216 protein-coding genes, 8 tRNA genes, 1 other RNA gene and 2 pseudogenes are annotated in these 222450 nt (G+C 36.9%); 88 read left to right on the top strand and 139 right to left on the bottom strand.

The features are described 5' to 3' along the window. Positions 1 to 194: 194 nt before the first annotated feature. From ATCC51562_RS01125 to tig, 13 genes are all read right to left on the bottom strand, one after another. Positions 195 to 279, bottom strand: a tRNA-Leu gene (locus ATCC51562_RS01125). A gap of 15 nt (positions 280 to 294) precedes the next feature. Next, positions 295 to 371 (bottom strand) — tRNA-Arg (locus tag ATCC51562_RS01120). A gap of 15 nt (positions 372 to 386) precedes the next feature. Next, positions 387 to 463: transfer RNA gene (locus tag ATCC51562_RS01115), tRNA-Arg, on the bottom strand. Positions 464 to 469: 6 nt separating this feature from the next. Next, a tRNA-His gene (locus tag ATCC51562_RS01110) sits at positions 470 to 546 on the bottom strand. Between the two features lie 9 nt (positions 547 to 555). Continuing rightward, a tRNA-Pro gene (locus ATCC51562_RS01105) sits at positions 556 to 633 on the bottom strand. Positions 634 to 1062: 429 nt separating this feature from the next. Then, positions 1063 to 1785 (bottom strand): TerC family protein, encoded by a 723-nt coding sequence (locus ATCC51562_RS01100; protein ID WP_021090387.1) that lies wholly within the window; start codon positions 1783 to 1785, stop codon positions 1063 to 1065. Then, complete coding sequence (gene purN / locus ATCC51562_RS01095; RefSeq protein ID WP_021090256.1) at positions 1778 to 2365, bottom strand: phosphoribosylglycinamide formyltransferase; 588 nt, start codon at positions 2363 to 2365, stop codon at positions 1778 to 1780. The genes ATCC51562_RS01100 and purN overlap by 8 nt, the downstream gene beginning before the upstream one ends. Further along, positions 2347 to 3750, bottom strand: a complete 1404-nt coding sequence (locus ATCC51562_RS01090) for a bifunctional ADP-dependent NAD(P)H-hydrate dehydratase/NAD(P)H-hydrate epimerase (RefSeq protein WP_021090279.1) — start codon at positions 3748 to 3750, stop codon at positions 2347 to 2349. The genes purN and ATCC51562_RS01090 overlap by 19 nt, the downstream gene beginning before the upstream one ends. A 2-nt stretch (positions 3751 to 3752) precedes the next feature. After that, complete coding sequence (locus ATCC51562_RS01085) at positions 3753 to 5258, bottom strand: YifB family Mg chelatase-like AAA ATPase (RefSeq protein WP_021090204.1); 1506 nt, start codon at positions 5256 to 5258, stop codon at positions 3753 to 3755. Beyond that, positions 5255 to 5773 (bottom strand): peptide deformylase, encoded by a 519-nt coding sequence (def, locus tag ATCC51562_RS01080; protein WP_021090360.1) that lies wholly within the window; start codon positions 5771 to 5773, stop codon positions 5255 to 5257. The genes ATCC51562_RS01085 and def overlap by 4 nt, the downstream gene beginning before the upstream one ends. A gap of 14 nt (positions 5774 to 5787) precedes the next feature. Then, a complete protein-coding gene (locus ATCC51562_RS01075) occupies positions 5788 to 6810 on the bottom strand; it encodes a GGDEF domain-containing protein (RefSeq protein ID WP_021090321.1) in 1023 nt (340 codons plus the stop codon). 8 nt (positions 6811 to 6818) lie between these two features. Beyond that, the gene (gene clpP, locus ATCC51562_RS01070) at positions 6819 to 7409 is read right to left on the bottom strand and encodes an ATP-dependent Clp endopeptidase proteolytic subunit ClpP (RefSeq protein WP_021090273.1); all 591 of its coding nucleotides are present in this window, start codon (positions 7407 to 7409) and stop codon (positions 6819 to 6821) included. Further along, positions 7409 to 8740, bottom strand: a complete 1332-nt coding sequence (gene tig / locus ATCC51562_RS01065; protein WP_021090208.1) for a trigger factor — start codon at positions 8738 to 8740, stop codon at positions 7409 to 7411. Before tig ends, clpP begins: the two co-directional genes overlap by 1 nt. 137 nt (positions 8741 to 8877) lie before the next feature. On the opposite strand from tig, the gene folE reads away from it, so the two are divergent. Together folE and fliI are read left to right on the top strand one after the other, a co-directional pair. Then, the gene (gene folE, locus ATCC51562_RS01060; RefSeq protein ID WP_021090409.1) at positions 8878 to 9450 is read left to right on the top strand and encodes a GTP cyclohydrolase I FolE; all 573 of its coding nucleotides are present in this window, start codon (positions 8878 to 8880) and stop codon (positions 9448 to 9450) included. An 11-nt stretch (positions 9451 to 9461) separates the two neighbouring features. After that, positions 9462 to 10754 carry a flagellar protein export ATPase FliI gene (gene fliI, locus ATCC51562_RS01055; protein WP_414531033.1) on the top strand — a complete coding sequence of 431 codons (1293 nt, stop codon included), beginning with the start codon at positions 9462 to 9464 and terminating at the stop codon, positions 10752 to 10754. Positions 10755 to 11543: 789 nt separating this feature from the next. On the opposite strand, the gene ATCC51562_RS01050 is transcribed toward fliI, so the two are convergent. Genes ATCC51562_RS01050 through ATCC51562_RS01030 form a run of 5 tightly spaced genes read right to left on the bottom strand, consistent with a single transcriptional unit; the run spans position 11544 to position 17510 of the window. After that, the gene (locus ATCC51562_RS01050; protein WP_021090285.1) at positions 11544 to 13277 is read right to left on the bottom strand and encodes an ATP-binding protein; all 1734 of its coding nucleotides are present in this window, start codon (positions 13275 to 13277) and stop codon (positions 11544 to 11546) included. After that, entirely contained in the window at positions 13277 to 14953 is a 1677-nt protein-coding gene (locus tag ATCC51562_RS01045; RefSeq protein ID WP_021090367.1) for a fatty acid--CoA ligase, read from the bottom strand. Before ATCC51562_RS01045 ends, ATCC51562_RS01050 begins: the two co-directional genes overlap by 1 nt. Before the next feature lie 12 nt (positions 14954 to 14965). Continuing rightward, positions 14966 to 16195 carry an OmpP1/FadL family transporter gene (locus ATCC51562_RS01040; protein ID WP_021090393.1) on the bottom strand — a complete coding sequence of 410 codons (1230 nt, stop codon included), beginning with the start codon at positions 16193 to 16195 and terminating at the stop codon, positions 14966 to 14968. Further along, complete coding sequence (gene nfo / locus ATCC51562_RS01035; RefSeq protein WP_021090216.1) at positions 16192 to 17043, bottom strand: deoxyribonuclease IV; 852 nt, start codon at positions 17041 to 17043, stop codon at positions 16192 to 16194. Before nfo ends, ATCC51562_RS01040 begins: the two co-directional genes overlap by 4 nt. Beyond that, positions 17040 to 17510: a hypothetical protein gene (locus ATCC51562_RS01030; protein WP_021090303.1), complete on the bottom strand. Its 471-nt coding sequence runs from the start codon at positions 17508 to 17510 to the stop codon at positions 17040 to 17042. Before ATCC51562_RS01030 ends, nfo begins: the two co-directional genes overlap by 4 nt. 68 nt (positions 17511 to 17578) lie before the next feature. Between ATCC51562_RS01030 and ATCC51562_RS01025 the strand changes: the two genes are divergently transcribed. Continuing rightward, a tRNA-Glu gene (locus ATCC51562_RS01025) sits at positions 17579 to 17653 on the top strand. An 82-nt stretch (positions 17654 to 17735) separates the two neighbouring features. Here ATCC51562_RS01025 and ATCC51562_RS01020 read toward each other — a convergent pair. Then, the gene (locus ATCC51562_RS01020; RefSeq protein WP_021090407.1) at positions 17736 to 18296 is read right to left on the bottom strand and encodes a manganese efflux pump MntP family protein; all 561 of its coding nucleotides are present in this window, start codon (positions 18294 to 18296) and stop codon (positions 17736 to 17738) included. A 109-nt stretch (positions 18297 to 18405) separates the two neighbouring features. Here ATCC51562_RS01020 and ATCC51562_RS01015 point away from each other — a divergent pair, with 109 nt between their 5' ends. Both ATCC51562_RS01015 and ATCC51562_RS01010 read left to right on the top strand, forming a co-directional pair. Beyond that, positions 18406 to 19155: a DUF4197 domain-containing protein gene (locus ATCC51562_RS01015; protein WP_021090355.1), complete on the top strand. Its 750-nt coding sequence runs from the start codon at positions 18406 to 18408 to the stop codon at positions 19153 to 19155. Then, positions 19152 to 20033, top strand: coding sequence for a DMT family transporter (locus ATCC51562_RS01010; RefSeq protein WP_021090235.1), 882 nt, complete (start codon positions 19152 to 19154; stop codon positions 20031 to 20033). The genes ATCC51562_RS01015 and ATCC51562_RS01010 overlap by 4 nt, the downstream gene beginning before the upstream one ends. Here ATCC51562_RS01010 and ATCC51562_RS01005 read toward each other — a convergent pair. Further along, positions 20030 to 20755 (bottom strand): class I SAM-dependent methyltransferase, encoded by a 726-nt coding sequence (locus ATCC51562_RS01005; protein WP_021090343.1) that lies wholly within the window; start codon positions 20753 to 20755, stop codon positions 20030 to 20032. The two genes, ATCC51562_RS01010 and ATCC51562_RS01005, sit on opposite strands and share 4 nt — an antisense overlap. A 46-nt stretch (positions 20756 to 20801) precedes the next feature. Here ATCC51562_RS01005 and ATCC51562_RS01000 point away from each other — a divergent pair, with 46 nt between their 5' ends. Beyond that, positions 20802 to 21194, top strand: a complete 393-nt coding sequence (locus tag ATCC51562_RS01000; protein ID WP_021090236.1) for an acyl-CoA thioesterase — start codon at positions 20802 to 20804, stop codon at positions 21192 to 21194. Here ATCC51562_RS01000 and ATCC51562_RS00995 read toward each other — a convergent pair. Then, the gene (locus tag ATCC51562_RS00995) at positions 21185 to 21544 is read right to left on the bottom strand and encodes a Fur family transcriptional regulator (RefSeq protein WP_035167123.1); all 360 of its coding nucleotides are present in this window, start codon (positions 21542 to 21544) and stop codon (positions 21185 to 21187) included. The genes ATCC51562_RS01000 and ATCC51562_RS00995 overlap by 10 nt on opposite strands. Before the next feature lie 147 nt (positions 21545 to 21691). On the opposite strand from ATCC51562_RS00995, the gene ATCC51562_RS00990 reads away from it, so the two are divergent. Genes ATCC51562_RS00990 through ATCC51562_RS00975 form a run of 4 tightly spaced genes read left to right on the top strand, consistent with a single transcriptional unit; the run spans position 21692 to position 25726 of the window. Continuing rightward, positions 21692 to 22627, top strand: coding sequence for a metal ABC transporter solute-binding protein, Zn/Mn family (locus ATCC51562_RS00990; protein WP_021090401.1), 936 nt, complete (start codon positions 21692 to 21694; stop codon positions 22625 to 22627). 3 nt (positions 22628 to 22630) lie between these two features. Further along, entirely contained in the window at positions 22631 to 24136 is a 1506-nt protein-coding gene (locus tag ATCC51562_RS00985; RefSeq protein ID WP_021090357.1) for a nickel/cobalt transporter, read from the top strand. Further along, positions 24133 to 24918: a metal ABC transporter ATP-binding protein gene (locus tag ATCC51562_RS00980; RefSeq protein WP_021090339.1), complete on the top strand. Its 786-nt coding sequence runs from the start codon at positions 24133 to 24135 to the stop codon at positions 24916 to 24918. The genes ATCC51562_RS00985 and ATCC51562_RS00980 overlap by 4 nt, the downstream gene beginning before the upstream one ends. A 1-nt stretch (position 24919) precedes the next feature. Continuing rightward, positions 24920 to 25726, top strand: coding sequence for a metal ABC transporter permease (locus tag ATCC51562_RS00975; protein WP_021090242.1), 807 nt, complete (start codon positions 24920 to 24922; stop codon positions 25724 to 25726). Here the strand turns inward: ATCC51562_RS00975 and ATCC51562_RS00970 are convergent. Both ATCC51562_RS00970 and ATCC51562_RS00965 read right to left on the bottom strand, forming a co-directional pair. Continuing rightward, positions 25707 to 27038, bottom strand: coding sequence for an MATE family efflux transporter (locus tag ATCC51562_RS00970; RefSeq protein ID WP_021090368.1), 1332 nt, complete (start codon positions 27036 to 27038; stop codon positions 25707 to 25709). The genes ATCC51562_RS00975 and ATCC51562_RS00970 overlap by 20 nt on opposite strands. 253 nt (positions 27039 to 27291) lie before the next feature. Then, entirely contained in the window at positions 27292 to 27717 is a 426-nt protein-coding gene (locus tag ATCC51562_RS00965; protein WP_021090269.1) for a type II secretion system protein, read from the bottom strand. Between the two features lie 139 nt (positions 27718 to 27856). Here ATCC51562_RS00965 and ATCC51562_RS00960 point away from each other — a divergent pair, with 139 nt between their 5' ends. Then, complete coding sequence (locus ATCC51562_RS00960) at positions 27857 to 28729, top strand: cytochrome-c peroxidase (protein ID WP_021090390.1); 873 nt, start codon at positions 27857 to 27859, stop codon at positions 28727 to 28729. Beyond that, positions 28719 to 31139 (top strand): GGDEF domain-containing phosphodiesterase, encoded by a 2421-nt coding sequence (locus ATCC51562_RS00955; protein WP_021090301.1) that lies wholly within the window; start codon positions 28719 to 28721, stop codon positions 31137 to 31139. Before ATCC51562_RS00960 ends, ATCC51562_RS00955 begins: the two co-directional genes overlap by 11 nt. Positions 31140 to 31142: 3 nt before the next feature. Here the strand turns inward: ATCC51562_RS00955 and ATCC51562_RS00950 are convergent, their stop codons facing one another. Beyond that, the gene (locus ATCC51562_RS00950; RefSeq protein WP_021090298.1) at positions 31143 to 31901 is read right to left on the bottom strand and encodes an exodeoxyribonuclease III; all 759 of its coding nucleotides are present in this window, start codon (positions 31899 to 31901) and stop codon (positions 31143 to 31145) included. 53 nt (positions 31902 to 31954) lie between these two features. On the opposite strand from ATCC51562_RS00950, the gene ATCC51562_RS00945 reads away from it, so the two are divergent. Beyond that, on the top strand, positions 31955 to 32320 hold the full coding sequence (locus ATCC51562_RS00945) for a diacylglycerol kinase (RefSeq protein ID WP_021090215.1): 366 nt from the start codon (positions 31955 to 31957) through the stop codon (positions 32318 to 32320). Between the two features lies 1 nt (position 32321). Further along, a complete protein-coding gene (locus ATCC51562_RS00940) occupies positions 32322 to 32549 on the top strand; it encodes a replication/maintenance protein RepL (RefSeq protein ID WP_021090258.1) in 228 nt (75 codons plus the stop codon). 6 nt (positions 32550 to 32555) lie between these two features. Here the strand turns inward: ATCC51562_RS00940 and ATCC51562_RS09785 are convergent. The 4 genes and pseudogenes from ATCC51562_RS09785 to rpsT all read right to left on the bottom strand — a co-directional run. After that, a pseudogene (locus ATCC51562_RS09785) lies at positions 32556 to 32790 on the bottom strand (FAD-binding protein); the annotation flags it as partial. Between the two features lie 167 nt (positions 32791 to 32957). Further along, complete coding sequence (locus ATCC51562_RS00935) at positions 32958 to 33377, bottom strand: TOBE domain-containing protein (RefSeq protein WP_021090264.1); 420 nt, start codon at positions 33375 to 33377, stop codon at positions 32958 to 32960. A gap of 344 nt (positions 33378 to 33721) precedes the next feature. Next, on the bottom strand, positions 33722 to 34789 hold the full coding sequence (prfA, locus tag ATCC51562_RS00930) for a peptide chain release factor 1 (RefSeq protein WP_021090402.1): 1068 nt from the start codon (positions 34787 to 34789) through the stop codon (positions 33722 to 33724). A gap of 13 nt (positions 34790 to 34802) precedes the next feature. Further along, on the bottom strand, positions 34803 to 35072 hold the full coding sequence (rpsT, locus tag ATCC51562_RS00925) for a 30S ribosomal protein S20 (RefSeq protein ID WP_004317319.1): 270 nt from the start codon (positions 35070 to 35072) through the stop codon (positions 34803 to 34805). 156 nt (positions 35073 to 35228) lie between these two features. Between rpsT and glmM the strand changes: the two genes are divergently transcribed. From glmM to ATCC51562_RS00895, 6 genes are all read left to right on the top strand, one after another. After that, positions 35229 to 36569 carry a phosphoglucosamine mutase gene (gene glmM, locus ATCC51562_RS00920; RefSeq protein WP_021090278.1) on the top strand — a complete coding sequence of 447 codons (1341 nt, stop codon included), beginning with the start codon at positions 35229 to 35231 and terminating at the stop codon, positions 36567 to 36569. Next, on the top strand, positions 36562 to 37014 hold the full coding sequence (gene lspA, locus ATCC51562_RS00915; RefSeq protein WP_021090389.1) for a signal peptidase II: 453 nt from the start codon (positions 36562 to 36564) through the stop codon (positions 37012 to 37014). The genes glmM and lspA overlap by 8 nt, the downstream gene beginning before the upstream one ends. Then, a complete protein-coding gene (locus ATCC51562_RS00910) occupies positions 37004 to 37366 on the top strand; it encodes an NINE protein (protein WP_012000991.1) in 363 nt (120 codons plus the stop codon). Before lspA ends, ATCC51562_RS00910 begins: the two co-directional genes overlap by 11 nt. Before the next feature lie 9 nt (positions 37367 to 37375). Continuing rightward, positions 37376 to 37810, top strand: a complete 435-nt coding sequence (locus ATCC51562_RS00905) for a CopD family protein (RefSeq protein ID WP_004317437.1) — start codon at positions 37376 to 37378, stop codon at positions 37808 to 37810. Positions 37811 to 37819: 9 nt separating this feature from the next. Continuing rightward, entirely contained in the window at positions 37820 to 38365 is a 546-nt protein-coding gene (locus tag ATCC51562_RS00900; protein ID WP_021090252.1) for a hypothetical protein, read from the top strand. 116 nt (positions 38366 to 38481) lie between these two features. After that, positions 38482 to 39921 (top strand): acetyl-CoA carboxylase subunit A, encoded by a 1440-nt coding sequence (locus tag ATCC51562_RS00895; protein ID WP_021090374.1) that lies wholly within the window; start codon positions 38482 to 38484, stop codon positions 39919 to 39921. Positions 39922 to 40071: 150 nt separating this feature from the next. Here the strand turns inward: ATCC51562_RS00895 and ATCC51562_RS09780 are convergent, their stop codons facing one another. Continuing rightward, positions 40072 to 40269, bottom strand: coding sequence for a PQQ-binding-like beta-propeller repeat protein (locus ATCC51562_RS09780; RefSeq protein ID WP_021090333.1), 198 nt, complete (start codon positions 40267 to 40269; stop codon positions 40072 to 40074). A gap of 174 nt (positions 40270 to 40443) precedes the next feature. Here ATCC51562_RS09780 and ATCC51562_RS00885 point away from each other — a divergent pair, with 174 nt between their 5' ends. Together ATCC51562_RS00885 and gdhA are read left to right on the top strand one after the other, a co-directional pair. Continuing rightward, a complete protein-coding gene (locus tag ATCC51562_RS00885; protein ID WP_035167072.1) occupies positions 40444 to 41031 on the top strand; it encodes an SMI1/KNR4 family protein in 588 nt (195 codons plus the stop codon). A gap of 196 nt (positions 41032 to 41227) precedes the next feature. Continuing rightward, positions 41228 to 42586, top strand: a complete 1359-nt coding sequence (gene gdhA, locus ATCC51562_RS00880; RefSeq protein ID WP_021090281.1) for an NADP-specific glutamate dehydrogenase — start codon at positions 41228 to 41230, stop codon at positions 42584 to 42586. 1727 nt (positions 42587 to 44313) lie between these two features. Here gdhA and infC read toward each other — a convergent pair. The 3 genes from infC to ATCC51562_RS00865 all read right to left on the bottom strand — a co-directional run bounded on the left by infC (position 44314) and on the right by ATCC51562_RS00865 (position 47566). Continuing rightward, positions 44314 to 44832 carry a translation initiation factor IF-3 gene (infC, locus tag ATCC51562_RS00875; RefSeq protein WP_009295104.1) on the bottom strand — a complete coding sequence of 173 codons (519 nt, stop codon included), beginning with the start codon at positions 44830 to 44832 and terminating at the stop codon, positions 44314 to 44316. Next, entirely contained in the window at positions 44829 to 46649 is a 1821-nt protein-coding gene (gene thrS, locus ATCC51562_RS00870; RefSeq protein ID WP_021090296.1) for a threonine--tRNA ligase, read from the bottom strand. The genes infC and thrS overlap by 4 nt, the downstream gene beginning before the upstream one ends. Positions 46650 to 46999: 350 nt before the next feature. Further along, complete coding sequence (locus ATCC51562_RS00865; RefSeq protein WP_021090274.1) at positions 47000 to 47566, bottom strand: YbaK/EbsC family protein; 567 nt, start codon at positions 47564 to 47566, stop codon at positions 47000 to 47002. A 64-nt stretch (positions 47567 to 47630) separates the two neighbouring features. Here ATCC51562_RS00865 and ung point away from each other — a divergent pair, with 64 nt between their 5' ends. Next, positions 47631 to 48323 (top strand): uracil-DNA glycosylase, encoded by a 693-nt coding sequence (gene ung / locus ATCC51562_RS00860; RefSeq protein WP_021090289.1) that lies wholly within the window; start codon positions 47631 to 47633, stop codon positions 48321 to 48323. 1 nt (position 48324) lies between these two features. On the opposite strand, the gene ATCC51562_RS00855 is transcribed toward ung, so the two are convergent. Beyond that, on the bottom strand, positions 48325 to 48618 hold the full coding sequence (locus ATCC51562_RS00855) for a hypothetical protein (protein ID WP_021090199.1): 294 nt from the start codon (positions 48616 to 48618) through the stop codon (positions 48325 to 48327). An 80-nt stretch (positions 48619 to 48698) separates the two neighbouring features. Between ATCC51562_RS00855 and ATCC51562_RS00850 the strand changes: the two genes are divergently transcribed. The 3 genes from ATCC51562_RS00850 (at position 48699) to ATCC51562_RS00840 (ending at position 52423) form a co-directional block, all read left to right on the top strand. Next, positions 48699 to 49226 (top strand): pyridoxamine 5'-phosphate oxidase family protein, encoded by a 528-nt coding sequence (locus tag ATCC51562_RS00850; protein ID WP_021090286.1) that lies wholly within the window; start codon positions 48699 to 48701, stop codon positions 49224 to 49226. 28 nt (positions 49227 to 49254) lie between these two features. Further along, the gene (locus ATCC51562_RS00845) at positions 49255 to 50427 is read left to right on the top strand and encodes a replication-associated recombination protein A (protein WP_235044173.1); all 1173 of its coding nucleotides are present in this window, start codon (positions 49255 to 49257) and stop codon (positions 50425 to 50427) included. Positions 50428 to 51004: 577 nt separating this feature from the next. Then, positions 51005 to 52423, top strand: coding sequence for an alanine/glycine:cation symporter family protein (locus ATCC51562_RS00840; RefSeq protein WP_021090237.1), 1419 nt, complete (start codon positions 51005 to 51007; stop codon positions 52421 to 52423). 74 nt (positions 52424 to 52497) lie between these two features. On the opposite strand, the gene ATCC51562_RS00835 is transcribed toward ATCC51562_RS00840, so the two are convergent. From ATCC51562_RS00835 to ATCC51562_RS00695, 29 genes are all read right to left on the bottom strand, one after another. Further along, positions 52498 to 52573, bottom strand: a tRNA-Val gene (locus tag ATCC51562_RS00835). 558 nt (positions 52574 to 53131) lie between these two features. After that, positions 53132 to 54262, bottom strand: coding sequence for a glycosyltransferase family 4 protein (locus ATCC51562_RS00830; protein WP_021090391.1), 1131 nt, complete (start codon positions 54260 to 54262; stop codon positions 53132 to 53134). 21 nt (positions 54263 to 54283) lie between these two features. Beyond that, on the bottom strand, positions 54284 to 55264 hold the full coding sequence (locus tag ATCC51562_RS00825) for a glycosyltransferase family 2 protein (RefSeq protein ID WP_021090250.1): 981 nt from the start codon (positions 55262 to 55264) through the stop codon (positions 54284 to 54286). A 10-nt stretch (positions 55265 to 55274) separates the two neighbouring features. Continuing rightward, positions 55275 to 56027, bottom strand: coding sequence for a glycosyltransferase (locus ATCC51562_RS09395; protein ID WP_021090349.1), 753 nt, complete (start codon positions 56025 to 56027; stop codon positions 55275 to 55277). Further along, on the bottom strand, positions 56020 to 57231 hold the full coding sequence (locus ATCC51562_RS00815; RefSeq protein ID WP_021090201.1) for a hypothetical protein: 1212 nt from the start codon (positions 57229 to 57231) through the stop codon (positions 56020 to 56022). Before ATCC51562_RS00815 ends, ATCC51562_RS09395 begins: the two co-directional genes overlap by 8 nt. Next, positions 57207 to 57971 carry a class I SAM-dependent DNA methyltransferase gene (locus ATCC51562_RS00810; protein WP_021090392.1) on the bottom strand — a complete coding sequence of 255 codons (765 nt, stop codon included), beginning with the start codon at positions 57969 to 57971 and terminating at the stop codon, positions 57207 to 57209. Before ATCC51562_RS00810 ends, ATCC51562_RS00815 begins: the two co-directional genes overlap by 25 nt. Beyond that, positions 57968 to 59092: a DegT/DnrJ/EryC1/StrS family aminotransferase gene (locus ATCC51562_RS00805; protein ID WP_021090405.1), complete on the bottom strand. Its 1125-nt coding sequence runs from the start codon at positions 59090 to 59092 to the stop codon at positions 57968 to 57970. The genes ATCC51562_RS00810 and ATCC51562_RS00805 overlap by 4 nt, the downstream gene beginning before the upstream one ends. Continuing rightward, positions 59089 to 59517, bottom strand: a complete 429-nt coding sequence (locus ATCC51562_RS00800; RefSeq protein ID WP_035167068.1) for a hypothetical protein — start codon at positions 59515 to 59517, stop codon at positions 59089 to 59091. Before ATCC51562_RS00800 ends, ATCC51562_RS00805 begins: the two co-directional genes overlap by 4 nt. After that, positions 59495 to 60421, bottom strand: coding sequence for a hypothetical protein (locus tag ATCC51562_RS00795; RefSeq protein ID WP_021090344.1), 927 nt, complete (start codon positions 60419 to 60421; stop codon positions 59495 to 59497). Before ATCC51562_RS00795 ends, ATCC51562_RS00800 begins: the two co-directional genes overlap by 23 nt. Positions 60422 to 60423: 2 nt before the next feature. Further along, the gene (locus tag ATCC51562_RS00790; protein ID WP_021090334.1) at positions 60424 to 62049 is read right to left on the bottom strand and encodes a hypothetical protein; all 1626 of its coding nucleotides are present in this window, start codon (positions 62047 to 62049) and stop codon (positions 60424 to 60426) included. After that, a complete protein-coding gene (locus tag ATCC51562_RS00785; protein ID WP_035167064.1) occupies positions 62046 to 62822 on the bottom strand; it encodes an oxidoreductase in 777 nt (258 codons plus the stop codon). Before ATCC51562_RS00785 ends, ATCC51562_RS00790 begins: the two co-directional genes overlap by 4 nt. A 191-nt stretch (positions 62823 to 63013) precedes the next feature. Next, a complete protein-coding gene (locus ATCC51562_RS00780; RefSeq protein ID WP_021090232.1) occupies positions 63014 to 64141 on the bottom strand; it encodes an N-acetyl sugar amidotransferase in 1128 nt (375 codons plus the stop codon). Continuing rightward, positions 64138 to 64689: a GNAT family N-acetyltransferase gene (locus ATCC51562_RS00775; RefSeq protein WP_162141879.1), complete on the bottom strand. Its 552-nt coding sequence runs from the start codon at positions 64687 to 64689 to the stop codon at positions 64138 to 64140. Before ATCC51562_RS00775 ends, ATCC51562_RS00780 begins: the two co-directional genes overlap by 4 nt. 17 nt (positions 64690 to 64706) lie before the next feature. Then, positions 64707 to 66011 (bottom strand): glutamate-1-semialdehyde 2,1-aminomutase, encoded by a 1305-nt coding sequence (locus tag ATCC51562_RS00770; RefSeq protein ID WP_235044172.1) that lies wholly within the window; start codon positions 66009 to 66011, stop codon positions 64707 to 64709. Continuing rightward, positions 65983 to 67008 carry a Gfo/Idh/MocA family protein gene (locus ATCC51562_RS00765; RefSeq protein ID WP_021090370.1) on the bottom strand — a complete coding sequence of 342 codons (1026 nt, stop codon included), beginning with the start codon at positions 67006 to 67008 and terminating at the stop codon, positions 65983 to 65985. Before ATCC51562_RS00765 ends, ATCC51562_RS00770 begins: the two co-directional genes overlap by 29 nt. Continuing rightward, positions 67005 to 67724, bottom strand: a complete 720-nt coding sequence (locus ATCC51562_RS00760; RefSeq protein WP_021090408.1) for a cytidylyltransferase domain-containing protein — start codon at positions 67722 to 67724, stop codon at positions 67005 to 67007. The genes ATCC51562_RS00765 and ATCC51562_RS00760 overlap by 4 nt, the downstream gene beginning before the upstream one ends. Then, positions 67724 to 68770: a nucleotidyltransferase family protein gene (locus ATCC51562_RS00755; protein WP_021090378.1), complete on the bottom strand. Its 1047-nt coding sequence runs from the start codon at positions 68768 to 68770 to the stop codon at positions 67724 to 67726. Before ATCC51562_RS00755 ends, ATCC51562_RS00760 begins: the two co-directional genes overlap by 1 nt. 3 nt (positions 68771 to 68773) lie before the next feature. Then, a complete protein-coding gene (gene neuC / locus ATCC51562_RS00750) occupies positions 68774 to 69931 on the bottom strand; it encodes a UDP-N-acetylglucosamine 2-epimerase (protein ID WP_021090396.1) in 1158 nt (385 codons plus the stop codon). After that, complete coding sequence (gene neuB / locus ATCC51562_RS00745) at positions 69928 to 70929, bottom strand: N-acetylneuraminate synthase (protein ID WP_021090275.1); 1002 nt, start codon at positions 70927 to 70929, stop codon at positions 69928 to 69930. The genes neuC and neuB overlap by 4 nt, the downstream gene beginning before the upstream one ends. Beyond that, the gene (locus ATCC51562_RS00740) at positions 70919 to 71806 is read right to left on the bottom strand and encodes a methionyl-tRNA formyltransferase (RefSeq protein WP_021090335.1); all 888 of its coding nucleotides are present in this window, start codon (positions 71804 to 71806) and stop codon (positions 70919 to 70921) included. The genes neuB and ATCC51562_RS00740 overlap by 11 nt, the downstream gene beginning before the upstream one ends. 35 nt (positions 71807 to 71841) lie before the next feature. Continuing rightward, positions 71842 to 72993 (bottom strand): LegC family aminotransferase, encoded by a 1152-nt coding sequence (locus ATCC51562_RS00735; RefSeq protein ID WP_021090386.1) that lies wholly within the window; start codon positions 72991 to 72993, stop codon positions 71842 to 71844. Then, complete coding sequence (locus ATCC51562_RS00730; protein ID WP_021090260.1) at positions 72980 to 74170, bottom strand: UDP-N-acetylglucosamine 4,6-dehydratase; 1191 nt, start codon at positions 74168 to 74170, stop codon at positions 72980 to 72982. Before ATCC51562_RS00730 ends, ATCC51562_RS00735 begins: the two co-directional genes overlap by 14 nt. Continuing rightward, on the bottom strand, positions 74167 to 75855 hold the full coding sequence (locus tag ATCC51562_RS00725; RefSeq protein WP_021090377.1) for an ABC transporter ATP-binding protein: 1689 nt from the start codon (positions 75853 to 75855) through the stop codon (positions 74167 to 74169). Before ATCC51562_RS00725 ends, ATCC51562_RS00730 begins: the two co-directional genes overlap by 4 nt. After that, complete coding sequence (locus ATCC51562_RS00720; protein WP_035167062.1) at positions 75848 to 76894, bottom strand: GDP-L-fucose synthase family protein; 1047 nt, start codon at positions 76892 to 76894, stop codon at positions 75848 to 75850. Before ATCC51562_RS00720 ends, ATCC51562_RS00725 begins: the two co-directional genes overlap by 8 nt. A 3-nt stretch (positions 76895 to 76897) precedes the next feature. Further along, on the bottom strand, positions 76898 to 78040 hold the full coding sequence (gene gmd, locus ATCC51562_RS00715; RefSeq protein ID WP_021090247.1) for a GDP-mannose 4,6-dehydratase: 1143 nt from the start codon (positions 78038 to 78040) through the stop codon (positions 76898 to 76900). Between the two features lie 3 nt (positions 78041 to 78043). After that, a complete protein-coding gene (locus ATCC51562_RS00710; protein WP_035167061.1) occupies positions 78044 to 79414 on the bottom strand; it encodes a mannose-1-phosphate guanylyltransferase/mannose-6-phosphate isomerase in 1371 nt (456 codons plus the stop codon). Positions 79415 to 79492: 78 nt separating this feature from the next. Next, positions 79493 to 80380, bottom strand: coding sequence for a 5,10-methylenetetrahydrofolate reductase (locus tag ATCC51562_RS00705; RefSeq protein ID WP_021090312.1), 888 nt, complete (start codon positions 80378 to 80380; stop codon positions 79493 to 79495). A 66-nt stretch (positions 80381 to 80446) separates the two neighbouring features. Beyond that, positions 80447 to 82720, bottom strand: a complete 2274-nt coding sequence (gene metE, locus ATCC51562_RS00700) for a 5-methyltetrahydropteroyltriglutamate--homocysteine S-methyltransferase (RefSeq protein ID WP_021090226.1) — start codon at positions 82718 to 82720, stop codon at positions 80447 to 80449. Positions 82721 to 83266: 546 nt separating this feature from the next. After that, on the bottom strand, positions 83267 to 84763 hold the full coding sequence (locus tag ATCC51562_RS00695) for a C69 family dipeptidase (protein ID WP_021090282.1): 1497 nt from the start codon (positions 84761 to 84763) through the stop codon (positions 83267 to 83269). A 201-nt stretch (positions 84764 to 84964) separates the two neighbouring features. Between ATCC51562_RS00695 and rpmI the strand changes: the two genes are divergently transcribed. Both rpmI and rplT read left to right on the top strand, forming a co-directional pair. Beyond that, entirely contained in the window at positions 84965 to 85156 is a 192-nt protein-coding gene (gene rpmI / locus ATCC51562_RS00690; RefSeq protein WP_021090212.1) for a 50S ribosomal protein L35, read from the top strand. 100 nt (positions 85157 to 85256) lie between these two features. Then, a complete protein-coding gene (gene rplT, locus ATCC51562_RS00685; protein WP_004317321.1) occupies positions 85257 to 85613 on the top strand; it encodes a 50S ribosomal protein L20 in 357 nt (118 codons plus the stop codon). A gap of 146 nt (positions 85614 to 85759) precedes the next feature. On the opposite strand, the gene dapF is transcribed toward rplT, so the two are convergent. Together dapF and coaE are read right to left on the bottom strand one after the other, a co-directional pair. Continuing rightward, positions 85760 to 86503: a diaminopimelate epimerase gene (dapF, locus tag ATCC51562_RS00680; RefSeq protein WP_021090314.1), complete on the bottom strand. Its 744-nt coding sequence runs from the start codon at positions 86501 to 86503 to the stop codon at positions 85760 to 85762. Between the two features lie 47 nt (positions 86504 to 86550). Continuing rightward, positions 86551 to 87147, bottom strand: coding sequence for a dephospho-CoA kinase (coaE, locus tag ATCC51562_RS00675; RefSeq protein WP_021090366.1), 597 nt, complete (start codon positions 87145 to 87147; stop codon positions 86551 to 86553). Between the two features lie 80 nt (positions 87148 to 87227). Between coaE and purM the strand changes: the two genes are divergently transcribed. The 3 genes from purM to ATCC51562_RS00660 are packed head-to-tail and all read left to right on the top strand — an operon-like array spanning position 87228 to position 88892. Beyond that, positions 87228 to 88211 (top strand): phosphoribosylformylglycinamidine cyclo-ligase, encoded by a 984-nt coding sequence (gene purM / locus ATCC51562_RS00670; protein ID WP_021090325.1) that lies wholly within the window; start codon positions 87228 to 87230, stop codon positions 88209 to 88211. After that, positions 88211 to 88468 (top strand): hypothetical protein, encoded by a 258-nt coding sequence (locus tag ATCC51562_RS00665; protein ID WP_021090341.1) that lies wholly within the window; start codon positions 88211 to 88213, stop codon positions 88466 to 88468. The genes purM and ATCC51562_RS00665 overlap by 1 nt, the downstream gene beginning before the upstream one ends. 1 nt (position 88469) lies before the next feature. After that, positions 88470 to 88892, top strand: a complete 423-nt coding sequence (locus ATCC51562_RS00660; RefSeq protein ID WP_021090229.1) for an RDD family protein — start codon at positions 88470 to 88472, stop codon at positions 88890 to 88892. Between the two features lie 3 nt (positions 88893 to 88895). Here the strand turns inward: ATCC51562_RS00660 and ATCC51562_RS00655 are convergent, their stop codons facing one another. From ATCC51562_RS00655 to ATCC51562_RS00625, 7 genes are all read right to left on the bottom strand, one after another. Beyond that, a complete protein-coding gene (locus ATCC51562_RS00655) occupies positions 88896 to 89630 on the bottom strand; it encodes a hydroxymethylpyrimidine/phosphomethylpyrimidine kinase (protein ID WP_021090317.1) in 735 nt (244 codons plus the stop codon). 92 nt (positions 89631 to 89722) lie between these two features. Further along, positions 89723 to 90292: a hypothetical protein gene (locus ATCC51562_RS00650; RefSeq protein ID WP_021090224.1), complete on the bottom strand. Its 570-nt coding sequence runs from the start codon at positions 90290 to 90292 to the stop codon at positions 89723 to 89725. A 90-nt stretch (positions 90293 to 90382) separates the two neighbouring features. Beyond that, positions 90383 to 91063 (bottom strand): response regulator transcription factor, encoded by a 681-nt coding sequence (locus tag ATCC51562_RS00645; RefSeq protein ID WP_021090255.1) that lies wholly within the window; start codon positions 91061 to 91063, stop codon positions 90383 to 90385. 1 nt (position 91064) lies between these two features. Beyond that, positions 91065 to 92714: a sensor histidine kinase gene (locus tag ATCC51562_RS00640; RefSeq protein ID WP_021090395.1), complete on the bottom strand. Its 1650-nt coding sequence runs from the start codon at positions 92712 to 92714 to the stop codon at positions 91065 to 91067. Positions 92715 to 92759: 45 nt separating this feature from the next. Next, positions 92760 to 93380 (bottom strand): protein-disulfide oxidoreductase DsbI, encoded by a 621-nt coding sequence (gene dsbI / locus ATCC51562_RS00635; RefSeq protein WP_021090214.1) that lies wholly within the window; start codon positions 93378 to 93380, stop codon positions 92760 to 92762. Positions 93381 to 93388: 8 nt separating this feature from the next. Then, complete coding sequence (locus ATCC51562_RS00630) at positions 93389 to 94045, bottom strand: thiol:disulfide interchange protein DsbA/DsbL (RefSeq protein ID WP_021090373.1); 657 nt, start codon at positions 94043 to 94045, stop codon at positions 93389 to 93391. A 115-nt stretch (positions 94046 to 94160) separates the two neighbouring features. After that, positions 94161 to 94907, bottom strand: a complete 747-nt coding sequence (locus ATCC51562_RS00625) for a carboxymuconolactone decarboxylase family protein (RefSeq protein WP_021090213.1) — start codon at positions 94905 to 94907, stop codon at positions 94161 to 94163. A gap of 277 nt (positions 94908 to 95184) precedes the next feature. Between ATCC51562_RS00625 and ATCC51562_RS00620 the strand changes: the two genes are divergently transcribed. Beyond that, a complete protein-coding gene (locus ATCC51562_RS00620; protein WP_021090399.1) occupies positions 95185 to 97020 on the top strand; it encodes an aryl-sulfate sulfotransferase in 1836 nt (611 codons plus the stop codon). A gap of 210 nt (positions 97021 to 97230) precedes the next feature. After that, the gene (locus ATCC51562_RS00615) at positions 97231 to 98256 is read left to right on the top strand and encodes an ABC transporter substrate-binding protein (RefSeq protein WP_021090352.1); all 1026 of its coding nucleotides are present in this window, start codon (positions 97231 to 97233) and stop codon (positions 98254 to 98256) included. Positions 98257 to 98472: 216 nt separating this feature from the next. Here the strand turns inward: ATCC51562_RS00615 and ATCC51562_RS00610 are convergent, their stop codons facing one another. From ATCC51562_RS00610 to ATCC51562_RS00590, 5 genes are all read right to left on the bottom strand, one after another. Continuing rightward, positions 98473 to 100482 (bottom strand): hypothetical protein, encoded by a 2010-nt coding sequence (locus ATCC51562_RS00610; RefSeq protein WP_021090234.1) that lies wholly within the window; start codon positions 100480 to 100482, stop codon positions 98473 to 98475. Then, positions 100472 to 101443: a phage late control D family protein gene (locus ATCC51562_RS00605; RefSeq protein WP_021090271.1), complete on the bottom strand. Its 972-nt coding sequence runs from the start codon at positions 101441 to 101443 to the stop codon at positions 100472 to 100474. The genes ATCC51562_RS00610 and ATCC51562_RS00605 overlap by 11 nt, the downstream gene beginning before the upstream one ends. Further along, entirely contained in the window at positions 101437 to 101628 is a 192-nt protein-coding gene (locus ATCC51562_RS00600) for a tail protein X (RefSeq protein WP_021090294.1), read from the bottom strand. Before ATCC51562_RS00600 ends, ATCC51562_RS00605 begins: the two co-directional genes overlap by 7 nt. Positions 101629 to 101736: 108 nt before the next feature. Next, entirely contained in the window at positions 101737 to 102111 is a 375-nt protein-coding gene (locus tag ATCC51562_RS00595; RefSeq protein ID WP_021090398.1) for a phage tail protein, read from the bottom strand. 1 nt (position 102112) lies between these two features. After that, positions 102113 to 104341 carry a phage tail tape measure protein gene (locus tag ATCC51562_RS00590; RefSeq protein ID WP_021090310.1) on the bottom strand — a complete coding sequence of 743 codons (2229 nt, stop codon included), beginning with the start codon at positions 104339 to 104341 and terminating at the stop codon, positions 102113 to 102115. A gap of 47 nt (positions 104342 to 104388) precedes the next feature. On the opposite strand from ATCC51562_RS00590, the gene ATCC51562_RS09600 reads away from it, so the two are divergent. Further along, positions 104389 to 104556, top strand: a complete 168-nt coding sequence (locus tag ATCC51562_RS09600) for a hypothetical protein (protein WP_021090203.1) — start codon at positions 104389 to 104391, stop codon at positions 104554 to 104556. A 117-nt stretch (positions 104557 to 104673) separates the two neighbouring features. Here ATCC51562_RS09600 and ATCC51562_RS00585 read toward each other — a convergent pair whose 3' ends face one another. The 19 genes from ATCC51562_RS00585 to ATCC51562_RS00500 form a co-directional block, all read right to left on the bottom strand. Next, on the bottom strand, positions 104674 to 104898 hold the full coding sequence (locus tag ATCC51562_RS00585; RefSeq protein ID WP_021090376.1) for a phage tail assembly protein: 225 nt from the start codon (positions 104896 to 104898) through the stop codon (positions 104674 to 104676). 73 nt (positions 104899 to 104971) lie between these two features. After that, complete coding sequence (locus ATCC51562_RS00580) at positions 104972 to 105484, bottom strand: phage major tail tube protein (protein WP_021090342.1); 513 nt, start codon at positions 105482 to 105484, stop codon at positions 104972 to 104974. Between the two features lie 12 nt (positions 105485 to 105496). Beyond that, the gene (locus tag ATCC51562_RS00575; RefSeq protein WP_021090239.1) at positions 105497 to 106660 is read right to left on the bottom strand and encodes a phage tail sheath family protein; all 1164 of its coding nucleotides are present in this window, start codon (positions 106658 to 106660) and stop codon (positions 105497 to 105499) included. After that, a complete protein-coding gene (locus ATCC51562_RS09595) occupies positions 106657 to 106806 on the bottom strand; it encodes a hypothetical protein (protein WP_021090383.1) in 150 nt (49 codons plus the stop codon). The genes ATCC51562_RS00575 and ATCC51562_RS09595 overlap by 4 nt, the downstream gene beginning before the upstream one ends. A gap of 2 nt (positions 106807 to 106808) precedes the next feature. Then, complete coding sequence (locus tag ATCC51562_RS00570; RefSeq protein WP_021090345.1) at positions 106809 to 107444, bottom strand: hypothetical protein; 636 nt, start codon at positions 107442 to 107444, stop codon at positions 106809 to 106811. Next, positions 107431 to 107598 carry a hypothetical protein gene (locus ATCC51562_RS09680; protein ID WP_021090315.1) on the bottom strand — a complete coding sequence of 56 codons (168 nt, stop codon included), beginning with the start codon at positions 107596 to 107598 and terminating at the stop codon, positions 107431 to 107433. The genes ATCC51562_RS00570 and ATCC51562_RS09680 overlap by 14 nt, the downstream gene beginning before the upstream one ends. Next, complete coding sequence (locus tag ATCC51562_RS00565) at positions 107595 to 107861, bottom strand: hypothetical protein (RefSeq protein WP_021090262.1); 267 nt, start codon at positions 107859 to 107861, stop codon at positions 107595 to 107597. Before ATCC51562_RS00565 ends, ATCC51562_RS09680 begins: the two co-directional genes overlap by 4 nt. Then, the gene (locus tag ATCC51562_RS00560; RefSeq protein ID WP_021090209.1) at positions 107858 to 108157 is read right to left on the bottom strand and encodes a hypothetical protein; all 300 of its coding nucleotides are present in this window, start codon (positions 108155 to 108157) and stop codon (positions 107858 to 107860) included. Before ATCC51562_RS00560 ends, ATCC51562_RS00565 begins: the two co-directional genes overlap by 4 nt. Before the next feature lie 16 nt (positions 108158 to 108173). Beyond that, positions 108174 to 109598, bottom strand: a complete 1425-nt coding sequence (locus ATCC51562_RS09390) for a phage tail protein (RefSeq protein WP_021090276.1) — start codon at positions 109596 to 109598, stop codon at positions 108174 to 108176. Between the two features lie 20 nt (positions 109599 to 109618). Then, the gene (locus ATCC51562_RS09385) at positions 109619 to 110239 is read right to left on the bottom strand and encodes a phage tail protein I (RefSeq protein ID WP_021090240.1); all 621 of its coding nucleotides are present in this window, start codon (positions 110237 to 110239) and stop codon (positions 109619 to 109621) included. Beyond that, positions 110236 to 111318 (bottom strand): baseplate J/gp47 family protein, encoded by a 1083-nt coding sequence (locus tag ATCC51562_RS00545; protein WP_021090336.1) that lies wholly within the window; start codon positions 111316 to 111318, stop codon positions 110236 to 110238. Before ATCC51562_RS00545 ends, ATCC51562_RS09385 begins: the two co-directional genes overlap by 4 nt. Further along, positions 111315 to 111599: a GPW/gp25 family protein gene (locus ATCC51562_RS00540; protein WP_021090248.1), complete on the bottom strand. Its 285-nt coding sequence runs from the start codon at positions 111597 to 111599 to the stop codon at positions 111315 to 111317. Before ATCC51562_RS00540 ends, ATCC51562_RS00545 begins: the two co-directional genes overlap by 4 nt. Before the next feature lie 2 nt (positions 111600 to 111601). Then, positions 111602 to 112213: a phage baseplate assembly protein V gene (locus ATCC51562_RS00535; RefSeq protein ID WP_021090268.1), complete on the bottom strand. Its 612-nt coding sequence runs from the start codon at positions 112211 to 112213 to the stop codon at positions 111602 to 111604. Next, positions 112206 to 112586, bottom strand: coding sequence for a hypothetical protein (locus ATCC51562_RS00530; RefSeq protein ID WP_021090403.1), 381 nt, complete (start codon positions 112584 to 112586; stop codon positions 112206 to 112208). The genes ATCC51562_RS00535 and ATCC51562_RS00530 overlap by 8 nt, the downstream gene beginning before the upstream one ends. 230 nt (positions 112587 to 112816) lie before the next feature. Further along, positions 112817 to 113179 (bottom strand): hypothetical protein, encoded by a 363-nt coding sequence (locus ATCC51562_RS00520; RefSeq protein WP_035167054.1) that lies wholly within the window; start codon positions 113177 to 113179, stop codon positions 112817 to 112819. Further along, entirely contained in the window at positions 113160 to 113600 is a 441-nt protein-coding gene (locus ATCC51562_RS00515; protein WP_035167108.1) for a glycoside hydrolase family protein, read from the bottom strand. The genes ATCC51562_RS00520 and ATCC51562_RS00515 overlap by 20 nt, the downstream gene beginning before the upstream one ends. A gap of 11 nt (positions 113601 to 113611) precedes the next feature. Further along, on the bottom strand, positions 113612 to 113818 hold the full coding sequence (locus ATCC51562_RS00510; protein ID WP_051288429.1) for a hypothetical protein: 207 nt from the start codon (positions 113816 to 113818) through the stop codon (positions 113612 to 113614). A 10-nt stretch (positions 113819 to 113828) separates the two neighbouring features. After that, on the bottom strand, positions 113829 to 114722 hold the full coding sequence (locus tag ATCC51562_RS00505; RefSeq protein ID WP_021090246.1) for a phage major capsid protein: 894 nt from the start codon (positions 114720 to 114722) through the stop codon (positions 113829 to 113831). Then, positions 114722 to 115483, bottom strand: coding sequence for an XkdF-like putative serine protease domain-containing protein (locus ATCC51562_RS00500; protein ID WP_021090324.1), 762 nt, complete (start codon positions 115481 to 115483; stop codon positions 114722 to 114724). The genes ATCC51562_RS00505 and ATCC51562_RS00500 overlap by 1 nt, the downstream gene beginning before the upstream one ends. A gap of 138 nt (positions 115484 to 115621) precedes the next feature. Between ATCC51562_RS00500 and ATCC51562_RS00495 the strand changes: the two genes are divergently transcribed. The 5 genes from ATCC51562_RS00495 to ATCC51562_RS00475 all read left to right on the top strand — a co-directional run bounded on the left by ATCC51562_RS00495 (position 115622) and on the right by ATCC51562_RS00475 (position 119493). After that, on the top strand, positions 115622 to 116635 hold the full coding sequence (locus ATCC51562_RS00495) for a phage portal protein (protein WP_021090308.1): 1014 nt from the start codon (positions 115622 to 115624) through the stop codon (positions 116633 to 116635). A 113-nt stretch (positions 116636 to 116748) separates the two neighbouring features. Continuing rightward, on the top strand, positions 116749 to 117075 hold the full coding sequence (locus tag ATCC51562_RS00490; protein WP_021090329.1) for a hypothetical protein: 327 nt from the start codon (positions 116749 to 116751) through the stop codon (positions 117073 to 117075). 9 nt (positions 117076 to 117084) lie between these two features. Then, on the top strand, positions 117085 to 117396 hold the full coding sequence (locus ATCC51562_RS00485) for a hypothetical protein (protein ID WP_021090361.1): 312 nt from the start codon (positions 117085 to 117087) through the stop codon (positions 117394 to 117396). Next, on the top strand, positions 117397 to 118950 hold the full coding sequence (locus tag ATCC51562_RS00480) for a terminase large subunit domain-containing protein (protein ID WP_021090306.1): 1554 nt from the start codon (positions 117397 to 117399) through the stop codon (positions 118948 to 118950). It abuts the gene before it with no gap. Between the two features lie 60 nt (positions 118951 to 119010). Next, a complete protein-coding gene (locus ATCC51562_RS00475; RefSeq protein ID WP_021090340.1) occupies positions 119011 to 119493 on the top strand; it encodes a hypothetical protein in 483 nt (160 codons plus the stop codon). A 10-nt stretch (positions 119494 to 119503) separates the two neighbouring features. On the opposite strand, the gene ATCC51562_RS00470 is transcribed toward ATCC51562_RS00475, so the two are convergent. The 12 genes from ATCC51562_RS00470 to ATCC51562_RS00410 all read right to left on the bottom strand — a co-directional run bounded on the left by ATCC51562_RS00470 (position 119504) and on the right by ATCC51562_RS00410 (position 127008). Further along, on the bottom strand, positions 119504 to 119929 hold the full coding sequence (locus ATCC51562_RS00470) for an HK97 gp10 family phage protein (protein WP_021090351.1): 426 nt from the start codon (positions 119927 to 119929) through the stop codon (positions 119504 to 119506). 1 nt (position 119930) lies between these two features. Continuing rightward, positions 119931 to 120248, bottom strand: a complete 318-nt coding sequence (locus ATCC51562_RS00465) for a hypothetical protein (RefSeq protein WP_021090379.1) — start codon at positions 120246 to 120248, stop codon at positions 119931 to 119933. Beyond that, positions 120224 to 121438: a hypothetical protein gene (locus ATCC51562_RS00460; protein ID WP_021090290.1), complete on the bottom strand. Its 1215-nt coding sequence runs from the start codon at positions 121436 to 121438 to the stop codon at positions 120224 to 120226. Before ATCC51562_RS00460 ends, ATCC51562_RS00465 begins: the two co-directional genes overlap by 25 nt. Continuing rightward, complete coding sequence (locus ATCC51562_RS00455) at positions 121435 to 121620, bottom strand: hypothetical protein (protein ID WP_021090302.1); 186 nt, start codon at positions 121618 to 121620, stop codon at positions 121435 to 121437. Before ATCC51562_RS00455 ends, ATCC51562_RS00460 begins: the two co-directional genes overlap by 4 nt. Before the next feature lies 1 nt (position 121621). Beyond that, positions 121622 to 122020 carry a phage protein GemA/Gp16 family protein gene (locus ATCC51562_RS09380; RefSeq protein ID WP_021090254.1) on the bottom strand — a complete coding sequence of 133 codons (399 nt, stop codon included), beginning with the start codon at positions 122018 to 122020 and terminating at the stop codon, positions 121622 to 121624. A gap of 1 nt (position 122021) precedes the next feature. Beyond that, entirely contained in the window at positions 122022 to 122225 is a 204-nt protein-coding gene (locus tag ATCC51562_RS00445; protein ID WP_021090267.1) for a hypothetical protein, read from the bottom strand. Between the two features lie 448 nt (positions 122226 to 122673). Then, positions 122674 to 123162 carry a host-nuclease inhibitor Gam family protein gene (locus ATCC51562_RS00435; protein ID WP_021090385.1) on the bottom strand — a complete coding sequence of 163 codons (489 nt, stop codon included), beginning with the start codon at positions 123160 to 123162 and terminating at the stop codon, positions 122674 to 122676. A 35-nt stretch (positions 123163 to 123197) separates the two neighbouring features. Next, on the bottom strand, positions 123198 to 123539 hold the full coding sequence (locus ATCC51562_RS00430; protein WP_021090244.1) for a hypothetical protein: 342 nt from the start codon (positions 123537 to 123539) through the stop codon (positions 123198 to 123200). Positions 123540 to 123602: 63 nt separating this feature from the next. Continuing rightward, the gene (locus ATCC51562_RS00425) at positions 123603 to 123839 is read right to left on the bottom strand and encodes a hypothetical protein (RefSeq protein WP_021090263.1); all 237 of its coding nucleotides are present in this window, start codon (positions 123837 to 123839) and stop codon (positions 123603 to 123605) included. Further along, positions 123839 to 124744, bottom strand: a complete 906-nt coding sequence (locus ATCC51562_RS00420; RefSeq protein WP_021090300.1) for an ATP-binding protein — start codon at positions 124742 to 124744, stop codon at positions 123839 to 123841. Before ATCC51562_RS00420 ends, ATCC51562_RS00425 begins: the two co-directional genes overlap by 1 nt. Positions 124745 to 124820: 76 nt before the next feature. Next, the gene (locus tag ATCC51562_RS00415; RefSeq protein WP_035167050.1) at positions 124821 to 126824 is read right to left on the bottom strand and encodes a Mu transposase C-terminal domain-containing protein; all 2004 of its coding nucleotides are present in this window, start codon (positions 126822 to 126824) and stop codon (positions 124821 to 124823) included. A gap of 1 nt (position 126825) precedes the next feature. Further along, positions 126826 to 127008 (bottom strand): hypothetical protein, encoded by a 183-nt coding sequence (locus ATCC51562_RS00410; RefSeq protein ID WP_021090359.1) that lies wholly within the window; start codon positions 127006 to 127008, stop codon positions 126826 to 126828. An 80-nt stretch (positions 127009 to 127088) separates the two neighbouring features. Between ATCC51562_RS00410 and ATCC51562_RS09375 the strand changes: the two genes are divergently transcribed. The 11 genes from ATCC51562_RS09375 (at position 127089) to ATCC51562_RS09775 (ending at position 141648) form a co-directional block, all read left to right on the top strand. Beyond that, the gene (locus ATCC51562_RS09375; RefSeq protein WP_051288428.1) at positions 127089 to 127826 is read left to right on the top strand and encodes an XRE family transcriptional regulator; all 738 of its coding nucleotides are present in this window, start codon (positions 127089 to 127091) and stop codon (positions 127824 to 127826) included. Positions 127827 to 128040: 214 nt separating this feature from the next. Next, the gene (locus tag ATCC51562_RS00400) at positions 128041 to 128901 is read left to right on the top strand and encodes a site-specific integrase (protein ID WP_235044171.1); all 861 of its coding nucleotides are present in this window, start codon (positions 128041 to 128043) and stop codon (positions 128899 to 128901) included. Positions 128902 to 129125: 224 nt separating this feature from the next. After that, on the top strand, positions 129126 to 130151 hold the full coding sequence (locus ATCC51562_RS00395) for a DNA cytosine methyltransferase (protein ID WP_021090225.1): 1026 nt from the start codon (positions 129126 to 129128) through the stop codon (positions 130149 to 130151). Next, on the top strand, positions 130132 to 131535 hold the full coding sequence (locus tag ATCC51562_RS00390) for an ATP-binding protein (protein WP_021090283.1): 1404 nt from the start codon (positions 130132 to 130134) through the stop codon (positions 131533 to 131535). The genes ATCC51562_RS00395 and ATCC51562_RS00390 overlap by 20 nt, the downstream gene beginning before the upstream one ends. Further along, positions 131525 to 134188 carry a Z1 domain-containing protein gene (locus ATCC51562_RS00385; protein WP_021090330.1) on the top strand — a complete coding sequence of 888 codons (2664 nt, stop codon included), beginning with the start codon at positions 131525 to 131527 and terminating at the stop codon, positions 134186 to 134188. The genes ATCC51562_RS00390 and ATCC51562_RS00385 overlap by 11 nt, the downstream gene beginning before the upstream one ends. Continuing rightward, the gene (locus tag ATCC51562_RS00380; RefSeq protein ID WP_021090365.1) at positions 134181 to 135089 is read left to right on the top strand and encodes a PD-(D/E)XK motif protein; all 909 of its coding nucleotides are present in this window, start codon (positions 134181 to 134183) and stop codon (positions 135087 to 135089) included. Before ATCC51562_RS00385 ends, ATCC51562_RS00380 begins: the two co-directional genes overlap by 8 nt. A 9-nt stretch (positions 135090 to 135098) precedes the next feature. Beyond that, positions 135099 to 137126 (top strand): AIPR family protein, encoded by a 2028-nt coding sequence (locus tag ATCC51562_RS00375; protein ID WP_021090347.1) that lies wholly within the window; start codon positions 135099 to 135101, stop codon positions 137124 to 137126. A gap of 586 nt (positions 137127 to 137712) precedes the next feature. Continuing rightward, positions 137713 to 137964, top strand: coding sequence for a type II toxin-antitoxin system Phd/YefM family antitoxin (locus ATCC51562_RS00370; protein WP_021090332.1), 252 nt, complete (start codon positions 137713 to 137715; stop codon positions 137962 to 137964). Beyond that, a complete protein-coding gene (locus tag ATCC51562_RS00365) occupies positions 137954 to 138241 on the top strand; it encodes a type II toxin-antitoxin system RelE family toxin (protein ID WP_035167048.1) in 288 nt (95 codons plus the stop codon). The genes ATCC51562_RS00370 and ATCC51562_RS00365 overlap by 11 nt, the downstream gene beginning before the upstream one ends. Before the next feature lie 307 nt (positions 138242 to 138548). Beyond that, positions 138549 to 140126 (top strand): coiled-coil domain-containing protein, encoded by a 1578-nt coding sequence (locus tag ATCC51562_RS00360; protein ID WP_021090309.1) that lies wholly within the window; start codon positions 138549 to 138551, stop codon positions 140124 to 140126. A 772-nt stretch (positions 140127 to 140898) separates the two neighbouring features. Next, positions 140899 to 141648 carry a Cj0814 family flagellar-dependent secreted protein gene (locus tag ATCC51562_RS09775; RefSeq protein WP_021090241.1) on the top strand — a complete coding sequence of 250 codons (750 nt, stop codon included), beginning with the start codon at positions 140899 to 140901 and terminating at the stop codon, positions 141646 to 141648. A gap of 64 nt (positions 141649 to 141712) precedes the next feature. Here ATCC51562_RS09775 and ATCC51562_RS00350 read toward each other — a convergent pair whose 3' ends face one another. The 11 genes from ATCC51562_RS00350 to dnaG form a co-directional block, all read right to left on the bottom strand. Then, positions 141713 to 144520: a retention module-containing protein gene (locus ATCC51562_RS00350; protein WP_021090322.1), complete on the bottom strand. Its 2808-nt coding sequence runs from the start codon at positions 144518 to 144520 to the stop codon at positions 141713 to 141715. 534 nt (positions 144521 to 145054) lie between these two features. Beyond that, a complete protein-coding gene (locus ATCC51562_RS00345; protein ID WP_035167045.1) occupies positions 145055 to 146809 on the bottom strand; it encodes a hypothetical protein in 1755 nt (584 codons plus the stop codon). Positions 146810 to 146914: 105 nt separating this feature from the next. Further along, positions 146915 to 147127, bottom strand: a complete 213-nt coding sequence (locus tag ATCC51562_RS00340; protein ID WP_021090223.1) for a hypothetical protein — start codon at positions 147125 to 147127, stop codon at positions 146915 to 146917. A gap of 241 nt (positions 147128 to 147368) precedes the next feature. Next, positions 147369 to 147445 (bottom strand) — tRNA-Met (locus tag ATCC51562_RS00330). A 105-nt stretch (positions 147446 to 147550) separates the two neighbouring features. Next, a complete protein-coding gene (locus ATCC51562_RS00325) occupies positions 147551 to 148540 on the bottom strand; it encodes an argininosuccinate synthase domain-containing protein (RefSeq protein ID WP_021090316.1) in 990 nt (329 codons plus the stop codon). 59 nt (positions 148541 to 148599) lie between these two features. Then, on the bottom strand, positions 148600 to 149823 hold the full coding sequence (gene pepT / locus ATCC51562_RS00320) for a peptidase T (RefSeq protein WP_021090375.1): 1224 nt from the start codon (positions 149821 to 149823) through the stop codon (positions 148600 to 148602). Positions 149824 to 149834: 11 nt separating this feature from the next. Next, the gene (gene dcuC / locus ATCC51562_RS00315; RefSeq protein ID WP_021090293.1) at positions 149835 to 151145 is read right to left on the bottom strand and encodes a C4-dicarboxylate transporter DcuC; all 1311 of its coding nucleotides are present in this window, start codon (positions 151143 to 151145) and stop codon (positions 149835 to 149837) included. Positions 151146 to 151159: 14 nt separating this feature from the next. Continuing rightward, positions 151160 to 151858 carry a dipeptidase PepE gene (pepE, locus tag ATCC51562_RS00310; RefSeq protein WP_021090320.1) on the bottom strand — a complete coding sequence of 233 codons (699 nt, stop codon included), beginning with the start codon at positions 151856 to 151858 and terminating at the stop codon, positions 151160 to 151162. Then, positions 151855 to 153174, bottom strand: a complete 1320-nt coding sequence (locus ATCC51562_RS00305; RefSeq protein WP_021090218.1) for an amidohydrolase — start codon at positions 153172 to 153174, stop codon at positions 151855 to 151857. The genes pepE and ATCC51562_RS00305 overlap by 4 nt, the downstream gene beginning before the upstream one ends. A gap of 10 nt (positions 153175 to 153184) precedes the next feature. Next, positions 153185 to 154420, bottom strand: coding sequence for a M20 family metallo-hydrolase (locus tag ATCC51562_RS00300; protein WP_021090292.1), 1236 nt, complete (start codon positions 154418 to 154420; stop codon positions 153185 to 153187). 104 nt (positions 154421 to 154524) lie between these two features. After that, a complete protein-coding gene (dnaG, locus tag ATCC51562_RS00295; RefSeq protein WP_035167092.1) occupies positions 154525 to 156204 on the bottom strand; it encodes a DNA primase in 1680 nt (559 codons plus the stop codon). 55 nt (positions 156205 to 156259) lie between these two features. On the opposite strand from dnaG, the gene ATCC51562_RS00290 reads away from it, so the two are divergent. The 4 genes from ATCC51562_RS00290 to aroC are packed head-to-tail and all read left to right on the top strand — an operon-like array spanning position 156260 to position 159447. Further along, entirely contained in the window at positions 156260 to 157291 is a 1032-nt protein-coding gene (locus tag ATCC51562_RS00290; protein ID WP_021090261.1) for a tetratricopeptide repeat protein, read from the top strand. Beyond that, complete coding sequence (rnhA, locus tag ATCC51562_RS00285; protein ID WP_021090299.1) at positions 157269 to 157703, top strand: ribonuclease HI; 435 nt, start codon at positions 157269 to 157271, stop codon at positions 157701 to 157703. Before ATCC51562_RS00290 ends, rnhA begins: the two co-directional genes overlap by 23 nt. Next, on the top strand, positions 157700 to 158371 hold the full coding sequence (gene rnc, locus ATCC51562_RS00280) for a ribonuclease III (protein WP_021090363.1): 672 nt from the start codon (positions 157700 to 157702) through the stop codon (positions 158369 to 158371). Before rnhA ends, rnc begins: the two co-directional genes overlap by 4 nt. An 8-nt stretch (positions 158372 to 158379) precedes the next feature. Further along, positions 158380 to 159447 carry a chorismate synthase gene (gene aroC / locus ATCC51562_RS00275; RefSeq protein WP_021090202.1) on the top strand — a complete coding sequence of 356 codons (1068 nt, stop codon included), beginning with the start codon at positions 158380 to 158382 and terminating at the stop codon, positions 159445 to 159447. Positions 159448 to 159494: 47 nt separating this feature from the next. Here the strand turns inward: aroC and ATCC51562_RS00270 are convergent. Beyond that, positions 159495 to 160127: pseudogene (locus ATCC51562_RS00270) on the bottom strand (autotransporter domain-containing protein); the annotation flags it as partial. Between the two features lie 256 nt (positions 160128 to 160383). Between ATCC51562_RS00270 and ATCC51562_RS00265 the strand changes: the two are divergent. Next, positions 160384 to 161646 carry a hypothetical protein gene (locus ATCC51562_RS00265; RefSeq protein WP_021090206.1) on the top strand — a complete coding sequence of 421 codons (1263 nt, stop codon included), beginning with the start codon at positions 160384 to 160386 and terminating at the stop codon, positions 161644 to 161646. After that, complete coding sequence (locus ATCC51562_RS00260; RefSeq protein WP_021090288.1) at positions 161636 to 161944, top strand: YolD-like family protein; 309 nt, start codon at positions 161636 to 161638, stop codon at positions 161942 to 161944. Before ATCC51562_RS00265 ends, ATCC51562_RS00260 begins: the two co-directional genes overlap by 11 nt. A 31-nt stretch (positions 161945 to 161975) precedes the next feature. Here ATCC51562_RS00260 and ATCC51562_RS00255 read toward each other — a convergent pair whose 3' ends face one another. From ATCC51562_RS00255 to typA, 4 genes are all read right to left on the bottom strand, one after another. Further along, the gene (locus ATCC51562_RS00255) at positions 161976 to 164417 is read right to left on the bottom strand and encodes a molybdopterin-dependent oxidoreductase (protein ID WP_021090362.1); all 2442 of its coding nucleotides are present in this window, start codon (positions 164415 to 164417) and stop codon (positions 161976 to 161978) included. Between the two features lie 20 nt (positions 164418 to 164437). Next, on the bottom strand, positions 164438 to 165007 hold the full coding sequence (locus tag ATCC51562_RS00250) for a cytochrome c-type protein TorY (RefSeq protein ID WP_021090205.1): 570 nt from the start codon (positions 165005 to 165007) through the stop codon (positions 164438 to 164440). A gap of 424 nt (positions 165008 to 165431) precedes the next feature. Next, positions 165432 to 165617: a hypothetical protein gene (locus ATCC51562_RS00245; RefSeq protein WP_021090211.1), complete on the bottom strand. Its 186-nt coding sequence runs from the start codon at positions 165615 to 165617 to the stop codon at positions 165432 to 165434. A gap of 280 nt (positions 165618 to 165897) precedes the next feature. Then, a complete protein-coding gene (typA, locus tag ATCC51562_RS00240) occupies positions 165898 to 167700 on the bottom strand; it encodes a translational GTPase TypA (RefSeq protein ID WP_021090305.1) in 1803 nt (600 codons plus the stop codon). Positions 167701 to 167861: 161 nt separating this feature from the next. Between typA and ATCC51562_RS00235 the strand changes: the two genes are divergently transcribed. The 3 genes from ATCC51562_RS00235 to ATCC51562_RS00225 are packed head-to-tail and all read left to right on the top strand — an operon-like array spanning position 167862 to position 171576. Then, entirely contained in the window at positions 167862 to 169253 is a 1392-nt protein-coding gene (locus ATCC51562_RS00235) for a flagellar hook-length control protein FliK (RefSeq protein ID WP_021090354.1), read from the top strand. 8 nt (positions 169254 to 169261) lie between these two features. Next, the gene (locus tag ATCC51562_RS00230; protein ID WP_021090228.1) at positions 169262 to 169969 is read left to right on the top strand and encodes a flagellar basal body rod modification protein; all 708 of its coding nucleotides are present in this window, start codon (positions 169262 to 169264) and stop codon (positions 169967 to 169969) included. A gap of 8 nt (positions 169970 to 169977) precedes the next feature. After that, a complete protein-coding gene (locus ATCC51562_RS00225) occupies positions 169978 to 171576 on the top strand; it encodes a flagellar hook protein FlgE (RefSeq protein WP_051288431.1) in 1599 nt (532 codons plus the stop codon). 45 nt (positions 171577 to 171621) lie between these two features. Here ATCC51562_RS00225 and ATCC51562_RS00220 read toward each other — a convergent pair whose 3' ends face one another. Continuing rightward, entirely contained in the window at positions 171622 to 172047 is a 426-nt protein-coding gene (locus tag ATCC51562_RS00220) for a hypothetical protein (RefSeq protein WP_021090327.1), read from the bottom strand. Between the two features lie 112 nt (positions 172048 to 172159). On the opposite strand from ATCC51562_RS00220, the gene ffs reads away from it, so the two are divergent. Then, positions 172160 to 172257: signal recognition particle sRNA small type (gene ffs / locus ATCC51562_RS09480), an RNA gene on the top strand. Here ffs and ATCC51562_RS00215 read toward each other — a convergent pair. From ATCC51562_RS00215 to dnaA, 5 genes are all read right to left on the bottom strand, one after another. After that, positions 172244 to 173479 (bottom strand): HD domain-containing protein, encoded by a 1236-nt coding sequence (locus ATCC51562_RS00215; RefSeq protein WP_021090287.1) that lies wholly within the window; start codon positions 173477 to 173479, stop codon positions 172244 to 172246. The two genes, ffs and ATCC51562_RS00215, sit on opposite strands and share 14 nt — an antisense overlap. Further along, entirely contained in the window at positions 173479 to 174093 is a 615-nt protein-coding gene (queF, locus tag ATCC51562_RS00210; RefSeq protein ID WP_021090259.1) for a preQ(1) synthase, read from the bottom strand. The genes ATCC51562_RS00215 and queF overlap by 1 nt, the downstream gene beginning before the upstream one ends. Positions 174094 to 174110: 17 nt before the next feature. Beyond that, on the bottom strand, positions 174111 to 176420 hold the full coding sequence (gene gyrB, locus ATCC51562_RS00205; protein ID WP_021090364.1) for a DNA topoisomerase (ATP-hydrolyzing) subunit B: 2310 nt from the start codon (positions 176418 to 176420) through the stop codon (positions 174111 to 174113). Positions 176421 to 176434: 14 nt separating this feature from the next. Continuing rightward, positions 176435 to 177508, bottom strand: coding sequence for a DNA polymerase III subunit beta (dnaN, locus tag ATCC51562_RS00200; protein WP_021090311.1), 1074 nt, complete (start codon positions 177506 to 177508; stop codon positions 176435 to 176437). Positions 177509 to 177662: 154 nt separating this feature from the next. After that, the gene (dnaA, locus tag ATCC51562_RS00195; protein WP_021090297.1) at positions 177663 to 178973 is read right to left on the bottom strand and encodes a chromosomal replication initiator protein DnaA; all 1311 of its coding nucleotides are present in this window, start codon (positions 178971 to 178973) and stop codon (positions 177663 to 177665) included. A 122-nt stretch (positions 178974 to 179095) separates the two neighbouring features. Between dnaA and ruvC the strand changes: the two genes are divergently transcribed. From ruvC to ATCC51562_RS00175, 4 genes are all read left to right on the top strand, one after another. Next, entirely contained in the window at positions 179096 to 179575 is a 480-nt protein-coding gene (gene ruvC, locus ATCC51562_RS00190; protein ID WP_199906036.1) for a crossover junction endodeoxyribonuclease RuvC, read from the top strand. A gap of 16 nt (positions 179576 to 179591) precedes the next feature. Then, a complete protein-coding gene (locus ATCC51562_RS00185) occupies positions 179592 to 180281 on the top strand; it encodes an MOSC domain-containing protein (protein ID WP_021090277.1) in 690 nt (229 codons plus the stop codon). A gap of 135 nt (positions 180282 to 180416) precedes the next feature. After that, positions 180417 to 180932: an S-ribosylhomocysteine lyase gene (luxS, locus tag ATCC51562_RS00180; protein ID WP_021090295.1), complete on the top strand. Its 516-nt coding sequence runs from the start codon at positions 180417 to 180419 to the stop codon at positions 180930 to 180932. Between the two features lies 1 nt (position 180933). Then, positions 180934 to 182040: a DNA adenine methylase gene (locus tag ATCC51562_RS00175; protein WP_021090266.1), complete on the top strand. Its 1107-nt coding sequence runs from the start codon at positions 180934 to 180936 to the stop codon at positions 182038 to 182040. 52 nt (positions 182041 to 182092) lie between these two features. Here ATCC51562_RS00175 and thyX read toward each other — a convergent pair whose 3' ends face one another. The 3 genes from thyX to ATCC51562_RS00160 all read right to left on the bottom strand — a co-directional run bounded on the left by thyX (position 182093) and on the right by ATCC51562_RS00160 (position 186782). After that, the gene (gene thyX, locus ATCC51562_RS00170) at positions 182093 to 182722 is read right to left on the bottom strand and encodes an FAD-dependent thymidylate synthase (protein ID WP_021090313.1); all 630 of its coding nucleotides are present in this window, start codon (positions 182720 to 182722) and stop codon (positions 182093 to 182095) included. Between the two features lie 118 nt (positions 182723 to 182840). Continuing rightward, on the bottom strand, positions 182841 to 185294 hold the full coding sequence (gene flgE / locus ATCC51562_RS00165) for a flagellar hook protein FlgE (RefSeq protein WP_035167088.1): 2454 nt from the start codon (positions 185292 to 185294) through the stop codon (positions 182841 to 182843). A gap of 120 nt (positions 185295 to 185414) precedes the next feature. Then, positions 185415 to 186782 carry a Na+/H+ antiporter NhaC family protein gene (locus ATCC51562_RS00160; RefSeq protein ID WP_035167037.1) on the bottom strand — a complete coding sequence of 456 codons (1368 nt, stop codon included), beginning with the start codon at positions 186780 to 186782 and terminating at the stop codon, positions 185415 to 185417. Between the two features lie 119 nt (positions 186783 to 186901). On the opposite strand from ATCC51562_RS00160, the gene pyrE reads away from it, so the two are divergent. The 15 genes from pyrE (at position 186902) to ATCC51562_RS00085 (ending at position 202549) form a co-directional block, all read left to right on the top strand. Next, positions 186902 to 187510 carry an orotate phosphoribosyltransferase gene (pyrE, locus tag ATCC51562_RS00155; RefSeq protein WP_021090217.1) on the top strand — a complete coding sequence of 203 codons (609 nt, stop codon included), beginning with the start codon at positions 186902 to 186904 and terminating at the stop codon, positions 187508 to 187510. A gap of 242 nt (positions 187511 to 187752) precedes the next feature. Continuing rightward, positions 187753 to 188442, top strand: a complete 690-nt coding sequence (locus tag ATCC51562_RS00150) for a response regulator transcription factor (RefSeq protein ID WP_021090257.1) — start codon at positions 187753 to 187755, stop codon at positions 188440 to 188442. Then, on the top strand, positions 188432 to 189859 hold the full coding sequence (locus tag ATCC51562_RS00145) for a DUF3365 domain-containing protein (protein ID WP_021090265.1): 1428 nt from the start codon (positions 188432 to 188434) through the stop codon (positions 189857 to 189859). The genes ATCC51562_RS00150 and ATCC51562_RS00145 overlap by 11 nt, the downstream gene beginning before the upstream one ends. A gap of 96 nt (positions 189860 to 189955) precedes the next feature. Beyond that, positions 189956 to 192022 (top strand): multiheme c-type cytochrome, encoded by a 2067-nt coding sequence (locus ATCC51562_RS00140; protein ID WP_021090404.1) that lies wholly within the window; start codon positions 189956 to 189958, stop codon positions 192020 to 192022. A 44-nt stretch (positions 192023 to 192066) separates the two neighbouring features. Further along, positions 192067 to 192825, top strand: coding sequence for an FKBP-type peptidyl-prolyl cis-trans isomerase (locus tag ATCC51562_RS00135; protein WP_021090397.1), 759 nt, complete (start codon positions 192067 to 192069; stop codon positions 192823 to 192825). 20 nt (positions 192826 to 192845) lie between these two features. Then, positions 192846 to 193517: a 4Fe-4S dicluster domain-containing protein gene (locus tag ATCC51562_RS00130; RefSeq protein ID WP_021090331.1), complete on the top strand. Its 672-nt coding sequence runs from the start codon at positions 192846 to 192848 to the stop codon at positions 193515 to 193517. Between the two features lies 1 nt (position 193518). Then, a complete protein-coding gene (gene nrfD / locus ATCC51562_RS00125; protein ID WP_021090400.1) occupies positions 193519 to 194484 on the top strand; it encodes an NrfD/PsrC family molybdoenzyme membrane anchor subunit in 966 nt (321 codons plus the stop codon). 14 nt (positions 194485 to 194498) lie between these two features. Further along, positions 194499 to 197114 (top strand): cytochrome c biogenesis protein, encoded by a 2616-nt coding sequence (gene ccsA, locus ATCC51562_RS00120; protein WP_021090222.1) that lies wholly within the window; start codon positions 194499 to 194501, stop codon positions 197112 to 197114. 8 nt (positions 197115 to 197122) lie between these two features. Further along, positions 197123 to 197947, top strand: a complete 825-nt coding sequence (locus tag ATCC51562_RS00115; RefSeq protein WP_021090371.1) for an SEL1-like repeat protein — start codon at positions 197123 to 197125, stop codon at positions 197945 to 197947. Positions 197948 to 198020: 73 nt separating this feature from the next. Beyond that, positions 198021 to 199142: a nitrous oxide reductase accessory protein NosL gene (locus ATCC51562_RS00110; RefSeq protein ID WP_021090318.1), complete on the top strand. Its 1122-nt coding sequence runs from the start codon at positions 198021 to 198023 to the stop codon at positions 199140 to 199142. A 1-nt stretch (position 199143) separates the two neighbouring features. Then, on the top strand, positions 199144 to 199329 hold the full coding sequence (locus tag ATCC51562_RS00105) for a hypothetical protein (protein ID WP_021090220.1): 186 nt from the start codon (positions 199144 to 199146) through the stop codon (positions 199327 to 199329). Continuing rightward, positions 199319 to 200428 (top strand): ABC transporter permease, encoded by a 1110-nt coding sequence (locus ATCC51562_RS00100; RefSeq protein ID WP_021090381.1) that lies wholly within the window; start codon positions 199319 to 199321, stop codon positions 200426 to 200428. Before ATCC51562_RS00105 ends, ATCC51562_RS00100 begins: the two co-directional genes overlap by 11 nt. Further along, positions 200425 to 201093 carry an ABC transporter ATP-binding protein gene (locus ATCC51562_RS00095; RefSeq protein ID WP_021090272.1) on the top strand — a complete coding sequence of 223 codons (669 nt, stop codon included), beginning with the start codon at positions 200425 to 200427 and terminating at the stop codon, positions 201091 to 201093. Before ATCC51562_RS00100 ends, ATCC51562_RS00095 begins: the two co-directional genes overlap by 4 nt. Further along, positions 201090 to 202043 carry a hypothetical protein gene (locus ATCC51562_RS00090; protein ID WP_021090207.1) on the top strand — a complete coding sequence of 318 codons (954 nt, stop codon included), beginning with the start codon at positions 201090 to 201092 and terminating at the stop codon, positions 202041 to 202043. Before ATCC51562_RS00095 ends, ATCC51562_RS00090 begins: the two co-directional genes overlap by 4 nt. After that, positions 202040 to 202549, top strand: coding sequence for a hypothetical protein (locus tag ATCC51562_RS00085; RefSeq protein ID WP_021090284.1), 510 nt, complete (start codon positions 202040 to 202042; stop codon positions 202547 to 202549). Before ATCC51562_RS00090 ends, ATCC51562_RS00085 begins: the two co-directional genes overlap by 4 nt. A 48-nt stretch (positions 202550 to 202597) precedes the next feature. Here ATCC51562_RS00085 and ATCC51562_RS09770 read toward each other — a convergent pair whose 3' ends face one another. The 5 genes from ATCC51562_RS09770 to rsmA form a co-directional block, all read right to left on the bottom strand. After that, positions 202598 to 203869 (bottom strand): tetratricopeptide repeat protein, encoded by a 1272-nt coding sequence (locus ATCC51562_RS09770; RefSeq protein ID WP_021090388.1) that lies wholly within the window; start codon positions 203867 to 203869, stop codon positions 202598 to 202600. Between the two features lie 72 nt (positions 203870 to 203941). Continuing rightward, positions 203942 to 204715, bottom strand: a complete 774-nt coding sequence (locus tag ATCC51562_RS00075; protein WP_009295179.1) for a pseudouridine synthase — start codon at positions 204713 to 204715, stop codon at positions 203942 to 203944. Position 204716: 1 nt separating this feature from the next. Next, entirely contained in the window at positions 204717 to 205670 is a 954-nt protein-coding gene (locus ATCC51562_RS00070) for a KpsF/GutQ family sugar-phosphate isomerase (RefSeq protein ID WP_021090338.1), read from the bottom strand. Positions 205671 to 205679: 9 nt separating this feature from the next. Beyond that, the gene (locus tag ATCC51562_RS00065) at positions 205680 to 207809 is read right to left on the bottom strand and encodes a ribonuclease J (RefSeq protein WP_181001531.1); all 2130 of its coding nucleotides are present in this window, start codon (positions 207807 to 207809) and stop codon (positions 205680 to 205682) included. Beyond that, positions 207775 to 208617 carry a 16S rRNA (adenine(1518)-N(6)/adenine(1519)-N(6))-dimethyltransferase RsmA gene (gene rsmA, locus ATCC51562_RS00060; protein ID WP_035167078.1) on the bottom strand — a complete coding sequence of 281 codons (843 nt, stop codon included), beginning with the start codon at positions 208615 to 208617 and terminating at the stop codon, positions 207775 to 207777. Before rsmA ends, ATCC51562_RS00065 begins: the two co-directional genes overlap by 35 nt. A gap of 106 nt (positions 208618 to 208723) precedes the next feature. On the opposite strand from rsmA, the gene ATCC51562_RS00055 reads away from it, so the two are divergent. The 4 genes from ATCC51562_RS00055 to rlmN are packed head-to-tail and all read left to right on the top strand — an operon-like array spanning position 208724 to position 214573. Further along, positions 208724 to 212008 carry a DEAD/DEAH box helicase gene (locus tag ATCC51562_RS00055; protein WP_021090384.1) on the top strand — a complete coding sequence of 1095 codons (3285 nt, stop codon included), beginning with the start codon at positions 208724 to 208726 and terminating at the stop codon, positions 212006 to 212008. Continuing rightward, a complete protein-coding gene (gene hisF / locus ATCC51562_RS00050; RefSeq protein WP_021090348.1) occupies positions 212005 to 212760 on the top strand; it encodes an imidazole glycerol phosphate synthase subunit HisF in 756 nt (251 codons plus the stop codon). The genes ATCC51562_RS00055 and hisF overlap by 4 nt, the downstream gene beginning before the upstream one ends. Next, positions 212760 to 213440 carry a purine-nucleoside phosphorylase gene (locus ATCC51562_RS00045; RefSeq protein WP_021090304.1) on the top strand — a complete coding sequence of 227 codons (681 nt, stop codon included), beginning with the start codon at positions 212760 to 212762 and terminating at the stop codon, positions 213438 to 213440. Before hisF ends, ATCC51562_RS00045 begins: the two co-directional genes overlap by 1 nt. Beyond that, on the top strand, positions 213437 to 214573 hold the full coding sequence (gene rlmN, locus ATCC51562_RS00040; RefSeq protein ID WP_021090307.1) for a 23S rRNA (adenine(2503)-C(2))-methyltransferase RlmN: 1137 nt from the start codon (positions 213437 to 213439) through the stop codon (positions 214571 to 214573). Before ATCC51562_RS00045 ends, rlmN begins: the two co-directional genes overlap by 4 nt. 259 nt (positions 214574 to 214832) lie before the next feature. On the opposite strand, the gene ATCC51562_RS00035 is transcribed toward rlmN, so the two are convergent. Both ATCC51562_RS00035 and ATCC51562_RS00030 read right to left on the bottom strand, forming a co-directional pair. After that, a complete protein-coding gene (locus ATCC51562_RS00035; RefSeq protein WP_021090353.1) occupies positions 214833 to 215747 on the bottom strand; it encodes a pseudouridine synthase family protein in 915 nt (304 codons plus the stop codon). 226 nt (positions 215748 to 215973) lie between these two features. Beyond that, entirely contained in the window at positions 215974 to 217128 is a 1155-nt protein-coding gene (locus tag ATCC51562_RS00030) for a tyrosine-type recombinase/integrase (RefSeq protein WP_002953805.1), read from the bottom strand. 713 nt (positions 217129 to 217841) lie between these two features. Between ATCC51562_RS00030 and ATCC51562_RS00025 the strand changes: the two genes are divergently transcribed. Genes ATCC51562_RS00025 through ATCC51562_RS00005 form a run of 5 tightly spaced genes read left to right on the top strand, consistent with a single transcriptional unit; the run spans position 217842 to position 222330 of the window. Beyond that, complete coding sequence (locus ATCC51562_RS00025; RefSeq protein ID WP_235044170.1) at positions 217842 to 219206, top strand: hypothetical protein; 1365 nt, start codon at positions 217842 to 217844, stop codon at positions 219204 to 219206. After that, on the top strand, positions 219206 to 219820 hold the full coding sequence (locus tag ATCC51562_RS00020) for a hypothetical protein (protein ID WP_021090369.1): 615 nt from the start codon (positions 219206 to 219208) through the stop codon (positions 219818 to 219820). Before ATCC51562_RS00025 ends, ATCC51562_RS00020 begins: the two co-directional genes overlap by 1 nt. Then, on the top strand, positions 219817 to 220803 hold the full coding sequence (locus tag ATCC51562_RS00015; RefSeq protein ID WP_002952050.1) for a type IV secretion system protein: 987 nt from the start codon (positions 219817 to 219819) through the stop codon (positions 220801 to 220803). Before ATCC51562_RS00020 ends, ATCC51562_RS00015 begins: the two co-directional genes overlap by 4 nt. A gap of 10 nt (positions 220804 to 220813) precedes the next feature. Then, entirely contained in the window at positions 220814 to 221107 is a 294-nt protein-coding gene (locus tag ATCC51562_RS00010) for a TrbM/KikA/MpfK family conjugal transfer protein (protein ID WP_002952049.1), read from the top strand. After that, positions 221104 to 222330 carry a toprim domain-containing protein gene (locus ATCC51562_RS00005; RefSeq protein ID WP_021090406.1) on the top strand — a complete coding sequence of 409 codons (1227 nt, stop codon included), beginning with the start codon at positions 221104 to 221106 and terminating at the stop codon, positions 222328 to 222330. Before ATCC51562_RS00010 ends, ATCC51562_RS00005 begins: the two co-directional genes overlap by 4 nt. Positions 222331 to 222450 lie beyond the last annotated feature (120 nt).

Genomic DNA, 222450 nt, shown 5'->3' with positions numbered 1-222450 from the left:
TGCGTTGGATTCGAACCAACGGCCCCCTCATTAAAAGTGAGATGCTCTACCGACTGAGCTAGCAAGACATTTGCTTAAAAAAGAATTGAGATTATACAAAAAACATTATTGCATGTCAAGAAACAAGAAAAATATCTAATATCTTCTACAATAAATGCTGATTATATAAGACTATTTCAAATTATAAAAAAGAATGGTGCGGATGAAAGGACTTGAACCTTCACGCCGTGGGGCACCAGATCCTAAGTCTGGCGTGTCTGCCAATTTCACCACATCCGCACAACAATAATAAAGTGGTACGCCCATCAGGATTCGAACCTGAGGCCTACGGCTTAGAAGGCCGTTGCTCTATCCAGCTGAGCTATGAGCGCATAAAGTATTTTAAGTGGCGCGCCCGATAGGAGTCGAACCCATAACCTACAGATCCGAAGTCTGTCGCTCTATCCAATTGAGCTACGAGCGCCCAAAATGGGGTGAGTGATGGGAATCGAACCCACGACCCTCAGGACCACAATCTGATGCTCTAACCGACTGAGCTACACTCACCATCTAACATGGTCGGGGTGAAAGGATTCGAACCTTCGGCCCTCTGGTCCCAAACCAGATGCGCTAACCAGACTGCGCTACACCCCGCCTGAGTCGTGTTTGTAAGTTTATGCCACTACCTCATTAAAAAGTCGTATTTTAACTTGTTTTTTTTATAAAGTCAATTAAAAAACACTTAAATTAATAGAAATTATATATAAAAGATAATTCAATCAAAAATATTAATTAATACTTCGCCAAATACTTAATTTTTTACACACGCAAGCTTTTTATACTTCTCTATTTTACTACCTAGCTATAAAGTATGTCCTTTATTTCACGGATTTTTAAGTAGCTTGACACGAATATTTTACACTGATATTACAACAAAACAAACATCGATCTACTATCTATTATGCATTTTATGCTTATCAAAATTTTACCTTCAAATTTCAACAGATTTATCTTTTCGGGCTAAAATTTTTTGATTAACATTTTATCCATCATATCATTAGCTTTTTCATCATCGTAAAAATATTATTTAGCTAACACTTTCTTTTTAGCATAAATATTTATACTTTCCACTGCCAATGAAAATGCCATCGCAAAATAGATATACCCCTTTGGAATATGAAATCCTAATCCTTCAGCAACGAGCGTCATGCCCACAAGCACCAAAAATGCAAGTGCTAAAATTTTTATAGTCGGGTTATTATCTACAAAATTAGAAATACCTTTTGACGCTATCATCATTACACCAACTGCTAAAATAACAGCTATGATCATTATCTCTATATGCTCAGCCATTCCAACAGCCGTGATAACACTATCAAGAGAAAAAACAATATCCAAAACAGCTATCTCACTTACAATAACCAAGAAATTTGCATGTGATTTTTTACTATTTTTATGCTCTTCGCCCTCACCCGAAACACTAGAATGTATTTCAAGGGTTGATTTTACGAGTAAAAATAGACCGCCTAGTATAAGTACCAAATCTCGGCCGCTTATACTAAATTCTGCGATAGTAAAGAGTGGCTTCGTAAGCTTCATGATCCAAAACAATGAAAGTAAAAGTAAAATTCTAGTCACCATAGCTAGCCCTAGGCCAACGATCCTACCACTACCGCGCTGCTCTGGAGGTAGTTTACCTACCAAAATAGCGATAAATATAATGTTATCTATGCCTAAAACTATCTCTAAGCCAGTTAACGTAAGTAGCGATATCCACGCTTCTGGCGAACTAAACCATTCAAACATTTGCTTCCTTTGTTAAAATTTTTATTATGCTCTCAGGCAAAATTTCATGCTCTATCGCATGGATTTTGCTCTCCCAATCCTCCAAACTCATACCATCTTCTCTTTCAAACGCTCTTTGTGCGATGAGTTTACCTCCGTCAAGCTCCTCGCTCACGTAGTGTACGCTAACTCCGCCAAGCATCATCTCGCTCTCAAAGCTCTCTTTTATCGCATGAGCGCCTTTAAAAAGTGGCAATATAGATGGGTGTAAATTTATGGCTTTTATCTTTGATGTAAAAACAGGAGTTAATATCCTCATAAACCCAGCAAGCACCGTTAGTTCAGCGCCGCTTTTTAAAATTTGTTCCACAACTGCAGCGTCAAATTCTTCTCTATTTGCAAATTTGGCACTCTCTATTATCGTCGTATCAAGCCCAAATTTCTTAGCACGCTCGATGCCATATGCTCCTGGCTTGTTGCAAATACAAAGGCAAACTTCGATTTTTATACCATTAAAAATTTGATTATGAACTTTTTTAAGTATCGCTTCTAAATTTGAGCCACTACCGCTAAAAAGTACGGCTATTTTTTTCGTAAGCATTTTACTCCTTTTATAATGTCTGTTGGCTCGAGCGCGTAGCTGTTTTTGCCAAAATTTCTAAGGCTTAGTGCATGAGCTAGTGTAGCCGATATGGCAGCATTTAGTGGCTCATAGCCTTGAGCTAAAAGAGCAAGTACAAATCCGCTTAGCACGTCACCACTGCCACCTTTTGCAAGTATATTTTTACCATAAGGCATGATATAGATTTTTCCATCTTTAGCAATTATTGTATTTGCGCCTTTTAACACGAGCACGGCCTTAAATTTCTCGCTCCAAGACTTAGCATAAGCAAATCTATTTTCTTGTAATGTTTTTACGTCGATATCTGCTATATTACAAAGATTTAAAAGTGAACAAAACTCCTTTGGATGGGGCGTTAAAACACAGTTTTCATTTAGTAGTTCAAGCACTTTTGCGCTGTAAAAGATATCAGCGTCAAGAACAAGCTTTTTGCCTTTTAAAATTTGTGTATCAAGCTCTTCTACGCCCTTTTTGCCAAGCCCCATGCCAACGGCTCCGGCATTCATTTTATCGCTTATCTTGCTAGCTTGCATGATCTGCGTTGGCAAATTTAGACTCTCATTGCTTATCACGCTAACTAGCCCAGTCCCAAAAGCAAATGCTGCCTTTGCGCAAAGTTTGCTAGCTCCTATGTGCTCGCCAGATACAATAAATGCGTGGCCAAAGTCGCCCTTATTTACGCACTGATTTTTTCTATTTGGAAGCACAAGGTCGCGTTTTTCAAGCAAGTGATAGTCGCTCTCGCATTCGTAGTTTTGCGCGCTTATGCCAAGATCAGCGACCTTTATCTTGCCAACAAAGTCCTTTGCCGCGTCGCTATAAAGCCCAAGCTTTCTAGCTCCCATCGTGATAGTGGTGTCTGCTTTTACGCAAGCACCTAACACTTTGCCATCACTACTTAGTCCACTTGGCATATCACAAGCGATGGTGTAAGCAGGGCTTTTGTTTATCTTTGAGATAAGCTCTATGTGATTTTTGTCTAAATTTCTATTTAAACCAGAGCCAAAAAGTCCATCTATGACACAGTCCGCCTCTTTTAAACTAATGTCTATATCGTGGCTTTCGTGCACATTAGCTAGTTTTGCACGTTCAAGCTGCTTACTCGCAAGTAGCTTTAAATTCTGACTAGCTAAGATAAATTCGCATTCAAACTCGCCCTCAAGCATTCTTAACGCGCAAAGCACATCAGCACCGTTATTCCCACCACCGCAAATACCTAGTACCCTCATACCTTTTTTAAATTTCTTACGGATGAAATTTGCTATGCCAGCGGCAGCGTTTTCCATTAAAAGCTCTTCACTAAGGCCAAATTTCTTACTCGCTCGCTCGTCTAAAATTCTTGTATCTAAATATAAATTTTTCATCTTTATGCCCTAAAACTAAGCGCCTCTAAGATGTGAGGCTTTAAAATTTGCTCACTCTCATCAAGGTCAGCGATACTTCTAGCCACTCTAAGTGTCCTTTTTATGCCTCTTTGAGAAAGATTGTACCTCGAGGCTGCCTTTTGTAAAATTTCTCTTGCTTCATTATCCAGTAGACAAAATTTTTCTACTTGTGCATCATTTAGCTTGCCGTTTAGCTCATCTTGATCGCGCTTTTTTTGAAACATAAACGCCTTTAAAACCATATCGCTCATCTGTTGTGAGCTCAAACTCGCCTTGTCACCTGGCGAACTCTCGTCCATAGCAACTTTTAAATCAATGCGGTCAAGCACTGGAGCTGAAATTCTTGATTTATAGTTTTTTATCTCGTTTTCGCTGCATTTGCAATTTAGATTGCGAGAGAATAAATTTCCGCAAGGGCAAGGATTTTGAGCTGCTACAAAGATAAATTTCGTTTCATAAGTCACTTTTGAATTCACTCTTGCGATGTGGATTTGATTGTCCTCTAGTGGCTCTCTAAGACTCTCGATCACTTGTTTAGAAAAGTGTGGAAATTCGTCAAAAAATAGCACTCCACCATTTGCAAGTGCGATTTCGCCGATCTTTGCGACATTTGAGCCACCACCAAATATTGAACTTTTTGTCGAGGTATGATGTGGTGAGCGAAAAGCTCTAGTGCTTGTAAATTCACTATCTTGAAGATTTAAAGAGCGGTAAGCGGCAGACTTTAGCACCTCTTCTAAGCTTTGTGGCGCCATGATATAAACTAGGCGTTTTGCGCACATACTTTTGCCGCTTCCTGGGCTGCCTTCAAATAAAATATTGTGCATACCAACGGCCGCAATAACGCAGGCTCTTTTTGCGCGATCCTGACCCAAAACATCCCTAAAGTCAAGCTCGAAGTTTAAATTTGGAACATATCTTTTGCCAGAAATTTCTATCACATTTGAAAATAGTTCATGAGTGGCGTTAAAACGTATACTTTTTGCAAATTCTGCGTCATTAAAAAATCTAATCGCTTCCTCTAGAGTACTAACCGCATAAATCTCTAAATTTGGGATCATAGAAGCTTTTTGCGCTATCTCTTTTGACACTAAGACTTTTACGTTTTTTACCTGCGTGCTTAAAAAAAGTAAAATAGAAAATAAATTTGCTGTGCTTTTTACGCTTCCATCAAGCCCGAGCTCGCCAAATACAAAAATTTTCTCTAAGCTTTTTGTCTTTTGAAGAGCTATAAGAAGAGCGATAGCTAGATCAAGATGTGAGCCACTCTTTGGTAGATCTGAAGGGGATAAATTTATGGTTATCTTTTGTGCTGGGAAGGAAAAATCAAGCGCTAGAAGTGCTGCCTTTACGCGTTCTGTGCTCTCTTTTATACTTGTGCTTGCAAGCCCAACGATGCTAAAACCAGGAAGCCCACGAGAGAAGATAGACTCAACGTCAATTATCTTTAGCCCATCGCCGTAAGTAGCACATCTTAAAGACTTCATGAAGCTTTTTCTTTTTTTTGCTTTTTGTATTCCTTATCAAATTTTTTGCGTTTATTAAAGCCGATTTTTTCTATAAAAAGATGTCCATCTAAATGATCATTTTCATGCTGGATAGCGATAGCCAAAAGCCCATCAGCCTTTAAGCTTTGCTCTTTGCCAAAGCGGTCTTGATATTTGATGGCCACAACTTCATTTCTTTTTACATCTTCATAATATCCGGGCACACTAAGGCAGCCCTCTTGATAGACACACTCACCCTCACGTAGCTCAAATTTTGGATTTATGATCTCGATTAGATTTTCTTTATCTTGTACGCCATCGTCATTGGCTAGATTTATAATAAAAATTCTTTTTGCGACACCTATCTGAATAGCTGCAAGGCCGATGCCCTCTTTTGCAATCATCGTATCATACATATCATCAAGTAGTTTGTGAAGTTCCTCATCAAAATTTTTAACTTCTTTTGAAACTTCATAAAGTTTTTTATTTGGATAAGATAAAACCTCTAAGATCAAGCTCAAACTCCTACTTATTCACCCAAAAATATAGGCTGCTCATCATCTTGTGTTAGTATTAGTTGATCTAACGAGTAAGAGATTAATTCTTCAGCACTTCTTGTTTTTGTTATCATGCTTGAAACCACTTGGATGTCGAGTTTGCACTCTTCACCATCTATCTTCCAAGGTATAGACGAAAGCATATTTAAAATTCTGCTACCGGCTTGTTTTGTGCCATTTTCATCAGTATATTTCATAACCATCGCAAAACAGCCATCACCGTAATGAGCTACTATATCGCTTCTTCTAGAAGTTCTTAAAAGAAGCTGTGATATAGCTTTATACATATTGTTTCGCTCTTTTAAATTTTTAACACGATTTGTAAATCTATCTTTTGCTCTTACTAGTAAAAACGATGCGTTATAGCCATATCTTTTAACAGCTTCTACTTCACTTTGCACTGTGGCTACTAGAAATTTTTTATTATAGACGTCATATGTCGTATCATAAATCGACTGCTCTTCAATAGATTTAAGCATCTTGGCTACTTCGTCATAGCTTACTTTAATGACATCAAGATGCTTATCCATAAGGCTGTTTAATTTTATTAAGTCATGGTTAAATGCGCTTAAAACATTTTGAAGAGCTAGGATATTTGTATTGTTTTTGAGTGCATCCATGCGCTTTTGCACTAGGCCTCTCATGATGCCTAAATTTTTATAGATTAGCACCACAGCTTGAAGCATGCTTTTTATTTGGATAAATCCTTGCTTTATCTCTTTTTCAATAGATATATTGCTGCCTGATGGCACTGAGATCTCGGAATTTATGACTATCATATCACCGATCTCTTTTCTAAATTCATCAGGCTGCCCATCAAGCATTTTCTCAAAATAAATAGAGTAATTATTTGGCGTAGATGGAACATTATCGTCGCTTAATTCATGCAAAACATTTTCTGAAAATCTGTAGATATCTACCTTTTCTTTTTCTAGAATATGTTTTACCTCAACCACTTTTTTCTTAGGGTCTGGTGCATTATCTATCTTTATCACTTTGGGCCTTATTTAAAACTTTTCTCCAAAATTTTATCAACAAGTCCGTACTCTTTGGCTTCGGCCGAACTCATAAAGAAGTCACGTTCAGTATCTTTTACGATCTTACTTAGCTTCTGACCTGTATTTTTGGCCAAAATTCCGTTTAAAATCTCTTTCATACGCAAAATTTCACGAGCTTGTATCTCGATATCAGTCGCTTGTCCTCTAGCGCCGCCAAGTGGTTGGTGTATCATGATGCGAGAATTTGGCAATGCATATCTTTTACTTGGCGCACCACAGCTTAGCAAAAATGCACCCATACTAGCAGCTTGGCCGATGCAGATCGTGCAAACATCTGGCTTTATGTAGTTCATCGTGTCATAGATACTAAAGCCACTTGTTATCACGCCACCTGGTGAGTTTATATATAGATAGATATCTTTATCTGGATCTTCAGCCTCTAAAAATAACAGCTGAGCGACGATAGAAGCAGCCATGCCGTCCTCTATCTCGCCACTTAGCATAACGATCCTGTCTTTTAAAAGACGGGAATATATATCATAGCTTCGCTCACCTCTACTAGTTCTTTCAACTACGACAGGAACGTAATAGCTCATTACTCGGCCTTCTCTTTTTTACTTGCTTTTTTCTCGTCTTTTTCTTTGTTAAATAGCTCACCAAATAGCTTCTCTTCGATCATTGACATCTTTATTGCTGGAAGCATGCCTTGGTTGCGGTACATCTCAAGGTGTGCTTTTGGATCTTGACCACTTCTATACGCCTCAAAATAGATCGCTTGAACAACCTCTTGATCGCTTACTTTTACGCCTCTTACGCGAGCTAGTTCATCGATGATAAAAGTTAAACGAACGCTATTTTCAGCGTCTTTTCTAAACTCGTCACGTTTTTTAGAAAGAGCATCTTTGTCCTCTCTAAATTTTTTCATATCATCTGGAGTAAATGAGCTCCATGCGTTTCTAAACTGCATATCGATCTCTTGCTCGACAATATTTTTTGGCACATCAAATTTAAATTTCTCAACCGCAGCCTCAGCAAATTTTGGCTTAAGCTCATCATTTATAAGTTTATAAATTTTCTCTTGGCGGATTTGCTCTTTTATACGCTCATCAAGTAATTCTTCAGTTGGCTTTTCTTCATTTGGAAGTAAAGTTTTTAGCATCTCTTCATCTAGTTTTTCAGGAATTTTTCTCTCTTGAATTTCATGAAGTTTTATTTTAAAGATAGCATCTTTGCCAGCTAAATGTGCAGCGCCATAGTTTTCTGGGAATTTAACCTCGATATCTTTTTCGCCACCAGCTTTTATGCCTACCATACCATCTTCAAAGCCTGGAATGAATTGATTTGAGCCGATCTCAAGCACATAGTTTTCAGCCTTGCCACCATCAAATGCAACGCCATCAACAAAGCCTTCAAAGTCAAATTTAGCAAAGTCACCAACTTTTAGGCCTCTTTTGCCATCAATTTTTTCAAGTGGAGCTATCATTTTTAAAAGTTCAGTTTTTTTCTCATCGATATCTTTTTTCAATACACGTGGATTTGAAAACTCAGGTATCAAGATCTCATAGCCGCTCACATCAACGCTTGGTTTAAATGAAACTGTTAGCTCAACATCGATCTTTCCATCTTTTCTATCAAATTTTGAAACGATAGGCTCGCCGATAAGGTCATCGTTTTTCTTGCCTGCTTGTTTTATAGCCTCATCAACAACATCTCTTAAGACATCTTGCTCAGCATCGTTTGTTAGCTCTTTCTCGTAGCGTTTTAGCACAATAGCAACTGGCACATGGCCTTGTCTAAAGCCGTCTACTTTCATAGTTTTTGCTGCTTTTTTTGCTAGTTTCTCTACGCTAGACTTTATAGCATCTGCACTTACAGTTGTGCTAGCTAGGGTATTTACGCTATCTAGAGCTTTTGTTTTGATTTCCATCTAATTCCTTTATGAATACAAATTTTTAGCCCAAAATATAGCAGATTTTTCCTTATTTCATTGTAAATTTGTAAATTTTTATAGATATAAAAGGCGTTTTAACGTAGAATCTAACAATAAAATTATGGAGAAAATTTATGCAAGAGAGTTTTGAAAATTCGGTTAAAAACATGCTAACAATAATAGGCGAAGATCCAAATAGAGAAGGGCTTATAAAGACGCCTGAGCGTGTCTTTAAAGCATTTAAATTTCTAACTAGCGGATATGATGAAGATCCAAAAGAGGTTCTTGGTGACGCACTTTTTACTAGCTCAAATAATGAGATGGTTCTCATGCGAAACATCGAGTTTTACAGCCTTTGCGAGCACCATTTGTTGCCTATTATCGGCCGCGTGCATGTGGCATACATTCCAAATGGCAAGGTCGTTGGCCTTAGTAAAATTCCACGCATGGTAAATATCTACGCAAGACGCTTGCAAATTCAAGAGCAGATGACTGAGCAGATCGCAAAAGCGCTTGAGGACGTAATCGCTCCAAAAGGTGTTGGAGTTGTCGTCGAGGCTAGACATATGTGCGTTGAGATGAGAGGTGTGCAAAAGATAAACTCAACTACGACAACCTCAGCGCTTAGAGGCTGCTTTATCAAAAACGCAGACACAAGACGAGAATTTTTCTCGCTTATAAACTCTCCTAGGGAAACGCATTTTTGAGCTTAGAGCATATAAATTTAAAGCTTAAAGAGGGTGTGAAACTCTCAAACACCTTTGGCATCATAACCAAAATCACAGCTACAACTATCGAGATCACTGGACTTCGTCCAAGTATCGGTGACATCGTGCGAATAGTTGCAAAAGATAAGAGCAAAAATGGTCTTGGCATGGTTACGCAAATAAAGACAGATGGCGCTTATATCAGCCCATTTGGCTTTGTCGAGGGCTTTAGGATAGGCGACTTTGTCTACGAAAGTGATCAAGGTATGAGCATACCTGTGGGGCCAAATTTACTAGGCCGCGTGGTCGATCCATTTATGAAGCCGATTGACGGCAAAGGAGTGATTGAAACGACTGAATATATGCCGATCATGAGAGCACCGATAGATGCGATGAAGAGAGGGCTTATAAATGAGCCTTTTAGCGTTGGTATAAAGACGATAGATGGACTGCTTACTTGCGGCAAGGGGCAAAAGCTAGGAATTTTTGCAGGCTCAGGCGTGGGCAAATCAACCCTCATGGGCATGATCGTAAAAAACACACTAGCTCCCATAAAAGTAGTCGCGCTAATAGGCGAGCGTGGCCGTGAGGTGCCTGAATTTATAGAAAAAAACCTAGGTGGCGATCTGGAGGGCACGGTTATCATCGTAGCAACCAGCGATGATAGCTCACTCATGCGAAAATATGGTGCATTTTGCGCGATGAGCGTGGCTGAATACTTCAAACAGCAAGGTAATGATGTGCTTTTCATCATGGATAGCGTGACACGTTTTGCGATGGCGCAGCGTGAGATCGGCCTTGCACTTGGCGAGCCGCCTACATCAAAAGGCTATCCACCAAGCTCGCTCACACTCTTGCCTCAGCTAATGGAGCGTGCTGGCAAAGAAGAGGGCAAGGGCAGTATAACGGCGTTTTTCACCGTGCTTGTCGAGGGTGATGATATGAGCGATCCGATAGCTGACCAAAGTCGCTCTATTCTAGACGGACACATCGTGCTAAGCCGCGAGCTAACGGACTTTGGAATTTACCCACCTATCAATATCCAAAACTCGGCCTCGCGTGTCATGGGAGATGTGATCAGTAAAGAGCATAAGCTAAATGCGATGAAATTTAAGCGCCTTTACTCGCTTTTAAAAGAAAATGAGGTCTTGCTTCGCATCGGTGCTTATCAAAAGGGTAGCGACAAGGAGCTTGACCTTGCGATCTCGAAAAAAGAATTTATGGAAAATTTCTTGAAACAAAGCTCAGAAGAGGTCTTTGCGCTTGAAGAGGTCGAAGAGCTACTCGATAAGATCAATCAGTAAATTTCTAAAATTTATAAGCCTTTTTACAAAATTTGACCGCTAAAAATTTTATGACTTTTTGGATTTTGCCAAAAATATAATCAAAATTTTTATATTCATTGTCGCATTACTTCTTTACTTCGGATGTAAAAATTGCGCTCAAAGACTTATAAATTTATATTTTCTCATCTCTTTTTTAATTTCAAAAAGCACTGCTACAAATATCATAAAAGAGAATTTGAAATTTATGAGGCTTTTTATTTTAGACTTCGTGAGACGGCTATTTTTGTATTACACAAAATGACAAGGTTTTAATAAAACTTTTTTAAAGCACCAAACGTGCAAATATGCATTCCAAACAGCGATCACAAAGTGGGCAAATTCCAAAATTTGGGTTTTACAAAAACTACCCATTTACAAAGTCTGCGATAATAAATTAGAGATAGGCGGGTGAGCTAAATTTATAATATGCTGATATCTGTCTTGCTGTAAATTTTAGTGGCAATCATGGCGTAAATTTAACTATGAAAGCAAAATTTTACTTTTAGATCGTAATCTCTGGCACTTTAAACTTCGCCTCGCAACAAAAAGTATATGCCATATAAGATGTAAATTTTGAAAGAGCTTAAGAGCCAAGACCTATTTTTTCTCATCAAAGCTTGAGTTTAGCTTACACTTTCCCTGACTTTGGCGGCGGCAAACGCATAAATTCTAATTAGATAAAAGCAAATTTCTCGTCAATGTCAGTGGCTCTTGCTATATTTATATTTGTTTAAATTTATACAAACAATAGAATCAAGAGAGAAAGGCTTAAGAGCCAAATCCCATCTTCTTATCTTCGCCAAAACTTGAGTTTAGCTCGCGCTCTATCGTCGTTTTGAAGTCCTCAAAGGTAAAAATCCCATCATCTTTTATCGCAACTTTCAATGCGGTATTTTTTAGCGCAAGGACGATCTGCGCGCCACTTAGGTTAAACTCAGCCAGTCTTTCTACGCTAAAGCCATCTTCAAAGCTTGCATTTTCAGGCAAAATTTTACGCCAAATGGCAAGCCTGCCGTTATAATCAGGCTTTTTAAACTCGATCTTATAGTCAAACCTTCTAGAAAACGCCACATCAAGGCTTTGTAAAAAATTTGTCGTGGCGATCAGCACGCCCTCAAAACGCTCGATCTGCTCTAAAAAGATATTTTGCATTTGATTATGCATCTTCTCAGCCCCGCTCGAGCTCTCCACTCTCGTGCTTAAGAACTGATCGGCCTCATTTAGCAAGAGCACCGGCTCGCTGCCACTTTTTTTGCAAATTTCTTTGTAAGTATCAAAAATTTTCCTTACATTTTGCTCGCTCTCGCCGACATATTTACTTAAAATTTTTGAACAGTCAAAGCTTAAAATTTGCTTCTTTAGGCTCTTTGCAAGCCCAACTGCACTCATAGTCTTACCAGTGCCAGGCTCACCGTAAAAGATGATCTTGGCATCTATATTTTTTCTAGTTTTTATGCCCCAGCTGCTAAGTCTAGCAAGCACTTTTTTATCGACTTGCTTTAGTATCGTACTTAAAAGCTGCTTTGTCTTTTCGTTTAGCACGACGTCTTCTAGGCTCGTTACTGGCTCTATAAGCTCAAAAATTTCTTGCTCTTTTACTAGGCTTTCGATCTTGATTTTCTTGCTATTTTTGTCATTTTTTGGGTGCATTATGCTTTGCAAAATTTCTTCATTTATAAAAAAGCTCTTGCTTACGTTGCCATAAGCGTTTAAAACCTCGTCATAGTCGATTAGAGCGCCCTCGATGAGCCTTGAGCCATCCTCTAAAAGAGTACGATTTTTGATACGTTCAAGCTCGTCTTTGCTTATTAGTCCAACTAGCGTGTTTAGGTCGCGACCATTTTCAAAGTCGCCCGCATATTCCTCTTTTAAAAGGGCTAAAAATATAATCTGCTCTTTTTCATCAAGCGAATTTTCTTTAAAAATTTGCTCTATTTTTAGGCTAATCTTGCTTAGTTTGACGCGCTCGTTGATTCGCTTTGTAAGCTCAGAAATTTGCTCATTTATGCGCTTTTTTGCATCACTTGAGCCATCGCCAAAAATAGCAGCCTTTGAGTAAAGCTCTACTTTTAAAAACTGATCTTTTAAATACTCCAAATGATCCTCATATGGCGCAAGCTCTGGTAAATTTATATCAGCGTTGCCATCTTCAAGAATTTTTAAAAATGTGGCTGATAGAGAAATTTCAGAATGAAGCAACGAAAGAAGTCCTTGAGCTGAAGCCCTTTGCGTGCTCTCAGGTATTTTAAAAAGACTATAATTTTGTACAATCCAACCGCTATCAAGCAAATTTTTTATAAATTTTAGATACAAAAGCTGCTTATCATTTTGTGTGCCAAAGACTGCTCCAAGTAGCTCAAAAACGCTCATATTAGCCGTTCCTTGCACATAAGCTTTACTTAGATATTTTAAAATTTCTCCCTCTTCATCGCCGCACTTTATCAGCTCGTAAATTTTACTTTTTTTGAGGTCCTGGTTTAAAAAATCAAGCAAGTATTTCACTAAAATTTATCCTTCATCTGCTCTATTTGCTCTTTTAATACACGTTTTAGCACCTTGCCAGTAGCATTTCTAGGCAACTCTTCGGCAAAATAGATACTCTTTGGTATCTTGAAATTTGCTAAATTTTTCTTCAAATGCTCTCTTACTGTTTTTTCATCAAGATCCATGCCATCTTTTACCTGAATAAACGCCACAACCTCTTCATCGGCATGTACATCTTTTACGCCAATTACCGCTGTTGCTTCAACTGCTTCAAGTTTGTAAATAACCTCTTCGATCTCGCGCGGATAGATGTTGATACCCTTTGATATGATAAGATCTTTTTTACGATCAACGATATAGATAAAGCCCTCTTCATCGACTTTGCCAAGGTCTCCAGTCTTTAACCAGCCATTTATGATGGTCTCATCAGTGATGCTTGGCATACCATAGTAGCCTTGCATGACACAGTCACCCTTTACAATGATCTCACCGATCTGGCCAACTGGAAGCTCCATCATCTCATCATTTACTATCTTCACCTCATATCCATCAAGCACAGGCCCTACACTTAAAAGCTTTTGTTTATCATATAAATTTGCAGCTACAACTGGCGAGCATTCGCTAAGGCCATATCCCTCGACAAGTGTCGCGCGTGGAAATTTCACTCTAAAGTCATCTATCGTCTGCTTTGCAAGCGGAGCTGCACCACTTACAAATAATCTAATGCGGTTAAACCATCTAAAATACCAAGGAATTTTTGCCTTACCGATAGCTGTATAGATAGCTGGGATTCCCAAAAATACAGTTACACGCTTTAACAAAGTTTGCTTTAATACATTTGAAAATGGAAATACTGACTTTACAAGTACCATCGATGCACTCGCAAATATCGGAAGCAACACCATTGCAGTTAGCGTAAAACTATGAAACATAGGCAAAAATACAATAAACCTATCGCTCGTTTTAACAATAAAACGATCATGAGCTCCAATTAAATTTGAAAAGATATTTTTATAGCTTATCATCGCACCCTTTGGCTTGCCAGTAGTGCCTGAAGTATAAATTATATGCATTAAATCATCTATTTTCGGATGCTTTGCGATACTAAGAGCATATTTATGATTTAGAGTTTCTGCAAAATTTACGTTTTTAACAAGACCATTATTTTCATAGCCCTTACTCATATCCTCTTTTGAAATTTGAGGTGTTGAAGTAAGATACGCGCTCTCGCCATACTCTTCATCAGTGTCTATATATTCATCTTTTGAAGCACTTTGAAGTTTCTTTGGTATTGCTCCGATCCAGATTATCTTTCTTAAAATTTCAAGCTCATTTAATGCGATTAACTCTTTTGCAAGCGAGCTAGACGCAAAAAGCACCTTTGCACCGCAATCATTTATGATATATTCAAACTCGTTTGCTTTTAAAAAAGTATTCATAGGCACTGCGATACCGCCTATTGCGGTTGTCGCAAGGTATGAGATGATAAATTCTTTTGAGTTTGTAACCGCCATAGCTACTTTATCACCAAATTTTACTCCAGCAAGTTGCAAATAAGCCGCCACTTTATCGACATTTTGCTTTAATTCGCGATATTTTAGCTTCTCTTTTTCTTCAAAAAGAACTACTTGATTTGGATTTTCCTTTGCTACTTTGGTTAAAATTTCATAAAAATTATTATAAGAGTATCGCATTACTGACCCTAACTAAAATGTATATTTAAAAGTCGTACCAAGGATTTGGATCGTACCAGTATCAAATTCCCCTGACATTTTTCCATTAGCTGTTGAAATACTTGTTGCACGCTTTTTGTCACGGTGTTGATAAACATATCCAAGTGCCATTTCAAGATTTGGCGTAAATTTATAATTTACTCCAAAAGAATACACCTTAGATGTAGTATTTGGAAGCTCTAATCCAGTATGCTTACTGCTTGTAATGTCTTCATCATAGGCAAAGCCAGCCATTAGCCTAAATTTTTCATTTACGTCGTAGGCAAGACCTAGTCTGTATGTATTTGTATCTTTTGCATTTTTTATGACTGGATCGTCCATGAATCTTGCAAAAGCTGGATGCGAGTGAGCTGGGCCTTTATCCATGTATTCAAAGTCATAGCCTTTAAATTTAGACCAATACGTCCTCTCAAAAGCTAGTAAAAGAGTAAAATCGCTAAATTTATATCCAGCAGCAAGCACAAGCTGAGCAGGAAGTGGGATCTCGACTTTTGTTTTGCCATGATAGCTTATAAGCGATAGCGCTCCGTTAAAATCAGCATCTGTATGGCCTTTAAGTTCTAAATTTACATTTGAGCGGTAAGTAACAGCAAAGCTTAAATCCTCAATAGGTCTATAAGTAAGCGCGACATTATAGCCATAGCCCATACCATCGCCTTTTATCTCTCTGTAGCCTATTCGTCCAAAGTCACTTGCTATCTTACCTTTGGTGTAAACGCCTCTAGCACCAAGAGCAACGGCGAGCTTATCGTTTATGCGGTAAGCTACGGTTGGATTTAGCTCAACAACTTGTAGCTTAAACCTTTTAGCGGTAAATGCGGTAGCTGGATCCTCCCATGATACACCAACAGCAGCAGGAACGGCAAGAGCTAAACCAAATTTCCAGTTTTCATAAATTTCTGGCGTTACAAAACTAAATGTACCAGCTAGCGAGTCAAATTTTTCTGACCCATAGCTTTTACCACTATCACTTTTAAACTCAAGCTTATTTATATGAAACCAGCCAAGCGTGCTTTCAAAATGGTGAAGCCCGTCTAAAAACATCATATTTGCAGGGTTAAAATACGCCGCATCAGCCCCAAAACTAAAGGCCACGTTGCTAGCAGCAAGGCCTAAAGAATCAGCACTTTGCTCAGGAACCTTATAGCCTCCAGCATTTAGCAAAGTAGATGTTGCAATAATGCTTAATAGCACTTTTTTCATAGTTTTTCCTTTTCGAAATTTCTTAAAATTTTTATCTCGTCTTCCCAAATACTCTCGTCAATCGTCTCTAATATTAAAGGAATTTCGCCTATTTTATCATCATTTATTATATTTTTAAAAGCACTAAATCCAAGCTCGCCTTTGCCAAGACTCTCATGTCTATCTTTTTTTGAACCAAGCCCAAATTTTGCATCATTTAAATGCATACCGGATAAAAATTTATAGCCGATGATCGCATCAAATTCCCCCATAGTTTTAGCATAAGCCTCTTTACTCCTTAGATCATATCCAGCAGCAAATGCGTGACAGGTATCAAAACAAACACCAACCCTACTCTCATCATCTGCTCGCTCTATCAAATAAGCAAGCTGCTTAAAACTAGAGCCTAAATTTGAGCCTTGTGCAGCTGTATTTTCGATGACTAGCTTTACACCGCTTGTGCGTTTAAGTGCCACGTTCATGCAGTTTGCGATATTATCTAAGCACTCTTTTTCGCTTATTTGTTTTAGATGTGAGCCTGGATGAAAATTTAAAAGCTCTAGCCCAAGCTTACTGGCGCGATCTATCTCATCCACAAAGGCTTCAAGCGACTTTGCTCTTGCCTCCTCATCCGGATGGCCTAAATTTATCAAGTAACTACTGTGTGGCAAAACATGCTTTGTGCTTATGCCAGAAATTTTTAGATTTTCTTTAAACTGCTCTATTTCGCTGACGCTTAGCTCTTTTGCATTCCACTGGCGTTGATTTTTTGTAAAAAGTGCAAAGGCATTTGCTCCTATTTTTGCAGCATTTAAAGGTGCATTAAACACGCCCCCAGCCGCACTTACGTGAGCTCCGATGTATCTCATTTTAACTCTTTTATTATCACTCTTATTTTATTTTTGCTATCTATAAATTTGACGTAGTTATCGCAAACCTCGTATTTTATAAAATATGAACTTAGATCTTGACTAAAACCACACTCCGTATTCACCAAGCCTTTGCCATCATAAATCTTTTCTTTTTGCAAAATTTCCTCAAAAAGGCTCTCATAATGCGGGGCTAGAAAAAATTTCTCATTAAACTCAGTCTTGTTAAAGCAAGCATTATTTATGCAAATTTTATCTCTTATGCTTATATTTGCGGTGTTTACACCGGAGCTATAAATTTGCAAATTTAGCTCATTTTTATATTTATGGAAAAATCCAACGTCATTTATCTTGATCATTGGAGAAAATAAAGTAACTTGAAAAGCTTGTGAATTTTGCGGCGTTTTGGTAGCTACGCAACCTGTAAAAATAAAAACAGATAACAAAGTAAATAAAAAATTTTTCAAAAATTTTTCCTTATTAAACTAAAATTAAGTATAAAAGAAATATAATCCCAATTTCATAACCGACATGTGGCCCATTCGTCTAGCGGTTAGGACATCGCCCTTTCACGGCGGTAACACGAGTTCGAGTCTCGTATGGGTCACCACTTCTAAAAATCAAAATCTTATCCATATAAGCTTTAAAATATAGTTAATCTTAAATATTATTTTTAATTGTTATTTTAAATTTTACTGGACTGTGCCGCTTTCAATTAAATGTGTTATTAAAATTTTAAAACCTAGAAAAATTAATATCGCTCCTCCCAGAAAGAGCGCCTTTTTCTCTAAAATTTCACCCATAAATTTACCTATATAAAAAGCAATCAGACTTAATGCAAAGCAGACTACACCAATGATGAGTGAGCTTTGAAAGATATTTATCTCTTCAAAGCTAAGTGTGACGCCAACGGCAAGAGCATCCACACTAGTAGCAAACGCCCCATACAAAATGGTCTTAAATCCTATCTTAAGATACTCACACTCCTCTTTGCTACAGGCCTCTTTAAACATTCTAAAACCAAGAAAGCAAAGTATAAAAAATGCAATAAAATGATCAACCGAGCTTATAAATTTTGCAAAACTAACACCTAAAAGATAACCAAGAAGCGGCATAAGAAACTGAAAAAAGCCAAGCATAAAAGCAATAAATAAAATTTTATTAAGAGCTAAATTTTTATACCTTGCACCATTTGCCATATTTAGTGCCGCACTATCCATACTAAGAGCGAAGCTAAGAAGTAAAAGTTGCATAATCTTCCTTTAGAAAAAAGGGTGAATTCTAGTGCAAAAAGATTAAATTTATTTTAAGTGTTTAGATATTTTTTGTATGATTTTGCTTTAAATTTAAAAAGGAGAGAAGATGAAAAGATCTCTTGTTATTCTTTGTGGCGCGCTTGCTTTAAATTTACAAGCCGCAAGCATGGACGATATGATAAATAAAGGCGTCAAAATAGCCACTCACGCATCAAGTGGCGATTATAAAAGCCTAGTTAGCGAGGCACTAAATGCCGCTGTTAGCGAGCTTTCAAAAGAGGGCTTTATAAACAATGCCACAGCTAAAATTCCGCTCCCAAAAAGCCTTGAGATGGCGTCAAATTTAGCCAAAAAAGTAGGCGGCGAGAAGTGGGCGCAGGACCTTAGCAAGTCGATAAACAACGCTGCGACCACGGCCGTGCCAAAGGCTGCTGAAATTTTTAGCGAAAGCATAAAAAATATGAGCGAAGCAGATGTCAAAAAGCTCTTTAACGGCGGCAGTGACAGCGTTACGAAATATTTGCAGCAAAGCTCCAGCCAAAAGCTAAAGGCGGCATTTACGCCAATAATTGAGAAAATGATGAGTGATAATAGCTTTGCGACTGCCTATAATGGGCTAAATTCTTTCATCGTCGGCTCAGCAAAAAATAATGAAACGATAAAATCAGTAAAGAGCCTAGCTAAAAATTTAGGTGCAAGCGAGTATGTGCCAGATGACGGCGAGGACCTAAACGCATATATCACAAGAAAGACGCTAGATGGGCTATTTAACGTGATGAGTGAGAAGGAAAAGGGGCTAAGAAGCGGCTTTAGCCTAGATAGTGGCAAAAAGGTACTTGACTCGATCTTTAAATGAAAAATTTAAGCACGCAAAACAGAGCTGACATCGCACTCATCGTAGTTGCCATCGTTTGGGGCGCTACGTTTTTACCTATGGCAAATGCACTAAAAACAAATAGTGTCTTTGTCATGCTCTTTTGTAGATTTTTTATTTCCGCTATCTTTATGGGACTTATAACATTTAAATTTTCTATAATTTTTGATAAAAGAAGTGTAGTTTATGGCATTATCCTTGGCGTAGTTCTATTTGGCTCGTTTGTTGCTCAAACTTACGCTCTAAAGCTTACTTTTAGCTCAAGTGTTGCTTTTATTACAGGGCTTGAGTGTGTGATTGTGCCTTTTATGACAGCACTCATTTTTAAAAATAAAATAACCATTTTTGCTATTTTGGGGGCGCTTGTTGCCATTTTTGGGCTTTGGCTCTTAAGTGGCGCCACGCTAGCACTTGGGAGCGGCGAGGCACTTGCCCTACTTTGTGCCATATTTTATGCACTTTACACGAGCTTAAATGGCCACTTTGTAAGAAAGTGCGAGCTTTATTTGCTTGTATTTGTGGTATTTCTCACCGTCTCTTTACTCTCATTTGTCTTTGCATTTATTGAAGGTAGTGTGGTGCCAAATTACGATAGGGAATTTTTTATAGCAATTTTCATCACTGCATTTATTGGCACTATTTTTTGCTACTTTGTACAAACCATCGCTCAAAGATATACAACAGCCAGCAAAGCAGCTTTATTTTTCTGTCTTGAGCCAGTTTCTGCTGGCTTTATCGGCTATTTTTTCGCTGGTGAAAAGCTAACACTCATACAAATTTTTGGCGCGATCTTAATAATCTTTGGAGTTATATTTAGCGAATTTGGTAAAAAATTTTTCTCTAGATCAAAACTAGTTTAAAATACAAAAAGCTTCATTTGTGAGTCTATTTTCTCATCTATAAACTCACCGTCAAATCTCTCTTTTAACATCGCTAAAACCGCCTTTTCATCGTAGTTTTTGGCTCCATTTATCTCAAGGTGCCAGCAGATATTCTCAGCAGCTTCTTGCATGCTTCGTCTTGCGATCCTTGTCTCATTTAAAATTTCACTCTTATAAGCTATGCCTTGCTCATTTAGCCACGCTTCAAGCCTATTGACAATATTTTTTTGAGAGAGAGTGCGTCCAAATTTTTCAAAAAATGGCTCAATCAAATCAGAGCTTCTAGGCTTATCCCAGCCAAGATAGAGTTTTTGTTTTGCGATGCTATGAAATTTAGCAAAATCTTCATCGCTAGCAATCGCTGGACTCATCGTGCAAATAGCGATATCAAAGTGCTTTGTAGGCTTAAATTCTCTCCAAGAGCAAACCTCGCCGGTTAAATTTGTCACGCCAAATCTTTTAGCATCTTCATTTAAAATTTCTATCATATTTTTTGAGCTATCGATACCTGTTATATCTTTTGCAGTTTTTGATAAAAATATCGTCCAAACACCTGTACCACAGCCTATATCGAGAATTTCTTTACCGCTAAAATCAACTCCCCAAGCTAAGGCTTTAGCAAAAATTTGTTGCTGAATAGCACTTACTTTGCCATCAAACCTTTGATAATTTGACGCCTTTTTATCCCATAAATTTTGCATTTTAGCTCCTTATTTTTGGTTATAATTCTAGCAAAAAAGGCCATAAATGAAAGATTTTATCTACAAAGTAATAATCCCACCACAAGCCATTGATATGCACGGACACATGAATAATGTCTATTATTTCACTCTTATGCAAGAGGCTGCATTCGCACACTCTGCTGCAGTTGGCGATACAGTTGAGGCGCAGTATAAAAGGGGTGAAATTTGGCTCATTAGAAAAAATGAAGCTAAATATATAAAAAGCGTAAAATTGATGGATGAGATAGAAATTCACACTTACACGCAAGCTGAGGGCAAAGCGACTTCGTGTAGATATTTTGAGTTTAAAAAAGATGACGAGCTAATAGCAACTGGCAAGACCGAGTTTGTTTATGTTGATCTAAAAACAAATCGTCCAAAAGCCATTCCGGCTGAGATAATCGCTCTTTACTCGTGATCACACTCATCACAAACGCCTTTTATCACGGCGCTTTTTATATTTTTAGCGACGTTTAGATGGGGCATATCGATATTTGTGACTTTATGACAGACATCGCAGATAAAGTACGCTTTTGCCTCATTTGCCAGTTCGTAGTAGCTTTTATGATTATTTTCAGTTTTTATGACAAGACCCTTTTTTTCAAAAATTTCTATACTTCTATAAAAAGTAGTTTTATTTGCATTAAGGCTTTCTAGAATTTCATCATAACTTAATGGAATTTTGGCATTTTGCAAAATTTCAACGAGCTTTATGCGAAAAGTAGTTGCCTTGATACTATGCTCTTCCAAGAAATTTCTTGCATTCATCCTTGCCCTTTTTATTTTTTGTATATTAACGCTAAAAGTTTTAAATTTCATTTAAAAAGTACTATATTTAGGCTTTTGTTCTTTAAGTTGCAACCAAGTTGCAATCTGCTAAACTTCCGCAATATTTTTTCAAACAAAGGAGAGATGGTGAGAAAGATTTTTGTTTTTTTAGCAGTTTGTGCTTTGTCACTTTTTGCAAAGCCAGTTGTTACGACTAGTATATTGCCTACAAAATTTTTTGTTGAGCAAATCGCTGGTGATACACTAAGCGTAAATACAATGGTTGGCAAAGGTGCTGATCCGCACACTTATGAGCCAAAGCCAAAACAGATGAAGGAGCTTGAAAAGAGCGAGCTTTACTTTGCTATAGGCATTGAGTTTGAAGATACTTGGCTAGAGCGTTTTTCAAAATCTTTTAAAAATTTACACATTGTAAAAACACAAGAAGGCATCGAAAAGATAGCTATGAGCGATGAACACGAGCATCACGAACATCACGAGCATCACGAGCACAAGCATGAGGGCGAGCATAAACATGAGCATCACGAGCACCATGACCATGACCACGAAGCTGGCGAGCATCATCACCATCATCATGATGGCCTTGATCCGCACATTTGGCTTGATCCGGTTTTAGTAAAAACTCAAGCTGATAATATAGCCAAGGCATTAATAGAGAAATTCCCGCAAAATGCAAAGCTCTATGAGGAAAATTTAGCTAAATTTAAAGCTAATCTTGACGAGCTTGATAGCTTTATCAAAAATACTCTAAAAGATGTTAAAACTCGCGAATTTATCGTATACCACCCATCTTGGGGATATTTTGCAAAACGCTATAACTTAGAGCAAATTGCCATCGAGATAGAGGGCAAAGAGCCAAAGCCAGCTGAGTTAAAAGAGCTCATCGAAGAGGCTAAAGAGCACGGTGTAAAGGTTATTTTCGTGGCTCCGCAGTTTCCAACAAAGGCTGCAAATTTAGTAGCAAAAGAGACTGGCTCAAAGGTCATAAGCATTGATCAGCTCCCAGAAAATTGGCTAGATGAGATGAAAAAAACAGCAGAAATTTTTGCTAAGAGTCTATAAAAAATGTTAGCACGCCTGATTGTCATTTGCTTATTTACTATAAATGCCTTCGGGTGTGCTCTTTGCTCGCTTTATAGCCCGACCGCTCACGTGAGCGTAAAATTCGACTCAAACGAAAACAATATCTCTACAATTGCTTTTTCATGGACATTTTCGCAAAATTTCTCAGAGCTTATGAGACAAAATTTTGACCTAAATCAGGATGAAAAGATAGATGAAAGCGAGATCAAAAAGATCCGCTTAAATTTACTTGATTATCTTGTGCCAAGGCACTATTTAACAAATATTGAGTACTTTTATAAGGATGAAAATGCTACAAAGCTTGAGCTAAATTTAAAAAAGTATAAACTCTATTTTGATGAGGGCAGATTAAAATTTGATGTTAGCTTTAAGACAAATTTGCTTATCAAAGATGGCTTTGTGGTGTCTGTTGAAATGGACGATAAAGAGGGATATTTTAATTTTAAATTTACACAAAACAATGCATTTTTGGTATCAGACCAGTTTTGGACGATACCAAATCCAAATGCAAATTTAATATTTTTTACATTTTCAAGTAAAGCTGCAGCCAAAGCTCATAACGAAAAACCTGCATTAAAAGAGCTTCTAAAAGAGCCAAACTCGGTAAATTTTGAAGATAAAAATTTAAGCCAGATCGATAAGATCGATGAAGCTAAGTTTGATCTTGTTTCAAAAACAAGCCTAAGCATGCTTGATAGATTAAAACAAATTCTAAGAAATTTCGACCAAAAAAGTCCTCTAACCCTGCTATTTTTAGCGCTGATATCATTTGGTTATGGCTTTTTACACGCTGCATCTGCGGGACATGGTAAGGTGCTTACAAGCTCTTATTTTGCCGCAACTGGCGGAAGCTACGCCAAAGCCTTTTTCTTCTCTTTAAAGATCGGATTTTTACATGTTGTGGGTGCGTTTATTTTTGTGCTTGCTAGTTTTATGATACTACGTGAGATCAGTAGTGATCTGACAAAAGATACAGCAAGCGTTACGACAGCATTTTCTGGCGTTATTATCTTTTTTGTAGCGATTTTTATGCTTTATAAAAAGGTCAAAATTTATCTTTCAAGTAAAAAAGAGTTAAATAAATTTTATATTTTTAGCTCAAGCTTAAGCCAAAATTTGAGTAAAAATACAAAATTTACTAGCGACTGTGGCTGTAATATCTGTACTACAAAAAAACCAAAAAACAAAGAAGAATGGCTGGTCGCGGCTGCTGCGGCACTTATTCCTTGTCCTGGTACGATACTTGTCTTTGTGCTAGCAAATGAGCTAGGCAGCTACATTGCAGGCATTATAAGCGGCCTATTTATGGCGCTTGGCATGAGCGCAGTGATATTTTTAGCGGCTGTTTTTGGAGCCAAGATAAATGAGAGCACAAACATTAAGTTAAAAAAGTTTAAAATCTATGCTGAATTTATGGCACTTAGCGTTATGCTTTGGCTTGGACTTTTTATTTTTACTACGACATTTACGCAAAAGAGTCTGTTTTGAAAGAAATTATAAAAATTAGAAATTTAAACTTTAGCTACGATAAGCAAGTGGTTTTAGAAGGTATCAATTTAGATTATAGTAGCGATGAGTTTTTAGCTATCATCGGTCCAAATGGTGGTGGCAAAAGCACGCTTTTAAAGCTTATTTTAGGACTACTTAAGCCTCAAAGTGGCGAGATAAAGCTCTTTGGAAAAGAGCCAAGCGAAGTCAGTAAATTTATAGGTTATGTGCCTCAAAATTTTCTCTCAAATCAAAGCTTTCCGATGATGGTTTTAGAAGTAGTTTTAATGGGGCTAATCGATAAAAAAATTTTTGGTTTTTACTCACAAGCTGAGAAACAAATGGCTCTTGCCGCCCTTGAGAAAGTTGGTATGAAAGAATTTGCAAGCGCTAGAATTGGTGAGCTAAGCGGTGGCCAAAGACAGCGTGTATATATCGCAAGAGCGCTTTGTGCAAATGCAAAGGTCCTCGTTTTAGACGAGCCAACAGCTAGTATCGATACAAAGGGTCAGGCTGAAATTTATGAAATTTTAAAAAATATAAACACAAGCGGCGTTGGTGTAGTTTTGGTAAGTCATGATCTAAATATCGTACTAAATTATGCTACAAAAATCGCCTATGTGAGTAAAAATTTGCATATTCATAAAACTCATGAAGATACTGCAAAAAGAGAATTTATAGAGCATTTAGCAAAATCTCATAGCCATTTTTGCGACGTCGAGATCGCACTTGGTGAATGTGAGTGCAAAATCAAAAGTAATGTTTTTAAGCTAAAGAGATAAAATGAGTGAAATTTTAGAGTTAAATTTTATGCAAAATGCCTTTATTGCTGGCGTTTTAGTTAGTATCATTTGTGGGCTCATAGGCTCACTCGTTGTTATAAACAAAATGACCTTTATCGCTGGCGGTATCGCGCACGGAGCGTATGGCGGCATAGGACTTGCCTTTTTCTTCTCGCTCGAACCACTTCTTGGAGCTAGCATATTCTCACTCTTTTTAGCCCTTATAATCGCCACTATCACGCTAAAAGATAAAACCAACATCGACTCAGTTATCGGTGCTATTTGGGCATTTGGTATGGCTATTGGTATCATTTTTATCGATTTAACTCCAGGATACAATGCCGATCTTATGAGTTATCTTTTTGGCTCTATCTTAGCAGTGAGCGGGCAAGATATAACATTTATGAGTATTTTAGATATCTTATTTTTAGCACTCATTGCCCTTTTTTACCGTCAATTTGTAGCTATTAGCTTTGATGCAGAGTTTGCAAAGTTGCGCGGCGTAAATACAACATTTTTTCACTATTTATTAGTATGTATGATGGCACTTTGTGTAGTAGCTACGATTCGTGTTGTTGGGCTGATTCTAGTCATCGCTCTTCTTACTATACCGCCATATTTAGCACAAATTTTTGCCAAAAGACTTGGGCTGATGATGTTAATCTCTACTATCTTTTCAGTCATTTTTTGTTTTAGCGGTCTATTTATTAGCTTTTATTTTAACCTAACAGGCGGAGCTAGCATAATCTTAGTTGCTTCACTTTGCTTTTTTGCTTTTTGTTTTAAATTTAAAAGCTTACGTCAGTAGCCATTCTTAACTGATAAAGCGTCCAAAAGACGAAGCAAATAGCTGTGAGATAGACACTAAAAAATAGAGCCAGCCATATAAATTTTATCTCAAGACCAAAATAAAAAACTACAGCGTAAAAAAGCGATCCTTGAAGTACAAATTGCCTAAATCCATTTAGCAAAAAGATAGCCACTGGGCGTTTTACGGCCTGAAGAGTGCTGCCTGAGACATTTATCGTGCCATAAGCTACGTAAGCAAGAGAATTTATACCAAGATAAAGCCCTGCCATCTCCAAAACTGCCGGCGTATCATCAAAAATTCTTATCATATCTTCACCAAAAAATCTAATAAAAACGCAAGCAAATGCACAATAAATAAGTAAAAAAAGAAGCGAAATTTTATAGCATTGTTTAGCTCTTTTAAAATTTTTAGCGCCATAGTTTCTTGAAACGATACTTAAAACTGCTGCAGCCATACCAATGGTCGGCAATACCAAAATTTGCTCTATCCTTAAAGCTATACCATATCCTGCTACGGCATTTACGCCATAGTAGCTTATAAATTTTAAAAGCACAAGTGAGCCAAGCGACATCGATAGATAGTTTAAGCAAGCCGGTAGAGCTTGCTTTGTAATCTTTGCCCAAATGCTAAAATTTGGTACAAAATAGCTTAAATTTCTTGGCTCGATCATCTTAGCTTTTTTAACTTTTACAAAAAGGTAGATCATGCCCAAAAGCTGAACACTAGCTGTTGCTAAAGCAAGTCCTTTTACGCCAAGATCCAAAATGAATGCAAAAAAGTAGCAAAAAAATGCATTGATAAAAAGGCCATAAAATAGCCAATTGCGGTAACTTTTTGTATCTCCAAGTGCTACAAGCACGCCGTTTAGAGATTTGATAATCAAGAAAAATGGTGCAGCAAGAAAGATAACACCCGCGTAATCAAGCGCCTCTTTTAAATAGTGATGATCAGCCCCTAAAAAAGTGAGTAAATTTGGTGCTAAAAAATAGCCACAAAACCCCATAAAAATAGCAAATACTAGCACAAAGATAATTCCATTTGCCGCATAAAATTTAGCCATTTTTATCTTTCCTGCTCCAAGGCTATTGCCTATTAGTGCAGTTAGTGCTGAGCCAAAACCAAGCCCAATGCCTACAATACTTAGATAAAGCAAAAAGCTCATAGCCATACCAGCTACGGCAAGGGTAGAAATTTTTGCTGCAAAAAATGTGCCAGTAACGTTATAAAGAGTATTAAACATCATTGCGGTGCCAGCTGGAAGCGAAAGCGAAATGATGAGCTTATTTAACGGGTCTTTTAGTAAATCCATGGTTTGATTTTACGTTTTTTATCTTTAAAATTTGTAAAGAAGAAAATCAACTAAATTTAATAAAAAGCCATTGCCTATTAGTATAGTTAGGATTGATATCTTTTGGCAACGCATTAAATCTTAGAAAGCTTTTATTTTTATGCGTATAAATTATTTGTATAAAAAATTCGTATTTCTATCAGTCTTTGTTATATTAAAAATTTAGCAAGCCAAATATCATAAAAAGCAAGGAAAAACCTTGCTAAAATTTTATTTAATATTTTATGCCCATACCGCCAAATTTAAGCGAATTAATTGTCTTATTATCGCTACTTTCGATTAGAGTTTTAACATCTGCTAAGCCAGGCAATTTCCAAACTTGCTCACAAAGACCATCTACGCCAATAGTCATCTTTATCTCACCATTAGTGTCATTTCCAGCACCCACTTCTAGACATTTACCATTTTTTGTATCGACTGGATTTTTAACATTTGACATTTTTTTAACATCACTATTAAATTTGCCTTGTGAAGTGTAGTAAGAACCCAAATCAGCAATAAGTGTTTGTATATTTGTAGCAGTTTTTGCTATCTCTGCATCATCCCTTGTTGCAGCTAGTTTTGGTATAGCAACCGCAGCTAATATACCCAATATAACGATCACGAAGATCAACTCAATCATCGTAAAGCCTTTTTTCATGACTTCTCCTCCTTGAAATATAAATATTTTCTAAATCGAGCGAATTGTATCATAAATTTCAAAAAACAATAAAATAACGTACTATATAAAAAATCAAAAATTTGCCGATATAAAAAGAAAATTAAAATTTAGGGGCGTTATGAAGGGCGTTATACTTTGTCTATTTATCATCACGATTTCATTTTGTAAATATGAATCTTATAAACCTCTCACGGTAGTAAAATATAATGAAGAAAAGGCTCTGCTTGGTAAAAAACTCTTTTTTGACAAAAGACTAAGCCCAAACGAAAACTACTCTTGCCAAACTTGTCATAACTTGTATTGGAATTTAAGCGGAAGCAACCAAGATAGCATGGAAAAAGGCACTTTAAATCCTCCAACCATATTAAATGCTGCAGCGAATTATCTGTTTTATAGCGATGCAAAGATTAGCAATTTAAAAGATCAAGTAAAAGAGTCCATAACTTCTAGAATAGAACTAAACTCGGATAACGACAAGATAGTGGATTCTGTAAATAACATCTCTGAGTACAAAATTTTATTTAAAAAAATTTATAATGACGGCATTAATTTTGATAATATTGCAGATGCAATAGCTGAGTTCGAAAAGGCTGTCTTAAGTGTTGATTCTCCATTTGATCGTTTTATATTAGGTGATAGCAATGCAATAGATGATAGCGCAAAGAAAGGATTTGAGATATTTAATAATATAGGCTGTGCCGCTTGTCATAATGGTAGAAATTTGGGAGGAAATTTGACACAAGATATTGGCCGAGAAAGAATTTCTGCCTTAGATACAAGCAAAAGATTAAGAAGAGTGCCATCGCTAAGAAATATTACAAAAACTGCTCCATATTTATCCCATGGAGAGATAAATGATCTAAAAGAGGCTATAAGCTTTATTGGTAACTACCAGCTAGGATACGTTCTTAGCAAAGATGAAATTGATGCTTTATACTCATTTTTTCTGACATTAAATGGTAAAAAGCCTAGGATACTAAATGAGTACTAAACGAATAAAAACCGTACTTAGCGTCTTAGTAGCTATATTTTTCATTAGCGCATTTTTTATATATAAAGCAAATATAGCTATTGGTGCAGCTCATAAATTTGATGATGGAATTTTAAATCTAAAATTTATAGACAATGAGATAACTTTTTCTTTAAATAATATTTATGATATCTCAAACTACGACAAACTCAATGCTGACATAAATTCTTTTGATACAAATTTGAGCAACCTTTCAATGCTTAGTGATGAGATGCTGTTGTTTCATCAAAATGAAATAACAAAAGATCTACAAAACATAAGAGATGTATTTAGTAAAAAAGTATTTTTTTTACAAAGATCAGCTTATGTAAACTCATCTATAGATTCTTATATCCAAATAAGTCAATATGAAATACAAAATCTCGCACTTCCAAATAAGCTTGAGCCTATATTTTATGCGATAAAAGGTGCTTTGATGCTTAGTCCTGAAGCAATAGATGATATTTCAAAGCAAATAAAAATGTATAAAAACGAGTATAAAGATAACCAAAAAGCTCAAAATGTATTAGACAAGATACTTTATGCAGCTCAAGCTACAAAAACATTACGTACAATCTCAAATAGTGTAAAAGAGCTACATCTTGATAATCTAATAGAAAATTTTAGAAACAAAATCCTAGAATTTCACTCTGATGAGGTGAATAAGGCAAAAATAGCTCAGAGAATTTGCTTGCTTACATTTATAATATTTTGTTCATTTGGTCTCTATCAAATTAAAATGGCCTCAGAGCGTTTAAGACAGATAAAACTCCTAAGAACGACAGTCGAAAACGATCATAGCTCTATTATCTATTGCGATAAATACAATAGAATTTCATACGTAAATAAAACCTTTGAAGAAAAAACTGGCTACAAGCTAAAAGAAGTAATAGGCAAAAACCCTAGAATACTAAAATCATATATGCACCCACAAAGCTTTTATGAATCCATAAAAGAGGCTGTGCAAAAATCTCTACCTTGGGAGAGCGATGAGCTTATAAGCAGAACAAAAAACGGTAATTTTTTATATGAAAAGGTAAAATTTTCACCATTTTTCTTTAAAAATAAATTTGAGGGCTATATAGCGGTAAAACTTGATAGGACTAAAGAGACGCTAATACTAAATGAACTAACTCAAAAAAATGAACAAATAAAAATACAATCTTCAATCGATAAGCTAACAGGCTTTGGTAACTACTTTGCTTTAACTGAAATTTTAGACGCGCAAAAAGATGGAGTGCTCATTTGCTTAAGCATTAAAAATTTTAAAATTTTAAGATTCTTTTATCAAACTAAGATTATCGATGCAATGCTAAAAGCAGTTGCTGATACACTAAAGCTTTGCATAGATACTTCTGAGATAAAAGCAAAGCTATTTAGATTTCAAGATGACGCATTTTATATATGGTATGAAGGCGATAACATCGTAAGAGATATTGAATATATTAGAGAATATTTTGGCTCAAATAGAATAAATGTCGCTATTGATGAAAAATTTGAAAATTTACCAGGCATAAAGATGGTATTTGGTGTCTCATTGCCAAACGATACCCCACAAACCAACCGCCTAATGCAATCAGTCCTTGCAAATCAGCTCGCAATAGAAAATGGTAGCAATATTTACTACTATCTAGAAAATGACGCCATTGAGATGAAATATCACAAAAACCAGCTGGCAGTTCAGCTAATCGAAGATGCGTTAGAAAACGATAGAGTCATAGTAGAAGCACAAGGTATCTTTAACTTAGAAAAAAATGAGACCGAAGCAAAATATTATGAAGTCTTGGTTCGTATAATCGATCAAAATGGCAAGATACACTATCCGGGCGAATTTTTAGATATTGCCATGAAAACGCAACTATATCCGCAAATAACCAAAAAGGTGATAAGTCTTGCGTTTGATCTAGCTAAAAGATATCCAGACTATACATTCTCAATAAATTTATCTAATACAGACATAGCCGACGCTAGTATGAGAGAGCTTATAGAAAATAAACTAATAGAGTGCAAAGATCCTAATAAAATTTGTTTTGAAATGCTAGAGAGCGAAGAGCTTAGCGACTATGTTGCGGTAAATTCTTTCATAAAACGCGTCAAGGGCTATGGATGTAAAATTTCTATTGATGACTTTGGCTCAGGATATTCAAACTATTACCGAATTTTGGAGCTTGATATAGACACCATAAAGATAGATGGCTCGATAATCAAAAAGCTTCCATTTGATGAAAATGCTAGAGTTCTAGTAGAAACCATCGTAAGCTTTGCAAAAAAGCAAGGCTACAAAATAGTAGCCGAGTTTGCAAGTTCAGAAGAAATTTTAAACCAAATCAAAAATTTTGGGATACCTTACGCACAAGGTTTCTTACTGGGCAAGCCTCGTAGAATGGAATAGTGGCTAAATTTCTATATCTATGCCAACCGGGCAGTGATCGCTGCCTGTAATATCTGGCAAAATAAATGCGTCTTTTAGCCTATCTTTTAATCCTTGTGAAATAAAGAAATAATCAATTCTCCAGCCGACATTTTTAGCCCTTGCATTAAAGCGATAGCTCCACCACGAGTAAGCGTCCGCTACGTCGCCATTTACGGCTCTAAAAGTATCTATAAAACCACTTTTTAGCACCTCATCTATCCACGCTCGCTCAATAGGCAAAAAGCCTGAAGTTTTGGCATTTGCCTTTGGATTTTTAAGGTCGATCTCGCGGTGAGCGGTATTTACATCGCCGCAAAATATCACCTCTTTGCCGCTTTTTACAAGTTCTTTACAGTAAGCTAGAAATTTCTCATAAAAGTCCATTTTATAGGCTAGGCGCTCGTCATCCTTTTGGCCGTTTGGAAAATAGATATTAAAAAGTACAATATTGCCAAATCTATGTTCCAAAACACGCCCCTCCGTGTCATCAAAGAAGGCTGCCTTTTGTGTAGAAATATCAAAATTTGCTAGGCTCATCACACCAGAGTATCCAGCTCTCTCGCCTGAGTTTACGCTTATATCTTTAAAGCCAAGATTATAAATTTCCTTTGGCACGTCATTTTCTTTGACCTTGATCTCTTGCAGTCCCAAAAAATCAGGCCTAACCTCGTCAAGCCAGCCAAAGCCATCTTTTGTTACAAGTGCTCTAAGGCCATTTACATTCCAGCTAATAAGTTTCAAATTTCATCCTTTTTTTAATTATAATTATGCCAAAAATCGCAAAAAGGAAAATTATGAGAAACCAGCCAGAGTATAAATTTTTTAAAAATTTTGGCTACGCAAGAGAGGGTTTGGCTGAAATTTTTAAAAATGAAAAGAGCTTTCGAATAGAAATTTATATATTTTTGGTAACTACGATCTCGCTATTTTTTTGGAATTTTGACCTTGTTTTTAATCTATTTTTGATCTTTAGCATGGCATTTGTGCTAGTTTGCGAGTGTCTAAACTCTGGCTTAGAGCGAGTAACTGATCTTGCAAGCCCAGACTATCACGCCCTAGCAAAGGCAGCAAAAGATGCAGGAAGTGCGGCTGTGATGATCGCAAATTTCTTATGTGGCGCGCTTTGGTGCGTGGCAATAGGATATAAAATTTGGAGCTAGCATGAATGAAGAAATTTACAAGGCAATCATTGGCGAGAAAAAGGTAGAGATCATAAATTTACTTTGCGAGCTAAGCGATGAAAATGGCTTTATTATGCTTAAAATTTCAGACATTTGCGAAAAGCTAGATGTGAGCAAACCAACCGTAATAAATACCTTTAAGCTACTTGAAGAGAAGAAAATTTTCGAGCGAGTGAAAAACGGAGTTTATAGATTTAAAAATTTATAGTTAGTTTTAGCAGATAGTCTTAGCAGTGATCATGCCAAATGTCAAGCGGTCAGTTATCACGACTGATCCTAGACGGCTAGCGTCATGAACGCCACCTGCGATCTCACCAGCTACATATAGTTTGGTATAGGTATAGCCGTTTGAGAGCTTATGACTTTGGTTTTGTGTTGATATTTGGGCCGCCTATTGTGTGGTGAACTTTTGGCGTGCCATGCTCTGCTTAAAATGGTGGATAGGCTATAAAAGTAATATAAATTTTAGCTATAAAATTTTTAAGTAAATAGCTTTAAAGATATTTACTACAATTTCTTTAAATTTATAACTTGGCTGATAATTTTTAGAGTATTTTAGATTTTAGCTTAAGAATAGAATTTAGTTTAGAAGAACGGAGCAAAATTGCTCCGTAAATTATTTAACACCAACTATAATTTGAGTTGCTTTGATGATTGCAGTTACTTTATCTCCTACTTTTAAAGCTAGGCTACTAACTGACTCTCTTGTGATGATAGCTGAAATTTTGCTGCCATTTACATCGATAATAACTTCAGCATTTACAGCTCCGTCTTTTATCTCGCTTACAGTGCCTTTTATTTGGTTTGTAGCGCTAAGCTTAATGCTGTCATCTTTTGAAACGATAACGCTTGAAGCTTTAAATAAAAAGATAGCTTTTTTACCAACTTTAAGATCAAGACCTTTTTCACTATCAACCGTAACAGTCGCTTTTAGCACCTCACCGCCTGCAAGCTTAGCAGATATTAGCGAATTTACCGCACCTGTTCTTACCTCTGTGATCTCAACATTTAGTTGATTTCTTGCACTTATTGACATTTTGTCTCCTTGTTTTGAATTAAATTATGGTGAAATTGTAAGGTAGAATTATTAAGCAAAACTTAAAAAATATTTATGCAAAATTATAATATCAAAAATAAAAATTTTATACTTTTAAATGCCCTATAAATCGCTATTTGAGAAATAAAATCTAAAAATTTAATTTATATTATTTTGAAAAAAATGATAAAAAATATTACTAGCTACTACTTCTAAATATCTATTTTTATAAAATTCTTGTAAATTTGACTTTAAAGCTTGGTAAATTTAAAAGTATTTTAAGCTAAAGTAATATTTTTAAGTAAAGAAATAAATTATAAAATTTGAAGTAAAAATTTGAAAATTTAAATACCAGCTTCTAGCATAGCTTCTGCTTGATAATGCGTAATAAGTGGCTCAATGATCTCGTCAAATAATCCCGCAGCCATAATCGCATCAAGTCGATAAAGTGTTAAATTTATACGGTGATCACTTATGCGGTTTTGCGGATAGTTATAAGTTCTTATCCTGCCTGAGCGGTCTCCAGTGCCGACCTGACTCTTTCGCTCACTAGTTTCTTTTGCAAGTCTCTCTTGCTCTTGCATCTCATAAAGTCTAGCTTTTAGCACCTTCATCGCAGCTTCTTTATTTTTGTGCTGACTCTTGCCATCTTGGTTTGTTACAACAAGGCCAGTTGGTATATGTGTGATCCTAACGGCACTATCGGTTGTATTTACCGACTGACCGCCGTGACCTGAGCTTCTCATCACATCGACTCTTATATCATTTGGATTGATTTCGATCTCACTATCCTCGACCTCTGGCATAATAGCCACAGTCACAGCTGAAGTATGCACCCTGCCCTGACTCTCAGTCTCTGGCACACGCTGAACCCTATGCGTGCCACCTTCAAATTTTAGTCTTGAGTAAGCGCCTTTGCCTTTTATAAGTACAATAATCTCTTTAAAGCCGCCAGTGTTACCCTCACTTTGGCTAACGATCTCAAATTTATATCCTCGAAGCTCCGCATATCTAATGTAAGCATTAAAAAGATCTCCAACAAATAGCGCAGCCTCATCACCACCAGTACCTGCACGAATTTCTAAAAATATATTTTTATCATCGTTTGGATCTTTTGGAAGAAGTAAAATTTTTATCTCTTCTTCAAGCTTTTCTCTTGAAATCTCTAAATTTTTAAGTTCCTCTTTTGCTAGCTCACCAAGCTCAGAGTCCTCAAGTAGGGCTTTATTTTCGTCGATGTCTTTTAAAATTTCTAGATATTTTGTTGAGGCAGTTGCGACTGGCTCGATAGATGATTGCTCTTTTGAGAGCTTTGTCATCTTTTCGATATCGTTTGCTATATTTGGATCGCTAAGAAGCGCAGAAATTTCATTATAGCGATCCAAAAATGGATGAAGTTTATCAGCAAACATTAAATTTTATAAATTAAGCAGCTTTTAGAGTATTTACCAATTGTGCAAGGCGACTAACGCGGCGAGCAGCAGTTTGCTTCTTCAAAAAGCCTCTACTTACGAAGCTATGGATGCTTTTGTTAGCAACTTTTAAAGCTTCATTTGCAGCATTTAGATCTTTAGCTTCTACAGCTACACGCACTGCTTTTGTTATATTTTTAAGTCTTGTGCGGTAAAATCTATTTCTTTCTGTTCTTTTTATAGTTTGTCTAGCTCTTTTTTCAGCAGATTTATGGTTTGCCATAATATACCTTTTTGAATAATTTTAGTCGGTGATTATATTAAAGATATAATAAATTTAACCTTAATTTAAGTCATCCTTAATGAAAGTAAATTTTAGATTTTAAATTAGGTAAATTCTGATAAAATAGCACAATTTTATAATAAAAAGGATAAATTTATGAAACTATTTGGAACGGATGGAGTTCGTGGCAAGGCAGGCGAAAAGCTCTCAGCTCAAACATCTATGCGTCTTGCAATGGCGGCTGGAATTTATTTTAGAAAGACTTCAGCGACAAATGTGATTTTGGTTGGAAAAGATACTAGAAAAAGCGGTTATATGATAGAAACCGCCATAGTTGCGGGGCTGACTGCAGTTGGCTACAACGTCCTTCAAATAGGCCCTATGCCAACACCTGCAATCGCATTTTTAACAGAAAATATGCGCTGTGACGCTGGTATAATGATAAGCGCTTCACACAACCCATACTACGATAACGGTATCAAATTTTTTGATAGCTTTGGCAACAAACTAGATGAAAAAATAGAAGCTGAGATAGAGAAAATTTTCTACGACGACGAGCTCATCGCGAATGCCCAAAAGACAATGATAGAGATAGGTGCAAACAAGAGAATTGACGACGTTATCGGCAGATATATCGTGCAGATCAAAAATTCATTCCCAAAAGAGTTAAATTTAAAGAATTTACGAGTAGTTTTAGACGTGGCAAACGGAGCTGCTTACAAGGTCGCACCAACCGTGTTTAGCGAGCTTGGAGCCGATGTCATCGTCATAAACGACGAACCAAATGGTAGCAATATCAACCAAAACTGCGGCGCACTTCACCCAGAAGATCTAGCAAGCGAGGTAAAAAGGCTTCGTGCTGACATCGGCTTTGCATTTGACGGCGATGCTGATAGACTTGTAGTCGTCGATGAAAACGGCGAAGTTGTGCATGGCGATGCGATACTTGGCTCACTAGCTGCATTTTTACACGAGCAAAAGGCGCTAAAAGGTGGAGCCATCGTGGCTACGGTGATGAGTAATGCCGCACTTGATGACTATCTAAAAGCTCACAAGATCAAGCTACTTCGCTCAAACGTAGGCGATAAATACGTGCTTGAGATGATGAAAGAAAATGGCATAAATTTTGGTGGCGAGCAAAGCGGCCACGTGATATTTAACGACTACGCTAAAACTGGCGACGGCCTTGTTACTTCGATGCAAGTAGTTGCTATGATGCTTAAAAAAGGCAAAAAAGCTAGTGAAATTTTTGGCGAGCTAAAGCCGTATCCACAAATTTTACTAAATTTAAAGATCACAGAGAAAAAGCCGCTTGATAAGATAGAGGGGCTAAAAGAGCTTGAGGCTAGCCTCGCAAAAGAGGGCATAAGATCGCTATTTAGATACTCTGGCACTGAAAATTTGATCAGACTTTTGCTTGAGGGTAAAAATCAAACTTTAGTTGAAAAACGCATGGATGAAGTTGAGAAATTTTTTGTAAAAGCCCTAAATGCGTAAAAGCTTAGTTAAATTTTTCATCGCGTTTTTTCTCATTTTTATCGTTGATCAAGCGATAAAGATGATATTTATAGATGGTTTTTCGTGGGAGGGCGAGTTTTTCTCACTAGTTCTTACATATAATAAGGGCGTTGCATTTTCGATGTTTGCCTTTTTAGATGAGTGGCTTAAATTTATCCAGATCGCCCTCATTTTAGGCGTTTTTGTCTATCTAGTCATTGAAAAAAAGCTGCTTTGCTCGTATGCCATTTGGCTTGGAGCTTTGCTAGGAGCTGGCAGCTCAAATATCACAGATAGATTTATCCATGGCGGCGTCGTGGATTATGTCTTTTGGCACAAGTGGTTTAACTTTGCGGTCTTTAACTTCGCTGATGTGATGATCGATCTTTGCGTGGTGATGATACTTTGGCAAAGTTTTAGAAAAAGGAGAGAGAGTGGGAAATAATATCTACGTCGCATACGCGCTTTGGCTACTTACTGGCTGGCTTGGGGCGCATAGAATTTACCTTGGTAAATTTATCACTGGCTTTTTGATGATGGGACTATTTTTCGTTGGCTACTCTACGTTTTATTTCATTATAGGCATACCATTCTTAGCTATCTGGGGCATTTGGTGGCTTATAGATGCATTTTTGGTTGGTGCTTATGTCGAGAAAAATTTACAAAAAGTCGAGCTAAAAGAGAGACTAAAACTAAAAGATAAAGAGGACGACTTAAAAAGGCTTTACGAGCTTTTTGAGAGTGGTGCGATCAGCAAGGCTGAATTTGAAGCTAGAAAAGAGATACTTTTTAGATAAGGAGACGTTATGGCAGAATATTATCTTTACTTAAAATACCTCCACTATTTGTTTTTCATCTCGTGGATGGCAGTGCTGTTTTATCAGCCAAGGCTCTACGTTTATCACGTAGAAAATATGGACAAGCCAGACTTTGTAAAAGTGGTAGAGGTGATGGAGTACAAGATGTATCACTACATCGGCTGGGTCGCACTAATTGGCTCATTTGTCACTGGTATATTGATACTTATCGCGATGCCTGATCTTATAAAAACTGGTCACATCCATGTCAAAATTTTAGTTGTCATCTTAATGGCTATCTATCACCTAGACCTTGGACGCTACATGAAGCAGCTCAAAGAAAAACGCTGTAACAAAAGTGGCATCTTCTTTAGAGCCTACAACGAAGTGCCAACTATTGCAATGCTCATCATCATCTGGGTAATGATAGTAAATCCATTTTGAGGGAATTTGATGAAGAAATTTTTAGCATTTATCGCTTTGCCGGCACTCTTACTTGCGGCGACTCAGTACTTTGAGCCGGTGCAGATAAAATTTGACAACAGACTCTACTCATTGGCATATTCAGCCAAGCCTATGCCAAATTTATTCACGCAGGAGTACTTGCTCCCTGGCGAGAAGCTAGATAGTTTTAGCTACATGCTCTCGCTAAATACCCTTAAATTTGACGCTACGCCAGAGCAAGCAGTCGAGCAAAAGATAAATGATCTAAAAGAGCTAAAAGCAAAAGGGCTAAAAGTGGCTTATAAAAAGGGTTCGCTGGCAAATGAAATTTATCTTGATATCACGATATTTTCAAACCTAAATGGCGTACCAACAGCTGAGCATTCGATATATCGCTACACCAAACAAGGCGGAAATTTAGTCCTTTTTACCATCCAAAGGCGTGCTTATAAAAAAGAGGGCATTCAAAGATTTGCTACAAATTTCACGATCGAGTCGCAAGATTTTAGCAAAAAAGCCCTAGCCACACCTTTTCCACAAATCATCAATAGATAGACAAATTTGAGTGTAAATTTAGCCTTTGCACTCAAATTTTAAAACCAGACTTAATAAATTTATCTAAAAATAAAACGAATAGTTATATGATAAGTAAAACTCAAAAAGGATAGCCTATGATACATAAAATTCTTATCGCAAATCGTGGTGAGATCGCAGTTAGGATAGTCAGAGCTTGTAGGGATTTACACATTCAAAGCGTAGGAATTTACACAGCGCCAGATAGCGAGTGCTTGCATGTAAGGATAGCTGATGAGGCCTATCAAGTGGGCGAAGATCCAATCAAGGGCTATCTTGACGCCAAAGCTATCGTAAAGCTTGCTAAAGAGTGCGGAGCTGACGCGATACACCCAGGATACGGCTTTTTAAGCGAAAACTACGAATTTGCAAAGGCGGTCGAGGACGCTGGGCTTATCTTTATCGGTCCAAAGGCTGAGGTGATCAGAAAAATGGGTGATAAAAATATCGCAAGATACCTAATGAAAAGAAACGGCATACCAATCGTGCCTGGCACTGAAAAGCTAAATGACGAGAGCATGGATGCCATAAAAGAGTACGCTAGACGCATCGGCTATCCAGTCATTTTAAAAGCAAGCGGAGGAGGAGGCGGCCGTGGCATCAGAGAAGTTTGGCAAGAAGAAGATATGCAAGATGCCTTTGAGTCGTGCACCAGAGAAGCAAAGACCTACTTTAACAACGATGAGGTTTTCATGGAGAAGCTTGTCGTTAATCCTCGTCACATCGAGTTTCAAATTTTAGGCGATAACTACGGCAATATCATCCACCTTTGCGAGCGTGACTGCTCTATCCAAAGGCGCCACCAAAAGATTATCGAGATCGCACCTTGCCCATCTATCAGCGAAAATTTAAGAAAAATAATGGGTGTGACCGCAGTGGCCGCTGCAAAAGCTGTGGGCTACTCAAACGTCGGAACGATCGAGTTTTTGCTAGATGACTACAATAACTTTTACTTCATGGAGATGAATACCCGTATCCAGGTGGAGCATGGCATCACTGAAGAGATCACCGGCCACGACTTAGTCGTTAGGCAAATAAGGATCGCTGCTGGTGAAATTTTAGAGATCGAGCAAAGTGACATCAAGCCACGAGGCTACGCAATAGAGGCTAGGATCACGGCTGAAAATGTCTGGGAGAATTTCATCCCAGCACCAGGCACGATCGAGGGCTACTACCCAGCTCTTGGCCCTTCTGTGCGCGTTGATAGCCACGTCTATAAAGACTACACCATACCGCCATTTTACGACTCGCTTATCGCAAAACTGATCGTCAAGGCGACTGATTATGACCTAGCGGTAAATAAGCTTGAAAGAGCACTTGAAGAATTTACCATCGAGGGCGTGCGAACGATCATCCCATTTTTGCTAACTATAAGCAAAAGCAAGGAGTTTAGAAGGGGATTTTTTGATACTAGCTACGTTGAGAAAAACTTAAAAACTATCCTTGAAAACACCTATGACGATATGAATAAAGAGCCAAACGATGATCTAGAAGAGGTCATCGTAGAGGCGATAAAAAGATATAAAAAGAAGAGATAAATTTATCTCATTGCGGCTTTGGCGATAAATTTCGCCAAAGCCAAATTTCCACACAAACTGCGTAAATTTTAAATTTGTCGTTTGCCATAGCGTAGAGCTTGCCACCGCTTACTAGCATGATCTGATCTGTAACTAAACCAAAATTTCAAACTATATCCTTTTTAGTAGCAAGCCATTTCTAGCGCTTATCAAAACTGGCTTATTTTTGCAATTTGCAAGTAAAATTTGACCCTCGACACAAACAAAATTCTCCGTGCCACTGGTTTTAAACTTAAACATCACCTCGCCACTTTTTGCATCCACGGCATAGAGATGTCCGCCATTGCTAGCGGTGCAAAAACAAAGCATTCGCCTTTCTTAACATCTCGCTTTTAGTGATTGCTAGTTTTTTAGTTATCTATGCTAGCTTTTTAAATTTATGAAGATCGTAGTCTAAGTTTGGCGGCAAATTGGTCAAATTTAAAAGCGCACCGAGTTAAATTTGATAAAATTTGCCAAAATCCAGCAGATTAAAGGACTGATATGTTTTTAAAGCTAGATGAAATCGCTCAAAAGTTAGATCAAATTTTCTTACCACTAGAGCAAGAGGGTATGACTGGCATGAGGCTCTTGCTTCAAAATGATGTTAAAGCTACCACACAAGCACTTAAAAACGCACAAGAAGCTCTTGGCGTAAATTTCCCAGCTAAATTTATAAAGCTTTTAAGCAAATTTGACCTTGGAAATTTTGAAATTTGCAATGTCAAATTTGGCTCTAGAGGCGACTATGCAAGCGAGATAGCACGACTAAATAGTATAGATGAGTACGGCGGCAAATGGTGGCAAGGTGAAGCTCGCCCTTTAAATTTAATAGTCTTTGCCGTGGGTGATCCGTGGATATTTTTGCTTGATTGCACGAGTGGCGCGGTCTATGCATGGCTGCTTGGAGATGAGGAGCTTTGCAGCAGGTGCGTCGCAAGCGACTTTGAGAAATTTTTCATAGCGCTTGCTAGCATCGATATAGCAAGGCTAAATGATGAAGCTATGCCATCAACCGAGCAAATCCTAAAATTTGTCCAAGCAGATGGTAGAGCCCTTCTTTTCTGGCAAGAGATGGCATATGAAATTTAGCAAAATCGGGCTTCCTAGCCTAAATTATCTTCTATAAATTTATTTCAGCGACCGAAACAAAAACCACTTTTCATAAATTTAGTTTCGATATGTAACGCTCATCGCCTAAAATAAAAATATAAAAATAAATTTAAATAAAAATTTTTTCTAGGAGAGTTAATATTCAACTACGAAAATTTGACGAATAGGAGCCAAAATGAGCGAGTACATCGAAAAAACGATGGAGTGGATAAAAAAGACCAATCCGGGTCAAGGCGTCTTTGTCCAGGCTGCGACCGAGGTGCTAAACAGCCTCGAGCCGCTTATAAAAAGAGAAAGCAAGTACCAAAAACACGCGATCCTAGAGCGCATAGTTATCCCCGAGCGCACGGTGATCTTTCGCGTCACGTACACGGGCGACGACGGCAGACCGCAGGTAAATAACGGCTACCGCGTGCAGTTTAACTCAGCCGTGGGCCCCTATAAAGGCGGTATCAGACTGCATCCTAGCGTGGATCTTGGCGTGCTAAAATTTCTTGGATTTGAGCAAATTTTTAAAAACTCGCTTACGGGCGTAAATATCGGCGGCGCAAAAGGCGGCAGCACCTTTGATCCAAAAGGCAAGAGCGAGGGCGAGATAATGCGCTTTTGCCAAGCATTTATGAGCGAGCTATACCGCCACATCGGCAACACCGTAGACGTGCCCGCAGGCGACATCGGCGTTGGCGCGCGCGAGATAGGCTATATGTTTGGGCAGTATAAAAAGCTAACCGGCAGATTTGACGGTATACTAACGGGCAAGGGGCTAAACTGGGGCGGCAGCCTAGCGCGCACGGAGGCGACAGGATACGGGCTGGTATATTTCACGCAAAATATGCTGCAAAAGGCGGGACTTGGGCTAGAGGGTAAAAAGTGCAGCATAAGCGGTAGCGGAAACGTCGCCATATACACTGTAGAAAAGCTCTATCAAGTAGGCGCGCTGCCTATCACGGTTTCTGATTCAAACGGATACGTTTACGACGCGGAGGGCATCGATCTAGCGGTGCTTAAAGAGCTAAAAGAAGTGAAGCGCGCTCGCCTTAGCGAATACACCAAATTTAGACCAAACGCAAAATATGTAAGCGTGAGCGAGTATAAAGAGGGCAGAAACGGCGTCTGGGACGTGCCATGCGACGGAGCCTTCCCATGCGCGACACAAAACGAGCTTCACCTAGCTGACATAAAAGTGCTTTACGCAAATGGCTGCCGCTTCGTAGCTGAGGGCGCGAACATGCCAAGCACGCTTGATGCGATAAATTTCATGCTTGCACAAAAAGACTTCCACTTTGCTCCAGCAAAAGCAGCAAACGCTGGTGGCGTGGGCACAAGCGGACTTGAGATGATGCAAAATGCTGGCATGACTTCGTGGAGCTTCGAGGAGGTCGATCGCAGACTCCATGGCATCATGAACCACATCTTTGAGCTAAGCTACGAAACGAGTAAAGAGTTTGGCGATGAGGGCAACCTAGTGCTTGGCTCAAATATCGCTGGCTTTAGAAAAGTGGCTGACGCGATGATAGATCAAGGATATGTGTAGGCCAATTTGGCTCTGTAAATTTACGTCCAAGCTAAATTTGGGCGTAAATCAATATAAGGCCAGCTTGTTTTAGTCAAAATAGGATTTGCCTTTTGCACGGCAAATTTTACTAGCAAGCTAGCAAATTTACGCTGCTTTGAAGCATTTTATACGATGTATATAGAGCGTTTGTTTTGACAAATTTTTGCTGGCGTGGCAGATGTGAATTTGAAGCTTGGTTAAATTTCACTAGGGTGGCGAGCAGACCACATTTTTTAGAGCTTTTAGTATAAATTTTGCTAAAAAAGCTGACATGACGGCAAATGGTGGAGCGGCAAGGTTTGAGCAGTAAAATTGAAAGTTTTTGCCGTGGAGCATCCTGTGGATATTTTTGCTTGATTGCACGAGTGGTGCGGTCTATGCGTGGCTTGTTTGACGATAAAGAAATTTGCAGCAAATGAGTTGCGAGAGAGAAATTTTCATAGCGCTTGCAACTTCGGCATAATAAGGCTAAATGACAAAATCCTACCAAAAAGCGAGCAAAACCTAAAATTTCTCAAACGGATAACAGAGCACATTTTTGGCAAGAGATAGTTAAATTTTATAAATTTAAGCCACACCTAAATTTCTCTTATCAAATTTTGCTACCACATAAAACAAAAGCAGTCAAATCCTTCGCAAAAAAGCATTTTAAAGCGATAAAAACTACTCGCATTTTTACAAGAAAAACCAAATTTCACTTATTAAATTTAACCAGCTATTAGGCAAAATTTAGCTCAAAGCACTCGCATAAACACTACAAATATCGAATTTACTCAAAAGAAGCTTTTATTTTTACTCTAGTATGCGGCTCTCACCCAGTCAAATTTCTGTAAAGCATCCATGCGAGCGATAAAAAATAGAAAAAATTCCAGCAAACAAAAATTAAAATTTTATAAATTTAAGCTATAAATAAAGAAATTATTTGCTAAATTTAGCTCCAAATAAAATAAAAGCAGTCAAAAGATTTGCAAAGGGCACTTATTAAAGCTATATTTCTCTCGTCAAGTTCAGCAACCTATTAGATGAAATTTAGCTCACGGCACTCGCACACGCACCATAACGCACCATAAATCTACAAGCTCACAAGAAGTTCAAATTTACTCTAATAGCCTGCGTTTGCTTGGTCAAATTTCAATAAAGCACTCACGCAAGCGATGTCAAAATGATTAAATTCTGCTAAGCAAAGATTAAAATTTGATAAATTTAAGCTACAAATAATCAAGTTTCTTACCAAATTTGCTCATCAAATAAAACCAAAAGTAGTCAAAGCTTTTGTAAAAAGTATTATTAAAGTGATATTCTCTTTGCCAAATTTAGCTAGCTCATAGGCAAAATTTAGCTTAAAAACTCTCACTCAAGCATATAAAAAACAAAATTTAAAACTCACAAGAAGTTTTAGGCACAGCGCTTTTGCGAGTGACAGCAAGACAATTAAATTCGAACAAGGGAATTTAAAATTTGCTAAATTTAAGCTACAAATAATCAAGTTTCTTACCAAATTTAACCTGCAATTAGACAAAATTTAGCTAAAAACATTCGCACAAACACTTAAATTTACAAACTCACAAGCCACATCAACCGCAAACACCATTGCGTAAATTTAGCAGATATAAAAATGATAGAATTTTTGAAAATAGTTATTTGTGAGTTTTTGTATTAAAAATTTAATAAAAAAGAGCAAGCCCTAGCCTGCTCTTTGTGAGAATTTAACCCTTTTTTGGAGTTACAAGCATATTTACATAACGACCTTCTATTATAGGCTCTTTGTCGCGGTCAGCCTCATCTTTGATCATCTCCCAGACCTTCTCAAGCATGGCTACGCCAGCCTCTGGGGTGCTCATCTCGCGACCCTTTAAAAATACACGAAATTTAACGTGTTTGCCATCTTGCAAAAACTCGCTTGCGTGTTTAACCTTGTAGTTTATATCGTTTTGGGCGATCTTGACAGAGAGTTTTATCTCTTTTATCTCGATGGTTTTTTGCTTTTTCTTGGCCTCTTTTTGCTTTTTCTCTTGCTGATAGCGGAATTTGCCGTAGTCCATTATCTTGCAAACTGGCGGCTTCGCATCTGGCGCTATAAGCACTAGATCAAGCCCAAGCTTATTTGAGATCTCTAAAGCCTCATCTCTTGAGATGACACCGTATGCCGTGCCATCATCCCCTACACATCTTACCTCTCTCGCCCTTATGTCCTCATTGAGCAATACTTCATTTTCCTTACTCAAAAATGTACCTCACTAAGTTTCTCCTTCGTTAAATTTATAAATTCCGCCAAGCTCATATCGCTCTGCGTCCTAGCCTGTCTGTCGCGCAATGCAACGCTCTTGTTCGCTACTTCGTTGTCACCTAGCACGACTATCATAGGCACCCTTTGTTTTTCTGCCGTTCTTATTCTCTTATTTAAACTCTCATTTTTACTTGCGATCTCGCTATCGACGTTGATCTTTCTTAGCTCGCGTGAAATTTCTTTTGCGTAGTCTAAATGCGCGTCGCTAATAGGCACGATGACGACTTGCGTAGGAGCTATGAAAAATGGTAGCTCGCCAGCAGTGTGCTCAAGTAAAATTCCTATAAATCTCTCAAAACTGCCAAGCAAGGCTCTGTGAAGCATTACAGGGCGCTGTCTTTCGTTATTTGCGTCGATGTAGCCTAGATCAAAGCGCTCTGGCAAGTTAAAATCAACTTGTATCGTGCCGCACTGCCACTTTCTCTTAAGCGCGTCAGTTATCTTAATGTCGATCTTTGGTCCATAAAATGCGCCGCCGCCCTCGTCGATGCCGTACTTAAAGCCATTTTCATCAAGAGCTTCTTTTAGCGCTTTTGTAGCTGTATCCCAAATTTCATCGCCACCGATCGCTTTGGCTGGCTTGGTTGATATCTCCATCTCATAGTGGAAACCAAAATTTTCCATTATCGTGCCAGCAAATTTTAAAATTTCTAAGATATTTTCTTTGATCTGGCTTGGCATACAAAAGATATGTGAGTCATCTTGAGCAAATTCGCGAACCCTGAAAAGTCCGTGAAGCACGCCGCTTTTCTCATGACGGTGCACGACGCCGTATTCAAAAAATTTAAGCGGGAGATCGCGGTAAGAGCGGATGTCACTTTGATAAACTTTGATGTGACCAACGCAGTTCATCGGCTTGATGCCATACTCTGTCTCATCGATCGTTGTAAAGTACATATTTTCTTTGTAGTTTGCGTAGTGGCCGCTTCTTCTCCACACGTCAGCCTTTAAAAGCTCAGGACCTCGCACTGGCTCATAGCCGCGGTCGCGGTGGGCTTTGTATAAGAGCTGCTCTAGTTTTGATCTTAAGCGTCCGCCATTTGGTAGCCAGATAGGCAAACCGCCACCCACTTCTTCATCAAATGTAAATAGCTTCATCTCGACGCCAAGCTTTCTGTGATCGCGCTTTTTAGCCTCTTCGATGATGCGGATGTGCTCTTTTAGACTCTCTTTGTCTGCGTAAGCTGTGCCGTAAATTCTAGTTAGCATCTCACGGTTCTCATCTCCGCCAAGATAAGCCCCAGCCACACGTGTAAGCTTGAAAAATTTTAAAAATTTAGTATTTGGTACGTGTGGTCCACGGCAAAGATCTTCAAAATCACCTTGTGAGTAGCTGCTAACTTCACCATCTGGGATTCTTTTTAAGACCTCTTGCTTTAGGTCGTCATCTTTAAATTTATCGCTCATATTAGCTTTGGTTGAGCAGGTTTTGATGATATCAATTTTCTTCTCAGCAAGCTCTTTCATCTTATCTTCGATCACTGCTAGATCGCTCTCGCCTAGCTTCGTACCCTCATCATCAACTCTAAAATCATAATAAAATCCATCTTCTACATTTGGTCCGACAAAGAATTTCGCCTTTGGATAGAGTGATTTGATAGCTTGTGCCATGAGGTGCGCACAGGAGTGTCTGATAACGTGTAGTGCCTCTTTTGAGTTGTCAAAATAGATAGGCTCAGCACTACTCTCACGCCCTGCGATACTTTGAGTATCGACTATTTCGCCATTTAGTTTGTATGCGATGATATCGCTCATTGTTTTTCCTTATATCAAATTGTCTTTTTTACGATAAAAGAACGATTAAGGATTTTATCTAAATGGGCTTTAAGCTAAACTTAATATTTACTAAGCAAATTTTTATAAATTCTTTTTAAATCCACAAGCTTTGATCTATAAATTTATTTATGAAATATATATATTTATATTTAAATGTATAAATCCCTAAATTTAAAGCTTTTTATTTATATAATTTATTATACTTTAAGATTATGCCTGATAATATTTGTTCTTGAAATGAATTTAGCAATTTCTCGTCTTTGCATTATTTAAATTCATTTTTCTCCCGACAATATTTAGTGCTAGGAAGTGGTTAGCCTAGCACTTTTTCATTCTGCAAAATTTATTAGCGTTGGTCGCACTATCTTTGTATAATCTTTTGTATTTAAAATGATCGATCTATCAAGTAGTCCCGCATTAAATGCGATCTCATCGTTTCTTTGTAGTAACCTTTCATCAACTACAATGTGTAAATTTTTATGAAAGCTAAACGGTGGCACTGAACCAAAAACACAATCTGCCAATGCCAAAACTTCATCTGGACTAGCTAGGCTTGCCCTTTTGCCGTCAAATTTTTGTGTCAAGCTATCAAGATTTGCCTGCATATCAGCTGGCAAAATAGCCAAAATATAAATTTTACCAGCCTTCATCGCTGGCTTTTCATCGCTTAGCAAATAATCATTTAGCACATTTTCATCTTTAAAAATTTGCCTAAATTTTTCCTCATCTACCCCTTTTATAGAGCAAACTAGAGCCTTTGCGCCTTGGCTCATCTTTGTTCCCCTAAGTTTTGCCACCTCTTCTGAAGTGGTCGCACTCTCATGATTTAGAACTTTAAATTTAGCTTCATTCTTGCTAAGAAGCTCATAGATCTTATTAAAAATTTGCTCAGACACAGCTCTTTCCTTTAGATAAATTTTAGTTAAAATTATACCGCTAAAACTTACAAAAGGCAGAAAAATGCAGATAAATTTAGACGACATAAAGATCGAGCCAAGTTGGAAAGAGGTGCTAAAAGATGAGTTTTTGAGTGAAAATTTCGCGCGTATCAAAGAAAATTTCTTAAAAGCAAAGAGCACTGGCACCGTCTATCCGCCAAGCGCGCTTATATTTAATGCATTTAACCTAACGCCATTTCACTCTGTCAAAGTCGTCATCCTAGGCCAAGATCCATACCATGGCGCAAATCAAGCCATGGGGCTAAGCTTTTCAGTGCCTAGTGGTGTAAAAGTCCCCCCAAGTCTTGTGAATATTTATAAAGAAATTTACGCTGATCTTGGCACAAAAGAGCCAAATAGTGGCGATCTTACAAAGTGGGCAAAGCAAGGCGTGCTGCTTCTAAACTCAACTTTAAGTGTTAGTGCTGGAGTGGCAAATTCCCACGCAAGCTTTGGCTGGCAGGGCTTTACTGACGCTGTAATAAAAAAGATAAGCGAAAATTTACAAAACGTAGTTTTCATGCTTTGGGGCAATCCAGCTAGAGCCAAAGCACCGCTCATTGACGCCAGCAAGCACCTCATCTTAGAGGCAGCACATCCAAGCCCACTGGCTCGTGGCGCATTTTTTGGCTGCCGTCACTTCTCAAAAGCAAATATCTATCTAGCAAACCATGGCAAAACACCAATAGACTGGGATCTAAACGTAAAAATTTGATCTATTTTTTTAGATCATTTAAAAGTTTGTTTGTCTCTTCAAGCTTTCTTTTGCAAAATTTCTCATCTTTGTTTTGCAAAATTATGGCTTCTTGGCCGCTTTGTCTTTGTTTAAACTCATCAAATTTAAGCTCAAAAAGCCTTAGCTCCTTTTCATCATTTGCAAGTCGCTTGCTCTCTTTGGCATAAAGCTCGTCAAGATATAGCCTACTTTGCTTGATATATTCATTGCAAACATCGTTTGCATGGACTAAGTTTATGCCAAATAAAATGGCAAAAATGGCTATTTTTCTCATGTTTTTCCTTGAAATTTTTGCGTTATACTAGCCTTTAAGCACTTAAATTTTAAAATGCTCTTTCAAAAAAAGGATAAAAAATGAGACGAAAAGATAGAGAGCTAAGCCGTGAAGATGGCCTAAAAATCATAGATGAATGTGAATATGCGGTAATTTCATGTGTGGATGATGAGGGAGAAATTTTTAGCGTACCGATCTCGCCTGTTAGAGTTGGTGAAAGCATTTTTATACACGGAGCTACCGCTGGCTGTAAGGCAAAACTACTTCAAGATGGACGAAAAGTGGAGTTTGTCTGCGTTAGTTTTAACAAAGTCCCACATCTAAGCGAAAGCGAGTTAGATGCGATAAAAGACGACGGCAAGGCACTTGGAGGTAAGGTTTTTACGACTGAGTATAAAAGTGCCATCGCAAAAACTAGAGTTTACGAGATCACAGACGAAGCTAAAAAATATGAAATTTTAAAAATTCTCAGCCTAAAATATACAGCTTATGCGATGAACACCTTTGAAACAGCGGCTCAGTATGGGTTAAAGATTACTAAAATTTATGAGTTTAAGATAGAAAGTCTTAGCGCGAAAGCTAAAATTTTGCCAAAACCAGCAAAGTAAAGGAAGAAATTTGAGCTCACTTGCACTGATGTTTAGACCAAAAAGCTTGGATGAAATTTGCGGACAAAAAGCGGTTAAAGCAGCATTTTTAAAATTTATAGCCTCTAACAAAATCCCACACTCCATCTTTTATGGTCCAGCAGGCTGTGGCAAGACGAGCTTTGCAAGAGCAGTAGCAAGCGGCGCAAACTACGACTTTTACGAATTTGATGGCGGAAATTTAAAGATAGATGACTTTCGCAAAATTTTAAAAAACTACGAAAACGCCTTAAATAAGCCACTCTTTTTCATAGACGAGATCCACCGCCTAAGCAAAACCCAACAAGAAGCACTGCTAATTCCCATGGAAAACTACAAAGCCTTAGTCATCGGTGCTAGCACGGAAAATCCCTTTTTCACGCTAAGCTCAGGCATCAGAAGTCGCTCTATGCTCTTTGAGTTTAGGCCGCTTAGCAGTGGCGATTTTGAGGAGCTTCTTGGCAAGATAAGAGAGCAAATTTCATTTAGCATAGACGAGGAAGCCAAAGAATATCTATTTAAAAGTAGCGGTGGCGACGCAAGAGCTATGCTAAATTTACTAGAATTTGCCATCACGCTTGATGAAAATGTGAGTCTGGAAAATTTAAAGACACTGCGTCAAAACGCCCTAAAAGAGGGAGCAAAAGAGGATGATACGCACTACGAGCTAGCAAGCGCTTTTATAAAAAGCCTACGTGGAAGCGACGAAAACGCCGTTATCTACTATCTCGCAAGGCTCATAGACTCTGGCGAGAGTGCGGACTTCATCGCTAGAAGGATGGCGATATTTGCCAGCGAAGACATCGGCAATGCAAACCCAAATGCGCTAAATTTAGCCGCAAGCACACTAAGTGCGGTAAAAGAGATAGGCTTTCCAGAGGCTAGGATAATACTAGCTCAGTGCGCCGTCTATCTAGCTAGCTCGCCAAAGTCAAACTCCAGCTATAACGCGATAAATGCCGCCCTAAGATACGTGCAAAGCGAGGAAATTTTAAAGATCCCGCCATATCTAAAAAACCACACAAAAGAGAGCAAAGACTACCTTTATCCGCATGATTTTGGTGGCTGGGTCGAGCAAAAATATCTAGAAAAACCGCTCGTTTTTTACAAAAGCAAGGACATAGGCTTTGAAAAAACGCTAAATGAGTGGCTAGAAAAGATAAGGTCAAAGGGTAAAATTTAGGCTTTACTCTGTCAATTTGAAAGGTCTGTTTTAAATTTAAAGATAGAAGACGTTGGAGTAGATTAACGACGGCTTATGGCATAGCAAGCGAATTTCCAGAAATTTTTAAACAACTTTGGGCGGCGATTTACGGACAAAATACGGCAAATCCAGCAAATAACAATGAAGTAAAAATTTAATACCAAAACCGCTTATAACGTGCTTTATAAGATTTTTAGCAAAACCAAGAGTCAAATACGTTTTGCCAAGTTATATCCGCACAAGAAAGATTGCAAATTTCTCGTAAAAGCCGTCTGAAACACGCAAAAATCTAATTTTAAAATCCAAAAATCAAGAAATAATTTTAGCCATTCTAAACCTTCACTGTGGGATAAATTTAGAAATTATCAATCAAAAAACGCCTTAGAGCGTAAAAATATTGGTCGTAAAATCTTGCTAGTAAAAGCAAGTTCACAGCGAGTAAGCCGAAACTAGCACAAAATTTTAAACCAAGCTAAAAAATTTTTCTTATTTATTTTAATTTTATATTTTTTTAAATATACTCGCTCTCTAAACTACACCAATGAAAGTTAAGAAAATGCTTACAAATTTTGCTGAAATTTTAAATAATTGCGTTGAGAGTATAAATTCATTTCTTTGGGGTCCATACTTCCTTATCGCCCTACTTTGCGGCACCGGACTATTTTTTACTATTAGGCTTGGGTTTGTTCAAATTTTTAAGTTTAAAATGGGCCTAAGAGAACTTTTTGGGAATTTCTCGCTTCACGGCGAAGCTGCTGGCAAGGCTGGTATGAGCCAGTTTCAAGCAGTTGCAACTGCGATCGCCGCACAAGTTGGCACCGGCAATCTAGTAGGCGCGACAACAGCTCTTATCATGGGTGGCCCTGGAGCGATATTTTGGATGTGGTGCGCTGCATTTTTAGGCATGGCTACAAATTTTGCTGAAATTTGCCTAGCTCAAATTTACCGCACAGAAGATGACAGCGGTCACACGATAGGCGGTCCAGCATTTTATATAAGTCGTGGATTAAAGGGAAAATGGGCAAAAATTTTAGCTGGATTTTTCGCTATCGCCATCATTATCGCACTTGGCTTTATCGGAAATATGGTGCAAGCAAACTCGATCTCAGACGGCTTTAAAGGTGCCTTTGGTATACCTCAGTGGATAACTGGAGCTTTTTTAGCAATCGTCTGTGCGGTCATCTTTATAGGTGGCGTAAAGGCGATCGCAAGAGTGGCTGAAAAGATCGTGCCTTTGATGGCTTTACTTTATGTAGGTGTTGGACTAATCATTATCGCTTTAAATTTTCACGAAATTCCAGATGCAGTTTTGCTTATCTACAAAGCAGCATTTGATCCTTCAGCTGCGTGGGGTGGAGCGACTGGAGCTAGTATAGCAGCTGCGATGAGATACGGCATAGCAAGGGGCCTTTTTAGCAATGAAGCTGGCATGGGCTCAACTCCACACGCGCACGCCGCAGCTAATGTCAAACACCCGGTCGATCAAGCAGTACTTGGCATAATGAGCGTATTTGTAGATACTTTTATCGTTTTAAATATAACCGTTTTTGTAGTACTTACCGCAAATGTCATCAGCTTTGAAAACGGCAAGGCAGTCTTTACAGGTATCACCTTGGTGCAAGAAGCCTTCTCATCGCATATCTTTGGCAAGGTTGGCGGATATAGCTTCGTAGCTGTTTGCCTATTTTTCTTTGCGTTCACAACGATTCTTGGATGGTACTATTTTGCTGAGATCAATGTAAGATACCTTCTTGGGGCAAAAGCGGTCAGAGCTTTTCAAATTTTAGTAGTCGTTTTTGTATTTTTGGGAAGCTTGCAAAAGGTTGATTTTGTCTGGAGCCTAGCAGATATGTTTAATGGCTTGATGGTTGTGCCAAATTTAATTGCCATCATCATTTTAAGCCCTATCGTGGCAAAACTTTTAAAAGATCACGATGCTGGCAAAGAGTATGATGTGAAAGATTATTTGAAATAAATCTTTACCGAATCTTTAAAAAATTTACTAATAATTAATTTTTAAATCTCTTGTTTAGGATATTTTATTAGAAGTGGTGGCCCCGAATGGACTCGAACCATCGACCACTACCATGTCAAGGTAGTGCTCTACCAACTGAGCTACGGGACCAAAGATTTGGGATTATATTTTATTTTCTATTTTATTTAGCTTAATTCTTTAGTAATTAAATTTATTTATAAGCAGTAAATGTAATGGATAAAATTGGAATTAGCTAACACTTGTTTCACAGTTATCGGTAAAGATGAAAACTATCCGGTCAATATCGGCAACTCACAAGTTATCGCCACAAAAACCCCTTGGCACTCCTAAAGAGCTAAAATGTGTAAGCTACCACTATGATATAGGGCATATAGCGTTAGCTTTAGAAATTATCTTTAGTACTGAAGCCAACATATAAAATTCATGAGAGAAAGATACTAGAGCAAAAGATTGATACTAAGAAAAATTCTTCAAAGGTGAGTATAAACCTACAAAAGAGGAAGAGGAATTTTTAAAACAAAAGGCTGATAAGAATAATACAAAATCAGTTAGTGGACTAACGGGGTAGAAGTCTAGCCTAGAAAACTAGTGAGCTTGTCTTGGTTTTATTATTTAAATCACGATAAGCTTGCTGAAGTCAAGTCAATATAAAATTTTTTAAATTAAAAACCTAAAAATGGCAATGTGCTATTTCCCAATAATAATCTTTACAAGTATTTCATTCTTTTCATTTATATTAAATTTTACTTCAGCTATTTTTCTGCTTTCTATACCCATTTGGACTATCATTTCTGGATTTTGTATAAAATAAATCATCTTTTGTGCCAAAATTTTACTATCAAATGGTGGTACCAAAAACCCATTTACACTATCTTCAACAGTTTCTTTACATCCTACACTATTTGTGGTTATTACTGCCCTTCCTATCGCCATGGCTTCCTGCGTACTTCTTGGCACACCTTCTCTGTAATACGAAGGCAAGACAAAAATAGAACTATTCACGATCCGTTCTTTTATATTATTTACGAAGCCAGGGTATATAACTACACCACTATCAAGATAAGGTTTTAGTTCTTCATGCGTTAATCCAAATGGATTGTGCTCATCAAAACTACCAAATATATAAAACTTTACATCTTTATATTTTTCTTTTACGATTTTAGCTGCTTCCAAATACTCAAATATTCCCTTTTCTGCAAGAAGTCTTGCTATAAAAATAAAATTTATAGGTTCAATAGGTGCTTTAGTATATGAGAATTTATCAAGATCAACACCTATACCACCTAATATATTTATGGACTTTGCTTTTATATTGTATCTATCAATCAAGTCCTTTTTATCGTCATTATTTAAAAATATAAGCTCGTCAAGAGATGGTAGTGAAATTTTATATAAAAGAACTTGTATAGTTTTGATAATTTTCGCCTTCATTGTTTGCCCATTTTTATGAACTGTAAAAGCTCCACCAAGCCCTTCTATCATGCCTGCTATTCTTGGCACTCTTGCTATTTTTGCGGCTATAGTTACAAAAATAACTGGTTTAACAAAAAAAGAAAAAATCGCATCTGGCCTATGCTGCCTAAATAGCTTAATAAAATCATATGTAGCAATGAGATCTTTAAATGGATTTAGCCCTTTTGCATTTAAAGTATGGTCAAGCGGTGTTGCACCCAATGAGATTATTTTTTTTCTACTTTCTTCATTGTAGTCACTAACTAAACAGTAGACATCATGCCCTTTTGATACAAGTAATTTTATGAGCTCTTCTCTAAAATTTATCATCATAGACGAGACATTACCGATTATAAAAATTTTCATAGCAACTCCAATCATATGAATCTAAAAATTTCTAAGCCTAATAAATACTTTTTTTGCAAAAACAAAAATTTGCGAGAACCCTATAAAAACAGTGCTATATAAAATTTTATAGATTATATTTCTATTGATTTGAAAAACATATTTTATATTATTTGCTTCTGGGCATATAGCATTTATTTGTTTTTTAAAATCACTTTCAGAATAATCCAAAGTAAATTTTAAAATAGTAGGAATGTGAAATTTAAAATATTCATCAAAAAGATCTTTTTGTATCAAAAAATTCTTTACAGCTCTGCTAAAATCAGCAAAATCATCAAGGGCTTTTTTATTATTTGAAAAACTACTAGAAAGCGAATTAGGATTTGTTCTATAGTGATAAAATGGTTTTGCAATGTGAGTAATTTTTTTTGCCCAATAAACAAGCTGTAAATTTACAAAACTATCTTCACAGTGTGAAAAATATGGAAATTCAACATTTTCATAAAGCTCTCTTTTAACCAATTTATCACACATGGAAACAGAAATTTCATGAGATAAAATAGCTTTTACAAAGTTCAAATTAGACTTTGGGTAATTTTTTGTATAAAAAAAACTTTTTACAACGCTTTTTTTATTAAATTCTTTAATATAGTCAAAACAAACTATGTCTGCATAACTTTTTCTAGCTTCACTCATCAAAGAACTTACCATATCTTTATCGACCCAGTCGTCACTATCTACATGTAAAATGTATTTGCCACTTGATATTTTCAACCCACTTTTTCTAGCTTGCGGTAAGCCTTCATTTTTTATTTTATTAATGATTTTTACATGGCTTTTTCTATTTGGGTATCTTTCAATAATGTCCTTCAAAATTTTCATAGAACTATCTGGAGTGCAATCATTTACAAAAATATACTCTATATTGTTATAGTCTTGCTCTAAAAGCGTAGTTGCACATTTTTCTATATATTTCTCCACATTATATATGGGAACTATTATAGAAACACCATAGTCTTTCATTTATATATCTTTATAATTTTCTAAAATTTTTAATAAGTCTTAAAATAAATAGAGTAGTTTGCACAAATTTATTTTCGCCCATCACCACCTGAACTCTATAAAATTCACAAAGAGCTCCTAACATATCAATACTACTAACTCCATAATTTGAAAATTTACCTACAACACTTTTTGCAACTTTTATCTTTGCCCCATAATTTGCAGCAGTCAATACAAATAGCTGATCTGCCGCTATTGGAAATTTTCTTGAATAGTAACCAAGTTTTTGATGAAGACTTGTGCGGTATATTGAGCCTACAGCATGTCCAGAGATGTAGTGAGCTTGTGCCTTTAGCCATCTTGGTCCACCATTTGGCTCAATTTTGCCATTATTAGTATCAATACAAGCTGTTATTATGTCTACACCATCCCCCATGGCTTTCTTATAATCTTTAATAGCATTTGGATAAAGCTCATCATCAGCACCGATAACAAGATAGAATTCTCCATTACAAGCTTTTATGCCTCTATTTAAAGCATCATAAATCCCAAAGTCTTCGCCCGAGATTACTTTTATATTTATCCCGCCAGTATTTTTTAAAATTTCTAAAGTCTTATCGCTAGACACTCCATCAGAAATGATCCACTCAAAATCTTTATCGACTTGCTCTTGTAGACTTTTTATTAATCTAGGTAAGAATTTTTCTACATTATAAGTTGCGGTAATTACACTAAGTCTTGTGGGTCTTTCTTCATAATTTTTATAGTAGATATCTTTATTCATTGGTTTCTTTTAATATGTTATTCACCTCATCAGTCTTATTTAATAATTTTTCTATCAATCTTAATAGATCTTTTGAATAATTATCGAAGCTTAACTCTTTATAAAAAAAATCTATGCAAGCTTTATTAATATGCCGAGATGGTTTAAAGTGTTCTAATATAACTGGAATTTCTTCTATACTTTTTATAGAAAAACCTAAATTATTCTTTTTAATACTCTCATCCAAAATTTTATTTTTTGTAGTTATAATTGGTAATCCATTTTGCAAATAAGTACTTATTTTCCCAGAAGCTAGCCCAATAAATTCAATATTTTTTCCCGTATATTTATTGGCAAAATTAGGACAATATGTTGCTAACCCCAAATCTGCACAATGTAATATTTTATGCATATCGCCAGTATCTTTTATTTTTATATTTGAAAAATATACTTTCTTATTCTTGTATTTAAGAATATGTGGGTATAGCTTATTTACTTTTTTTTGTGTATCACCATATCTATCATGTAAAACAAATACCCAAGAATCTGGAAAATTATTAACATTTGCTAAAACCTTGTCAATACAAGTCCATCTATCAACCGATCCTATAAATATTAATATGTTCTTATCTTTTGAAATATCAAGCTCATCATAAATTAAATACTCTTTTTTATAAGAAAAAAAATCTGATGATGATACTGGTATTGTGAAAATTTTTTTACTACTTATTTTATTTTCTTCAGAAAGAAATCTTGCCCTGATATCATCTTGAGTTATTGCAAAATCTAATTCTTGTGATGCATTTATTTCTATTTTTTTTTCTTTGTAGCCACATTCATCATAAAAAAAAATTTCATACGATATAAGTCCAAATGGAACTTTTATTCTTTTTGCAAATTCGCTTGCCAATAGTAGCCCAAGTTGATCTACACCTATAATCAAATCATACAAATCTCTTGAGAAATATTTTTTTTCAAAAAATTTATAAAAAAATTTAAATAAAAAACGATTCCATAAAATTCTATTAAATATTCTATTGAATATCTTATTGTAAACCTTAACTATATGTTTAAACTCAAGGCTATCATATGCCACCTTTAAATTCGGTAAAAAAATTTCTAAACTATAGTTAGCATTCAATAACTTAATTATTGAATATAAATTTGGATTATTATAAATATTTCCTTCAGGATGAATAATCAAAATTCTTTTCTTACTATCCATGTCACATTCCAACTCTTAAAACTAGGTTTTCTATAGCTCATCCATTCATATTTCTTTAAAATCTTAAGACCGACCGTTTCACAAATAAATTCTAGCTCCGTATCAAAAAAATACCTCATTTTGTGCAATTCTTTTTTTTCTACTACTTTTTTCGATATCTTATCTTCTATAAAAATATCATAGTTCACGTCTACAATATTTCTTTGGGCATAAATAATAGGCTCTGCAAGTCTTGTTATTTTTATATTCTTATCTTCAAGTCTCTTAATTCTAGTTACCGGCAAATCCGTAAGCACGGCTGGTCCATACCAAAAATCAAAAATAAAAATTCCATGTGTATTTAAATGCTTCTTAGCTATCTCAAATACTTTTAATAGCTCACTATTCGTATTTTGATAACTCATAACATGAAACAAGGAAGTAATTACATCAAATTTTTTATCAATATTTAAATTTTGAATACTTGAATGACTAAAATCAAGCCTGTCTTCCTTTCCAATCTTTCTTTTATTTGCAATTTTAAGCATATCTTGGCTTAAGTCTATACCGTGAACTTTATAGCCCTTTTCACATAAAAGTTCAGCATGTTTTCCGGTGCCACAGCCCATATCTAGCAACGTTTTAGCATTTTGACAATTCTTTTTTATTAGAAAATCTATATATTCAACTTCACCAGAATAATTTTTATCTTCATAAAGAAGATCATAGTATTTTGAATATAAATCTCCAAATTGTTTCATTTTAAAACCTCATGCATAATTTTCGAAACTTCTTTTATCTGTTCTTCCGTAATTGCTAGGCCACTTGGAATATAAAATCCTCTTTCATAAAGTTTTTTAGCATTTGGATAGTCTTCATTTTTAAAAAGTCCCATATTTTTAAAAACTGGTTGTTCATGCATGGGATAAAAAAAAGGTCTGGTTCCAACTCCTTTAATAGCAAGTTCTTGCATAATATCTTTTGCTATTTTTTTGCAAACATCTTTAAGTGTAATGGCAAATACCCAATAAATATTTTCTGCAAATGGCTTATTTTTTATAGGTAAATTTATGGTATCTATATCGCCTAGCAGCTCCTGATACATACTGCCTATCCATCTTTTTTTAATTATATGTTCCTTTATCCTTTCCAATTGTGCAACTCCGAGCGCCGCCTGGATATTTGTCATTCTAAGATTGCTCCCAAGTCTTTCGTGAATAAATCTTTTCTTTCCATCTGACGAAAAACAAAGATTTCTTAGGCTTTTGCATTTCTCGTACAAATTTTCATCATCTGTTAATACCATGCCACCCTCACCAGTTGTAACATGTTTATTTGGATAAAAACTAAATATGCTTATATCGCCAAAAGACCCACACATTTTATTGTTATATGTCTGTCCATGCATCTCGGCTGCATCTTCTATAATTCTAAGATTATATTTTTTTGCCAAATTTAAAATCGGATCAATATCCACAGGTAGCCCATATATATGAACAACCATTATGGCTTTTGTATTTGGTGTAATTTTTGCCTCAATATCTTCCACTTTCATATTAAAGCTATCATACTCACTATCTACTAATACTGGCTTTGCCCCAACTTTCACAACTGCTTGAGCACAAGATATTATCGTAAAACTAGGCATTATAACTTCATCATTTTTACCAAGGTCAAGCGCTTCTATAGCCATCTCAAGAGCAGCGGTTCCATTTGTTACAGCAACAGCATATTTTCTACCTATATAGCTAGACATATTTTCTTCAAATTTTTTTATAAATGGACCCTCGCTACTTATCCACCCAGTATCTATACACTCATTTAGATATTTTTTTTCATTACCATTTAGTAATGGCTCATTTACTGGTATAAAGTCCATCATTTAATCTCCAATCTTTCTTTTCGCACTGGTTCAAACCTTATTTTATCCATTTCCCCTGCATAAGGACCTTGCTTTACTTCAATAATTTCACTTTCTTCTATCATCTCAAAACCATGTCCACCAAAAGCTAGAAGTACTACGTCTCCTTTGTTGAGTATAGTGCTTTGCAAATAATTTTTATTGTCATCATAAAAATCAACTCTTACTTTACCACTTTTAATATATAAAACCTCTTGAGTATACCGAACTTCTCTAGATACTGCATTATGAACATGTGGAGGAATTACATAATTTTTAGGTCTTTTCATGTATGCGAGCTGCTGAGAAAAATCATCCGGAGTAAAAAATTCTATTCCATCCTTTTCATAGTTTGCTCTTATGATTACTGATAATAATTTTTGATTATATGTTATATTTTGTATCATTTATTCTCCCGATAATTAAATCAATAATTTTATATATATTATCTAAATTATAATTAGTATGTTTTTTTTCCTGTTCTATACGATCCAATAAGTAAATTAGTAATTGCGCATATGGGTTCTCGAAGTTAAAATGGTTAAAATATTCCTTGTATTTAATTAGTATTCTGCCATCAATAACAATTTGTTTAACGACTTCAAGCCAATTAATATTTTTCTTTTCAAAAACAATCAATTCAATAACAAAATATATTTCATCCATCCATATAAACTGAAAACGCTTAAAACAATCCAAATCTATCAAATAATATCTATCCTCATTTTTCAATATATTTCTGATATGAAAATCTCCATGCGAGGGAGCCAAATATTTTTCCATTTCAAATACTTTTGTAAATATTTTTTTTAAAATATTAAATTCATCATCAGTTCTTGAAATTAATTTAATTGACTCTAATATATTATTAAAATAGTTTACATTTACACTTCTTAGCATATTTTTTTCAAAGACTCTTCGCACATATTCATAAGACAATTTAAAGTCTAATTGACATATATTTTGAACTGTATTAGATTCCAAAAATATAAAACCAAATTTTCTTTTAATTTTTAAAGGTAGTAAAATATCATAGATTTCAGCATAGTTGTTTTTTATATACTCTCTATTAAATATTTCTTTTGCTAATGAATTTCTATTAATTTCAATTTTATAAGATTTATGGTTACCCACAATAGTTAAAGCCCCAAAGATATATCTTATAAATATAATTTCTTGATTTTTATTATCAAATAGTAAAAACATACTTTTTGAAATACTTATATTTAAAATTTTATTTATTATTAAATAAAATTTGTATTGTAGAAAGTATAAAACTTTTTTTATTAAAACATGTAATTTTTGTGACATAATCAAATATTAACACTATTTGCCAGTTTTAAATGCGACCATGAGGATACACCAAACTTCATAATATTATTATTTATTACTGAATATGCTTTATCTATATCAACTTTATGGCCATTTGTTCCCCAAACGTTATTTAACACTTCACTTGTTATTATTGGATCATTTTCTAAATTACATAAGTCTACAAAAATACCATATACCAATAAGGCATCACTAATTTTTTTTTGGCTTAAACGATCAATATCTAACAATTGATTTAGAATTTGCCCATATTCTATTTTGCTATTTGGCTCTATAGTAAAACCAAATCCGCTATAGAAGGTATCCCCTGATAATATTACTGGGATTCCAAAACAGCTATATTCAATACCTGCAGTTCCTCTTGCAGTAACAATAGCCTTTGCTAAATTTTGCATGGAAGACGTATTAAAATCTTCTGGTGACAAAAATATATTGTCTAGCTTTAAATCAGATATTATCTTCTTTACTATTCCATCTTCTTTATATACATACGATGATGGGTGTGGCTTTACGATCCAATTTATATCTTTGTTTAAACTAGCTTGCTTTATTGTAAAAATAAGCCAATCATAGTAATCGCTAAAAAGCATATTTTCTCCTAAAGATAAAGGAGCATCTGAAAAAACATGAGCCAAGATAAACACAAACGGATTTTTATTATTAATTTTTAATATATGCCTTAACTCAAAATCACTGTATATTTTTTTATTACTATATGCTGCGACCAGATCATGCTGTTTAAACTCTCCGCTAAGCCTAGCATCTAGATTTATTTTAGAATTTTTAATAAATTCTTCTTTATCTTTGAGATTAAGTATTCTAGCTTTAATCATACTCCTTAATGAAGAGTGATAAGAAGGATATTTTATTTTATCATTATTAAGCGAATTAGATAGTAGTAAGACCGCATCTGTTGTTTCGATTACTTGGATGCTTTTTGTATACGCTACTCTAGCCAAGATACCGTACTGGGCATATTGGGTATGAGTGACTATTATAATCTTATAAATATTAGGATCTATTATTTTATTATAAAAATTTATTAAATAGATAGATTCAAAAATTAATTTGAATACTTTTGAATCTTTGTATGTAGACGAATAATCTATACCATAAGATTTTAAGTAAGAGTCTATTATGAAGTCTCCTATTTTTATATTAATATATCTTAGTTTTTTTAATTCCATGTTACTATGCATATATTTAAAATATACAAAAACTGATTTAAAATAAGACAAGAATAATAATTTTATAGAAAATATATTTTTTGTAAAAATAAAATTTGACAATCCTAGTTTTTTACACATGTTTATTTCTTTTAAAGAATTATTTTTAAAGCCATTAAATACAATATCTATTGATAAATTATATGTTTTATTAAATAAATTTGCCAACGACAATAATCTAAAAAAATAGTTTGGTCCTACTTTTATTAAGTCACCCTCCATTAAAATTCTATTTTTACTCGTGTTTTCAAATATACATTCTTTTTTTAATAAATCAATAAAATTTTTCTCATTTGTATTCAAATTTATATTTACTTTTTTATTAAAAATATTTAATAAATACTGTTTTATTAAAGATAATAATACTCTAACTATAATCACAAGCTAAACCCATCATCAACTACAATATTTTGACCATTTACATATCTACTCATATCACTCAGTAAATATACTAAGGTGCCTTTTAGGTCACAATCATTTAACATACCCTTGTTTAGGCACTGATCTTTATATTTTTTCAAAAAAGAATCTGGTTGATTATCAAATATACCTCCGGGACTTAGTGCGTTTACCTTTATATTCATCCCTTTAAAATATTTTGCCATATATTTTGTAAGATGAATAAGCCCTGATTTAATGGCTGCATATTCAACTGGCGTAGTCATATGTGTATCTTTATATATCTCAAATCGAGGTGCAACAACGCCATAAATTGATCCTATATTTATAATATTTCCATATCCCTGCTTTTTAAAGTAAAGTACAAACTGTTGTGAAGCTATAAAATATCCGCCAAGGTTTAAACCTAAATTTTGCACAAAATCCTCATATTCAACATCAAAAAAATGCTTGCCATAATTTTTATTTCTAGGATAGGCATTATTTACCAAAGCATCTATTTTTTTATACTTATTGTCTAAGTAATCTATGCAGCTATTTAAAGAGTTTTTTGATGTTATATCAACTTTTATAAAATCTATATTTGAAGTGTTTAATTCTCGCGATAGATTAAGCCTTGCTTTTAGACCAAGCTCTTCATTTATATCAGCTATTATAGCCATACCATTATTTTCAACAACCGCTTTTACAAACTCCTTTCCTATAAGGCCTGCTCCACCAGTTATAACTACAACTTTATCTTTAAGCACTATCATATCTCCTCATAAAGTTCTTTTGCTGTATTAATATATTTCAATATTTTATCAAAACTTTATATATCTTTAAATCAGACTCTTAATGTGAATGTAATTTTTAAATTTTAATGATGGTATAAATTTTTATAATTTAAAAACCATTTTAAACCTATAACATTAGCTCAATGATACAACAGCGATTTTCATCGGTTTTAGCCTATTTGAAAATCATTTCCAACTTTAAATTTAGGAACCCATACACCATCCTTTTTAAAGAATAAATCTTTGTTAACCCATTTGTCGATAATATTATCAAACTCTTCCTTTGTCAAATCATAATACTTCAAGTATCCTTCTAAATATATTTCTGGAAATATACCATCGTATTTAACTACTAACTCTATCGCCTCTTTTCTAGAAATAGCACCTCTTCTAATATCAATACCAGCATCCTGTGAAGCTCTACCAAAACCGAATTTTAAATACATTAGGTATGTATGTAGATCATATAAACTTGTGTCATTTTGTGAATAATCATTATAAGTAGAGCCTTCCTGTGATTTCTTACTAGTAAGACCACAATATTTTTCTGCAATTTTAAAATTTCTATACGAATCCCAAGGCTCAAAATAAGACCAATATAGACTTAGTACCTTGCTTTTACCAAAAATAATATCCTCATCAAATTTATACATTTCTAAGTCGTTGTTGTCTATTCCGCTATTAATTATTCTATTGTATGTATCTGAGAGCAAAATATTTTTAACAAACTCGAAACTTCCATAAGGTACATTCTTGTTTTTAGTAGAACCGCCATATTCGATTTCGCCATTTTCACCATAAAAAATCATTTGTATATTAAAATTTTTTGCTATTTTTGGAATAAAAGCCTGTATAATTGTTTGCCATCCTAGCATTGGCCTTCCAAATTCAATAAATCCGATTTTATCAACTTGTTTTAAAACTTTCAAATTTGGTCTTATTGTAATATTATCATATCCTGAGGATATAAAATTTGTTAGATTTTCTTCTCCAATATCAAAAACTATTCCGGGCTTTACCGTTATTGTCAAAGGATTTATGCCGTATTCATTTTTCAGTTTATATGAAACATAAGAACTGTCCTTTCCGCCACTAACCGGAACTATACAATCATATTGACCATTAGACTTTTTATATTTATTTATTATTTCTATTAATTCTTTTTTTCGATCACTCCAATTTAAAGTTTTTTTTTCTTCGCTCCACTGGCAAGCATTGCAAATTTGATCTTCATTAAATTCAATTCTTGGTCTAGTAGACATATTTAAACACTTTTTACACCAAAAAATTCTACTCATATTAAACCATCCTTCCATTCTTTCCTCAATAGTCCGTAAAAAATATCATCTTGATAAACACCATTGACATAGATACTTTCTCTTTGTCTGCCTTCTTCTTTAAAATTAAATTTCTTAAAAAGTTTTTGCATACCAATATTATTTGCAGCGCAGCCACCCCATACCCTATGTAGACCAAGGATTCTAAAAGAATAGTCCAAAATTAATTCCATTGAAAATGTCCCTATATTTTGACGTTTAAAGTTCTGCTCGCCAATCATTATGCCAAATTCACCAGATTGCCTAAAAAAATCAATTTTATCTAGTTTTACTGTGCCAATAAATTTTTTACTACTTTTATGACAAATAAAAAATCCTTGGGAGTTTTTTGCCGTAAATCTACTAAAACTACTTTCTATAAAATCCAAATTATCATTCATTAGCAGTGATATTGAATTAATATATTCTATATTATTGTAATCCTGCATCCACTCTAAATATTGCCTCCTTAGAATCAAGTTATCTTTTTCTAAAATGTATGGTCTTAACTGTATTGTTTCATTTTCCAAAATCATTTTATTTTTCCTTAATTAAATCTTCTAAACACTGGCTTGATGGGGTTACCTACTAAATATTTTTCATAGCCCTCATCAACTGCTTTTTTATAGACCTCAAAAGTTTTTTCTAGTGCATTTTTAGTCTTTTCAAGTTCATTTTCTCCATGAGCATAAGAGAGTGCCAGCCAAGGAATAAGCACGCCATTTTTGATCATTTCTTGAGAAAAAAGAGTTCTAAGCCCTAAAGAATTTTGACCATTTTTATCAAAAGTTAAATAGTACGGACTACACTCTATCCCACTTGCTATGAAATTTCTTTCGATTTCATATTTTTTTGCAAGCTCATTCATCATCAAGATTAGTTTTGTGCCATAGTCCCAAATATACTCAACTACATTATGCTCTTTCATAAATTTCATAGCTGCAACAAATGCGCCCAGGCCACTCATCTCTGCGCCATGTGTTGTTGATAGTAAAAAAACTCTTTCTTTTCCTTCAAATTCTATACTGCCAAGCTGCATTATCTCTCTTTTTCCAGCTATAGCTGCAACTGAAAATCCGTTTGCCATTGCCTTTCCAAAAGTACATAAATCAGGTTTAATGTCGTAATAATACTGAGCTCCTTTTAGATGCCATCTAAAGCCAGTTATCATCTCGTCAAGTATAAATACTGCTCCATTTTTATGACACAGATCTCTTACTTTATGTAAAAAATTATCTTTTGGGTGCTCTGTTGTAGCCGGCTCTAAAATCACGCAAGCTATTTGATTAGGAAATTTATCAAAAAGCCTCTCTAAGCTTTCAATGTTGTTGTAGCCAAACGTTTTTGTACCTTCAATATCCTTTTGCGGTATACCCTTGGTAAGTTGAGTAGAGCCAATAAACCAGTCATCATAGCTAAAAAATGGGTGCTCTGCACATCTTACAACTAGTTCCCTTCCAGTATATGCTCTACTAAGCTTTATAGCTGCCGTTGTTGCAGTTGAGCCATTTTTGGTAAATTTAACCATATCAACACTATCTATCATATCTATTAATAGTTCAGCAGCCTCTAGCTCTATCACGCTAGGTTTTGTTAGATTGTTGCCAAATTCTATTTGCTCGATCGCTGCTCTGTTTATTTCTTCATTTGCGTAGCCTAAATTTACAGCCCTAAGCGCCATTCCATAGTCCAAAAATTCTTTACCATTTTCATCATATACATATGCGCCTTTCCCTCTTTTTAAAATTTGTGGGGCATTGGCTGGATACTGGTCAAATCCTCTACTGTAAGTATGGGCACCGCCCGGTATTGCTTTTAATAATCTATCTTGATAAGTCATGTCTTCCCTCACTTATTTCTTCTAGCTTATATAAGTTCTGCAATACCTTGTAATCATCCTCTAGTCTATTTGGGTATGTCGGCACCTCTCCGTTTTTGACCTCTTTTATACTATTTATATAATCTTTTAACTCATTAATATATGGCTCCTCCGGATTAATATATCCACTTTCTACTGTTCCTGTGCCAAATTTTATCCTATTCCAATCATTCATATTAGTATTTATATATCTGAGTTCATTATTATCTGCACTATAAACTATTTCACCTTCTGAACCCAATATTCTCATTTCCCTAGTAGCTCTAGGTTTTGATACTACTTCTATAGTTAAATTTCCCAATACATTATTTGAATGTTCTAAAATACAATGATATATATCATCTATATTAGCATTAATATCTGTTATTTTTTTTCTCACGCACGCCAGTGGTCTAGAGTCACCGAAAATATCATTTAACCATGTTAACTCAAATGGAACTATTTCCCTACAGCCACCAGTATCAGGATTTGAAACATAAAAGTCTTCTATTTTTTCCCAAGGGTGCCAATCTGGCAAATACTGACCAGTTTGATAGTTATAATTAAGGATTTTACCTATTGCTTTTTTATTAATCAGTTCTTTTATCTTTATAGAAATAGGATAATATTTCATTGTACAAGATGGTGCTATCAAAATTTTTTTATCTTTTATTCTCTTTGATAATTCTAAAATTTTTTCAGCCTCGACAACAGAAGCCTCTACAAAACAGTTGATATTGTTTTTTTCAGCCAAATATGCGTAATACATATGCATATTTGGAGGAGTAGATATTATGAATACATCTGGAATAAATTCACCCATTGCTGTTTCAAGGCTATCAAAAGTTTTAATATTATATTTTCTTTCTACCTCACTCCTTCTATCCTCTCTTGGCTCAAAACCGGCAATACTATCTTTATAGCCAAGCGCGATTAAATTTCTAATTCTTCTTTTACCCATTGAACCCAGACCGATTACTAGAAAATTCATTTCAATCTCCATTCGTATTTCATTATATTTTCGATTGCCAAAAAATCATATAGATCATCTATTTCGTAACATTGATATCGCTTTATCTCATAAAAAGTATTTCTTTGCGTATAAAATGTTTTTTCTTCTAGAAAATTTTTTATTTTAACTATATAAGCGACTCCATAAGGAAAATATGCCTTTTCATTATCCTGTCGCCTTGTAGTAAATTTGAGCTCTTTACAAAATGGCACGATATAACCATTATTTAAAATTTTCTTCATGATAGATGGATGCTCATGCACTTCCCCTATGCTAGATATTGAGTCAAATTTTTCTTGATTATCTACTATTTTTTCTATCATTGTATCTACATCATCATTTTCTCTCAAAGGCGATGTGGGCTCTAATAAAACAATATAGTCAAACTCTTTTTTTAATTCATTTTTATAATAATCTATAGTATGTTTTACGGCATCAAAGGTTGTAGCAGTATCGCTTGCCAACTCGCTTGGTCTTAAAAAAGGGACACTTGCGCCATACTTTTTAGAAATTTCTGCAATTTTCTCATCATCAGTGCTAGTCATTACCTCATCGACGTATTTACTTTTGAGTCCAGCCTCTATACTCCATACGACAAGCGGTTTTCCACATAATTCTTTAATATTTTTTCCAGGCAGCCCTTTGCTGCCACCTCTTGCCGGTATAATCGCTAAAAAACTATTGTTTTTATACATTAAAAAACTTCTTTATATTCTTCATTTGCTTTTTGGTATTCTTCAATACGTCCGATATCAAGCCAATATTCTCTGATCGGAAATGATATAACATTTTTACTTAATTTTATTAGCTTTTCAAACAGCGTAGGCATATCATAAAACTCATTTTTTGGTATTAGATCTAAAATTTCCGGCGAGAGCATATATATTCCAGCACTTACGAAAAATTTCTGCACTGGTTTTTCTGAGATATCTACTATCTTGTTGTCGTTCATTTTTACAACGCCATAAGGAACTTCGTAGTCATACTCTCTTACACACATTGTAGCCGTCGCTTTATTTAGCGTGTGGTAGTTAAAAATATGCTCGAAATTTACATTTGTAAGAAGATCACCGTTCATTACAAAAAATGGTTCGTTTGGTCGCTCTTTAAGTAGGCTTAATGCACCTGCCGTACCCATTCTTTTTTGCTCTAAAATGTAGTCGATGTTTACTCCAAATTCTTTGCCGTCACCAAAATAGTCCTTGATGATGCCTGCATTAAAATTTACGCACATCGTAATATTTACAAAGCCATACTCTGCAAATTTCTCAACTATCGTCTGAAGGATCGGCTTGTTTCCAACCTTTAGCATCGGTTTTGGAGTATCTTGCGTGAGTGGTCTAAGCCTAGTACCGAGCCCCCCCACCATTAGAATGACTCTATTCGTCTTGATCTTTGGTTCAACAAGCTCTTCTATCTCTTTTAAGTCTAATACTATTCCGTTATCATCTACTATTGGTATCTGGTGAAGTTTTTTAGATAATGCTATCTTTAAAATTTCCTCTTTTGTGCTAGAAATTTTTGCAACAGCCGGCTCTTTATAAATGATCGTCTCTATAGAGCTGTCAAGGTCTAGCCCTCTTAATATACCTCTTCTTATATCGCCGTCAGTCAGTGTTCCAAGAAGCTTATCTTTATCATCAACAACTAAAGCTATCTGCATAGCTCCGCTATCTATAATCCCCAAGGCTTCCTTTATAGTGGCATTTTGTTTTAGCTTTATGTTTTCTATATTCTTCATTATTTATATCTTTACATCATAAAATTTCTTTTTCAAAATACCTTCTAGCTCGATCTCTTTTAAAATTTTAACCATTTTTTTACTTGGATTACCGCCATCATATGGATTGGTGGTATCTTTTAAAACTTGCTCAAATTCTTTTGAATATACTTTTTTTATAGCGGCTAAAATTTCTTTTTTAACGGGCCTAACGTCTATCACACTGCTAGCTCTTGCACGTCCTTTTTGGCGATCGCCTATATTTATGGTGGCCTTTTTAAAGCTTGGGACTTCTGAAAGGCCACTCGAGCTATTTCCTAGGACTATATCAACAAATTTTATCGCACTTAGGTATCTTAGCTGCCCAAGTGAAGTAAACGCCACAGCTTTTTGTGGATTTATACTAACATACTCATCTATCATTTTATTTATCACATCACCATCTATGTCACTATTTGCTTTTGTAAAGATAAAATTTGTATCTTTTAGCTCGTTTATTGCTTCTAAAAGCTCGCTAAATTGTTCTTTTGCACTACCATTTTCAAGCGTTACCGGATGAAAAGTGATTAGTATATTTTTTTTTGTGAGCTTAAAATTTATAGACTTTTCAAACTCATCTTTATTTAGTAAATTTAGCTTTTTTATATTTTCAATGCCAGGACCGCCGACATTAAAGACTCTGCTAGGTTCTTCTCCTAGCTGGATTATACGATTTGCATACTCTCTTGTAGCTGCAAAATGAATATGGCTCATCTTTGTTATGCTGTGTCTAAAAGCCTCGTCAAATGCTCCTTGGGTGGTTTCTCCGCCATGTATGTGCGCTATTGGTATTTGCATGATGCTAGCCACTCCAGCTACGCCAAATATCTCGTATCTATCGCCAAGAAGCACCAATATATCTGGCTTAAGTTCGCTAAAAGCTGGGGCAAATTTCTCATAAACCTTTGCCATTTCAGTACATATATCAAGCTTTGAGTGCGAAGAGCCTAAAATTTCTATCTTTTTATCTATCTTAAATTCTTTTTCAATCTCTTTGTATGTGAGTCCAAACTCAGGACTTAGGTGCATGCCGGTGGCAATTATTTGAAGCTCAAGCTCGCTACCTGCCTCGATCTCTTTTAAGAGCCAGTAAAGTAGGCCATATTCTGCTCTAGTGCTTGTCACTACACAAATTTTTCTCATATCAGATCATCTTGCTTGTAATCTTTTTGTGAAATTTTTCCGATCACCTCATCCCATCTCATAGGATTTATGCCGTCTCCCGGGCGTTTTACACAGATATTTTGTTCGCTAAAGACTTCACCTTTTTTTATATCATACTTTGCTACGATCGACTTTCTAGCTATTTTGATATTTTCGCTCTCGCTTTTACTAAAGTGCTTTAGTCCGTCTCCAAGCGCTAGTTCTATATTTCTAATAGCTCTAACCATCGCCACTAGCTCATCTGGCTCAAGGCTAGCCTTGTGGTCAGGTCCGGGCATATTTTTATCAAGAGTAAAGTGCTTTTCTATGATCTTTGCACCCATGGCAACCGCTGCGATATCGACCTCAATGCCAAGCGTATGATCGCTATATCCGACCTCAAGACCAAAGGCATTTTTCAGTGTTATCATCGCTTTTAAATTTACATCCTCCATCGGTGTTGGATACTGCGTATTTGCATGAAGAAGACTTATGTTTTCACGTTTCGTGCCACTTTTTATAAGTACTTCTATCGCGGATTCTACCTCACCTAAATTTGCCATGCCAGTTGAGAGAATGATCTTTTTATTTAAGCCGCCTATCTGCTTAAGATAAGGTAAATTTGTTATCTCGCCGCTTGGGACTTTAAATGTGTCAAGCCCAAGCTCATCAAGAAGCTTTATGCTGTCGCTATCAAAAGGAGTTGAGAGAAATGTGATATTTTTTTTCTTGCAATAGGCTATAAGCTCTTTATGTGTGTTCTCATCTAGTTCAAGCTTTTTTATCATCTCAAACTGGCTTTCATTTTTATCGGTAGTTTCTTTTTGATAGCTAGCCTTTTGTGCGTTTTTTGAAACAAGATTTTGAGCTTTAAAGGTCTGAAATTTCACCGCATCAGCGCTAGCTTTGGCTGCTACATCGATCAATTTTTTGGCTAAATTTATATCACCATTGTGATTTACTCCAGCCTCAGCTATGATAAAAACCCTATTTGACATCAAATCTATCTCCCACCTTAATCTTTCCATCATATTCATATTCCACAACTTTTACAAAACTATCTTGTGTTTTTACCAAAAAAGTATCACCGTCTTTACACAAAATCGCACCAGGGATACATTTATATAGTGGTGCATCTTTTATAAGTTCTACTTTATTTATTTTCATCTCTTTGCCATTTAGAAATGCCCTTGCTACTATGGCTGGATAACAAATAGCACGTACAAAATTAAATACCTCTCTGCTTGTTTGGTTAAAATTTAAATTTTCATCGCCTTCTATACGTCTTGAGCAGTAAAACCCAACACCATCTTGTTTTTTGGACTCTGCTTTACCGTTTTTAAATAGACATATCGCCTGATATAGTATGTTCGCACACTCACTATGCGCTTTTGTTAGTATGCTTTTGTAGTCATCGTTGTCTGTTATATCAAAACATTTTTGCAAGATTATATCACCGGTATCTATACCAGTATCCATATAATGTACAGTTATTCCAAATTCTTTTTCGTTATTTATCAAAGCCCAGTTTAGGATATTTCTGCCTCGATAAAACGGCAATTTACCTGCGTGGCAATTGATAGTTTTATATCTTGGCAAATTTATGATCTTGGATTTAAAAATTTGATTAAAAGACATTGACACAAACAAATCGCAATCGTAATGTTTTATTTTTTCAATAAACTCATCAGAATTTATATCTTTATGCTTTAAATAGTCAATTTTAAATTCGTTTGCATAATTTAAGAGTTTTTCATCATTTGAATCATATCTAGCGCAGATAAATTTTATTTCTATATCTTTGTCTTTAATAAGTTTATCAAATGCGTTATGGCTCCAAATACCATCTGCAAAATAACCTATCTTTAGTTTCATACTACTCTCCTTATATTATTTTGCATATACAAAAGCTACACCCTTGCACTACTTGGGATATTTACTATCCTATCACTTAGAAATTTAGCATTTTTTAACTCATCTCTTTGGCAGTCCTTAAACATATCAAGCTCATTCATGAGCTGCCAGATAGGGCGTGTGAAAACGCCATTTTCGTTGCTAAATTTTAAAAACTCATCTCGTTTTTCATGGCTCTCAAACAGCACCGCATTTAGCCAAAAATTTGACCTAGCATCTGCTGACTCATCTATAAATTTCACATCATCAAATTTAGAAAAATACTCTTTATAGATCATCGCAAGCTCGCGTTTGCTCTTTAAAAATAGTTCCAAATTCTCAAGCTGCGCCACAAGTAGGGCCGCATTTAAATTTGGTAGGCGGTAGTTGTAGCCGATCTCGCTGTGGCGGTATTCAAAAGGATGTGGCACCTTGGCCGTTGTGGTGATAAATTTAGCGTGCTTTGCTATCTCCTCGTCGTTTGTGATGATAGCTCCACCACCTCCACTTGTGACGATCTTATTGCCATTAAAGCTCATCGCTGCAAGCTTGCCAAAATTTCCCGTATGAGTGCCTTTATAGTAGCTACCAAGGCTCTCGGCGCAGTCTTCTACCAAAGAGATATTCCAACGCTTGCAAATTTCAGCTATCTCATCTATCTTGCAAGGCAGCCCAAAAGTATGCATAGGCACGCAAGCACGCACTATCCTACCGCTAGTTTTATTTATACATTTGCCCTCTTTTAGCTCGCAGTTTTTCTCCAAAAACGCACTAAGCGACGCTGGCGACATACCGAGTGTGTCAAGGTCAACGTCCACAAAAACCGGCTTCGCAAAAAGGTAGCTAATGGCGTTGCAAGTGGCTATAAAGGTAACTGGCTGGGTGATCACTTCGTCATTTTGCTCTACGCCAGCTAGCTTTAGGCAGATGTGAAGCGCAGAGGTGCCATTTGTCGTGGCAACTGCGAATTTAGCACCGACCATTTGAGCTAGCTTGCTCTCAAGCTCATCGACAAATTTACCGACACTTGAGACAAAGCTAGAGTCGATGCACTCAAGCAGATATTTTTTCTCGTTGCCTATAAATTTTGGCTCGTGAAGCGGGACTTTGTCCTTGCCAAAGGTGCTTTTTATAAATTTCAAAACCTCGTCAAAATCACATTTTCTCATCGAGATATTTTCCTGTTTCTTTATGCATAAAATTTGGTATGAGCTCGAAAACTTCGCGCAAAACGTCCTCTTTGTTCCATGCCAAGCTCGATTTTAAATTTAAGATATTGTTTTTAAAAATTTCTAGCTTTTTGCTGTCAAAATTTGCATCATTTTTGACTATGCCGATATTTTGAAGCCTTTGCATGTCAAGTCTCTCGCCGTCAACGAAAAACTCCTCGTAGTCCTTCTCTCCAGTCGTGTCACTAGGCGCAAAAAGACAAGGATAAAAGCCATCTTTTGGAAGCACTTTCGCAAGCTTTCTAGCCTCTTCCTCATTTTCACACAAAAATGGCTCGTAGCCTAAATTTGTTAAGTACCGCTTGGCTATCTCGCTAAATGTTATAAGATCTAAATTTTGATCTAATTTTGGGAAAAATATATCTCTGTTTTCTCCAAAAATGGTACTTAAAAGGCAGAGCTCACCGCTCTCCTTTGGCGTTAGGAAGTAGCGCCTGACGTCGTTTGGGGCGACTATGGGCTGAGACTTTTCTATGCGTTTTTGAAAGCCAAAAAGAAGTGAACCATCGCTAAATGCCACATTTGCAAATCTAGCCATTGAGACGTCGATCTCTAAAGAGTGTCTAAACGCAAACATCTCCATGATGCGCTTGCTAGCTCCCATTAAATTTACAGGGTTTGCCGCCTTGTCGGTGCTAACGCAAAAGTATTTTTTTGAATTCATACTAAAGGCTTGCGTTAGCGTTTTGTCGGTATTAAAGATGTTTGTTTCGAGCATCCTCATAAGCGTAAACGGATCTTTTTCGCTTCTAACATGCTTTAGTGCTGATAAATTTAAGACGTAGTCAAATCCGCCACTTTGTGACACAAGTGCGTCAAACTCAGCACTTGCAACATCTATGGCAAAAGTTTTAAAGTCACCATTTATATATCCAAACTCGCTTCTTATGTCACGCACTAGCTCAACAAGGTTATTTTCAGAAATATCGACGACGTATAGTTTTTTTGGATCTCTTATAAAAATTTCTTTTGTCACGGCTGAACCGATAGAACCAGCACCACCAATAACTAGAAAGCTCGAACTTGAAACTATCTCTTTTAAATTTTTACCAAGCACATTTATGTCATCTTCAAAAAGGTTTTTCGTGCGTCCTATTAAACTTAAGATATTGTTCATATTATTTTTCCATTAGATAGCATTATCTTCCTATCACATCTTTCAATTGTACTTAATCTGTGTGCGATTATTAATAATGTCTTATCTTGACTTATTTCATATATCTCGTCCATTATTTTTGCCTCTGTTTCATTATCTAAAGCACTTGTTGCTTCATCTAATACTAAAATTTCGGGGTCACTATATAGAGCTCTAGCTATTCCTATTCTTTGTTTTTGTCCGCCACTCAACTGAATTCCACCATCTCCAACCAGTGTGTCTATCCCTTCTTTTGAGGATAAGAAATCATATATATTAGCCTTCTTTAAGACTTCTATTATTCTTTCTTTATCATATTCATAGCCAAAAGCCACATTTTCTCCGACTGTACCATCAAAAAGATATATCGATTGTGGTATATAGCCTACTTTTGATCTATAAGATTTTATATTATCATAAGTTAATTTCTTTCCATCTATGATTATTTCGCCACTAAGAGGTTTATATAATCCGATAATTAAGTCAACTAGTGTGGACTTTCCACTCCCACTCTCTCCTACAAAAGCAATTTTATCGCCTTTATTTATAGTTATATTGATATTTTTAAGAACATTTTTATTTTTATTATATTCAAAACTTACATTTATTAGTTCTATTTTGTTTTTAAAATCCATAAAATCTTTACCTTCTGTTTGCGGAGTATAGCTAAGATCGCTATATACAATATCAAGAGAGCTAGATAAAAACAAAAGAGTATTATAGTTAGAAAGTATTCTATTTAAAGCAGGAAGAATTCTATATAAAGCTAGAGCATACATAGAAATGATTGGCAAAACAAAGTTTGCATCATTATATTTAAAAAGAACGTAGACAACAATTCCTATAAGAACACCAAACCCAATCGTTTCTAACGAGAGTCTAGGTAGTTGGTTTAAAGTATTGCTTACAATATTGGCTTTTGCATAACCATAGCTTATACTAGAAAATTCACTATAAAGTTTTTGTTCATTCTGTATAAGTTTTATAATTTTAAAATTTCCAAATGTTTCATTTAAAATTTTATAAAATTTTGATTGCATTATTGATCTTCTTGTGCCTTCTTTTTCTATTCTTTTTTTTAGAAAAAACAATAGAAATAATACTTTTGCCCCCAAAAGAATAGTTAAAACTAGAGTCATTTTCCAATTCATTAAAAGCAATAAGGCATACAGCAATACTATAGTAAAAAATTCTGAGAATATCAAAAGTAAGCTTTGCATATAAAAAGAAAGGTTTGAAGCTTCATTTACAATAGTCTTTGTTAGTTCCGAACTATTTCTTTTTACAAATCTTTTATACGGTAAATTTGTATAGTTTTTAAAAAGTCTAAATGCAAAAGAATGAAATCTTCCAAATGCAAATTTATTAAGCAAATAATTATAAAATATCGAGTAAAAAGCTCTAAAAATATAAAAACCTATTAAAAAAAGACCAAAAAAAATCATAAAATTAGTAGTAGTAGAAAAGTCAAAAAAGTCATAAATTTTTTTTGAATATTCGTTACCAACTATTTTTGATGGATCTGATGCTAGGGTAATAAACGGCATAATAGCAGATATTCCAATGGTTTCAATAACCGACAAAAAAATACTCATAAAAATCAAAATAATAAAATTTTTCTTTTCTTGTCTTGTTGTTATTGCCAATAGCTTTTTCAAATTAGTCATTTAAATACCACTCATAAAGTGTCTTTATCCCGTATTCAAGCTCTACTTTATGCTTCCAACCAAGAGAATGGAGCTTTGAGGAATCCGTTAGTTTTAGCATCGTGCCATCAGGCTTGTTATCATTAAAGTATAGTTCACCTTTAAAGCCAATTATATTTTTAACCAAGTTTACTAGCTCTTTTATAGAGATATCTTTGCCAGTTCCTATATTTATATGCGTATTTCTTATCTCTTTGCTATTTTTGCCATAAGTATCTTTAAAGTCTCTATTTTCCAGTAAAAATACGCAAGCATCGGCCATATCTTCTGAGTGTAGAAACTCTCGTCTAGGCTCTCCTGTACCCCAAACTTCTACTCTATCTTTTGAAATGCCAAATTTACCAAGATAAGCCATAGCTTCATTTAGATCTTTTACTTTTAGATCTTTTACCACTACGTCAAATTTTTCTTCGTTTAAAAGTTTTGCTAGGTGTATCTTTCTTATAAGTGCTGGCAATACATGCGAGGTTTCTAGATCAAAGTTATCGTTTGGACCATATAAATTTGTAGGCATCACAGATATAAAATTTGTACCGTACTGCAGATTATAACTCTCACACATCTTCATGCCGGCTATTTTAGCGATCGCATATGGCTCATTTGTGTATTCAAGTGGAGATGCCAAAAGCACATCTTCGCTCATTGGCTGTGGGGCATTTTTAGGATATATGCAAGTACTTCCCAGAAATAGTAGTTTTTTTACCTTATGCACATAGCTTTGATGGATCACATTATTTTGAATTTGTAAGTTTTCATATATAAAATCAGCCCTATAAGTACTATTAGCCACTATTCCGCCAACCTTTGCAGCAGCTAGCACTACATACTCGGGCTTTTCTTTTTCAAAAAACTCATAAACCGCTTTTTGATCCATAAGATCAAGCTCGCTATGGGTTCTTGTGATTATATTTTCATAGCCTTTTGATTTTAAATTTCTTACTATAGCAGAACCCACCAGTCCCTTATGCCCTGCTACATAAATCTTACTATTTTTATCCATTTTTTACTCAAAATAGCTCATTGTCTCATATCCGCCATCTTTTAGATAGACATCTTTTGTCATGAGCTTTAAGTCCGACTTCATCATATCGTTTACTAGATCTTGAAGGTTAAATTCTCTCTTCCAGCCTAGTTTTTTCTCTGCTTTACTAGGATCTCCAAGTAGCAAATCAACCTCTGTTGGCCTAAAATATCTTGGATCTACGCAAACCACAGTTTGTCCGATACTTAAGTGGGACAAATTTAAATTTAACTCTTTTGCTTTTTCAAAATTTAGAAAATCCACAACTCCTACCTCATTTACGCCAGCCCCTTCAAATCTCAAATTTATGCCAGCATAAGCAAATGCAAATTTTACAAAATCTCTAACTGCTGTTGTTTGTCCAGTTGCTATCACCCAGTCTTCTGGCTCTGGGGCTTGTAATATCATCCACATCATCTTTACATAATCTTTTGCATGCCCCCAGTCTCTTTTGGCATCTAAATTTCCAAGATAAAGTTTGTCCTGAAGTCCAAGCGCTATCTTACTAGCTGCTCTTGTGATCTTTCTAGTGACAAATGTCTCGCCTCTAACTGGCGATTCATGATTAAACAATATACCATTACAAGCAAAAATGCCATAAGCCTCTCTATAATTAACCGTTATCCAGTATGCATACATCTTTGCGACAGCATAAGGGCTTCTTGGATAAAACGGTGTAGTCTCGCTTTGCGGTGTCTCTTGCACTTTTCCATAAAGCTCAGAGGTAGAGGCTTGATAAATTTTAGTCTTTTTCTCAAGTCCTAATATCCTTATAGCTTCAAGTAGTCTAAGAGTGCCTGTGCCATCAGCATTTGCGACATATTCTGGAGTTTCAAAGCTTACATGCACGTGACTCATGGCAGCTAGGTTATAAATTTCATCTGGCTGTACCTCTTGGATGATCCTTGTTAAGTTCATAGAGTCTGTCATATCGCCATAGTGCAAGAAAAAATTTCTATTATCAACATGAGGATCTTGGTAAAGATGATCTATCCTATCTGTATTAAAAAGACTCGTTCGCCTTTTTACACCATGGACTATATAGCCCTTTTTTAGTAAAAATTCCGCTAAATACGATCCATCTTGACCAGTTATACCAGTTATTAACGCTACTTTTTTATCCATAAATCACCTTTTAAAATCATCATCTAGGCGAATTATATCATCTTCACCTGTATATTCACCGACCTGAGCTTCTATTAAAACCACAGGAATTTTTCCTTCATTAGACAGCCTATGAATTTCACCCATTTTTATATAGATAGACTCATTAGGACAAACGAGTCTAGTTGTCTCACCTATCGTAACGGTAGCACTACCTGATAACACTATCCAATGCTCATTTCTATGAAAATGCTTTTGCAAAGATAGTCTTTTGCCAGGTTTTACCTCTATTATCTTTATCTTATAACCATCTTGATTTTCAAGGACAGTGTAGTTTCCCCATGGTCTGTTCGTAGTAAGATGAGTATTACAAAGCTCAGAGCTCTCCTCTTTTAAAATTTCCACCACATTTTTTACTTTTTGGCTAGAGGATTTTTTAGATATTAAAAGAGCATCTTTTGTATCAACTATAGTTAGATCATCAACATCTATCAAAGCTATTTTTTTACCACTAGATAGGACTAGATTATTGTGAGAATTTATCTGCACCAGATCGCTATTTATTGTGTTTCCATTGATATCTTTTTGTAGCTGCTCATCCAAACTATCAAAACTTCCAAGATCACTCCAAGATGCATCTAGGGCTACCATTTTTACGATATCAGACTTTTCCATCACAGCATAATCTATGCTATTTTGCGGAATATTTTGCATGTCAATAACATCTATCTTGATATCAATTTCGTCTTTTTTTGCGTTATCAAAAGCTAATTTACATGCTTCAAGTATCTCAGGAGCAAAAGTTTTCATCTGATCCAAGAAAACGCCTGCCTTAAAGACAAACATACCTGAATTCCAGTAGAAATTTTGATCTTTTAGAAATTTCAATGCCCTTTCATAGTCTGGCTTTTCATAAAAAGCCTTCACATCACCATTATAGCTCTCTATATATCCAAATCCTGTCTCAGGCGACCTTGGCTTTATGCCAAAAGTAACCAAAAAATTTTGCTCTGCCAGCTCCTTTGCGGCTTTTACGCTTATGTGGTATGCTTTAATCTCTTTTATCAAATGATCCGATGGCGTTACTAAAACAATCTCATTTGGATCAAGTGCGAGGCAAGCTAATGTGATCGCTGGTGCAGTATTTCTACCGACTGGCTCGAGCAGATATTTAAAATTTGTGATATTTAAATTCTCTATCTGATCCATCGCCAAGTAGTAGTGATCGATATTTGTAATAACAAATGTATTGTCACAAATTTCACTATTTCGTAGTGCAGTTAGCTGAAAAAGTGATCTATCGTCAAATAATTTAATAAATTGTTTTGGCATTAAAGTCCTACTAATAGGCCACAACCTCGTACCAGAACCACCACATAATAATATATTTGTCATAAATTTTATCTACTTTAAAATGAGCTTAAAAATCTTATATAATTAAAGCTAAAAAAGACTAAGAACTTACTAAAACTATCAAAACACCTCTCTCATCTTATGCGTTAGCTCTAGGCTCGCTTCTATCTCGGCTCTTTTTGCCATTACACTTTCAACATTGACACCGATATTTATACCAAGCTTTTTAGCAAATTCATAAAGCTCTGCAAAATTTTCAAGGCAAATTTGCGATGCCGTGGCTAAAAAATTATTACTCTGAAGCATCCTTTTCTCGCTCTTTTCATCAACGCTTATGCCAAGCCACTTGATAAACTCTAGCGTTTTTGGCGTGCCACAAGTCGTAAATGTCAAAATAATAGGCAAATTTAACCCGCTTTTTGCCACGCTTGTTAGTAAATTTTTAGCCAAATTTATATCAAAAACCGCCTGCGAGATGAAAAATTTCGCCCCCATTTTGGCTTTTTGGCTCATCCTTTGCTCTTCATCGCCCTTTTTAGCGTGCCTCTCAGCTATGCAAACACCGCCCACTACAAGCTCTTTAAACTCATCTCTAGCGATCTCATAAGCACGCTCTAAGCCCATTTTAGGCTCTACCTTGCCAGAAGCAACGCCGACAAAGACATTTATATCGCTACTACTTTTTGCTAAATTTGCTCTAAATTCGCTCTCATTATATTTATTCGCAACTCTATAAAAGATGCTTGGCGTCTTTAAATTTAGATATTTCGAATAGTAAATTTCAGGGCTTAATGTATCGCTAAATTCAAAAGTTCGCTCGCTTTTTATGCGACTACTTTCGTCTTGGATCTCGTAAAGCACCAAGCCATCAGCCTGCACGTCCGTGATCCTCTTGTCCCATTTTGCAGCGATCTCTTTAAGCTTCACCTCGTCAAATTCAGCCTTTGGAGGCGTTAGGCCATAAAGCACTATGCCACTTTCATTGTTTATGATCTTATCTTTTAACATTTTCTAACTTTTTTTGAAATTTAAACGGAGTTTAGCGCCTAGGCTTGCTAGACGCTAAAATTTGTATTATAGACCTCTTACGATCTTGACAGCTTCTACCATATTTTTAAGGCTTGGCTCGACCTCTTCCCATTTTCTAGTTTTTAGGCCACAATCTGGGTTGATCCAGAGTTGCTCTTTTGGCAAGACTTCAAGCAGAGCTTTGATCTGAGCGACGATCTCTTCGACACTTGGCACACGTGGGCTGTGGATGTCGTAAACGCCAGGTCCGACCTCTTGTTTGTAGCCAACGGCTTTGAAAATTTTTAGTAGCTCGTTACCACTTCTTGCAGTCTCGATACTGATAACATCAGCATCCATTGCCTCAATGGTCTTGATGATATCGTTAAATTCAGAGTAGCACATATGCGTATGGATCTGAGTTTTTGCCTCAGCCGAGCTTACTGAAAGCTTGAAGCAATCAACCGCAAATTTCTCATAAGCTGGGATATTTTCAGCTCTTAGTGGATAGCCCTCTTTAAACGCTGCCTCATCGACTTGGATCACTCTGATGCCTGCATTTTGAAGGTCTGCGATCTCGTCATAGATACAAAGCGCAAGCTGTTTTGCCACCTCACTTCTTGGCAAGTCATCACGCACAAAGCTCCAGTTTAGCATCGTTACAGGTCCAGTTAGCATGCCCTTCATTACGTGTTTTGTGATGCTTTGAGCGTATTTCATCCACTTAACAGTCATCGGCTCTGGACGGCTTACGTCACCAAAGAGAAGTGGTGGCTTAACGCAGCGGCTACCGTAGCTTTGTACCCAGCCATTTTGGCTAAATGCATATCCGCTAATCTGCTCACCAAAATATTCGACCATGTCGTTTCTCTCTGGCTCGCCGTGTACTAGCACGTCTAGGCCGATATCTTCTTGGAATTTCACGCACTCGTCGATATATTTTTTGATGCCTGCCTCATAAGCAGCCGCATCGATCTCGCCTTTTTTGAAATTTTGGCGAAGCACGCGAAGATCAACCGTTTGAGGGAAACTGCCTATAGTTGTTGTTGGCAATATGCCGTATTTTAGCGTTTCACGTTGAATTTTGATGCGGTCTTCAAATTTCTCATCACGCTCAAATTTGCTTAAATTTTTAACGCGGTTTTGAACGCTTTCAGAGTGGATGAGCTTTGAAGTAGCGCGAGTTTTAACGGCATTTTTATTTTCTTCATAAATTTTTGCCTCAGCATCGTTTAGATTCTCGCCGTTTGCTAGTTTTGTGATGATCTTGATCTCATCAAGCTTCTCAACCGCAAAGCTTAGCCAGCTTTTGATCTCAGGGTTTAAATTCTCTTCATATTTTAGCGTGTATGGTACGTGAAGAAGCGAGCACGAAGTGCCGATGTAAAAGTCTTTGCCGCCTATTTTCTCTGAAATTTCACGAACAAGTTTTACTTTCTCATCGATATTGCTTTTCCAGATATTTCTGCCATCGATCACGCCTGCAAATAGTGTCAAGTGGCTATTTTTGATAGTCTCAAGTGCTTCGAAATTTCTCTTGCCATGGATAAAGTCAAGTGCGATGCCGTAAATTTTAGTTTTAGCCACTTCGCTAACTGCCTTGATCGCATGCTCAAAATATGTCGCAAACACGATCTTGATGTTGTTTGCAACGCCTGTTAGCTCGTTATAAACCTTTGTGATAAGTGGCAAAAGGTCGCTTTCATTCTTGTCAGTTACAAAGATCGGCTCGTCAAACTGCACTAAAATTTCATCATCAAGATTAGAAATTTGCTCAAGTAGCTTTTTGTACTCGCCTACAAGTGCGTCAAGGTGCTTAAATGGGCAGCTGCCATCAGTAGTCTTTGAAAGAGCCAAAAATGTGATAGGGCCGATTAAATTTACCTTGCCTTTTACGCCGTTAGACTTTGCCTCTTTGTACTCATTTAAAATTTTGTCCGCTTTTAGGCTAAATTTGCTCTCGCTACTAAGCTCTGGCACGATGTAGTGGTAGTTTGTGTTAAACCACTTTGTCATCTCCATTGCAACGCCGTTTTTGTTGCCTCTTGAGCAAGCAAAATATTGCTCCAAACCGCTTAAATTTGCAAATCTTGGAGGTGTAGCGCCAAAAGCGATGATGTTATCAAGCATTAGGTCGTAAAATGAAAAATCATTAACGCTAATAGCCGAAATGCCAGCGTCTTGTTGATATTTCCAGTGTCTGTGGCGAAGTGTCTTTGCAGTCTCTTGCAAATTCTCTTCGCTAAAGCCATCTTTACCAGCCCAAAAGCCCTCTAATGCGCGCTTCAACTCTCTTTTTTCTCCGATTCTTGGAAAACCTAAAACATAACTTTTTATCATTTTTATCCTTTTTAAATTTCTATTTTTAAATTAAATCTGTGCCCTGCACAGCAACCTTGAACGTGCAGTGGGGTAGGTGGGGGTTTGGGGGCGGAAGGGGCGACGCTTCGTAAGTAGAAACCCCTTCTGCCACCAAAAGCCAAATTTTCACTATCACAGCTCAAACAATAAATTTAATCACCTCAAACACGGCGGATGACACCCACTTCTTCTTAAACTAAAGTAAAATTTATAAAAAACCCTACTGAAAAGATCCTTGCCAAATTTCAAACACTGCTTAGCTTTGCTATTAAAGATGCAATTACAATGCAGCGGACCCGCTAGCAAAAATGGATTTATCTCAATGTGAAAAAATGTAAAATCGTTTAAAAATTTGCGTGTTTTTTGAAAATCGCTGATATGTTTTTTGCCAAGATTAATGAGCTTTACGCATGGGACAAGGCATCAGCGTTTTTCCTTTGTAGTGAATTTTTGTCGCATTATAAACGCTCTTTGCCAAATTTTTGTTTAAAGTTTGGGCGCTACCAAATTTCACGCCCAGAGTTTTTAGTCTTTTTTGCCTTTATTTAGGGATTTTAGCTTAGCGTCCATATCAGCTGTAAGCATAGTAAAGACCTTATTTGTAAGCTCCTGAGTTAGCTCCTTTGCCTCTTGCATTGTCTTTTGGCTAAATTCATTTAGGAGTTTGTCCGCTTTTTTCTTATCTTTTTTGTAAAGTTTCATGTACTCATCTTCAAATTTAGCCTGTTTTACCGCCAACTCTTTTTCAAATTTAGCGTAGGCCTCTTTTACCACTGGCGAATACTTCTCATAGTCAGTCATCACAAGGGTTTGAAGCTTTCTATAAACCCAATATATTGAGGTGTCATCAGCGTCGTATGAACCATCTGAGTAGCCTTTTATAAAGCCATCAAGCCCCTCGTAATACGGCAAATAAACACTAAGATCAGCCATACCAAGAGCGACGTAAGTTACGCGTCCAATCTCTTTTGGTAGCCATGGGCGCACCTGCATGACGTGAGACTCGTATGTTCTAAAGACGCTTATTGCGCGGTAGACGTTTTTCTTATCTTCATCTTTGCTAGCGTAGTTATCAAACGCAGTACCGTTGTAGTGGGCCCTCATCGCAGCTTTTAGATCTTCAACACTTAGTTTTTTCTCTGGTTTTAAAAATACTGGGAATTTCTGACCATCGGCGAAGTCTTGTTTTAAGCTTGGGTTAAACATGCTTTGCACCCAGCAAACGCGTGGGTAGTTGTAAGTCACATCTCTTTCATCATCCCTTGTATAAGCCTTTGTGAAGTTAAATTCGCCATCTTTTGCAGGGTCATAAGTCTTGTTATCGATCGCAAATTTGATGACATCTTTTGCTCCCATGAAATTTGGATCATTCTCTTTATAGTTTTGAAGTCTGCCTTGGTTTGCGGTAACGAAATACTCATCTGGAGCGATCTTTGTGGCGATCCATTTGTGGCCTGTGCCTGTTTCAAAGTACCAAAGCTCGTTTGCGTCAATAAATACTACGCCAAAGCCTTCTCCAGCGCCCTTTGTCTCAACTATCTCGCCAAGGAGCTTAACGCCCTCTTTTGCACTCTTCATACGTGGCAAAAGTACGTCTGGGATGTCATCTTCGGTGATGCCACTCTCTTCGTTATATGGGTCGATCTTTAAAAGCTCATCTTTTGCGTAGATGGTCTCAGTGCCGCTTAGTCCAACACCAGCCTCATTGTAGCCGACCGCTCCGTGAAGCTTTGTGTGTGAATTTGCAACAGTTGTGTATCTCATGCCATCTTTTGGAAGTGGATATGTAAAGTCATTTGCGCCGTCATGGGCTTTTGAGCTATGCATACCAGTTTGGTTTTTCTTTGCTGGATGGATTAAAAAGACTTGTGCCTTTACAGCCTTGCTGTCTGCGCTCCTGGCAACCAGCATGGAGCCGTCATTTGAAGCTTTATCTCCTACTAAAATAGTAGTGCATGCCAAGCTACTTGTGCCTAAAATCGCACTCATAGCGACGATTGATGCAAGAATTTTGCCTTTCATTTTTACTCCTTTAGTAAAATAAAATTTCTTTATGTGATTATACGCCAAATTTAATAATTTAATTATAAATTTTAAAATTTCTTTAAGCTTAATGTAAATTTATTGCAAATTTTGTCTAAGTGAAATTTAAATTTTCTAAAGGATTTTTCGCTATAATCCAAAACTTACGCACTTGCGTATAAAATTTCAAAAAGGATTAGCATGCCAAAGATGAAAACCGTTCGCGGTGCTGCTAAGCGCTTTAAAGTAGGTAAAAATAAGATAAAAAGAGGCTCTGCTTTTAGAAGCCACATCTTAACAAAAAAACCTACTAAGCGTATGAGAGACCTTCGTGGCCCACACTACGTGGATAGCACAAACGTCTCAGCCGTTCGCAAAATGCTCGGCGTATAAAGCAGCGTAGATTTAAGTTTTTGACAAAAAAGTCATTCAAACTCCCCCAAATTTAGGGGCAAGACTCACTTTGTGAGCGCCAATTTGTAAAAGGATAAATATGGCAAGAGTAAAAACAGGCGTAGTTAGAAGAAGACGCCATAAGAAAGTTTTAAAGCTAGCACGTGGCTTTTTCAGTGCTAGACACAAACATTTTAGAAAAGCTAAAGAGCAACTAGAGAGAAGTTTAGTTTACGCATACCGCGACAGACGCCAGAAAAAACGTGATTTTAGACGTTTATGGATCGTTCGTATCAACGCAGCTTGCAGACTAAACGACATTAGCTATTCAAGATTCATCAACGGCTTAAATAAAGCTAAGATCGAACTTGATAGAAAAATTTTAGCTGATCTAGCTATGAATGACGCGAAGGCATTTGCGGCACTTGCAAAACAAGCAAAAGATGCTTTGAAATAACACCTTTTCTCCGCTTCGGCGGAGATCTTCTTTTTTATACACTTTAAAATTTAATAACAAAAACTCTATAAAACTCTTTGTTTTAATTTACTACCCGCGACTTTTACAAACTACTAACCAAATTTAACTACCAGCAGCCAAAATAGCTAAATTTCAATACTCGTATCAAAGCAGTGTTTCACCGCTCCGCTAAATAAGATTTTGCCGTTTTCTAGCCTAAGTCCAAGTTCCTCGCCGCTTTTTGGATAGACTTTTAGGCATTGCGCTGCGTTTAAATTTAAAGTAGCGCCGTAAAAGCAAGCCGCCATGCCAGTGCCACAAGCTAGCGTCTCGTCCTCCACGCCCCTTTCGTAGGTTCTTACTTTTAAAACTCCGCCATCAAATTTGGCTAAATTTACATTTGCATTGTATTTTTGACGAAGCGCCCTGCACTCTTTGACGTCAAATTCATCTAAATTTTGCGTGAAATTTACAAGATGAGGCACGCCAGTATCGTAAAAATACCAAGTTTTGCCACCTTCATTTAGCGGTTCGCTTAAAATTTTTGGACTTGTTAGCACGACCTCGACGCACTCATCTTTCACACTTGCCATCACCTCGCCGCTGCCAGTTAGCAAGGTAAATTCGCTTGAACTAACAAGGCCGTTTAGATAGGCATATCTAGCAGCCGCACGCGAGCCGTTGCCACACATCGCAGCGTAACTTCCATCACTATTGTAAAACTCCCATTTCACGCCCTTTTCGTAAGGCAAAAGCACAATAAGCCCATCAGCTCCCACGCCGTTTGTTCGGCTACAAATTTGCCTTGCTAGCTCGCTTCTGTCTTTGCTCAAAAATGTATGAAATATGACAAAATCATTACCGCTAGCGTTGTACTTTGAAACTTGCATTATTTTTCCTTTAAAATTGCTCTACTTTTTGCCGAATTTATATAAACTCAGCCACAAATTTGCCTTAGAAATTTCTCTAGTTCGTGCTCTAAATTTTCTTTATCGCCACTATTATCTATTATAAAATTTGCCTTTTTTCGCTTTTGCTCGATATCCATCTGAAGCTCCACTCTTGCTTTTGCTTCTTCTAATTTTAGACCGTTTCGGTTCATTAAGCGGCTTAGCAAAAGCTCTTTTGGCGCATAAATCACTGCTACATTTTTAAACTCAGCGTAGCGATCCTCTTTTTCAAAAAATAAAGGGATATCAACAAAATAAACCTGCCCCAAGCACTCAAGTTTCGTAGCGCGAGATAAAATTTCTTCCTTTATCTTTGGATGCAAAATTTGCTCTAAAATTTTTAATTTTTTTAGATCATTAAAAACAATGGCACCAAGTTTTTGCCGATCGATCTTGCCAGCTTCGTCTAAAATTTGCTCTTTAAAAACTTCCACTATCTCACATTTACAAATTTCAAGCTGCTCATGAGCGATCACGTCCGCATCAATCACGCTAAAGCCTCGTTCTTTTAGCAAATTTATAGCCGTGCTTTTACCGCTAGCAATAGAGCCTGTAATGACATAAGCGTTTGGAAATTTCTGCAAACTCACTCCATTTTTGAAAATTGATGACAATTTTAGCAACTTTTGGCTAAAGTTTTAGAAAATTACAAAAAAGGGCAAAGATGATAAGCTATAAAGATGCTGGAGTGGATATAGATGCTGGAAATAGCTTTGTTGAGGCGATAAAGCCTTTCGTAAAATCTACGCAAACACCAAATGTTATAGGTGGCATTGGATCATTTTCAGGAGCAGTCAGACTACCAAGCGGATATAAAAGTCCAGCTATTTTGGGAGCGACTGATGGCGTTGGCACAAAGCTTCGCCTAGCTATCGACGCTAAGAAATTTGACGGCGTGGGCGAGGATCTAGTCGCAATGTGCGTAAATGATCTCATCTGCAACTTCGCCACACCGCTCTTTTTCCTCGACTACTACGCGACTGCAAAGCTTGAGATAGAGAGTGCAAAAGAGGTGGTAAAAAGCATCGCAAATGGCTGCAAAAAAGCCCAGTGTGCGCTGATAGGCGGTGAGACAGCCGAGATGCCGTCGATGTATGAAAAAGGCGACTTCGATCTTGCTGGATTTGCCGTTGGTATCGCCGAGGCTGACGAGATCGACAGAAGCAAATTTGTAAAAGCTGGTGATGTTTTAGTCGCACTTCCAAGCAGCGGCCTGCACTCAAATGGCTTCTCTCTTGCAAGAAAAGTGGTAAGCGAGCTTGGACTAAAATTTGATGAAAAAGTGGGTGAGCGCAAGCTCATCGACGTACTTCTTGAGCCAACTAGAATTTACGTGAGCGACTTTTTAAGTTTAAAAGATAAGATCACAGCAATGGCGCATATAACTGGCGGTGGCATAGTTGAAAACCTACCTCGCGTCTTTCCTGCTGGACTTGGTGCAAAGGTACAAAAAAGTGCTATAAAAACGCCTGAAATTTTTAAAATCATCGCTCAAAAAGTAGAAGAAAGTGAGATGATGAGGACTTTTAACATGGGCGTTGGCATGATATTAGTTGTGCCAAAAGAAAACGTTGACGCTGTCCTAGCTAGCAGCGATGGCTACGTGATCGGCGAAGTAGTAAATGGCAAAGGCGTAGAGCTAATTTAATGCAAGAAAATAGCAAAAAATGCTTGCTAAAGACCAAAAATAAGAGCTTTTTTGATCTTAGCATTTATGAATATATAAGCTGTTTTGGTGTACTAGAAAGCGATATCAAAAAACTTGATCTCTATAATCACTGGTGCAAGGTCTCACGCGCCTCTACTATGCTCTGCGTCACGCATGATAGCGGCGAGAGCGACAACCTAGTCTATCTATATGACTGGGAGAAATTTAGCCGTATCTACATAAATACAGGAAATTGAGTTGGCAAAACAAAAGGCAAAAATCGCACCTATTTGGGCTAGAGCAAAGGCATTTATCATAGATCTTTTTATCATCGGTATGCCTATATTTTATGCGACAACATATCTTGTGCTTGATGGCAAAGAGGCATTTTTGCATAACCAAATTGCCATTTTTGGTGCAAATAGCTTGATCTCACTTATAATGTGCCTTTTTTTTAGCATAAAAGCACAAACTCCAGGCTATAAAGCACAAGAAATTTATCTGATAAACCTAAAAACTGGCAGAAAACTAAGCTTTTCTCACACCATCTTGCGCCAAATTTGCTTTGCCTTTGCTGGCTTTAGCATACTTGGACTTTGCCTTTGTTTTTTTAGAAAAGACAAACTAAATCTGCACGACATCATCACTCACTCAGCTGCCGTGCAAAGATCAGAGGGATAAATTTTACTTCGCTCCATGCCAAAGTAGGCGATTTTTACCAAGTTTTGTATCGATGCTCTCTTTTATAATAGAGCAAATATACTCTTTTGAAAGTTGTATAGACTCCTCTAAGCTCTTGCCCTTTGCTAAAAAGCAAGCAAGTGCAGTTGAAAAGCTACAACCAGTCCCACTCATTACAAGCGGATTAACAAGTGGGGTTTTAAAATTCCTTAGTGAGCCATCTTTTTTATAAAGTGTGTCTATACTGCTATCTTCACTGATATGTTTCTTTACGATGACGTCACAAGGCAAATCTTTATAATCATCACCAAAAAGCACATTTGCCTCATCTAAATTTGGAGTAGTTACTGTAGCTAAGCTCATTAGCTCTTTTAGTTTTGCCACCGCACTATCTTTTATAAGCTTGTGTCCGCTTTTTGAGACGCAAACTGGATCAAGCACTACTTTGGTATTTTGAGTTAGTAAAAACTCAAGCACCACTTCCATAATCTCTTCACTAAATAACATACCTATCTTAATCGCATCAAAGCTAAATTCTTCCGCAAGCGTATTTAGCTGATCTTTGACAAAACTAGGCTCTAAGCAAACTACACTCTTTACGGCATCCGTAGTCTCAGCGACCAAAGAAGTTACTGCTGTTGCACTATAACAATTAAGCCTAGCACATGTTTTTATATCTGCTTGTAGCCCAGCTGTGCCACTATTGCAAGAGCCTGCGATGATTAGAATTTTTTTCATCGTTTTCCTTTGAAATTTTTGGCTTATTATAGAGGATATTAGATAAATTTGAGTTTTTTAAAACAGAAGAAATTTGAGCAAAAAGCTCAAATTTATGAAAGTTTATTTAAGTCGTTATCGATATCTATATATATCGTAGTTGCGTTAAGATTTGTATGCTCAAAGCTAGGATCTATCTGCTTATCGCCATCTTTATGTTCGTTTATTTTAGCTAAAAGATCATCTTCTCTTAATCCATGCTCATTTATTAAACTTGGATCTATTTCATTAAAACTAATACTTACACTAGCCTCATCATTTGGCTCTTCTTGCTCTAAATTGGTTGCGCTAAGGATATCATCTACTTTTTCATTTATATGATCTAAAATAGATACATAATCATTGCCAAGAAGCGCTTTAAACAATGCGTCAGTATCTATGCTAGACTCGCCAATATCATCGCTTACTACGCTACTATCTAGCCAAAGAGTATCGTATCCGTTTATTGATATATCTTGTCCATCATTTGCAGTGATTGTAATGCTTGCACTTTCGCTCTCGCCCTTTATAGCCTCTCCGATATATACTTTATCATTTACGTCTAAAACTCTTACATGATCATTTTGGTCTATCGCTATAACATCAGATGAAACACTTTTAACTATACCAGCTACTGCTGCCATCTTTATTCCTTATTTTTATTTGTCGGTATTTTAGTATATTTAATTACTTTTGTATATTGTACTATGGTACAAGGTGGCGATAATTTTAAATCATTCAGATTTTGTGATTAAAATATATCCACTCTCGCTGATATTTTTAAATTTCACACCAAGCTCGCGTTTTAGGCGAAGTATCACATTTTGGATAGCCGCCTTGCTAACATCGCTTTCATAGACAAATTCTTCTATCATCTCATAAGTAACTAGCTTATTTAGGTTATAAGCAAAGAGCCAAAATATCTTATTTTGCAAAAAGCTAAGATAAATTTCAATACCGTTTTTATAAATTTTCTCTCTTTTTAAATTTATACTCACCTCATCGCTTAAATAAACTAGCTTTTCATCTCGTTCAAAACTTAAACTAATAAGCATTGCTCTAAGATCCTTCATATCAATAGGCTTTTTTAAAAAGAGCATCGCCCCTTCCTCCATGCTTTTTATCAAATTTTCATCGCTATCATAAGAGGTAAAGACGATAAATTTTTGGTGCGGCTTTGTGCGCTTCATCTCATTCATCATCTCAAAGCCATTAAGCACTGGCATGTGAATATCACTCATCACGATATCAAAGCCTTGCTTTTTAAATTTCTCCACGCCATCTTGTCCATTACAAGCACCAATTACCTGCTCGCAATAAGGTTTAAGCCCGCTAATAATAAGCTCTCTTGCCATATCATCATCTTCGACTACCAAGACGGACGTCTTTTTTAAAATTTCTAAGACTTCTTGCATTTTAGTCCTTTAAATTTATATCAAAACTTAACTCAAACACCGTTGGCTTTGCGTTATTTACGAGTCTTACGTCACCATTTAGCTTTTCTTGTGCTAGCTTTTTAGCAAAATAAAGTCCTATGCCATTTCCTTGCTTTTTGGTGGTATTTAGCCAAGTAAAAATTTTCTCGCTCATTTGCTCGCTTACGCCATTTCCATTGTCATAAACTCCGATGTAGCATTTATCTTCAAAGCTTCTAAATTTTATCTCGATGATACGTTTTAGCGGCTCATCTTTGTAGCTTTCGACAAGTGAGTCTTTTGCGTTGTGTATTAGGATTAGTAAAATTTGTTGGATTATATTTTCTATCTGACGAACTTTTTGTTCGTTAAAGCCGCTAAATTTTACACTAACATTTGCACGGCTTAGCTCTGTGTGCATGAGAGTTATTAGATTTTTAACACTTGTTTGTACCTCAAATTCGCTCACATTTTCAGCGCTTTTGTAAAAATTTCTAAAAATTTCAATAGTACTTGAAAGAAGTTTGACCGAGCTTTGTCCTTTTTCAAGCAAATTTATTAGCTCCTCGTCGCTTAATTTGCCTTCTTTTTTTAACATTATGCACGAGCTTAGCATTAGTTTTAGCGAATTTACTGGCTGAATGAATTGATGATTGATGCCACTTATTAGCTCGCCAGCCTCACTCATTTTGGCTCTATGAGTTAGCAAAGTTTCATACTCATCTTGTATCTTTTTTATCTTGTTATACATAAAATTATGAAGGATGTTTGCCAAAAACGTGAGCGCAACGAAGGCAAAAAGTAAGCTTAGAGCATTTTTTAAAGCTTCTTTTGTTAAAGCTGAAATTTCCTCTTCGTTATTTGTGCCAGCTCCTATGAACCAATTTATCGTTGGTATCTCAGCTACTTGGATTAAATTTTGTCCTATTTTTAAGCTTGTAATGTCTTCATCTTTTAAAAACAACTCTTTAAATTTCTCCTCGATCTCTTTTTTTAAAGCAAGATCAGGTATCGATGTTAAAATTTCACCGCTATGAGTCACCAAAAATGAGTAAGAATTTGGCGCAAGGCTAAAATTTTTAATGCTGTTAAAGATATTTTCTATACGCACGACGCCACAAAGTGCTGCTTTAAATTTCGTTTGTTTTGTGACTGGAACGCATAAATTTAGAGTTGAGCCTTTTAAAATTTTATGTTTTTGCATGAAATTTACGCTTGGGGCATTTGTATTTTTTGTCTCCACATACCAGATAAGCCCTGTTCTTTCGCTCTTTGGCATAACTTCTTCTAAAATTTTCTCTCCATCTACAAAAATTTCTCCATCATCCCTTAAAAGCTGCATTAGATCAAATTCTTTCGCGTTTTGCTTAAAGAGCTTTATAAAGCCGGCTATCTTTTCATCGTCATATACGATGCCTGCATTTTGTATAAATTTTGACGCACGAATGAGTGAATTTATACGCTCATCAAGCCAAATTTGAAAGTTGTTTACGATATTTTTGCTAACTGCTATGTTGTTTTTATCAGATAGTTCTATGATTTTCTCTTTTGCATTGCTATAAATATTTAGCCCAAGAAGTATTACAAAAAGGCTAGCAAGCAAGATGATGGCGTAGATTTTAATATTTTGTGATTTTAAATTAATACCCATACGCGCAGTATATCCTAAGTTAGCCCAAATTTGGGCTAACTAAATTCATTTTAAAAAGGATAAAAGCTTTGAAACAAGCATAAGTGCAAGCACTACAAAACAAACACCAAATCCAAGTAGCGTGCAATCAGCCATAGACATAAATTTAGAAGACGGCACAAGATACCAACCATCTGCATAAAGATCCACTATGCTCTTTTGCAGATCGCTTAGCACCACGCCATCAGGCACCATAGGGCTGTCATATCCGCAGTCTCCCGTTGGCATAAACCAGTCAGGCGCCCACTTCTCAAGTGGTAAGCCAAATGGATAGTGTGGCTCAGTAGAGCAGCCCTGCACACCAAAAGGATCATCGCCATGCACCGCATCGTGGATTTTGGCTAGCTTTACGCTATACATTATGCCCTGCACTGCTCCCCAAAAGGCAAAGACGTAGCCAATTAGAGCAAATAGTAAATTTTTAGGATTTATCATAGCGATTACGCCACCAAGCGCCATACATAAAAATGCAAAACGTATATAGACGCACTGCTCACAAGGTGGCATATAGGCGTAGTTTTGAAAGAGCGAGTGCGCGATAACGACAAGCGCGACGCTCACAAAGACTAAGATCGCCCAAGAGATGCGTGAGTCTTGAAATTTAGCCATTTTTTTAAAAAAGCTCATTTGACGCCTTATTTTTTAAGAAGCTCTTCAATGAGTGCTGCCATACCATCAAGCGAGCTGATTGATTTTGTCATGATGAGGTATTTGCCATTTACGACAAATGCTGGTACGCCTTGAATTTTTGCCACATCGTAGCTCTCATCCCACTTTTTAAGTAGCTCAGTCACTTTTGGATTAGCCAGCTCTTTTTCGTAGTCCGCTTTACTAACGCCAGCAGCCTCAAGTCCGGTCTTTAAAAAGCCCTCAGCATCTTTGCCATCACCCCAGCGCTCTTTTTTGTCGTGATAAGCCTTGTAGTAGGCAAATTTAGCCTTTTTAAATAGCGAATTTTCATCAAATAAGCCGACACCTTTTGCCTCGTCCATGACGATAAGCACAGCAAAAACCTTGCTCGCAACCTCGCCATAATCGCCCTTTGTCTTTAGATGAAATGGTTCGTATTTTAGTCCAGGAATTTTCTCAACTACCTTTGGAGTGACGCTCTTGTCGTACTTGTAGCAAAATGGGCAAGCGTAGCTAAAAATTTTAACTAGCGTATTTTGTCCCGCGCTTAGTGGCTTTTCAAGCTTGACGTAGTCCTCGCCCTCGCTAAATGCACTAGCACTAATCGCTCCAGCCACCGCAACAGCAAAGATAGCCTTACTAAATTTAGATAGAAAACTCATGATAATCTCCTTTAGATGATTTATTTTGAGTTATTCTACAACCAAGCTCAACCGCAAATTTAACGCTAGAATAAATTTTGGCTGAAATTTATAAAATATCGCATTGATTAAAAATTTAATTTTTACTAGAGCTTATCTCATTTATTGCTGATAATGCGTTTAAAGCACTCGGATAGCCTATAAATGGTATAAGTGTCGTAACAACGCTTATTAGTTTAGCTCTATCGTTGCCGATGCCAAAATTTGCAGCAATGTGCCCTAAAAGCTGTGGCTTTGCAAAGCCAAGAGTCGTGATATAGACAAATGTCAAAAGCTCCCTAAGCTCTAAACTAAGCCCATCTCTTGCATAAAAATCACCAAAGCAGTTTTGCGATAAAAACTCCATTATATGTTTTTGATCATTTGGCATTGATGCGATAAATTTATCAACCGCTGGGAAAAGTTTTCTTTGTATCTCAAGGCCTCGTTCACCTCTGCCTTCTCTTGATTTTTTAGGCATATTTTCAGGCTCTATATAGCGCTCATTAAAAATTTCATCAGCTAAAAATATACAATCTTCTACCTTACCAAGCCCAGCATAAGGCACTGCTTGATATAAAATTTCTCTTATCTCTTTTGCTGATATACCTACATTTAAAGCAGCCCTAACGAAGCTTTTAAATGAGCTTTTTGCACCTTTACTCACGCAAAGAGAGGCGATGATAACCGAAAGTCTTGTTTTTTCATCAATATTTATCACTTCACCAATATCGCCTAAAAAATTTAAATAATCCTCTAAAAAGCTAGCATTGCTCTCTTCAAGCTCACTTTTTGAATCAAACCAATTTTCATAAATTTTCTTTGCATTGTAAGTTAGTGTCATAAGTTTTACTCCATTGTTTGGGGCTGATTATAAGTGCTAAAGCGTAAATGCTAGCTTAAGGTCCAAAAAGGTAAAAATTTTTAATATAAATTTAGATTTTAAGCCATTATAAAGTTTATCGTGATTTTTATGTTATAAGGTTTTATTACAATTACGAAGGACGCAATATTTTTTATTACTCCTTTTACCTATTTTAAGCCTTGGGCATTCCAAGGCTTTTTCTAAATTTTATAAGCTTTATGAGTAGAGTTTATAAAATTTATCCAAAGGAGATGTTATGAAAAAGACTTTGAGTTGTGTTGCGCTAGCTTCTGTGCTTTGCTCAAGCGCTTTTGCGATAGGCGGTCCAAGCGGGGCTAAGCTAGACTATGCTATCACTGGGCAAATAGGCGAAGTAGTGGTAAATCCGTACGACACTGCCCCACTTACAGCAGTCATCAAAAATGGTGGCTACACACTAAGCAATGCAAAAGTAACCATCGTGCCAAAACAAGGCGGTCAGGTGATAAGCTACAAAGTGGCTGATAAGCATCTTCGCACACATGGCGGTATCCCAGTTTTTGGCATGTATCCTGACTATCAAAATACCGTTGAAGTCGAGTACGACAAGAGCTACAAAGGCAAGACTGAGCATATAAAAGAGAGCTATAAAATTTACGCCCCAGCTATCTACCTAGAGAGCGCTGGCACGCCAAATCAAAAGGGTGCACTATTTGATAAGATCGAAGTTACTAAGCCAGCAAGCGCTAAATTTGCAAACCGCCTCTACTACGTAAATAACTTTGTAAATAAAACAGGCAAGGGCACAAAAGTCGTGTGGAACAACCCAGCTGGTGGTGCGATCGAGTGGAACTACAGCCCAAATAACTTCATCCTTGATACAAAAGGCGAGGTTAGATGGTATCTTGAGCCAAGCAAAATTTATGATCTAAAACAGCCATTTCACGCTGGCGTTATGATGGGCTTTAAGCAAAATGACGACGGCGCTATGACTTGGGGATATGGCCAAAGATACGCAAAATACGACATCATGGGTAGAGAAATTTTTAACCGCGAGCTACCAGCTAGCTACAACGACTTCTCTCACTCAATGGACGTAGCACAAAACGGACACTACTTCTTGCGCGTGGCAAATGCTGATTATAAAAGAGCTGATGGTAAAAATGTAAGAACAGTGCGCGACGTGATCGTTGAGCTTGACAGAGATGGCAACGTAGTTGATGACTTTAGACTATATGAAATTCTCGATCCTTACCGCGACATCGTGCTAAAAACGCTTGATCAAGGTGCGGTTTGCTTAAATATCGACGCTAAAAAAGCAGGCCACACTGCAAGCTCTGATGAGCTTCAGTCTATGGATACGCATGATAAATGGGGCGATATAGTTGGCGCTGGTCCCGGACGTAACTGGGCTCATGTAAATAGCGTGGATTATGACCCAAGCGATGATAGCATCATCATTTCAAGCCGCCACCAAGACGCAGTTATCAAGATCGGCCGCGATAAACAAGTAAAATGGATCATGGGTGCTCACAAGGGCTGGAGCGATAAATTTAAAGATAAACTCCTTCAGCCAGTTGATAGCAAAGGCAACAAAATAGTCTGCGAAGATGAATACTCAAAATGCCCAGGATACGAGAGCGACAAAGGTGGCTTTGACTGGCAATGGACGCAGCACACTGCATTTAGGATAGATAGCAAGTCTAAAAAAGGCGAAATTTATCTAAGTGTCTTTGACAACGGCGACACAAGGGGCATGGAGCAACCAGCCATCGCTGGCATGAAGTACTCTCGCGCAGTCGTTTATAAGATAAATGAAAAGAAAAAGACTGTTGAGCAAATTTGGGAGTACGGCAAAGAGCGTGGCAAAGAGTGGTATAGTTCGGTTACTAGCCTTACGCAGTATCAAGATGACCTTGATAGCGTGATGGTCTATTCAGCCGTTGCTGGTATGCAGTTTGACATCGCAAAAGGTCGCCCAGTAGGACTTCCTAGCCCGCACATCGATGAGTTTGAGTGGGGCGCAAAAGAGCCTAGCATCGAGATAAAGATGACAAATGCGATGGGCTATCAGGCTTTTCCATTTAGCTTGCAAAAGGCTTTTGAGAAATAATCTCTCTTTTCTCCCTTTTTTGCCCAGTGCAAGAAGGGGAGCCCTTACTATAAATTTAATCTATCAATAATAGATAAAAATCTACATTCGCTCATAAATTTTAAAGCTCTAAATTATAAATTTATATTGTAAAGATATTGTTTATTAAGGCAATAACATATATGATTAGCACTTATATATAAAAATATATATTTAATATAAGGAGAAAAAATGAAAAAATTTTTCATGGCTTTAATGGTGCTGTTTGCAAGCCTTTTGCTTAATGCAGCTGAGTTTAGAGATGTCAAGGACATCACTGGCGACATCGTCAAAGTCCCCGCAAAAGTAGAAAAGATCGCTACGCTTTGGTATGCGAACAACCAAATCATATTAATGCTAGGCGGTGCGGACAAGATAGTAGCGACTACCGATCTTATCAAAAACAATAAATGGTTTGCGCACATTTATCCTAGAATTTCAAGCATCCCAAACGGCGTAAACGGCAAAGATTTACAGGTAGAAGAGCTGATTAAACTAAGCCCGGACGTTGTCATAGCCGCCGATAAAAAGAATAAAGAAGAGCTAACCAAAAACGGCTTTACCGTGCTTTATCCGTCATTTACAAATCATGCGGATATGAAAAAAAGCGTATCTATAATGGCCGAGGTCATAGGAGGCGAAGCGCCGAAGATTGCGGAGAAATTTAACGAGTATTTTGACAGCAACCTTAAAAGAGTGCAAAACGAAATAGGTAAGATCGCGCCATCATACAATAAACCAAAAGTACTTCACATAGCCGACGGCAAAAATTTATTTAAGGTTGACGGCACAAATACGATCATAGACGAGTGGATAAGGGTCGCAGGCGGCCAAAATGCGGTGCAAAAAGCTGGAAATATGCTTGAACTAAACGCAGAAGAGATACCAAATATAAACCCTGATGTTATCATCATAGGCAGAGCCAAAGCTCCAGAAATTTTGAAAAAAATATATGAAAACCCTATCTACGCAGATACTAACGCCGTAAAAAATAAAAGAGTTTACGTAAATCCAACTGGCGTTTTTAGCTGGGATAGATACGGCGCCGAGGGGGCTTTGCAAATTTTATGGGCGGCCAAGATATTACATCCTGAAATTTTTAAAGATATAGATATAGCAGCTGAGACAAAGAAATTTTATAAAGAATTTTTACACTATGAGCTAAGTGATGATGAAGTAAATTACATCTTAAATGGCTTAGACCCAACTGGAAAATAATTTATCCTTACGGCGGTAAATTTATCTACATTTACCGCCAAATTTTAATCCATTTTCAGTCTTTGTTTATCATCCAGACTTACTAATTTAATATACCAACTACTTAAACAACTAAAATTTTGTAGATTTGATGCTAAAAAGACAAACACTTATAAAAATTTAATGATAAGAAAGAATATCCCAAAGGAATTTCCTCTGGGATTAAAAGTCTAGATATTAAAGTACGTGTATTTGATCTTGAACTTCGATTGTAGTTGTACCATTGCTATAAAGAGTATAGCCTTCGTTTGAGCTTGGATGACCATTGTCCCAACCACCATCAGTAAGTTTTAGCCTATCACCTTTGTCACCATCTATTCTTAGTGTACTCTCATTACTATCACGTAGTATATCTTGAACATTGCTAGCTGTAAGAGTTAAGTTTGTGTTTTCTCCATTAGTCATATCTAGTCTTTCGATATTTCTTACATGACTAAAATCTATGCTATTGTCAGCAACTTTTAATGTATCATATCCGGCTCCGCCGTTTATAGTTGTATTAATTAGCGTTGCACCTTTGTCTACTATGATAGTATCGTTGCCCGTCGTTAGACCATCTATGCTATCACCATATATAGAAGCATTTTCAAATCTAGCTCCAGATTTGATATGGATTGTGTCATTACCAGCATCACCCTCTATTCTAGCATTATCAAATTTTCCAGAGTTAACGAAAATTTTATCGTCTCCTGCTCCACCGTGTATGCTAGCATTGTGATTATATACGCTGTCGCCTTTAAATTCTGCTCCGTTAACGTTTATTGTATCATCACCCGCACCAGCATATACATTGGCCTGATTAAATTTAGCACCGCTTTCTAGAGTTATCTTATCATTGCCATTTTCGGCAGCTATATAAGATAAATCTTGAAAAACAGTTCCTTCTTTGATCGTAATCTCATCGCCTCCGCTGCCAGTTCTTACACTAGACAATCTACCATCATCACTTTTCATAAATGTAGTATTTGATATAGTTACTTTATCCACATAATCAACAGCATTACCTACATTGTCAGTATATAGTGTAGATCCCTTAAATGTTATACGGTCATCAGTAGCGTTGTTGCCTTTAAGCTCTATAGTATCCTCCCCAGAACCCATATCTACAACAGTGCGAGTGAGCGTTACGCCACTAGCTATATTTATAGTATCAGAACCAGCATCAGTTTTAATGTTTGATTGGTTGTTTCCAGTAATATCACTATTGATATTTACTATGTCGTTATCTGCTCCGGTATTTATAGTACTATCAGCAAATGATATTCCTTCTTCAATATTTACTGTATCTACTCCAGCACCAGTAAGAATCTCTGTATGATTTAAAGTGGAATTTTTAATTGTTACAGTATCAACGTCCGCACCAGTTTTTATAGAAACATCATCTATAGTCGCTCCAGCATTGATATTTACCTCATCATTGCCTAAGCCCATCTCAACAACAGAATCTTTAAGCGTAGCACTGCTTACTGTTAAAGTGTCAACACCCTCGCCCATATCAGCTTTGATTTTTGCTGTAGCACCATCATGTATATTTATCTCATCATCTCCACCATTACCGTATATCTTGCCATTAGGAAGAGTATTTGCAATAGTAAAGTCTCCGCCCTTAATGTCTATAACATCTTTATTATTGCTACCATTGATTTGTTTGATTTTAGCTTCACCATTTTGGTGAAAATTCATAACTTGCTTACCCAAAGAGTCACCAGACAAGATAGTTACGCCATCTATCACAGCGTCTCCAGTCACATTTAGGGTAGTTTTATCAGTTGTTTTACCGCTGTTATACGAAGAAGCACCTAGTTTTAAAAACGCACTGCTTACTTCGGCATTACCACTTATGTTTACTTTATCATCAGCTCCAGCACCTGCACCAATGAAGCCACCTTGGACTTTGGCATTACCGTTGATATTTATAGTATCGTTATCTAGATCTCCAGTAACGTAGCCTTCTACTCTAGCACCGTTTCTAACGTAAATTTTATCATCGCCGTGTCCGCCCTCGATCTTTTCGGCCACAGTGGCGTTATCTACCATTATAGTATCGACACCTTTATCGCCGTGCACAGATTTTACCTTAGCCTTATCGCTTATTGTTATCGTAGAGTTATAACCCATCTCACTTTTTTCGTAAAAAAATTTCTCATTTTTAACCTTAATGTAAAAAATGAGATTTTTACCCCTCAAACTCTATGTCTATTTCATACCCACTCGTACTAAGCTTATGGCTTACTTCTTTTATGCTAAACTCATTTGCTTCTAGCCCAGGAACTCCACCAAATTTAAGCTTACCACCTGATATGATGTTTTTCCCTTCGCAGCTACATCTGCCATTTATTCCGCCGCGTTGTAACTCGTTAAGTTTAGCTTCTGCTTGTTTAAAGGCCTCATTATCACTCTTTGGCTGAGCTATCTGCATCTTATATACCTGTTCCCCACTTCCCACCTTAATGCTTTTTACCTTACCAGCTTCAATATCTTGCCACTCTACTATTACGGCTGTATAAGAGTTTCTATTAGCTTCAGTGATCTCTAGCGAGTAAAGATCAGTTAAATTTAGTGAAAAAGTGGGCAAATTCTCGTTTTTTGAAGTATTTGAGGTTTGGCTAGCATCACCCTTGGCATCTTTAGCTGTTATGATGATATTATCATTTTTAACAGCCATTAAAAAGCCAAATTTGACGCATAGATCATATAAAAACTCTATGTCGCTTACATTATCCTGGATAACAGAAGCTATGTTTTGGTCGCTACCGCTTGTTTTTAAAGATAGTGCATTGGCGCTAGCTATCTTTTTAGCTATACCAAAAAGCGTTGTATTTTCCCAGCTCACACGTCTTTTCTCTTTTGCAGGGCTTGCAAAATTTACAGCAGTTGCTCTAACCTCTGTTGTATTTGTTTTGTAGTCTGCGCTAGTTGTTTGCACGCTAAAAGTACCACAAAGGTAGAGCTCATTTTCATACCCTAGCCAAAGTTTAAGCTTATCTCCAAATACTGGCTTTGCATATATGCCAAATAGGGTAAAGCTGATTTCATCACTTTCATTGCCCTCTTTATCGGTAAAGCTTAAGCTTATTAGGTTTTGTCTGATGGTGTTTGTTATATCTTTACCGCTGGCTTCTAGCTTGAAAGCTGGTTTTCTTACCATAGTTTTGCCTGCTCTTTCGCTGTTTCTTTTATATCAGGCAAAAATACCCTATCGCCTGCATGAAGTGTTGTGTTAAGCTTTGGGTTTATAGTTAGAATTTGCTCAAAAAACCTTAGATGTCCGTAGTGGTTGTAGGTGATAGTATCAAGCCTATCACCGTCTTTAGCTATGTAAATTTTATCCATTATAATCCCTTTTCAATAATTTAGCTCGCACCAGGCGAGCTTAGTCTTTAGTGCGTTTCCAAAGTGCTAAACTTTGGTCGCAAAGATGAGTTTTACTCATCTGCGAAGTTATGAGCTAAAGTCTCGCTTTAGCTCTAGTGAAAAACTTTGCGTAAAAAATGCTCCATTTGGAGTAAAAATAGCTTGTTTTTCACTGATTTTTACTATAACAAAGCGACCAAAATATTTACCATTTCCATTTGTAAGCGGCAAGCTTTGACGTAAGGCGGCTAAGGCATAAAGTGGCTTTAGTGCGCCTTGTTTGTCGCCGTGATATGGCAGTGTTTGACCATCTATATTAAGTGTGCTGCTCCCTAAATTTGCACTAAATAAGGCTGGATAGTTTTGTATACGCTCTTGCTCGCTTATCCCAAAGTCTGTTTGGGTATCGATACTATTAGTTTGCTCCCATCTAAATTTAAACCCACCAAGATTTAGCACCATATTATCCCCTTACATCAGTATTTTTACGGTTAAACTCATCACGTCTTAGTGCGTCTTTAACGCCTTTTACTATTTGAGCCTTAAAGCTCTCTAGGTCAAATTTGCCGTTATCTGAGTTAAGTAAAAAATCACCATTAAAGCTAATGTTGATGGCGCCGCCACCTGGGCTAGCTGCCACTAAAGCTGGAGCCTCTTTTGCGTGAGTATCACTATCTGAGCCAAAAATAGAGTTAAAAAAGCCACCACTATCATCTTTTGGCTTTAGCTCACTACTTGCTTGCTCATCACTTCCAAAGCCAAAGAATTCTTTTGTCTTACTCCAAGCACTACTTAGCCCCTTAATGGCCTCACTAACCATGTCGTTTATCCAGCCAAATTTCTCAGCTATCCAATCAAAAAAACCTCCAAAGAGCTCATTCCATATCTTAATAACCGGCTCAAAAATAGCGCTTAAAAAGTCGCTCACTCCTTGCCAAAGATCACTAAAAAACTTTGTCGTGCTCTCCCAATATGGCTTGACGTTTTCCCAAATTCTCTCAAAAAATGCCTTTACCTCGTCCCAATTTTCCATAAGATAGGCCGCTGCTGTGCCAAGAGCTACTACTATGGCACCAATGCCTGTGCTAATAAGAGCAAATTTCATAGTCCTTATAGCTAGAGTTGCTGCCATTAAGCCACTACGCATTAAGGCACATGATGCTGCAAAGGCTTTTGAAGCAGCGCTATAAGCAGTAGTGATAGCTAGAGTTGCTCTTAGTCTTGCACCAACTAGCCAAATACTAAAAGCATGAGCTTTGGCAGCTAGCGTGGCACTTGATATACTTACAGCATGAGCCAACCATCTAACCTTTGCTATTAAGAGCATAGGATTTAAAAATTTCACTACCCTTATAACGCCCAAAAATCCATCTGCTACACTTAAAAGTGCTATCTTGCTAAGAAGCAACACCGGTTTAAAGATCATAAAGCCAGCTGCCGCGCTAACAACTACGGCACTTAGTCTTGGAAATTTTTCATTTAGCGAGCTTAACACTCCAGCCACCTTGCTCAAGATAGAAGCTAATAAATTTGTAAGTGGCAAAAAGGTTTCTCCAAGGCTTGAACCTAGATTTCTCCATGCTTGCGTAACCCTTTCGATACCACTTTTTGTAGTGTTTAGCTTTGTTTGTAGCTCACGCTGCATAGATCCTGTGGCTTCATCCGAGTGTGCCATTTTGATATTTGCTTTAAGGGCATCGATATTTGTTACAAGCCCTGCTATCTCATCGTTGAAATTTCCACCAACTAGATCATAAAGTAGCCCTGCTTGCTTATCTTTATCGGCTCTAGAGATCGCTTCTAAAAATGTAGTTATAGCTCCAGCAGCATCTTTTTGTAGGGCTGTTTTTAGATATGTTGCATCCATGCCTATGCTTGCTAGCGCTTCTTGAAAATTTTTACCCTTTTTGTCGGCCATTGAGAGTGTGGAGTAAAGAGCATTTAAGCTAGTGCCTACGACCGAACTAGCTTTTCCAGTACTTAGCATTGTAGCACTTATGGCACTAGCGCTTTTACTATCTAGGCCTATTAAGCTGGCATTTGCAGCTGTTAGCGAAGTAGCCTCAAATATATCAGAAGCATTTGCATTAGTAACCTTATTGTCGAGCAAGTTTACGCTATCAAAAAAGCTATTAAGCTCCTTTATATCGTTCATCTTAAAGCCAACTTTCATATTATTGGCCGCCTTTGATAAGGCTTCACTACTCATTTCAAATGCAACTGAACCAGTTGCAAGCATCTTTGTATAAGTTACTAGCTCCTCACCAGCTAAATTTATCTTACCACCGCCAGCTGCAATGTCAGCTATATTACTAAAGCTCTCTCCAAGCTGTGAGCTTAACCCTCTCATCTCATTTTTTAGCTTAGCTAGGTTCTCATCGCTATCATCAACATATTTTTTTACATTCGCAAAAGCCGCCTCATCATCAATGGCAAGTTTTATTGGCACTCCTATGGCTACCGAGTTTGTAAGATTGCTAAAATTTGTCGTAAGCTCGCCTAAAAGTGCTTTTTGGCTCTCTCTTATTTGGCTAGATAGATTTGACAACCTAGTGTTATCTAAAGATGTTATGGCCTTTTTTGCTTCTGCTATCTTACTTTTTAAACCATCAAATCCTTTTTTTAGCTCTGATATTCTACTTAGCCCTTTTACCGCTAGACCAATACTAATACCAACTTGTGCGTTGTCCATATCTTTCCTTTAAAATACGATATAATCCCTTTTAAAAAGGATTTAAAATGGCTTTAATCATTCCTATTTTTATCGTTTTATTCTTTTTCGTTTCACCAAGTGGCTTTTTTGAAACGCTTATTGCCTTAGTTTTTGGCTTAGGGATACTTGGCAGCCTTATTGGCACCGCTGGCTTAGCATTAGGTAAAACCAAAGAAGTTATAACTCGTTCTTAGCCTTTAAGATCTTTACTGAAATTTCTAAAAACTCACTAAAATCACTCAAACTAAGATTTATTATCTCGCTATATCCATAGCCTAAAACATGAGCTATAAGGGCGATATTTTCGTTATTTACTCCGCCCTTACGTCTAAAAAATCATTTAACGCCTTTTGCAAAGACATAAATTCTTTAAACTCCAAATTTTCAACTTCATCTTGTGTCTTATTGCAAAGTGCAGCTATCATGTAGATAGTCTTTACCATATCGCTACCACCATTTTCATCCGCCATCTTAATGGTTCTTACTTTTGGTGCGTGCATTTGCCAAATTTCATCTTTTATCTTTATCTCTTTCATTCCTGTATCCTTTTTGTTGTTTTTGCCTGCTTGGCTACATATCAAAGTAAAACAAGCAGGCTTAGTATAAAAATCACTCTCCTAAATTTGAGCGAACCCCTGCCATATAATCAACTCCGCCTATAACGCATATCATATTTTCACTATCTTTTAGCACCATCGGCACACCATCCACATTGATGTCCACAAAATGAGCTGATAGCTTAATAGTAACTTCTAGCTCTTTTCCGCTTTCAAACTCAGATACTTCATAACTGATAATATCTCCAGTAAAGGCTGCGCTAAAAGGCACAGTTTTACTTTTGCCGCTTTGGAAAATGCTAGCTTTAAAAAGCCACGGAATGCGATTGGTAAAGCTGTTTAGTCCTAAATTTACCCACATGTTTTTATCTAACACACTAACTGTAAATTCAACCTCTGTTGCCTTTAGCATGCCAGTTGTGTAATTTGTGCTAAGAGCTCCTTTGCTCTCTATCATTTCAAACTCTATTGTGGGAAGCTTAAGCTTTTTTGTTACACCAAGATAGCCGATGCCATCTATGTAAACGTTACCTTCTTGGATTACTTGAGGAATTTGTCTTTTCATTGTTTATCTCCTTTATTTGTTTAACTCATCCATCAAAACGCTACCGTATTTATCCACGTAGATAAAATCAAGTGTAAGCTGCTTAACGATTGGATTGTTTTGCATTCTGACATCAAGGTAAAATTTGCCAGCCGTGATAGTTGCGTCGGTGTTTTTTGCACTCCAGCTAAGCTCATATCCAAGAAGTACCTTTGCTCCAACTAGCTGACGAAGGAGCTCGCTAACTGATCTTTTTGCATGATAAAGCTCACTAGCTTTTCTATCGATCGCAAACAGCACTCCCTTTTGGCAAGCTTGCGAAATACGATCAAATATCCTAACACGTGCTAGATCTTGCCAAATAGTATCTTGGTCACTCGTTTCACCACCCCAAGCCCTAAAGCCACTCTCTCTAATGATGGTAGAAATTTTTGCTGCTCTAAGCTCATCAGCTGTACAAGTTTCACCTAACTCAAAATCCACGTCTATTTGCGTGCCCGAAATTCCTATCATAACCCTGTTTGAATAGCTGTCGCTATATCCAAACTCGCTTGCGCCATCTGTATGGGCTATCATGCCGGCTATTCTCGCACTTTGCCCCTCATAGACATAAGCGTTCGTTTCATCATCCCAAACCTTGACATTTGGATAAGCGGCAACTAGCCTATTTGTACCAAAATCGCCCATTTTAACAATGGCTGCTGCTGCGTCATCTGCTTTTAGATCTACAATACCAGTTGCTTTTAGCCTGGTTGCCATTTTTTCTATCTCGCCTTTAATCGCATCTTCATGGCTAAAGCCAGGCGCGATTATTAAATTTGGGCTATAACCAAAGCGTGATTTTGCCTTAGCAAACGCTGTGACGGCACTTTTGCACTCCGTGATCTCATCGTTTGTGTCCTCATCGTCATCTTTTGTAAATACACTTAAAATTATTTGAGTATTTACGGCCTGATCTTCAATACCTTTTAAAGCCCTATAAATAGAGCCTTTTTTAAAAGCTTGGCTCGCATCCTTTTTTGCTTTGTATTTTGCTTCAAGAGCTTCAAGTGCCTTTGCTGTTGTCATATAAAAATGTAGGCCCGGCTCTAGCACCTCTTCATACCCTGCTATACCAATAGGTGTAGTACTTTCTACTGCTATTGGTCTTGCTGCCTCAGCTGAGACGGTTACGTTTACTCCGAATTTAGCACTCATATTTTCTCTCCTTTAATTAGTCTTTGGCATGCGCTATGTGCCATCGCTCGTATCGCAGTGCGATATACTCGCTCACTCGCTTGCGGACGCACATCAAGCAGTTGATGTGCTGCTTTGCCCGCGCGCTCCCCAAATTTTGCTGCCATTTTTATTCTCCTTTTTGATTTACTTTTTTAAATGGATTTATACACCACACCGTTTTTAGATGTTTCTTATCATCTTTCTGGGTGAACTCTTTAAAATTTAAGGCATTTGCCCCTGCTATATCCATAAGCTTCCATCCGACATAAATGCGACAATAAAAGCCACTTAAAAAGCCTTTGTAGCGGATCGTTTTGTAAAGTCCAAAACGCTCCCTGCCATCTTTTAAAGTGCAAGTAACTTTACAAAAACCACTCTCTTTGCCGCCATTACTGGCAATATTGGGATCACCTATCGTTTGTATACTATATGGATTTACATCATCTACTTTGACGCCGTTAATCTCACTCGAAAAGCGTCCTATCTTATTGCGTAAGAGCCAAAGAAGTCTTGCTTTATATGTTCTATTGGTTGGTTCAGGATAGTGCTTCTCTCTCCAGCCACTATCGCCATTGATAGCAGCACACTTACCATCGTAATAGTCGTTTGCATCTTCAAACCACCTAAATATCTTTGGCAGATGTTCATCATCTTTTTTACAAAATAGTAATGCAACTGGCACAACTACAAATGAGAGGATCTCAAGCATAAGCTCTACTAAAATGATCATTATAAGACGCAATATCTCTTTACTCTTTAGCATCATTTTCCTTTTTTGACTTCTTACTTGGCTTCTCATTCTCTTTTGTTTCGCTCTGTTTGTATTCTGGGCACTTAGGACACTCGCTCCAAGTGCAAGCGCCGTCTTTATCCAGCTTTGATGCGCAAATTTCGCACCTTTTAATTTTTACTCTCATTTCTTATCCTTTTGTGTTGGTCTAGTTTGAACCACATCTGTGAACTCGTCACCTGAGAGGTACCAAAATGGTTTCTTGCCATTTTCATAGTACATTTTGCCGAAGTCGTCAGGGTGTGTCGCCAAGTGGGCGAACACTCTGACAATGTTTGTCATATTGCTATTGTCCCAGCCCTCGCATTTTCTAGCACGTAAAAAAATCACGATAGGGCATAGCAAAATGCCAACTATTAGCGACAACATGCAGATTAAAAAATAGCTCATTTCAGCCCCTCTCTTTGAATTATTAATTCCTTATATTCGTTTCGCAAGCTCTCTAACACTGCCGTGTTGCCGATAATAAGAGCATGCTTTATATCATCCTCGCATTCTTTTATATCCGCTTCAAGCTGTGCTAAAGCCTTAGCCCTTTCGTCTATTTTTGGCGTTAAATACTCCTCTATCTCCTTTTGTGTTAAAGGTGTTAAACTAAACTTTTCTACGCTTGCAGCTAAAGCTTCTTTGCTGACATTGTCATCATAAGCATAGATTTCATTGCTACTATCTTTATAATATTTCATCTTTTTGCTCTCCTTTTTAACTTAATTCAGACCAAGTATTTAGTTTTTCATTATTAATCTCCGTAAGCAAATCCCTCTTTTTGTAACTAGGATTTGTTAATGTAGCTAGTTTGTATTTTGAGCCTGCTGGTACTATGAAAGAAAAACTATAGTTTGTATAGTTGTCCAAATCAGCTGTTAAAACCATTACCTCATCTACAATCACAGATACCGGTATATCAGTATTATTGGCTTCAATGCTAACACACACTAATATAGGCTTATTTGTGGTATTTGGGTAGTAAGTGTTTAGGTCTCTTTGATCCCACACTTTTTTATAAGTTTGACCTACACCTATTCCGTTTTGGCTATTGTTCACAAACTCTCTTACCGCTCTCTCTGTAACGGCTACATCTTCTTGTTGTGCTGTTATAGAGTTTTTTAGTTTGGTTATGCCTGCTTTTGTTTCGGTTGCAAGTATTGTTTTGTCGATTTGCCCAGCTGCTGGGGTATTTACATTTTTGGCTTTTATGATGATAACTACCGCCATATTGTATGGACGTGTTTCGTTACCACCTGTCACACCTGATTGCATATAGCTATTTTGACCAACAAAGCCACCCGTCCCACCATTATTTGATTGTCCTACCCCTGGCTGCTGGCCTATACTGTGTGAGTGTGATTTTATTTCATCTTGTTGCACTACACCAAGCTGTGCAGCATTGCCCCCAATAGAACGCATAAACTTACCATCAGAGAAATTTGGCAAGTTAAAGTTTTCACCTGAGCCACCATATACGTAACCCAATACATTAAATAGCTCTGCATATTCAGACTTCTTAAGGCTTCTGCCGTCAGCTATTAAGAACCCTGCTGGTATAACCTTTTGGCTTGGATAGCTTAGATACGCACCTATCGGCAAGCCGTCCGTTAGTTCGGTTTTTAGAGCAAATTTATCATCGCTTTCGCGTTTTGTGTAGGCATCTATCTTGTCGGTCTTTTTTAAAAACGTGGCATCACTCCACTTTCTTGTGGCAAGCACTACGTTATTATCCACTTTGAGCACGATGCTGTCATTTGCATTTGCTATTTGTAGCCTAAAGCTAAGTGTGATATCTTTGCTACTTCCTTCACTCAAAAGCGGCTTGTATGTGTCGGCCAGGCGCGCCACCGCAAAGAGTGAGCCATCATCGCAAAAAATACCAGCAGTTTTTATGTAAAAACCACCAACATCAGGTGGTATTATCGCATCAACATCAAGAATATTGCTGTCACTCTCGTTTATTGTTATTGCATTTATTGCACCTCTATACTTCTCATTTGGTATAGTTGTTATGCTTTCACTTAGCTCGCCATCAAAATCGCTGACAACCACCTCTTTTAGTATGATCTTGCTTCCATTGCTAGCTGTTTTTAAAAGCTTATTGATGCCGTTTGCAGTTAGAATTGTATATTGTTTCATTGCTTTCCTTTTAAATTTTATTACCTAAAAAATTGAGCATTTAAATTGACTGGTATGCTTATGATCTCGTTTATCTGCGTAGTAGCTCCTACTTTAAAACTCGCTCTTTGGCTTATATTTGATATTACGTAAGGATCTACGCTTATGTTTTCACCGCTAAACGTATAAGAATAAGCCTTTAAATTTATGCTAGCAGTCGCTTTTATGCTTGCTCCATCATATACGCTACGCACGTTTTTATAGGTGTTTATGATCTCATCAGATCTCTTTAGTGTCTGTGGGCTTACTCCATTTTTGCTTGCATCAAGCTCTAGTTTGAAGTGATAAGGCGGTCCTGCATAATCAAACCACTCTTTAACCTTGGCATCTGCATAAAGTGCGCTTAATGCTTTATTTAGACTATAAAAAGTACCTGAGTAGTAATGTATCTCAAAAGCGTTTTTTATGAGCTCTCTAGCTTCATTTTCGTTTAGTCCATCAATATCTACATCAAAGCTAGCTGCAAGTACTGGCAGTAAATTTTTTGGAGCTTTGCTTGCAAGAGTATTTATGACACCAATGTCTAGATCCTCAAACCTTACGCCAAAAAGCAAGTCAAATTTCTTATCAAATTTACTTTTGTGATTAGGTAGCAAGCTCATAATTCAGCCTTTTTGTAGCTTATCTCATAGCTTAAATTTACAAATTCTTTTACGCTTATCTTTTTATCATTAAGCGGCTCTTTAAGACTTACTCTATAAACGCCGTTTTGATGTAGATTTTTATAGATGTAGCTTAAATTTAGATCCTCGCCAAGGCTAAGAGTAGTTAGCAGAGCCGAGATACTCTTAGCAATTTCGTCTTGAAAGAGCATATCTGTTAGCTCAAGAGTAGCTACTACCTTTACATCTATCTTTGTAGCATTTAACACGCTTAGATTGTCGGTTAGTGGCCTGACCTTTTCGGCACTTAAAAAGCTCTCCACATCTTTGCGTGTCTCTTCGCTCATGTCGGTAGTTTTTAGATAAATTTGAACTACACCTGCACCGCCATTTAGCACACTACACTCCAGCACCTTTGCATTTGCGCTTAGTGTTTGATAAGTATATGCTTTAGCACTGCCTGCAGTTGAGAAACGCTCTAGACTTAAAACTGCACGCTCTCTTAGCCTATCATCGCTTTCACGCTCGGCTCCGCCTTCAAACTCACTTAGCTGTTTTGCTTTTAATACGAAAGGAAGTGGTGTTTGGATATATTCGCACTTTGCTTTGCTGGTTTTTGTAAACTCATCTAAGATGATCACTCCAACAGCTTTTAGCTCATTTGCTCTTATCACAACTTCACTCTTTAAAATTGCGATTTCACCATTTTCGCTGCGTAAAATTAGCCCTTTTGGCAAATATGTATCGCTGCTTCTTGGCATAGAGAGGCTAAATTCATTCTGCGCGGTTGGCTTCTCTCCTTTTAGTCTCTCTATGCCATAAATCGCTACTATGTTATCAAGGTCATCTCCAGTAGAAAATGGCAGCAACATAGCCTTAACGCTATCATTTATCCTGGCTCGCAAAAGCAACTCTCTATAAGCCAATGTTTCAAGTAAAGCCGAGTAGTTATCACTTTCAAGTAGTGAAATTTCATCATCAGTTAAATGCTCTTTAAAAAGGTTTTTAACATTATTTAAAATTTCATCATATTTAAGCACTTCAATAACGTTTGGATATGGAAGTTGTTTTAAATTCATGCTCTTACCTCTATCTCATCGCCACTCATAAGCACTACTTTAAAGCTAAGCTTATGATCTTTTAAACCTATAAGACGAACTTCATCGATCTTTACTCTCTTTTCCCACTTCTCAACCGCCTCTATCACAAAGCACGCCAGATCAGCACGAAATTCATCATCCACCTTGCGATCTATTAGCTCATAAATTCTGCTGCCATACTCAGGCAGCATCACTCTACTGCCAAGCGGAGTTAGGAGTATGTCTTTGATAGAGTTTTCTATATCAATAAGATATTTCATCACTAATCCCTTGCAAGTCCGTTATTTGTATGATCTGTTAGGCTGCCACGTCCATCACGTACGCTACCGCCAAAGTTTGCATTACCACCTGCTGTGATTGACCCAGTGATCCTTACATCTCCATTTATCTCAAAGCTACCACTACCACCACCAACTCCAGCTGTATTTATCGCCCCTTGTATCAAAGTATTGCCGAGCAGCTTGATATCCCCGCTTTTTATCGTTGTCTCACTGGCCTCTACCATCACATTTTTAGCCTTTACATTTGCGTTATCGCAAGTTATGTTTATAAGCTTTGGAGATGAAATTTCAAGGCAAGAGCTAGAGCTGTCATAGCTCATCTTTATGCCATCTTCAAAACTTATATGTACTTTCTTATCAGTCGCATCAGTTTTATATGAACTTTGATAAAGCCCACGAAGCACCACACCTGAGTTTAATTCATCATGCACAGGCAGCACTAGCACTTGCTCTCCTACGCGTATTGGCGAAAAGCTCACTGCATAAGAGTTGGCATGTGCTTGAAATACCGGCAAAAAATCAGTTACCATCGAACCAATGGCAACTTTTGCACGGTCATTTCTTACTTCACTTATAATTCCAACTTCAATCATTTATATGCTCGCTAAATTTTTTATTTCTTGGCATTCTCGTATACTTTACGCTATGCTTGATCTCTTTTACATCTTCATGTATTTCATTAAGCTTCTCTTTATTTGTTGCGAAATTTGCTGCTAAAATATCGCTTAGCTTTTCAGTGGCACTACTTTGTTTATTTATAGCTTCACTATTTTTATTCACTACATCGATCATCAAATCAGTGTTTTTGCTCGTATATCTACTAAGCAGCAAAAAGACCACCACAAAACCGATAAAGCCAAAAATCGCCATAAAGACAATAAATTCATTTAATCCCCATGATCCAGCTAAATTTATTAATCCAGCTGTCTCTCTTATCTCATTGCCAAAATCTAGGCTATTTTCCATCTTCTTCCTTTATTCCAAGACATTGTTTTAGTTTTTTTTCGCAATCGCGATAGTAAATAGCAATCCTCTTATCCGTCTCGAACGTACCGTCGTCTTTAGGTTTTACGGGCATCTCGGCATTGCACCTTACGGGCACGTATTTTTCTTTATAGATTATGTACGGCTCGCTCGCTTGAGGTTTGGCCGCGCAGCCCGCAAAGATCAAAGCAAATAGACAAAAAAGCGAAATCCTAATCACGAAACAGCTCCTTATATGCCGCTAGTTCCGCCTCGCAGCTTTTATCTTTGACGTAAATCTTCTTTATTCTCTCGGCCTCTTTTGACGGAGTATCGTCGATCTTTACCGCAGCAGCCTTTATAGCTTCGTTTTGTGAAGCAAGAGCTGTATCGCAGGCACTTAGATTGTTTTTGACTGTAGTGTAGTCCTTGGTTAGTCGCTCGTTTTTCTCTTTTACACTTTCAAGGTCTTTAAGCAAGACGGAATTTATACTTTGGAGTTTTGAATTTTCCAAAAACAAATTTACGCAAGCAAAACCTAAAAGCGCGGCCAATGCAAAGCCTACGATAGGAAGTTTAGTTATCAAGTAACCCACTTAGCACCTTCTTTGCACGGTTCGGCGTTTGTTTTGCCCAAAGGCTATTTAGCCCATTTTTATAGGCTGCCTCATATTCACCAGACTTTATGAAATTAAGAGTAGTAACAAACTTTTTCACGCCTGGTACGCCCATTTGATAGCACATTTCTATTACCACGTCTTGGACATTTTTTGGCTTATCTTCTAGCCAAGGAAAAGCTTCACAAACGCTAGAGGCAAGCTTAATTAGCTTCATCTCTAAAATTTGATCTGCTACCGCTTTACTCATAGGCTCAGCCTTGCCGCCATTTAAAAAGAGTTCGTCTTTACTAAGAGATGAAACCTTAAAACCATATCCGACAGTAGGATACCCACGAGTATCCTGATATATGTAGCTTCTAAAGCCTTCGTTCTCTTTTATATTTTCTTTTAATGACATTTTGACCTCGATCACTCTTCTTTTGACTCCAAATTATCGTCTTGATCAGAGGATTTGTCCTGATCTTGCAACTGTGTATTTGAGTCATTTTCTTCAAAAACCTCTATCATTGAGGAGTCCAAATACTTTTTAGCTTCGTTTTGATTAAGGGTGATTGTCTCACCCTCTTTAACGAAATTTCCCTTTACGCATATATTGCCTTTAGCTATGTACATCATGCTCGCTCCTTTATGCCTTACTCATAAGGCTAGCCCATTTTTTAACGACTACTTCATAATCAGTAAATACATCAAATACGTATTTTAAGGCTCGCTCTTCAGCGTCATACCAGCGGTTACGACGGATGTCTAAAACTACTCCTAAAACTAAGTTTTTAAGTGGAGTAGCTAGATAAGTGCCTTTTGGCATAAGAGGAGTTATTTCAAATGGAATGCCAAGTATTTGGTTGGCTCCGCCTTGAACGAGATGAAGCGGCGAATTTAGTGCGCTTAGCTCTTTATTGTATTCCTGAACGTCGGAAGGGTTTATCAAAATCCTAGCTTCACTTACGATGTCTGGGTCTATAGATCCAACTAATGCACTCAGTCTATTTGATACCTTTTCTGATGCTGTATAGGTTAATTTAACTGCGTCGCTAGAGTCCTTGACTACTTGTAGCCAGCCTTTATGTAGCGTCTTAAAAGTTCCGTCGTAAGTATCGCTCTCTCCGGTAAAGCCAAGAAGAGCCAAATCGTTACCAAAAGCCTTAGCAAACGCGTCAAAAGTCTCTTTTTCAAAATTAGGGTTTGACTTATTGTCTTCTAACGCGTCTTGCAAGATGCGAGAGAATAGCTGAACGCTTTTGGCATCTAGCTTTGCACCTACTTTGCTTAAAGCCGATCTTTGTGAGTCGTTTGGTTTTTCGCCACTGGCTACGCGCACCAAAATTCCTTTTGCTACGTCCCATGCGTCGAGCTCTTTAGTAAGTCTACCCATTTTTTCAGTATGGATTTTTTGCAAAAAGCCGTTGTTTTGCTTAATAACGTCTATAAAATTATGCGATTGCTCGGGTGTAAGTGAGCCCGAGAGAGTAACGTTAGTGGCATTCATAGAGCCTTTTAAAATATCGTTTAATCCGTCCATTATAGTATTCCTTTGCTTGCTGAAATTTGTGTTTTTTCGATCGTTACGTCTTGTTTTGATTTGCTTAACTCGCTTGTTATCGCGTCAAGTTTAGCGGTTAGCTCGCTTACCGATTTTTCAAGCGTTTCAAGTTTTGCCTCATTTGCACTAATGCCAGCTTTTACAAGCTCGGCAACTCTATTTTCATCCATCGTTTCTCCTTTGTTGTTTGAACTTTCTTTTTTAAAATTTTCGCTTGAGCCGAAAAACTCTTTTAGCGCCGCTATCACGCCGCCTTTTGTGACATCTTCTTTTTCGCTCCCCTTTATCACTCCACTGCCATACATTGATAGTCCAGTTATCGTTCCGTTTTTTATCATCTCTCGCAGCTCCTCATCTTCTATTTTGATACCTACCGCCCACGCTCCCTCTTCATTAAAGAATTCATCTTTGCTTTTTACTATCCAGCTTTCGCATATATAGGCGTCTGCGATATTAAAATTATGATTTACATCTATACAGTAGCTAAGGTCCGATCTCTTCATAAAGTTATAAGCAGCCCTTTTGATTTCGTCAGCATTTGCAAAATCTCCTTGCGTATCCACTTCGTCCGGGGCATAAACTATCCCATAAACAACTCCTTGTTCTGCATCGCTCTTTTTAAAATCGACTCTTAACAGCTCGTTAAAATTCTCATTTTTGTAGATAATTTTTTTATTGTTAGCACCTGCTGATACCAGCGAAATTAACTTGATTTGCATATCGGTTATCTCTCTAGCCATTACTTACTCCTTATTTTTTTCCGCCATTTTCGCCAAAAATAAGATTTTAAAAAACCTAAATAAGACATATATGTCTTATCTTGCTAGAAAGCGAAAAATCTTTATCGTAGAATTGGATTAAAAATTTTTAGGATAAATATGGATAGAATTTTTAAAGCAGCGCAAGGTAGCGCACAGCTTACTGAAGAAAGCAAAGACTCACAAGGCTTAATAGAGCCGTTTTTTAGCTTTGATAGACTACTAGGTCTTTTTTACGCCAATACCTATCACAGGCGAGCCGTGCAATTAAAAGCATCACTGTTATCTAATATAGAAGATGGCTCAAAGCTTGAAGGTGGCGTTATGACGCCCAAAGATTTTTTATATGCGTTTATATTAAATCTTGAAATTTTTGGAAATGCTTTTGTTGAAATTGCGGGTAAAAACCTTTATATACTTCCCTCTATCGAAGCTAGAGTAAACGAAAGCAAAGAAATATTTCAAGTAAAAAACAATAAATCAATAGCACTTAATGCAAAACACTTATATTATTATTCTCCAAACTCTAGATTTTACGGAGAGCCTGATTATTTGGCGGCTATGCTCTCAATTCTAACCAATCAAAAGGCCGATAGTTTTAATAACGCTTTTTTTGAAAACTCCGCCCGCGCCGATACGGCCATAATCTTTGAAAATTCAGAGCCTGACGAGATGCAGCTTAACGCCTTTAAAGAATTTTTCGGCTCAAATTTTAAAGGGACGGGCAATGCGCACAAAACATTGGTTTTAACTGCAAACGGTGAGAATGCGAAAGTACGTATCGAGGATCTAAGCAAGGTAAGCGATATTAGTTTTGAAAAGCTTAAAAACCTAAATAGAGACGAGATCATAGCCGCGCACGGAGTACCGCCTAGAATGGTCGGAGTAATGACCGCCGGACAGCTTGGAGGCAGCGGAGAGGTAACTGGACAGCTGCACAGCTTTAACGAGCTTACGATCATCCCAAAACAAGAGCAAATAGAGTGGTTTTTCGATAGTATCGGCTATCCTATCAAGCTTAAGCCTATCGACGTAAGCAACTTTAAAGACGACGGAGAGCTGGTAGCCGGACTGGTAAGCAGCGGTATAATTAGCTTAAATGAAGCGCGCGGAATTTTGGGTTATAACAAATAAAACGTTTTAAGCCGTTTTAATAGTAAAACAATGCAAACGTATCTTTAAAATACGTTCGTTGAAATTGAAGCCGTTTTGAAGCGTTTTGAAGCAGGTTTTTAAAAAGGAATAATATGCAAAATATCATAGATGAAATTAGACGCTATAACAAATTAAAAATGATAGCCGACGACGAGATAATACCGTATATAGAAATGGCGGAGTCTCAGATAGGCAAATACGCCGTAGAAGAGACGAGTAAAACAAAAGCCGCAGCTTTTTATACGTTAGCGCTTTTAGGACAGAAGCTTTGGCTTAAAATCCAGCAGCGCGCAAATGAATATGACGAAAGCTTAGACACTTTTAAAGACGTTAAGCAGTGGGAGGAGTATTGGATGGATAAATTTTACAAACTTACGACGAAGAAAAATACGAGCGGATATTTTTATGCCGCTGTTTAAGGAGAGAGTATGGAAGCAGAGAATATCAAGACCGAAAAAGAGCTAATTGCATTTTGCGAAAAATTAATTTTAAAACACGAAGACGATTTTAAAATTTTCGTTTCCGAAAGAAGTGTGCTTAACCATGCGCAGTATAAAGCCGTCTTGACCGTTATTGTTCCCATTAGCGCCGGAGAGGTTGTATTAAAAGAGCTTATGAGTCTAACTCCTCTTTTAAATTTTAAAAACTCAAGCGTAGATGCCACGGATGAGCGGGGCGTTGATATACTAAATTTTGATTTCACGCTTGATTTTATGCGTTCTTGTTTGGAGGATGAATAAATGGCGTATTCTAAGCAGACAAAAGAACTCGTTTTAAATTTAATCTCCTCTGGATACTCGTTGTCTGAAATTAGCAAAGAATACAAGATTGACGTATCTACTCTATCGCGTTGGAAAGGCAAAGAGGATAAGCAAGGCCGCCTAACCGCTCAAAATTTAAAAGCTCAAATCGCAGAGCTTAGCAAAGGCAAAAGTAGCGACAGCAAGGCAAAACAAATAGCGATGCTCTCCGCGTCTTTATCTCGCCTTGAAGGCCAAAAGGCAAAAGAGGCGAAGGTAAAAAATAAGAAAAAGCCTACCACCATAATGAACGCAGACTATGAAAGCCTAAAGGCTAAAGCTATGGATGAGGGCGGGCTTTACGGTTATCAAAAAGATTTTATCAATGACACGTCTCAGTTTCGTATCGTGCTAAAATCCCGCCAAATAGGTTTTTCATACGCCTCGAGCCTTGATGCGCTGCTTGGAGCCGTTGCGGGTCGTAATCAGCTGTTTTTGAGCGCGAGCGAAGAGCAAGCTAGGATTTTAATGAACTACCTAGACGGATGGGCTGAGAAATTCGGCATACTTTTTGCTAAAAATAGCGAATACGAAAAGAGCCTAGATAGCGGCGCTACGATTAGGGTTATGGCTCATAACTTCCGCACAGTGCAAGGTTTTACGGGCGATATTTGGATGGATGAGTTCGCTTGGTATCCAAATCAAAAGCGAATCTGGCATGCTTTCGTGCCATCAATCGGTGCGGTAGCGGGTCGCCTCACTATCCTATCTACGCCGTTTGAAGAGAATTCGCTATTTCATGAGCTATTCGACAACGAAACGAAATACTATATGTTTTCAAGGCATAGAGTAGATATTTATAGGGCCATAGAGGACGGACTAAATTTCGATCTTGAAACTATGCGAGATCTTTTTGACGCCGATACATGGGCGAGCGCGTATGAGTGCCAATTTATAGACGATGAAAATGCGCTTTTAAGCGTGGAGCTTATAAAAAGTTGTATAAAAGACTATGTGCCAGCACTTCCGGCTAAAAGCGTCCCGCAATATGCAGGATTTGACGTTGGCCGCACGAAAGATAGATCGGCTCATATAGCCGTATACGACGAAGGCGGCGTAAAGAAGCTAAGCGTGCTAGATGTTATCGCCAAAGCAAGCTTTGAAGCGCAAGAAAATTTACTCATCGACTTTTTACGTTTCAATCCTTTGGCTATGCAAAAGATAGATAAAACCGGTATTGGCATGAGCGTAGCCGAAAAGGTAAAAAGGCGCTTTCCTTCAAGGGTGCAAGGGGTCTATTTTACGCAAAGCAGTAAAGAGGCTATGGCGCTAAATTTAAAAAAGCACTTTGAAGATAAAAGCATAATCATCCCAAACGACCCGGCATTAATAGCCGATCTTCACGCTATAAAGCGAAAAGCGGGCGCTAAAAGCTTTACCTACGACAGCGACCGAAACGAACACGGCCACGCAGACCGCTTTTGGGCGCTAGCTCTCGCGCTTAGCTACTTTGAAAAGGTGAGAGATAAAAGAGGCAAGGCATATATTATTTAAAAATTTGATATAATTTTTTTAAAACCAAAATAAGCTTACTTGACAAAAGAGAGGGGTGGCATGAAAAGGTTTTTGGTCATTTTACTTATGGGTATGTTTGTATTTTGCGGATGTGAAAGCAAAGATAAAAATATTAAGGCAGATATAGAAGAATACGAAGAGCTTCTTACAAATATGTATATATTTTATTACAAAAAATACAACCCAGTAAGGTGTGCCCACACGCAATATAAGGGCTATTTATTTATAAAATGTTTTGAAGCGGGGGGCGATCATACGCAAGGCGGAGTTTACGTCGTAGACGATACCGCGACGAATAAATTTGGGGGTTTTGATGTTTATGCGATAAACGGAAAGGCCATAACGCATCGCAGTGTTATGCTTAAAAGCGCAAACAAGGAGCTTGGGGATTTAAAAATACTGCCTGCACCTGCACCGAAATGGTTAGATTTAGTTGAAATTCATAATCTTATAGATAGTAGACAAAATTTTAAAGGCGAGTATATCAAACAAAGTCTTTTTGTTGGAGATGCGACAGAGTAACTATGTTTTATTAATTTTTTAAAATCACTTTTATCTCTTTTACTATCTCTTTGCCTACATTTTGTGCTAGCTCATCGCTGGCACGTTTTAAACCGCCGTTTTTGTAGATATTCCAAGCGTTTAGAAGATAAGGATTTGCCTTTATGCCGGGGTGATTTACCTTTTTACCAAAAAATAATCCCGCTTTTTTATTGGCTAAAGCTTTTTTATTTTTGGGTTTTATTACGTGCGCTCTCGTGCCGCCGTGGACGTATTTAGCGTATTTTGCTTTTAGGGTATTGCCTACTGTTACCTCGCTGGCGGTTACCTCAAAGACCCTTATGTCTCTTTTGAGATTGCCTGTTCTTATAGGTGCTGTTTTTTCTTTGGCGACCTGCGCTACGCCCGAACCCACTCTAAAAAGGAAGTCTTTTAAAAATTTGTCGATATTTTTCATTTTATACTTTGAAATTTTCTTTTATGTATTCTAATGCGTCTATAAAAGTACCGCTAAAACTCTCTTTTTTTATCCAATTGTCGCCACTTTTATCAAGATCATAAACAACAAACTTACAAGCTTTATTAAACATAGCGATCTTTTTACATTCACTTATAGCCTCATCGCTTGGGAGGACAATGTCATAAATCCAGGTAATATCATCATTAAGCACTTCAAATTGAGCAAAAATTTCAATCTCCATACCTTTACCCAAACTGGCGTTTTTAGCGCTCTCTATCGTCCAGCCGTTACCTAGGCAAATATTGCAAATTTCCATTTTATAATCTCCGCTTTATCTAAAACCGCGCTTCTCTTAAAATATCTTTCCAGATTATCGCTCGGTTTAAATATATTATATAAATAATCACCATCGAACACCATAAAATAGCCGTTTTGGCTTACAGCTACGCTTCTGTTTGCATGTCCTCTGTGTGGAGCTATCTTTAAGATAGAGTTGAGTGCTTTTATAGTATCTGCTGGGCTTACGTTTCTTTTTGATGAACTTACAGAGTGATTGTAAGTCTTTTTGTTTGCATATCTTTCAACGCCCGTTTTATCTATATGTTTTATAATCTCACTTTCGTAAAAGGGCTGTGTATTTCTCATCTTTACGCCATCTATCTCTTCTTCATCAACCCATACCGGCACGGCTTCCGTGCGGCAGCGAAAGTGATAAGGCGGAAGTCCAAAATTACTATCCATTTTATCGCTTTTGCCTAAATACGCTTCACTTCTCCACGCTGCGGCCGCTTTTTTGCTAGCTAGGCTATTTGCGTTTAGTATTTTTTCCGCTTGTGCTTCAAGATGTGTGGCTGGGATTATGCGTCCGTGCATCGAGCGGCAAATTTGTGTCGTTCTAGCGTCCATAATAGCTAAAATTTTATAATATTTTACGCCGTATTTAGCCCCTTGCGTTACGGTAGCGACGTTTCTAGCCTGCAATGCTATATGATCGCTCACTCCCTTAAAATAACTCTCATCCGCGCTTATTATAGAGCCAAATTCCCTCTTTAGCTCTGCGCCGATCTCATCAAGCTCTATCTCGCCTTTAAAAACGCCCTCTATCTTATCTTTTAGCCTGCTTTGCAGATTTTCGTTATACTCTTTGCCCATCCAGTAAAAGCTCTTTCTCATCGCCTCCACTGCATCCGCATCTATCTCGTCAAATACGAATGATAGAGTTTTATTCATGCTTTCGGCCACTTTTTTTAGCGCTCTTTTGGATAAGATGATATATAAATTTTCAAGATCGCTAGGAAGCACATCTATGTTTGCACTTTTGGCTTTGTTTAAAAGTAGCTTCTTTAGGGTTTCTTTGTCCGTATTTTCGGTGCTAATAGCTAAAATTTCGGCTGTTATGGTTTCTAGTTTTTCTATCTGCGTAGCGGTGTAGTTTTGTAGCAAAAACTCTATATCTTCGCTTGATTTTAGTATCTTGTATCTAGTTAAAGCTTTTAAAAATCTCATTTTTTACCTTCGATACGCTCTATATATTCGGCGTATTCTATTAGTTCTTTGTCTTTTATGGGCTTTTCTTCGGTCATCCAGCTATATCCACAGCCCTCGCATCTTCTCATTCTTATGTTTTTTAGTCCCTTAATCGTTTTTAAAACGCTCGTTTTTTCGCATGCGCATTTAGGACAAAGCATTTTATTTATTCTCCATCTTCTTTAAAACTATAAGTATTTTTGAGGCCTCTCTCTTTTTTATATACTCTATTTTTAGGTATAAATTTTTAGTTATCCGCTTTATGAAAAATAGTAAGGCTTTGTCGCTTTTATCATTAGCCACTCTTTGCCAAAGAGATTTTATGGCATATATTTGACTTTGCGTTGCAAACTCTGCTGTACTGGACTTTGGATTATCTTTACCGTCCATAACGGCTATTAAATTTATAAGCTCTTTTACTTTTAACTGCGCGCAGCTTTTTACGTCCCAAGCGCTTAAAAATTCTCCCCATGCGTCATTTTGTTTTGCGTGTTTATAAAACGGGTGCGTATGGATGATTGCCAAAAGCTGCTTTCTATAAATTTCTTCTTTTTTACTCATTTTATAAGCCTCTAAACCATAAATGTTTTTCTAAAAATCCACGGCTTAAACCACTACATCTAGCTAGTTTTGATACGTTTAGCTTTCCGTTTTTAAAGCGGTAAAAACTAAGATCGTAGCTTAGGACATTATTAAGTCTAGCTTGATACGATGCTCTCTTTTTTTCGTGTAGATTATTAAGATGAATTCTTTGTTTAGTTGTCAAACCGTCTTTCCTTAAATTAAACCTTTTAAAGAGCGTTAAAGTGGTTTAAAACGCTCTTTAAAGGGCTTAAAGCCCTTTTGCCCTCTCTTTAAATTTCTTCAACTCTTCATAGTCAAATTTACAAACTGCTAGGACTATCATGGCACATAGACATAAGACCATCATCATGTAAGGAACTAGCATTACAGTTATCGCTGCTGTAACTATATTTTTAGAATCTCTTTTTCGTTCAGATTTAGGAATTACTATCCTAGTAGCAATGAGAGTTATGATAAAGGCATAAATGTTTAAAATTAGCCCCCATATTAAAAAACTTATCATCTTTAAAGCCCTTTAACACAAATTTTTAATTTTTCTCGTCTTACAAACCTAGGCAAAAGCCTATTTTTGCTATCTTTTAACTTTTTATATTCACTCCAATAGATTTGAAAATAGCTCTTTATCTCGTTCATTTTCCTATCTCCAGGCTCTCTATCTTAGGCACTATCCTAAAATTATCTTTCACTACTCTTTTAAGACCAAGTTTTACTAGATCCTCGTCTTTTAACTCCGCAAGTGCTTCCTTGTTAGGCTTTTCTTCATATATAATGCACTCTTTACCTAATCCAAATGCCTTTATTGAGCTTAACAAACTTTCAAGTTTGGCTTTTACATTAGGTATTCTTACACTCTTACTTATGCGGTATCCTATCTCTCCAAAGGTAAATTCTTTTGAGCGTTTTTCGGCAAATTCAGCCTTATTGTCCTCACAAAATAGTGTGATTTGCTGCTCGATGTAGCTCTTTTCGCTTTCCAATCTTTCAACTTCGCTCTTTCTAGCTTCTTTTATACGGTTACACTCAAGCGTTACTTCGCCGTTAATTTTTTCTATACCTACGCTTACTTCGCATAGTCTTTTTAAAGCGACGTCTACGTCGCTAAAACTATTTATTTGCATCTTTTACTCCTCGTTAAAAATTTTTATTAGGCCTATCACTCGAACAAACTAAATTTAAGCTCGCTTAGGCCGTATTCTTTAGCCCACGCCGCCTCTTGCGCCATACCTGTACTCTTATCGCTCCACTTGCACGGATGGTGGTAGTAATAGCTGCACACTCTAAGCAGCTCTTCGCAGTTTTTCATCACTCTTTCACGCTCAAGCTCGCTATATATATCCATCCACGTAAGTACGGGCGAGATAGGCTCGTAGCCGTTAGCTCTGACGATAGCGCAAGCTTGTTGCGCTATTTGCTTAGCGTAGTAGTTTCTGTCCCGATCTTTGCACTCGATACTGGCATAGGGCGTAGAAACAAACACTAATCTCGCTGTTTTCATCTATTCTCCTTTCTTAAAATTTAACTTTATAGGAAGCTCCGCAGAGCTCCCGAAAAATCAAATTTAAGCTGCCGTATCGATCACTTTGCCGTCGGCGGTTCTTACGATATATTTACCTACCAGCTTAAACATGCTCTTTGAGTAGTCGGCCTTTTGTCCTTTTATCATGCTTCCACGCCTTATGCCCCATAGTTCACCTTTAGCACTTACTCTCATTTCAAATCCTTTCTCTTCAAATTCTCTCACTAGCCTAACTAGCCCCGCTGCTTGTGTTCTATTAACTGCGCTATTTACCGCCATTACGCCCTCCTTGTTTGATATACTAGATTCGCTGCCACTTTTGCTTCGTATCCCAAAGCCAGATTTAGCGACGTTTTTTCATATAGCCTCGCATTGTCACCTTCGGCTAAAAACTCCGCTATCTCTCCCTCTATTCCGTTCATTTGACCGATTTTTATGAGCTCGTCCCTGCTTAAAACCATCTCTGGAGAATAAGTAAGCCTGCTTTGTAAATAGCCGCCGAGCTTATCTATACGTTTTTTAAGCACTCCAAGACCTACTGCTATCACAGCTATACCTAGGTTATTTCGTTTACCGTACTCGTAAATTTCCCTTAAAAGCTCAAATTTTCTCTCGAACGTTAAGTCGTTGTCCTTTACGAACAAATCGGCTTCGTCCACGATTATTAGCCTTGTTTTGCTCTGCGTTATAGCCTCGCAAAAGGCTTCAAATTTATCGTCCATGTTTCCGCTCGGTTTTTCGCCGATAGCCCGTAAAAGTAGGCTCATAAATGCGCTTGCGCTTAGGCTTTTGCGAGCTTTGACGTATACTCCGTCAAGCTCGTGCGCCGTCATTTCTAGTAAAAAGGTCTTTCCCATACCGCTTTCGCCTAAAATTAGCTCGAAAAAACTAAGATTAGAGCCGTTCATTTTAAAAATCCTATCTCTAATCTTTTCTTGCGCCGTGCTTAGCCAAACTTCGCTTTTAGGCGTCTTTGCCTCTTTTTTTTCGGCGTTTGCCGCCAAGACCCTATCCAAATACGCCTCGATCGCCGTCTCGTAAAGTTCGGCCTTAGACGAAGCGTATTTGCCGTTTATGACGCCGCTTACCGTTCCCCCGCCTTTGCCTATGGCTTTGCCTATCGTTTCTAGCGTTTCGCCGTAAGCTTGGCAAAGCTCAAATTTTTCTTTTAAACTGATACTCATAAATTCTCCTTATAAGGTTTATTTTTATATCCATCGCTCGTATCGCTTTCGCGATATACTCCGCTCATTCGCTTGCTCACATAGCATTAAGCAACTCTTCGTTGCTCATCGCTATTTTTTTATTAATTTTTCTAGTTTTCTCATTTTTTACCTTGGTTTCGTGCGCCACACTTGAATACGCGTTCATCGCACTTGGCTTTTTGTATAGGTTAGAGTAGTAGCCAAACGCCGCTTTCACGGCTTTAATCACCGCTTCGTTTTTAGCGATTTGCGCTTTTACTTTTTCGTGATCTCTTGGATCTATCCTATCTATGATATTTGCCTCGCATAGCGCTCTGTGGCTATCCATATCCACGATATTTACTCTCTCGTAGTCGTTCTCGTTTATGCGCACTTCCACCGTTTCGCCGTTAAATTTGCAAAGTCTAGGATGGCTATAAGTGCGTTTTTGCCCCATTATCGTTAGCGTTACGCCGCTATTTTTTACCTTGATGGCTCTTCTTTCGCTAAATATAAAATCAAGCGTCGTTTCGTCGAATACCGCCTTTGGTTTAGCTTCTAACTTTTCAAGAAAACTTTTCATAGGATAGATTTTGCGACTTTCGTTATAGTGCTCGTTCCACCACCTGACCGCCTTTTCAAAGTAGCTTATAAAATCATCGAAATTCAGAGGATTTTCTTTCATATATTTTTTTAAAATTTCTTGATTTTCGCGTTTGTCTTTATGGTAGCTCACCCCACCGCCGCACTCTGATATGATCATTTCAGCCATACGTCTTTGAACGTGGTTAAAAATATTTTCGATAGGTTTTGCGCGCGAGTTTCCTGGCTTTGCTTTTTTGTGTATCATGTTTGGCGCAAGATCGTCGAAGTCTCTAAATTTTATGCCGCTTAGCTGACTCCTTACCTGCTCTATGTAGTTACTAAGCTCTGGCTTGCCGTTATCGGTGTATATGGCGTCCGCCATACCGAATCTTAGTGCGTTTTTTAGGCTCCTTCCTACGCTTAGGCGGTTATATTTGCCAAACGTTACGTCCACGCCGATTATCGCTCCGCTTCCCATATCTATCCATACGTAAGCGTTTGGATTTAGCACCTCTCCGTCGGGGCCGATAGCATCAAAATCAAATACTATCTGATCGCCGCAAACTAGCTCCATACTCTCGTAGCAGTTTAGATCCCTGATGATATGAGAGGCTATCTCGTTTCTCACCCCTCTATCTCCGGCGGTTGCGCGAAGCAGCATGGCTTTTATTTCAGCGCTCGCCGTTAATCTCGCAAAACTTTGATAAGAGCCTATATTTAGCTCGTTCTCTTTTGCGTAAATTTCAAGCTTTTCGTAAACGAACCTTTTAGAGCTCAAAGGATTATGTAACATAAACCCAACCGCCCACTCTAAAGCTTTCATTTCAAAGCTAGAACTATTAAAACTAGCCCTAAAATCAATGCTTAACTCATCGTCTTCTATCTCTACGTCCTCTTTTTTGTTTAGTTTCACCCATTCGTAAAGCGTCTTTAAACTAACTCCGTATTTTTTCGCTACTCCTTTACCCCATATAGTCTTACTCATGCCTTTTGGGCAGTTTTTTAGCTCGCGCACGGCTTTTAGCTTATTCATATTTTCTAAATCCTCGATTTTTATCTTTACCTGATCTTGGCTCGCGCTTTTGGCCTCTATTTTTTCGCAAGCTTGCGCTCCGCAAAGCAGATTACGGCTATCGCCGCCGCGCTCGCAGCAGCCGCTACCGTCCATAATATATCCATCGCTAACTGCGCTATCCACAGCGCTGCAAAAATCGGCGCTATCGCTACCGCGGCTATGATCCAAACCGCGATCAAGGCTATTTTTCTCATCGTCTGACTCCTTTTTGCTTGGGTCGTCGTTTGTTACGGCATCGTCGATCCAGATTTGGAGGGTTTTGCCGCCTCGACCTATACCGTCGGTGTAGATAAAACCTAATATATTAGGTTTTATTGAGCAAATTTTTTTGCCTGCTTGTTCTGCACGCTTGATTGCTTTCATTAAAGCGTCGTATTTCACGCCCAAAATTTCCGCCGCTTGCTTAGAACTTACCCACATATTAGGCTACTTTTATACCGACTTTTTTAAAGGTATTTTTAGCCTTTTTAGAAAAATAGCCGTTTAAAATACTGCCATAACTTAGGTTATTTTCGCGGCAAAATCTCTTTAAAGTTTTATTTGTCTTGATTTGGATTTGCTCCGCTACTCCGCCGCTTTTTACGTTGCCGATTAAATCTATCATCGTTTAAGCTTCCTTTGATATAATTTTGGTATCAATGTCGAAATTATAATCTAATTTATTAGGTTTGTCAAGGGTGTTCTATGGATTTAGCACAAAAGATTAGGTCTTTACGAGAAGACAAGGAATGGACGCAAGGTGATTTGGCTGAAAAATCAGGAGTTGGCAAGTCTAGCATACAATTATACGAAAGCGGCAAAGGTAATATTACGCAACTAAATTTAGAAAAAATTGCCTCTGCATTTGGCGTAAATGTATCTTATTTTCTAAACGACAAAATGTCCAATAGTTTGTCCATAAGTGTCCATAAGTCGTCTCCTAATATGTCCATTAGTCCAGAAAAATCTGAAAAATTACAAAAGATGCAAAATCTTATAAGCGAGCAAGAAAATAAGCTTATAAATTTGCGCTTTTTCCCTAACGTTAGCGCGGCTGCCGGATACGGCGCAAACAACGACAACGAGAGCTTTAAAAGCATACCCGTTACGGCTTCTTTTTTAACGACTATATTGCGTATACCGGCCAAACAATACGATGTTATAAACGTGCTTGGTAACAGCATGGAACCGTTTTTAAAAGATGGCGATATGGTGCTTGTCTTGCCTACGCATGAGGCCAGTAACGGCGAGATAGTAATAGCAAACCTCGGTGGCGATCTATATGTCAAAAAGCTACTTAAAGACCCAATAAAAAAGCGTATTCGTCTAACCTCCATGAACAAACTTTATGAAGATATAGTAGTAGAGGATGACGAGCTAGACCAGCTTAAAATCGTGGGCGTAGTTAAAAAAGTGCTTCCGTCGGGTTTAATATCAGCATAAAGCCTATTTTACGCAATTTTAAAATAATTTTTGAAGTTTTTGAAGCAATTTTGAAGCAGATTGAAGCTTTGGCTTTTAAAATGCAAAAAAATGCCTAAATTTTGCAAATTTTGCATTTTGAGTTCTCATTTTTTACCCTATGTCCCTATCTGCTAAAATAACGCTCTTAACGCTATTTGCTCTATATTTTTTGCCACTCTCACTTTTTTACCTTTTGCATAAGATTTATCAATTTAGAGATCTTCTTTATAAAATTCCAACCAAGCTAGCCCAAAAGAGCAGGTACAAAGATAAAAATTTATCTCAAATACTTAAGCTAAGCGAAAAAGACGACAAGCTCTCTGAAGTTACTATTCAAAAATATATGATAAGGGTGATTCAGTTTTTTAACTATTGCTTTGATAGTGGCTATATAAGCAGAAGCATAACCGCAAAAATGAACGTCAAGATAGATGTAGACCCTAGTGAGAGAGCCGTGCTTCCATATGATGTATCAGAAGCTAGAAAGATCTTTGAGATAGTAACTAGCATCAAGCAAAGCGGCAAATCGCCAAGCACAAGGATAGAGGCTAGTGAGCTATATTACGTCACAATGATAGCTGCATATAGTGGTATGAGGATAAAAGAGATCACGCAGCTTCATAAGAAAGATATAGTCTTAAGGGATGGAATTTACTGCTTTAACATAAATACAAATGATGGTAAAACTACCAAGACCAAAAACAGCATTAGGTTTGTGCCTATCCATAGTAAGCTCATAGATCTAGGCCTGCTAGAATATGTTAATAGCAAGAAAAACGGAAATATATTTAAGGTAAGCAATAAGGACTTCTCTGAAATTTTTAGAAGCCAGATCCAAAGAAAGTTTATAGATAAAGACTCTAAAAAGACCTTCTACTCTTTTAGGCACTACTTTATAGACTATCTAGTGCAACGTGAAGTCGAAGCCAACCTTATAGCTCAGATAGTAGGGCATGAAAAGCAGTATAAAATTTTACTAAACACTTATGCCAAGCCTATTAATGCAAACACACTAAAGTCTAAAGTAGAGATGGTATCGTATGATAATGAATAGGAGTAAATTTTAAAGCATGAGTTTTAAGACTATTATTATATCTTATTTAGTATTATTTTAGGTATTAAATAAAGGATAAAAATGCAAACTATACGCAAAACAATATCATGTGGCACAGCACTTAAGGAAAAGAAGTTGAATTTGAGACCAACTACCCTAAAACCAAATGCTTTTATATTTTATAAGTATTGTTATATAATTCATAAAAATTAAAAAGGTTTTTTGTGACTTACAGAGTAGGAAGTTTATTTGCTGGAGTTGGTGGTGTGTGCCAAGCATTTAAAAATTCAAATTGTAATGTTGTATGGGCAAATGAAATTGATAAAGATGCTTGTAAAACTTACCGATTGAATCACGTCAGTACCAATCTCATTGAAGGAGATGTTAAAAAGTTAAATGGTAAAAATTTAAGTGATATAGATATATTAACAGCAGGTTTTCCTTGTCAGCCCTTTTCACTTGCTGGACATGGCAGAGGGTTTGAAGATGAACGTGGTAAGCTTTTTTTTGAAGTATCAAGATTACTAAAAGAATTAAGGCCGAAAGCCTTTTTTTTAGAGAATGTTAAAACCATAGCTTCTCATAATAACGGTGAAACTTTTAAAACCATTAGAAATGAGATAAAAAGAGCTGGATATTCTTTTATACCATTTATATTAAACGCTGCAAAGTATACAGATATACCACAGGGAAGGGAAAGAATTTATATTGTAGGCTTTAAGGATGAAGACGACTATTTATTTGAAAAACCTATAAAAGAAAATATAAAAGAAATGGAACAAGCCAATCTACTATCTAGCAAGTTTAAAATTCCTAAGGAAACAAATAAGAAACCAAAAAGTATAAAATTCTTTCTAGATAACTCGTGCGTTACCCTGACTGATATATATAACGACAAAAATAATAAAATTCACCGTAAAGTGATAGAGAGTGTAGTGGATGAAAATATTGTTTATCAGTATAGACGCTATTATGTTCGCCCTAATAAATCAAATGTGTGCCCTACTCTAACTGCAAATATGGGTGCAGGTGGACACAATATACCAATTATATTAGATGATGGTGTAATAAGAAGATTAACCCCAAAAGAATGCTTTAATTTACAAGGCTTTTCAAGAGACTTTATACTCCCATCAAACATATCAAGAGCACAGTTGTATAAGCAGGCTGGAAATTCTGTTGTTGTGCCAATGGTTGAAAAAATTGCAAAAGAGATTGTAGCGGTGTTGGATGGATCCGATAGAAATTAATCCAAATGTTGCAAATTTTATCAAATCACTTCGTGATATAGGATATACTTTTGAAGTGGCAGTTGCTGATATTATCGATAACAGCATATCTGCCAGTGCAAATGATATAAAAATTTATGCCATACAACATCCTGAACCGTTTTTTTGCATTCTAGATAATGGTGTGGGAATGAATGAAGATGAGCTAGTAGAAGCCATGAGACTATCTTCGAAAAATCCAGACGAGAGAAGAAACGATATAGCTCTTGGTAAATTTGGTTTAGGTCTTAAAATGGCTTCATTTTCTCAATGCAAAAAACTTACCGTTATATCAAAGAAATGTAATCAGATAAATATTAAGCAATGGGATTTAGACTATATCTCTAAAAGCGATAAATGGCTACTTTTGACGCCTGAGTTGAGTGAGTATAAAAATCTTGAAATTTTTAAAGATTTTTATAAAAACGATAATTCTACTCTTGTCATATGGGAAGATATGGACAAAATCGAGCAAATTTCAGAATGTTTAGAAATACTAAGAGAGCATTTGTCTTTGGTTTTTCATCAATTTTTAGAGGGTGCTGACGGCGCAAGAAAAATAAAAATATCCATCAATAATAATCCGTTAATACCTTTTAATCCGTTTAATCCAACACATGATGCAACCTTTATAAAATTTACAGAAATAATTAAATACAACGAAAAAGAAATAAAAATTACCCCATTTATCTTACCGCATCATTCAAAAGTGACTTCATCGGAATGGGAAAAATATGGCGGAAGAGGTGGCTATATAAAATCTCAAGGTTTCTATCTTTATAGAGCCCACAGATTACTTGTCTATGGTAAATGGTGGGGAACTCTAAAATCTAGCGATGCGACAAAGCTTGTTCGCATAAAGATTGAAATTTCAAACGATCAAGACGAGTTGTGGAATATTGATGTAAAAAAGTCTATCGCAAATCCAGTTGCTGGCTTGAAAGAAGAGCTCAAAAGAGTTGCTCTATACTCCATAAAAGATGGGGTAAAGCCCTTTTCTACTCGTGGTCGTAAAATAAATGACAAAAATGTTACTAGATTTTGGGATTTAGTTTGCGAAGATAGTAAAATTTATTTTGCAATAAATAAAGAAAATCCAATGCATCAAAAATTATTAGATTTATTGGATTTGCAAACAAGAGAACTATTTCAGCTATACCTAAAATCACTTGAGGCATGCATACCATTAGAAGCTATACAGGTACAGGTCCAGCAAAATCCACATAATTTTAGGCAAGAGGATATTATTTCAAATACAGAAGCAGTTAAAATACTGGAATATCTAAAAAATATAGGACTTAGCGAAGATGAAATTAAAAAAATAGAGATTTTTAAAAAATATAAGGAGCCGTTGGATGGAATGTAGTTTTTATGAAGAAGTTTTTAATTTTTCAAAAAGTAGTTTGACCAACAAGTACTCTAAACAGAATGAGGTTTTACAAGAGGAAGATATTGACAACGAAATATCTCGAGTAAAAAGATTTATTAAGTCCGACATTAAAGTTGATATATTTAACCAAGACGGCGATTTTTCAGATAATGATTATGAAAAACTAAAAGACGACTTAGAGAAATATTTTAATGTAAGAATGAGTACGGGCTTAGTAATAAAAGGCGATGAACAAAAACGACGCAATACGTCTTGGTATAGCATAAACACAAAAGCCAATAATAGTAATTTTTACTGGGATAGATTGGAAAAATTTTATAAAAACTTCTTGCCTCCGCAAGTCATTAAAACTGTAGATGATGATACTGATATGATAATGAATCAAATTGGAGATCCAAGAGAGAATGAATTTAGTGTATACGGTATGGTTGTAGGGCATGTTCAATCTGGCAAAACTTCAAATTATGCTTCATTGATATGTAAGGCTGCCGATATTGGTTATAAATTTATAGTTATTGTTGCTGGAGATAAAAACAATCTTAGAAACCAGACTCAAATTCGTATAAATGAGGCTTTTGTTGGTAAAAATGACTCAAAAATAGTCGGGGTTGGACTTGATGATTTGCCTAATGCAAATAGAATGCAACCCATTAGCTTGACTACGGAAATAAGCGATTTTAATACAAGAGATGCACATAAAAACTCACAAGGTATAAATTTTGACAATATCAATACGCCCGTACTTTTGGTTATAAAGAAAAACGCAATCACTCTTTCCAATGTCATAAGATGGATCAAGTCTCATTATAATAATAAAATTTCAAAACATGCCATGTTATTGATAGATGACGAGTCTGACTACGCTTCCATAAATACAAAAGAGGAAGACGATCCAACTACCATAAATAAAGAGCTAAGGGCTCTTTTGGAACTTTTTGAAAAAAGCTCCTATGTTGCATATACTGCCACCCCTTATGCAAATATTTTTATAGATCATACAATAGAAGATGAGCAAAGTGTAAAAATTAAAAACATGAATGAGCAGATTTCTAAAGATTTATTTCCAAGAGATTTTATATATGCTCTTGATGCACCAACTAATTATTTCGGTGCTGAAAAAATTTTTATAGATAATCCTGATAGGTATTTAATAGATATTAATGATTATGATGAAAAAATTCCTTTAAACCATAAAAAAGATCACCTTATATCCGAATTGCCACAAAGTCTATACGAAGCTATAAATGTATTTATACTAAATGTGGCAACAAGGGATTTAAGGGGTCAAATTAAGCATAATAGTATGCTTGTTAATATTAGTCGTTTTTCTGATGTGCATGAAAAAATTGCTAGCCTGATAGATGAATATTTAAAAGTATTAAAAAATGATATTAATGCTTTTATTTTACTGCCAAATTGCGTAGAGCAAAGTAGATTGATATTAAACTTAAAGGATATTTTTGAAACAAAATTTGATATAGAATTTTCATGGTTGGAGATTTCAAAAAAATTATCCGAAATAGCAACTAGTATTCTAGTAATAGAGGTTCATCAAAAGAGCAAGAAGCCACTTAATTACAATACCGGTGAAAGAGTAAATGTCATTGCAGTCGGAGGACTTAGCCTGTCACGTGGCTTTACTCTAGAAGGACTCAGTGTTAGTTATTTTATAAGAAGTACCATATTCTATGATACGCTTATGCAGATGGGTAGATGGTTCGGGTACAGACAAGGTTATGAGGATTTGTTTAAAATTTATATGCCAGAAAAGATTCAAAACTATTTTAGATTTATTATTGAGGCTACAAATGAGCTTATGTATAAATTTAAAGAGATGGCGGAAGATGGTCTAACTCCTTATAATTTTGGATTAGCTGTCAGACAAGATCCAAATAGTCGATTACAAATTACAGCCAAAAATAAGATGAAAAACGCAGAAGAAAAATGTATTTCATTGGATTTAAGTGGAAAGCTAATAGAAACCGTAAGATTTGCTAAAAACCCACAACTACACGATAATAATTTAAATATTTTAAAAAAGTTTATAGAATCACTTAATAGAGGTAGTAAAAAAGGAAGTGCCACTATATATAAAAATATAGATAAAATGAAAATATTAAATTTTATAAATAACTTTAGTGTTATAAAAGCACATATGCATTTAGATTTTATAAGGACGTATCTGGAAGATAAGAATACAATGTGGGATGTTGTTCTTTATGGCGGAAAGGGTATGTTTTTAGAAAAATTTGGGATAAATATGGAAGAGCGCTCAAAATTGCAAGACAAGGGTGATTACATAGAACTTGGGAATAGAAAACTATCGGCAGAAGATCCGGAAAAAGCATTGTTAGATGACAAAATTTACGAACAAAGCAAGAAAGAAAAAAGAGGCGATAGGCCTTCATTTTTAAGAAAAAATTTAAAAAATCCAATTTTAATGTTGCATATATTAGACACCAAAAATAATCAAATCGGATTTGGCTGCGATATATTGCCAGCCTATGGCGTTTGTTTTCCTAATGATGGTGTTTATAGTAGCTCTCAAACTATTAAATATTTAATCAATAAGGTATATCAAGAAGAGATGCTTTTGGAATTTGAAGAATTAGAAGAGCAAGATGATTAATCCTTGGAATGATATGAAAAACAATACCAGAAGAAGGGTTAATGGTGACAATAGATATGATATTTTTTGGATAGTGGATTTGGATGGAAGATATACTTTTGGCATTGAACTAGATTTTTGTATAAAAACTAGTAAAAAGAGTATAAAATTTATTGGTTTAAATACACTAAGAAAAGATTTTAAAGATGCTACCAAATTTTATATAGCACTAAACGATAATTCCAATTGGCAACTATTTGTATTGGTTTGCAACGATATTATTTCTCTTTTAAATACTTGCAATAATAATGAAAATGTTTTAGACAATATAGAAACAAGACTCCTAAAATGGAAAAAATTTTTTATTTCAAATGATGATGATTTTGGAATAGAAAGGCAAATGGGGCTATTTGGTGAACTTAGTTTTTTAAATAATATTGCAGCTAAACAAGTTGGTTTTGAAGAGGCATTAAGTTCTTGGGTTGGGGCAGATTTTGATAAACAAGACTTTTTATTTAATGACTGCGCTGTTGAGATTAAAACGTATAAAGCTTCAAAATCGCCACATGTTACAATTTCATCTGCTTATCAACTTTATACAACTAAAGAAAAATTATATCTCGCAGTATACTCTTTATCTATAAATTCGCAAGGACTTAGTGTTGAGGACATCATAAAGAGTATAGAAGTGAAGGTCGCCGACATAGAATCATTTTATAAAAAGCTTTTTTCGTATGGCTATAAATCAAATTTTCAAGTAGAACTATTAAAATTTAAAATAGATAAAATTTTATTTTTTAATGTAGATAATAAATTTCCAAAAATTACTTCCATAGACATAGATTCCAGAATTCATAACGTAAAATATACGGTAGATTTATTAAAATGCAATGAATTTTTGTTGGAGAGAATAAAACTTTAAAGGCAAAAAATGGTTAGTTTAGATGACTTTCATCAAGATTTTATGCAGGATATCGTGAGTCAAGCCCAAAGCCGAGGTATAAGCAAACAAGAAGCATTTTTTGAGTCGGTCTGTGACTCTCTTGTTGACGAAGGAGAACTATCGCAAGACTACATGATTGCTGAATACAATAAAAGAGATATGGAAGTAAGTGGATATGACTTTGATGTAGAGCGTGGTAAGCTTAGCCTTCTAGTGCATTGTTTTTTTCAAAGTGATGATATACAAACTCTCATAAAAGCGCAGATAGAATCAAAATTTAAAAAGCTGGAAAATTTCCTTTTAAGGAGTTTCCAAAAACTTTATGATATTATGGAGGAGGGTTTTGAGCATTACTCAATGGCCTATAATATATATTCGTATTTAATTAAAAATGAAATTAAAAAAATCCGCCTTATTATTATAACAGACGGAAAAATTACTAAAAATTTAGCAAGTATCCCAAATAAAGTATTATCTGGCATTGATGCGGAATATCGCATCATAGATATTGAGTTTTTATATAAAATTTATACTATAAATAACTCAAAAAACAACTTTGACGTTGAGGTTGATTTACCGGCGCTTGTAGTAGACACGCCGGCGAAAGACTACAGATCTTATTTAAGCGTAATAGATGGCAGGACAATAGTTGAAATTTATGATACATTTGGCTCTAGACTTTTAGAACAAAACGTCAGAACTTTTTTGCAATTTAGAGGCAACGTCAATAAGGGGTTGCGAAACACTATAGAATATAAGCCAGAGATGTTTTTCGCATACAATAATGGCATAACTGCAACAGCTAATGATGTTATTTTGCAAGATGGCAAAATTATAAAAATATCAAATTTTCAGATTGTCAATGGAGGCCAGACCGTATCGGCCATATATGCTTCAAGTAAAAATTCAAAGCTAGACGTATCAAAAATTTATGTTCAGATGAAACTATCTGTAGTTGCTGACGCCGAAAAACAAGATGAATTTGTCTCAAAAGTTAGCGAATACGCAAATACCCAAAACAAGATAAATCAATCAGATTTTTTTTCAAATAGTCCTTTCCATAAAGATTTCAAAGAATGCTCAAGAAGAAATTTGGCACCAGCTGTTGATGGAATACAAGTAAGAACTCATTGGTTTTATGAGAGGGTAAGGGGCGAATACTTAAATGAACAAGCATATTTAAGTGGCACAGATAAAAAGAAATTTCAAATAGAAAACCCCAAGTCACAACTTATAGATAAAACATTTTTAGCTAAAAGCGAAATCGCTTGGCTACAATCGCCGGATATTGTATCAAAAGGCGCACAATATAGCTTTATGGCTTTTGCAAAACATATTACTCAAATGTTAGAAAAAGATGAGCTTTGTATAACGAGCAACTATTTTAAAGAAGCAGTATCTAGAATTATAATGTTTAAACAAGTTGAAAAACTTGTTTCTTACGCCACTTGGTACAATGGTGGTTATAGGGCACAATGCGTAGCCTATACCCTATCGTACTTATCGTATTATTTAGAAAAAAATAGATTATTTTTAAATTTTTCTAAAATATGGGATGAACAAAAAATATCTAATAATTTAGAGAATATAATCTCTATAGTTGCTAGCAAAATATATACTAACATAACTAACCCGCCGGAAGGCAATGCAAATATAGGCCAATGGTGTAAAAAGAAGTTATGCTGGGATAGTATAAAAGATATGGAATTGAGTTTAGAATTTGATGATGAGATATTAAGTAGTGCAGAAGAAGAAAAGTATATAAAAAAAGAAGCAAGAAAAGACAAGAAACTTGATGACAATATAGAAGTTCAATCGTTTGTCGTTAAATTTAAAGATTGGGACAAGATTTTAAAATATTATGAAAAAGATGAAATAAGACTCCAAATATCTATGAAGCAAATGGATATATTGGCAAAAGTGGTAAATGGAAGTATAGGACTTCCTTCTATAAAGCAAGCTATTATTTTATATGATCTTTATGAGAATGCTATAAAAGAAGGTTTTTTGATATAATGGCTATTTATTGTATACCAGTCAATAAGAATGTACTCCAATAATTGTATGTATAGCGTTAAAACTATTTTGGAAACTATACTTCTTTGATTGTAGATAAAAATTAATCTTAACTGAATATTAAAAATGTATAAAATTAAATAGAAGAGAATTTTCGGTATTCCTTTTTAAGTGTCGTGCTTCAAGATATCAAGTTCATGGTATGTTAAATTTAGGATCTTGCGTTAGAATGTGCCGAAGGCTTATAACCCTAGAAAATATTGTCTTAGATTTTGAAAGTCTTTATTTGTATATTAAATTATACTAATAGCTATTCCGGTAGTGTTAATCTGTATATACCCAATAATTTTATTGGTGTAATAAATTTATTGTGATTATAATGAAACCATTTATATCTTATGGTAAAAAATCAAAATAATGTTTATCTTATTTTGATTATGCCAAGCCTATTAACACTAATACACTCAAAGCTAAAGTAGAGATAGTGTCGTATGAAAATGAGTAGGGGCAAATTTCAAAGCATGAGTTTTAAGACTATTCTTATATCTTATTTAGTATTATTTTAGGTATTAAATAAAGGATAAAAATGCAAACCATACAAGCAAATTTTACAGCTAGCATAAGCGAGCTAAAAAAGTCTCCAGCTCAAATTTTAAAACAAGCCGGAGATAATGTCGTAGCTATACTAAATCACAATGTCCCTAGCGCCTATCTAGTACCTAGTGATGTCTATGAAAAAATGGCAGAGATAATAGAAGAGTATCATCTAAGTAAAGCAGTAGATGTTGCTCTAGCAAGTGGTGAAAAACCGGTAAAAGTAAGTCTAGATGAGCTATGAGTTAGAGTTCTTGCCAAGTGCCTTAAAAGAGTGGCAAAAGCTTGACAATAGCATAAAAGTGCAGTTTAAAAAGAAGCTAAGTGAGCGTCTAGAAAATCCAAAGGTTGCTAAGGACAAGCTACGAGGCTATGAAGATGTCTATAAGATCAAGCTAAGAGATGTCGGCTATCGCTTGGCATATCAAGTAAAAGATGACGAGATCGTAGTATTGGTGCTAGTTGTCGGCAAAAGAGAGAATAACGAAGTATACGAGATGCTAAAGGATAAATTTAACTAAGCATAAAGCTAGACTTTAGTTATCTGTGATTTGCTAATAACTAATTTTATGTTATTAGCTTGTCCTATCTAAAGTACTCTTTTATGATGAGCATAACCCCCTACATTTTTATTATTTTATTTTCTTAATTTCATACTAGACTAAATTTCTAAGAGAAAATTTAAAAGCTACAAAAATTATATTATATATTTCATAGTATTTTTAAAAAATACGCATTTTAGGGGGCTGAAGCCTACCAAATTCCTTGTTTTAGGCTGTGAAATTTTATAAAATAATCTTAAAAATTTATCTAAATAAGGATATTAAGATGAAGATAAATGGTTATGAAATAGTTATAAATACGCTAACTGATAATATCACCTATGAAAAAGCCATAGATAGAATGTGCCACAACATGCGGGAGCCCAAGCAAACAAAAAAGATAAAGTATTTAAGAAGGGATGCAAGAGCCAATAGGTATTTTGTACAAAATAGCCATGGTGTTCTTATAGAAAAAGAGCCATCTCGTAGTATGTCTCACGAGGATATTGAAAACAAGATAAAAGAGATGTTGTTGCAATTCAAAAAAGACTATGAAAGCCAAACTATAACTGACAAAAACGGCAAATCAAGAAAGCGTGTTTGGCAAAAAAAGATGACCCCTTTTACGGAGATACTTTTAACATTTGGAACACAAAGACCCAAAGAAGAAAATGAAGGACTCAATGAAGAAGAGACCAAGTTTATAAATGGGCTAAACATTCTTGCTAAGGCCATGGACTTTATTAATAAATATTGTAAAAAATACGGCGTAGAATGTGTGGCTGCTACTGAGCATAATGATGAAAAAACCAAACACTGGCAAATCATTTTTTCAAACTATGATTTTACTAAGCATGCTTGCATAAGAAGAGACAGAAAAAATATGGCTATATACGGCAGAGATATGCAAGATATGAGTGCAGATGCATTTAGTGGTATAGCTGTAAGAGGCGTGGTAGGAAGTAAGGCTATTCATAAAACTCTAAAACAAATGCATAAAACTGAGCTATCTTATAAAAGCGAACAAGCACTTAAAAATGATATTACTTTGAATTTTGAAGAATGTATTGATGAAGCTTTTGATGAAAAAAAATCATTCACAGGTAAGATACGCTATGAGATATCCAAAGATGGCATGGAAGAATTCGTAAAAACTATCAGTAAAGATATTTATGATTTAACAAAACAAAACATAACCATAATTAAAGACACTGATCTTCAAAATAAGATAGATGAATTGGAAAAGCAACTAGCTGATAAGAGTGAAATATTGGCTAGAAAAAATGAGTTAGAGTCAGAAAATGAACTCCTACATAATGAGATTTTAGAACTAAAAGAGCTAAATAAGACTTTTGAGGATAAAGACATAGTGTTGACTCAAAAAGAAGAGATTAATGTACTAAAAGAAACTTTGAAACAAAAAGATGTATCTATAAATAATTATAAAAGCCAGATACTTAATAGCAAAGAAATTATAAACCAAGCCAAGGCAGACAAAGAAGAGCTGACAAGACTAAAGGGTGTTGAAGCCAAGAAAATAGAAGTGGAAGAAGAAAATAAAGAGCTAGAAAAAGAAGTTAAAACATATAAAGAACTAGTTACCAAACAACAAAAAGAGGTAGAGGAGCTGGGGCAAGCAATGGAAGCTAATGAAGCGTTAAAAAATGAAAATCAAAGTCTAGCAGATGAAAATAAAAGACTAAAAGATGAAAATACAACTCTTAAGGTCTTCAAGGAAAAAGTGGTAACCTTCTTTAAAAGTGTGGTAAACACTATCCCAAATATCAGGGACTTTATAGATAGTTATCTACCTGAGATAAAAAATGAGATATTTGGCAAAAAGGACTCTAGCTTAGAAATGTGATAGCGACTCTCTCATAAAGCTCTATTGCTGCTTATTAGCAAATCACTCTAGGCATTATATTAAGCTGGCGTATAGTCGTTATATCAATGTTATAAGATCGAACTTTATAACTAGACACACCACGAGCTTAATGTAAAAACAGACGATCTAAAAATTTCTTCTACTTTACTATATGCATTGTTTAAATTTAAAGTATTGATTTAAGACAGTGAAAATTTTCTCTCAATATTTTTACAAAGTTGATATACATTATTAACTTTACTACTAATACCTAATCCAAGAAACCGTCATAAAATATTAAATATAAGTTAAACAATATTTTTATTTAATATTTTTATCAGTAATTGCCATAAAAAACAAGCTGCTTTTTTTAACATAATTAAGCTTATTTTTATAATAACTATTAGACTTTTAGCCCGTCTGGCCAAGACCTTATAGCACTATCAATTTTTGATAGTGCTAAATAAGTTTTAGCACTATAGAGCTAAAACTTATATTTGAAAGATATTTTTAGATAATGTTTGTTGGCAACTGAGCATGATATGAAAAATGAATTTATTTTTACTTAAGTGAAATTTATATTTTAAAATTAGTTTTTATACAAACAAATAGTAAACAAGAATTTTATGCAATATCCAATAATACCTATAGGTAGAATATAAATCACTAGAGTTAAACATAACTCATAGATACGATCCATTCTGTTTGGTTTTATTCTTGTTGGTTGGAATGTGTTTACTTGGTATCATACAAGAAACTAGGAGGTCAAGCTATGAATGATATTAGCATCTTAGGTACCAATGTAAATTCATATACTCATCAACAACACAAGCAAAATAGATCTGCAAATTTTAGTGATGTTTTTAACCAAAAGACTAAAGATGAGAGCAGTAAGCCAAGCCAAGAGCTTGCTAAATTTAACTATGTCTCTTCATCACAAAACAGCCTCATCTCTCTAAATTTTAGTGATCTTCAAGCTTACGGCTACACAGTAGATAAGGCAGGCTTTATGGGAGCTGACTTTAACAAAGCTGCAGGCTTGCCACAAGATTTTAAAATTCACAAAAGCACGCTTGATGAGCTTAGTAGATTTGCCGAGCGCAACCATGTGCTAAACCGCATCAGGAGCAAAGACGAGCAGATAAAGATCTTTGATAACATCGATATGGCTGACACCATAAAGCACTACTACAGACTATTTGATCAAATGACGTCTGCTTTAGGTGATGATAAAAAGAGCTACACCCTTGCAGATATAGGCAAACTACCAAAAGGCTACAGCACAAAAGGCACTCACTATGATGCCAAAGGACATTTGCTAAAAGATCTATCAAACTCTACTATCTCAAACATCTACTCTAGCACTGATGAGCTAAATAGTGCTAAAACTCTTAGTAAAGAGCTTTCAAGTGCAGGCGTTAGGCTCATAGTAAAAGAGGTTGATTTTACTATGAGCGAAGCAGGTGATGAGTTTAGTTTTAACCCTGATATCTCTTTTAATTATAACCGAAACGGCCTATAAACTAAAAAAGCACGACTGCTTTATGGCAAATCGTGCTTGAAAAAGTTTTAATGATAGGCTTATTCTAATAAAAATCGATGGCGACACCTTGTTTGATATCGATCGATATGGTATTGCCGTAACTATCGAAACCCTCATATCTATCGTATCCGTCATGGTTTGAAACAGGAGTATTATTAAACCCTTTGAGGCTTAAATGATCAGATCTGTCGCCATCTATTTTTAAGACAGTATCTTTATTGCCAGTGATATTCAAGACATCTCCGATACTTAAATTTTTTAGATCTACACTCTCATTATCTGCTCCGAGTTTTAAGTGCTCGAAATTTGATACCTTAGAAAAGTCGATATTTTCGCTTATTTGTAGAGTATCGTCGTTACCGGCTCCGCCATCAAGTTTAACATTGTTGCTAAGATCAATACCTTTACCCAACTTGAATGTATCATTGTCAGTTCCACCACTTATGATTGTGCGATCAAGGATAGTGCCGCTTTCTATATTTATAGTATCATTGCCAGCACCCATGCCTATGTTTGTATTAATAATCTTAGTGCCACCATCAAGCGTCATAGTATCATTACCGTCGCCTGCGCCTATACTTCTAAATGAGTCGTCTGCATCTTCAACATTAGATATTGTAGAGTTAGTTATATGGATATCATCATTGCCACCGCCTGTATAGATACGTTTTATACCATCAATAGTAGAATCTTTGATATTTAAAATATCATTACCTGCCTTACTAGTGCCATAAGAATCAGCATCTATATAGGCTTTTTCCCCAAATATTTTTGATGACTCAATGTTTATAGTATCACTTCCACCCTCGCCTTTTATAATAGTTCCATACGCACCGTGCTTATCGTCATTTATTATGGTATTTCTGATATTTATAATATCATTGTCATCACCTGTATAAATTTTTGTTTGATCTAAACTAGAATTATCTACATTGACTGTGTTAATACCATCTACGGAATCATCCTCTGAATCTATCGCAACATCTATTAGCGTCGCATTTTTTACATTTACAGTGTCTGTACCTCTTTGTAGATTTATATTAACATGCTCAAGCTTGCTATTATCAGTAATATTTACCGTATCATTACCACCAACTGGGATGCCGCTAGTACCAGTTATTATGCTGACATCTTTTAGGCTTGCACGATTTTTGATATTTACGGTATCATCGCCCGTGCCAGTTTCCATCTGAACTTGATAAGGTACATTTTGATAAGGCGCAGGTCTTGTTCTACTTCCTGTAATTTCGCCACCATCTATATTGATAGTGTCATTACGCTCACCCGTTTTTATTAAAATATCATCAGTATCCCTATCAACCATGAGTTTACCGCTCATATTTATAGTATCGTTGCCAGCACCAGTATTGATTCCTATATTATGCGAAACAGAGCCCGCCTTTAAATTTATCTCATCATTGCCAAGCGCATTCTTGCCATTTATTACTGTGTCTGTAAGTGTGCTACCAGAATTTACATTTACAACGTCTCTTTTATCAGCTGTGTTGTTGCCAAGGTTTATCTCGCTACTTGTTACCGTGCCGCCATTGATGTTTGTAGTGTCTGAGCCCTCTTTTGTATAAATAGTAGAATTTCTAACTTTTGCACCTGCATTTACATTTATAGTATCACCACCCACTCCAGCATCGATAGTAGAATTTTCAAATTTAACACCATTATTCATATCAATACGATCATCACCTTCGCCAGCAATGATATTTGTTTGCTCAATGGTCGTATCATTATTCATAATGATCTTGTCGCTATTAGTACCCGCATCGATAGTAGAATTACGAGCGCCATTGTTTATAGTTATCGTATCCTCTCCGTCTTCGGTATTGATATGCTTGCCGTCAAGAAATTTATTTGCCGTGAGGATATCGTCATTATCGATGATATTGCCTGTTGCAGATGCGCTCGCGCTATTGCCGTCAGTAACGCTTAATGTTACGCCGTTTTTATATACGCCATAATCATCTGCTCCAAACGCTGCGCCTCTATCCTCGGCTTTGACACCTTCATTTTGATTGCCATTAATGCGTCCGTCATCATCGATGACTTTAATTCTAACTTGAATGTTTTGAATAGGAGCTGGTCTATTAGCTGAAATTTTACCGTCGACTAGAGGTTGCCAAGTGTTACCACCATCAAATGAATACTCAAGATTCCTGCTGTAATCATTGCCTGCGTTATTGCTTGTAGCTGCTACATTCAGATTGAATGTGGTTTTAGCTTCCGCAAGCTTTATATTATAGATAAGATACTCGTCTCCTGCTGCTGCTTTGGTCTCCTTAGCTTCGGATTCAAGCATAGTGACCGTAGGGGCTGGAGTTACTGGCACTACAGGTGTTGTCACATCAGTACCAGCGGCTCCATCAGCATAACCGCCAACCGAGCTTATAGGTGATTCGAAATTTCTGCCAGAGCCATTTAAATTTCTGAAATTTTCACTGATATTTGAGTAATGCCCTCCCTCAGCAAAGCTAGCAGCACCAAGGCTTACACCATCTCCGCCAGCATTACCTGCTTGTGGACCACCTGCAGCAGTTTCTTCTAATGCATTTAAGTCTGTTCCATTTAAGATTGCTTGTTGTAGAGCTGAGATATCAGCTACTGTTTGGTTATTACCAGTATCTTGATCTAGAGTTATAGTATCTTTACCTATTAGAGTTATTTCTTTACCATCAGTTTGAGTTATTGTTACTTTAGAGTCAGCACTATCTGTGATTATCTTTTCGTTTTGATAGACGATGTCTCCAACGCTAAGATTTCTTACTTCTCCAGTTGCATTGTTAAGAGCTCTTGCGCTTCCCCCAGTTACACTTTTAACTACTCCAGCTTCGTTAGCCATAACATTCTCCTTATGTTTATTTTTAAAGTGGACGAATTATATATATTTTCATAAAATATGTCTATTGTACTGAGGTACGATTAAGTGCTTAAAAAATTCTTTATTTGGTGACTTCGAATATTTGTTTGGTTTTGGTTTCGATGGCTTGCAATCTGTGAGAATGCACTGCTCCGCAGTCTACTGCATAAACACCCGGAGCTTGCTGTTCAATAGTCCTGCTCGGTGTTATGGTGTGACCAAAATATATTTCTTTACCCGTAGTGTTAGGCAAACTCATGTTGCCTCGCTCCCAGATTACATCAAATTCGTTTTGCTCTTCTGCAGGCTTAGAAAAATCTATGCCTGCATGAACAAAAATCGATTTATCTGAAACTACGATGTGAGGTAACCAAGCCAGCTCATGTATTTTAGATTACATTCGTCAAGCGCGTTTATCATCTTAGATCCTTTTAGCTTTAACTCATACTAAAGATATCGTCTTTTTTGTGAAAAGATTTATTTTTCCGAGGGTTTTTAGTCTGCATAAATTTACTCCTAAACTCTCGTATCTACCTTTTTATAAAGCCTATCTTTGCTAGATAGCTCTTTAAATTTTAGGTCGTTTTCAAGATAAGTGATGTTGTAAATTTCTTTAGTGGTGATGCTTTTGCCGTTTTCAAGTCCGATTAGGAATTTGCTTGTAAATTTATCAGAGAGGTTTTTAACGAGCTTTGCTCCAAGCTCTTTTAGACTAGATATCTTATCATCTTGCTTTATGCCTATATCTTTAAAGTCAAGTCTATTTAGCTCTACATCATTCATGCTCTTAGCATCTAAATTTATACTTGCTCTTTTACTATCTTTGTCATCTTTGCTTATTAGCTTGCCCGTGTCGTTATAAATTTCTTTTACCTCTAGCTCTCTTCCGCTATCAAATTTAAGCGTGATAGTGCCATTTTTGTTTAGCTTCATAGCTATTACGCTGTCTGTGTCCTTTAGAGCAGCTGCAGCCTTGCTCGTATCACTCTCAAAAGCATGCTTTACTCTTTCTAAATTTTCTAGGCTAAACTCAAGCCCAGTTGCCTTTTCAAACTCACTCTCCATAGCGATCATATAAGATGACTTTGTGGCTTTTAGCTTTGAGATGAGATCATCTGCGTCTTCTACATCATTTTCTTTTAAATTTTTGCTTATCCACTCTACATCTATGCTGTGAGCACTAGACTCTTTTTGGTAGTCATTATAAAATTTCATAAAACTATCTTTTTGATAGCCTACGTATGAAAAACTCTCATCTTGTTTAGATCCAGTAGGTTTTATGATAGGGTTAAACTCACTAAGCTTTTTCTTGCCGTCAAAGCCAACTTTCTCATAGGCAAAGTTGTTTAAGCCGCTCTCTTCGTTAAATATCTTATTATCCCTAAGATCTACCCAGCCGTCTTGGTCTGCATGGTCTTTGAAAAATTTATTAGTCTCTTCTTTGCCTATCTTTTGGTAGCGATACTCGGCTGAAAATAAAGTATAAGGGTTTGAGTTGTTTAAACTAACTCTATAATCAACCGTATTTTTGCTAGCAAAGTCCATAGCCTCGTAGCTTAAATTTCTAATATCCTTTTTGATAAAGTCGTTCAGGTTTATCTCGCTCGTAACTTCGCTTAGTTTAAAAATTTTCTCATTACCGTCTTTGTCGTAGCCTCTAACTTTTAGCTTATCAAAGTATTTATCGCCAGAATTTATCACTCCATCCTTGTTGCTATCAAAGTTAAATAAAAATCCATTTGCGTCTAGCTTGCCTATGCCTAGTTTGTCATTATCGTCATAAAGATCCAAAAAGACCTCTACGTCACCTCGTGAAGTTTTTATCGTTTTTTCATAGGCGTAGTCATTTAAATTTGTAAATTTAGTATCTGCTGCCGCGATGGGCTTAATGGGAGTTTTTGAATTTATAGATGAAAAATAGGTGCTAGTTTGATCCACTTTCCTTAGTGCTGAGGCATCTTCGCCAAATAGATACTTGTTCTCAAAGTCTTCTTTGCTCCAGTTTCTCCTCTGGATATCTCTATAAGAAAAAGCTTGATTTAGCCCAATATCTGTTTTAGAGTAGTCTGATTTCACACCACTGGTGCTGGCGCTTTGGATGATAGAGTAAGTGCTATTTGAAATAAGCTTAGTAGCGATGTCTTTAAGCTCAGACTTTAAATTTGTGTTGTCTAGAGTTTGCACTCTATCTACACCAAGAAGTAGCCTTGAGTGGATCATATTTTTTGGCAAATCTATTTTTATGGGTTGTAAATTTTGTGTTACCATCATTTTAAATCCTTTTAAAATATATAGCTTATATCGACAAAAGTAAAAAATGTTTAGTAGTATGGTAGCCAAAATGGCTTAGAGCGAATGCCTACTATGTTATATATTTTATAGCTCTCCTACCTTCGTCCTCTCATCAAATTCTTTTAAAACATCCATTATTTTATTTGCTAGTCCCTCGAGCGTGTGATCCTTTTTAAGCTCTAAATTTCTAAGCTTTAAAATCCTAGCTAGTATATCTTTTAGATCTTTCTTGTCAGATAGTATCTCATTATAATAAGCCTTTGGTATGCCTATCTCGCTTCTTGAATTTAGCTTCAAAGAGTAGGCAAAAGTTGTGCCGAAAATTTAAGAGTAAGATAAATTTATTTCTACTCATCTTGAGATAAAATTTTACCTATCAGTAAAAATAAAAGCAAATTCATAGAAAGCATTGTGTAAAATAAAGCAATTCTTAAAAACTGTACCACTTTTTTTAAAAAGTGTACCATACTTTTAGAAAATTTAAAGAAAGGAAAGACTGCAAAAAGGGCAGTTAAAGTATCGATAAGTAGGACATTTATGGTGTCACGGGGGAGACTTGAACTCCCGACCTCCGGCTTATGAGACCAGCGCTCTAACCAGCTGAGCTACCGTGACACTTTAAAATAAGTTTCGGATTATATAATTTTTAAACTTATTTGTAGATAAAAACCATCTTTATCTACAAACACAAAGTAAAAGCACCAAGAATCGATAAAATATCTATTTTACGAAATAATTTTGAGCTAGAGATTTATCCTCAGGTGTGATACTAAATTTCTCGCTATCTATGCTAACTTCAAATTTATTTTCTCTGTTAGCTTTTGTATAAGCAAGCGCGAGCCTTGCGGCCAGCTCTTTATCAGCTTTACTGGCATTTTTACTTATAAAACTAACAGCTCCTACGATGTCATCACTCTCTTTAAATTTTACTTGATCAAATTTATCGTTTGGATGTGCTAAAAGTGCGTTATTATCGCTCTCGTCACGTCCTATTATCATTTTTGTACCATCTGGCAATCGCAAATGCCTTCCAAGCTTTAGCCACACGACATCGATATCTCGCATCTCTTTGTCAAATTTCAAGTAGTCTTTTATCTTCACAGCGAAACTCTCAATAGTGAGCAAACACCCGCCTCCAGGCGTTGCAAAGTCCTCAAAGCCAAATTCCTTTGCCAAAGCAAGCTGTGGCTTTCTATCACGCCCACTTATATCAAGTAACTTCTCTCTATCGACCCAACCCTCGCGCTCTGGCTTTGTTGGTGGCAAAAGCTTAGCGCACATCGGACGAAGCACTAGATCATCCTCGTCATCAGCTAGGCGCTTAACCTGAAAGAGTGCATCTCTTCGCTGACTCATCGGCCTTTGACCCAAAACTTCGCCCGTGATGATAAAATTTGCATTTTCACTTTTTAGCATATTTAGAGCTGTTTTAAACATATAGCCGTGGCAGTCGATGCATGGATTAAACTGCTTGCCATAGCCGTATTTTGGGTTAAAAAGCACATCACGAAGATACTCATTTCTCATATCAACCACTTTTAAGCTAGCTCCAGCCAAAGCTGCACGGCGTCTTAAAATTTCATGTTTTTCTTCATCTACGCCAAATCCAGTGTCCATATAAAGTGCGATCACTTCGATGTTTTGATCGCTTATTAATTTCATTGAGAGCATGCTATCAAGCCCTCCGCTAAACAAAGCTAAAGCCTTCATTTTTGTCCTGAAAGTAAAATTTAAAGCCTAAATTTACTAAATCTAGGCTTTTATGAAGTTTATTTAGCAGCGTTAATTACGATTTTTTTAATCACTTCGCTAGCGGCTTTTAGACTGCTAACTGGCAAATACTCGTAGATAGAGTGAAAGTTGTTTGCCCCTGTGAATAAATTTAGCGTTGGCACACCTTTTGCGGATATCACAGCGCCGTCATATCCGCCACGCATTGGCTTTATATTTGGCGTGATATTTAGCTCACTAAAGGCATCTTTTGCTAGTTTTATCGGAAGTGAGTTTTCGTCTTTTAAAAATTTAAAGACGTTTTCATAGCGTGTTTTTAGCGTGATCTCGCAACGATCTCCATAAATTTTGTTAAAAGAATTTGCCATATCGCTTAAAAACTCAAGCCTTTTTTGAAATTTCACCTCATCAAATTCTCTTATATCGATCTTAAGAGTTGTTTTTGCGCTGTTTCCACTAAGCTCTTTCACCCAAAAATACCCCTCCTTGCCCTCGGTACACTCTGGCACTTCGCCACCTGGCAAAAGCGAGATAAATTTATGCGCAAGAAGTAGCGAATTTACAAGCTTACCCTTTGCGTTCATCGGATGAGCCGAAACGCCTTTAAAGACCATCGTGCAGTCAGCTGCGTTCCAGTTTTCATATATTAGCTCACCTATCTCGCAACAATCTAAGCAGTAACCAAAATCAGCTCCTAGCAAATTTACATCAAGTGCTTTTGCCCCAAGCAAGCCTTGCTCCTCATCTGGCACGAAGCAGATCACGATTTTACCGTGCTTTACATCAGGATTTTGCATAAAATAGCTAGCCATATTTACGATACTTGCGATCGCAGCCTTATCATCAGCTCCAAGCAAGCTAGTGCCGTCAGTCACGACTATGTCGTCACCATCATATTTTTTAAGCTCTGGATTGTCGCTAAATTTTAGATAAATTCCCTGCTCTTCGTTTAGGCAGATGTCGCCGCCTGTGTATTTTACGATTTTAGCTTTGGTATCATTTTTTTGCTCACTACTTGTATCTAAGTGACCAAAAAAGGCTATACTTGGAGTATTTTCGCAGTTTGCAGGAATTTTTGCTATCAAGATGGCATTGTCTTGCAAGATGATATCTTTTATGCCTAGTGAGCTAAGCTCTTCTTTTAAAAACTTAGCCAGCTCGTACTCAGTTGGGTTAGAAGGCATAACGCCTTTTAATCCATTCTCTTTATTTGTTGTAGTGTTAAATTTTGTGTAGTTTAAAAATCTCTCTACGATATCCATTTTTCATCCTTTTAGATGACAAAAAATGCAATCGCTACAACAGAGATAAACATACCTAAAAATGTTCTTTTAGCGATTTCAACTGGACTAACCATCGCAATGCCTGCACAAACGATAGCAGCACCGGCAATCGGGGAAGCCGATCTACCTAAAGCACCAGCAATAGCTGCGGCCATACCAAGCTTGTCTTGTTCAAAGCCAAGTGCAGCGGCATTTGTTGTGACAGCTTCGTTAAATGCAAATGTAGCAGCGTCGCCTGAACCTGTAACTATACCCATGATAAATGGCACAAATGTTCCGCCAAATTTAACGTAACTTTGATCTGTTTTAAGCCATGCGATAACCATATCAACGGCTCCACATGCCTTTAGTCCAGCGACAAAAACGCCAGCTGCGATGATGATACCCATAACATCAGCATAAGCGTGGCCCATTCCGTTAAAAAATTCTTTTGTGATCTTTTGCGGATTTGTAAGTGTAGCAAAGATAGCTATGATCGCACCAAGTATCATCGCCTCAGCAACGCCCATCTTTGTCCACGCAAGAAAGCTATAATCTTTTGCTAGGCTTGTTCCACCAATAACCAAGATAACAAGTGGGACTAGAGGCATAATGGCGTAGATAAAATTTACTTTAAATAGCGGCTTCTCTTCGCTAGCAGTACTACTTTCAAGAGTGAAATTTGTATTTTTTTGATAGTCTTTAAGCAGTATCGCAACAATAACTAATGCGATCACTACGATAACAAGGGCAGTAAATGCACTTGGAATTTGCACTTTTATGACATCTTGAACTGTGTAGCCCTCAACCGTCTTTTTAACAAGGTCAGCCACATAGACGTTGTGAGCCGATCCTGGGCTTAAGACTCCACCAAATGTACCCGCAAAAACAGCAGCACCAGCCATAGCTGGGCGGATGCCTGAAGCCATTAGAAGCGGTATAAGTGTCGCACCAACAGCAGCGGAGCATCCTGCAGCTGAAGGGATAGCGATATTTATAAAATAAGTTAGCACGGTTGTTGCGGGGATCAAGATAAAGCCTACATTTTTAAGTGGCTTTGTAAGAAGTGCGACAAGGTGCTTATCGCACATTGTATATTTCATAACAAATGCAAAACCCATACTTGCACAAATCGCCTTTATAAGCCCTGCTTTAGTCATATAGTCAGTAAAAGCACTTAGTGCCCCCATCGGTTTTAGTGCGATTATACAAAGCACCAAACCAACACCTATTAGCACCGTTCTTGTCTCTTTTTTTAAGACAAGAAGTGCTACAACAGCCGCGATGCCAAGAATGGCAGCAATTAGCTTGAATGATTCCATACCTCTCTCCTTGTTTAGATTTTAAATTTAGTTCCAACTTCTATTTTTTCTATCTCTTTTTGATACTCAAATTTTAAAATTTCACTATGTCCTATGACCTCAGCCTCGCTATCCTCTATGAGCAAAGCCGTGCCCTCAGGCAAAGCGTAGATAGTCTCTTTTGGATTTGCTATCAAAAACTCCTCTAGCCTCTCCTCCCTGCTCTCGCCGTTATGACCTGCTAGTTTGCCACTTATGAAGTGCGGATTGATCTGATATGGGAAGATATTTAGGCTGTCAAATGACTTTGGCATGATGATAGGCATATCATTTGTCGTCATCATCGTCTTGCCAGCGATGTTTGCGCCAGCTGACCAGCCAAAGTATTTTGCACCATTTGCCACAGCTTCTTTTATAGGCTCAATCAAATTTAGCTTATAAAGCGTGTAAAGAAGCATAAAGGTATTTCCGCCGCCAACTGCGATACTTCTAGCATTTTTGATAGCAGAAATTTTATCCTCGTAGTGATGGATTGATTTTATATTGCTATTTTTTAATCTATCAATTACTTTTTGCTCATACTCGTCATTTGTTCGCCTAACTCCAGCATAAGGGATAAATAAAATTTCTTCCTTGCCGCATTCACCTAAAAATTCCTTAACCCAGTTTTTGCAGTGCCTTAAATAGCCAGTATCTTGATAGCTTGAAGCACTGATTAGTAAAGCATTTTTCATTTTTTTACTCCATTTAATTTGTAAGCAGATCTTAGATAGACATCAACTCCAGCTACCAAGCACTCCTCATCAAAGTCAAATTTGCAGTTGTGATGGCCTGCTTTTAAATTTGTTCCTATCATCATGTATCCGCTCTTTGCGCCCCTATCTTGCAAAGCTCTCATAAAGTGAGCAAAATCTTCACAAGCACCAAAATCAAGCTCTTTTACGATCTTGTCATCATCTATAAATGGGCTTTGCTTTGCAGCTTCATAGAAAATTTCAGTTACTTCTTTGTCGCTATCGGCTCCATTTGTGCCACCAGTTTTTACGACTTTACTCTCTACGCCATAAATTTCACTCACGCCTTTAACAATATCCATGCATTTTTCATACATAAAATCATTTAAATTTGTATCTTCACCTCTTGTTTCACAAGCTAGATAGCCGTTTGGTGCTATGACGTTTCTGCCTTCACCGGCTTTTAAAACGCCTACGTTTATCCTGGTCACACCTTTTGCATGTCTTGTGATACCATGCATGTTTAGCGCCATTTGAGATGCGGCTAAAAGGGCATTTGTGCCATCTTGTGGTGCACCTGCTGCGTGAGCTGAACGACCGGTGATATGTACGTCAAATTTTGAAGTTGCAAGTAGCTTATTTGTTCCACATATGATGCCTCTATTGGTTTTTGCTTGAAAACCGATATGTCCGCCTAATAGATACTCTACGCCATCAAGCACACCAGCAGCTTCCATAGCCACAGCTCCTCTTGTGCCCTCTTCTGCTGTTTGGAAGATAAATTTAAACTTACCATTTAGATCATCTAAATTTTCAGCTATAAGTTTTGCTACACCAAGGCCTATAGATATATGACCATCATGCCCGCAAGCATGCGTGATACCAGCGATATCTGCACCAAAACCCTCTTTATAAGGTCTATGAGTAGGCTCGTCGCTCTCTGTCACATCAACACTATCAATGTCAAATCTAAATGCTGTAAATTTACCAGGCCTTTTCGTATCTATAAAGGCAGTTAGGCCAGTTAAGCCATCTTTCATATAAGGAAGATATTTTGCCTCTTCAGGGCTTAGGAGCTTTTTGGCTCTTTCTATTGCTTTTTCGCATTGCTCTTTCAAGCCAAGACCAAGCCTTGCATCGGCTTTAACGACCTTGTCACCAAGGCTTATTTCATAACCAAGGTCACTAAGCCTCTTTGCTAACACAGCGGTCGTAAAAAATGTAAACCAGCCAGTCTCTGGATGCGAGTGAAAATACCTGCGATCCTTGATCAGCTCATCTTTTAAAGAAAGAGCCAAATTTGCTATCTTATCCATAGGTTTCTCCTTATTCATTTGATAGTTTAATTAGTGCATTTGTTAAAATTTGTGTAGCTTTGAAAGCATCATCAAAATTTATAGCTTCTGCTATATTGTGACTGATGCCACCAATACAAGGTATAAAAAGCATACCAACGCTACTTGCAAGTTTTGTTAAATTCATCGCATCATGTCCAGCTCCGCTTGGCAAAGTAAGCGTTTTTATGCCAAGTTTAGTAGCCTCTTCGCTTAGTAAATTTATAGCATGCTCGCTTAGTTTTACTGGCTCGTCACTACTTAGTTCTCTTATCTCATAACTAAAATTTAGCTCACCGCTTAGCTCTTTTATAAAATTTCTAAGCTCTAAATTTAGCTCCTCTAAGCTTGCCTTATCAATATCTCTTAGATCAACTCCAAGCCTTGCCTCGCCTGGCACGACGTTTAAAACGCCTGGCTTTGCATGTGCGTAACCAATAGTAGCCACAGCTGTTTTTTTATTTTTAGCAAATTTATTGGCAGCGATTATGATGTGTGAAGCAGCTAGCAGCGCGTCACTACGCATATTCATCGGAGTTGCACCGCTGTGATCTGCCTTACCATGAATAATAATTTCAAATCTAATAGGAGCGGCGATACCGCTTAATACACCAACGCTTATACCGCTTCGCTCAAGCACTGGACCTTGTTCAATGTGAAGTTCCAAATATGAATGAAGTGAGTGTTCTTTTAAAAGAGAATCATTTAAATTTTGTGGTTCAAGTCCAAATTTACTCATCGCTTCAAAAAGCGATATGCCATCTTCGTCTTTTAATTCATGAAGTCTTTGTAGGCCAAGTTTGCCGCTTATTATCTTGCTGCCAATGGTTGCTGTTTTAAACCTACTTGACTCTTCACAGCAAAAGTTAATTAACCAAAGTGGGCGCTTTAATTTAACGCCAGCTTCTTTTATCGAGGTTAGCGCCTCAAGTCCTGCCATGACACCAAGCGTGCCATCATAAAAGCCACCATTTGGCACGCTATCTATATGAGAGCCCACACAAACTGGCTTCTCGCCTGGCTCACAGCCATCATCATATATGGCAAAAATATTGCCAACATTGTCAATTTTAAGTTTAAAGCCATTTTCTTCTATTAAATTTATAAGAAAATTTCTAGCTTCCAAGTCTTCTTTGCTAAATGCAAGCCTTGTTAGCCCTCCACCTGTTAATGCTCCAAACCTGCTTATAGCATTAAAATTCGCCTCAAATCTTTTAAAATTTATCATAATAAATCCTTAAAAATAAAACTAATCTTAAAAACATTTATTACTTTGAACATTTTACATTTAGTTTTATGATTTAAAGCTGAATAAGTGTTAAATTTTTAAATCTAATTTTTTTGTAGCTTGTTGTGTAAGCCTTTAATAATCTCTGAAATTTTTTGCATTATTTCGATTTTATTTGGTTTTTGTGATTTTCTGGTATCTTCGCGAAACTTCTCATAGTATTTTAGCTTTAGCTTTAAAATGGCCTCTTTAAGGCTATCTTCACTAGAAGCTATGTTTGAGCTTTCATCAACATAAATTTCTCTAACAAGTACCGCATTATCTTCAATATTTGGCAATAAAACAGCTTGAAAATAATCTTTATGATGCAAGAAAAATTTCTCCTCAAGCTCGTTTAAAACGATAGTTTCGTAATTTTTATTTGCAAGCATGCTCTTTAAAACGCTAAATTCCAAAATATCAGTTTTATCTTTTTTTTGAGCCGTTTGTTTATTTGTCGTTGCAGCATTTGTAAAATTTTGATCTTGTCTGCTTATATATCTTTGTCCATGAAGGCTAAAAGTATTTAGCTCTATTTTGAGTAAATTTGAAACTAGTAATTCGTAACTTTTTGCGATTATTGGCTTTAGAGAATTTGTAAATTCCACTATCTCTTCTAAACATTTTTGCTTTTGCACTGGACGCGTAATATCATATTTTTTTACAATTTGCTCTATATAAAACTCACCAAGCTCAGTCCCTGAGCCAAACATCTCTTCTAGCTCATTGCTTCTACCTGCAAAGACCATATCCGCAGGGTCTGCACCATCTTTTATGATTACAACGCTTCCATCTATTTCGTTTTGCACTAAAAGACGAGATGATTTTATAGCGGCATTTATACCAGCCGAGTCACCATCAAAACAAAGCACTACGCTTATCTCTCCTCTTTTTAAAAGTGGTAAGTGATTAGTCGTAAGTGCAGTCCCAAGCACGGCAACGGCGTTTGTAAAGCCAGCAAAGTGCAGCATGATAACATCTAAATATCCCTCTGTGATGATAATCTGCTTTTTTTCAAAAATGCTTTGTCTAGCTAAATGATAGCCGTAAAGCAGCTTTGACTTGTCAAAAACTATGCTTTGTGGAGAATTTACATATTTTGCAGGATGATCTGAGATCGTTCTACCGCCAAAGCCGACTAGCTTTGCTGTATGTGCATATATAGGGAATGTGATACGCTCGATAAAACTAGCATAAATTCCCTTCTCGTTTTGCTTTACAATGCCAACTTCAAGTGCCTCTTTTGGCTCGATATTTTCATTTTGTAAAAGCCTGATAGTACTAGCGCTCTCACCTGCCCAGCCAAGCTCAAATTTCTCGATCATCGCATCATTTATGCCACGAGAATAGATATATCTCACAGCGGCTTCATGCTTGAAAAATTCGCTCCTATAAAAGGCATTTGCCTTTTCTAAAATATGCTTATTTTCTTTTTGTGTTGGGGCTTTGTCGCTTGTGTATTCAAGGCTAAAATTTACAAGACTAGCTATTCTTTCGATAGCTTCTGGATAGGTTAATTTCTCATAATCCATTACAAATTTGATCGCATCTCCGCCGGCCTTGCAAGCAAAACAGTGAAAAATTTGTTTGCTTTGACTTATGCTCATGCTAGGATTTTTGTCATCGTGAAATGGGCAGACACATTTGTAGTTTGCACCCATTTTTTTGACTGGCAAATAGTGCTCTATAATGTCAACGATATCGATTTGATTTTTGAGTTTTTCTATGGATTTTGGATCTATCATAAGCAAAATTATACAACCGCTTTGTTATAATTAAAGTAAAATTTTATTACAAAGTATGAGCGTGGATATTTTTTTCATTGGGCACAGAGATCCGATATTTAGCCTTATTATTTTATTTAGCATTATTTTGATGATAGCCGCATTAAGCTATGCTTGGGGTATCTTTTCGAGCAAAGATGAGAAAAAAAGAATCGAAAAATTTATAAGAAAATTTGATAGCAAAGATGGCATAAGTAGCGAGCATAAACAGATGCTACAAAGCCCAGAGATAGACGCCCAAAGCCTTTGCATGCTGGGGCAAACTTTTGCCAAAAATGGTGATTTTGAAAAATCAATTAGTGTTTATCTCATCGCACTTGGCAAAGTTAGAGATAAAAATGAAAAAGAATTTATTCTAAACGAGCTTGGAGAGGTCTATTTTAAGGCTGGCTTTTTAAAAAAGGCTAGTGAGGTTTTTGAAAAGGCACTCGAGCTAAGCCCTAGAAATGTCGTCGCACTTCGTTTTCTGACAATGATAGATGAGAAGCTCAAAAACTACAAAGAAGCACTTTATGCGCTAAATTCGCTTGAAGAGCTGGGAGTAAATGTAAAAGATCAAAAGGCATATATAAAGGCGATCAGCACGCTTGATGATAAAAGCTTAAGTTTTAAAGAAAAGGTAGAAATTCTCTCTCACCTTAGCCAAAATTTTGAGCTTTTAAAACGCATGATCTTAGCCCTTTTTATAAGACATAATGAAAATTTAGAAAATTTAAAAGATTTTGCCAAATTTGAAGACGTACTTGATCTGCTTTACAACCTAAAAACGCCTATAAATTTAAGCGATCCAAAGTACAAATCACTCTTTTACGCAAAGGGTGATATAGATGAGCCATGTGAAATTGATGGTTTTGAGCTAAACATCATCAAAAAACTAAAAGACGCTAAATTTGACGCAGCAGGATTAAGCTTTAACTACGTTTGCAAAAGCTGCAAAAACTCATTTCCTATGCACTTTTACCGCTGTCCGGTCTGTCACGAGCTAGGAAGTGTAAAAATTTTATCCCACATCACAGAAAAACCAAGTGAAGATAGTAACACTTTTTAGCGACGGCTCGTGCCTTGGAAACCCTGGAGCTGGCGGCTGGGCTTACATCTTAAGATTTAATGAAGCGCAGAAAAAAGCAAGCGGCGGAGAGGCATATACGACAAATAACCAAATGGAGTTAAAAGCTGCGATAATGGGGTTAAAAGCGTTAAAAGAGCCTTGCGAGGTGAGACTCTTTACCGATAGCTCATACGTAGTAAATAGCATAAATGAGTGGCTTTCTAACTGGCAAAAGAGAAATTTTAAAAACGTAAAAAATGTAGAGCTTTGGCAGGAGTATCTAGAAATTTCAAAGCCTCACAAAGTCGTGGCAAGCTGGGTTAAGGGGCATGCTGGACACCCTGAAAACGAGGAGTGCGACCAGATGGCGAGGGACGAGGCATTAAAAATAAAAGATGAGAATGAAAGATGAAAATTTTAGAAGAATTTGAAAAGAGTCTTGGGTATAAATTTAAAAAAACTGAACTTTTAGAAGAGGCGCTAACGCACAAGAGCACCAAACAGGCGTTAAATAACGAAAGGCTTGAGTTTTTAGGCGATGCGGTGATGGATCTGCTTGTGGCTGAGTATCTTTTTAAAAAATTTAGTAAGATCGCAGAGGGCGACATGAGCAAGCTAAGAGCCGCACTTGTAAATGAAAAAAGCTTTGCAAATATGGCAAGGCATCTAAAAATGGGTAAATTTTTAAGGCTAAGCACGGCTGAAGAGAATAATGGCGGACGCGAGAAAGATAGCATTTTAAGCGATGCGTTTGAGGCAGTGATGGGCGCTATCTACCTTGAGGCTGGACTTGATAAGGTGCGAGAAATTTCGATCGCTCTGCTTGAACTTTGCTATCCACAGATCGACTTTGCACACCTAGAAAAGGATTACAAAACCGCTCTTCAAGAGATTACTCAGGCTAGTCTTGGTGTCATACCAATATACGAGCTCATCGGCACGTCAGGTCCTGATCATAAGAAAGAATTTGAGATAGCCTTGCTACTAAATGGCAAAGAAATTTCACGCGCCGTTGGCAGCTCTAAAAAGCAAGCCCAACAGCTTGCAGCAAAAATCGCACTAGAAAAAATCAAAAAATAGGAAAAATTTTGAATACATTTGGCAAAAAACTAACCTTAACGACCTTTGGCGAGAGCCACGGGGTGGCGATTGGTGGCGTAATAGACGGACTTCCAGCTGGGCTAAAGATAGATGTAGATTTCATCCAAAGTGAGCTAGATAGACGCCGCCCGGGACAAAGCAACTTTACAACCGCAAGAGATGAAGCCGATAAGATAGAAATTTTTAGCGGTATTTTTAACGGAGTAAGCACTGGAGCACCGATAGGTTTTGCCATTTTTAACAACAACCAAAAGTCAAACGACTATGACAATTTACGTGAAATTTTCCGCCCTGGCCATGCGGATTTTACATATTTCAAAAAATATGGCTTTAGAGATCACAGAGGCGGCGGACGCTCAAGCGCAAGAGAAACGGCCATTAGAGTAGCTGGTGGAGCTTTTGCACAGCTACTTTTAAATGAGTTTAATATAGAAATTTTAAGTGGAGTGCTTGGTATCGGTAAAGTTTTTAGTGACAAAATAGACTTTAACTTTGCTAAAAATTCTCAAATTTACGCTCTTGGCAACGAAGAAGCGATGAAAGAAGTGGTAAATAAAGCTAGAAGCGAGCACGATAGCGTGGGAGCTGTGGTTTTAAGCGTGGCTAGAGGAGTGCCAGCTGGTCTTGGTGAGCCACTTTATGATAAGCTAGATAGCGCTTTAGCAGCGGCTTTGATGGGCATAAATGGTGTAAAAGCCGTTGAGATAGGTGCTGGCGTAAATGTAAGCTCCATGCTTGGCTCAGCAAACAATGACGAGATGGACGAGCTTGGCTTTTTGAGCAACAACGCTGGTGGCATACTTGGGGGCATAAGCAGTGGCGCCGAGATCGTGCTAAAGAGCCATTTTAAGCCTACGCCTTCGATATTTAAAGAGCAAAAGACGCTAAATTTAGCTGGCGAAGTGGTAGATTTTGAGCTAAGAGGTAGACATGATCCTTGCATAGGTATACGTGGTAGTGTCGTTGCAACTGCGATGATAAGGCTAGTTATCGCCGATATGTTACTACTAAATGCTAGTACAAAGCTTGAAAATTTAAAGAAGATTTACGGCTAAATCTATAAAAATAAGTAAATTTAGTGGCTAAAAAAGCCACTAAATTTTTAGAATCTATAAGCAAACTGAAGTTTTGCGCTGCTTTGATCTTTTTTACCAAAAGATTGTGCTATGCCAAAATTTATGAGTGTTGCATAAGTTGGCGTATATCTTAGACCGACCTCAACCTCTGAGCTTGTGCCTTTTTGAGTTAGGCTGATCTCCTCGTCTTCTTGGATCACCGCTATTTTTGACTTGGTGTTAAATTTATACTCAGCGCTAATTTTTCCATAAGGATTAAATTTACCAGCATCATAGGCTATTTTTGAGTAAATTTTAGCTCTACTTGATGTAACGCTGCTAAATTTTAATGTGCTTTGTCCGATATCTGCCTCATCGCTACCGACATAAGAGAGTGCGTAGTTTAGCCCACTATCAAGCATAAAACTATCAAATTTTATCTTTTTGCCGACGCCAAAGCTAGCATTGTAGTATGGCATTGAGATTTTATAATCTACATCTTTCGCATCAACCTTAGTTTGACTCCTACCAGCTTTTGCCATGAGATCCATATAAAAATCACGTGGTAAATTTAGCCTTGAAAAAATACCAAATCCATAGTTTCTAACTCTGCCATCTATTTTGGCATCTTCGTTGCTGTTATCAAATGTTGGTATAGCAAAAGCCCCAAGCATATACTCGCCATTTTTATTTTTACTTTGCTAAAATTTACATCACTTCTATCTGTTAAACCAATATAAACACCTGATTGTCTAGTTTTTTCAATAGTAGAACCAATTATATTAACTTCGTTGTGCGTTGCATTTGCTCTGGCTCCACTAGTAAAATTTATCCATTTTGCTTATTTTGTTTCTAAAAAATTTTTATTAGAAATTTTAACCTTAAGATCAATCTTTCAAAAACGAACTTTTACTAATTTTCATCTATAATCACCCCATGAAAAACGAAGCACAAAAATTTTATGCCGTCATTGACCTAAAGTCCTTTTATGCCTCAGTTGAGTGTGTAGAGCGAGGGCTTGATCCGTTTAAAACCGATCTGGTCGTGGCTGACGATAGTCGTGGCAACGGAAGTGTTTGCCTAGCCGTTAGCCCAGCTCTTAGAGCCAAAGGTGTGAAAAATAGATGCAGGCTTTTTGAAATACCAAAGGCTATAAAATTTATCATTGCGCCACCCAGAATGCAGTTTTACATCGACTATGCGGCTAAAATTTATGAGATATATCTAAAATACGTCTCAAAAGATGATATCTATGTCTATTCTATCGATGAGGCCTTTATCGATCTTACTTCTTATGTTAAATTTTATAATACCGATGCAAAATCCATAGCCAAAAAGATAATGGATGAAATTTTAAAAACTACTGGCGTGACGGCCACCTGTGGCATGGGCACAAATTTATACCTCGCAAAAATCGCCCTTGATATCTTGGCTAAGCACAGTGATGATGGGATTGCATTTTTAGACGAGCAGCTTTATAAAGAACGTCTTTGGACGCATCAACCCTTGGATGACTTTTGGCGTATCGGTAAGCAAACTAGGCTAAAGCTGGAAAAACATGGAATTTTTTGCATGAAAGATATAGCAAATGCTCCGCGAAGCCTACTTGAGAATTTTTTTGGAGTTGATGCTTATATAACGATAGACCATGCAAATGGCATAGAGCCAACGACAATAGCTGATATAAAAGCATATAAACCAAGCACAAAATCCTACTTTAGCTCTGAAATTTTACCAAGAGACTACGAACGTTGTGAGGCGGTAGTCGTACTAAAAGAAATGGCTGACAGGCTCGCTCTTAGGCTCATAAACAAAGAGCTCAAGGCGAGTGGGCTTACGATAAGTATCAAATTTTCAGACAAGTTTGAGCCGCTGCAACGTGCAAGTGTTCGGTTTAAGACACCAACAAATGTCTCAAGCGTGCTGATGAGCGCGGCTGAGGAGCTGCTTTTAAACAAGATAAAAAATGTTGGGATGATTAGGCAAATTAGCATCAGTGCAAATGACGTAGTAAAAGAAAGACTCGCTCACTCTAGTCTTTTTGAGGATAACACTAAAGAAAAGGCGGTTTTAAAATCCCTAAATCTCATAAAAGAAAAATTTGGTAAAAACTCGGTTTTAAGAGCGATCGATCTACTACCAGAAGCCACTGGGCAAGATAGAAATAAAAAGATCGGAGGGCACAAAAGTGGCGAGTAAAGATAGAGCAAAAATTTTTAGCTCGTTTAATCCTCTCTCAACCTTAGAGCGAGCCCTGCGGTCAAGAGAGCGAGAAAAATGCGAAAAACTTGAACTTGATGAAAGCATGATGGATGAAATTTTAAAAAAGATAAGCAAGCTAAAGCCGGCTGATGAAGTATATGTGAGCTATCATGACGGCTACACCTATACAAGTGCTAGCGGACTAATCTCTGACGTAAATTTCAAAAATAAAACTCTTATGGTTGTAAAAACTAGGATTAAATTTGAAGATATAAATGACCTAAAAATAATTTAGCCCCCATGCGAGGGCTAAATTTATATAAATTCTACAAAGATTGTAAAATTTTTGGTTTAGAAAAGGCAGTTATTGGTTTGATCTCGCCTTTATATTTTTCAAGATCCGCTAGTATCGTATGTCCGCAGTTGCTTTGAGCGATACTAGATGTGCCTTTGTCGCGTGTTAAGACATTGATGCAGCCGTGCTTACAAAGGCTTCTTTCGCCAAGCACTTCAGGGTCGTACCATGCACCTTCGCAAATAGCGATGACACGCTCTGGGATGATGTCAGTAACAAGCGCTCCTACCAAAATTTCACCCCTGTCATTAAAGACTCTCACTACATCACCAGTTGCGATACCTTTTTTCTTAGCGTCGTTTGTATTTATTAACATCGGCTCTCTTGCGCTCACTTCAGCGTAGTTTCTGATTATTGAGTTATTTAGCTGAGAGTGGAGGCGATATCTTGAGTGTGGGGTTGTGATGCTAAATGGATATTTTTTAGCTTTTTCACTACCAAGCCACTCAAACGGCTCGATCCAAGCAAAGTGTGGGGCAAAGTCTTTGTAGCCAAATTTAGCGATAGTTGGAGAGTATATCTCTATCTTGCCTGATGGCGTACCAAGGCGATTTTTGTGCGGATTTTCTCTAAATGCACTAAGTCTTGTGTAGTATTTTGTCTCTTCATTGTCTTTGTCAAATTTGACATAGCCCTCTTTCCAAAACTCATCAAAGCTTGGCATTTTAAGATCTAGTGCCTTAGCTTGCTCTACGGCATCTGCGTAAAATTCTTTTGCCCAGCCAAGCTCATCTTTACCCTCAGTAAAGACCTCTTCTCTACCCCAGCGTTTGCAAATTTGTGAGCATATCCAGTAGTCGCTTCTGCTTTCTCCCATTGGCTCAACTACTGGCTTATAAGCCACGATGTATTCGCTTGATGGGACACTTTGGTTGATGTCATTTCTCTCTACCTCAAGTGCCACTGGTAAGACGATGTCGCTTAGTTTAGCTGTGCTTGTCCAGTATGGCTCAGCGGTTATTACGGTGTCAAATTTACGCCACGCTTTAACGGTGTTATTTACGTCCTGGTGTCTTGTAAACATCGAACCAGAGGCCATATAAGCTACTCTCATATGTGGAAGTTTGATCTTAGAGCCATCATAATCTATCTCTTTGCCAGGATTTTGCAAAGCTTCGATTGATCTTGAAGATGGGATGGTTACGTTTTTAAATTTCTTCCATGGAGCGCCATCTACGTTTTCATATTTCTCGCTTATCCTAGTGCTGATACCTTTTAGAGCAGGTGCTATCTTATCGGTGCTACCGTTTCCGTAGTAGAGGTTAAACTCAAATCCAAGACCCTCTTTACCGATGTGGCCAAGCATCGCACTAAGTGTTACGATACCCCAAAAGCCCATCTCGCCGTGATCTTGTCTTTGAAGTGATCTGCCAGCGATGATAGTGCTTGGCTCTTTTGCAAGCGCTGTTGCAAATTTAGCTATATCTTCGGCTTTTACACCACAAATTTTACTAGCCCAGTTTATGTCTTTGACCACTTTGTCGGTTGTGCCAAGTAGGTAGTCTTTAAATTTATTAAAGCCAACTGTGTATTTTTTGATAAATTCTTCGTCATAAAGCTTGTTTTCATATAGATAGTGGCACATGCCAAGCATCATTGCTACGTCGGTATTTGGACGAACGATGATAGCTTCAGAGTCAAGATATCTTGTGGTGTCGTTTTTAAAGACGCAAACGCTATAAGTTTTTATGCCAGCATCTTTTATCTTTTTTATGCCAAGATAACCATCGTGTGTTGGTGGCTGCCATGAAATTTGACCAGTTACAAGCGGGTCAGTACCCCAAAATACGATGTTCTTAGCATTTTTAACCATAGCTTCCCATTTTGTAGGAGCGTCATAAACCGCACTATTTCCAAGGACGTGAGGCATGATGACAAGACCAGCGCCTGTTGAGTAGTCGCCGCTCTCTTCAACGTATCCGCCAAGCACTTTTAGCATCCTGTGGCCAACAGTCCTACCCCAGCTGATCTTACCGCTACCGCCCCACCAATAGCATTCGCCGTAGATGCTCTCAGGGCCATATTTGTCAAAATTTTCTTTTAAGGCTTTTGCAGCAAGGTCAAGTGCCGTATCCCAGCTAACACGCACAAATTCTTCCTTGCCACGAAGCTCGCTTTTTGCCGCGCCTTTTGCCTTTAGGTAGCTTTTTCTTACGTATGGATAGAGTACGCGACTTTCATTTTGGATGAGATCTGGCAAGCTGTTATTCATTGTATTTGGGAATTTATCACCATCAAATGGATCAACGGAGACGATTTGATTTGAGTTGGTATTTGCCCAAAATAGACCAAATCTATTTGCGCCAAAAGTTTTCTTTTGGTCAAAAATGGTTTTTGTCACACCTTCAATCTTGTTCGCTTGTGCCGCAGTGGCTGCAAGTGCAGAAAATTTTATAAAATCTCGTCTTTTCATATTTTCTCCCTTATGAAAATTTATTTTACTTTTTTGGCATTGTGTTGTAAGTATTTGAGCACTAAATTTAGGTCAGTTTCATCTAGTGCTACAAATTTCGCATCGACCATTCCAGCTAAATTTGCTGGCCACTGAGCCGCTGTAAAGCTATTTGGCTCATGAAGTCTATGACACGCAGAGCAGGTCTCTTCATAAATTTGTTGTGCTTTTACGTAAAGCTTTTTTGTATCACCACCAAGTGCGTCATTTGGCACTTCATAAACGCCCTCTGCTTGGTACCAAACCTCGCCGTAGTCATCTTCAAGATCTTTTACTTTTTTGAAATTTGCCTCACTCTCGTCATTAAAAGCTACAAAGATTTCTGGATCTTCTATACTTCTTTGAAGTTGGGCTAAATAGTTTGCCGAAACTACGCCATTAACCTTGATTTTGCTCGTTTTATCGCCTTTTTCGACGACTTCGACTGGTGTTAAAACCTCGATCTTTCCGATCATCTTGCCATCTAGCGTTATATTGGCATCTTTTGCGATGACATCTGCACTAAAAGCAAGACTACATGCTAAGACAGGGGCTAAAAATAGCATTTTCATGTTGCAATCCTTAAAAATAAAATTTAAAAAAATCTTATAATCTAATGGCTTAAAATTACATTGTTATATTTAGATTTATTTAAGAAAGTTAATATTTACTTTTATTTAAAATAAGATTTAGTAGAAAATTTATCAATGAGTTTTGTTGATTGTTTTGATAGCTAAAAGTATAAGTAAATTTTATAGCTTGCAAACTCTACAGAAATTTTACTTTTGAGTCTAGTAAAGTAAAAATTTAACTTTACTTCACTGGCTACTATAAAAAAGTGTAATAAAGCTTTTATAAACTTAAAAATATAAATTAGCAAACTTATTACAGAATTCAAAAATATGCTAAAAGTTACTACTCTAAATTGCTAGCTATGTTAAGACTTTATAGAGTTTTATCATTTTAAAATTTTTGTCAAAACGCCTTATTGTCAATTTAACAGCTTTGCTTATCGCCTAGCTCGCACGCTTTTTTTCGCATTTGCTTTGCCTTTTTCGCGTCTTTTTTTACTTGCTCATATCTGTTTTCGTTGAAATTTCCCTCATACAGCCACGCCGCCCTCTCGCAGCCGCCAAAAATAAATGCCGCGGCGAGAGCAAAGATAAATTTTAGTTTTTTCATAGATTTCCTTTAAATTTTCGCCGATTCTAACATAAACTAAGCATTTTTGTATTGATTACATTAAAAGCAAAAATAGAAAAGTAAGTATGGTATTTTAAAGCATAAATAGTTTTAAGATTGATAAATTTTAGATGAGAGAGAATGGCTCTATTTCGTCTTGAACAAAGCCAACTTAAATAAATAATGCAAAAAGATATAAGAATTTATTTAAATCTTTTTTTGCTGTTTTTAGAGTTTAATTATTAGCCCCTTTATAAAGGGGCTAAATGATAAAATTTGATTAGAGTTTTGCTTTTCTTTTGCGTTCTGTTGGATCTAAATAGCGCTTGCGAACGCGGATATTTATAGGCGTAACCTCGACTAGCTCGTCATCTTCTATCCACTCTAGCGCGCGCTCAAGGCTTAGCTTTCTAGGTGGCACAAGCTTGATCGCATCGTCGCTACCGCTTGCACGCACATTTGTTAGGTTTTTGCCCTTGATAGGATTTACATCAAGGTCGTTTGGACGGCTGTGCTCGCCGATGATCATGCCCACATAGACTTTTGCTTGCGGATCAAGGAAAAGCACACCACGATCTTGCAAGTTAAATAGCGAATAAGCAAGCGTTACTCCGTTTTCCATCGAAACTAAAGCACCATTTGTTCTGTGCTCCACTGTTCCACTAAGTGGTCTAAACTCCAAAAAGCTGTGGTTCATAACGCCCTCGCCTTTTGTATCAGTCAAAAACTGGCTTCTAAAGCCGATAAGCCCACGCGCTGGGATCTCAAACTCGATCCTTGTTTGGCCATCGCCTGTTGGGTTCATAGAGACCATTTCCGCTTTTCTTTTGCCAAGTTTTTCTATGACTGTGCCTGTCGTATCATCAGGCGCATCGATAACCAAAAGCTCGTATGGCTCGCATTTTACGCCGTTTATCTCTTTTACGATGACCTCAGGTCTGCCAAGTAAAAATTCATAGCCCTCGCGGCGCATATTTTCAGCCAAAATAGTAATCTGAAGCTCGCCACGACCACTTACTTTAAATTTGCCCTCGCCGATATTTTCGTATTTCATCGCGATATTTGTCTTCATCTCGTTTGCAAGGCGCTCATCGATCTTGTTTGATGTGACGTGTTTGCCTTCAGTGCCTGCTAGTGGGCCGTCATTTACAGAAAATACAACGCTAAGGGTTGGCTCTTCGATATGGAGTGGATCAAGCGGATGAGGGTTGTTTGGATCAACGACGCTATCGCCAACGTCAAGCGCATCAAAGCCAGCGATCGCTACGATGTCGCCAGTACCAGCTTCGTTAATATCGGTTCTTTCAAGACCCATAAAACCAATTAACTTTGAAATTCTACCAGTTGTCTTTGTGCCATCAGCCTTTGCAAGCATAACATTTTGGTTTTTAGATATTTTGCCATTAAAAATTCTTGCAATACCGATCTTGCCAACGTAGTTATCATAATCAAGAGTAAAAACTTGAAGCTGAAGTGGGTTTTCATCGCTACCACTTGGAGCTGGTACGTGAGCCAAGATAGTCTCAAAAAGTGGCTGCATATTTATATTTTCATCGCTTAGTTTTAGCTTTGCGTAGCCATTTTTAGCAGCGGCATAAACTACTGGGAATTCTAACTGCTCATCGTTTGCGTCAAGTGCTACAAAAAGGTCAAAAATTTCATTTATAACGCGGTCTGGATCGCCTGCAGGTTTATCTATCTTATTTACAACGACGATTGGGCGAAGTCCTAGTGAGAGCGCCTTTTTGACGACAAATTTAGTTTGTGGCATAACACCTTCTTGCGCATCAACAAGTAGCAAAACGCCATCAACCATCTTAAGAACGCGCTCTACCTCGCCACCAAAGTCGGCGTGGCCTGGGGTGTCAATGATGTTGATCTTTGTATCTTTGTAGCGAATAGCAGTATTTTTAGAAAGGATCGTGATGCCACGTTCTCTTTCGATGTCGTTGCTATCCATGACACGTTCGCCAACGCTTTGATGTTCGTTAAATGTTCCTGACTGCTTCAAAAGCTCATCAACCATTGTTGTTTTACCGTGGTCGACGTGTGCGATGACGGCTATATTTCGTATCTTTTCCAAAGTTTTCTCCGTTTATTAGTTTGCTATTTTCGCTTCATTAGTTTTAAAATAGGGGCAGATTATAGCCAAATTTTTATAAATTTTAAGCTGATATCAAGAAATTAATTTTTGGAATAGATTTTGCATGTTTCGCATTAAGTTTAAAAATTTGAAAGGTTTAAATGCAAGCTTATACAGCGAAAAACAACGTAGATTTGTTAGCTCCTGCGGCCACCAAAAAGTCTACAACTGCAAAGAAATCTCAAAACAACGGCGAGTTTTTGTCGATGGTTTTAGATGCAGCTGCGAGCAAGGCAAATAGCGGACAAAAGATAACTGAAAAAGATATCAAAGAGATAGTAAAAACGGTTGATACTCAAAAAGAGACGCTACAAAAAGCTCAAAGTGAAAATGCAGCAAAAATTTCAACCGCACTTGAAGAAAAATTGGACGAAAACACAAAAAACGAGCTTTATGAAAATGCAAATTTCATGCAGCTTTTGCAGGTTTTAGAAATTCTAAATGGAAATGAAAAAGTAAGCAAATTCCCAAATTTTAGCGACAAAATAGCAAATTTCTTAAGTGTGCCTGAAAACGTCGAAGAGCTTAGTAATGTTAAGAGCGTTAGTGACCTTATTGATCTTGCTAAGAAATTTGACCTTGGCCTTGAAAATATAGAAATTTCAAACGAAGATGTGCCAAAACTAAATGAGATGTTTAAAAATTTAGGTAAGCAAGAATTTTTCACACCAATAAAAACCGAAGACAAGCCTTTTTACCTAAAAGAGCTAAAAAACGAGGTCGAGCAAACTATCATAAAAAATGAACCAAAAGAGGTCGTAAAGCTCGATACTTTATTAAAAGAGGTAGTGACAAATCCAACTAATGAAGTTAAAAATTTAGTAAAAGAAGAGCCTAAAAAGCTAGATGATAGCGAAGTAAAACTTGACGATGAGTCATTAGATATAGAGCTAGAAAACGAGCCAAAAGCAAAGGTAAATTTACACGAGCAAAAGGCACAAAAAGCCCCAACTCTTGAGTCACTACTATTTCCAGAAAGAGAGCAGATGACCAAAAGTGAGCCAACCGAAGAGACCTTTGCAAGCGATAATAAATCAGAGCTAAATCAAATGGTAAAAGATATCGCAAATAGCGCTAAACACCAGCTTCAGACAAAGGCTGAGATAAAAGAGACGCTTAGCAACTTCTCTTCTACGCTAAAAGAGCAGGTGCAAAACTACAAAGCTCCGATCACTCGTTTTAACATCACGCTTAATCCACTAAATTTAGGCGAAGTTGAGATCACGATGGTAAATCGTGGCAACAACTTACATGTAAATTTTAACTCAACCACGGCTACGATGAATCTCTTTTTACAAAATCAAGCCGAGTTTAAAAATAGTCTTGTGAATATGGGATTTACCGAGCTTGAGATGAATTTCTCAGATCAAAATCAAAGACAAGATAAAAAAGAACAAGCAAAAAACAAATACAGCTCAAATCAAAGCGATGAGAGCGAAAACACTCAAGCGGAACAAAGCTTGCTTGAGCTAGTAATACCAAGATATATTTAGGAGAGATCATGGCTTCAGTTTCAGATATAACTACACAAACAACTCAACAAAAAAACGCTGAGAAAAAGGCAAAAGCAAAGCAAGATGCGGCAGCTGGCACAGGAACTAACCCAAATGCGCAGCTAGATAAAGATGCATTTATGAAGCTACTTTTAACAGAGCTTCAGTATCAAGACCCAACAAGTCCTATGGATACTGAAAAGATGCTCACACAAACTAGCCAGCTAGCATCGCTAGAGATGCAACAAAATACAAACTCAGCTATGAAAGAGCTTGTAAATCAATTAAAATCAAATGCAAATGCCTACGCCATATCAGCTCTTGGCAAAATGGTCTCAACTGGTTCAAACTCAGTTTTACTAACAGATGAGCAAAAAACTGTAAATTTTGCACTTTATTTTAAATCAGATCTTGCAAATGGCAAGCTTGAAATTAAAAATGCAAATGGAGAGGTCGTTCGTTCAATTGATATAAAAGATCTAAAATCAGGAGTTCGCAGAATATCTTGGGATGGTAAAGATGATTCTGGAAAACAATTACCAAACGGCGCATATACAGTTTCTGTTAATTACACTGGAAAAGATGGTAATTCATACAAGACTCAAGTAGGTAGCTATCCAGTCGAGGCAGTAAAATTTGTAGACGGCAAAGCCATGATAAAAATCGCAGGCGAATATGTCCCAATGGATAAAATATCTGAATTTTACGAAGGATAAAAGCCATGATGAGAGGTTTTTACAACGGAATTAGTGGCATTAAAACACAAAGCTTTGGCATGGATGTTTGGGCAAATAATATCTCAAATATCAACAACGTAGGTTTTAAAGCTTCAATCCCTGAGTTTAAAAATTTAATCAATCAACATATGGCTTCTGCTGGAAGTGGTCCAACTAACAATCAAGTAGGTCTTGGAGCTACAAAACAAACGACAGCTTTAAAGATGACAAATGGTAGTTTTCAAAATACTGATAATAACTTCGACCTAGCTATAGGCGGTAAAGGCTTTTTTGGTGTCGTTGATAAAAATGGTAGAAACTACTACACAAGAACAGGTAGCTTCGATATAGATGGGGCTGGAAATTTAGTAGATAATAAAGGCAACTTGCTTCTTGGTACGTTAACAAGTTTTACTCCAGTCACTCCAAGTGCTAATGCTCTTAGAAAATATGGTCAAACAAAAGGTACCACGCAGGCATTTACTGCAAAAGAAGAGGATCTAAAACTAGGCGATACTGGCTCACAAAAAGGTATAAATTTACCTCATTTTTTATATATGCCAGCCAAGCAAACAAAAAATATAAATTTAAAAGGCAACCTAGACTCAAGCCTTATAACAGATAAACGAACAACAGCCATTGATGCGACAAATTTTAATTATACACTCGATAATACAAACAAAACTATCTCACTAAATGGACAAATTCCGCTAAGTCAGACAAGGTTTGGTGCAAAAGCAGGCGATAGCGTAGTGGTAAAAGTAAAAGACGGCGATGGTAAATTTAGTGAGTTTTCAACCACGCTAGAGAGCGATGGCAGCTGGCATATAAACAATAAAAGCCTAAAATTTATGAATTTTGCTAGCTTAGATGTAAAAGCTGAAGTTACTTCACTAGTTGAAGTAGCTAATAAAGAAAAACTAAGCTCAGAGATATATAACAGTGATGGTACAAAGAGCTTAGTAACTATAAATTTTACAAAGCAAATCCCTCAAGGTGGCAATCAAACTACCTGGAATACAACAGCTACGATAACTGATGCTAATGGTGTTGTACAAAATACAGCTATGGGAACACTTACTTTTGATGGTAGCGGTAGGCTTGTTACAAATACATTAACAAGCGTTGGAAACGTAGCTTTAAATTTTCTTGGCGATGGAGATGCAAATGTTTATAATGGCATAACAAGCTCGGCCAATTCAAAAAAAGACTTTGTCATAAAAGCAGATGGCTACGCCGAAGGAAATCTCACAAAATATAGCGTTGATGATCGTGGAAATATCATGGCAAATTTTGACAATTCTCGCTCATTTATAGTTGCAAAAATAGCTCTATTTCACTTCCAAAATGAGCAAGGCGTATCAAAAGTAGGTGATAATCTCTATGAAGCAACTCCAAATTCAGGTGAAGCATTTTTTTATAAAAATAAAGCTGGTGAGACTATTTATGGCTCACAAATTCTTGCAAATAAACTTGAAATGAGTAATGTCGATCTTGGTCAAGCGCTAAGTGAGGTTATAGTCACACAAAAGGCTTATGAGGCTAGTGCAAAAAGTATCACAACAAGTGATGAGATGATCCAGACTGCTATTCAAATGAAGAAATAATTTTTATGCTAGTTGATGATTAAAAATTTAAAATGAATGATAGTTTTAAGAATAGAGTTTAACTTCGTTTATTAAAAACTCATAAACCCTTTGCTGAACTAAAATTTCTTCCTCACAGCCACTCATCAAGCGACGAAGATGTGAAAAATCTATCTTTTTGGCATATCTTTTGTGATCTTTTAGGTCTTTATCAATACTTAAAAGTAGTGCATCAAGTGTGATCCTATCGTTTCTTTTAACTCTTGTTACATACTCTTTAACAGTTTGGATCAAAAAGTCTTTTCTGGTTTGGTCATTTTCATAAATTTCATTTGTAATGTCATTTAAAACAAAAAAATCATCTTCGTCTGGGTCAAATTTAGCAGAGATCATTGCGGCAAAAATTTTGGCACGAAATTCTAAAGATTTGTGATGATAGATAAAAAAATCTCTAAAAGCTGATAAAAAACGAAGTTTAAACTTTCCAGACATTACTCTACTTTTTATGAAATTTGGGCTGATTATATACTTTTAAAGCTAAATTTTTAAAAATGTAACTATAAAACAAAATTTAAGTATAGTTTCTGTATGATTGCGAAGCTCCTTCTTAGACCTGTGCAATGCTTTTTATGAGCACCGCTTCAGGGTGGGAACACAGCAGAGCACTTGTATTAAGTGTGTGCCGCAGTTATCTGAGAGGGGGTCTTTCTAAACCAAAATGCTCATTAAAATCATCACAAATTTCTAAAAAATCCACTCCGTCGATCTTAGGTTTTTCGCTAAAAAATTTATACATATTATTAAAGCCGTCAGTTAGCTCTTTTGATTTGACACCGTAGCTTATAGAAATTCCAGCTTCTATGTAGGCTGAGAGCTTGTCGCAGTATTTTAGTGCTTTACCATCGATTGGGTTAAATTTATCCTCATTTACGTTTTCCATCGTCCCTTCGTGGCATATGATCTTGCGCTCGTAAGTCCTATTTTCAAACTCATCTTTTATAAATTTCTCGCCATCTTTTCTGATGCCAAGGATATAGCTAAACTCATCTTTGATCTTTTCTGGCACAAATGGCAAAATCCTCTCATCAATAAGCCTCATCTCATACTCACTAATGATCTCATTTAGCCCCTTTACGCCGTATTTCACAGGGCTTATGATATCCCTTGTGAGACTCTCTGGTAGGTCGTGAAATAGCGCACAAAAGAAGTTATTTTCTAGACGTTTTTTACAAGCTTTTGCTTTGAGTGAATAAAAATAGCTAAGTATCGCAACAACTAGCATATGTCCTAAGACCGCAGTTTCAGGGATGCGAGGCGTTTGTGCCCAGCGCTTTTGAAACCTTAGCCTGCCACTTAGATCTACAAGGCGGGCTAATTTTTGATTCATAGCGATCTTTCTAACGCCAATTAGCTCGTAATAATCCTCCATCTCCTCTTCAACCTTAGCTTTAAGCTCTTCTATATCACTTAAAAATTGGCTCGTTTGATAGACGATAGAAAATTCCCACCTAGTGGCAAGATAGCTAGCTGCTTTTAGGATGAGGCGTTCTTTTTCATGCTTTTTATCACTTTTAAAATAACTTTTAAATCTCTCTAAAAACTCGCCATTTTCAATATCTGAAATAAGGCTATCAAGATTACTTAAAACCCAGCTATTTATCTGCTCTTTTTTTGTCTTTTGTATATGATGAAAGACATCTGGACGTATGTCAGTGACCACGACCCTACTTAAAAACTCAAAAATTCCAGCCTCAATGATATAGTTCATATCGGCATCTTGTTCTTGTTTTGCTATGAAATAAGCGATGATAAATTTATGAGCCTGCTTATCAAGCTCGACTAAATTTGTCATCTTTGGATAGTCGTTCCAACGTGATATAGATGCTGCTTTAAAGATATGTTCTATAAGCTTAGCACTTATCATTATTTATCCTTTTTGACTACTTTTGGCTTCTTATCATCGGCATAGCTTATCTTTCTAAAGCCCTCTTTGTTTGAGCTTCTTCTTGGCTTATCATCTTTTTTAAATTTATCATCTCTGCTGCCTCTATTGCCACGATCACTAGTACTTCGTCTCTCACGTGGCTTATCGCTAAAGCTTCTCTCCCTACTTTTTGGAGCAAATTCTTTCTCTTCAACTGGCTTTTTTACAACTAGATCGGAGCTGATCTCAATAACCGTATGAACATTTCCACGTGGGTTAAAGTCGCCCACTATCTTCATAAATTTTGGCTCAAGTTTTTTCTCTAAAACAGAGTAAATTTCATTTATACTATCTTCATGGCTGATGTTGCGGCTCATAAAGCTATTTATATAAAGCTTTATCGCTTTTAGCTCGACAACTAGCTTGTTTGGGATGTATTCAAGATATATCGTCGCAAAGTCAGGATAACCAGAGCGAGGGCAAAGGCAGCAAAACTCAGGCAGAGTGATCTTTATGACATAGTCCCTTATTTGCTTATTTTCCCAGACCTCAAGGTCACTCTCTACGTCAAATTCTTTCAAAATTTTCTCGCCATACTTCATCTCTTCGCTCATTTTTTATCCTTTTTCTTTTAAATATCCAAGTGTTTAACGTCTTTTGCGTGGTCTTGGATGTAATTTCTTCTTGGCTCGACCTCATCGCCCATAAAGAGATTAAACGTATCAGAAGCGCTTATAGCGTCATTTATATCGATCTTTAAAAGTCTTCTGTTCTCAGGGTTCATCGTAGTCTCCCAAAGCTGCTCAGGGTTCATCTCACCAAGACCTTTGTAGCGCTGGATATATGCACCTTTCTTCGCATTTTTCTCTACTTCATCAAGCACGTCTATAACGTCACTATGCAAGTCTAGGCCGCGCTCTTTTATCTTTTGGCTGATGTAAAGTGCCTCTTCATAAAGTGGATTTGTGAATAAATTTTCATTTACTACAAGCTCTTCTAAGCCGCTTTCAGTTTGGACATAAATTCTAACCTCATCTTCGCTAACGTAGTGGTTTAAGATGTTGTGACCCTCAGCTTTTAAGAAATCCTTTAAAATTTCAAAAATTTCATTGTAGCTTTTTGAAACGATGTCTGGATTTTCTATCATATAGCGGATCGCTGAAAGGACGTTAAAGCGTTTTTCAAGCTCTTTTAAGACGCTTCTATAAGCTGCAACGATCTTTAAGAAATCAATCAAATCAGCACTGCCTATACCCTCTATATCAACACCTTCTATGCCAGTTTCGATAAGAAATTCGTTTAGCGCCTTTTCATCTTTTAGATAAATTTCTTTCTTACCTTTTTTATAGCGGTAAAGTGGTGGCTGAGCTAGGTAGATGTGGCCATTTTCTACAACTTTATTTAAAAATCTAAAGAAGAAAGTTAAAAGCAGCGTCTGGATGTGGCTACCATCAACATCGGCATCGGTCATGATGATGATCTTATGATATCTAAGCTTCTCAGCGTCGAATTCATCTCCGATACCGCAGCCTAACGCTGTTATCATATTTTTTATCTCATCAGATTTTAAAATTTTATCCAGTCTTGCCTTTTCAACGTTTAGAATTTTACCCTTAAGCGGCAATATCGCTTGAAAAACTCTATCACGTCCCTGCTTTGCAGAACCACCCGCAGAGTCACCCTCCACTAGGTATAGCTCACTTATGACTGGATCTTTACTCTGACAATCAGCTAGTTTGCCAGGGAGTGTGCCTACGCTCATGCTCTCTTTTTTACGAGTTAGATCCCTAGCTTTTTTAGCCGCTTCTCTACCACGAGCTGCCATTAGAGCTTTATCCATTATCGCTCTTGCTTCGATAGGATTTTCTTCAAAATACTTTGTAAGCACGTCAAAAACCATCTTTTGAACGATAGGTTTTACGTAGCTTGATCCTAGTTTACCCTTTGTTTGTCCCTCAAACTGCGGCTCTGGCACTTTTACGCTCACAACTGCAATAAGTCCCTCGCGGATATCTTCGCCAGTTATCTTTGTATCTTTTTCACGTGCAGCAGCGTTTGCTTGAACGTAGTTTGTGATAACTCTTGTAAGGCCCGCTCTAAATCCAGCTTCGTGCGTACCGCCATCTGGAGTTTTGATATTATTTACAAAGCTTAGTAAATTTTCACTGTAAGTGTCGTTGTAAAGCAAGGCAAAATCAACCATAACGTCATCTTCGCCACCGCTAAATGATACTGCTTTACTGACAGCATTTGCCTTGTTCATATCAGTTACAAAGCTCTCAAGTCCGCCCTCAAAATGAAAGCTCTCGCTCCTGCCATTTCTTTGATCTTTAAAATTTATAGTTATCTTTGGGTTTAGATATGCTAGCTCGCGAAATCTTTTTACTAAAATTTCATCATCAAATTCAGTCACTTCAAATATGCTATCATCTGGCCAAAACTCAACTTGAGTGCCTGTGCGATTTGTAGTTTTTATAACTTCAAGATCGCTTTGAGGGATGCCTTTTGCAAATTCTTGTCTGTGAAGTTTGCCATCACGTTTGATATTTACGACTAGCTTTTTAGAAAGGGCATTTACGACAGATACACCAACGCCGTGAAGACCGCCAGAGACTTTATAAGTATCCTTGTCAAATTTACCACCAGCGTGAAGCACAGTTAGAACAACAGTCGCAGCTGAAATTTTTTCAGTTGGGTGCATATCCACTGGGATACCACGGCCATTATCACTAATGATCGCTGAGCCCTCACGTGTAAGCTCAACATCGATCGTATCACAATATCCTGCCATTGCTTCGTCGATAGAGTTATCAACTACTTCATAGATCATATGGTGAAGACCGCTTATATTAGTATCGCCTATATACATGCCCGGGCGCTTCCTGACCGCCTCAAGCCCTTTTAGTACTTTGATATTTTCTGCGCCGTAATTATTTTCCATAATCTTGCCTTATCTTATAAATTTATCGGCATTATTACTGTTGTTAATTCTTTTGAATTTACAACAAATGCTAGTGAGCTTTCATTAAATCCAAGCTCAAAATTTTCATCCTCGATGCTACTTAAAAAGTCAAGTAGATATCTATTTTTTATACCTATGAAAAATTCATCTCCAAGCTCTAAACCAGTTTGATAATCTATTGTAGTTTTTGCTTCAGAATTATCTTCTATAACACTTTCAAATGTTATATTATCTTTCGCAAAAGATATTTTCATTGTATCACTTAGCATTGAGATAGTTTTTATGCCCTCTATCATCTTATCTCTACTTAGTTGAAGTCTTTTTCTTACCTCTTTTGGTATTACACGCTCGTAATCTGGAAATTTGCCATTTATAAGTTTTGTGAAAAATTCAAAATTTTGGCTTTGAGCTATTAAGATATTTTCATCATAGTAAATTTCTATCTTGTCAAAAAATAGTTTTTGTATTTCATTGATAGCTTTTTTAGGGATTATAAGTGAAAATTCTTTTTCTGTTGGTGTTTGAAATCTAAACATACTAAGTCTTCTCGTATCAGTACCAACGATATTTATAAAGTCTTTTTTAATATCAAGAAAAGCTCCGTTTAGTTCAAATTTTGGGTTATTGCTATCAATACTTGGTAAAATTTTCTTTAAACTTCTTCCTAACATAACAGCATCAACATCAAATTTTGATTTGCCCTCAATCGTTGGAAACTCTGGGAAATCTTCAAATTTATACATTGGAAGTTTGTATTTTGAGTTTTTTTGTTTTATATAAAGATAGTTATTTACAGTTTCTAACATTACTTCTTCGTCTTTTAGACTTTTTATAATGTCAAGTAGTTTTTTACCATTTGCAGTTGCGTAACCTTCATCAACGATTTTTACATTACTTAGCTTATATGCTAGGCCTATTTCATGATCAGTTGCTTTTATGTTTAAAACACCATCTTTTGCTGAGATATAAATGTGAGAAGTTATAGCACTAAGATCTCTTTTTTCAAGATATGGATTTGTATTTGTTACTATGCTTTCAAGCATATTTTTGTTTATTAAAACTTTCATTAAAAACTTCCTTCTATTTTTAAATTTAATTTTTTTGTTTTAGTAGGTGATGTTAAAAAGTGAAAAGTACTTTTAAACATCGAAATACAGCTATTTGAAATGTGAAAAATTATATTTTCCTTTTCACATTTATTCACAAATTTCATATTGTATTTTATCCTTTTGTCAAAATTTTGTTTTTTAATTCAGTAACTTTTAGACTAAAAATTTCATTAGTTTGTATTAGCTCATTTATCTTTTTAATATTATGACTAACGGCACTGTGATCCTTCATACCAAAATAGTTTGCGATTTGTGGCATTGAGTTTGTTGTAAGCATCTTTGCAAGATATATGATGATTCGTCTTGCTTCTACGATATTTGTAACTCTTGATTTGCTTTTTATATCACTTTGTTTTATATTTAGCTCTTTACTAACTATTTCAACGATAGTATCGAAATTTATATTTTCACGTTTTTCTTTGATTAGATCTTTTAATATACTTTTTGCAAGATCGAGTGTGATCTCTTCTTTCATAAGAGTTTTAAATACGTTTAAATTTATGATAGCTCCCTCTATCTCACGGATATTATCTCCCATGTTTGTAGCTATGTAGTTTATAACCTCTTTATTTAGATCGATTTTATCAAACTCACATTTTTTGATGATTATGGCTATCTTTGTATCAAGTTCAGGTGGCGTAATATCAGCCATAAAAGCCTTATCAAATCTTGAAATCATCCTATCTTCAAAGCCTTTTAGTGTCTTTGGAGGTCGATCTGAAGTCATAACTATTTGACCATTTTTTGCTAAAAGTTCATTATATGTGTTGAAAAATTCCTCTTGGATTTTATCAGTTTTACCAAGAAACTGCACATCGTCTATTAGTAAAACATCGCAGTTTCTATATTTCTCACGAAATTTTGGCATTGAGTGGTTATTTATGTGACTGGTAAAATCTATCATAAATTGTTCGCTAGTTACGCAAATAACGGTTTTTCCTTTATTTAGGCAGTGATTTCCGACTGACTGGAGTAAGTGAGTCTTGCCAAGTCCCGTCGTGCCGTAGATAAAAAGTGGATTATAAAGTACGCCAGGTTTTTCAGCGGCTGCTTTTGCGCTTAAAAATGCGTATTGATTTGACGCTCCACAGACAAAATTTTCAAATGTGTAGCTTGGATTTAAAATGCTACTTTGTGTTTTTATTTGCTTAACATTTATTTGATTTTGTTTTGATATCTTGCTACTTTTAGTAGATGAAATTTCTATATTTGGTTTTATGCCTGTTCTAACTTCATATAGATGAGCGATTTTATCAGCATATCTTGTATTTATAAATTTAGCCATTAACTCATTTGGTGCAGTAAATACGATAATATGATCGTCTGAAGCCTTTTCGTTAAATTTTAATTGTTTGATATAACTTTGGTATTCTTCAGGTGAAATTTGTGTTGAAAGATTTTCTAAAATTTCGTCTGCTATCAAATTTTTATGCCTTAAATTTCGAGAATTTTTATAGTGATACTATCTTAATTTTAATAAAACCTTTGTTAAACTCTGACAAACTTTTTCACATCGTGAAAAAGTCGTGAAAAAGTATTGAAAAGATAGTGATGAAAATTTTAGGAATCGACCCAGGTACGAAGAATTGTGGTTATGCAATACTTGAAAAAAATAAATTGAAAACTACTCTTCTTGAAGCAGGACTCATAAAAATAAAACCAAACACACTTCAATATCAGATTACCGAGCTTTGCGAGGGGCTTGATCTCATCTTTAAAAATCATAAATTCGACGAGGTCGCGATCGAAGATATATTTTTTGCCTACAACCCAAAAACGGTTTTAAAACTCGCTCAGTTTCGCGGAGCACTTAGCCTTAAAATTTTACAGCTTCATGGGGACTTTGCCGAATATACGCCACTTCAGGTGAAAAAAACGGTTACTGGCAAGGCAAAGGCTGACAAAGAGCAAGTGGCATTTATGGTTAAAAAAATTTTAGGCATAAATAAAGAGATAAAACCGCTTGATATCACCGATGCGATCGCGATCGCGCTAACTCACGCGAATAATTTAAGAATAAACTAAATTTAATAGGAAAAAGATGGTAATAGTAAAAGCATTATTAATTGGCGAGGTGAAAAATTATGGCTCGCAAAGTGCTACTAATAAGCTAAATACACCATGGAGTTCAGCTATATTTAAAGTAGCTCAAAATGATGAAATTTTTGCAAATGAACTTGGCTTTGAGGGTGATAGTGTCGCTGATACAAAGCACCATGGCGGCCCTGAAAAGGCAGTTTTTGCAAATTCATTTGCAAATTACGCCGATTGGGAGAGTTTTTTAGGATTAAAAAATATGGCTTATGGAGCTATGGGGGAGAATTTATGTGTTGATGGGCTTGATGAGAGCTGCGTATATGTGGGCGATATCCATAAGGTGGGCTCACTTGTGCTTCAAGTCTCGCAGCCTAGAAAACCATGCTTTAAGCTCTCAAGAAGATGGGGCAATGAAAATATGGCTACTCACATCTTTGAAACTGGTCTTACTGGCTGGTATTACCGCGTTATAACACCAGGATCGTGCAAAGTGGGCGACGTGATAGAAGTTATAGAAAAAGATCCAGTTCATATGAGCATTTTAGAGATAAATAGGCTCTTTTACGAACCAAATAAAAATTTAAATTTACTAGAGAAATTTAATTCTCTTACCACTCTTCCAAAAAGTTGGTATGGTGACATGGAAAGACGTGTTCAAGGTATTTATAGTACGGAATATATGAGAAATTTATAATAGTAAGTAAAAGTTTTGTTATTTTAATACTCACAAACATTCAGATATTACAAGGCTTATGTAAAATTTTTCATGAGCCTTTAAATTTTTAAACATTTTTTACGATAGAATTACCAAAAATTTAAAGGAGAAGATATGCCATTACTTGATAGTTTTTGTGTAGATCATGTGAAAATGCAAGCCCCAGGAGTAAGACTAGCAAAAAGTATGAAAACGCCAAAGGGCGATGATATCAGTGTTTTTGACTTGAGATTTTGCAAGCCAAATGAAGAAATTTTGCCAGAAAAAGGTACCCATACATTAGAGCATTTATTTGCTGGCTTTATGAGAAACCATCTAAACGGCAACGGCGTAGAGATCATTGACATCTCACCGATGGGCTGTAGAACTGGCTTTTATATGAGTGTCATTGGCACACCTAGCGAAGAAGCCGTAAAAAAGGCATGGTTAGCCTCTATGAAAGATATTTTAGAGGTCAAAGACCAAGATAAAATTCCAGAGCTAAATAAATTTCAATGCGGCACTTACAAGATGCACTCACTTGATGAAGCACATAACATAGCAAACAAAATTTTAGCCCAAGGCCTAGTAATCATAAACAATGAAGAGATCAAACTTGATCTTGATGCCATGGGACTAAAAAAGCATTAATTTGAAGACGACTAAGTTAGAAAATCAAGCCTATCTAGAAGAGCAAATTTTAACCTATCTTGGCAACAAACGCTCACTTTTAGGCTTTATAGAACAAGGCGTAAAGTATGCAAAAGACGAGCTAAAAAAAGAGAAGCTTAGCTGCTGCGACCTCTTTAGTGGAAGTGGCGTGGTGGCTAGGTTTTTAAAGCAAAATAGCGAATTTATAGTTGCAAACGACTTGGAGCTTTACAGCTTTATCACAAACTCATGCTACCTGCAAAACGCCACAAATGAAATAAAAAATGAGATAAATTTCTGGCAAAAAAAGCTTGAAAAAGAGATAGAAGATAACCTTTCTGAGGGCTTTATAACAAGACTTTATGCCCCACAAGATGATAAAAATATTACCGAGGGCGAGAGAGTTTTTTATACTAGAAAAAATGCCATATTCATTGACACCGCAAGAAGGCTCATAGATGAGCTAATGCCTGCTGAAATGAGGAAATTTTTCATAGCTCCACTACTTTATAATGCAAGTGTACATGCAAATACAAGTGGAATTTTTAAAGGTTTTCATAAAAATAAAGAGGGTATCGGTCAGTTTGGAGGACAGGGGCAAAATGCCATATCGAGGATCACTTCTGATATAAGTTTGACTAAGCCTATTTTTTCAAATTTTAACGTACCTTTTGAGGTCTATCAAAAGGACGCAAATTTGCTCGCAAAAGAGCTTGATGGGCTTGATCTAGTCTATCTTGATCCACCTTATAACCAGCACCCATACGGCTCAAACTATTTCATGCTAAATCTCATCGCAAGCTACGAGGAACCAAGTAAAATTTCAAAAGTTTCAGGCATTGCAAAGGACTGGAACAGATCAGTTTTTAATAAAAAATCATCAGCAAGCGAGGCTTTTTTTGAGCTCATATCAGATTTAAAGGCAAAATTTGTCCTCATCTCGTTTAACTCAGAGGGCTTTATCAATCAAGAGGAATTTGATCAAAATCTAAATAAAATGGGCAAAGTTCAACTATTGCGTCAAAAGTATAACGCCTACCGCGGTAGCAGAAATTTAAAAGCTAGAAACATCCACGTAGACGAGCTTCTTTACGTTCTAAAAAAGTAAATTTAGCTCTCGTTTCATTGCTTCTAAATCACAAACCACACTAACGTAAATGTTAGTTTTGCTCATCATCTGGCAAGCATTTTTCAAAGATAAATTTATGTTCTTCAGGTAAGACATCGTAGATAGCATTTGCTAAATTTCTTATCTCCCAAAGGGCTGATTTTGAGCTTCTTAGAGAGATGAAATTTTGCAAGCTTCTAGCGTTTATGCTCCATGTAAGCTCAGTTTTATAGCACTCTGGCAAGCAGTATTTGACGATGTCAAGGCTTTTTGTAGTTGAGGCTAAAATTTCACGCAAATTTTCAAGTGCTTTTATGCTTGCGTTATCGACTAACTCGTCATTTGTTAGCACGATAAATTTAGCTGCACGCTCAAACTGCCCTACTTCAAATTTTTCCTCTTTTTTTAGCTCTTTTAGTGTGTAGCGAGTTGATTTGACGCTTAGGCTTGCTAAGCGGTGACGAGCTAGCTCTTGAAGTAGTGCACGAGAGATACCTTGGATGTAGAAGTTATAGTATAGGTGCTCTAGCGTTGAAGCGTGTTTAAATTTATTGCCTACTCTATCTATTAGCTCAACATCTTTTTCGCCGCCGTTATCACCTTTTTCAAAGCTTTGCCAGCATGTGCGGATCGCGTGTGAGCAGATATTTAGTGGAGTGTGATTTAGTAGTGTTACTTGCATTTTTTCTCTTTTGTAAAATTTTTTAGCATTTTACAAAAAGAAGGCTGATTTTATTTGTAAATTTAAAGCATAAATTTCAAAGGGAGACAAACGCTCCCTTTTGTAAAAGTATTAGTTATTATTGTTTTAATTGAAGAAGTGTATTTAGCATCTCATCACTTGTTGTGATCGTTTTTGAGTTTGCTTGGAAACCTCTTTGGATAACGATAAGATCTGTTAGCGCACGGCTTAGATCGACGTTACTAGCTTCAAGTTTTGAAGCTGCGATCGTTCCCTTATCGCCTGTACCAGCTGCACCGATAACTGCTTCACCTGAGTTTGCAGTTTGTGAAAATACGTTTCCTCCCTCACTTTGAAGACCTTCATTATTTGTAAAGGTAGCAAGTGCTACTTTAGCCAGGCCAAAGCTTTGACCATTTGAAAATGAACCTATTATCGTTCCGGTCTCATCTATTTTTATGCCGTTTAATGTGCCACCTGTGTAGCCATCTTGTGAGATTGACTCAGTTGATGAGTCTTTATCAAAGCTTGTTAAGCCGTTAAAATCAGTTCCCAGACCAAAATTTAAGCTAATGTTTTGACCACTTTGTGAACCGTTGTTAGCTGAAAATGTTATCGTTGCTGGGTGAAAACTTGCAAGTGAGCCATTTGCGTTAAATCTAGCTGTTCCAGTTATAACATTATCTGGACCTTCGCCTGTGTAGTTTATCTTAGCTGGCTCTGGCACTTGTATAACCATGCTCCACTCAGTTCCGCCATCTGTTGTAGTACCTGTCTTTGTCCATTTGATACTAACTGTGTGTTTTGAGCCAAGTGAGTCAAAAATTTCTGCCGTTGAGCCGTGGCTTGACATCATCATCTTGCCACTTGCTCTTAGAGCTTGACCCGGGCTTAGTGCGCCATCAAGTGCTTTCATAATAGTTGTAAGTCTAACATTTTCATTTACAGCTGAATTATTTGTACCTTGAGCTGGCTTTGTAAGAGCAGTTGTTGTCATATAAAGTGCATGATCTGCTACTTCATTTGATGGATTTTCTAGTTGAAATTGACCTAGTTTATTTACAGTGATCTTTACACCATCATTTGTATCATCACCTGCAAGTGCTTGAAGTGCTGCGATACCAGCTGCATGAGCATCATCTGGCGTATGACCTAAAGCTATTTCATTGTTGTAAGCAGTATTATAATCTGTTTGATATGGATTTCCAGCCAAAGCTGCTCCACCAGTTCCAGGTGCTATTCTATGTGCTGCGGTTGCTAGTTTCGCCGCATCAAGTGCATCTGAGTTTGCTCTTATTTGGCCGTCGCCGTTGTAGTCAACGTGGTTTCTAGCATCTTCTTGCATAGCAGCGCGAAGATCTTCTGTTGTTGTTACTTGTCTTGCGATTTTATCGTTATTTGGATGAACGGCTGTTGTTTGTGAGCTTGTATAGACATATTGATAAGCTGTGATGATATCTTTATCAGCTAAACCAGCAACTGTATTGCCACCATTTATTTTTAGATGGATATTTTTTGTCTCTTCAGTAGTGCCTGAGTTATTTCTATTTATAAGTGTTAGTTTATTACCTTCTGAAATTTCAGCTCTAACACCAGTTTTATTATACTGAGCATTGATCGCAGCTGCAACATCACTGATACTTGATATTGCATTATCTTGAGATTTTATAGTAGTACCATTTATTGTGATATTAAGTGTTGCTTTTGGATTTATCTGTCCGATACTTTGTGGCAATCCACTTCCTACTATAAATTTTTCAGTTTTAGCATTTGCATAGCTAACCCAGATACCTTGTCCATCTCTTAAAGCAAGGCCATTTCCAAGCTCATCAAATGTAACACCAAGATCGACGCCACGCTCTGTTAAATTTTGCTCTTTTTTCGAGTTTGTATAAAACTGATCATTATTTACATCATTCTCGTTATGGACTTCGTTTGCATTTAAAATTCCGTCATTGTTATAGTCACGTCCACCAGCAACCGAGTCTAGTGAATAAATAGGAGTGCTTCTTTGGTCGATGGTGTTGCCTGAGTCAAGGTTGCCTTTTATCTTTACTTCTGTTGTCGCTCTTGCTGGAGTAGTAAGACCCTCTTTTATCACGATATTTTTTATCGGTCCAGTTGAGTCGATAGTGCCAGTCTCTTCATCTCTTGTCCAGCCTTGAACGATATAACCACTATTGTTTACAAAATTTCCAGCTTTATCACGGACAAAGTCACCATTTCTTGTATAGTATCTTGTTGTTCCGCCATCTGGAGATACGACGAAGAAGCCATTTCCTTGAAGTGCAAGGTCTGTTTGCTTATCAGTAGAGGTTAGTGTACCTTGTGAGAAAATTCTCGTAGTTGAGTTTATAGTCGTTCCTAGACCTATTTGCATAGCATTTTGACCGCCTAGCTGACCTTGTGGAGCAGTAGCAACTCTTGGAGTTTGGCTTAGTATATCAGCAAAATTTGCACGGTTGTATTTATAACCATAAGTATTAACGTTTGCGATATTATTGCCTTCTACGTCCATGGCTATCTGGTGGGCTTGTAGGCCTGAAACACCAGACCAAAGTGATCTCATCATTGACTTATCCTTTTTGCATTTTAAATTTTTATATTTTTCAAAAGCAAAAGATGTTCCAAAATTTATATTGATAAAGAGTAGAAGAAATAAAAAGAAATTTGGCGTAATTAACGCCAAATTTTATCCAAGTATCATAGCTCCAACGATGCCACCGATGATGAGTGGTATGTTAAAAAATATAAATGTAGGTACACAAGTATCATATATGTGGTTGTGTTCACCATCAGCATTTAGACCGCTTGTTGGCCCAAGTGTGCTATCGCTTGCAGGACTTCCAGCATCTCCTAGAGCTGCAGCTATGCCAACTAACAAGATAATGGCTGGTACGCCAAAACCAAGGCTAACGCATAGTGGCACGTAGATAGAAGCTAAAATAGGTATCGTACCAAAGCTAGTGCCTATACCCATCGTAACGAGAAGACCAATAAGAAGCATCAAAAATGCTCCGCCTATCTTGCCGCCAGATACCAAGCTAGCGTATTTTACAAGCTCGTCTATTCCGCCACTCTCTCTTAGGATAGTGCCATAACCTGCAGCAACTAGCATGATAAAAGCGATAAATCCCATCATAGCAAGGCCGTTATCCATGATCTTATCTACTTTTTTGTATTCGATACCGCCAAAAACGACCATAACCAAAAGTCCAAGTAATGCACCAAGAGGTAGTAGCTCAGTATAAATTTGCACACCAAAAGCCACAACTGCACCAGCTAAAACCGCCCACTCTTTTTTAGTCATCTCAAGGCTTTTTGCGCGCTCGATCTCATCAAGCTCTTCTTTTTCAAATTTTGAAGTTTTATAATCTCTTTTTTTACCATAAAAAAGTATGGCGAGGATAAGTCCGATAAGCATAGAAGCACCACCTATCCACATAACAGAAGATATATCAGAAATAGATGTGGTTATGCCGTTATTTGCTAGCTCTTTTTTTAAGATATTGTGAAAAAGCAGACCAAAGCCAACGCTAAGGCTTACATAAGGTGCTTGAAGACCAAATGTCAAAGCACAAGCTACGGCACGTCTATCTATTCCCATTTTGTTCATAATAGCAAGAAGTGGCGGGATCAAAATAGGTATAAAAGCTATGTGAACTGGGATTAAATTTTGAGATAAGCATGCTATAAATGCAATAGTTAGTATAAAAATCACTTTATTTGAGCTAAGAAATTTACTCAAAGCATTTATCAAGATAGCAGTTAAATTTGTATTTGCGATAGCGGCTGCTAAAGCACCAAGTAAAATATAACTAAGCGATGTTTCAAGATTGCCTTGCATACCGCTTATGAGGCTTTGTGTAGTCTCTTTTAGGGCTGTAAAGAGGCTATCAATCCCATCTGCAATGCCACTTTCAAATCCACTAAATCCATGCTTATACATTACTCCCGCAACAAGAGCAGAGATAAGGATAGAAAGCAAAATGTTAAAACGCAATAGACAAAGTATCGTCATTACCAAAATGCTAAAAACAACAGGGTTAAAAATAAGCATGAGCGTCCTTTTTGTGAGTGTTGAGAGATTATACAAATGTGTGGCTTATTAAATTTTAAAAAGAGTGGCTTAAGTGGGCTTGTGTTAAGATTTTGAGTAAATTTTAAAAGGAAAAAACGATGGATTTAGAGAAAATTTATAAAGAGGCTGGGGCATATTTAGAGGGGCATTTTTTACTAAGTAGTGGCAATCACTCGCAGTTTTATCTCCAAAGTGCAAAGGTGCTTGAAGACCCAGCTTTGGCTGGAAAGCTAGCTGATGAGCTTGCCCGTGTGATAGAGAAATTTGACATTAAATTTGATAGCGTTTGCTCGCCTGCACTTGGAGGAATTTTAGCTGGCTATGAGCTAGCTCGCGCAGCAAAGAAGCGTTTTATCTTTACAGAGCGAGTTGAAAAGGTAATGAGCCTTAGGCGCGGATTTGAAGTGAAAAAAGGTGAGAAATTTATCGTTTGTGAAGATATCATCACGACTGGCGGCTCAGCACTTGAAGCAGCGCACGTGATAGAGAGCCTTGGTGGTGAGGTAGTTGGCTTTGCAGCACTTGCGAATCGTGGCTTTTGTAAGGTTACAAATTTAGACAATGAGGCTAAGCCAAATGCTAAACTGCCAAGCGATAAGCCATTTTTTGCTTTAGGAAATTTTGAGTTTGAAATTTATGAGCCTGAGCATTGCCCACTTTGTAAAAATGGAAGCAAAGCGATCAAACCTGGAAGCAGAGGCAACTAAAATTTATACTATAAATATAGCTATCTTTCTTTTTAAAATTGATCGATAGCTAAAATTTTTAGAAAATCCAAAATAGTACTTATAGAAAAATTTTAATCAATACTTCAAATCATTTCAATAAAAATTTATAGTTTAATTTTTAAAAGTAATCTGTCTTTTATATTGGTATGAATTATTTTTTAGATAATCTTATTTTTTAAGCTACCAAGTGATAATATCTGCTCAAAAAGCGAGATGAAGCTATGCAAGAATATGATATTTTAGACGTTTTATCAAACAAAAAGGTCCTTTGCCTTGAAGATGAAGAGGTGATTTTAAAAAATATTTGTGCTTCTTTGGAGCTATTTTTTGCCGAAGTAAATGGCGTAACGGATGGCTATGATGCACTTGAGCTAGCGATGAGCGATGCTTATGATGTTTTGGTACTTGATATAAGCGTGCCAAATATCGATGGCCTAGAGATCGCTAAAAAAGTAAGAACTATAAATCAAAAAATTCCTATCGTGATCTTATCAAGCCACATCGAGCAAGAGTATTTGTGGAGAGCGGTTGAGCTAAAGATCACAAGATATCTTGCAAAGCCATATGATAAAAAGTCATTTATAAAAGCCCTAGAAGACGTTGCTTTAGAGCTTGTTGGACGCAAGCCGACTCTTAGGCTAAATGATGAATTAGAATACGATTTTGGCAAAAAAGTACTTTATATAAATGGTGAAATTTCTCATCTAAGTAAGAGTGAAAGTAGGCTTTTAGAGTATTTTTTAAACAACAAAAATCAAACTATAACTTATGAACAAATTTTTGATTATATTTGGGAGTATGAGCAGCCAAGCAAAGAGGCGATAAAGACGATCGTAAAAGAGCTTAGAAGGAAGCTTGGCAAAGATGTGATTAAAAATTTATACGGCGTAGGTTACCTTTGTGAAATATAAATTTCAGCTAATCGTTAGTGTTTTTATCTTTGTTTATCTCTTAATATCCGCACTTGTTTTAAATTTTTATAATAATCTTGCAATGAAAGATGCCAAAAAAGAGGCATATTATGTGCTTGAGAGTATAAATTCTGTAAGAGAGTACATTGCAGGCGTTCAGCGTCCGCTAATAGAGCAGCTAAAGCGTGATGGCATTATAAAAGAGGATTTTTTTGATGAGAGACTGCTCTCATCTTCATATATAAGCCGTGAAATTTATAATATCCAAAAGAAAAAATACAATCTTGACTTTGACTACAAGCTAGTCGCTATGGCACCTTTAAATAAAGCTCATGAGCCAAATGAATTTGAAGCGCAGGTATTAAGAGGCTTTAAAGAGAATAAATTTAGTGAGTTTTCAAAGATTATAAAAGATGAAAACGGCTCACAATTTTTTGTAGGGCTTCCTATAAGAAGTCAAAATACATCTTGCCTAGCCTGTCACAATAGCGAAAGTGCTCCAAAACAGATGTTGGATCGTTATGAAATTTCAAATGGAAAAATTTCTGAAGCAAGTGAGATGATGGCAATGCTATCTTTTAAAATACCGCTACGTGCCATTTTTTCTTACCATTTAAAAGAGGTTGTCATCATAATGAGCGCGATAGCCTTTGTATTTGGGATATTTTTGCTACTTGTTTATAAGATGCATAGGCGTGGCGAAGAGAGTAAAAGGCAGACCGAACAGCTAATGATACATCAAAGTCGCCTAGCCTCAATGGGCGAGATGATAGGCAATATCTCACATCAGTGGAAGCAGCCTTTAGCTCAAATCAGCTCAGCTTTAATAAATTTAGAACTCTATCAGGAGCGAAAAAAGCTTGATGAAGCAAAAATTTATGAGTTTATAGAAGAGACTAGCAAGCAGATAAATTTTATGTCTGAAACAGTTGATGATTTTAAAAACTTTTTTAAACCAAATACTTTAAAAAGGGAATTTAGTGTAGAGGAAGTGGTAAATCAGACTATAAAAATTCTAAACGCCTCACTTAAGAAATATCAAATTAAAATAGAGATAGATATAAGAGAAAATTTTACGATTTTTGCAAATTTTAATGAAATAATCCAAATTTTAATAAATATTATAAATAATGCAAAAGATGCATTTAAACAAAGCTATGTAAAGCCAAGAGTAATAAAAATTTATACTTTTGTAAAAGATAATCGTAAAAATTTATGCGTGCAAAATAATGCAGGAGCGATAAAAGCTTCGTTTTTAAAGGTTATCTTTGAGCCACACTTTAGCACAAAAGAGTCTGGTAGCGGGCTTGGTCTATATATGAGCCGGCTAATCGCTAGCAAAAATAACGCCCTAATCTTTGCTAGAAACGTAGATGAAAATAGTATTACATTTACAATTAGTTTCGAAAATTTATAATTTATTAAAATTCCCCCTTTTCTACCCTTTTTTGGTGTTAGTATTATCAGTATGAAATCATTTTGATTTTAGGATAAAAAATTTAAAGGAGGGCACATGAGAAATCTACAAAAAGCCTTAGCTGGTTTGCTCATGGGTGTTAGCATCTTCGCTTCACAAGCCTGTTGCGAAGAGCATAATATGCAGATGTCCGATAAAGCACGTGATGTTATCGCAAATCCTAAAGGCACGCTGCAAAGTAGAGGTGTTATCTCCTTGCAAGACTACGTTGTAGAAGAGCAAGAGATGTATAACTGGTTATTTAAAAACCACCCTATTTTTACAAAGTATGGTGGTAAAACCGTCGGTAAAATGGTCGTTCACGACCGTGGCTTAGAGTGGCTTGCCGAGGGACATGGCTTTGATATGTCAAAGCTTAGTAAAAGAGATGGCGGTAAGGGCTATAGCTCTATGATGTATAGAATTCCAGCCACTTCATCACTTCAGTTTCCTAACAAATTTGTAGGACCAGAAAAGTGCGGTGAGTGTCACCCAGCCCAGTATGAAGTGTGGAGCAGATCTCGCCACGCAACTACTATGCGTTTCCCTGGTGAGCACCCAGAGGTTAATAACAACCTAACTGAGCCAGTATTTGACAAAGATACCGCTTCTATCCTTCCAAAAGGTATCACTCCAGATGTTATCTACGCAACTGTTGGTCACTTAAGAACAAAAATGGGCTACGTTGATGCATGGCTACTTCGTGGTACTTACTACGTTGAGGGCGGTTTGCTAAGAGATGGTACAGGTCAGATCGTAGCTGGTGGTAACCAATGGCAAAGAACATGGGCGTTAAATTTAGACGACGCTACTGTTAAAAAGATAAAAGAGCTTGTCCCAGAATTTCCTGGCACTCTTGAAGAGTACGGCGATAATGGCGGATATGTTAGAGGTCTTGCTTCATACGCCGCAAAACATAAAAAATCAATGTTCTTCCAAGCAAACTCATCATATTGTGAAGTTTGTCACCCGGTTAAATTCGATTTCAAATCAAAAGCAGAATTTTACGCAGCACTTGGTAATGCCAAAGAGCTTCAAAAACACACTATCTCAAAAGGTGTAAGCTGTGAGGAGTGCCACGGAGCTGGCGGTCACCTTGATGGGGCTACAAATTTTAGAACATCAAACTGCGAACGCTGCCACCAAAGATTTAACTTTAGTCCAGATCTAGCTCGTGCTAATCCTCTTAATAACGGTAAGCTTGATCTCTCACTTAGCTCTAAATTTAAATCAATGGGACCAGGATGTGGTTCTGAAGGTTCTCAATCATACTTTACAGCTCACTATGACAAAGGTATGAGATGTGTTACTTGCCACGATCCACACGATAACACAGGTCCAGTTGTAGGTGATAAGAGCGTAACTGGTATGAACTATAACTCAGAGCAAGGCTATCTAAGCTCATTCTATACTAAACCAAAGATTAGAAAAGAGTGTAAAGATTGCCACGAGACTCAAGCATATATCGCATCTAAAGCAGATACTCACAAAGATAACACTTGTGCATCTTGCCACATGCCATTTATGATGAGTTGTGAGAATTTCTACGCTGTTCAATTCCAAGACAACGCTGGCTTTGATACTCAAAGAAGATCTCACATCTGGAAGATCATGGTTGATCCAAAAGAGAAATCTCTAGTACCAGGTGATGCTGCTAAAGGTCCAAGAGATGCTAAAGATTGGCACTTTGAAAGAGATAAAAATGGCCATAACTACGTTGACTTGATGTGGGCGTGCGCTAGAACATCTTGGGCTGATAAAGATATGAAAGATACCAAAGGCTGCCACAGCCCAGTATTATCTGAGCTAAAACCAACACTTCACTTCAAAAACCAAAAACAAGTTTATGATGAAGTTATGGGATGGCAAACTCCAGTTAAGAATGAATTCTCTGAAGTTAAGATTGGTATCGAAGGACTTTACTCACTACTTGAGACTAAAAAACTTGATGCAAGTGATAAAGTAAGAGTTTATGAGCTTATCCAAAATGCTCAAGAGATCATCGATATGGTTGAAAAAGATGGTTCGTGGGGTATGCACGGATTTAAATTTACTAAACAAAAACTCGATGCATCAAAAGAGTATATAAAAGAAGCTCAAAGAATTTTGAATAAAAATTTATAGCATTTAGGGGCTAGTTTTAGCCCCTTTAATCTTAAGGGTCTAATATGAAAAATAAGGTTTTAAAATTTACGCTACTTCTTAGCCTAAGTGCTTCTGGTTTGCTTGCAAATGTAGATTCAAATGAGTCTTATGCTATGGGAGCAACAAGTGGTGGATATGTTTTAAAAGGGTTACTTGAACAAAAACAAATAGGCATTAGCTACGATGCTGAGGCCGTTATCAAAGGTTTTAGTGATGCACTAAAAGGAGAGCTAAAACTAAGCGATGATGAGATAGCAAAGCTACTAAACAAAAGAGCTGAAAATTTAGACAAGATAGTAAAAGAAAAAGAAGCCGCCATACTTAAAGAGAATTTAAAGCAAGGCAAGGCTTTTATGGATAAAAATGCAAAAAATAAAAATGTAAAAACGACAAAATCAAAATTGCAATATGAAATTTTAAAATCAAGCAAAAAGGGAGCGACTCCAAAACAAGAGAGTATCATCATAGCAAATTACAAAGCTAGCTTTATCGATGGTAAGGTCTTTGATGAGACAAAAGAGGCTCCAGCTCATCTTTCTATGCTAAATTTGATCCCAGGTCTTGAAGAGGGCTTAATGCTCATGAAAGAGGGCGATAAGTTTAAATTTGTTATCCCGCCAGAACTTGCGTATGGCAATAGCGGCATGGAGGGCATACCTGGAGGCGAGACTATTGTTTTTGAGATAGAGCTTGTTAAGGTCTTAAAGCCAGGTGAATTAGCCGAGGCTGCAAAGAAAATTCATGAAAAAGAACTAAATGAGGGCATTAAAAAGCCTCATTGAGATAAAAAATGGAGTTAAAAATGCAAAATCAAAAAAATAGAAGAGCCTTTTTAAAAAGCATGGTAGTTGTGGCTGCTGGTGCTGGTGCGGCAAGTAGTGGTTTTGCTTTTAAGAGTGAAGAAAGTGTAAAAAAACCACACTTTGGTATGATATTTGACCAAAATAAATGTGTTGGCTGTACAGACTGCGAGATAGCTTGCAGAAAGGTAAATTTAGTCCCAAAAGGACAGATGAGACTTTTTATAGAAGATAAGACTAATCCTAAAAATTTACTCGATAAAAGATTTGTAAGAGTATCTTGTCAGCAGTGTGTCGATGCGCCTTGTGTAGCTGTTTGTCCGACCAAGGCTTGTCATAAAGACGAAAAAACTGGCATACAAACTACAAATATAGATGATTGTATCGCCTGTAAATATTGCATCGTAGCCTGTCCATATGATGTGAGATATATCGATAAGGTTACGCACTCAGCTCAAAGCTGTAACTTTTGCGTAGATACAAATTTAAAGGACGAAAAAGAGCCAGCCTGCGTAGAAGCTTGTAGATATGAGGCAATCGTCTTTGGTGATCTTAACGATGAAAATTCGCACATAAGCAAGCTACTAGCTGTAAAAGATAGCATAAGGCTAAGAGCAGAGCTTGGCACAAAACCAAGCCTTAGATATATTCCTAAAGTAAAAATGGGGGTGTAAGATGGATGGTGCATTAAATTTTACTGCAACATTTTCGCATGGAGTAGAGTGGGGCTGGCCGATCGCTGTTTATCTTTTGCTAGCTGGTATGAGTGGTGGAGCGCTAATCGCTGCTATACTTTTAAAACACTATAAAAAGCAAGAGAACTTTAGCCCATTTTTCAAGGCTGCTTCGCTTTTAGCATTTATTAGCATCATGCTTGGTATGGTTTGCTTGATAGCTGATCTTGAAAAGCCGCTTTTATTTTGGAAAATTTTGATTAATTATAATTTCACATCAGTTATGTCTATCGGTGTTGCTGGACTTTGTGTCTTTATACCGCTTAGCTTTTTGATGTGCCTTTATGCATTTAATGATGAGATTTCAAATTTCTTAGCCAAAAGTTTAAAATCCTTTAGCACTCTTTTTGCACTAATAATGAAAATTTTAATACCACTTTATCCATTTTTAAGTCGTATTTGTCTCATTTTTGCTGTAATAATTTGTGCTTATACTGGATTTTTGATCTCAGTTTTGATTAGATTCCCACTCTTAAACACAGCTGTGCTTCCAGCTTTATTTATAGCTTCAGGACTAAGTGCTGGCATAAGTGGCAGTAGCTTGGTCGCAGCCGCTTTATTTAAAGAAGATCCGCATTCAAGCGACCTTCATTCGCTTCACAGCGTAGAATTTAGCGTTTTGGGAGCTGAAATTTTACTCATTTTAATGCTTTTTGTATCGCTTTTACTTGGTTCAAGTTATCAGCAAAATGCAGCTATTGCTTTTTATAGTGGCGTTTGGGCAAATTTCTTTTGGCTTGGTGTTGTGCTAGTTGGCTTCATTGTGCCTTTTGTTTTAAATTTTGCATTTGGCAAAAAAGTAGCTAGCCTAAAATTTAGCTTTTATATCAGTTCATTAGCGGCTGTTATTGGTGTTTTACTGCTTAGGGTGTTTATACTTTATGCGGGACAAACTTATAGCATTTAAAGTAGAGGCGAGCGATGAGAATTTTAAATATCTACCGCTTGTCTTTGATATTATTATTTATTCTTGCTTTTGGTGCAGGGCTTGCGACTTTTTTAGAAAATTTTTATGACACACAAACGGCCAGAGTGCTTGTTTATGAAGCGCTTTGGTACGAGTGTGTTATGTTTGCTTGCACTATTTGTTTAGCCATTAGTATCGTAAAAACCAAGATGTATAAAAAATTTGGCGCATTTTTGATACATCTTGCTTTTATCGTTATCTTCATCGGGGCTGCGCTTACAAGGTATTTTGGCGAAGAGGGTGTTATGCATCTTAGAGCTCTGCAAAGCTCAAATGTAATGCAAAGCGTCAAGCCTTATCTTAGAGTAGAAATGCTTGGAGAAAATTTTAGTTATCCATTAAAATTAAGCTTATTTGGTAAAAACGACTTTGAGTTTAAAAATTTTATAGACGGCAAAGAATTTATAATTAATTTGCTTGGATATAAAAAAGATGAGAAAAATGCTCCTGCTACGCTTAGTTTAGAGATAAGTTTTAACGGCGAAAAAAAGAGTATTAAACTAAAAGGCGGAGCCGGATATGAGCTGGAGCCTAGTGTGCTAAGTTTTGGTGGGCAAGAGGTGAAATTTTACTTTAGCTCAAAGGCTTTAAATTTACCATTTTCATTAAAGCTTGACGAGTTTATTTTAGAGCGATATGCGGGGCTAAATAGTCCATCATCTTATACGAGTAAAGTAAGTATCGCTGGCGGCAAGTACGACATCTCGCTAAATAATCCACTGACAATTGATGGCTATAAAATTTTTCAGTCTTCATACGATCCTGACGAGCTTGGAAGCGCTTTTGAGATCAGCTGTGATCCTGGTAAAATCCCAACTTACATAGGATATTTTCTACTTTGTCTTGGCTTTGTGGCAAATTTATTTAGCAAAAATAGCCGATTTTTTAGGCTACTAAATTTCATAAAAGGCTCTCAAATAGCATTTTTGGCTGTTCTTTTATTAAGCGCAACTCCAAATTTTGCTAATGAAAATAATGAAAATTTAGACGCTCATGCAAGCAAATTTGCCAAAATTTTGACTCAGGCTGATAGCAGAATCTCTCCAGCTGGCTCTTACTCTAGAGCTGTGATAAGTAAAATTTCAACCAAAACTACGCTATTTGGGCTTAGTAGCGAGGAGCTAATGCTTTCTTTTGCCATCTCGCCAAAAGAGTGGATGGATAAAAAGATAGTAAAGATCACAAGTGAGCGTGTGGGCGAGCTTTTGGGAGTTAATGAAAAATTTGCTAGTTTTAACGATGTTTTTAACGAAAATGGCGAGTATAAGCTGGCTAAATTTGTAGAAGCTGCAAATGAAAAATCCGCCTCAAAAAGAGATAAATTTGACAACGACGTTATAAAATTTGACGAGAGATTAAATGTCTTATATCTTGCGCTAAAGGGCGAGATGCTTAAATTTATCCCAGCTAAAAATGGTGATAAGCTCACGTGGCTAGGCGTAAATGAAGCCTTTAGCTCAAGTGAAATTTCAAGCGAGCTTAAAAGCGTTTTAGGCGCTTATATAGAAAATTTAAGCCTTTGCGTAAAAAGTGGTGAGTGCAAAGAAGCTGATAGGAGCTTGGAGAAAATTTCAAGCTATCAAAGAAGCACTCTAGGCTCCCTTGCGCCAAGCGAGGCAAAGGTGGAGCTTGAAGTGCTTTATAATCAAATGGAAATTTTTAAATTTCTTATATATTTTTACATGATCCTTGGGCTAGTTTCGCTCGCTCTTGGCTTTTATAGGCTATTTTCTGGAAAGAAATTTAGATTTGAAAAAGCGCTTAGCCTTGCATTTTATTTTGGCTTTGTGGTGCATTTGCTAAATTTAGCTCTTCGTGCTTATATCTCAGGGCATGCACCTTGGAGTGATGCCTATGAGAGCTTAGTGTATATCTCGCTCGCAAGCGTATTAGCTGGAATTTTATTTTTTAAACATCAAAGCTTTGCTCTTGGAGCTGCTTCACTTTTTGCAAGTGTGAGCTTGCTTGTGGCTCATCTAAATTTTATAAATCCACAAATAACAAATCTAGTCCCAGTTTTAAAGTCATTTTGGCTTAGTGTGCATGTAAGTGTCATCACGGCAAGCTATGGCTTTTTAGGTTTTAGCTTTGTGCTTGGGCTTCTTGGGCTTCTTTTAATGGCTATAAAAAATCAAAAAAACGAGCAAAAGCTTAGTGAGCAGATAAGATACCTCGCTGCAACTGATGAGCTAAGCCTCATCATAGGACTTAGTTTGCTAACTATTGGAAATTTCCTTGGTGGCGTCTGGGCGAATGAGAGCTGGGGTAGATACTGGGGCTGGGATAGCAAAGAGAGCTGGTCGTACATTACGATAATTATTTATGCCATTGTGCTTCATTTAAGATTTATCCCAAGATTAAAAAATATTTTTACCTTTTTAGTAGCTAGCGTGTTCTCTTTTGGTTCAGTTATTTTTACCTATTTTGGTGTAAATTTCTATCTAAGCGGACTTCACTCATACGCAAATGGCGATGGATTTAGCGTTTCAAATTTGCTTTATTTGCTTTTAATGCTCTTGGCTTTGCTAATCGCCTTTGCTTATAGAGGTAAGGATATAAAAGAGATTTAGGAGATATGATGAAAAAGAGTTTGTTTTTATTGTTTGCTTGTTTGGGACTATTAAATGCTGGCTATATCAAAGAGGCTTTAAGCGCAAAAGACGATCACAATAAGCTAGCGCAAATTTATGAAGATGCTTGCGACAAAGAGAAAAAGGCATCAGGCTGCTACAATCTAGCCGTGCTTTACAGCAGAGGTGATGGCAATGTCAAAAAGGACGAAGCAAAGGCGGCGATGCTTTACGAAAAGGCTTGTGATCAAAACTTCTCTATGGCTTGCAGCAACCTTGGCTACGTCTATGAAAAAGGCAAAGGTGTGGAAAAAGACCTAGTAAAAGCAGTTAAATTTTATGAAAAAGCATGTAGCGACAACGAGGGTTGCACGGAGCTTGGCTTGCTTTATGCAAATGGCACCGGCGTAACAAAGGATATTAAAAAGGCAAAAGAGCTTTACGAAAAGGCTTGCAAGGCAGGGGACGGCATAGGATGTAGCAACCTTGGCTATCTATATGCGCAGGGTGAAGGTGTCGAGAAAGACTATACAAAAGCCAAAGCAAACTACGAGATGGCTTGTGCAAACGAAGCTGGCATAGGGTGTGATAATCTTGGCTTTTTATATGTATATGCACAAGGCGTTGATCAAAACCTCACAAAAGCCACAAAGCTTTACGAGCAAGCGTGCATATATGGATATGAAAAGGGCTGCAATAATTACGCTATCATGCTAGCTGAAGGCAAAGGTGTAAAAGAAGACGTGGAGAAAGCACGTGAAATTTTCACTAGAAGCTGTAAAAATGGCTTAAAAGAAGCGTGCGAGAATTTAGAAATTTTAGGAAAGCATTGATGCTTGATAAAGTTAGCCTAGTGGCATTTGAAGCTTATAAATATAAAAATAAAAAATACTAAAGGAGATAATTATGATTTTACGTTCTATCTTTGGTTCAGCACTACTGGCGAGCCTACTTTTTGGTGCCTCGGCAAATGAGCAAACTGTCAAAATGAAACCGATGTTTCAAAGCGTGGATCCTAGCAAGGCTACACTAGTAGGAAGCGGCGAGGGCAAGGAGTATTGTGCTGTTTGTGGAATGAATTTGGTTAAATTTTATAAGACCAATCACGTATATAACGGCAAGCAAGTAGCATCACTTCACTGCTTATACGAGCTAACAGAAGGCAAGATCCCAAGCGACGCACAAGTCGTTGATACTAAAAATCTAAATTTAATCGATGTCAATAAAGCTTTTTATGTCGTTGGTAGTAGTGTTAAAGGCACAATGACTAGAAATAGCAAATATGCCTTCTCAACCGAGGCTGATGCAAAAGAATTTCAAGCAGAAAACGGCGGTGAGATAATGAATTTTGCTAAAGCTTACGAGATCGCTGGACAGGATTTTGAAGGCGATAATAAAATGATAAAAGCTAAGCGTGAGGACGGCGTTTATGCACATGGTAAAGAATTTTATGAAGCAAACTGCGAAAAAACAGATCCAAAAAGCTTTAAGGCTATCTCTGAGCTAAAAGCTCATCTTAAACAAGTATGTGACTCGAAAGAGGCTAACAAAGCTCCTGAATACGACAAACACCTACAAGCTGCTGCTTTGTATCTATGGGACGCTCCAGCAAATTTAGGTACTAGCAACCAAGCTTCAAAAGCTAAACAAGAAATAAAAAAACCTGAGAGAATAGTCGTGCCAAAGGGTGCAAGATGTGCGGTATGTGGCATGCTTGTCAAAAATTCTCCATGGGCGACACTCATCAAAGCAGATGGCAAGGATTATTATTTTGATGGTGTAAAGGATATGGCACAATTTTACTTTGCGGATGGCAAAATGAAAGATGCTTATGTGAGTGATTATTACACGCTAGAAAAGCTTGATGCAAAAGATGCGTTTTATGTCCATGGCTCAAACGTTTATGGACCAATGGGTGATGAGTTTATCCCATTTAAAGATGAAGCAAAGGCAGAGAGCTTTTTAAAAGATCATGCCGGCAAAGGTGTCATAAGATTTGACGAGATAAAGAATTTTATCGGTAAATAGTGTGAAATTTCTAGTTTTTTTGGCGTTATTTTTTGGACTTTCTTATACATTTTTAGCGGCACACTATCTTAGCTTTGATCATAAAGCAAAGCAAGATGAGCTAAGAGAAATTTCTAAGATAACAAGAGCAAATGCTGCTTTTAGTTTTAATCAAAAGGGGCAAAAAGGCTTTGTCTATGATAGGTAAAAATTTTATAAACTACGCCGTAGTTCTGCTTTTTAAAGATAGAAAGGATCACCTTTTTAGCTTTTGCCTCTTTGCACTCATTATCTTTGTGCTAAGCTCGGTACTTTTCATCTCTGGATCGATCCAACATGATCTTATAAATTTAGTAAAAGATAGATCAAGTATCGTAGTGAGCGCGTTTCGTGCTGGCAAAAATGATCTCATGCACCCTGGCTATATCTATGATATCTCAAAGATCGATGGCGTAAATGATGTAAGGGGTGTAGTCGATGGAGAGTACTACTTCGTTCAAAAGCGTATTTGGTTTCATCTATATGAAGATGATAGCTTAAAAGAGGATGAGATGATCGTCGGAGAAGGTGTCAAGGCAGCGATGAATGAACTTTACTACGATGAGAGCTTTAATTTTCTAACTGAAGAGCGCATGATACCAGTAAAGATATTAAAGACTATGCCGGTACAAAGTGGTTTAATCTCAAATAACGCTATATTTTTGCATCCAAATACGCTAAGAGCTATCTTAAATTTAAAAGATGAAGAGTATACAAAGCTCTACGTTGAGGTGCCAAATACTGATGAGATCAGTGAAGTGGCTTTAAAGATAGAGAATTTATATCCAAATTCTTTCGCTCTTAGTATAGAAGATGAGGTGGCTAAGGTTAGACACCTTTACTATTATAAGGGCGGAATTTTTATGAGTATTTACGTTAGCGTTATGCTTATATTCTTTGTCTTGCTTAAAAACCAAATTTCACTCGCATATGGTAGTAAAAAGCGTGAAATAGCTATTTTAAGGAGCATTGGTTTTTGTATAAAAGACATTATATTTTTAAAATTTATACAAAATTTCATCGTGAGCGTTAGTGCTTTTTTACTCGGTGTTATGCTGGCTTATCTCTTTGTTTTTGTATTAAACGCTCCACTTTTAAAAGGGATATTTTTAGGCGATGAGCTTTTAAATTTTACAAATTTTACGCCTATTTTAGAGTTTGATAAGCTCTTTTTGATCTTTGTTTTTGGAGTGATACCATTTTTGGCGTTTGTACTCATACCTTCATGGAGAGTAGCAAGTAGCGACATAAATGAGGGGCTAAAATGATAAATATAAGAGGTGTTAGCCTAGTTTATAACCAAAACAAACAAAATGAGTTTTGTGCTTTAAAAAATATAAATTTAGATATTAATGACGGCGAGCTAGTGATACTAAAAGGCATTAGTGGAAGCGGTAAAAGTACCTTGCTTTCGCTTATTGCCCTACTTCAAAAGCCAACTAGTGGAGAAATTTTGATAGATGGCACTAACATTGCAAAGCTGCCTGATGCCTTTTGCTCTGAGCTTAGACACAAAAGGCTTGGATTGGTTTTTCAAAATTTTAACCTCATCGAGGGACTAAGTGTATATGAAAATTTATTAGCTCCATTTGCTCTAACAAATTTTAAGGCAAATGTGCGAGATGAGATGATAAAAAAGGCTCTAAGCCTCGCAAATATCGCTCATAAAAAAGATGAGAATGTATCAAATTTAAGTGGTGGAGAGCGTCAAAGATGTGCGGTAGCTAGGGCTTTATCTATGGATGCTGACATCATCTTGGCTGATGAGCCAACGGCAAATTTAGATAGACAAAATGCACGTGCATTTTTAGGCTTGCTAGAGTCTTTTAAAGCTCTAAAAAAGAGTGTCATTGTCGCTACTCACGATAGCATTTTTGATGAGTTAAGTGCAACAGATAGGGTTGTCAGCTTGCAAAACGGAGAGATAGTATGAGTGTCTTTTTATCAAACGCCGTTATAGCCTTTTTGTTAGCGGAGTTTGTGCTTTTAGTTTTGATGAGTATTTCACTCTTTTATGTCGTTAGGATCGTGAGGTCGTGGGACTACAACGCACTAACATCGCTTCAATACTCGCTTGAAAAGCAAAACTATCTTGTAAATACTATCTTGCTTTTTTGCGTCTGTATCAAGATCGTATTGTTTATATTCTTTGCACTTTGCCTAAATGAACTCTCTGATATTGTGCCCGGTGCCATGTGCTCAGCTGGCGTGATTGGTTCAAATAAATTTGGTGGTATCTTGATGCTCACTAAAATTTTGCTAATCTTTGGGCTTGGTATTTGGCTGGTTATAAATAAGCTTGACTTGCAGGCTCTAAATTTCCCTTATCTAAAGAAAAAATATGCCATTTTCATCTGCCTTTTTGTTATGATACTACTTGAGCTTGGTATAGAAATTTCGTTTTTTTACAATATCCCACTAAAGGTGCCAGTCTTTTGCTGTTCTGTTACTTTTCAAGCTCCAAAGCTACCATTTGGCTATACAAATTTTGGTTTAGTGAGCGTATTTTTCGTGCTATTTTTTGTCATTTTGGTGCTAAATTTTTTAAAGCAAAGTATGGCGAGCTTTGTGGCAAATTTGTTATTTTTAGTGCTTAGCTACTACGCCATCACCTACTTTTTTGGCCTTTATGTTTACGAGCAGCCAAACCACAAATGCCCATACTGCATGCTAAAAGGTGATTATTTTTATGTTGGCTACCTCATCTGGGGCAGTTTGTTTCTTGGTGTATTTTACGGTCTTATGCCGTACCTTGTTGAGATCATTACAAAGACAAACTACTCACACAAGCTTAAATTTTCATCGATCTGGTTAGGTGTTTGCGTGTTGATATGCTCGCTTTATGTCCTGAAATATTATTTGCTAAGAGGATTTTTATTTTGATAAAGCAAATTTTTTCTTTGTGTTTGTTAGCTCTAGTTTTAGCCGTACTTGCCTATAATGCCGACATAAGTGATGATAAAATTTTAGTTTTAAATAATGGCAAATCAGAGCCGATCGAGCAACTTACGCCAAATAAATTTATATGTTATGAGAGCAGGACGCTCATCGCTGATAACAACGACACAGCCCAGGCGATCATGCCAAATGGCGATATCTACTTCTTTAACGACATCACAAATTCTTTCATCTGGTATATGGCGCAAAAGAGCAAAGATAAGATCAAGCTATATGTCTATTCAAGAGATACAAACCGCTACATCCTAGCGCAAGATGCCTGGTACTCGAGGGTAGATATCACGCCGATGGGATACGGCATAGGGGCGTACGAGTTTCACACCTACGGTATAAATGACAACTATTTTAAAGAAGTCTTACTATACGCAGCACGTGGTGAGACGCTACTAAATCCATATATAAACATCCTACTTTCAGAAAATAAGATATAAATTATGAAGCTCTAAATTTGCTAGAACCCTGTTGGATTATTTTTAGTATTAAAGGCCTTTTTCGTTTAACTTTTTATAAACGTCACACCCTGGTTGAAGCCCTAATTCGCAAGCTTTATAAAAATATTCTTTTGCTATGTGGTAGTCTTGTTTTGCGCCTTTGCCTTTTAGATAAAAAGCTCCTAAATTAAAACAACCGCGATTGTATCCATTATCGCAAGCTTTTTCATATAATTCTAGGGATTTACTGTAGTCTTGCTCTACACCTTGACCGTTTTCATATAAAATTCCTAAATTAGAGCAACTATCATTAACTCCATCGTCACAAGCTTGTTTGTATAGATCAGCCGCTCTATAATAGTCTTGTTTCACACCTTGGCCATTATTGTATGAAATTCCTAAGTTGTAACAACTCATACTGTATCTGTCATTGCAAGCTTTTTGCCATAATTGAGCTGCCTTATAATAGTCTTGCTCTACACCCAGACCATTTACATATAAAACTCCCAAATTGTGGTAGGCTTGGGCGATATTGCCATCGCAAGCTTTTTCGTATAGTTTGATAGCTTTGGTATAGTCCTGCTCTACCCCTTGTCCTCTTTCATAAAAATTACCTAGATTATAGCAGCCATTAGCATATCCGCCATCACAAGCTTGTTTATATAGATTGGCTGCTTTATAGTAGTCCTGCTTTAGATATTTGCCTTCTTCGTATAAATTTCCTAAATTAAAACAACCTATAGCATTTTTACCGTCACAAGATGTATTGTATAGCTCTATGGCTTTGTTATAGTTTTGTTCTACACCTTGGTTTTTTATATATAAAACACCTAGATTGGAACAGCTTAGTGCATGTCCATTATTGCAAGCTTCCTCGTATAATCTAGCCGCCTTATTGTGGTCTTGCTCTACACCTTGACCATCCTCATATAAAAGCCCTAAATTATAACAACCAATACTATATTTGGCATCACAAACTTTTTGCCACAATTGAGCAGTTTTATAGTAGTCTTGTGTAGTGCCTTGACCGTTATAGTATAAAAATCCTAAGTTATAACAAGCTTGAATAATTTCACCATTACAAGCCTTTTCGTATAATTTAGCTGCTTTATTGTAGTCTTGTTTTACACCCTGGCCATTTATATACAAAAGTCCTAAATTATAGCAATTGCCATTATTTCCATCATTACAAGTTTTAGTAAATATCTCGACTGCTTTGTTGTAGTCACCTTTGCTGTAAGCCTCAAGTCCAAGTTCTACTAGATCCTTGGAGAATCCAATAGTTAGTAAGATTGTGTATAAAAGAACAGCCTTTTTCATTTTTTCTCCATTTTTGTAAATTTGTAGTTATTGTGGTTTGGCTTGCCTCTTTGTTAGAGAAACAAGCCTAAGTTAGTATCTAACGTTATTAACTTTTAAAAAGTCTCTTAGGTCTTCATATTCGCTATTTTCGAAGTAGCGCCATTTGCCAGGCTTTAGCATATCAAGGCTAACGCGTCCAAAGCTAACCCTTTTTAGATCCATCACTTCAAGGTCAAAGTATCCAAAGAAGCGGCGAAGCTCCCTATTTTGCCCCTCGTTGATGATGACCTTTAGTTTTGTATAGCCACCGCTTGAGCCAAAGACTTTATAGGCTAGAAATGGCTTAAATTCCATTGATTTTATAGTAGTTTTTGCATGTGCACCTTTGGTAGCATCCTTGGCGAAAAAGCCATTTGTCATCGCCTCAATTACCTCTTTTGTCACTTCACCTTTTACTTTTAGATAGTATTCGCGCTCTAAGTCGCTATTCATCAAAGCTGTGGCGATCGCTGGGGCGTCAGTTAGTAAAAGTAGCCCTTCACTTGCATAGTCTAAGCGTCCTACGCTAACAAATTTTGCAAATTTCTTATCTAGCGTATCATAGATCGTCTTTCGTCCGCGGTCATCTTTTTTACTAACAAGCTCACCCTTTTGTTTATGATAAACGATAACAGTAAATTCCTTTTTTAGCTTTATCAAACGACCATTTATACGTACTTTGTCATCTTCATCCACGCTTGTGGCAAGGTCGCTAACCACTCGTCCTGCTATGCTAACCTTACCAGCTTTTATCAGCTCATCTGCCTCACGGCGTGAGTAATTTGTGTTATGTGAGATAAATTTATTTAGTCTTGTTTTTTCCATTTTATAGTCCTAAATTTGCAAGGTCATGGATGTGTAAAACACCCACAGGTACGCCATTTTCTACAACGGCCAGAAGCTGAATTTTATATTTTTCTATCAAAGCTAACGCATCCACAGCTAACATTTCCTTGTCGTTTATCTCTTTTGGATGTAAGGTTGCAAATTTCATTGCTGGCTCGTCTAGGTCAAAGTCCTCTCGCATAAGTGCACGTCTAAGATCGCCGTCGCTTAAAATAGCATTTAACACACCATCTTTATCGACGATAAGAACCGTGCCAAGTTTGCCATGCGTCATAGTATCGATTGCTTTTTTTAGGCTTGCATTCCAGCGAACTATCGGTAAATTTTCGCTTCTCATCACATCTTTTACCTTTAAAAATAGCCTCTTGCCAAGGCTGCCACCTGGATGAAAATTTGCAAAGTCCTCTTTTTTAAAGCCTCGCCTTTGCATCAAACAAACAGCCAACGCATCGCCAAGAGCTAACGTTAGCGTAGTTGATGCTGTTGGAGCAGCGTTTAGTGGGCAGGCCTCTTTCTCTACATCTATGCTAATAAATGCATCACTAAATTTACCAAGTGAACTTGTTTTGCTCCTTGCCATTGCGACGATCTTTACGCCAAAGCGCTTTACATGAGGTAAAATTTTGATAAGCTCATCGCTTTCGCCACTAAAGCTAATGGCTAACAAAACATCATCTTTTTCTATCATGCCAAGGTCGCCGTGCATAGCCTCTGTTGGATGCAAGAAAAAGCTTGGCGTGCCAGTACTTGCAAGCGTAGCGGCGATCTTTGCGCCTACATGACCGCTCTTGCCTACACCTGTGACTATGACCTTGCCTTTTGTATTAAATATCAAATTTACAGCATATTCTATCTCTAAGTTTTTAGCATGTCTTAAAAGCTCGTTTGCTTCTATCTTTAAAACTTCGGCTGCGATTTGGTTGATTGTCTGCATAAATTTCCCTTACATTAGATAGATAATTGGCACGATGGTTGGGTACTTTTTGACCTTTCTAAAGATATGCTTTCTGATCACTTGGCGCACTTGTGACTCAAGCAATCTACCATCTTTTAAAAGCTCCTCTTTGACGTTGCTTAAAAACTGCGTCAAAATTTCTTGCATCTCTTTGCTAAACTCCGCATCTTGCTTGTTACCCACAAGTCCGTAGCTAATAACACGAGGCTTGTTTATAAGCTTTGCGCCATGACGTGAAATTTGAGCGATTATCATGACGACACCTGCTTCAGCAAGATTTTGTCTGTCGATCACGACATCGTCTGATATTTGTTTATTTATTTGATTGTCTATGAAGACTTTGCCGGTTTTTACCGTTTTTACACGTTTTAAGTATTTTTGACAGATCTCCATTTGATCGCCATCACTCATTAGATAGATGTTTCTCTCGTCTACGCCGCAGCTTATAGCTGTCTCTTTGTGCTTTGCGATGTGATTGTATTCGCCATGCACTGGCAAGAAAAATTTTGGTTTTATAAGACGTAGCATCAGCTTTTGCTCTTCTTGTGCTGCGTGACCGCTGACGTGGATCTCGCTAAAGTCTTGGTAAGCGACGCTTGCGCCTGATTTTATTAGGAAATTTAATACAGTTGAGATACTGCTTTCATTGCCAGGGATCGCCTTTGAGCTGATTATTATCTGATCGGTTGGCTTTATTTTGATGTATTTGTGCTCGTCGGTAGCCATTCGGTAGAGTGCGCTCATAGTCTCACCCTGAGAGCCTGTGGTAACGATCAGCACTTCGTTATCTTTAAATTTGCCAACCTCGTTAGCGTCGATGAAAATTTTCTTATCAAGCTTGATGTAGCCAAGCTCCATTGCAGTATATAAATTTCTCTCCATTGATCTACCGATGACACAGACTTTGCGGTTGTATTTTAGCCCCCACTCGATCGCCTGATAAACGCGGTGGATGTTTGAGCTAAATGTGCTCATAATGACGCGACCTTTGGCCTTTGAGAATATTGCATCAAAGGTCTTGCCAACACTGCTTTCGCTTTTAGTAAATCCTTCTCGGTAGCTATTCGTACTATCGCTCATTAGGCATAATACGCCTCTTTCACCGTAGTATGCAAGTCTGCCAAGGTCAGTTGGATAGCCATCTATCGGCGTGTGGTCGATCTTAAAGTCGCCCGTGTGGATGATGGTGCCCGCCTTTGTCGTGATGGCTAGAGCGCTAGCATCGATGATAGAGTGAGTTATGTGTATCCACTCAACCTCAAAGTCGCCTATTAGATATGGCTTTCTTTTTTCGACAGAGCGGAAAAGTGAGCGCTCTTGCTTTAAGCCGTGCTCTTCAAATTTGTTATTTATCATACCAAGTGGCAAAGGCGTAGCGTAAATTGGAAATTTAAACTCTTTGTAAAAATATGGTACTGCGCCGATGTGATCCTCGTGCGCGTGAGTGATGATGACGCCTTTTATTTTATCTTTTATTTTTCTAACATAGTCAAAGTCTGGGATGAGGATATCCACGCCGTGCATACTCTCGCTTGGAAAGCTCATGCCGATATCAACGATGATCGCGCTCGTATCGGTCTCAAATATCGTCATATTGCCGCCGATCTCACCAAGACCGCCAAGTGGCGTTATACGAATTTTATGCTCACTTGAGTTTAGATACTTCATCGGCTCTAGACGAAGCTCGTGAACGGCCTTGTTTGCCACCATTGCACTTGCGATATCTTGCTGCCATTGTTCATTGCCGTTTAGCTTGGCTGGTAAATTTTTCTTTGGCTTTTTAGCCTTTTTTGGCTTATCTTTTTGTTCTTGCGTTTTGGTTTTTGTTTCTTGCGATTCTTGTTTTTGCTCTTTTGGCTTATTGTTTTCGCTATTTTTGTTTTGATTTTTGTTATTTCTTGGCTTTTTTGGGCGAGGATTTTGGCTCTTTGGCTCGGTGTGCGTTTCAGCTTCAGCCTGCTCTGCTGCAAAGAAGTTATCTATCACGCTTTTACTTGCTAGCGAAGCTTGCTCGGTAGTTTCGCCCTCTTGTTTTGGTTTATTTTTTGGTCTAAATCTTCGTCTTTTGTTGTTTTTGCTTTGGTTAGTTACAACTTTCTCTTCGTTTTTGTCGTTCATTATCTTCCTTTAATCTTTCAAATACTTTTAGATAAGAATCGACATCTAGCTCGTGTGGACGCAAATTTTGGTTTAAAGCTAGGCTTTCAAAAATTTCTTCTAACGCATTTTTGTCAAAATTTGTAGATAAATTTTTCAAAAGCGTCTTTCTTGGCGAAGCAAATACAGCTCTTAAAAATGCTTTAAAAGCCTCGTATTGTTTTGCATCTTTGAAAATCCCGTCTTTGCCAAAAATCTTTTTTGTTTTTTGTAGTTTGATGACTGAAGATGTGACCTTTGGAGGTGGATTAAAAAGCTTTGCATCCACGTCAAACAAAAGCTCACATCTGCCTTGGAGTGAAGCGAGGATCGATAAAGCGCTAAATTCTTTATCCTTACTCTTTGCACTAAATTTAAGAGCAACCTCTTTTTGTATCATCACGATAAGCCCAAGGCATTTTTCGTCATCTATCGCATTTAGTATCATCTTCGTCGCAACGTAATAGGGCAAATTTGCGACCAAAAAGTAGTTCTCGCTACTTAGTCCGCCCTCTTGTTGCCATTGCTCTAATGCATCTTTACAAAAAAGTTTTAATTGTCCATTTTGGATCTCATTTGCAAATTTGGCCTTTAAAATTTGAAACAGCTCACAATCTATCTCAAAACAGGTTGTCTTATAAATTTGCAAAAGTCTAAATGTCAAATCACCTAAGCCAGGCCCAATCTCAATGACGTTTGCTACGTCATTGGGTATCGCTTGGATGATCTTATCTAGTGTCGCTTTGTCCTGTAAAAAATTCTGTCCAAAGTGCTTTTTTGCCTTTATCATAGCCGCGATATTAGCCAAAAATTACTTATACAATGATTACAAGTTTAGTTTAATCATATATAAAATGGACTATAATCACTAAATAACAATAAAATAAGGCATAAATTTGAGCAAAGCAAATACCTTAAAATACTTTTTATTATCACAATATTTAGAGCCGAAAACCTTAGATGAGCCAAAAAAGACAAATACCAAATTTAAAAAATCAATAGACCTTGAGATCGCAAATTTTGATGAGAAATTTCTACAAATTTTAAGGGCATTTGATAGCTCGCTTTTAAAAAATGGTATAGAAATTTCAATTTATGGTGGTATTTTTGAGACTGACTTACTTGCTATTTATATCTCAAAGCTTGCAAATTCAAAATTTGAAAAAGAGCAAGTTTTAGAGGAGCTACGCTCTGAGCAAACGAGCTTTGATAAGGCGTTTTGCTATAAATTTAAGCTTACTGGTGATTTAGTATTTTGCAAAGATGATCAAAATTTTGCTTTAAAAGATGTAGATTTAGATGATGATTTAACTCCGTTTTTTACACCAAACTCATCTGATGACCTTTTCATCCCAACAGCTCCTTGGGCAATGGCTCGCCTAGATCATCTAAAAGAGATAAATCAAAGTGACTTTAGCAAAGAGTGCGAGCGCATAAAAGACAAGCTATCTATCTATAAAGAAAAAATGGAATTTGGCAAATATATAAAGCTTATAAACGATGAGCTAAAAAGTGTACTTAAAACACCATTTTGTAATGATTTCTTAAGGCTTGAAGTAAAGATCATAAATCCAAATTTTAAAGAAAATGATAGCCTTTTAAATAGCTTTTTTATAGATGATATAAATTTGCTTATCAAATTTTACGAGTCAGGTAGGACGCACGAGCTAACGGATCAATTTTTAGACGAGGGCAGTGAGAATAAATTTGAAAGACTTGATGTAAGAGATGAGCAAAATAAAAGGCTTGTTAGAGATTTTTTTAAAGCAGAGGAGTATCCAAGATCAGCCTTTGCTAGCGACTTTGCTTTAAATTTCTCACAGCAAATTGCTGTTAATAACATCATTAAAAAATTTAAAGAAAGAAGTGGTGGAATTTATAGCGTAAATGGCGCTCCAGGAACCGGTAAAACAACGCTTTTAAAAGACGTAATGGCTGAAGTTGTTACGCTTAGGGCGATAAAGCTTGCACAAATGAGTAGACATGATATCTTTGCTCCAGTTCGAGATAGTAGCGATAAGGTGCTTTATTTCACTCTAAATAAAGAACTCCAGGGCTATGAGATGGTTGTTAGCTCTTGCAATAACGGTGCGGTTGAAATTTTAAGTAAAGAGCTTAGCCAACTAAAAAGCATCGGTAGTTACGCAGGCGAGATTGATTATTTTAAATTTATAGCTACAAGGCTTCTCTCGGCCGATGAAAAGACAAATTTTGGAGAAAAATCTTTTATCTCAAAACCTGCATGGGGGCTTTTTTGCATACCTCTTGGCTCAAAGCAAAATAAGTCAAATTTTGTTTTTAATGCGATTAATGGCGTAAAGATCGAAAAAACGCATAGTCAGTTTGAAGATATTTCAAAAGAATTTAAAGAATTTATAGAACAAGATGGCTTTTTAATGGGGCTTGGCAAATACTTGGCTACCGGCGAAGGAATTGATGATTACGACGAGGCAAAGGAGAAATTTAATCAAGCCCTACATGAAGTAAATCTACTTTTTAGCGAGATCAGGATCAAAGAAGAGGAGCTAAAAAGTATAAATAGTGAGCTTATAAATATCGATAAAAGACTTGATAACTATAATTCAGCAAAGCAAATAGATGAGCTCTTAAGGCCACTAATAGATGAACTGGATTTGAGCAAAAATGAGCTAGAGCAAAAGGTGGCTGAAGCTAACGAGCTAACAAAGCTTATTAGTCAGAATGAAATTTTGCAAGAGTATCTGAGTGCGCCTATAAAGCCATCATTTTTTATTTTCCAGCAAATTTTAAAGACACAAGCTTTTGAAAAATATAACAGTGAAGCGCAAAAAGTTAGTGAGATAAATCGCCAAATAGCTGAGCAAAATTTGAAAGCAAGCAAGCAAAATAGTGAAAATAAAGAGAAGAATGAAGCAAAATTAAACGAACTAAAAGCTAAAATAACTCAGCTTGAAGAGAAAATTTTAGAACTTAACACCAAGATAGACCATCTCAACAAACTTAATGGTGACTTTGTTAGACGTCAAAAATTAATTGGCAGAAGCGAAGAACTTGATAGCTTTTTAAATGGTAGTTTTAATCAGAGTAATGAAGGAATGCAAAAGAGTATGCCATTTATGATGGAGCGTGATCTTGATGAGAAACCCCACAAGACGAAGCTTTTTAAGTCAAGAATCAAGCTTTTTAAAGAAGCGCTTAATCTGCATAAAGCCACTATCTTTGCTCGCAAAGAAGCTGTTAGAACAAATTTGCGAGCTCTTAGCGTTATATTTAATGATGAAAAAATGGCTGAAAAAAACGGGCTTGAAGCTAAAGATAGACGTGAAATAATAAAAGGATTGTTTTTGCTAACGCCAGTTGTTAGTTCTACTTTCGCATCTTTTAATAATACTTTTAAAGAGCTACTAAATGGCGATATAGGTTTGCTCTTAATAGATGAAGCAGGGCAGGTAAATTTAACTAACGCATTAGGTGCACTGCTTCGTTCAAACATGGCTGTTGTAGTTGGTGATCCACTTCAACTTGAGCCTGTTGTAACATTACCGCCAGCTTTAAATAACGCTATTTTACGCTACTGTGATGCAAAGGATGAGTTTAATCTACTAAAATCATCAGTTCAACTTCGAGCCGATAAAGTACAAAATATTGGTACATATATAAAAGGAGAGGGTAAGTCCATTTGGGTTGGTTCACCACTTATCGTTCATAGAAGGTGTGCCGATCCTATGTTTAAAATTTCAAACGAAACAACATATGATGATATGATGATACTTGGTAGAAGTAGTGAAAGTAAACTTAGTGACCCTAACATCAAAACAGAATGGATTGATGTTAGTAGTGATGAATGGATAGGTAATTATAATAAAGCTGAAGGCATGATCGTTAAAAAGCTTTTAGATAGTAAGCTAGCCAAGCTAAAAGATAGCGTTAAAATAATAACACCTTTTAAAGATGTTTGTAAAAATTTAAAAGAGGCCTGTACTATTCACACCATGCAAGGCAAAGAAGCCGATGTTATTATCTTTGTCCTTGGCGGTGCTACAAAAGGTGCTAGAGCATGGGCTGCTAGTACGCCAAATTTACTAAATGTAGCACTAACAAGAGCAAAAGAGGTTGTTTATATAGTTGGCAACCGAGAAAATTGGTCTAATTTGCCATATTTTGAGGTAGCAGCTAGAAAAATAGATAAAGGACAGATTTGAATCATTTTGCAAAACGCATAATCCCATGCCTTGATGTAAAAGATGGCAGAGTTGTAAAGGGTGTAAATTTCGTAGGACTTGTTGACGCTGGAGATCCTGTCGAGATAGCTAAAAGATACAATGACGAGGGCGCTGATGAGCTTTGCTTTTTAGATATCACTGCCTCTCATCTTGGGCGTGATACGATAGTTGATGTCGTTAAAAAGGTTGCAAGTAAGCTTTTTATCCCACTAACAGTTGGCGGAGGTATACGTACGATCGATGATATATCACGCCTTTTAAATGCTGGCTGCGATAAAGTAAGCTTAAATTCATCAGCGATAAAAGATCCAAATTTGATTGATGAGGCAGCTAAGAAATTTGGCTCGCAATGTGTTGTAGTGGCGATCGATGCTAAAAAGATTGAAAATGGTTATAGTGTTTTTATAAATGGTGGCAGGATTGATACCAAAAAAGATGCCTTTTCTTGGGCTAAAGAGGTTGAGTTACGCGGAGCGGGGGAGATATTACTAACGTCCATGGATAATGACGGTGTCAAACAAGGCTTTAATCTTGAGCTAACAAAGGTATTTAGCACGCTTTCTATACCAACTATCGCAAGTGGCGGCGCTGGTAAGATGGAGCACTTTAAAGAGGCTTTTGAAGCCGGGGCTGATGCATGTTTAGCAGCTTCGATATTTCACTTTGGCGAAATCGAGATAAAAAAGCTAAAAGAGTATCTCAAGGCAAATGGCGTTGAGGTTAGACTCTGATGTTAGTTATCTCCGCTGGAAAAAACGAAATCTTTGACTTTGCTTTGCCAATGGGTGTGGGGCTAGTTGATATGGCGATAAATTTGACAAAATTTTTGCAGAAACGAGCATGTATTGGAGCGGATGAAAAGAGTATAAATTTAAAAAATATCGATCTACACTATCTTGCAAAGATCGAGGCTAAATTTGCAAACTCATCAAATCCAGAGCTAAAGAATCTAAGCCAAAATTTGTCAAAAAATCCTGAACGAAATTTATATCAGATGCCAGAAAAGATAGTTTTCGTTGGCTCAGCTGGTCTTTATAAAGATGGTGAAATTTTACAAATTTATGAAAGTTCGGTTGGGGCAAATATTGAAATTTCTAGCGTAGAAAATAGATCTTATTCGCCTATCGAGTGTGAAATTTCTTCTATCGTTTCACGTGGAACTATTAAAATAAATTCGTCAAATTTCATAACGACAGACAAAAATTTGGCTCATAAGATATTTGAAAAAGGCTATTTTTTAGAAAATATGGAGTTTTTTTCTGTTCTAAAAGTAGCTCAAATTTTTAAAATTCCAGCTTATGGAATTTTCGTAGCGACAAATTTTTGTAATAAAAATGCACATACTGATTTTATAAAAAATCACGCAGAGGCCAAGAAAATTCTAACAAAATATATAAAGGAAAATATGTGATAAATTTGCTTGATCTTAGTATTGATGAGCTAAAAGAGTTAGTTTCTCCACCATTTAGAGCAACACAAATCTACGAGTGGATATATAAAAAAAATGCAACCGAATTTAGCCAAATGCTAAATTTACCTAAAGATATGCGTCAAGATCTGGCTGAAAAATTTTATATCGATCCTTTAAAATGTGTAAAATTTGAGCAAAGTAGTGATGGTTCGATCAAGTATCTTTTTGAGCTAAAAGATGGGCTAAAGATAGAGAGTGTCTTACTCCCGATGAAAGAGGAGATTAGTGATGAGAATGGAAAGGTCAGTCGCCATGCTCGTTATACGGTTTGTGTTAGTTCGCAGGTTGGCTGTAAAATGGGATGTGCTTTTTGTCTAACAGCAAAGGGTGGACTTGTTAGAAATTTGACTGCCGGTGAGATCGTAGGGCAAATTTTATGGATAAAAAGAGAGAATAACATACCATATGAGAGGCGCATAAATGTCGTTTATATGGGCATGGGTGAGCCACTCGATAATCTTACTAACGTTAGTAAAGCGATCAAAATTTTAGCTCTTAACGAGGGTCTAGCCATATCGCCGCGTCGTCAAACCGTTTCAACTAGTGGCCTTGGCAGCCAGATAAAAAAGCTTGGCGAGATGGATCTTGGTGTGTTATTGGCTATATCGCTTCATGCTGTTACTAATGAGCTTAGAAGCCGTCTAATGCCGATAAATAAGGCGTATAATATCGAGGCTGTTATGGATGCTGTTAGAGGATTTCCTATTGATATGCGAAAGCGTGTGATGTTTGAATACCTTGTTATCAAGGATTTAAACGATAGCGTGAGTGATGCTAAAAAGTTGGTAAAACTACTTCATGGTATAAAAGCGAAGGTAAATCTTATATATTTTAACCCACATGAGGGCAGTGAATTTGGACGACCTGAGCTTACCAGCATGCTAAAATTTCAAGAATATCTAAGAGATCATGGCGTCACCTGCACGATCAGACAGAGCAAAGGACTTGATATAAGTGCAGCTTGTGGGCAATTAAAACAACGCAATGAAAATGCAAAATTTAAAACCATTGTCAGTGATAAAAATTTAAAAAGACAGTCGCTTGAAAATAATAGTAAAGCCAGTGTGAGTTAGAATGAGTGCACTTGATATAGCCGAAATAGTCTTTGTTGCTGTTGTGGTTTTACTTGGATTAGGGCTTATTTTAAAAGTTTTAAAAGATGAAAAAGATAGGCATAAATTCTAAGCCTTAACATTAAGAAAAATCTAGCTCACATAAAGAAATAAAATAGAATACTAATTACATAAACTACAAAATTATTATTGTGGTATCTAAAAGCGATAAACTTTGGCAAAAGTAGGTAAAGATTTATTAAAAAAAGAAAATTTTAGACTAAAGTAAACCTTCTTTTGCAAATCTATAAAATTCGCTTTCAGCGTCAAATTTGCTTTTTATGTTATAAAAAATTTCATCAAATTTAAAAGAAATTTCATCTGAGTGGAGCAAGAGCCTTTTTGCTCCAGTTAAATTTATCCGTTCACGCTCGCTCATCTCTTTATCTAAAATTTTCTCGATCTGTGGACGTGACAAACCATAAAGTGGTTCGCCAAGTATCTTGTGTTTCACATGAAACAAATGTAAGCGAATCTGATGCTGCCTGCCAGTGAGTGGGATAGCCTGAACCAAAGTCGTATCGATGTCGTCAAAATATTTGATCGGCAAAATTTTAGTCACCGCACTCTTGCCATTTTCACAAATTTGCATTCGCATTTTCACATCGTCGTAGTTGTTCGCTAGATCCATTTTGGCATCGATAGTAAATTCTCGCTCGATCTTGCCTTGTACCATCGCGACGTAGCTTTTAGAAACCTCTCTATTTTCAAAAATTTTCTTTAGTTTAATCGTAGAATTTCTATCTTTGCCCACGACTATCACGCCGCTCGTCTCAAAATCAAGCCTATGTGCCACGCTCGCATCTCGTCCAAAAAGCGTATAAATTTCATCATTTAGCGAGTACTCACAGTGTCTGCCATTTGGGTGACTCAGCACTCCACTTGGCTTGTCAAATACCGCAAAGCTCTCACACTCAAAGATCGGCTTAAGTCCCTTTGGCTCCGCCTCATAGTCGATCAAAAAAATATCGCCACACAAAATGGCATTTTTCTCACTCACGACACTACCGCCACATATCAGCCTACCTTTATCTATGAGGCGTTGCGCTTCTCTCATGCTAAAGCCAGTTTTCATTAAAATTTCATACGCTTTTTGTTTGTTTGTAGTGGCAATAAATCTATTTACGTAGGGCAAAGGTAATCCTTTTAAAAATGAGTAAGCTATCTTAAGCACAAATTTATAAGCATATAACCGACATTTCAGCACGGATTTTATATAATCCAAACTTAAATTTTATAAGTCGCAGTGCCGTAAAAACGGCGTTTTTACCCATTAAAAGAAGTAAAATTTTAATCTATTTTTAGTAAAATTTAATCTTATTATAACATATTTTTTAAAATAAGATGTCTAATATTAAATTTTAAATGACGATATCATTTAAAAAAACCGCCCTTTGTTTAACTTCTTTCGGCAGATACTTCGCATAGGAGCGATAAGTCTCGTTCAAGTCCTTATGCCCCATCATTTTACAGCCCACCCACATAGGTTCCTCGCCGCGGCTCAGCATGACGGAAGCAAAGGAGTGTCTAGTATCATAAAGCCTGCGAGTATTGTAACCAAGTTTTACTTGCAAATCATTAAATTTAAGCCGCATCATAGACCGAGAAAGCCTAAAAATCCGCTGGCTTTTGTCGCCGCTATCAAGCTTTATGAGTTCATTATAGACGATTTGCAGCATATCGATCGTGCGGTTGCTGGATTTAGTTTTCGGCGAATCCACGATGCCGACGTCCGAAAGCGTTTTATTTATCCGGATTTGCCTATTTTCAAAGTCTAGATCGCCGAAAGTAAGAGCTAAAATTTCACCGGTTCGAGCGCCAGTAAAGAACGCCACGACCAAAAACAGCCGCAGCTCGTCGTCGGCGTTTTTAATGAGTTTCAAAATTTCATCAAGGCTAAACGGCGGAAATTTTTCATCCTCCAATTCATCGAGGTGTTGCTTAAATCTAGGGATAAAAAACGGATTTTTGGAGATTATGTCATTACTTACGGCATATCGAAAAATCATCTTAAAAAAGGAGCAATAGCCGCTAATAGAGCTATCCTTTAATCCTTTATTCTTACAAAATTTAACGAATTCTACGCTGTGATACCTCTCAAAATCGGCTAGGTAGAAGATACCATTAGTGTTTAAAAATTCCGTGATCGTATGGCTCATAATCACGTAAAGCCGCCTAGTTTTATCCTTTAAAAACGACTTCTCGGCAAGGAGACGATCGATCACGCTATCAAAGCTAAACTCACTAGAATTTTTAATAGCGCCGGCGTCTTTCTCCCCTTTTCTAAGGAGCCTGTCGGTTTGTAAGTCCTCGAGTTCGCGATACCGGCGTTTAGCCTCCGCGATATCGGATTTAGAGCCGAGAAATAAATCGTAATTTTTACGAACGAAATCAAACGCCAAAGGTGACTTTTTAAGACCCGTAGCACGGCGAATTCTAACGCCGTCCCTTTGACAATCGATATAAAAACGTCCGTGTTGCACGTAGATATTTTTATTTTTTTCTAAATTTTTCATACGAGTAACTTTATCAAAATTTAATTAAAAGTAAGCGAAAAGTCGCCGCCTTTAAGGTTAAAATTTTTTGAAATAAAAATTTTTTGCTTAAAGTGCGATTTTACGGAGATTGAAATTCTCAAAACAAGCAAAAAATCAATTAAGAAAAGCGATTTTTTACAAAATCTCGCTAATAATTAATTTTTATTTTTAAGTTTTATATAATAAAATACTCATAAAACAAAATCGTTATCGCCATTAATTCAATTAAGTAAAAGTTACATAAAAAGTTTAAGCTTTTACAAAATCTCGCCCGCCCTTACCATAGTGTAAAAAACAAATTTAAAAAAGGGAAAAAATAAAATTTAGATAGAGTCTGTGTTGCTGAAAATTTAAATTTTTAGAATTTTAATTAAATTTTAGATAACTTAAATTTTTCTTAAAAATATATTTATATATGCAGAGAGGAAATTTTAAAGAATTATTACTTAATGCGATGAGAAAATTTTAAATTAGAAGCTAAAACGATTTTAAAGGCTATTAAAGCCGCATAGATAAAAAATAAGAAAGAAATAGGGGAAAAAGCTTATTTTTGATTGTAGAGCATTTAAAAGGCATTTGTGAGCGTTTTTGAATTTTAGCATTTTTCGATTTTTTATATATCACTTTTTAAAAGTTTTTTAAATTTAACAAATGATAGACTGATGAAAAATAATCTAGCAAAAGGATTTAAGGTGGCAGAAGAGCTGACGCAAGAGCAAATGGCTGAATGGGCATATTTAAGCGAGGACGAACAGACGCTTACAGCTTCGAGTATACATAAAGGGGAAGAAAACGAGCCGCAAACGCAAAATAAAGATATAGACGACACGAGAGACAAAATTTTAGATTGTCGAGAAGCCATAGAAAACACCGGGTTGTTTAAAAGCAGCGAAACAAGCGCAGTAGCTTGCGTAAGAGAATTTTATACCGCATACGGAACGGACGACGATAGCAAGGTTCAAGAAGCGATCAACGATATTTATAAAACCAATATGAGTCTAAGGGATGTGACCGAAATAAAAGAGCTCACCCTAAGAGAAATGAATATGGACTTAAAAGAGGACTTCGACAACGGCAAAGAATACACCATACGAGACATTAACAAAAAATTTGCCTACGAAGTAACGGGAGCTGCAAATTTAAGCAAAGACGCGCAGCAAGCCGTAGAAATACTAGGCGAAAAAGAGCTGTTAGATACGAGAATCAGGGAAAGACAGGCGGAGTTGGACGAATTTAAAAGCCCGAAAGCAAAAAGAGAATTCGTAAAAGACAGATTGGACGGCGTAGAAAAAAATGAGTCCTTAAAAGAGAGTCTGCAAATTTTAAAAGAGAAAGAAAAAATAGAAGAGCAAATCAAGGCAAAAGAAGAGCAAATCGCCAAAAAGGAAAAAGGGGAAGAAAAAGAGCCAAGCCCCGAGCAAAACGAACCACAGCCGGGCAGAGAAAACGGCGCAGAGCAAGAAGACTGGAATAAGAGAGCCGACGAGCTAGAAATGCAGCACGAAAAGGAGCTCGAAGACCTCAAAGATAAGCAATCGAAGCTTGAAGCGAATTTTCAAAAATCGATCGACAACCTAATGAATAGCGATGGGATAAACGGCATTATAACCGCGCTGCAAGAGATGGACAGAAGCCTTGAGATGATGCTAAAACAGGGTAAAGAAGAAAGCATCGCCAAAGATCGTCAGCGCCAAGAAAAGCTTGATCTAGCCTTTGACAGTCCTAAATTTAAAGAGGCTGTCGGCGATTTGGTAAAAGAGGTCTATACGCAACGCAAAAAAGTCAAAGGCGGTTTTAAAGAGATGGAGAACGAGCGGGCTAATTACGCTAAATTACAAACGACCTATGAAAAAGAAACCAAAAAAGGGCTTGACGTCAAAGGATACGAAAAGCTAAAAAAGATGATGGGTGACATCGAAAAAGAAACGCCGAATTTTAAAGACAGCTACCCTAAATTTTATCAAAAGGTAAACGATACGCTAGTGCAGACCAAAGACAAAATTTTAAACAAGGCCAAAGGGCAAGAAAATGAAAATGACAGAGGCAGGAGCCTATAATGAGCAATATAACGCCAAAACAAAGAAGAAACGTGATTGAGGGTGACTTGGAAAATTATGTCAAAAGCGAAAACGATTTTTTGAGCCTAAGAAAGAGCTTTATAGACTTAAATTTTAGCCTAGCCCTAGCGTGCGAGCACGACGAACAAAGGGCAAAAAAGTACCTAGATGCAGCCAGAGAGATACAAGGACTCGAAGATAAGCAGGACAAGAGGGGAAAGTGGGAAATAAACGAGGATAACAACAAAAAAGTGATGACCCCGCACAAGGACGACGAAAAATTTCAAACCAAATTCGAAAAGGAAAACCCGCTCCTTTTCAGGCAGCTACAAAACGAGCTAGAGCTCATGAATAACGAAGCAAGGTTATACGAAAAAATTAAAGACAACAAAGACAAAGGCATAGATAAATTAACGCCGCTTTACGTAGAGTTGCAAGAGGGGCAAATCGATGTAAAAAGAAGACACGGAGACGAGGTGGGCAAGCCGATAGATACCGATAGATTTAGGTATAGCTATCCAAACGCTACCAAAACGCTAGAACAAACCATCGAAAAATGGGCAGAAAAGGAAACTAAAAAAGAAAATACCGAGCAGAAAGGAAGAGAGATATGAAGAAAACATTAATATCTATTGGTGCGGCAACGGCGCTATTTTTTAGCAGCGCAAACGCAGGAGGCGTTCCGGTTATAGACGTGGCCGCGATAGCTCAAGCGGTAATGGGCTATACTCAAACGCTAAAAGACTATGCTGAGCAAATCAAGCAGTACGAGCAAATGGTCAAAGATACGCTAAATTTTGAAAAACAGATGGCCGAGCTCGGCATAGATATGAACAGCATCTACGATATACTAGGCGATGCGCAAAGCATGATCAGTCAAATGCAAAGTATCTACGATAACGTCAAAAATATCCCCAATGACATAATGGGCGATATAGCGAGAGTGCAAAACGCGTGCTCGTTTTTGGAAAATAATAGCCAATTTTTCGGAATGACGCTAGGAAAAACCAAGAGCTCAATCAAAAGCAAGGTTAATCGCTGCACTTACGCATTGCGAGACGGCGCAAATTTGAGCAAAAGCATAGACGAGCTGACCGAGCAGATGAATAAAGCCGTCGATCCTATCCAAAGAGCGAACTATCAAGCGCAAATCAACAACATAAAAAATGCCGAGAAATTCCTGCAAGAAAGGGATAATATCGAGAAAACAAACGCCTTGTTAGCCTTTGAAGATACCTTTCATAGCGACGATAAGACCAATCCTTACTCAAAAGCGAAAATGAACGACGATTTAAAGCAGCTTTCAAAGCAGCTGAGCAAACCAAACAACCAAAAGCAAGCTCAAGCCCTCACGAACTCGATACTGCTTAAAATTTTAGAAAATTTGCAGCATCAATACGAGCTGAATATCAACTATACCAGCACGATGGCTACTAGCAAGCAGCTAAACGAAAGCGGCAGCAATAAAAATTTAACCGAAGAGAGCTTTAATCAGTCGGTCGTAGAATATAAGCGCAACGACGCCATATTTGAGCCAGAAACCAAGCAGCTCCCGAAAGATGAGCTGGGACTACCAAAATTCGTATATTTCAAATAAAGGGGAAAGAATGAAAAAACTAGTTTTTAGTTTGATCGTAGGTGCAATTTTTGCGGCAAGCGGCGCGACCGCAAAAGAGACGAGCGCAAAGGATACGGCGACAAAGACGTCTGCTCCAAAAGAGCTCGGCGACGTATTTACCGGCGATAAGAAACTGGCATGCGAAGCGGTGCTATGCCTCGCAAGCGCTACTCGCCCGCCGGAGTGCGCCGCAAGCCTTAAAAAGTACTATTCGATTACGGCTAAAAAGGCGCATAAGCAGGCTCAAAAAAGACAAGCATTTTTAGATCTGTGTCCAAGATGAAAGAAAATCTAGTCGAGCTCGCGCTCGATGAAATTTTAAAAAATAACGGCTACTTTGAAAAAAGAGACAAAAGTAGCCGTAACTACAAAACGCTTACGAACGACTACGGAGATACGATAGTCGTATCGCGCCAATCAAACGGCCACTACTTATATTTTAATCCAAATGACAGTACCGATCGGGGCAATATTTACAGCTTCGCTAAAAATCGCGGAGTAGAAGTAAAAGATTTAATAGACGAAGACAAAATAAAAGATATAAAGGAGTTACAAAACAATACTATACCAAAAGCAACTACTAAAAAAATCGATAATGAAATAATAGAAAAATTTAAAAAATTAGATAAGACGGATAAAAATTCATTTTTAATTAGCCGTAGGAAGCTAAGCGGAGAACTATTGGCACAATTTAGCAGCCTAAAACAAGACAGTAAATACCAAAACGCGGTCGTACCGACGTACACGTTAACGTCAGTGCAAACGGACGCCGGCACGAAAGAGTTTTTAAAGCAAAGCGGAACGATAAGCTATCTCTCAAAGCCCTTAACACACGATCCGCAAGGAAAAGCATACGATAAGCCTATCAAACAGCTTTGCAACGGAAATAAGGGGCTAGAAATTTTAAAAGCCGATAACGCACATAAAAGCCCCAAAGAATTTAAAAATATAATAATCAGCGAGAGCATGATCGACACGCTATCGTTTTGCGAGATGAAAGGGATAAATTTGCAAGAGACGCTGCTATGCTCGACCAACGGGCAAATATCGACATCGCAAAAAGATGCGATTAAAGCGCTTCGCAAGCTCGCCCCGGATGCAAAATTTACGCTAGCGTTCGATAATGACGATCGCGGCAAAGAGTTTGGCAAGATCGTAGAGCAAATAGTGCCGAATGCTGACAGGCAAATGCCTATATTAAAGGACTTTAACGATGATTTGGTAGTCGGCAAAGCATTGGGGCTAGCAGCGCGCAATATTAGTAAAGAAAACATTTTAAAGCCTTTGAGCGAGCTTGGCAAGAAAGTAGAGTATTTATCAAAGAAATATGATTTTTTAGAGCCTTGCGCAAAGAATGAGCGCGTAAATGAGCTTTTAAGATTTAATCCTTCAAAATTTAAAGAGATAGCCCCAAAGGTGCAGCGTCTGCCCGGAATGAGAGAATGCTTTAAGCGACTTAATCTCGTCGAAAAAAAAATCGGCAGGGAGTATTCTAGGGCTATATGATTTATAGAATATTGATTAATTCGGGCAATCAAGATTTAAGCTGGTTTTTGAAGTTTAAGGTTTATATAAGCTTTTGGAATTTATATCTTATCCCCTTTATTTGGGGGTTTGATAGAGATT

It is taken from the genome of Campylobacter concisus ATCC 51562 (assembly GCF_000466745.1).
GTDB lineage: Bacteria > Campylobacterota > Campylobacteria > Campylobacterales > Campylobacteraceae > Campylobacter_A > Campylobacter_A concisus_B.
Note: the sequence above shows the minus strand (reverse complement) of the source record. Positions and strands in the feature narration are given on the sequence as shown.

Bases quoted from the DNA above. Each gene is read 5' to 3' on its own strand.
- ATCC51562_RS00625 (WP_021090213.1), bottom strand. From the start codon at position 94,907: ATGACACTAACTTACAATGCAAAGAAAATTTATGAAAATTGGTTTGAT.
- ATCC51562_RS09380 (WP_021090254.1), bottom strand. From the start codon at position 122,020: ATGAGTAAAAAAGAAGAAATTTATAGAAAGCAGCTTTTGGCAATCATC.
- ATCC51562_RS00010 (WP_002952049.1), top strand. From the start codon at position 220,814: ATGAAAAAACTAGTTTTTAGTTTGATCGTAGGTGCAATTTTTGCGGCA.
- ATCC51562_RS00665 (WP_021090341.1), top strand. From the start codon at position 88,211: ATGCAAGAAAATAGCAAAAAATGCTTGCTAAAGACCAAAAATAAGAGC.
- ATCC51562_RS00385 (WP_021090330.1), top strand. From the start codon at position 131,525: ATGGAATGTAGTTTTTATGAAGAAGTTTTTAATTTTTCAAAAAGTAGT.
- ATCC51562_RS00460 (WP_021090290.1), bottom strand. From the start codon at position 121,438: ATGAGATTTTTAAAAGCTTTAACTAGATACAAGATACTAAAATCAAGC.
- ATCC51562_RS00895 (WP_021090374.1), top strand. From the start codon at position 38,482: ATGATACATAAAATTCTTATCGCAAATCGTGGTGAGATCGCAGTTAGG.
- ATCC51562_RS00560 (WP_021090209.1), bottom strand. From the start codon at position 108,157: ATGAAATATTATAAAGATAGTAGCAATGAAATCTATGCTTATGATGAC.
- luxS (WP_021090295.1), top strand. From the start codon at position 180,417: ATGCCATTACTTGATAGTTTTTGTGTAGATCATGTGAAAATGCAAGCC.
- ATCC51562_RS00800 (WP_035167068.1), bottom strand. From the start codon at position 59,517: ATGATACAAAATATAACATATAATCAAAAATTATTATCAGTAATCATA.
- ATCC51562_RS00030 (WP_002953805.1), bottom strand. From the start codon at position 217,128: ATGAAAAATTTAGAAAAAAATAAAAATATCTACGTGCAACACGGACGT.
- ATCC51562_RS00580 (WP_021090342.1), bottom strand. From the start codon at position 105,484: ATGAAAAGACAAATTCCTCAAGTAATCCAAGAAGGTAACGTTTACATA.
- ATCC51562_RS00720 (WP_035167062.1), bottom strand. From the start codon at position 76,894: ATGGATAAAAATAGTAAGATTTATGTAGCAGGGCATAAGGGACTGGTG.
- ATCC51562_RS00290 (WP_021090261.1), top strand. From the start codon at position 156,260: ATGAGCGTGGATATTTTTTTCATTGGGCACAGAGATCCGATATTTAGC.
- ATCC51562_RS00945 (WP_021090215.1), top strand. From the start codon at position 31,955: ATGAGAAACCAGCCAGAGTATAAATTTTTTAAAAATTTTGGCTACGCA.
- ATCC51562_RS00220 (WP_021090327.1), bottom strand. From the start codon at position 172,047: ATGTCTGGAAAGTTTAAACTTCGTTTTTTATCAGCTTTTAGAGATTTT.
- ATCC51562_RS00410 (WP_021090359.1), bottom strand. From the start codon at position 127,008: ATGATAGATTTAATCGGCAACGTAAAAAGCGGCGGAGTAGCGGAGCAA.
- gdhA (WP_021090281.1), top strand. From the start codon at position 41,228: ATGAGCGAGTACATCGAAAAAACGATGGAGTGGATAAAAAAGACCAAT.
- ATCC51562_RS00695 (WP_021090282.1), bottom strand. From the start codon at position 84,763: ATGAAAGGCAAAATTCTTGCATCAATCGTCGCTATGAGTGCGATTTTA.
- ATCC51562_RS00935 (WP_021090264.1), bottom strand. From the start codon at position 33,377: ATGTCAATAAGTGCAAGAAATCAACTAAATGTTGAGATCACAGAGGTA.
- dcuC (WP_021090293.1), bottom strand. From the start codon at position 151,145: ATGGAATCATTCAAGCTAATTGCTGCCATTCTTGGCATCGCGGCTGTT.
- ATCC51562_RS00595 (WP_021090398.1), bottom strand. From the start codon at position 102,111: ATGGTGCTAAATCTTGGTGGGTTTAAATTTAGATGGGAGCAAACTAAT.
- ATCC51562_RS00515 (WP_035167108.1), bottom strand. From the start codon at position 113,600: ATGTCATTAAAAGAAAATATAAAAGAGAACGAAGGCTTTAGAAGCTAC.
- ATCC51562_RS00365 (WP_035167048.1), top strand. From the start codon at position 137,954: ATGAGCTATGAGTTAGAGTTCTTGCCAAGTGCCTTAAAAGAGTGGCAA.
- nrfD (WP_021090400.1), top strand. From the start codon at position 193,519: ATGGATGGTGCATTAAATTTTACTGCAACATTTTCGCATGGAGTAGAG.
- ATCC51562_RS00245 (WP_021090211.1), bottom strand. From the start codon at position 165,617: ATGAAAAAACTAAAATTTATCTTTGCTCTCGCCGCGGCATTTATTTTT.
- ATCC51562_RS01000 (WP_021090236.1), top strand. From the start codon at position 20,802: ATGAAAGATTTTATCTACAAAGTAATAATCCCACCACAAGCCATTGAT.
- ATCC51562_RS00565 (WP_021090262.1), bottom strand. From the start codon at position 107,861: ATGAGCTATTTTTTAATCTGCATGTTGTCGCTAATAGTTGGCATTTTG.
- ATCC51562_RS00430 (WP_021090244.1), bottom strand. From the start codon at position 123,539: ATGAAAACAGCGAGATTAGTGTTTGTTTCTACGCCCTATGCCAGTATC.
- ATCC51562_RS00230 (WP_021090228.1), top strand. From the start codon at position 169,262: ATGGCTTCAGTTTCAGATATAACTACACAAACAACTCAACAAAAAAAC.
- ATCC51562_RS00255 (WP_021090362.1), bottom strand. From the start codon at position 164,417: ATGAAAAGACGAGATTTTATAAAATTTTCTGCACTTGCAGCCACTGCG.
- dsbI (WP_021090214.1), bottom strand. From the start codon at position 93,380: ATGAGCTTTTTTAAAAAAATGGCTAAATTTCAAGACTCACGCATCTCT.
- ATCC51562_RS01005 (WP_021090343.1), bottom strand. From the start codon at position 20,755: ATGCAAAATTTATGGGATAAAAAGGCGTCAAATTATCAAAGGTTTGAT.
- ATCC51562_RS00755 (WP_021090378.1), bottom strand. From the start codon at position 68,770: ATGAAGAATATAGAAAACATAAAGCTAAAACAAAATGCCACTATAAAG.
- flgE (WP_035167088.1), bottom strand. From the start codon at position 185,294: ATGATGAGATCACTTTGGTCTGGTGTTTCAGGCCTACAAGCCCACCAG.
- ATCC51562_RS01020 (WP_021090407.1), bottom strand. From the start codon at position 18,296: ATGCAACTTTTACTTCTTAGCTTCGCTCTTAGTATGGATAGTGCGGCA.
- ATCC51562_RS09595 (WP_021090383.1), bottom strand. From the start codon at position 106,806: ATGGCAGCAAAATTTGGGGAGCGCGCGGGCAAAGCAGCACATCAACTG.
- ATCC51562_RS00840 (WP_021090237.1), top strand. From the start codon at position 51,005: ATGCTTACAAATTTTGCTGAAATTTTAAATAATTGCGTTGAGAGTATA.
- ATCC51562_RS00590 (WP_021090310.1), bottom strand. From the start codon at position 104,341: ATGGACAACGCACAAGTTGGTATTAGTATTGGTCTAGCGGTAAAAGGG.
- ATCC51562_RS00095 (WP_021090272.1), top strand. From the start codon at position 200,425: ATGATAAATATAAGAGGTGTTAGCCTAGTTTATAACCAAAACAAACAA.
- metE (WP_021090226.1), bottom strand. From the start codon at position 82,720: ATGATAAAAAGTTATGTTTTAGGTTTTCCAAGAATCGGAGAAAAAAGA.
- ATCC51562_RS00780 (WP_021090232.1), bottom strand. From the start codon at position 64,141: ATGAGTAGAATTTTTTGGTGTAAAAAGTGTTTAAATATGTCTACTAGA.
- ATCC51562_RS00435 (WP_021090385.1), bottom strand. From the start codon at position 123,162: ATGCAAATAAATAGTTTTAGCGACGTAGACGTCGCTTTAAAAAGACTA.
- ATCC51562_RS00325 (WP_021090316.1), bottom strand. From the start codon at position 148,540: ATGAAGGCTTTAGCTTTGTTTAGCGGAGGGCTTGATAGCATGCTCTCA.
- ATCC51562_RS00620 (WP_021090399.1), top strand. From the start codon at position 95,185: ATGAAAAAGACTTTGAGTTGTGTTGCGCTAGCTTCTGTGCTTTGCTCA.
- ATCC51562_RS00135 (WP_021090397.1), top strand. From the start codon at position 192,067: ATGAAAAATAAGGTTTTAAAATTTACGCTACTTCTTAGCCTAAGTGCT.
- ATCC51562_RS00100 (WP_021090381.1), top strand. From the start codon at position 199,319: ATGATAGGTAAAAATTTTATAAACTACGCCGTAGTTCTGCTTTTTAAA.
- pepT (WP_021090375.1), bottom strand. From the start codon at position 149,823: ATGGATATCGTAGAGAGATTTTTAAACTACACAAAATTTAACACTACA.
- ATCC51562_RS00645 (WP_021090255.1), bottom strand. From the start codon at position 91,063: ATGCAAGAAGTCTTAGAAATTTTAAAAAAGACGTCCGTCTTGGTAGTC.
- ccsA (WP_021090222.1), top strand. From the start codon at position 194,499: ATGAGAATTTTAAATATCTACCGCTTGTCTTTGATATTATTATTTATT.
- folE (WP_021090409.1), top strand. From the start codon at position 8,878: ATGCAAGAGAGTTTTGAAAATTCGGTTAAAAACATGCTAACAATAATA.
- ATCC51562_RS00480 (WP_021090306.1), top strand. From the start codon at position 117,397: ATGGCGTATTCTAAGCAGACAAAAGAACTCGTTTTAAATTTAATCTCC.
- ATCC51562_RS01045 (WP_021090367.1), bottom strand. From the start codon at position 14,953: ATGCGATACTCTTATAATAATTTTTATGAAATTTTAACCAAAGTAGCA.
- ATCC51562_RS00470 (WP_021090351.1), bottom strand. From the start codon at position 119,929: ATGAAAAATATCGACAAATTTTTAAAAGACTTCCTTTTTAGAGTGGGT.
- ATCC51562_RS00815 (WP_021090201.1), bottom strand. From the start codon at position 57,231: ATGGATAGTAAGAAAAGAATTTTGATTATTCATCCTGAAGGAAATATT.
- ATCC51562_RS00500 (WP_021090324.1), bottom strand. From the start codon at position 115,483: ATGGCTAGAGAGATAACCGATATGCAAATCAAGTTAATTTCGCTGGTA.
- ATCC51562_RS00940 (WP_021090258.1), top strand. From the start codon at position 32,322: ATGAATGAAGAAATTTACAAGGCAATCATTGGCGAGAAAAAGGTAGAG.
- ATCC51562_RS00305 (WP_021090218.1), bottom strand. From the start codon at position 153,174: ATGGATAAGATAGCAAATTTGGCTCTTTCTTTAAAAGATGAGCTGATC.
- dnaN (WP_021090311.1), bottom strand. From the start codon at position 177,508: ATGAAAGTTTTAATAAACAAAAATATGCTTGAAAGCATAGTAACAAAT.
- neuB (WP_021090275.1), bottom strand. From the start codon at position 70,929: ATGTCAAATAGGGTTTTTATCATAGCTGAGGCTGGAGTAAATCACAAT.
- ATCC51562_RS00350 (WP_021090322.1), bottom strand. From the start codon at position 144,520: ATGGCTAACGAAGCTGGAGTAGTTAAAAGTGTAACTGGGGGAAGCGCA.
- rplT (WP_004317321.1), top strand. From the start codon at position 85,257: ATGGCAAGAGTAAAAACAGGCGTAGTTAGAAGAAGACGCCATAAGAAA.
- ATCC51562_RS00070 (WP_021090338.1), bottom strand. From the start codon at position 205,670: ATGCAGACAATCAACCAAATCGCAGCCGAAGTTTTAAAGATAGAAGCA.
- ATCC51562_RS00905 (WP_004317437.1), top strand. From the start codon at position 37,376: ATGGCAGAATATTATCTTTACTTAAAATACCTCCACTATTTGTTTTTC.
- ATCC51562_RS00705 (WP_021090312.1), bottom strand. From the start codon at position 80,380: ATGTTAAAAGATAAGATCATAAACAATGAAAGTGGCATAGTGCTTTAT.
- ATCC51562_RS00545 (WP_021090336.1), bottom strand. From the start codon at position 111,318: ATGAATTTAAAACAACTTCCATATCCAAACGTTATTGAAGTGCTTAAA.
- ATCC51562_RS00795 (WP_021090344.1), bottom strand. From the start codon at position 60,421: ATGTCACAAAAATTACATGTTTTAATAAAAAAAGTTTTATACTTTCTA.
- ATCC51562_RS00360 (WP_021090309.1), top strand. From the start codon at position 138,549: ATGAAGATAAATGGTTATGAAATAGTTATAAATACGCTAACTGATAAT.
- ATCC51562_RS00130 (WP_021090331.1), top strand. From the start codon at position 192,846: ATGCAAAATCAAAAAAATAGAAGAGCCTTTTTAAAAAGCATGGTAGTT.
- purN (WP_021090256.1), bottom strand. From the start codon at position 2,365: ATGCTTACGAAAAAAATAGCCGTACTTTTTAGCGGTAGTGGCTCAAAT.
- ATCC51562_RS00830 (WP_021090391.1), bottom strand. From the start codon at position 54,262: ATGAAAATTTTTATAATCGGTAATGTCTCGTCTATGATGATAAATTTT.
- ATCC51562_RS00300 (WP_021090292.1), bottom strand. From the start codon at position 154,420: ATGATAAATTTTAAAAGATTTGAGGCGAATTTTAATGCTATAAGCAGG.
- ATCC51562_RS00140 (WP_021090404.1), top strand. From the start codon at position 189,956: ATGAGAAATCTACAAAAAGCCTTAGCTGGTTTGCTCATGGGTGTTAGC.
- ATCC51562_RS00765 (WP_021090370.1), bottom strand. From the start codon at position 67,008: ATGAATTTTCTAGTAATCGGTCTGGGTTCAATGGGTAAAAGAAGAATT.
- ATCC51562_RS00730 (WP_021090260.1), bottom strand. From the start codon at position 74,170: ATGAACAATATCTTAAGTTTAATAGGACGCACGAAAAACCTTTTTGAA.
- ATCC51562_RS00600 (WP_021090294.1), bottom strand. From the start codon at position 101,628: ATGGATAAAATTTACATAGCTAAAGACGGTGATAGGCTTGATACTATC.
- tig (WP_021090208.1), bottom strand. From the start codon at position 8,740: ATGGAAATCAAAACAAAAGCTCTAGATAGCGTAAATACCCTAGCTAGC.
- ATCC51562_RS00900 (WP_021090252.1), top strand. From the start codon at position 37,820: ATGAAGAAATTTTTAGCATTTATCGCTTTGCCGGCACTCTTACTTGCG.
- rsmA (WP_035167078.1), bottom strand. From the start codon at position 208,617: ATGATAAAGGCAAAAAAGCACTTTGGACAGAATTTTTTACAGGACAAA.
- ATCC51562_RS00475 (WP_021090340.1), top strand. From the start codon at position 119,011: ATGAAAAGGTTTTTGGTCATTTTACTTATGGGTATGTTTGTATTTTGC.
- ATCC51562_RS00185 (WP_021090277.1), top strand. From the start codon at position 179,592: ATGGTAATAGTAAAAGCATTATTAATTGGCGAGGTGAAAAATTATGGC.
- ATCC51562_RS09600 (WP_021090203.1), top strand. From the start codon at position 104,389: ATGGCTTTAATCATTCCTATTTTTATCGTTTTATTCTTTTTCGTTTCA.
- ATCC51562_RS00615 (WP_021090352.1), top strand. From the start codon at position 97,231: ATGAAAAAATTTTTCATGGCTTTAATGGTGCTGTTTGCAAGCCTTTTG.
- rpsT (WP_004317319.1), bottom strand. From the start codon at position 35,072: ATGGCAAACCATAAATCTGCTGAAAAAAGAGCTAGACAAACTATAAAA.
- ATCC51562_RS09770 (WP_021090388.1), bottom strand. From the start codon at position 203,869: ATGAAAAAGGCTGTTCTTTTATACACAATCTTACTAACTATTGGATTC.
- ATCC51562_RS00250 (WP_021090205.1), bottom strand. From the start codon at position 165,007: ATGAAAATGCTATTTTTAGCCCCTGTCTTAGCATGTAGTCTTGCTTTT.
- ATCC51562_RS00045 (WP_021090304.1), top strand. From the start codon at position 212,760: ATGTTAGTTATCTCCGCTGGAAAAAACGAAATCTTTGACTTTGCTTTG.
- ATCC51562_RS00710 (WP_035167061.1), bottom strand. From the start codon at position 79,414: ATGACAAATATATTATTATGTGGTGGTTCTGGTACGAGGTTGTGGCCT.
- ATCC51562_RS00845 (WP_235044173.1), top strand. From the start codon at position 49,255: ATGTTTAGACCAAAAAGCTTGGATGAAATTTGCGGACAAAAAGCGGTT.
- ATCC51562_RS00735 (WP_021090386.1), bottom strand. From the start codon at position 72,993: ATGAGAAAATGTGATTTTGACGAGGTTTTGAAATTTATAAAAAGCACC.
- ATCC51562_RS00630 (WP_021090373.1), bottom strand. From the start codon at position 94,045: ATGAGTTTTCTATCTAAATTTAGTAAGGCTATCTTTGCTGTTGCGGTG.
- ATCC51562_RS00225 (WP_051288431.1), top strand. From the start codon at position 169,978: ATGAGAGGTTTTTACAACGGAATTAGTGGCATTAAAACACAAAGCTTT.
- pyrE (WP_021090217.1), top strand. From the start codon at position 186,902: ATGGATTTAGAGAAAATTTATAAAGAGGCTGGGGCATATTTAGAGGGG.
- ATCC51562_RS00960 (WP_021090390.1), top strand. From the start codon at position 27,857: ATGAAGGGCGTTATACTTTGTCTATTTATCATCACGATTTCATTTTGT.
- ATCC51562_RS00345 (WP_035167045.1), bottom strand. From the start codon at position 146,809: ATGATGGTAACACAAAATTTACAACCCATAAAAATAGATTTGCCAAAA.
- ATCC51562_RS01090 (WP_021090279.1), bottom strand. From the start codon at position 3,750: ATGAAAAATTTATATTTAGATACAAGAATTTTAGACGAGCGAGCGAGT.
- ATCC51562_RS00425 (WP_021090263.1), bottom strand. From the start codon at position 123,839: ATGGCGGTAAATAGCGCAGTTAATAGAACACAAGCAGCGGGGCTAGTT.
- ATCC51562_RS00725 (WP_021090377.1), bottom strand. From the start codon at position 75,855: ATGACTAATTTGAAAAAGCTATTGGCAATAACAACAAGACAAGAAAAG.
- ATCC51562_RS00390 (WP_021090283.1), top strand. From the start codon at position 130,132: ATGGATCCGATAGAAATTAATCCAAATGTTGCAAATTTTATCAAATCA.
- ATCC51562_RS09775 (WP_021090241.1), top strand. From the start codon at position 140,899: ATGAATGATATTAGCATCTTAGGTACCAATGTAAATTCATATACTCAT.
- ATCC51562_RS09680 (WP_021090315.1), bottom strand. From the start codon at position 107,598: ATGAGAGTAAAAATTAAAAGGTGCGAAATTTGCGCATCAAAGCTGGAT.
- thrS (WP_021090296.1), bottom strand. From the start codon at position 46,649: ATGAGCGATATCATCGCATACAAACTAAATGGCGAAATAGTCGATACT.
- ATCC51562_RS00020 (WP_021090369.1), top strand. From the start codon at position 219,206: ATGAGCAATATAACGCCAAAACAAAGAAGAAACGTGATTGAGGGTGAC.
- ATCC51562_RS00850 (WP_021090286.1), top strand. From the start codon at position 48,699: ATGAGACGAAAAGATAGAGAGCTAAGCCGTGAAGATGGCCTAAAAATC.
- pepE (WP_021090320.1), bottom strand. From the start codon at position 151,858: ATGAAAAATGCTTTACTAATCAGTGCTTCAAGCTATCAAGATACTGGC.
- purM (WP_021090325.1), top strand. From the start codon at position 87,228: ATGATAAGCTATAAAGATGCTGGAGTGGATATAGATGCTGGAAATAGC.
- ATCC51562_RS00090 (WP_021090207.1), top strand. From the start codon at position 201,090: ATGAGTGTCTTTTTATCAAACGCCGTTATAGCCTTTTTGTTAGCGGAG.
- ATCC51562_RS00075 (WP_009295179.1), bottom strand. From the start codon at position 204,715: ATGGAAAAAACAAGACTAAATAAATTTATCTCACATAACACAAATTAC.
- ATCC51562_RS00885 (WP_035167072.1), top strand. From the start codon at position 40,444: ATGTTTTTAAAGCTAGATGAAATCGCTCAAAAGTTAGATCAAATTTTC.
- ATCC51562_RS00810 (WP_021090392.1), bottom strand. From the start codon at position 57,971: ATGAAACAATTTGGAGATTTATATTCAAAATACTATGATCTTCTTTAT.
- ATCC51562_RS00970 (WP_021090368.1), bottom strand. From the start codon at position 27,038: ATGGATTTACTAAAAGACCCGTTAAATAAGCTCATCATTTCGCTTTCG.
- queF (WP_021090259.1), bottom strand. From the start codon at position 174,093: ATGAGCGAAGAGATGAAGTATGGCGAGAAAATTTTGAAAGAATTTGAC.
- ATCC51562_RS00760 (WP_021090408.1), bottom strand. From the start codon at position 67,724: ATGTATAAAAACAATAGTTTTTTAGCGATTATACCGGCAAGAGGTGGC.
- ATCC51562_RS00805 (WP_021090405.1), bottom strand. From the start codon at position 59,092: ATGATGGACTTTATACCAGTAAATGAGCCATTACTAAATGGTAATGAA.
- prfA (WP_021090402.1), bottom strand. From the start codon at position 34,789: ATGTTTGCTGATAAACTTCATCCATTTTTGGATCGCTATAATGAAATT.
- ATCC51562_RS01100 (WP_021090387.1), bottom strand. From the start codon at position 1,785: ATGTTTGAATGGTTTAGTTCGCCAGAAGCGTGGATATCGCTACTTACG.
- ATCC51562_RS00115 (WP_021090371.1), top strand. From the start codon at position 197,123: ATGAAAAAGAGTTTGTTTTTATTGTTTGCTTGTTTGGGACTATTAAAT.
- ATCC51562_RS00110 (WP_021090318.1), top strand. From the start codon at position 198,021: ATGATTTTACGTTCTATCTTTGGTTCAGCACTACTGGCGAGCCTACTT.
- ATCC51562_RS00650 (WP_021090224.1), bottom strand. From the start codon at position 90,292: ATGGCAGCAGTAGCTGGTATAGTTAAAAGTGTTTCATCTGATGTTATA.
- thyX (WP_021090313.1), bottom strand. From the start codon at position 182,722: ATGCAAGTAACACTACTAAATCACACTCCACTAAATATCTGCTCACAC.
- ATCC51562_RS00235 (WP_021090354.1), top strand. From the start codon at position 167,862: ATGCAAGCTTATACAGCGAAAAACAACGTAGATTTGTTAGCTCCTGCG.
- dapF (WP_021090314.1), bottom strand. From the start codon at position 86,503: ATGCAAGTTTCAAAGTACAACGCTAGCGGTAATGATTTTGTCATATTT.
- ATCC51562_RS00855 (WP_021090199.1), bottom strand. From the start codon at position 48,618: ATGAGAAAAATAGCCATTTTTGCCATTTTATTTGGCATAAACTTAGTC.
- ATCC51562_RS00585 (WP_021090376.1), bottom strand. From the start codon at position 104,898: ATGAAAGAGATAAAGATAAAAGATGAAATTTGGCAAATGCACGCACCA.
- neuC (WP_021090396.1), bottom strand. From the start codon at position 69,931: ATGAGAAAAATTTGTGTAGTGACAAGCACTAGAGCAGAATATGGCCTA.
- ATCC51562_RS01085 (WP_021090204.1), bottom strand. From the start codon at position 5,258: ATGAAGTCTTTAAGATGTGCTACTTACGGCGATGGGCTAAAGATAATT.
- ATCC51562_RS00065 (WP_181001531.1), bottom strand. From the start codon at position 207,809: ATGAACGACAAAAACGAAGAGAAAGTTGTAACTAACCAAAGCAAAAAC.
- ATCC51562_RS00570 (WP_021090345.1), bottom strand. From the start codon at position 107,444: ATGCTAAAGAGTAAAGAGATATTGCGTCTTATAATGATCATTTTAGTA.
- ung (WP_021090289.1), top strand. From the start codon at position 47,631: ATGCAGATAAATTTAGACGACATAAAGATCGAGCCAAGTTGGAAAGAG.
- ATCC51562_RS09395 (WP_021090349.1), bottom strand. From the start codon at position 56,027: ATGAATAAAGATATCTACTATAAAAATTATGAAGAAAGACCCACAAGA.
- ATCC51562_RS00655 (WP_021090317.1), bottom strand. From the start codon at position 89,630: ATGAAAAAAATTCTAATCATCGCAGGCTCTTGCAATAGTGGCACAGCT.
- ATCC51562_RS01015 (WP_021090355.1), top strand. From the start codon at position 18,406: ATGAAAAGATCTCTTGTTATTCTTTGTGGCGCGCTTGCTTTAAATTTA.
- rnc (WP_021090363.1), top strand. From the start codon at position 157,700: ATGAAAATTTTAGAAGAATTTGAAAAGAGTCTTGGGTATAAATTTAAA.
- ATCC51562_RS00150 (WP_021090257.1), top strand. From the start codon at position 187,753: ATGCAAGAATATGATATTTTAGACGTTTTATCAAACAAAAAGGTCCTT.
- gmd (WP_021090247.1), bottom strand. From the start codon at position 78,040: ATGGATAAAAAAGTAGCGTTAATAACTGGTATAACTGGTCAAGATGGA.
- gyrB (WP_021090364.1), bottom strand. From the start codon at position 176,420: ATGGAAAATAATTACGGCGCAGAAAATATCAAAGTACTAAAAGGGCTT.
- ATCC51562_RS00015 (WP_002952050.1), top strand. From the start codon at position 219,817: ATGAAGAAAACATTAATATCTATTGGTGCGGCAACGGCGCTATTTTTT.
- ATCC51562_RS00485 (WP_021090361.1), top strand. From the start codon at position 117,085: ATGGAAGCAGAGAATATCAAGACCGAAAAAGAGCTAATTGCATTTTGC.
- ATCC51562_RS00455 (WP_021090302.1), bottom strand. From the start codon at position 121,620: ATGCTTTGTCCTAAATGCGCATGCGAAAAAACGAGCGTTTTAAAAACG.
- ATCC51562_RS00965 (WP_021090269.1), bottom strand. From the start codon at position 27,717: ATGAAAAAAGGCTTTACGATGATTGAGTTGATCTTCGTGATCGTTATA.
- ATCC51562_RS00640 (WP_021090395.1), bottom strand. From the start codon at position 92,714: ATGGGTATTAATTTAAAATCACAAAATATTAAAATCTACGCCATCATC.
- ATCC51562_RS00785 (WP_035167064.1), bottom strand. From the start codon at position 62,822: ATGATAGTGCTTAAAGATAAAGTTGTAGTTATAACTGGTGGAGCAGGC.
- glmM (WP_021090278.1), top strand. From the start codon at position 35,229: ATGAAACTATTTGGAACGGATGGAGTTCGTGGCAAGGCAGGCGAAAAG.
- ATCC51562_RS09385 (WP_021090240.1), bottom strand. From the start codon at position 110,239: ATGAGCTTGCTACCTAATCACAAAAGTAAATTTGATAAGAAATTTGAC.
- ATCC51562_RS00510 (WP_051288429.1), bottom strand. From the start codon at position 113,818: ATGATGTACATAGCTAAAGGCAATATATGCGTAAAGGGAAATTTCGTT.
- rpmI (WP_021090212.1), top strand. From the start codon at position 84,965: ATGCCAAAGATGAAAACCGTTCGCGGTGCTGCTAAGCGCTTTAAAGTA.
- ATCC51562_RS00160 (WP_035167037.1), bottom strand. From the start codon at position 186,782: ATGCTTATTTTTAACCCTGTTGTTTTTAGCATTTTGGTAATGACGATA.
- clpP (WP_021090273.1), bottom strand. From the start codon at position 7,409: ATGAGCTATTACGTTCCTGTCGTAGTTGAAAGAACTAGTAGAGGTGAG.
- ATCC51562_RS00995 (WP_035167123.1), bottom strand. From the start codon at position 21,544: ATGAATGCAAGAAATTTCTTGGAAGAGCATAGTATCAAGGCAACTACT.
- ATCC51562_RS00825 (WP_021090250.1), bottom strand. From the start codon at position 55,264: ATGAAAGACTATGGTGTTTCTATAATAGTTCCCATATATAATGTGGAG.
- nfo (WP_021090216.1), bottom strand. From the start codon at position 17,043: ATGAGATACATCGGAGCTCACGTAAGTGCGGCTGGGGGCGTGTTTAAT.
- ATCC51562_RS01010 (WP_021090235.1), top strand. From the start codon at position 19,152: ATGAAAAATTTAAGCACGCAAAACAGAGCTGACATCGCACTCATCGTA.
- ATCC51562_RS00575 (WP_021090239.1), bottom strand. From the start codon at position 106,660: ATGAGTGCTAAATTCGGAGTAAACGTAACCGTCTCAGCTGAGGCAGCA.
- ATCC51562_RS00955 (WP_021090301.1), top strand. From the start codon at position 28,719: ATGAGTACTAAACGAATAAAAACCGTACTTAGCGTCTTAGTAGCTATA.
- ATCC51562_RS00505 (WP_021090246.1), bottom strand. From the start codon at position 114,722: ATGGACGGATTAAACGATATTTTAAAAGGCTCTATGAATGCCACTAAC.
- ATCC51562_RS00490 (WP_021090329.1), top strand. From the start codon at position 116,749: ATGCAAAATATCATAGATGAAATTAGACGCTATAACAAATTAAAAATG.
- ATCC51562_RS00530 (WP_021090403.1), bottom strand. From the start codon at position 112,586: ATGGAAAATAGCCTAGATTTTGGCAATGAGATAAGAGAGACAGCTGGA.
- ATCC51562_RS09390 (WP_021090276.1), bottom strand. From the start codon at position 109,598: ATGAAACAATATACAATTCTAACTGCAAACGGCATCAATAAGCTTTTA.
- ATCC51562_RS09375 (WP_051288428.1), top strand. From the start codon at position 127,089: ATGGATTTAGCACAAAAGATTAGGTCTTTACGAGAAGACAAGGAATGG.
- ATCC51562_RS00370 (WP_021090332.1), top strand. From the start codon at position 137,713: ATGCAAACCATACAAGCAAATTTTACAGCTAGCATAAGCGAGCTAAAA.
- ATCC51562_RS00265 (WP_021090206.1), top strand. From the start codon at position 160,384: ATGAAAAACGAAGCACAAAAATTTTATGCCGTCATTGACCTAAAGTCC.
- ATCC51562_RS00375 (WP_021090347.1), top strand. From the start codon at position 135,099: ATGGTTAGTTTAGATGACTTTCATCAAGATTTTATGCAGGATATCGTG.
- ATCC51562_RS09780 (WP_021090333.1), bottom strand. From the start codon at position 40,269: ATGCTTTGTTTTTGCACCGCTAGCAATGGCGGACATCTCTATGCCGTG.
- ATCC51562_RS00215 (WP_021090287.1), bottom strand. From the start codon at position 173,479: ATGATAAGTGCTAAGCTTATAGAACATATCTTTAAAGCAGCATCTATA.
- ATCC51562_RS00540 (WP_021090248.1), bottom strand. From the start codon at position 111,599: ATGAAATATCTTATTGATATAGAAAACTCTATCAAAGACATACTCCTA.
- ATCC51562_RS00605 (WP_021090271.1), bottom strand. From the start codon at position 101,443: ATGGTAAGAAAACCAGCTTTCAAGCTAGAAGCCAGCGGTAAAGATATA.
- ATCC51562_RS00975 (WP_021090242.1), top strand. From the start codon at position 24,920: ATGAGTGAAATTTTAGAGTTAAATTTTATGCAAAATGCCTTTATTGCT.
- ATCC51562_RS00740 (WP_021090335.1), bottom strand. From the start codon at position 71,806: ATGAAACTAAAGATAGGTTATTTTGCAGATGGTATTTGGAGCCATAAC.
- ATCC51562_RS00420 (WP_021090300.1), bottom strand. From the start codon at position 124,744: ATGAGTATCAGTTTAAAAGAAAAATTTGAGCTTTGCCAAGCTTACGGC.
- ATCC51562_RS00005 (WP_021090406.1), top strand. From the start codon at position 221,104: ATGAAAGAAAATCTAGTCGAGCTCGCGCTCGATGAAATTTTAAAAAAT.
- dnaG (WP_035167092.1), bottom strand. From the start codon at position 156,204: ATGATAGATCCAAAATCCATAGAAAAACTCAAAAATCAAATCGATATC.
- ATCC51562_RS00535 (WP_021090268.1), bottom strand. From the start codon at position 112,213: ATGATTGAAGTTGGAATTATAAGTGAAGTAAGAAATGACCGTGCAAAA.
- ATCC51562_RS00495 (WP_021090308.1), top strand. From the start codon at position 115,622: ATGGATAGAATTTTTAAAGCAGCGCAAGGTAGCGCACAGCTTACTGAA.
- ATCC51562_RS00380 (WP_021090365.1), top strand. From the start codon at position 134,181: ATGATTAATCCTTGGAATGATATGAAAAACAATACCAGAAGAAGGGTT.
- ATCC51562_RS01040 (WP_021090393.1), bottom strand. From the start codon at position 16,195: ATGAAAAAAGTGCTATTAAGCATTATTGCAACATCTACTTTGCTAAAT.
- ATCC51562_RS00415 (WP_035167050.1), bottom strand. From the start codon at position 126,824: ATGTGGGTAAGTTCTAAGCAAGCGGCGGAAATTTTGGGCGTGAAATAC.
- lspA (WP_021090389.1), top strand. From the start codon at position 36,562: ATGCGTAAAAGCTTAGTTAAATTTTTCATCGCGTTTTTTCTCATTTTT.
- ATCC51562_RS00465 (WP_021090379.1), bottom strand. From the start codon at position 120,248: ATGGAAATTTGCAATATTTGCCTAGGTAACGGCTGGACGATAGAGAGC.
- ATCC51562_RS00985 (WP_021090357.1), top strand. From the start codon at position 22,631: ATGTTAGCACGCCTGATTGTCATTTGCTTATTTACTATAAATGCCTTC.